This window comes from Corynebacterium sp. LaCa54, assembly GCF_046717495.1.
Taxonomy (GTDB): domain Bacteria; phylum Actinomycetota; class Actinomycetes; order Mycobacteriales; family Mycobacteriaceae; genus Corynebacterium; species Corynebacterium kefirresidentii.
In genome coordinates this window covers 1,768,711-1,995,552 of record NZ_CP177115.1, presented here as the reverse complement: position 1 = coordinate 1,995,552, position 226,842 = coordinate 1,768,711, and the positions used below count along the sequence as shown (strand labels likewise).

The 226,842-nt window shown below is 58.5% G+C and carries 212 protein-coding genes, 6 tRNA genes and 6 pseudogenes (2 of these 224 cut by a window edge); 146 read left to right on the top strand and 78 right to left on the bottom strand.

Translation table 11 applies throughout. The features are described from left to right. The 4 genes from nrdF (ACLI1M_RS09695) to ACLI1M_RS09680 form a co-directional block, all read left to right on the top strand. Positions 1 to 694, top strand: the 3' portion of a protein-coding gene (gene nrdF / locus ACLI1M_RS09695) for a class 1b ribonucleoside-diphosphate reductase subunit beta (RefSeq protein ID WP_023020854.1). It extends 296 nt beyond the left edge of the window; only the last 694 of its 990 coding nucleotides appear in the window; its start codon lies off the left edge, out of view; it ends in the stop codon at positions 692 to 694. Positions 695 to 1,036: 342 nt separating this feature from the next. Then, entirely contained in the window at positions 1,037 to 2,731 is a 1,695-nt protein-coding gene (gene ctaD, locus ACLI1M_RS09690; RefSeq protein ID WP_023020855.1) for a cytochrome c oxidase subunit I, read from the top strand. A gap of 101 nt (positions 2,732 to 2,832) precedes the next feature. Beyond that, positions 2,833 to 4,023 (top strand): phosphoserine phosphatase SerB, encoded by a 1,191-nt coding sequence (serB, locus tag ACLI1M_RS09685; protein WP_248099401.1) that lies wholly within the window; start codon positions 2,833 to 2,835, stop codon positions 4,021 to 4,023. Continuing rightward, a complete protein-coding gene (locus ACLI1M_RS09680) occupies positions 4,016 to 4,747 on the top strand; it encodes an aminoacyl-tRNA hydrolase (RefSeq protein WP_411706543.1) in 732 nt (243 codons plus the stop codon). The genes serB and ACLI1M_RS09680 overlap by 8 nt, the downstream gene beginning before the upstream one ends. Here the strand turns inward: ACLI1M_RS09680 and ACLI1M_RS09675 are convergent. Continuing rightward, a complete protein-coding gene (locus ACLI1M_RS09675; protein WP_248099405.1) occupies positions 4,713 to 6,692 on the bottom strand; it encodes an ATP-dependent DNA helicase in 1,980 nt (659 codons plus the stop codon). The genes ACLI1M_RS09680 and ACLI1M_RS09675 overlap by 35 nt on opposite strands. Positions 6,693 to 6,710: 18 nt before the next feature. Further along, positions 6,711 to 8,039, bottom strand: a complete 1,329-nt coding sequence (locus ACLI1M_RS09670) for a nicotinate phosphoribosyltransferase (RefSeq protein ID WP_049361007.1) — start codon at positions 8,037 to 8,039, stop codon at positions 6,711 to 6,713. Between the two features lie 122 nt (positions 8,040 to 8,161). Between ACLI1M_RS09670 and clpS the strand changes: the two genes are divergently transcribed. From clpS to rdgB, 8 genes are all read left to right on the top strand, one after another. Further along, entirely contained in the window at positions 8,162 to 8,488 is a 327-nt protein-coding gene (gene clpS, locus ACLI1M_RS09665) for an ATP-dependent Clp protease adapter ClpS (RefSeq protein ID WP_248099407.1), read from the top strand. A 4-nt stretch (positions 8,489 to 8,492) separates the two neighbouring features. Further along, positions 8,493 to 9,029, top strand: coding sequence for a DUF2017 domain-containing protein (locus ACLI1M_RS09660; RefSeq protein ID WP_248099409.1), 537 nt, complete (start codon positions 8,493 to 8,495; stop codon positions 9,027 to 9,029). Next, positions 9,029 to 9,958, top strand: coding sequence for a P1 family peptidase (locus tag ACLI1M_RS09655; RefSeq protein ID WP_248099411.1), 930 nt, complete (start codon positions 9,029 to 9,031; stop codon positions 9,956 to 9,958). The genes ACLI1M_RS09660 and ACLI1M_RS09655 overlap by 1 nt, the downstream gene beginning before the upstream one ends. 13 nt (positions 9,959 to 9,971) lie before the next feature. Next, the gene (locus ACLI1M_RS09650; protein ID WP_248099413.1) at positions 9,972 to 10,625 is read left to right on the top strand and encodes a rhomboid family intramembrane serine protease; all 654 of its coding nucleotides are present in this window, start codon (positions 9,972 to 9,974) and stop codon (positions 10,623 to 10,625) included. Next, positions 10,625 to 11,404, top strand: coding sequence for a glutamate racemase (murI, locus tag ACLI1M_RS09645; protein ID WP_248099414.1), 780 nt, complete (start codon positions 10,625 to 10,627; stop codon positions 11,402 to 11,404). Before ACLI1M_RS09650 ends, murI begins: the two co-directional genes overlap by 1 nt. Positions 11,405 to 11,476: 72 nt before the next feature. Continuing rightward, a complete protein-coding gene (locus tag ACLI1M_RS09640) occupies positions 11,477 to 12,238 on the top strand; it encodes an MBL fold metallo-hydrolase (protein WP_248099416.1) in 762 nt (253 codons plus the stop codon). A 15-nt stretch (positions 12,239 to 12,253) separates the two neighbouring features. Further along, positions 12,254 to 12,982, top strand: coding sequence for a ribonuclease PH (rph, locus tag ACLI1M_RS09635; RefSeq protein ID WP_005323955.1), 729 nt, complete (start codon positions 12,254 to 12,256; stop codon positions 12,980 to 12,982). Then, positions 12,976 to 13,584: an RdgB/HAM1 family non-canonical purine NTP pyrophosphatase gene (rdgB, locus tag ACLI1M_RS09630; protein WP_248099418.1), complete on the top strand. Its 609-nt coding sequence runs from the start codon at positions 12,976 to 12,978 to the stop codon at positions 13,582 to 13,584. The genes rph and rdgB overlap by 7 nt, the downstream gene beginning before the upstream one ends. On the opposite strand, the gene ACLI1M_RS09625 is transcribed toward rdgB, so the two are convergent. Then, the gene (locus tag ACLI1M_RS09625) at positions 13,581 to 13,925 is read right to left on the bottom strand and encodes a DUF3817 domain-containing protein (RefSeq protein ID WP_023020867.1); all 345 of its coding nucleotides are present in this window, start codon (positions 13,923 to 13,925) and stop codon (positions 13,581 to 13,583) included. The genes rdgB and ACLI1M_RS09625 overlap by 4 nt on opposite strands. Before the next feature lie 2 nt (positions 13,926 to 13,927). After that, entirely contained in the window at positions 13,928 to 14,350 is a 423-nt protein-coding gene (locus tag ACLI1M_RS09620; RefSeq protein WP_248099420.1) for a hypothetical protein, read from the bottom strand. Positions 14,351 to 14,440: 90 nt separating this feature from the next. Here ACLI1M_RS09620 and ACLI1M_RS09615 point away from each other — a divergent pair. Further along, positions 14,441 to 14,525, top strand: a tRNA-Leu gene (locus ACLI1M_RS09615). 74 nt (positions 14,526 to 14,599) lie between these two features. Further along, positions 14,600 to 15,190, top strand: coding sequence for a hypothetical protein (locus ACLI1M_RS09610; RefSeq protein ID WP_239659062.1), 591 nt, complete (start codon positions 14,600 to 14,602; stop codon positions 15,188 to 15,190). On the opposite strand, the gene ACLI1M_RS09605 is transcribed toward ACLI1M_RS09610, so the two are convergent. Continuing rightward, positions 15,191 to 17,101 (bottom strand): solute carrier family 23 protein, encoded by a 1,911-nt coding sequence (locus ACLI1M_RS09605; RefSeq protein ID WP_248099422.1) that lies wholly within the window; start codon positions 17,099 to 17,101, stop codon positions 15,191 to 15,193. A 314-nt stretch (positions 17,102 to 17,415) separates the two neighbouring features. On the opposite strand from ACLI1M_RS09605, the gene pflB reads away from it, so the two are divergent. The 5 genes and pseudogenes from pflB to ACLI1M_RS09580 all read left to right on the top strand — a co-directional run bounded on the left by pflB (position 17,416) and on the right by ACLI1M_RS09580 (position 23,125). Then, positions 17,416 to 19,503 carry a formate C-acetyltransferase gene (gene pflB, locus ACLI1M_RS09600; RefSeq protein WP_282439208.1) on the top strand — a complete coding sequence of 696 codons (2,088 nt, stop codon included), beginning with the start codon at positions 17,416 to 17,418 and terminating at the stop codon, positions 19,501 to 19,503. Between the two features lie 40 nt (positions 19,504 to 19,543). Further along, positions 19,544 to 19,795, top strand: a complete 252-nt coding sequence (gene grcA2 / locus ACLI1M_RS09595) for an autonomous glycyl radical cofactor GrcA2 (RefSeq protein ID WP_005323969.1) — start codon at positions 19,544 to 19,546, stop codon at positions 19,793 to 19,795. A 2-nt stretch (positions 19,796 to 19,797) separates the two neighbouring features. Next, positions 19,798 to 20,667 (top strand): pyruvate formate-lyase-activating protein, encoded by an 870-nt coding sequence (gene pflA, locus ACLI1M_RS09590; RefSeq protein ID WP_049360991.1) that lies wholly within the window; start codon positions 19,798 to 19,800, stop codon positions 20,665 to 20,667. An 11-nt stretch (positions 20,668 to 20,678) separates the two neighbouring features. After that, positions 20,679 to 21,917, top strand: a pseudogene (locus ACLI1M_RS09585) (alpha/beta fold hydrolase). Positions 21,918 to 21,976: 59 nt separating this feature from the next. After that, positions 21,977 to 23,125, top strand: coding sequence for an SPFH domain-containing protein (locus ACLI1M_RS09580; RefSeq protein ID WP_248099424.1), 1,149 nt, complete (start codon positions 21,977 to 21,979; stop codon positions 23,123 to 23,125). Between the two features lie 131 nt (positions 23,126 to 23,256). Here ACLI1M_RS09580 and ACLI1M_RS09575 read toward each other — a convergent pair whose 3' ends face one another. Then, positions 23,257 to 24,687 (bottom strand): peptide MFS transporter, encoded by a 1,431-nt coding sequence (locus ACLI1M_RS09575; protein ID WP_248099426.1) that lies wholly within the window; start codon positions 24,685 to 24,687, stop codon positions 23,257 to 23,259. A 43-nt stretch (positions 24,688 to 24,730) separates the two neighbouring features. Here ACLI1M_RS09575 and ACLI1M_RS09570 point away from each other — a divergent pair, with 43 nt between their 5' ends. Both ACLI1M_RS09570 and bioD read left to right on the top strand, forming a co-directional pair. Further along, positions 24,731 to 26,002 (top strand): adenosylmethionine--8-amino-7-oxononanoate transaminase, encoded by a 1,272-nt coding sequence (locus ACLI1M_RS09570; protein WP_411706542.1) that lies wholly within the window; start codon positions 24,731 to 24,733, stop codon positions 26,000 to 26,002. Then, a complete protein-coding gene (bioD, locus tag ACLI1M_RS09565; protein WP_200288701.1) occupies positions 25,999 to 26,658 on the top strand; it encodes a dethiobiotin synthase in 660 nt (219 codons plus the stop codon). Before ACLI1M_RS09570 ends, bioD begins: the two co-directional genes overlap by 4 nt. Positions 26,659 to 26,679: 21 nt before the next feature. On the opposite strand, the gene ACLI1M_RS09560 is transcribed toward bioD, so the two are convergent. Together ACLI1M_RS09560 and bcp are read right to left on the bottom strand one after the other, a co-directional pair. After that, positions 26,680 to 27,666 carry an HNH endonuclease signature motif containing protein gene (locus tag ACLI1M_RS09560; protein WP_023020878.1) on the bottom strand — a complete coding sequence of 329 codons (987 nt, stop codon included), beginning with the start codon at positions 27,664 to 27,666 and terminating at the stop codon, positions 26,680 to 26,682. A gap of 258 nt (positions 27,667 to 27,924) precedes the next feature. After that, positions 27,925 to 28,392 carry a thioredoxin-dependent thiol peroxidase gene (gene bcp, locus ACLI1M_RS09555; protein WP_005327287.1) on the bottom strand — a complete coding sequence of 156 codons (468 nt, stop codon included), beginning with the start codon at positions 28,390 to 28,392 and terminating at the stop codon, positions 27,925 to 27,927. 96 nt (positions 28,393 to 28,488) lie between these two features. Between bcp and ACLI1M_RS09550 the strand changes: the two genes are divergently transcribed. The 5 genes from ACLI1M_RS09550 (at position 28,489) to ACLI1M_RS09530 (ending at position 33,156) form a co-directional block, all read left to right on the top strand. Then, positions 28,489 to 28,767, top strand: coding sequence for a DUF3618 domain-containing protein (locus tag ACLI1M_RS09550; RefSeq protein WP_005323988.1), 279 nt, complete (start codon positions 28,489 to 28,491; stop codon positions 28,765 to 28,767). 50 nt (positions 28,768 to 28,817) lie between these two features. Further along, on the top strand, positions 28,818 to 30,095 hold the full coding sequence (locus ACLI1M_RS09545) for a glutaminase (protein WP_301714267.1): 1,278 nt from the start codon (positions 28,818 to 28,820) through the stop codon (positions 30,093 to 30,095). A 90-nt stretch (positions 30,096 to 30,185) separates the two neighbouring features. Then, a complete protein-coding gene (locus ACLI1M_RS09540; protein WP_411706541.1) occupies positions 30,186 to 31,349 on the top strand; it encodes an ABC transporter substrate-binding protein in 1,164 nt (387 codons plus the stop codon). Beyond that, entirely contained in the window at positions 31,349 to 32,404 is a 1,056-nt protein-coding gene (locus ACLI1M_RS09535; RefSeq protein ID WP_411706540.1) for a FecCD family ABC transporter permease, read from the top strand. Before ACLI1M_RS09540 ends, ACLI1M_RS09535 begins: the two co-directional genes overlap by 1 nt. Then, a complete protein-coding gene (locus ACLI1M_RS09530; RefSeq protein WP_411706539.1) occupies positions 32,395 to 33,156 on the top strand; it encodes an ABC transporter ATP-binding protein in 762 nt (253 codons plus the stop codon). Before ACLI1M_RS09535 ends, ACLI1M_RS09530 begins: the two co-directional genes overlap by 10 nt. A 178-nt stretch (positions 33,157 to 33,334) precedes the next feature. Here ACLI1M_RS09530 and ACLI1M_RS09525 read toward each other — a convergent pair. Next, a tRNA-Lys gene (locus ACLI1M_RS09525) sits at positions 33,335 to 33,407 on the bottom strand. A 170-nt stretch (positions 33,408 to 33,577) separates the two neighbouring features. On the opposite strand from ACLI1M_RS09525, the gene ACLI1M_RS09520 reads away from it, so the two are divergent. Both ACLI1M_RS09520 and ACLI1M_RS09515 read left to right on the top strand, forming a co-directional pair. Then, positions 33,578 to 34,849, top strand: coding sequence for an Ig-like domain-containing protein (locus ACLI1M_RS09520; protein WP_396335057.1), 1,272 nt, complete (start codon positions 33,578 to 33,580; stop codon positions 34,847 to 34,849). Positions 34,850 to 34,878: 29 nt separating this feature from the next. Next, entirely contained in the window at positions 34,879 to 35,835 is a 957-nt protein-coding gene (locus tag ACLI1M_RS09515) for an MsnO8 family LLM class oxidoreductase (RefSeq protein WP_200288705.1), read from the top strand. A 28-nt stretch (positions 35,836 to 35,863) separates the two neighbouring features. On the opposite strand, the gene ACLI1M_RS09510 is transcribed toward ACLI1M_RS09515, so the two are convergent. Continuing rightward, positions 35,864 to 35,939, bottom strand: a tRNA-His gene (locus ACLI1M_RS09510). A 49-nt stretch (positions 35,940 to 35,988) separates the two neighbouring features. After that, the gene (gene orn, locus ACLI1M_RS09505; RefSeq protein WP_248099428.1) at positions 35,989 to 36,636 is read right to left on the bottom strand and encodes an oligoribonuclease; all 648 of its coding nucleotides are present in this window, start codon (positions 36,634 to 36,636) and stop codon (positions 35,989 to 35,991) included. Between the two features lie 211 nt (positions 36,637 to 36,847). Between orn and ACLI1M_RS09500 the strand changes: the two genes are divergently transcribed. Next, a complete protein-coding gene (locus ACLI1M_RS09500; RefSeq protein ID WP_248099430.1) occupies positions 36,848 to 38,389 on the top strand; it encodes an alanine/glycine:cation symporter family protein in 1,542 nt (513 codons plus the stop codon). Here the strand turns inward: ACLI1M_RS09500 and cmrA are convergent. The 3 genes from cmrA to ACLI1M_RS09485 all read right to left on the bottom strand — a co-directional run bounded on the left by cmrA (position 38,386) and on the right by ACLI1M_RS09485 (position 40,323). Next, entirely contained in the window at positions 38,386 to 39,186 is an 801-nt protein-coding gene (gene cmrA / locus ACLI1M_RS09495) for a mycolate reductase (protein WP_248099431.1), read from the bottom strand. The genes ACLI1M_RS09500 and cmrA overlap by 4 nt on opposite strands. A 94-nt stretch (positions 39,187 to 39,280) precedes the next feature. Further along, positions 39,281 to 39,354 (bottom strand) — tRNA-Arg (locus ACLI1M_RS09490). Positions 39,355 to 39,393: 39 nt separating this feature from the next. After that, complete coding sequence (locus tag ACLI1M_RS09485) at positions 39,394 to 40,323, bottom strand: LysR family transcriptional regulator (protein ID WP_248099433.1); 930 nt, start codon at positions 40,321 to 40,323, stop codon at positions 39,394 to 39,396. 54 nt (positions 40,324 to 40,377) lie between these two features. On the opposite strand from ACLI1M_RS09485, the gene ACLI1M_RS09480 reads away from it, so the two are divergent. The 6 genes from ACLI1M_RS09480 (at position 40,378) to ald (ending at position 47,544) form a co-directional block, all read left to right on the top strand. Further along, entirely contained in the window at positions 40,378 to 42,429 is a 2,052-nt protein-coding gene (locus ACLI1M_RS09480; protein WP_248099435.1) for a cytochrome c oxidase assembly protein, read from the top strand. A gap of 182 nt (positions 42,430 to 42,611) precedes the next feature. Beyond that, the gene (locus ACLI1M_RS09475) at positions 42,612 to 43,253 is read left to right on the top strand and encodes a single-stranded DNA-binding protein (RefSeq protein WP_248099437.1); all 642 of its coding nucleotides are present in this window, start codon (positions 42,612 to 42,614) and stop codon (positions 43,251 to 43,253) included. A gap of 119 nt (positions 43,254 to 43,372) precedes the next feature. Beyond that, positions 43,373 to 45,043 (top strand): energy-dependent translational throttle protein EttA, encoded by a 1,671-nt coding sequence (ettA, locus tag ACLI1M_RS09470; RefSeq protein ID WP_023020893.1) that lies wholly within the window; start codon positions 43,373 to 43,375, stop codon positions 45,041 to 45,043. A gap of 25 nt (positions 45,044 to 45,068) precedes the next feature. After that, positions 45,069 to 45,485 (top strand): acyl-CoA thioesterase, encoded by a 417-nt coding sequence (locus tag ACLI1M_RS09465; protein ID WP_034660154.1) that lies wholly within the window; start codon positions 45,069 to 45,071, stop codon positions 45,483 to 45,485. A 42-nt stretch (positions 45,486 to 45,527) separates the two neighbouring features. Next, positions 45,528 to 46,166 (top strand): hypothetical protein, encoded by a 639-nt coding sequence (locus ACLI1M_RS09460; protein WP_248099647.1) that lies wholly within the window; start codon positions 45,528 to 45,530, stop codon positions 46,164 to 46,166. A gap of 286 nt (positions 46,167 to 46,452) precedes the next feature. After that, entirely contained in the window at positions 46,453 to 47,544 is a 1,092-nt protein-coding gene (gene ald / locus ACLI1M_RS09455; protein ID WP_200288711.1) for an alanine dehydrogenase, read from the top strand. Between the two features lie 102 nt (positions 47,545 to 47,646). Here the strand turns inward: ald and ACLI1M_RS09450 are convergent, their stop codons facing one another. Beyond that, entirely contained in the window at positions 47,647 to 48,030 is a 384-nt protein-coding gene (locus ACLI1M_RS09450; RefSeq protein ID WP_248099439.1) for a globin, read from the bottom strand. Then, positions 48,031 to 49,041, bottom strand: coding sequence for a mechanosensitive ion channel family protein (locus ACLI1M_RS09445; protein ID WP_200288713.1), 1,011 nt, complete (start codon positions 49,039 to 49,041; stop codon positions 48,031 to 48,033). It lies immediately after the preceding gene. 144 nt (positions 49,042 to 49,185) lie between these two features. On the opposite strand from ACLI1M_RS09445, the gene ACLI1M_RS09440 reads away from it, so the two are divergent. Further along, complete coding sequence (locus ACLI1M_RS09440; RefSeq protein ID WP_200288714.1) at positions 49,186 to 50,343, top strand: cystathionine gamma-synthase; 1,158 nt, start codon at positions 49,186 to 49,188, stop codon at positions 50,341 to 50,343. Positions 50,344 to 50,394: 51 nt separating this feature from the next. On the opposite strand, the gene ACLI1M_RS09435 is transcribed toward ACLI1M_RS09440, so the two are convergent. Continuing rightward, positions 50,395 to 52,263 carry an FAD/NAD(P)-binding protein gene (locus tag ACLI1M_RS09435; RefSeq protein ID WP_411706538.1) on the bottom strand — a complete coding sequence of 623 codons (1,869 nt, stop codon included), beginning with the start codon at positions 52,261 to 52,263 and terminating at the stop codon, positions 50,395 to 50,397. A gap of 202 nt (positions 52,264 to 52,465) precedes the next feature. On the opposite strand from ACLI1M_RS09435, the gene ACLI1M_RS09430 reads away from it, so the two are divergent. The 7 genes from ACLI1M_RS09430 to ACLI1M_RS09400 all read left to right on the top strand — a co-directional run bounded on the left by ACLI1M_RS09430 (position 52,466) and on the right by ACLI1M_RS09400 (position 60,438). Continuing rightward, positions 52,466 to 54,121: a TIGR04028 family ABC transporter substrate-binding protein gene (locus tag ACLI1M_RS09430; protein WP_248099445.1), complete on the top strand. Its 1,656-nt coding sequence runs from the start codon at positions 52,466 to 52,468 to the stop codon at positions 54,119 to 54,121. A gap of 3 nt (positions 54,122 to 54,124) precedes the next feature. Beyond that, positions 54,125 to 55,132 (top strand): ABC transporter permease, encoded by a 1,008-nt coding sequence (locus ACLI1M_RS09425; RefSeq protein ID WP_248099447.1) that lies wholly within the window; start codon positions 54,125 to 54,127, stop codon positions 55,130 to 55,132. Further along, positions 55,129 to 55,941 (top strand): ABC transporter permease, encoded by an 813-nt coding sequence (locus tag ACLI1M_RS09420; RefSeq protein ID WP_200288718.1) that lies wholly within the window; start codon positions 55,129 to 55,131, stop codon positions 55,939 to 55,941. The genes ACLI1M_RS09425 and ACLI1M_RS09420 overlap by 4 nt, the downstream gene beginning before the upstream one ends. Beyond that, a complete protein-coding gene (locus ACLI1M_RS09415; protein ID WP_023020904.1) occupies positions 55,941 to 57,563 on the top strand; it encodes a dipeptide ABC transporter ATP-binding protein in 1,623 nt (540 codons plus the stop codon). Before ACLI1M_RS09420 ends, ACLI1M_RS09415 begins: the two co-directional genes overlap by 1 nt. A 30-nt stretch (positions 57,564 to 57,593) precedes the next feature. Further along, on the top strand, positions 57,594 to 58,811 hold the full coding sequence (locus tag ACLI1M_RS09410; RefSeq protein ID WP_200288719.1) for an alkylhydroperoxidase domain protein: 1,218 nt from the start codon (positions 57,594 to 57,596) through the stop codon (positions 58,809 to 58,811). Positions 58,812 to 58,866: 55 nt separating this feature from the next. Further along, complete coding sequence (locus ACLI1M_RS09405; protein ID WP_200288720.1) at positions 58,867 to 59,583, top strand: SDR family oxidoreductase; 717 nt, start codon at positions 58,867 to 58,869, stop codon at positions 59,581 to 59,583. Positions 59,584 to 59,658: 75 nt separating this feature from the next. Next, positions 59,659 to 60,438: a GntR family transcriptional regulator gene (locus ACLI1M_RS09400; protein ID WP_200288721.1), complete on the top strand. Its 780-nt coding sequence runs from the start codon at positions 59,659 to 59,661 to the stop codon at positions 60,436 to 60,438. Here ACLI1M_RS09400 and pepN read toward each other — a convergent pair. Beyond that, on the bottom strand, positions 60,435 to 62,951 hold the full coding sequence (pepN, locus tag ACLI1M_RS09395; protein WP_411706537.1) for an aminopeptidase N: 2,517 nt from the start codon (positions 62,949 to 62,951) through the stop codon (positions 60,435 to 60,437). The genes ACLI1M_RS09400 and pepN overlap by 4 nt on opposite strands. A 98-nt stretch (positions 62,952 to 63,049) precedes the next feature. Here pepN and ACLI1M_RS09390 point away from each other — a divergent pair, with 98 nt between their 5' ends. Then, positions 63,050 to 63,673, top strand: a complete 624-nt coding sequence (locus tag ACLI1M_RS09390; RefSeq protein WP_239204967.1) for a DsbA family protein — start codon at positions 63,050 to 63,052, stop codon at positions 63,671 to 63,673. 250 nt (positions 63,674 to 63,923) lie between these two features. On the opposite strand, the gene ACLI1M_RS09385 is transcribed toward ACLI1M_RS09390, so the two are convergent. Together ACLI1M_RS09385 and ACLI1M_RS09380 are read right to left on the bottom strand one after the other, a co-directional pair. After that, entirely contained in the window at positions 63,924 to 64,526 is a 603-nt protein-coding gene (locus tag ACLI1M_RS09385) for an excalibur calcium-binding domain-containing protein (protein WP_411706536.1), read from the bottom strand. Positions 64,527 to 64,717: 191 nt separating this feature from the next. Further along, complete coding sequence (locus ACLI1M_RS09380; protein ID WP_340440751.1) at positions 64,718 to 65,065, bottom strand: MFS transporter; 348 nt, start codon at positions 65,063 to 65,065, stop codon at positions 64,718 to 64,720. A gap of 176 nt (positions 65,066 to 65,241) precedes the next feature. Here ACLI1M_RS09380 and ACLI1M_RS09375 point away from each other — a divergent pair, with 176 nt between their 5' ends. Further along, positions 65,242 to 65,715, top strand: coding sequence for a ribose-5-phosphate isomerase (locus ACLI1M_RS09375; protein WP_340440750.1), 474 nt, complete (start codon positions 65,242 to 65,244; stop codon positions 65,713 to 65,715). 86 nt (positions 65,716 to 65,801) lie between these two features. On the opposite strand, the gene ACLI1M_RS09370 is transcribed toward ACLI1M_RS09375, so the two are convergent. The 4 genes from ACLI1M_RS09370 to ACLI1M_RS09355 all read right to left on the bottom strand — a co-directional run bounded on the left by ACLI1M_RS09370 (position 65,802) and on the right by ACLI1M_RS09355 (position 68,284). Continuing rightward, positions 65,802 to 66,635, bottom strand: a complete 834-nt coding sequence (locus ACLI1M_RS09370; RefSeq protein ID WP_023020912.1) for an aldo/keto reductase — start codon at positions 66,633 to 66,635, stop codon at positions 65,802 to 65,804. An 18-nt stretch (positions 66,636 to 66,653) separates the two neighbouring features. After that, on the bottom strand, positions 66,654 to 67,286 hold the full coding sequence (locus ACLI1M_RS09365) for a hypothetical protein (protein WP_259825362.1): 633 nt from the start codon (positions 67,284 to 67,286) through the stop codon (positions 66,654 to 66,656). Between the two features lie 126 nt (positions 67,287 to 67,412). Continuing rightward, entirely contained in the window at positions 67,413 to 68,105 is a 693-nt protein-coding gene (locus ACLI1M_RS09360) for a nitroreductase family protein (RefSeq protein WP_023020914.1), read from the bottom strand. A 104-nt stretch (positions 68,106 to 68,209) separates the two neighbouring features. Continuing rightward, positions 68,210 to 68,284, bottom strand: a tRNA-Gly gene (locus ACLI1M_RS09355). Positions 68,285 to 68,406: 122 nt separating this feature from the next. On the opposite strand from ACLI1M_RS09355, the gene ACLI1M_RS09350 reads away from it, so the two are divergent. The 3 genes from ACLI1M_RS09350 to tig all read left to right on the top strand — a co-directional run bounded on the left by ACLI1M_RS09350 (position 68,407) and on the right by tig (position 70,879). Further along, complete coding sequence (locus tag ACLI1M_RS09350) at positions 68,407 to 69,222, top strand: hypothetical protein (protein ID WP_023020915.1); 816 nt, start codon at positions 68,407 to 68,409, stop codon at positions 69,220 to 69,222. Between the two features lie 134 nt (positions 69,223 to 69,356). After that, positions 69,357 to 69,430: transfer RNA gene (locus ACLI1M_RS09345), tRNA-Pro, on the top strand. Between the two features lie 90 nt (positions 69,431 to 69,520). Beyond that, positions 69,521 to 70,879: a trigger factor gene (tig, locus tag ACLI1M_RS09340; RefSeq protein ID WP_023020916.1), complete on the top strand. Its 1,359-nt coding sequence runs from the start codon at positions 69,521 to 69,523 to the stop codon at positions 70,877 to 70,879. Between the two features lie 173 nt (positions 70,880 to 71,052). Here the strand turns inward: tig and ACLI1M_RS09335 are convergent, their stop codons facing one another. The 6 genes from ACLI1M_RS09335 to ACLI1M_RS09310 all read right to left on the bottom strand — a co-directional run bounded on the left by ACLI1M_RS09335 (position 71,053) and on the right by ACLI1M_RS09310 (position 76,517). Next, complete coding sequence (locus ACLI1M_RS09335; RefSeq protein ID WP_005324045.1) at positions 71,053 to 71,634, bottom strand: NADPH-dependent FMN reductase; 582 nt, start codon at positions 71,632 to 71,634, stop codon at positions 71,053 to 71,055. Positions 71,635 to 71,673: 39 nt separating this feature from the next. After that, positions 71,674 to 71,844, bottom strand: coding sequence for a hypothetical protein (locus ACLI1M_RS09330; RefSeq protein ID WP_005329175.1), 171 nt, complete (start codon positions 71,842 to 71,844; stop codon positions 71,674 to 71,676). A gap of 85 nt (positions 71,845 to 71,929) precedes the next feature. Next, entirely contained in the window at positions 71,930 to 72,955 is a 1,026-nt protein-coding gene (gene nrdF, locus ACLI1M_RS09325) for a class 1b ribonucleoside-diphosphate reductase subunit beta (protein ID WP_023020918.1), read from the bottom strand. Positions 72,956 to 73,007: 52 nt separating this feature from the next. Beyond that, positions 73,008 to 75,203 carry a class 1b ribonucleoside-diphosphate reductase subunit alpha gene (gene nrdE / locus ACLI1M_RS09320; RefSeq protein ID WP_005324048.1) on the bottom strand — a complete coding sequence of 732 codons (2,196 nt, stop codon included), beginning with the start codon at positions 75,201 to 75,203 and terminating at the stop codon, positions 73,008 to 73,010. A gap of 50 nt (positions 75,204 to 75,253) precedes the next feature. Beyond that, complete coding sequence (nrdI, locus tag ACLI1M_RS09315) at positions 75,254 to 75,721, bottom strand: class Ib ribonucleoside-diphosphate reductase assembly flavoprotein NrdI (RefSeq protein WP_150850436.1); 468 nt, start codon at positions 75,719 to 75,721, stop codon at positions 75,254 to 75,256. 115 nt (positions 75,722 to 75,836) lie between these two features. Continuing rightward, complete coding sequence (locus ACLI1M_RS09310) at positions 75,837 to 76,517, bottom strand: metal-dependent transcriptional regulator (protein WP_005324050.1); 681 nt, start codon at positions 76,515 to 76,517, stop codon at positions 75,837 to 75,839. A 138-nt stretch (positions 76,518 to 76,655) separates the two neighbouring features. Here ACLI1M_RS09310 and ACLI1M_RS09305 point away from each other — a divergent pair, with 138 nt between their 5' ends. The 6 genes from ACLI1M_RS09305 to ACLI1M_RS09280 all read left to right on the top strand — a co-directional run bounded on the left by ACLI1M_RS09305 (position 76,656) and on the right by ACLI1M_RS09280 (position 81,975). Then, the gene (locus ACLI1M_RS09305; RefSeq protein ID WP_005324051.1) at positions 76,656 to 77,255 is read left to right on the top strand and encodes an ATP-dependent Clp protease proteolytic subunit; all 600 of its coding nucleotides are present in this window, start codon (positions 76,656 to 76,658) and stop codon (positions 77,253 to 77,255) included. Between the two features lie 20 nt (positions 77,256 to 77,275). Next, positions 77,276 to 77,899: an ATP-dependent Clp protease proteolytic subunit gene (locus ACLI1M_RS09300; RefSeq protein ID WP_005324052.1), complete on the top strand. Its 624-nt coding sequence runs from the start codon at positions 77,276 to 77,278 to the stop codon at positions 77,897 to 77,899. Between the two features lie 235 nt (positions 77,900 to 78,134). Then, positions 78,135 to 79,637 (top strand): peptide MFS transporter, encoded by a 1,503-nt coding sequence (locus tag ACLI1M_RS09295; RefSeq protein ID WP_239207922.1) that lies wholly within the window; start codon positions 78,135 to 78,137, stop codon positions 79,635 to 79,637. Positions 79,638 to 79,957: 320 nt separating this feature from the next. Beyond that, a complete protein-coding gene (locus ACLI1M_RS09290) occupies positions 79,958 to 81,256 on the top strand; it encodes an inorganic phosphate transporter (RefSeq protein WP_239207921.1) in 1,299 nt (432 codons plus the stop codon). Between the two features lie 3 nt (positions 81,257 to 81,259). Continuing rightward, positions 81,260 to 81,550: a hypothetical protein gene (locus ACLI1M_RS09285; protein ID WP_023020922.1), complete on the top strand. Its 291-nt coding sequence runs from the start codon at positions 81,260 to 81,262 to the stop codon at positions 81,548 to 81,550. 170 nt (positions 81,551 to 81,720) lie between these two features. After that, positions 81,721 to 81,975 (top strand): hypothetical protein, encoded by a 255-nt coding sequence (locus ACLI1M_RS09280; protein WP_411706535.1) that lies wholly within the window; start codon positions 81,721 to 81,723, stop codon positions 81,973 to 81,975. A gap of 98 nt (positions 81,976 to 82,073) precedes the next feature. On the opposite strand, the pseudogene fabG reads toward ACLI1M_RS09280, so the two are convergent. Continuing rightward, positions 82,074 to 82,840 (bottom strand): annotated as a pseudogene (fabG, locus tag ACLI1M_RS09275) (3-oxoacyl-ACP reductase FabG). A gap of 226 nt (positions 82,841 to 83,066) precedes the next feature. On the opposite strand from fabG, the gene clpX reads away from it, so the two are divergent. Next, on the top strand, positions 83,067 to 84,362 hold the full coding sequence (clpX, locus tag ACLI1M_RS09270) for an ATP-dependent Clp protease ATP-binding subunit ClpX (RefSeq protein WP_023020925.1): 1,296 nt from the start codon (positions 83,067 to 83,069) through the stop codon (positions 84,360 to 84,362). A gap of 16 nt (positions 84,363 to 84,378) precedes the next feature. Here the strand turns inward: clpX and ACLI1M_RS09265 are convergent, their stop codons facing one another. Continuing rightward, complete coding sequence (locus ACLI1M_RS09265; protein ID WP_239204995.1) at positions 84,379 to 85,143, bottom strand: TetR/AcrR family transcriptional regulator; 765 nt, start codon at positions 85,141 to 85,143, stop codon at positions 84,379 to 84,381. Positions 85,144 to 85,512: 369 nt separating this feature from the next. Between ACLI1M_RS09265 and ACLI1M_RS09260 the strand changes: the two genes are divergently transcribed. The 7 genes from ACLI1M_RS09260 (at position 85,513) to ACLI1M_RS09230 (ending at position 93,630) form a co-directional block, all read left to right on the top strand. Continuing rightward, positions 85,513 to 86,463 carry a malate dehydrogenase gene (locus ACLI1M_RS09260; protein ID WP_239207920.1) on the top strand — a complete coding sequence of 317 codons (951 nt, stop codon included), beginning with the start codon at positions 85,513 to 85,515 and terminating at the stop codon, positions 86,461 to 86,463. A gap of 80 nt (positions 86,464 to 86,543) precedes the next feature. Beyond that, the gene (locus tag ACLI1M_RS09255; protein ID WP_316327903.1) at positions 86,544 to 89,264 is read left to right on the top strand and encodes a valine--tRNA ligase; all 2,721 of its coding nucleotides are present in this window, start codon (positions 86,544 to 86,546) and stop codon (positions 89,262 to 89,264) included. After that, positions 89,264 to 90,799: a bifunctional tetrahydrofolate synthase/dihydrofolate synthase gene (gene folC, locus ACLI1M_RS09250; RefSeq protein ID WP_239205001.1), complete on the top strand. Its 1,536-nt coding sequence runs from the start codon at positions 89,264 to 89,266 to the stop codon at positions 90,797 to 90,799. Before ACLI1M_RS09255 ends, folC begins: the two co-directional genes overlap by 1 nt. Continuing rightward, positions 90,796 to 91,308 (top strand): DUF4233 domain-containing protein, encoded by a 513-nt coding sequence (locus ACLI1M_RS09245; RefSeq protein WP_023020930.1) that lies wholly within the window; start codon positions 90,796 to 90,798, stop codon positions 91,306 to 91,308. Before folC ends, ACLI1M_RS09245 begins: the two co-directional genes overlap by 4 nt. Positions 91,309 to 91,363: 55 nt before the next feature. Next, complete coding sequence (locus ACLI1M_RS09240) at positions 91,364 to 91,675, top strand: hypothetical protein (protein WP_023020931.1); 312 nt, start codon at positions 91,364 to 91,366, stop codon at positions 91,673 to 91,675. Positions 91,676 to 91,753: 78 nt separating this feature from the next. Continuing rightward, on the top strand, positions 91,754 to 92,164 hold the full coding sequence (ndk, locus tag ACLI1M_RS09235) for a nucleoside-diphosphate kinase (RefSeq protein WP_005324068.1): 411 nt from the start codon (positions 91,754 to 91,756) through the stop codon (positions 92,162 to 92,164). A gap of 161 nt (positions 92,165 to 92,325) precedes the next feature. Continuing rightward, positions 92,326 to 93,630 carry an exonuclease domain-containing protein gene (locus ACLI1M_RS09230; protein ID WP_200288734.1) on the top strand — a complete coding sequence of 435 codons (1,305 nt, stop codon included), beginning with the start codon at positions 92,326 to 92,328 and terminating at the stop codon, positions 93,628 to 93,630. Positions 93,631 to 93,643: 13 nt separating this feature from the next. Here the strand turns inward: ACLI1M_RS09230 and ACLI1M_RS09225 are convergent, their stop codons facing one another. Continuing rightward, on the bottom strand, positions 93,644 to 93,994 hold the full coding sequence (locus tag ACLI1M_RS09225) for an ArsR/SmtB family transcription factor (protein ID WP_023020933.1): 351 nt from the start codon (positions 93,992 to 93,994) through the stop codon (positions 93,644 to 93,646). Between the two features lie 109 nt (positions 93,995 to 94,103). On the opposite strand from ACLI1M_RS09225, the gene arsB reads away from it, so the two are divergent. Further along, positions 94,104 to 95,168 (top strand): ACR3 family arsenite efflux transporter, encoded by a 1,065-nt coding sequence (arsB, locus tag ACLI1M_RS09220; protein ID WP_408918522.1) that lies wholly within the window; start codon positions 94,104 to 94,106, stop codon positions 95,166 to 95,168. On the opposite strand, the gene ACLI1M_RS09215 is transcribed toward arsB, so the two are convergent. After that, positions 95,165 to 95,932, bottom strand: a complete 768-nt coding sequence (locus ACLI1M_RS09215; protein WP_408918521.1) for a hypothetical protein — start codon at positions 95,930 to 95,932, stop codon at positions 95,165 to 95,167. The two genes, arsB and ACLI1M_RS09215, sit on opposite strands and share 4 nt — an antisense overlap. 202 nt (positions 95,933 to 96,134) lie before the next feature. Between ACLI1M_RS09215 and ACLI1M_RS09210 the strand changes: the two genes are divergently transcribed. The 22 genes from ACLI1M_RS09210 (at position 96,135) to ACLI1M_RS09105 (ending at position 119,597) form a co-directional block, all read left to right on the top strand. Next, complete coding sequence (locus ACLI1M_RS09210) at positions 96,135 to 99,971, top strand: translation initiation factor IF-2 N-terminal domain-containing protein (protein ID WP_411706534.1); 3,837 nt, start codon at positions 96,135 to 96,137, stop codon at positions 99,969 to 99,971. A gap of 226 nt (positions 99,972 to 100,197) precedes the next feature. Then, positions 100,198 to 100,503, top strand: coding sequence for a 50S ribosomal protein L21 (gene rplU, locus ACLI1M_RS09205; RefSeq protein WP_005324077.1), 306 nt, complete (start codon positions 100,198 to 100,200; stop codon positions 100,501 to 100,503). 42 nt (positions 100,504 to 100,545) lie between these two features. Next, positions 100,546 to 100,824 carry a 50S ribosomal protein L27 gene (gene rpmA, locus ACLI1M_RS09200; RefSeq protein ID WP_005324079.1) on the top strand — a complete coding sequence of 93 codons (279 nt, stop codon included), beginning with the start codon at positions 100,546 to 100,548 and terminating at the stop codon, positions 100,822 to 100,824. Positions 100,825 to 101,599: 775 nt separating this feature from the next. Then, entirely contained in the window at positions 101,600 to 101,659 is a 60-nt protein-coding gene (locus ACLI1M_RS09195; protein ID WP_234288187.1) for a hypothetical protein, read from the top strand. 1,421 nt (positions 101,660 to 103,080) lie between these two features. After that, complete coding sequence (locus tag ACLI1M_RS09190) at positions 103,081 to 103,260, top strand: hypothetical protein (protein ID WP_023020937.1); 180 nt, start codon at positions 103,081 to 103,083, stop codon at positions 103,258 to 103,260. Positions 103,261 to 103,296: 36 nt separating this feature from the next. Continuing rightward, positions 103,297 to 103,431, top strand: a complete 135-nt coding sequence (locus ACLI1M_RS09185; RefSeq protein ID WP_023020938.1) for a hypothetical protein — start codon at positions 103,297 to 103,299, stop codon at positions 103,429 to 103,431. Positions 103,432 to 105,235: 1,804 nt separating this feature from the next. After that, positions 105,236 to 106,768, top strand: coding sequence for a GTPase ObgE (obgE, locus tag ACLI1M_RS09180; protein WP_200288738.1), 1,533 nt, complete (start codon positions 105,236 to 105,238; stop codon positions 106,766 to 106,768). 60 nt (positions 106,769 to 106,828) lie between these two features. Beyond that, positions 106,829 to 108,061 carry a glutamate 5-kinase gene (gene proB / locus ACLI1M_RS09175; protein ID WP_034660157.1) on the top strand — a complete coding sequence of 411 codons (1,233 nt, stop codon included), beginning with the start codon at positions 106,829 to 106,831 and terminating at the stop codon, positions 108,059 to 108,061. 33 nt (positions 108,062 to 108,094) lie between these two features. After that, entirely contained in the window at positions 108,095 to 109,024 is a 930-nt protein-coding gene (locus tag ACLI1M_RS09170; protein ID WP_200288739.1) for a D-isomer specific 2-hydroxyacid dehydrogenase family protein, read from the top strand. Continuing rightward, a complete protein-coding gene (locus tag ACLI1M_RS09165) occupies positions 109,024 to 109,929 on the top strand; it encodes a D-isomer specific 2-hydroxyacid dehydrogenase family protein (RefSeq protein WP_411706533.1) in 906 nt (301 codons plus the stop codon). Before ACLI1M_RS09170 ends, ACLI1M_RS09165 begins: the two co-directional genes overlap by 1 nt. After that, entirely contained in the window at positions 109,929 to 110,264 is a 336-nt protein-coding gene (locus ACLI1M_RS09160) for a hypothetical protein (protein WP_411706532.1), read from the top strand. Before ACLI1M_RS09165 ends, ACLI1M_RS09160 begins: the two co-directional genes overlap by 1 nt. Positions 110,265 to 110,336: 72 nt before the next feature. Next, complete coding sequence (locus tag ACLI1M_RS09155) at positions 110,337 to 111,605, top strand: glutamate-5-semialdehyde dehydrogenase (protein WP_411706531.1); 1,269 nt, start codon at positions 110,337 to 110,339, stop codon at positions 111,603 to 111,605. 11 nt (positions 111,606 to 111,616) lie between these two features. After that, positions 111,617 to 112,573 (top strand): cutinase family protein, encoded by a 957-nt coding sequence (locus ACLI1M_RS09150; RefSeq protein WP_200288742.1) that lies wholly within the window; start codon positions 111,617 to 111,619, stop codon positions 112,571 to 112,573. After that, positions 112,570 to 113,187, top strand: a complete 618-nt coding sequence (gene nadD / locus ACLI1M_RS09145) for a nicotinate-nucleotide adenylyltransferase (protein ID WP_023020946.1) — start codon at positions 112,570 to 112,572, stop codon at positions 113,185 to 113,187. Before ACLI1M_RS09150 ends, nadD begins: the two co-directional genes overlap by 4 nt. A gap of 146 nt (positions 113,188 to 113,333) precedes the next feature. After that, on the top strand, positions 113,334 to 113,777 hold the full coding sequence (rsfS, locus tag ACLI1M_RS09140) for a ribosome silencing factor (RefSeq protein ID WP_179387589.1): 444 nt from the start codon (positions 113,334 to 113,336) through the stop codon (positions 113,775 to 113,777). Between the two features lie 6 nt (positions 113,778 to 113,783). After that, positions 113,784 to 114,482, top strand: coding sequence for a histidine phosphatase family protein (locus ACLI1M_RS09135; RefSeq protein WP_200288743.1), 699 nt, complete (start codon positions 113,784 to 113,786; stop codon positions 114,480 to 114,482). After that, positions 114,482 to 115,357 (top strand): DegV family protein, encoded by an 876-nt coding sequence (locus ACLI1M_RS09130; protein WP_248099575.1) that lies wholly within the window; start codon positions 114,482 to 114,484, stop codon positions 115,355 to 115,357. The genes ACLI1M_RS09135 and ACLI1M_RS09130 overlap by 1 nt, the downstream gene beginning before the upstream one ends. A gap of 99 nt (positions 115,358 to 115,456) precedes the next feature. Then, positions 115,457 to 116,143 carry a ComEA family DNA-binding protein gene (locus ACLI1M_RS09125; RefSeq protein ID WP_200288744.1) on the top strand — a complete coding sequence of 229 codons (687 nt, stop codon included), beginning with the start codon at positions 115,457 to 115,459 and terminating at the stop codon, positions 116,141 to 116,143. 18 nt (positions 116,144 to 116,161) lie between these two features. Further along, on the top strand, positions 116,162 to 117,574 hold the full coding sequence (locus ACLI1M_RS09120; RefSeq protein WP_248099576.1) for a ComEC/Rec2 family competence protein: 1,413 nt from the start codon (positions 116,162 to 116,164) through the stop codon (positions 117,572 to 117,574). A 1-nt stretch (position 117,575) separates the two neighbouring features. After that, positions 117,576 to 118,553, top strand: a complete 978-nt coding sequence (gene holA / locus ACLI1M_RS09115; RefSeq protein ID WP_411706530.1) for a DNA polymerase III subunit delta — start codon at positions 117,576 to 117,578, stop codon at positions 118,551 to 118,553. Between the two features lie 10 nt (positions 118,554 to 118,563). Continuing rightward, entirely contained in the window at positions 118,564 to 118,953 is a 390-nt protein-coding gene (locus ACLI1M_RS09110; RefSeq protein WP_023020953.1) for an ankyrin repeat domain-containing protein, read from the top strand. Beyond that, positions 118,950 to 119,597 carry a LysE family translocator gene (locus ACLI1M_RS09105; protein WP_248099577.1) on the top strand — a complete coding sequence of 216 codons (648 nt, stop codon included), beginning with the start codon at positions 118,950 to 118,952 and terminating at the stop codon, positions 119,595 to 119,597. The genes ACLI1M_RS09110 and ACLI1M_RS09105 overlap by 4 nt, the downstream gene beginning before the upstream one ends. On the opposite strand, the gene ACLI1M_RS09100 is transcribed toward ACLI1M_RS09105, so the two are convergent. Then, on the bottom strand, positions 119,594 to 120,946 hold the full coding sequence (locus ACLI1M_RS09100) for a type II restriction enzyme (protein ID WP_248099578.1): 1,353 nt from the start codon (positions 120,944 to 120,946) through the stop codon (positions 119,594 to 119,596). The two genes, ACLI1M_RS09105 and ACLI1M_RS09100, sit on opposite strands and share 4 nt — an antisense overlap. Continuing rightward, positions 120,939 to 121,781 carry a DNA adenine methylase gene (locus ACLI1M_RS09095; RefSeq protein WP_023020956.1) on the bottom strand — a complete coding sequence of 281 codons (843 nt, stop codon included), beginning with the start codon at positions 121,779 to 121,781 and terminating at the stop codon, positions 120,939 to 120,941. The genes ACLI1M_RS09100 and ACLI1M_RS09095 overlap by 8 nt, the downstream gene beginning before the upstream one ends. A gap of 331 nt (positions 121,782 to 122,112) precedes the next feature. Here ACLI1M_RS09095 and ACLI1M_RS09090 point away from each other — a divergent pair, with 331 nt between their 5' ends. Beyond that, on the top strand, positions 122,113 to 122,691 hold the full coding sequence (locus ACLI1M_RS09090; protein ID WP_023020957.1) for a TetR/AcrR family transcriptional regulator: 579 nt from the start codon (positions 122,113 to 122,115) through the stop codon (positions 122,689 to 122,691). 84 nt (positions 122,692 to 122,775) lie between these two features. On the opposite strand, the gene rpsT is transcribed toward ACLI1M_RS09090, so the two are convergent. Then, complete coding sequence (rpsT, locus tag ACLI1M_RS09085; RefSeq protein ID WP_023020958.1) at positions 122,776 to 123,039, bottom strand: 30S ribosomal protein S20; 264 nt, start codon at positions 123,037 to 123,039, stop codon at positions 122,776 to 122,778. 228 nt (positions 123,040 to 123,267) lie between these two features. Beyond that, positions 123,268 to 123,804 carry a type II toxin-antitoxin system PemK/MazF family toxin gene (locus tag ACLI1M_RS09080; RefSeq protein WP_248099579.1) on the bottom strand — a complete coding sequence of 179 codons (537 nt, stop codon included), beginning with the start codon at positions 123,802 to 123,804 and terminating at the stop codon, positions 123,268 to 123,270. An 18-nt stretch (positions 123,805 to 123,822) separates the two neighbouring features. Here ACLI1M_RS09080 and lepA point away from each other — a divergent pair, with 18 nt between their 5' ends. The 4 genes from lepA to efeB all read left to right on the top strand — a co-directional run bounded on the left by lepA (position 123,823) and on the right by efeB (position 130,344). Then, a complete protein-coding gene (gene lepA / locus ACLI1M_RS09075) occupies positions 123,823 to 125,673 on the top strand; it encodes a translation elongation factor 4 (protein WP_023020960.1) in 1,851 nt (616 codons plus the stop codon). Between the two features lie 259 nt (positions 125,674 to 125,932). Continuing rightward, positions 125,933 to 127,897: a phospholipase C gene (locus ACLI1M_RS09070; RefSeq protein ID WP_023020961.1), complete on the top strand. Its 1,965-nt coding sequence runs from the start codon at positions 125,933 to 125,935 to the stop codon at positions 127,895 to 127,897. A gap of 3 nt (positions 127,898 to 127,900) precedes the next feature. Continuing rightward, entirely contained in the window at positions 127,901 to 129,064 is a 1,164-nt protein-coding gene (locus ACLI1M_RS09065) for an EfeM/EfeO family lipoprotein (protein ID WP_248099582.1), read from the top strand. Then, on the top strand, positions 129,064 to 130,344 hold the full coding sequence (efeB, locus tag ACLI1M_RS09060) for an iron uptake transporter deferrochelatase/peroxidase subunit (protein WP_411706529.1): 1,281 nt from the start codon (positions 129,064 to 129,066) through the stop codon (positions 130,342 to 130,344). Before ACLI1M_RS09065 ends, efeB begins: the two co-directional genes overlap by 1 nt. 79 nt (positions 130,345 to 130,423) lie before the next feature. On the opposite strand, the pseudogene ACLI1M_RS09055 reads toward efeB, so the two are convergent. Next, positions 130,424 to 131,068 (bottom strand): annotated as a pseudogene (locus ACLI1M_RS09055) (HNH endonuclease signature motif containing protein); the annotation flags it as partial. Positions 131,069 to 131,130: 62 nt separating this feature from the next. Here ACLI1M_RS09055 and ACLI1M_RS09050 point away from each other — a divergent pair. Further along, a complete protein-coding gene (locus ACLI1M_RS09050; protein ID WP_411706528.1) occupies positions 131,131 to 132,684 on the top strand; it encodes a recombinase family protein in 1,554 nt (517 codons plus the stop codon). Between the two features lie 620 nt (positions 132,685 to 133,304). On the opposite strand, the gene ACLI1M_RS09045 is transcribed toward ACLI1M_RS09050, so the two are convergent. The 3 genes and pseudogenes from ACLI1M_RS09045 to ACLI1M_RS09035 all read right to left on the bottom strand — a co-directional run bounded on the left by ACLI1M_RS09045 (position 133,305) and on the right by ACLI1M_RS09035 (position 135,965). Then, positions 133,305 to 134,015, bottom strand: a complete 711-nt coding sequence (locus tag ACLI1M_RS09045) for an IS6 family transposase (RefSeq protein ID WP_070515977.1) — start codon at positions 134,013 to 134,015, stop codon at positions 133,305 to 133,307. Between the two features lie 106 nt (positions 134,016 to 134,121). Then, a pseudogene (locus ACLI1M_RS09040) lies at positions 134,122 to 135,312 on the bottom strand (IS1249 family transposase). Between the two features lie 155 nt (positions 135,313 to 135,467). Next, positions 135,468 to 135,965 (bottom strand): hypothetical protein, encoded by a 498-nt coding sequence (locus tag ACLI1M_RS09035; RefSeq protein WP_411706527.1) that lies wholly within the window; start codon positions 135,963 to 135,965, stop codon positions 135,468 to 135,470. 120 nt (positions 135,966 to 136,085) lie between these two features. On the opposite strand from ACLI1M_RS09035, the gene ACLI1M_RS09030 reads away from it, so the two are divergent. The 7 genes from ACLI1M_RS09030 (at position 136,086) to ACLI1M_RS09000 (ending at position 143,658) form a co-directional block, all read left to right on the top strand. Further along, a complete protein-coding gene (locus ACLI1M_RS09030) occupies positions 136,086 to 137,969 on the top strand; it encodes an HtaA domain-containing protein (RefSeq protein WP_316328754.1) in 1,884 nt (627 codons plus the stop codon). 10 nt (positions 137,970 to 137,979) lie between these two features. After that, entirely contained in the window at positions 137,980 to 139,026 is a 1,047-nt protein-coding gene (locus ACLI1M_RS09025; protein WP_238800689.1) for a hemin ABC transporter substrate-binding protein, read from the top strand. After that, positions 139,007 to 140,056, top strand: coding sequence for a FecCD family ABC transporter permease (locus ACLI1M_RS09020; protein ID WP_396335065.1), 1,050 nt, complete (start codon positions 139,007 to 139,009; stop codon positions 140,054 to 140,056). Before ACLI1M_RS09025 ends, ACLI1M_RS09020 begins: the two co-directional genes overlap by 20 nt. Then, positions 140,056 to 140,832 carry a heme ABC transporter ATP-binding protein gene (locus tag ACLI1M_RS09015; RefSeq protein ID WP_411706526.1) on the top strand — a complete coding sequence of 259 codons (777 nt, stop codon included), beginning with the start codon at positions 140,056 to 140,058 and terminating at the stop codon, positions 140,830 to 140,832. The genes ACLI1M_RS09020 and ACLI1M_RS09015 overlap by 1 nt, the downstream gene beginning before the upstream one ends. Positions 140,833 to 140,842: 10 nt before the next feature. Further along, a complete protein-coding gene (locus ACLI1M_RS09010; protein ID WP_316328751.1) occupies positions 140,843 to 141,892 on the top strand; it encodes an HtaA domain-containing protein in 1,050 nt (349 codons plus the stop codon). 177 nt (positions 141,893 to 142,069) lie between these two features. Continuing rightward, on the top strand, positions 142,070 to 142,711 hold the full coding sequence (locus ACLI1M_RS09005) for a heme oxygenase (biliverdin-producing) (RefSeq protein ID WP_408918517.1): 642 nt from the start codon (positions 142,070 to 142,072) through the stop codon (positions 142,709 to 142,711). An 86-nt stretch (positions 142,712 to 142,797) separates the two neighbouring features. After that, positions 142,798 to 143,658, top strand: coding sequence for an HtaA domain-containing protein (locus ACLI1M_RS09000; protein ID WP_316328749.1), 861 nt, complete (start codon positions 142,798 to 142,800; stop codon positions 143,656 to 143,658). A gap of 136 nt (positions 143,659 to 143,794) precedes the next feature. Here the strand turns inward: ACLI1M_RS09000 and ACLI1M_RS08995 are convergent. From ACLI1M_RS08995 to ACLI1M_RS08985, 3 genes and pseudogenes are all read right to left on the bottom strand, one after another. Further along, positions 143,795 to 144,985 (bottom strand): annotated as a pseudogene (locus ACLI1M_RS08995) (IS1249 family transposase). Between the two features lie 168 nt (positions 144,986 to 145,153). Continuing rightward, positions 145,154 to 145,453, bottom strand: coding sequence for a hypothetical protein (locus ACLI1M_RS08990; protein ID WP_411706525.1), 300 nt, complete (start codon positions 145,451 to 145,453; stop codon positions 145,154 to 145,156). A 46-nt stretch (positions 145,454 to 145,499) separates the two neighbouring features. Continuing rightward, the gene (locus ACLI1M_RS08985; protein ID WP_411706524.1) at positions 145,500 to 146,048 is read right to left on the bottom strand and encodes a hypothetical protein; all 549 of its coding nucleotides are present in this window, start codon (positions 146,046 to 146,048) and stop codon (positions 145,500 to 145,502) included. Positions 146,049 to 146,458: 410 nt separating this feature from the next. On the opposite strand from ACLI1M_RS08985, the gene ACLI1M_RS08980 reads away from it, so the two are divergent. Beyond that, the gene (locus ACLI1M_RS08980) at positions 146,459 to 147,052 is read left to right on the top strand and encodes a recombinase family protein (RefSeq protein WP_411706523.1); all 594 of its coding nucleotides are present in this window, start codon (positions 146,459 to 146,461) and stop codon (positions 147,050 to 147,052) included. A 295-nt stretch (positions 147,053 to 147,347) separates the two neighbouring features. Then, entirely contained in the window at positions 147,348 to 147,950 is a 603-nt protein-coding gene (locus tag ACLI1M_RS08975; protein ID WP_084684467.1) for a short chain dehydrogenase, read from the top strand. 218 nt (positions 147,951 to 148,168) lie between these two features. On the opposite strand, the gene ACLI1M_RS08970 is transcribed toward ACLI1M_RS08975, so the two are convergent. After that, the gene (locus tag ACLI1M_RS08970; RefSeq protein WP_411706522.1) at positions 148,169 to 148,879 is read right to left on the bottom strand and encodes an IS6 family transposase; all 711 of its coding nucleotides are present in this window, start codon (positions 148,877 to 148,879) and stop codon (positions 148,169 to 148,171) included. 319 nt (positions 148,880 to 149,198) lie between these two features. Here ACLI1M_RS08970 and ACLI1M_RS08965 point away from each other — a divergent pair, with 319 nt between their 5' ends. Next, positions 149,199 to 149,783 carry an antirestriction protein ArdA gene (locus ACLI1M_RS08965; RefSeq protein WP_316327760.1) on the top strand — a complete coding sequence of 195 codons (585 nt, stop codon included), beginning with the start codon at positions 149,199 to 149,201 and terminating at the stop codon, positions 149,781 to 149,783. A 1,398-nt stretch (positions 149,784 to 151,181) separates the two neighbouring features. Here ACLI1M_RS08965 and ACLI1M_RS08960 read toward each other — a convergent pair. The 4 genes from ACLI1M_RS08960 to ACLI1M_RS08945 form a co-directional block, all read right to left on the bottom strand. Then, positions 151,182 to 151,805: a hypothetical protein gene (locus ACLI1M_RS08960; protein ID WP_411706521.1), complete on the bottom strand. Its 624-nt coding sequence runs from the start codon at positions 151,803 to 151,805 to the stop codon at positions 151,182 to 151,184. Between the two features lie 21 nt (positions 151,806 to 151,826). After that, positions 151,827 to 152,282, bottom strand: coding sequence for a hypothetical protein (locus ACLI1M_RS08955; RefSeq protein WP_316327763.1), 456 nt, complete (start codon positions 152,280 to 152,282; stop codon positions 151,827 to 151,829). After that, positions 152,275 to 152,439 (bottom strand): hypothetical protein, encoded by a 165-nt coding sequence (locus ACLI1M_RS08950; RefSeq protein WP_269945725.1) that lies wholly within the window; start codon positions 152,437 to 152,439, stop codon positions 152,275 to 152,277. The genes ACLI1M_RS08955 and ACLI1M_RS08950 overlap by 8 nt, the downstream gene beginning before the upstream one ends. Positions 152,440 to 152,787: 348 nt before the next feature. Next, complete coding sequence (locus tag ACLI1M_RS08945; protein ID WP_408918510.1) at positions 152,788 to 153,159, bottom strand: hypothetical protein; 372 nt, start codon at positions 153,157 to 153,159, stop codon at positions 152,788 to 152,790. Between the two features lie 157 nt (positions 153,160 to 153,316). Between ACLI1M_RS08945 and ACLI1M_RS08940 the strand changes: the two genes are divergently transcribed. From ACLI1M_RS08940 to ACLI1M_RS08915, 6 genes are all read left to right on the top strand, one after another. Further along, positions 153,317 to 154,693: a M20 family metallopeptidase gene (locus ACLI1M_RS08940; RefSeq protein ID WP_023020965.1), complete on the top strand. Its 1,377-nt coding sequence runs from the start codon at positions 153,317 to 153,319 to the stop codon at positions 154,691 to 154,693. A 42-nt stretch (positions 154,694 to 154,735) separates the two neighbouring features. Next, positions 154,736 to 155,956 (top strand): sensor histidine kinase, encoded by a 1,221-nt coding sequence (locus tag ACLI1M_RS08935; RefSeq protein ID WP_411706520.1) that lies wholly within the window; start codon positions 154,736 to 154,738, stop codon positions 155,954 to 155,956. Continuing rightward, positions 155,953 to 156,564, top strand: coding sequence for a hypothetical protein (locus ACLI1M_RS08930; protein WP_200288751.1), 612 nt, complete (start codon positions 155,953 to 155,955; stop codon positions 156,562 to 156,564). Before ACLI1M_RS08935 ends, ACLI1M_RS08930 begins: the two co-directional genes overlap by 4 nt. Continuing rightward, positions 156,561 to 157,226 carry a response regulator gene (locus ACLI1M_RS08925; protein WP_200288752.1) on the top strand — a complete coding sequence of 222 codons (666 nt, stop codon included), beginning with the start codon at positions 156,561 to 156,563 and terminating at the stop codon, positions 157,224 to 157,226. Before ACLI1M_RS08930 ends, ACLI1M_RS08925 begins: the two co-directional genes overlap by 4 nt. A 66-nt stretch (positions 157,227 to 157,292) precedes the next feature. Further along, the gene (locus ACLI1M_RS08920; protein ID WP_200288753.1) at positions 157,293 to 158,504 is read left to right on the top strand and encodes a sensor histidine kinase; all 1,212 of its coding nucleotides are present in this window, start codon (positions 157,293 to 157,295) and stop codon (positions 158,502 to 158,504) included. Beyond that, positions 158,501 to 159,154, top strand: coding sequence for a response regulator (locus ACLI1M_RS08915; protein ID WP_200288754.1), 654 nt, complete (start codon positions 158,501 to 158,503; stop codon positions 159,152 to 159,154). Before ACLI1M_RS08920 ends, ACLI1M_RS08915 begins: the two co-directional genes overlap by 4 nt. 22 nt (positions 159,155 to 159,176) lie before the next feature. On the opposite strand, the gene ACLI1M_RS08910 is transcribed toward ACLI1M_RS08915, so the two are convergent. After that, positions 159,177 to 159,557 (bottom strand): hypothetical protein, encoded by a 381-nt coding sequence (locus ACLI1M_RS08910; RefSeq protein ID WP_200288755.1) that lies wholly within the window; start codon positions 159,555 to 159,557, stop codon positions 159,177 to 159,179. A 170-nt stretch (positions 159,558 to 159,727) separates the two neighbouring features. Here ACLI1M_RS08910 and ACLI1M_RS08905 point away from each other — a divergent pair, with 170 nt between their 5' ends. The 3 genes from ACLI1M_RS08905 (at position 159,728) to thpR (ending at position 161,876) form a co-directional block, all read left to right on the top strand. After that, positions 159,728 to 161,122 carry a YeeE/YedE thiosulfate transporter family protein gene (locus ACLI1M_RS08905; RefSeq protein ID WP_411706519.1) on the top strand — a complete coding sequence of 465 codons (1,395 nt, stop codon included), beginning with the start codon at positions 159,728 to 159,730 and terminating at the stop codon, positions 161,120 to 161,122. 85 nt (positions 161,123 to 161,207) lie between these two features. Further along, positions 161,208 to 161,330 (top strand): hypothetical protein, encoded by a 123-nt coding sequence (locus tag ACLI1M_RS08900; RefSeq protein WP_275042107.1) that lies wholly within the window; start codon positions 161,208 to 161,210, stop codon positions 161,328 to 161,330. Positions 161,331 to 161,333: 3 nt separating this feature from the next. Beyond that, positions 161,334 to 161,876, top strand: a complete 543-nt coding sequence (gene thpR, locus ACLI1M_RS08895; protein WP_411706518.1) for an RNA 2',3'-cyclic phosphodiesterase — start codon at positions 161,334 to 161,336, stop codon at positions 161,874 to 161,876. Here thpR and ACLI1M_RS08890 read toward each other — a convergent pair. The 6 genes from ACLI1M_RS08890 to ACLI1M_RS08865 all read right to left on the bottom strand — a co-directional run bounded on the left by ACLI1M_RS08890 (position 161,873) and on the right by ACLI1M_RS08865 (position 169,259). Next, a complete protein-coding gene (locus tag ACLI1M_RS08890) occupies positions 161,873 to 163,564 on the bottom strand; it encodes an FUSC family protein (protein WP_411706517.1) in 1,692 nt (563 codons plus the stop codon). The genes thpR and ACLI1M_RS08890 overlap by 4 nt on opposite strands. A gap of 67 nt (positions 163,565 to 163,631) precedes the next feature. Then, entirely contained in the window at positions 163,632 to 165,086 is a 1,455-nt protein-coding gene (locus ACLI1M_RS08885) for an ABC transporter ATP-binding protein (protein ID WP_316330877.1), read from the bottom strand. Further along, positions 165,083 to 165,904, bottom strand: coding sequence for an ABC transporter permease (locus ACLI1M_RS08880; RefSeq protein ID WP_259825565.1), 822 nt, complete (start codon positions 165,902 to 165,904; stop codon positions 165,083 to 165,085). Before ACLI1M_RS08880 ends, ACLI1M_RS08885 begins: the two co-directional genes overlap by 4 nt. Next, on the bottom strand, positions 165,904 to 166,872 hold the full coding sequence (locus ACLI1M_RS08875) for an ABC transporter permease (protein ID WP_301715957.1): 969 nt from the start codon (positions 166,870 to 166,872) through the stop codon (positions 165,904 to 165,906). Before ACLI1M_RS08875 ends, ACLI1M_RS08880 begins: the two co-directional genes overlap by 1 nt. Further along, positions 166,869 to 168,455: an ABC transporter substrate-binding protein gene (locus ACLI1M_RS08870; protein WP_411706516.1), complete on the bottom strand. Its 1,587-nt coding sequence runs from the start codon at positions 168,453 to 168,455 to the stop codon at positions 166,869 to 166,871. The genes ACLI1M_RS08875 and ACLI1M_RS08870 overlap by 4 nt, the downstream gene beginning before the upstream one ends. Before the next feature lie 39 nt (positions 168,456 to 168,494). Then, positions 168,495 to 169,259, bottom strand: a complete 765-nt coding sequence (locus tag ACLI1M_RS08865) for a GntR family transcriptional regulator (protein WP_086588313.1) — start codon at positions 169,257 to 169,259, stop codon at positions 168,495 to 168,497. A gap of 198 nt (positions 169,260 to 169,457) precedes the next feature. On the opposite strand from ACLI1M_RS08865, the gene ACLI1M_RS08860 reads away from it, so the two are divergent. Beyond that, positions 169,458 to 169,994 carry a hypothetical protein gene (locus ACLI1M_RS08860; RefSeq protein ID WP_200288763.1) on the top strand — a complete coding sequence of 179 codons (537 nt, stop codon included), beginning with the start codon at positions 169,458 to 169,460 and terminating at the stop codon, positions 169,992 to 169,994. Here the strand turns inward: ACLI1M_RS08860 and ACLI1M_RS08855 are convergent. The 4 genes from ACLI1M_RS08855 to ACLI1M_RS08840 form a co-directional block, all read right to left on the bottom strand. Next, positions 169,991 to 171,010: an LLM class flavin-dependent oxidoreductase gene (locus ACLI1M_RS08855; RefSeq protein ID WP_200288764.1), complete on the bottom strand. Its 1,020-nt coding sequence runs from the start codon at positions 171,008 to 171,010 to the stop codon at positions 169,991 to 169,993. The genes ACLI1M_RS08860 and ACLI1M_RS08855 overlap by 4 nt on opposite strands. Positions 171,011 to 171,196: 186 nt before the next feature. After that, on the bottom strand, positions 171,197 to 172,597 hold the full coding sequence (gene brnQ, locus ACLI1M_RS08850) for a branched-chain amino acid transport system II carrier protein (RefSeq protein ID WP_200288765.1): 1,401 nt from the start codon (positions 172,595 to 172,597) through the stop codon (positions 171,197 to 171,199). A gap of 205 nt (positions 172,598 to 172,802) precedes the next feature. Then, a complete protein-coding gene (locus ACLI1M_RS08845; RefSeq protein WP_408918506.1) occupies positions 172,803 to 173,933 on the bottom strand; it encodes a MalY/PatB family protein in 1,131 nt (376 codons plus the stop codon). 91 nt (positions 173,934 to 174,024) lie between these two features. Beyond that, positions 174,025 to 175,914 (bottom strand): ABC transporter ATP-binding protein, encoded by a 1,890-nt coding sequence (locus ACLI1M_RS08840; protein WP_239207883.1) that lies wholly within the window; start codon positions 175,912 to 175,914, stop codon positions 174,025 to 174,027. 181 nt (positions 175,915 to 176,095) lie between these two features. Here ACLI1M_RS08840 and ACLI1M_RS08835 point away from each other — a divergent pair, with 181 nt between their 5' ends. After that, a complete protein-coding gene (locus ACLI1M_RS08835; protein WP_239205090.1) occupies positions 176,096 to 176,644 on the top strand; it encodes a hypothetical protein in 549 nt (182 codons plus the stop codon). Further along, positions 176,641 to 177,177, top strand: a complete 537-nt coding sequence (idi, locus tag ACLI1M_RS08830; RefSeq protein WP_239205092.1) for an isopentenyl-diphosphate Delta-isomerase — start codon at positions 176,641 to 176,643, stop codon at positions 177,175 to 177,177. The genes ACLI1M_RS08835 and idi overlap by 4 nt, the downstream gene beginning before the upstream one ends. Here idi and ACLI1M_RS08825 read toward each other — a convergent pair whose 3' ends face one another. Next, a complete protein-coding gene (locus tag ACLI1M_RS08825; protein ID WP_239207882.1) occupies positions 177,178 to 178,476 on the bottom strand; it encodes a carboxylesterase family protein in 1,299 nt (432 codons plus the stop codon). A 38-nt stretch (positions 178,477 to 178,514) separates the two neighbouring features. On the opposite strand from ACLI1M_RS08825, the gene ACLI1M_RS08820 reads away from it, so the two are divergent. Further along, positions 178,515 to 178,730 carry a hypothetical protein gene (locus ACLI1M_RS08820; RefSeq protein ID WP_200288770.1) on the top strand — a complete coding sequence of 72 codons (216 nt, stop codon included), beginning with the start codon at positions 178,515 to 178,517 and terminating at the stop codon, positions 178,728 to 178,730. Between the two features lie 63 nt (positions 178,731 to 178,793). Next, positions 178,794 to 178,940: a hypothetical protein gene (locus tag ACLI1M_RS08815; RefSeq protein WP_411706515.1), complete on the top strand. Its 147-nt coding sequence runs from the start codon at positions 178,794 to 178,796 to the stop codon at positions 178,938 to 178,940. A gap of 50 nt (positions 178,941 to 178,990) precedes the next feature. On the opposite strand, the gene malQ is transcribed toward ACLI1M_RS08815, so the two are convergent. Then, positions 178,991 to 181,114 (bottom strand): 4-alpha-glucanotransferase, encoded by a 2,124-nt coding sequence (malQ, locus tag ACLI1M_RS08810; protein ID WP_239207881.1) that lies wholly within the window; start codon positions 181,112 to 181,114, stop codon positions 178,991 to 178,993. A 94-nt stretch (positions 181,115 to 181,208) separates the two neighbouring features. On the opposite strand from malQ, the gene ACLI1M_RS08805 reads away from it, so the two are divergent. The 3 genes from ACLI1M_RS08805 to ACLI1M_RS08795 all read left to right on the top strand — a co-directional run bounded on the left by ACLI1M_RS08805 (position 181,209) and on the right by ACLI1M_RS08795 (position 185,851). After that, on the top strand, positions 181,209 to 183,041 hold the full coding sequence (locus ACLI1M_RS08805; protein WP_239207880.1) for an AMP-dependent synthetase/ligase: 1,833 nt from the start codon (positions 181,209 to 181,211) through the stop codon (positions 183,039 to 183,041). 251 nt (positions 183,042 to 183,292) lie between these two features. Further along, positions 183,293 to 183,973, top strand: a complete 681-nt coding sequence (locus ACLI1M_RS08800) for a hypothetical protein (protein WP_086588326.1) — start codon at positions 183,293 to 183,295, stop codon at positions 183,971 to 183,973. 366 nt (positions 183,974 to 184,339) lie between these two features. After that, positions 184,340 to 185,851 carry a hypothetical protein gene (locus ACLI1M_RS08795; protein ID WP_408918505.1) on the top strand — a complete coding sequence of 504 codons (1,512 nt, stop codon included), beginning with the start codon at positions 184,340 to 184,342 and terminating at the stop codon, positions 185,849 to 185,851. 241 nt (positions 185,852 to 186,092) lie between these two features. Here the strand turns inward: ACLI1M_RS08795 and ACLI1M_RS08790 are convergent, their stop codons facing one another. From ACLI1M_RS08790 to ACLI1M_RS08780, 3 genes are all read right to left on the bottom strand, one after another. After that, on the bottom strand, positions 186,093 to 186,965 hold the full coding sequence (locus tag ACLI1M_RS08790) for a hypothetical protein (RefSeq protein WP_411706514.1): 873 nt from the start codon (positions 186,963 to 186,965) through the stop codon (positions 186,093 to 186,095). Between the two features lie 219 nt (positions 186,966 to 187,184). Then, complete coding sequence (locus tag ACLI1M_RS08785) at positions 187,185 to 188,243, bottom strand: CNNM domain-containing protein (protein WP_284798752.1); 1,059 nt, start codon at positions 188,241 to 188,243, stop codon at positions 187,185 to 187,187. Next, a complete protein-coding gene (locus tag ACLI1M_RS08780; protein ID WP_239207877.1) occupies positions 188,243 to 189,637 on the bottom strand; it encodes a hemolysin family protein in 1,395 nt (464 codons plus the stop codon). The genes ACLI1M_RS08785 and ACLI1M_RS08780 overlap by 1 nt, the downstream gene beginning before the upstream one ends. A gap of 147 nt (positions 189,638 to 189,784) precedes the next feature. Between ACLI1M_RS08780 and hemW the strand changes: the two genes are divergently transcribed. From hemW to ACLI1M_RS08740, 8 genes are all read left to right on the top strand, one after another. Beyond that, complete coding sequence (gene hemW, locus ACLI1M_RS08775; RefSeq protein ID WP_200288777.1) at positions 189,785 to 190,924, top strand: radical SAM family heme chaperone HemW; 1,140 nt, start codon at positions 189,785 to 189,787, stop codon at positions 190,922 to 190,924. A 59-nt stretch (positions 190,925 to 190,983) separates the two neighbouring features. After that, positions 190,984 to 192,033: a heat-inducible transcriptional repressor HrcA gene (gene hrcA, locus ACLI1M_RS08770; RefSeq protein WP_200288778.1), complete on the top strand. Its 1,050-nt coding sequence runs from the start codon at positions 190,984 to 190,986 to the stop codon at positions 192,031 to 192,033. Between the two features lie 69 nt (positions 192,034 to 192,102). Next, a complete protein-coding gene (gene dnaJ, locus ACLI1M_RS08765; RefSeq protein ID WP_200288779.1) occupies positions 192,103 to 193,254 on the top strand; it encodes a molecular chaperone DnaJ in 1,152 nt (383 codons plus the stop codon). Beyond that, positions 193,254 to 194,015 carry a 16S rRNA (uracil(1498)-N(3))-methyltransferase gene (locus ACLI1M_RS08760; RefSeq protein ID WP_200288780.1) on the top strand — a complete coding sequence of 254 codons (762 nt, stop codon included), beginning with the start codon at positions 193,254 to 193,256 and terminating at the stop codon, positions 194,013 to 194,015. Before dnaJ ends, ACLI1M_RS08760 begins: the two co-directional genes overlap by 1 nt. Positions 194,016 to 194,038: 23 nt before the next feature. Next, the gene (locus ACLI1M_RS08755) at positions 194,039 to 195,019 is read left to right on the top strand and encodes a PhoH family protein (protein ID WP_411706513.1); all 981 of its coding nucleotides are present in this window, start codon (positions 194,039 to 194,041) and stop codon (positions 195,017 to 195,019) included. Beyond that, positions 195,016 to 195,633, top strand: a complete 618-nt coding sequence (gene ybeY, locus ACLI1M_RS08750; RefSeq protein WP_200288782.1) for an rRNA maturation RNase YbeY — start codon at positions 195,016 to 195,018, stop codon at positions 195,631 to 195,633. Before ACLI1M_RS08755 ends, ybeY begins: the two co-directional genes overlap by 4 nt. Before the next feature lie 51 nt (positions 195,634 to 195,684). Continuing rightward, the gene (gene pdxY / locus ACLI1M_RS08745; protein WP_200288783.1) at positions 195,685 to 196,533 is read left to right on the top strand and encodes a pyridoxal kinase PdxY; all 849 of its coding nucleotides are present in this window, start codon (positions 195,685 to 195,687) and stop codon (positions 196,531 to 196,533) included. A gap of 276 nt (positions 196,534 to 196,809) precedes the next feature. Beyond that, positions 196,810 to 197,826 (top strand): formamidase, encoded by a 1,017-nt coding sequence (locus ACLI1M_RS08740; protein WP_200288784.1) that lies wholly within the window; start codon positions 196,810 to 196,812, stop codon positions 197,824 to 197,826. Positions 197,827 to 197,910: 84 nt separating this feature from the next. Here ACLI1M_RS08740 and ACLI1M_RS08735 read toward each other — a convergent pair whose 3' ends face one another. After that, positions 197,911 to 198,291 carry a hypothetical protein gene (locus ACLI1M_RS08735; RefSeq protein ID WP_200288785.1) on the bottom strand — a complete coding sequence of 127 codons (381 nt, stop codon included), beginning with the start codon at positions 198,289 to 198,291 and terminating at the stop codon, positions 197,911 to 197,913. On the opposite strand from ACLI1M_RS08735, the gene ACLI1M_RS08730 reads away from it, so the two are divergent. From ACLI1M_RS08730 to ACLI1M_RS08715, 4 genes are all read left to right on the top strand, one after another. Beyond that, complete coding sequence (locus ACLI1M_RS08730) at positions 198,290 to 198,436, top strand: hypothetical protein (RefSeq protein ID WP_234288166.1); 147 nt, start codon at positions 198,290 to 198,292, stop codon at positions 198,434 to 198,436. The genes ACLI1M_RS08735 and ACLI1M_RS08730 overlap by 2 nt on opposite strands. 182 nt (positions 198,437 to 198,618) lie before the next feature. Continuing rightward, positions 198,619 to 199,656 (top strand): GTPase Era, encoded by a 1,038-nt coding sequence (era, locus tag ACLI1M_RS08725; RefSeq protein WP_200288786.1) that lies wholly within the window; start codon positions 198,619 to 198,621, stop codon positions 199,654 to 199,656. Between the two features lie 6 nt (positions 199,657 to 199,662). Further along, on the top strand, positions 199,663 to 200,379 hold the full coding sequence (gene recO / locus ACLI1M_RS08720; RefSeq protein WP_049361567.1) for a DNA repair protein RecO: 717 nt from the start codon (positions 199,663 to 199,665) through the stop codon (positions 200,377 to 200,379). A 10-nt stretch (positions 200,380 to 200,389) separates the two neighbouring features. Next, on the top strand, positions 200,390 to 201,145 hold the full coding sequence (locus ACLI1M_RS08715; protein ID WP_200288787.1) for an isoprenyl transferase: 756 nt from the start codon (positions 200,390 to 200,392) through the stop codon (positions 201,143 to 201,145). A gap of 24 nt (positions 201,146 to 201,169) precedes the next feature. Here ACLI1M_RS08715 and ACLI1M_RS08710 read toward each other — a convergent pair whose 3' ends face one another. Together ACLI1M_RS08710 and ACLI1M_RS08705 are read right to left on the bottom strand one after the other, a co-directional pair. Beyond that, on the bottom strand, positions 201,170 to 201,364 hold the full coding sequence (locus ACLI1M_RS08710; protein WP_239205122.1) for a helix-turn-helix transcriptional regulator: 195 nt from the start codon (positions 201,362 to 201,364) through the stop codon (positions 201,170 to 201,172). A gap of 3 nt (positions 201,365 to 201,367) precedes the next feature. After that, positions 201,368 to 201,835: a hypothetical protein gene (locus ACLI1M_RS08705; protein WP_234288167.1), complete on the bottom strand. Its 468-nt coding sequence runs from the start codon at positions 201,833 to 201,835 to the stop codon at positions 201,368 to 201,370. Positions 201,836 to 201,955: 120 nt separating this feature from the next. On the opposite strand from ACLI1M_RS08705, the gene ACLI1M_RS08700 reads away from it, so the two are divergent. Beyond that, entirely contained in the window at positions 201,956 to 202,618 is a 663-nt protein-coding gene (locus ACLI1M_RS08700) for a CPBP family intramembrane glutamic endopeptidase (RefSeq protein ID WP_200288790.1), read from the top strand. A gap of 110 nt (positions 202,619 to 202,728) precedes the next feature. On the opposite strand, the gene ACLI1M_RS08695 is transcribed toward ACLI1M_RS08700, so the two are convergent. After that, the gene (locus ACLI1M_RS08695; protein ID WP_049361563.1) at positions 202,729 to 203,148 is read right to left on the bottom strand and encodes a Fur family transcriptional regulator; all 420 of its coding nucleotides are present in this window, start codon (positions 203,146 to 203,148) and stop codon (positions 202,729 to 202,731) included. A 70-nt stretch (positions 203,149 to 203,218) separates the two neighbouring features. After that, positions 203,219 to 203,509, bottom strand: coding sequence for an ArsR/SmtB family transcription factor (locus ACLI1M_RS08690; RefSeq protein WP_200288791.1), 291 nt, complete (start codon positions 203,507 to 203,509; stop codon positions 203,219 to 203,221). A 183-nt stretch (positions 203,510 to 203,692) separates the two neighbouring features. Between ACLI1M_RS08690 and ACLI1M_RS08685 the strand changes: the two genes are divergently transcribed. The 3 genes from ACLI1M_RS08685 to ACLI1M_RS08675 are packed head-to-tail and all read left to right on the top strand — an operon-like array spanning position 203,693 to position 206,030. Then, on the top strand, positions 203,693 to 205,072 hold the full coding sequence (locus tag ACLI1M_RS08685; protein WP_259825548.1) for a glycine--tRNA ligase: 1,380 nt from the start codon (positions 203,693 to 203,695) through the stop codon (positions 205,070 to 205,072). A gap of 2 nt (positions 205,073 to 205,074) precedes the next feature. Beyond that, positions 205,075 to 205,584, top strand: coding sequence for a hypothetical protein (locus ACLI1M_RS08680; RefSeq protein ID WP_239207874.1), 510 nt, complete (start codon positions 205,075 to 205,077; stop codon positions 205,582 to 205,584). Continuing rightward, complete coding sequence (locus ACLI1M_RS08675; protein WP_200288794.1) at positions 205,584 to 206,030, top strand: hypothetical protein; 447 nt, start codon at positions 205,584 to 205,586, stop codon at positions 206,028 to 206,030. Before ACLI1M_RS08680 ends, ACLI1M_RS08675 begins: the two co-directional genes overlap by 1 nt. 60 nt (positions 206,031 to 206,090) lie before the next feature. Here the strand turns inward: ACLI1M_RS08675 and ACLI1M_RS08670 are convergent. Next, positions 206,091 to 208,114: pseudogene (locus tag ACLI1M_RS08670) on the bottom strand (TPM domain-containing protein). A gap of 54 nt (positions 208,115 to 208,168) precedes the next feature. Between ACLI1M_RS08670 and ACLI1M_RS08665 the strand changes: the two are divergent. The 4 genes from ACLI1M_RS08665 to ACLI1M_RS08650 all read left to right on the top strand — a co-directional run bounded on the left by ACLI1M_RS08665 (position 208,169) and on the right by ACLI1M_RS08650 (position 212,634). Continuing rightward, a complete protein-coding gene (locus ACLI1M_RS08665; RefSeq protein ID WP_239207872.1) occupies positions 208,169 to 208,756 on the top strand; it encodes a YdcF family protein in 588 nt (195 codons plus the stop codon). A gap of 133 nt (positions 208,757 to 208,889) precedes the next feature. Continuing rightward, positions 208,890 to 209,531, top strand: coding sequence for an ABC transporter ATP-binding protein (locus ACLI1M_RS08660; protein WP_411706512.1), 642 nt, complete (start codon positions 208,890 to 208,892; stop codon positions 209,529 to 209,531). Further along, on the top strand, positions 209,528 to 211,291 hold the full coding sequence (locus tag ACLI1M_RS08655; RefSeq protein ID WP_411706511.1) for an FtsX-like permease family protein: 1,764 nt from the start codon (positions 209,528 to 209,530) through the stop codon (positions 211,289 to 211,291). Before ACLI1M_RS08660 ends, ACLI1M_RS08655 begins: the two co-directional genes overlap by 4 nt. A gap of 50 nt (positions 211,292 to 211,341) precedes the next feature. Then, on the top strand, positions 211,342 to 212,634 hold the full coding sequence (locus tag ACLI1M_RS08650; protein WP_317001093.1) for a deoxyguanosinetriphosphate triphosphohydrolase: 1,293 nt from the start codon (positions 211,342 to 211,344) through the stop codon (positions 212,632 to 212,634). 150 nt (positions 212,635 to 212,784) lie between these two features. On the opposite strand, the gene ACLI1M_RS08645 is transcribed toward ACLI1M_RS08650, so the two are convergent. Continuing rightward, a complete protein-coding gene (locus tag ACLI1M_RS08645) occupies positions 212,785 to 213,018 on the bottom strand; it encodes a barstar family protein (protein ID WP_023021008.1) in 234 nt (77 codons plus the stop codon). 2 nt (positions 213,019 to 213,020) lie between these two features. Next, positions 213,021 to 213,482, bottom strand: coding sequence for a ribonuclease domain-containing protein (locus ACLI1M_RS08640; RefSeq protein WP_411706510.1), 462 nt, complete (start codon positions 213,480 to 213,482; stop codon positions 213,021 to 213,023). 211 nt (positions 213,483 to 213,693) lie between these two features. Between ACLI1M_RS08640 and dnaG the strand changes: the two genes are divergently transcribed. Next, positions 213,694 to 215,616 carry a DNA primase gene (gene dnaG, locus ACLI1M_RS08635; protein WP_200288799.1) on the top strand — a complete coding sequence of 641 codons (1,923 nt, stop codon included), beginning with the start codon at positions 213,694 to 213,696 and terminating at the stop codon, positions 215,614 to 215,616. Between the two features lie 66 nt (positions 215,617 to 215,682). On the opposite strand, the gene ACLI1M_RS08630 is transcribed toward dnaG, so the two are convergent. Further along, on the bottom strand, positions 215,683 to 215,964 hold the full coding sequence (locus ACLI1M_RS08630) for a hypothetical protein (RefSeq protein ID WP_023021011.1): 282 nt from the start codon (positions 215,962 to 215,964) through the stop codon (positions 215,683 to 215,685). A 432-nt stretch (positions 215,965 to 216,396) separates the two neighbouring features. On the opposite strand from ACLI1M_RS08630, the gene ACLI1M_RS08625 reads away from it, so the two are divergent. The 3 genes from ACLI1M_RS08625 to ACLI1M_RS08615 all read left to right on the top strand — a co-directional run bounded on the left by ACLI1M_RS08625 (position 216,397) and on the right by ACLI1M_RS08615 (position 219,646). After that, entirely contained in the window at positions 216,397 to 217,677 is a 1,281-nt protein-coding gene (locus ACLI1M_RS08625; RefSeq protein WP_284798763.1) for an acid phosphatase, read from the top strand. An 84-nt stretch (positions 217,678 to 217,761) separates the two neighbouring features. Then, on the top strand, positions 217,762 to 218,976 hold the full coding sequence (gene wecB, locus ACLI1M_RS08620) for a non-hydrolyzing UDP-N-acetylglucosamine 2-epimerase (protein WP_284798764.1): 1,215 nt from the start codon (positions 217,762 to 217,764) through the stop codon (positions 218,974 to 218,976). A 4-nt stretch (positions 218,977 to 218,980) separates the two neighbouring features. Then, positions 218,981 to 219,646, top strand: coding sequence for a DUF1707 domain-containing protein (locus ACLI1M_RS08615; RefSeq protein WP_284835910.1), 666 nt, complete (start codon positions 218,981 to 218,983; stop codon positions 219,644 to 219,646). A 55-nt stretch (positions 219,647 to 219,701) separates the two neighbouring features. On the opposite strand, the gene ACLI1M_RS08610 is transcribed toward ACLI1M_RS08615, so the two are convergent. Both ACLI1M_RS08610 and ACLI1M_RS08605 read right to left on the bottom strand, forming a co-directional pair. Then, on the bottom strand, positions 219,702 to 220,919 hold the full coding sequence (locus ACLI1M_RS08610) for an acetyl-CoA C-acetyltransferase (protein ID WP_023021015.1): 1,218 nt from the start codon (positions 220,917 to 220,919) through the stop codon (positions 219,702 to 219,704). Positions 220,920 to 220,931: 12 nt separating this feature from the next. Continuing rightward, positions 220,932 to 221,702, bottom strand: a complete 771-nt coding sequence (locus ACLI1M_RS08605) for an IclR family transcriptional regulator C-terminal domain-containing protein (protein WP_411706509.1) — start codon at positions 221,700 to 221,702, stop codon at positions 220,932 to 220,934. A gap of 115 nt (positions 221,703 to 221,817) precedes the next feature. On the opposite strand from ACLI1M_RS08605, the gene ACLI1M_RS08600 reads away from it, so the two are divergent. Continuing rightward, positions 221,818 to 222,561, top strand: coding sequence for a CoA transferase subunit A (locus ACLI1M_RS08600; RefSeq protein ID WP_023021017.1), 744 nt, complete (start codon positions 221,818 to 221,820; stop codon positions 222,559 to 222,561). Further along, positions 222,561 to 223,202, top strand: coding sequence for a 3-oxoacid CoA-transferase subunit B (locus ACLI1M_RS08595; RefSeq protein ID WP_301732192.1), 642 nt, complete (start codon positions 222,561 to 222,563; stop codon positions 223,200 to 223,202). The genes ACLI1M_RS08600 and ACLI1M_RS08595 overlap by 1 nt, the downstream gene beginning before the upstream one ends. 160 nt (positions 223,203 to 223,362) lie before the next feature. Here the strand turns inward: ACLI1M_RS08595 and ACLI1M_RS08590 are convergent, their stop codons facing one another. Further along, complete coding sequence (locus tag ACLI1M_RS08590; RefSeq protein WP_411706508.1) at positions 223,363 to 224,715, bottom strand: MFS transporter; 1,353 nt, start codon at positions 224,713 to 224,715, stop codon at positions 223,363 to 223,365. A 398-nt stretch (positions 224,716 to 225,113) separates the two neighbouring features. Here ACLI1M_RS08590 and ACLI1M_RS08585 point away from each other — a divergent pair, with 398 nt between their 5' ends. Both ACLI1M_RS08585 and accB read left to right on the top strand, forming a co-directional pair. Next, positions 225,114 to 226,673, top strand: coding sequence for a hypothetical protein (locus ACLI1M_RS08585; protein WP_023021020.1), 1,560 nt, complete (start codon positions 225,114 to 225,116; stop codon positions 226,671 to 226,673). 2 nt (positions 226,674 to 226,675) lie between these two features. Further along, positions 226,676 to 226,842, top strand: partial view of an acetyl-CoA carboxylase biotin carboxyl carrier protein gene (gene accB, locus ACLI1M_RS08580; protein WP_023021021.1) — the start only. Its footprint extends 385 nt past the window's final position; only the first 167 of its 552 coding nucleotides appear in the window; the start codon lies at positions 226,676 to 226,678; the stop codon falls past the right edge of the window.

The window sequence follows — 226,842 nt, the reverse complement described above, 5'->3', positions numbered from 1 at the left end:
GGTCTACACCAACATTGCGTTTATGGAGTCCGTGCACGCCAAGTCCTATTCCAATATCTTTATGACCTTGGCGTCCACACCCATGATCAACGATGCCTTCCGCTGGTCCGAAGAAAACGAGAACCTGCAGAAGAAGGCCAAGATCATCTTGTCCTATTACAAGGGCGAGGATCCGCTGAAGAAGAAGGTGGCCTCCACTTTGCTGGAGTCCTTCTTGTTCTACTCCGGCTTCTATCTACCGATGTACTTCTCTTCCCGCGCGAAGCTCACCAATACCGCCGATATCATTCGCCTGATTATCCGCGATGAAGCCGTGCACGGCTACTACATTGGCTACAAGTTCCAGCAGGCCTATAAGCAGCTGGATGAGGAGCGCCAGGCGGAGCTGAAGGAATACACCTTCGACTTGGTCTACGACCTGTATGACAATGAGATCGATTACACCGAGGATCTCTACGATGACTTGGGCTGGACCGAGGACGTTAAGCGCTTCCTGCGCTATAACGCCAATAAGGCGCTGAATAATTTGGGCTTCGAGGGGCTCTTCCCAGCAGACGAGACTCGCGTTTCCCCGGCCATTTTGTCTTCGCTTTCGCCGAATGCTGACGAGAACCACGACTTCTTCTCTGGCTCTGGTTCCTCCTATGTCATTGGCAAGGCTGAGGACACCACGGATGATGACTGGGACTTCTAAGCATTCCCGCTGATCAGCGTGGTCTAGCGGCACACCTTCTGCTCTAAATCAATCGAAAGGTTGATAACGAGCGGGGGTGTGTTTTCGCGTTTTGGGGGTGCACAATTAAGCGCGTCTGTGACATATAGCACGGTAATTGGGGGCCGAAAATCCGTGCCAGAATTGGCGGCCGCGCCACGTGCAGGGCCTATGTGAAAGATGTGGTTAGTGTCGAGGCGTGGTCGTGCGGCTCATTATTGGGGGAAGCTGGAAAGAACAGGGGAAAATGGCCTAATATAATGCGAGTAAACCTAGGTGTAGGTGGGCCCTGCCCACAGACACTTTGTTAATCAGGAGGATTTTATGACCGCTGTGGCGCCACGGGTCGACGATTACGTCGCCCCTACACGTCCAGAGCCAACCGGTAATGCGAAGACCGGTTCAAAGGCTTGGGTATTTCTAACCACCACCGACCACAAGCAGCTGGGCATCATGTACTTGATCATGTCCTTCAGCTTCTTCTTCCTTGGTGGCTTTATGGCACTGTTGATCCGCGCGGAGCTGTTCACCCCGGGTCTTCAGTTCTTGTCCAATGAGCAGTTCAACCAGCTGTTTACCATGCACGGCACCGTGATGCTGCTGCTGTTTGCAACACCAGTTGTGTGGGGCTTTGGTAACTACATCCTGCCGCTGCAGATCGGCGCGCCGGACGTGGCCTTCCCCCGACTGAACGCTTTCGGCTTCTGGGTTACCCTGCTGGGCGGCACCGTGATGCTGCTGGGCTTCGTCACCCCAGGTGGCGCAGCTGACTTCGGCTGGACCATGTACATGCCACTGGCTGATGGCGTCCACACCCCGGGCATCGGCGCGGATATGTGGATCGTCGGCGTGGGCGCTACCGGTGTTGGTACCATTGCCTCCGCTATCAACATGATTACGACCATTCTGACCCTGCGCGCACCGGGCATGACCATGTTCCGCCTGCCGGTATTCAGCTGGGCCGTATTCACCGCATCCGCCATCGTGCTGATGATCTTCCCGCTGCTGACCGCTGCAGCACTGGGCGTCCTGTATGACCGCAAGCTGGGCGGCCACATCTACGATTCCGCTAACGGTGGCGGCATCCTGTGGCAGCACCTGTTCTGGTTCTTCGGCCACCCTGAGGTTTATGTCCTTGCACTGCCATTCTTCGGCGTTGTTTCTGAGGTTGTTCCGGTCTTCTCCCGCAAGCCGGTCTTCGGCTACATCGGCTTGGTCTTCGCACTGCTGGCCATCGGCGCCCTGTCCATGGCTGTGTGGGCTCACCACATGTTCGTTACCGGCGCTATCCTGCTGCCGTTCTTCTCCTTCATGACGTTCCTTATTGCGGTGCCTACCGGCGTTAAGTTCTTCAACTGGGTCGGCACCATGTGGAAGGGCCACATCACCTGGGATACCCCGATGATCTTCGCTATGGGCTTCATGGCAACCTTCCTCTTCGGCGGCATGACCGGCGTTATGCTGGCATCCCCGGCATTGGACTTCCACTTGGCTGAGTCCTACTTCTTGATTGCTCACTTCCACTACACCCTGTTCGGTACCGTTGTGTTCTCCGCCTTCGCGGGTCTGTACTTCTGGTTCCCGAAGATGACCGGCCGTATGCTGGATGAGCGTTTGGGTAAGATTCACTTCTGGCTGACCTTCATCGGCTTCCACGGCACCTTCTTGGTTCAGCACTGGGTAGGCAACATGGGTATGCCGCGTCGTTACGCTGACTACCTGGAGTCTGATGGCTTCACGGTCTTCAACCAGATTTCCACCATCTTCTCCTTCGTCCTCGGCGCCTCCGTCATCCCGCTGATTTGGAACGTATTCAAGTCCTGGCGCTACGGCGAGATTGTCACCGTGGATGACCCATGGGGCTACGGCAACTCCCTCGAGTGGGCAACCTCCTGCCCACCGCCGCGCCACAACTTCGTGTCCCTGCCGCGTATCCGCTCCGAGCGTCCGGCCTTCGAGCTGCACTACCCGCATATGGTTCAGCGCATGCGCGAGGAAGCACACGTGGGTAGCCACTAAAGCGAAGTAACTCGCACAAACTCCTGACTTAAGCCGCCTCCCAGCCCTTAATGGGTAATGGGAGGCGGCTTTGGCGTATCTTCTTTACCCCACGTGCGATAATGGGCGGCGTGAGTACTCAAGCTGATACCAATGCAGTCATCACCACCAGCGGGCCGGATAAGCCTGGGCTCTCGGCGGCCTTTTTCCGCGTTCTGGCGGCCCATAACGCCACGCTTGTCGACGTCGAACAAGCCATCTTTTCCGGCCGCATTACCCTCGCTGCCCATACCCGCATTCCTGGGGCGCGCGCCGAGCAAATTGCACAGGGGCTGCGCAATACCTTGAGCATTTACGGTCAGCAGGTATCCGTAGACCTGCGGGAGGAAAAATCCACCGCTCGAGCCCGCTCGAGCTATGTGGTGGTCCTCATGGGCACGCAGGTTACCGCCCATCACATGGAGGAAGTTGCCCGCGTACTGGCCAACTTCGATGCCAATATCGATCGCATCCGCGGGCTTTCAACCTCTCCGTTGACCGGGCTGGAGCTTTTCCTATCTCTCGATGGTTCCGCCGCACCTGTGCGCCAGGCATTAGCGGAGCTGGCGCAGCAGATCGGCATCGATATCGCCATTGAACCCGCGGGCCTGGGTCGGCGTTCCAAGCGTTTGGTGTGCTTCGACTGCGATAGCACCCTCATTCAAGGTGAGGTCATCGAGATGCTGGCCGCCCATGCGGGAAAGGAGAACGAGGTTGCCGCAGTAACAGCCCGGGCCATGCGCGGGGAGCTGGACTTTGAGGCTTCCCTGCGTGAACGAGTCGCCGTGCTGGCTGGGCTGGATGCCGCCATTATCGATGAGGTGGCCCGCGATATTCAATTGACTCCAGGCGCCCGGGAAACCATCGCCACGTTGAATCGCATTGGCTACCGCACTGCGGTGGTCTCCGGCGGATTCATTCAAGTATTAGAGGGCCTAGCTGCGGAGATGGAATTGGACTATGTGCGCGCCAATACCTTGGAGATCGCAGATGGGAAGCTCACCGGCCGGGTGACCGGCAAGGTGGTTGACCGCAAAGCGAAGGAGGAATTCCTCCGGGAGTTCGCCGCGGATTCGGGGGTAAATATGCGGCAGACGGTGGCCGTGGGCGATGGCGCCAATGATATCGATATGATTTCTGCTGCTGGGCTGGGGATTGCCTTTAATGCTAAACCGGCCCTGCAGGAAGTGGCGGATACCTCTGTAAACCACCGGCGGCTGGATGAGGTCCTGCAAATTTTGGGTATTCCGGCCGAGGAGGTTGTTGATGAATAAATTCGACAGAGCGCATCAGCGTTTGGTGGAAGCCTGTGATTCACGCTCCTGGCGTGATGATCCTGAGAACCCAGATGATCCGGCCACGATTCAAGCTATGCAGATTGCGCTCAATCTGCCGAAGCAGGAGCCGCCGACACGTACGGCGGTGCTAGAAGCGGCCGCGCGCGCTGTGGTGGCGGTGTGCCTCGACGAGCGCGCGGGCGAGGACGGCGCCTTCGCGCAGGCGCTGGGGCGGTGGTACGGCCACCGCATCCGCAAGATCGCCCGCCGCGCGCGCAATAAAGCTTGGCGCGATGTACAAAGCCTGCCCGGCGTGACCGTAGCGGACCGCGCCCGCGCTTTTGTGCCCTCGGCCGTAGCAGAGGTGGATCCTCTCATTGCCAAGCTGCAGATCGGCCACACCGACCTTGCCTATGACGAACCCGGAGCCCCGCTTAGCGATGCCCCCGTTATCTATGTCGACCGCAGCCTCGACATGTCTGCGGGCAAAGTCGCGGCACAGGTAGGCCACGGCTCGATGATGCTGGCCGCTGCGATGTCGGTGGATGAAGCGCGCGACTGGGCAGAAACTGACTTTCGGCTTTCGGTGCGCGAGGTTTCCACGACGGATTTTCGCACCGCCTGCGCACAGGACGGCGCCGTGGTCATCGTTGACGCCGGCTTTACGGAAATCGCGCCAGACTCGGCTACCGTGTGCGCCCTGCGGCGACCAATCGCTTAAGTGCACCCCGGACCGTGCTCGCGTCAGTGGTCTGCCAAAAGCGCGGCATGGAGGCCTTGAGGAAGCTGCCGTAGCGCTTATACTCCAGGCGGTTATCAAGCACGGCGACCACGCCGCGATCGGTCACGTGGCGCAGCAGACGGCCGGCTCCCTGCGCCATCAGCAAGGCGGCGTGATTGGCGGAGACCTCCATGAACCCGGAGCGGCCGGCGGCATCGGCTGCTTGGGCGCGCGCCTGCATGAGGGGATCGTCTGGGCGAGGGAATGGAATGCGGTCGATGATGACCAGCGAGCACGCCGGCCCTGGCACGTCCACGCCCTGCCATAGGGTAAGCGTTCCGAAGAGGCAAGAGTTTTCCTTCTGCGAGAATTTCTCTACTAGCGCACCGATGGAATCTTCGCCCTGCACGAAGAGGTCAAACGGGATACGGGGTTTGAGCGCGGCGGCTGCTTCTTCCGCGGCCCGGCGAGAGGAAAACAATCCGAGAGTGCGCCCGCCGGCGGCCATGATGAGCTCATAGATCTCCTCGATCGATTCTTTAGACAGCCCATCGCGGCCCGGAGCGGGCAGATGCTTGGCGGTGTATAAAATGCCGGATTTGGCTGGGTCGAAGGGCGTGCCTGCGTCCAAGGTGTCATAGGTGCCGCTCGGCATGCCCCACTGTGCGGCCATAGCATCAAAGCGGCCGCCGAGGGCGAGAGTGGCCGAGGTAAGCACAACAGTTTGTTCCCCAAAGAGGTTCTCGCGCAGCATGTGGGCGATGGACAGGGGTGCCACGGCGAGGGTTTCGGCGTCGCTGCGCGGATCGCGTTCGAGCCAGACTACGTCGTCCTGCTTGGCTGGGTCATCGGTGGCGAAGACCTCCAGCATGCGTGATACGGCTTGCGCGAGGTCGGCGAGGTGGTTACTTAAGTTCTGGCGCTCGGCGTTCTTTTCTGGGTCATCGGTGGCCTCGCCTTCGGGTGCGCGAGAAATGAGGGACTTAACGCGCAGGAACTCTTCGGCGAGCGCGCGCAGGTGGCCCTGCGAAGTTTCATCCAAGTCGGTCCACCGTCCGGGCTCCTGGATTTTCATCAGGTCATCAAATTCCTCGGCCAGATCCGAAAGATTGCCGGCATTGCCTAAGGACTTCGCGCGGTTGGCGGCCATCTTGATGGCGCGGGTAGTAATCTCCGCGGTGGACACGGAGGTGATCCGGCCGTCGAGCTCGTGGGCCTCATCGATAATGGCCACGTCGTGCTCTGGCAAAATATTTGCCTCAGAGATAGCGTCGATGGCCAGCATGGCGTGGTTGGTGACAACGATATCGACGTCGGCAGCCTCCCTGCGAGCTTCTTCCGCAAAACAGTCTGGCCCGTGCGGGCAACGCGAAGCCCCCAAACACTCGTTGGACGTTACCGACACCGCCCGCCACACCAGGTCCGGTACACCTGGATCGAGGTCATCGCGGTCACCAGTTTCGGTTTCCTGCGCCCACTCATGGATGCGGCGCACGGCCTTGCCGCGGCGGGAGATCTCGGATTCGTCGATAAGAGCTTCTGGGTCATCCGGGGTCGCCGCAATCTTATTCATGCACAAGTAGTTATTGCGGCCCTTCATGATGGCGAAGGTAGGAGTGCGCTCCATAACAGGGGCAAGGGCCTTCGTGAGCCGGGGCAGATCGCGCTCCACCAGCTGGCGCTGCAATGCCAGGGTAGCGGTGGAGACGATGACGGTGGACCCTGAGTTCATTGCATGCCGGATAGCCGGGACTAGGTAGGCCAGCGACTTACCGGTGCCGGTACCGGCCTGCACTGCTAAGTGGCGCTCCTTATCGAGCGCGGCCGCGACGGCCGTGGCCATGCGCACCTGGCCTTCGCGCTGGCTGCCACCCAACGCAGCAACGGCCTTGTCCAGCAGCGTTTCCGTGTCGAGGTTTAGGGGCTCATCTGCGTGCTCACTCACCCCACACAGTCTAGCGGCCTACTTTTTAAAGCCCACCATCCGCGTGGGCACTGCTGCTTCATCGCGGGAGAGCGCCAGGCCTTCCCACGGCAGGGTCTTGCGGGCCTGATCCAAATACTCGCGGGAGGCATGCAGATCCGGCAGCTCATCCACGATGTGTCCATCGCGCATGAGAGGAATGGTCATCTCGCGGGTATCGAGCTGGCCGGTATCTGGCGCGGGCGCGTCAAAGGGATAGACGATCTCTTCCACCGCCACGCCCGAGGAACGGTAGGTGCGTAGCGCGCGCTTGGCACCGCCGACGGACTGCTTGGAAGTAGAGCGCTTGGCCACTGGGATGCCGTCTACTTCTACGACCTTGTAGACCATGCCGGCGGTGGGCGCGCCGGACCCGGTTGCTACGGACGTACCGACGCCGTAGACGTCTACCGGATCACCGCGCAGGCCGGCGATAGCGAACTCATCAAGGTCGGAGGATACCACGATATTGGTGTTGTGGTTGCCCAAATCATCCAGCTGTTTGCGCACGCGGCGGGTAACGGCGCCCAAGTCACCGGAATCTATGCGGACCCCACCTAGCTGCGGGCCACCTACTTTCACTGCGGTTTCTACGCCCTTGGTGATGTCATAGGTATCCACCAGTAACGTGGTGTCCACGCCCAAGGTCTCGATCTGGGAACGGAAGGCGGCCTCTTCGTTCGGAGTGCCATCCGGGTTCGTATGAGCCAAGGTCCAGGAGTGGGCCGCGGTGCCGGAGACAGGGATGCCGTAGCGGTAGCCCGCCTCCAAATTGGAGGTGGCTTCGAAGCCAGCCAGGTAGGCTGCGCGGGCGGCGGTTACCGCCGCATACTCGTGGGTGCGGCGCGAACCCATCTCGATGATGGGGCGGCCGTCAGCGGCCGTGACCATACGAGAGGCGGCCGAAGCCACCGCGGAATCGGCGTTCATAATGGATAAGATGACGGTCTCAAGAATTAAGCATTCCCCAAAAGTGCCGCGCACCGTCAGGATAGGAGAGTTGGGGAAATAAAGCTCACCTTCGCGGTAGCCATCGATCTGGCCGGAGAAGCGGTAGTGACGCAGGTATTCCTTGGTTTTCTCATCCAGGAAGTCCATCTCTGCCAATTGATTGGCTGAAAAGCGGAAATCCTCCACCGCCCGCAGGACCCGCTCGGTGCCGGCAACCACGCCGTAGCGGCGCTCATTGGGCAGACGGCGGCCGAATACCTCGCAGGTGACCTGGCGGTTTGCCGAGCCGTCTCGCAGCGCGGCCTGGAGCATAGTGAGCTCGTATTTATCCGTCAGTAAAGCGGTGGAGCGATCATTAGGAATAGCTTTGTCATTCACGTGAGTGATAATACCCACTGACTAGGTGTTTTTCAGAGGTTTAGATTCTTTGGACCTAGATTGTCCGCAGCTAGATTGGGCTGGCCCACAATAAATCCCCAAAAGTGGTTAGGCTAGAAAGCATGAAGGCGCAATTTCCCGTAGTCCGCATAAGCTCTCCTATGGCTACGCCCGAATTGGATGAAGAACTCGACGTAGATGTGGCCACGAGTGAGAACCTCCCGTGGATGTGCATCGTGTGGGATGACCCAGTCAACCTCATGAGCTACGTGTCCTACGTATTCCAAACCGTTTTGGGATACGACAAGAAGCGAGCCAATGAACTCATGATGCAGGTCCATACTGAGGGCAAGGCCGCCGTCTCCAGCGGCGAGCGCGACAAGATTGAAGCAGACGTGAAAAAGCTCCAGATCGCTGGTCTGTGGGCGACGATGCAGCAGGCAGGTTAAATAGATGCAACCGTGGAAGAAAAAGAAGTCCCTTATGCGCGCGCCAAAGATTACGGCCGTCTTTGAGCCGATGGAGCGCGAGGTGTTGGGAGATCTCACCGCTACCGTCTCTGAGGCCATCATCGGGCGCGCCCAGTCTGCACCCAAGGACGAGCTGGCAGAGATGCTGGATATGCCCACCGGCCATACCGAGGCCCCGGAAGATCCCTCGCTGGCCCGTCTCTTCCCGGACTTTGAAATGCCTGGTGATGAGGAATATGAAGGCGATGCTTCTTTGCTGCGGTCGCTGCACGAGAATGATATCGCGCGCGCCAAGTTGGAAAACCTCCAGGTGATCGGCACTGCCCTCGGCCCTACCGGTGGGGTAGAGGTCAGCATTAATGAGCAGGAGGCCCACGCCTTCGTTGCCGGCCTAAACGATCTGCGCCTCTACGTTGCGGCGGGCGATGTTTCTGATGACAACCTGATGTTGGACCGCGATAGCCTGGTGGAATGGCTGGCCTTTTGTCAGGATTCGCTGCTACAGGTGTTGATTGACTAATGCTGGATGGGATCAACATCGGGCACTATAGCGGTACCGATACCGGCGTTACGGTGCTTTATTGCGGTCCGGGCGGGGCCCTCGGCAGCGTCGACGTGCGCGGTGGGGGGCCAGGCACCCGCGAGACGGATCTTTTGCAACCACATAATACGGTCGAGCGAGTCCACGCCGTGGTGTTGTCGGGCGGCTCCGCCTTTGGCTTGGCGGCCGCGGACGGAGTGATGAATGAGCTGGCAGAGCAGGGGATTGGCTTCCCGGTCTTTGGTGAAGAAAAACCCGGTCCGCGTGTACCCATCGTTCCCGGTGCCGTCATCTTTGACCTCTTGGTCGGGCCTTCCCGACCTGGGCCGGAAGAGGGCGCGGCCGCGCTCCGAGCCGCGCTGGCGGGCAATGATGAAACCATGGGCACGGTGGGAGCCGGCGTGGGTGCTACCGCCGGCAAGCTGCGGGGTGGCTTCGGCCTAGCTACGCGCCGGGTGGGACAATACGAGGTTAGCGCCGCGATGGTCGCCAACCCTGTGGGTGAGGTCATCGATCCGCAGTCCGGCCGGCTCTACGGTGCGCCAGGGAGCACCGCGGTCAATGCTGCTGCCTACCGCGCGTTGCCACATCCAGCGGAGTCCAAGCTCAATACCACCATCGGCGCCGTGCTTACCGACGCCCCCATTAATACCGCCCAAGCCCAGCGCTTGGCCATGACTGCCCACGATGGCATCGCCCGCGCGGTGCGTCCTGCGCATTCACCACTAGACGGTGACACCATCTTCGCCTTATCCACCGCGCAGCACCCAGCCGCTGATCCTGGTGCCCTTGCGATGACACCCCTGTGCGCCGCTGCCGCCGATGCCGTGGAGGAAGCGATTGTCAACGCGGTTACCGCCGCCGAGCCTGGCTTGGGCTTGAGCGTGTACCGCGATCTGCTGGACTAAGATAAGGCGCATTATGACTTCAGGTGGAACATTTAACTCCCGGCCGGCGCCCGCAGGCCAGGTCAATCGTGGCGATTCCAAAAACTACACTCGCAGCGGGCGCATCACCACCGGATTTTCTATAGCTTTTGGCTTCCTCGTGGTGGAGTGGGCGGTCCACATTATTAACGCGTTCCTTTTTGGCGGCCAGCTATCCAATTACGGCATTCGCCCGCTGGACTTCAACGGCATCTGGGGCATTTTTACCGCCCCACTGCTGCATGCAAACTTTGAGCACCTCATGTCCAATTCGGTGCCCGGCGCCATTTTCTGCTTCCTTATCGGCCTGTCCGGCCGCAAGGCTTGGTGGGAAGTTACCCTGATTACCACTCTGGTCGCAGGCCTTGGCACGTGGTTCATTGGTGGCCCCGGTACCTCCCACATCGGGGCGTCCAGTTTGGTCTATGGCTGGCTGGCATATCTGATTGTGCGCGGTATCTTCAATCGATCGCTCATCCAGACCATTTTGGGCATTGTTCTCGGCTTTGCCTATTCCGGCTTGGTGTGGGGCGTGCTGCCCGTCTACGAGGGAGTGAGCTGGCAAGGCCACCTTTTCGGCGCCATCGGCGGCATTCTAGCCGGCATGACCATTACCTCGGACGATCCGGTTAAGGCAGTGAAGCGCTAATGCCTACCGCAACCTCTCCAATTGGCATCTTTGATTCCGGCGTGGGCGGGCTCACCGTGGCACGCGCAGTGATGGAACAGCTGCCGCAGGAATCTGTCATCTATACCGGCGATACTGCCCATAGCCCCTACGGACCGCGGCCTATCTCAGAAGTCCGCGCTTTTTCTCAGGACGTGGCGGATCGGCTGGTGGAACGTGGCTGCAAGATGCTGGTCATAGCCTGCAATACGGCCACCGCTGCCTTCTTGCATGATGCACGCGAGCGCTACGATATCCCCATTGTGGAGGTCATCCGCCCCGCGGTGCGCCGTGCCATGTCCACCACGCGCAACGGAAAAATCGGCGTCATCGGCACCGAGGGCACCATCAAATCCGGCGCCTATCAGGACCTTTTTGCGCTCAACCCGAAGGTGCAGGCATTTGCTACCGCCTGCCCGGATTTTGTTCCCTTTGTCGAGCGCGGTATTACCGCCGGCCGCCAGATCCTCGGCGTCGCTGAGGGCTACTTGGCCCCGCTCCAAGCACAAGGAGTAGACACGCTGGTCTTGGGCTGTACGCATTATCCGCTGTTGACCGGCATCATCCAGCTAGCTATGGGCGATAATGTCTCGCTGGTGACATCTTCGGAGGAAACCACCAAGGACGTTATACGGATTCTCACGGAAACCGATATGTTGGCCCCCGCGGATAATCAGCCGGTCCACACCTTTGAATCGACCGGTGACCCGGAAGCCTTTGCCCGCCTTGCCACGCGCTTTCTCGGCCCGCGGATTGCATAAGTAGGTGCAAATTTCTCCCCCGTTTGCACGTTGAGTACGCATGCGGGGCGATTTCATGGAACTATTGAGCCCATGAAGCTGACCATCTTAGGCTGCTCCGGTAGCGTCCCCACCGCCCAGAACCCCGCCTCCGGCTATTTGCTGTCCTTCGATAATGCGCCGTCCATCGTCCTCGATATGGGCCCTGGCACCTTGGCGCAGCTGGAACAGCAGCAGGATCCTTGCGATGCGCACGTGGCTTTTAGTCACCTGCATGCCGATCACTGCCTGGATTTCCCCTCTCTGATGGTGTGGCGCCGCTTCCATCCCACGGCGCCCGCGGCCTCAAGAAATATGTGCTTCGGGCCGAAGGCTACGCCGACGCACCTGGGCCGCCTGTCTTCCGATGAGGTCGATGGCATCGATGACATGTCCGATACCTTCGCCTTTAGCGCATGGGAGCCGGGCGAGCGCCAGCTTGTCGACGATGTATATATCACTCCCTTCCCGGTCACCCACCCGGTAGAGGCCTATGCCTTGCGCGTGGAACATACTAAGACGGGCCAGACCATCACCTACTCCGGAGATTCTTCATATACGCCCGCGCTTGTCGACGCCGCACGGGGCGCCGACATCTTCCTCTGTGAGGCAGCCTGGGGCGCGAGCTCGGAGGGGATGGCACCGGATATGCATATGTCGGGCGCGGAAGCTGGCAGGGCGGCGCGCGAGGCGGGCGTGGGCAAGCTCGTGCTCATCCACATCCAACCGTGGGGCGATGCCCAAGCTACCTTGGAGGCCGCTCGCTCCGAATTCGACGGTGAGATTATCCTCGGCGCCGCGGGTATGGAGTTCTAAGATACGCTGGACGGCATGACTGAATTTACTCGTGCCGATGGGCGCGCGCTGGACCAAATGCGCAGCGTCCGCATTACCCGCAATTTCACCACCAACCCGGCCGGCTCGGTGCTGGTGGAGTTTGGCAATACCCGCGTCATGTGCACCGCATCCGTAGAATATGGCGTGCCTCGCTTCAAGCGCGATTCGGGCGAAGGCTGGCTGACCGCCGAGTACGCCATGTTGCCTTCCGCCACCCACGACCGTATGCCGCGCGAATCCATGAAGGGCAAGGTCAAGGGCCGCACCCATGAGATTTCCCGCCTCGTCGGCCGCTCCCTGCGCGCCGCAGTGGACTTGGAGGAGCTAGGGGAGAACACCATTCAGCTCGATTGCGATGTCCTCCAGGCTGATGGCGGCACCCGCACTGCCTCTATCACCGGCGCCTATGTTGCGCTGGCTGACGCCATCGCGCACCTCAAAGCCGAGGGCGTCGTCCCCGGCGAGCCGCTACTTGATCCCATCGCTGCAGTCTCGGTAGGCATCATTGACGGCGAAATCTGCCTTGATCTGCCTTATGAGGAGGATTCCCGCGCCGAGGTCGACCTGAATGTAGTGATGCAGGAATCCGGCGACTTCGTTGAAATCCAGGGCACCGGTGAGCACGGTCTCTTTGGCCGAGAGGAGCTCAACGAGATGCTCGACGTAGCGCAGAAGGGTTGCCGCGAGCTTATCGCCGCACAGAAGGCGGCGTTGGGGTGGTAATTCTCGTCGCATCTAATAACCCTAAGAAGCTCGGCGAGCTGGAACGGATTCTGGCTGATGCCGGCATCGAGGGCGTCGAGCTGCGCCCGCTTTCCGCCGTGGAACCTTATCCCGAACCGGTAGAAGATGGCCGCACTTTTGCCGATAATGCGCTCATCAAGGCCCGTGCCGGCGTGGCTGCTACTGGCTTTGCCACCGTCGCGGATGATTCGGGCCTAGCCATCGAGGAACTCAACGGCATGCCCGGCGTGCTTTCCGCCCGTTGGTCCGGCCAGCACGGCAATGACCAGGCCAATAATGACTTAGTCTTGGCGCAGATGGCCGACGTCCCTGATGAGCGCCGCGCCGCAGCCTTTGTCTCGGTCTGCGCGCTCGTCACGCCCGAAGGCGCAGAGCACGTGGCCGAGGGCCGCTGGGAAGGCCGCTTCTTGCGCGAGCCGCGCGGGGAAAACGGCTTCGGCTATGACCCCCTCTTCCAGCCGGAAGGCGAGTCCCGATCGGCTGCAGAGATGTCCCCAGAAGAAAAGAACGCGGTCTCGCATCGCGGCCGCGCTCTTAGTCAACTTGTCCCCGCCATCGCGGAGCTTGTTCACAACTCTTAGAGTTGGAACTCCTCCGTGATTTCCTTGCGGCGCTTGTGCTCCATCCAGAAGGACAGGAAGGGCACCACGCCGGCAAGGGCGGTGGTAAAGAGCTTGCCCACCGGCCACAGCGCGCGCGGGCCGAGGATGAGGATGGACAGCAGGTAGGTCATGTACGCGATGCCGTGCACGATCGCGATATAGGTGGCCCACTCGGGGATATCCATGCCAATGATGTACTGGCAGACCATGCGGATGACCAGGATGATCAAGAAGATACCGGTCACAGTGGCCGCGATGGAGAAAAACTTCAAGGGTCCGCGGATGCGGGCTTGGCGGGCGGGGTGAACTTTATTGGTCATAATCAGCTTTCTTCATTCTCGCCGCGCCGGCGGCGCGGGGTATTCATGGCGTTGAACGTTTCCACGTCCATCTGGGGCCGCTGGGGCAGGAAGTCCTCATCGATTTTGGTTTCTGCCTGCGGCTGTGCGGGAGCGTCGGCCGGGGCCTTTTTGTCTGTGTCATCCATATCCCGGGCTTCTTCCTCGGCCGCGAAGCGCTCGTTTTCATAGCGCAGCGTGGTGCGATAGGCATAAACCACGAACACGGCAAACAGTGGCCACTGGAAGGCATAGCCCAGATTTTGGAAGGTGCCCGAGCCGGAGCGGAAGCGGGTCCACTGCCAATAGGCCAGGAATAGGAAGAGCACGACGAAAAACGCGATGAGGAGGATGTGCCACCATCGCACCTGCACGCGCTTGTTTTTCTGTTCCTCTTGAGTGCTCACGCGTTCCACCCTACCCACCAGCGGCCGGAAAACAGAACACCCCTGGTTTCTGGATTACCCGCCCACCGTGTACACTATGTCAAGTCCCCCGCGCCCGTGGCGGAATTGGCAGACGCGCTAGATTTAGGTTCTAGTGTCTTATGACGTGTGAGTTCAAGTCTCACCGGGCGCACCATAGGCGCCGTCGACCCTCGTGGCCGGCGGCGTTTTCGCATATCACCGTCCGCATTTCACCCTAAGATGGGCATTATGAAAAAGCTGTTTTCCACCCTTATCGCTGTCATTCTCATCGCCGCCCTGGCGGTAGCTGCGGTGGTGGTGTGGCAAGTCCGGGAACCGGTGGACGTGGAGACCGAATCGAGCAATACCAAGGTCATCAAGGCCGTGGAGCGCGAGGAACAAGTGGTGCTCGTCTCCTTGGGGATTGAGGGATTATCAGAGGAGTCCGCCACCAGCACGCTGTGGAATTGGCAGGTCCCAGGCAGTGAGCGTACCCAATACATCAAGTACTCCTACCGCGCGAAGCTCGGCATTGAAGGATCCCAGGTGCACGTAGAAGAGGAATCCCCGCACCACTTCCGCGTGCAGATCCCAGAGTTCATTTTCATTGGCCACTCGGATGAGAACTTCGAAACCGCGGTGGAAGATAATGGCGCGCTGAGCTGGATTACCCCGGATATCGATAAAGCGGAAACCATCACCAAGATTCTGGATGAGGACAAAAAGAAAAAGGACATCGCGGATAATCGCGATGTCCTCCAAAGCCAGGCCAAGCAGTTCTACACCGGCATTATTTCCGGCGTGGACCCGGAGGCTGAGGTAGATTTTTCCTTCCGTTAGCTAGTCCACCTCGGTGAACTTGCGGTCCCAAGAAGAACGGACCGGGTTGGCATCGGCTAGCAAGATATCGAAGCGGTCGTTGGCAATCTCTACGATCTCACCCAGCGCGGTGCGGTACTCCTGCTCTGGGGAGTTGGCCAAGCGGCGCACGCCGGCATCAATGACGCGGTCAACGGTGTCATTGGTATCTAGATAAGCCACAAAGGGCATATCGAAGCGCTCGCGGTAGGCAGCGGAAAGCTCGGTAATGCGCTCGGTCTGCACATCATCCAAGTCGGTTAGCCCCAAGGAGCCGCGGTCGGCGGAGATGGTGGCGGCTTCGTCAGCGTCGGCAAGCAGCAGCTCATCCATGGCCGGGTAATCGTGGATGAGGGCAGCACGGCGGGAATCATCCGCGGTCAGCACGGCTACCTGAATGGCGGCGCGCAGCTCATTGACATCGCTGAAAGGCCGAGACTCCCACGCCAGTTCGAGCGGCCACGTCTCGTTATTAAACAGCGGGCGCAGCGCGGAGACGAATTCCTCGCGGGAGGCATTGTTGAGTTGCTGTAGGCTTACGCTCTTGCCGACGGCCCGAGACACCTGCGTGCCCTGCTTACCCCCGGTGTGGAAGAACAGCAGGTTAAGCACGATGGCGGTAATGGCGCCGATGGACATGCCGGAGGAGACGAAGGTTTGCGCCCACTCCGGGAAGGCGGTGGCGATATCCGGCTTGAAGGTCACCAGCATGGCCAGGCCGAGCGCGGAGGTGACGATGACGGAATTGCGGCCATCGGAAAGATCGGCCTTGGCGATGGTCTGCAGGCCCACCCACGCTACGTTGGCGAAAAGCGCCAGGGAGGCACCGCCAAGTACAGGGGAGGGGATGGCGGCCACGACCGCACCGGCCTTGGGCAAAATGCCCAGCACCATCATGAATCCGGCGGCGGCTACGGCCACCCAGCGCGATTTCACGCTGGTCAGGCGGACCAGGCCGACGTTTTGGGCAAAGCAGGTATAGGGGAAGGAGTTCATCACGCCGCCCACCAAGGTGGACAGGCCATCGGCGCGAATCGCACGCACGACATCATCGCGGCGGATGCGCTTTTTGACAATCTCGCCGGTGGCAAAGACATCGCCAGTGGTCTCCACCATGGTGATGATCATGACAATGATGAGCGAGAAAATAGCCACCACGTCGAACTTTGGCATGCCGAAGTAGAACGGGGTGGTGATACCGAGGGCGGGGGCGGAGGAGACTTCGCTAAAGGAGGCGTCGCCTAGCACGAGCGCCACGCCCGTACCCAAGACTAGGCCGATGAGCACGGCCAGGGTGCCTAGGAAGCCAGAGGAAAAACGCTGCACCAAAATGATGACCGCGAGTGTGCCAAAACCGTAGAGCAGGTCACGGGTGGCTGGAACTCCCTCGGCGTAATTGACAAAGTCATTGGCCGAAACCCCCAATAGAGAAGTGCCCATAACCAGCAGGACCGACCCGGTGACCACCGGCGGGAAGAAACGCAGCACTTTGCCAAAGACCGGCGCCGCGAAGAAAGTAAACAGGCCGGCGACGATGATGGCGCCATAAATGGTCGGCAGCGAGGCCACCCCGCCTTCGCCGTCGGTTGCGCCCAGGCCAATGGCAATAATCGGGGAGACGGCCGTAGTGGTTACGCCCTGCACGATGGGCAGGCGCACGCCAATGCGCTTGCCGACGCCCATAGACTGAATGATCGTTGCTATGCCACAGGTCAAAAGGTCCGCATTGATGAGGTGGATGGTGGTTTCCGCATCCAGGTTAAGCGAGCCGGCGATGAGCAGCGGAACGATAACCGCCCCGGCATAAAAGGCCAATACGTGCTGCACACCTAAGGCAGCTAATTTGGGGGCGGGTGGGACGGTATCTACTGGATGCTTGGGCTGGGAAGCCACGAAGTCCTCCTTTGTGCGGAAGCGAAGCTGAACGGGTTTAACAGTAGAGGTTCGTGCAGGTAGCGGCCAAAAAATCGGGGTGATGAGGAACACGTTCGGGGCTAGTTCACCCCCGATCTAAGACGTACGTGCGTTCTGCATGAAATCACTAACCAGCGAAACAACACGACCGGTTTATATTTAGCCTTTCCAACGTCTGCTGAACTTGTTATTACCGCTGATGTAGTCAACAATTGAGACCAGAGGGGCTTGGTGCTGTGGCTCGAAAAAGCGGCATTTACCCCTGATAGAAATTCGCCCGAAAGAAGGGAATTATGACTACCGCAACGCAGCCTCAACAGTTTGAAGCGTGGAAGGGATTTGAGTCCGGTCCATGGACCGAGGGCATCAACGTCCGCGACTTCATTCAGCGTAACTACACGCCGTACGACGGCGATTCCAGCTTCCTGGCGGGCCCGACCGAAAAGACCAAGCGCGTCTGGGAGACCCTGGAGAAGAACTACCTGTCCGTCGAGCGCGAAAAGCGCGTCTATGATGTTGACACCCACACCCCGACCGACATTGACGCTTTCCCGGCCGGCTACATCTCAGACGACGATGACGTCATCGTCGGTCTGCAGACCGATACCCCGCTGAAGCGCGCCATGATGCCGTTCGGTGGCTGGCGCATGGTCAAGCAGGCCATCGCCGAAGCAGGCAAGGAAGTCGACCCTGAGGTGGAGAAGATCTTCACCCGCTACCGCAAGACCCACAACGATGCGGTCTTCGATATCTACACCCCGCGCATCCGTGCTGCTCGTTCATCGCACATCATCACCGGCCTGCCGGATGCATACGGCCGTGGCCGCATTATCGGTGACTACCGCCGCGTAGCCCTTTATGGTGTGGATTACCTGATCGAGGAAAAGCAGGCTTCCCGCGATTCCGTCGCAGATGCTGGCTTCTCTGAGCACTGGGCACGCTTCCGCGAGGAGCACTCCGAGCAGATCAAGGCCCTGAAGAAGCTCAAGAAGATGGCTGAGTCCTACGGCTTCGACATCTCCAAGCCGGCTAAGACCGCTCACGAGGCAGTACAGTGGACCTACTTCGGCTACCTGGCATCCATTAAGTCCCAGGATGGCGCCGCAATGTCCATCGGCCGCCTGTCTGCCTTCTTCGATTGCTACTTCGAGCGCGACCTCGCCGCTGGCATCATCACCGAGGAAGACGCCCAGGAAATCATCGACTCCCTGGTTCTCAAGCTGCGTATCGTTCGCTTCCTGCGCACCATCGATTATGACCAGATCTTCTCCGGCGACCCGTACTGGGCAACCTGGTCTGATGCTGGCTTCGGCAACGACGGCCGCCACATGGTCACCAAGACCTCCTTCCGTCTGCTGCAGACCCTGGTAAACCTTGGCCCATCACCGGAGCCAAATATCACCATCTTCTGGGATCCGAAACTGCCAGAGGGCTACAAGGAATTCTGTGCCCACATCTCGATTGAGACCTCCTCCATCCAGTACGAGTCTGACCGCCAGATTCGTGAGCAGTGGGGCGATGACGCCGCAATTGCATGCTGTGTTTCCCCGATGGAAGTGGGCAAGCAGATGCAGTTCTTCGGCGCTCGTGTGAACGCCGCTAAGGCTCTGCTTTACGCCATCAACGGTGGCCGCGATGAGGTATCCGGCAAGCAGGTCGTAGAAGGCTACGAGCCCATCAAGGGCGATGGCCCGCTGGACTTCGATGAAGTTTGGCAGAAGTACGAAGAGATGCTGGACTGGGTTGTTGGCACCTACGTTGAGGCCCTCAACATCATCCACTACTCTCACGACAAGTACGCCTACGAGGCAGTCGAGATGGCGCTGCACGATTCCAATATCGTACGCTCCATGGGCTGCGGCATCGCCGGCCTGTCCATCGTCGCCGACTCCCTGGCTGCTATCAAGTACGCCAAGGTCACCCCGGTCCGTGACGAGACCGGCCTGATTACGGACTACGTCACCGAGGGCGAGTTCCCGTTCTACGGCAACGATGATGACCGCGCCGATGACATCGCCGCAACCATTGTCCACACCGTGATGGAAAAGATTAAGGCCATCCCGATGTACCGCAATGCCATCCCAACCCAGTCCGTGCTGACCATTACCTCGAACGTGGTCTACGGCAAGGCAACAGGCGCCTTCCCGTCGGGCCACAAGGCCGGCACGCCGTTCTCCCCAGGCGCAAACCCTGAAAACGGTGCCGACAGCCACGGCATGGTTGCTTCCATGCTGTCCGTTGGCAAGCTGGATTACAAGGACGCCTTGGACGGCATCTCGCTGACCAACACCATTACTCCTTCCGGATTGGGCCGCACCCCAGAAGAGCGCATCAATAACTTGGTGGGCGTTCTGGATGCCGGCTTCATCATGGAGAAGTAAAAACCACTCAACCCTCAACCATCTCGAAAAGGAGAAAATCATGGCAACCCCAACTTTCGAAGACCGTATGTCAGCAATGAAGGCAAACCGCGATGCGCACCAGATGAACTCTGGTCTGTACCACGCCAACATCAACGTGCTGGACAAGTCCACCCTCGAGGACGCCGTTGAGCACCCAGAGAAGTACCCGAACCTCACCGTTCGCGTCTCTGGCTACGCTGTCAACTTTGTCAAGCTGACCAAGGAGCAGCAGCTCGACGTTATCTCCCGCACCTTCCACCAGGGTTCTTAATCATGGCTGATGGCGTTACTGGTGTTGTCACCCTCTCTCCGGAAGAAGGAGAGCGTGTCCGCGGCGTAGCTGCGGGCCTGGGAGATAATGCACAACTCGATGACATTACCCGCCCGGAGCTCATGGAGGCGCGCCGTACCGGCGATATCGCCCTCGTGCACTCTTGGGAGCTCGTGACCGCCGTCGATGGCCCGGGAACCCGCATGACGATGTTCATGTCCGGATGCCCACTGCGCTGCCAGTACTGCCATAATCCAGACACCTGGGAGATGAAGACCGGCACACTGGAGCGGGTCGAGGATGTGGTCAAGCGCATCAAGCGTTATAAGCCCATCTTCCAAGCTTCCGGTGGCGGTCTGACCATCTCCGGTGGCGAACCCCTCTTCCAGATTTCCTTCACGCGCCGCGTGCTTAAGGAAGTCCACGATGCGGGTATTCACACCACCATCGATACGGCTGGGTACTTGGGCGCGCGCTTGCGCGACGAGGACCTAGACAACATCGACCTCGTGCTTCTCGACGTCAAGTCGGGCGACGAGGAGACTTACCGCAAGGTCACCCAACGCCAGCTCCAGCCAACACTGGATTTCGGCGACAGGTTGAACAAGATAGGTAAGCCGGTATGGATCCGCTTCGTAGTGGTGCCTGACCTCACGGACTCGCCAGAGAACGTGGAAAATGTGGCCAATATCGTGGCTCGATGGAAATCTAACGTCGAACGCGTCGAGGTCTTGCCCTTCCACAATATGGGCAAGGACAAGTGGGAAGGTCTGGATATGACCTACCAGTTGGCAGACACGAAGCCGCCAAAGCCGGAGGACGTGGAGAAAATCCGCGACGTCTTCCGCTCGAAGGGCTTGGAAGTCTACTAGCCTGGGAGGGCATGACCGACTACCGCCGCTTTGGCCACATAATTAAAGAACACCACCTAGAAGTCCCGTGGGATTATTCCAATCCCCACGGGACTTTTGGGCTTTATGCCCGCGAAATTATCCCGCCCGGTGGAGAGGATCTGCCCGCGTTGCTTTACCTCCAGGGCGGGCCTGGGTTCCCAGCACCCCGGCCGCTGGCGCCCACGGGGCTTATTGGCAAGGCACTGGAGCGGTACCGCGTGATCCTCATGGACCAGCGCGGCACCGGCCGATCGCACCGCATCGATGCATTGAGCCCGGCCGCGGAGCGCACCGCAGCGCACTTGGCGTTGCTGCGCCAAGATAATATCGTCCGCGACGCCGAGCGCCTGCGCGAGCACCTCGGCCTGGAGAAGCGGTCGCTTTTCGGCCAATCCTTCGGCGGCTTTTGCATTACCGCCTACCTATCCCAGGCCCCCGAACACGTGGAGCATGCATTTTTCACCGGCGGCATCCCCACGCTGAAGGGGGCAGACGATCTCTACCGCGCCACTTTTAGAAAGCTCAAGGCCCGCCAGCAGCGTTTCTACCGCGAATTCCCGTGGGCCCAGGACAGCATCGAGGAGATCATCTCCCACTTGGACAATTCGGATGAGCGCCTTCCCACCGGAGAGCGCCTGTCCTCGCTGCGGTTTCGCACCATCGGTATTGAGCTCGGCCGCGGCACCGGTTTTGATTCGCTGGCTTATCTGCTGGAAGAGCCTTTCCGCACCGTGGCAGGGGAGAAGCGGCTGCGCGGCGATTTCTTGGTGGACGTCGGCCAGCGCGTGAGCTTTGCAGACGGCCCGCTCTATGCCGCTATCCATGAGTCAATCTAAGGCGGCGCCGGCGGGCAGGCCGTTACTCATTGGGCGGCGCATCGTGTGCGCGAGGAATTCCCGGAGTTTGCGGAGTCCGGCACCTGGTTGACTGGCGAGCATATCTTTCCCTGGCAGTTCGACGAGGACCCTGCTCTGCACGCGTTTGCCGACGCCGCTCACGGCCTCGCCCGCCACGAATTCTCCCCGCCCTATGCGCTCGGTGAGGTGCCGACCACGGCCGCGGCCATATATGTCGATGATATTTTCGTTCCGCTCGAAGAATCCTTGGCTACCGCCGCCCACCTGGGGGACCTGCGGCCGTGGATTAGCAACGAGTTCCAGCACAACGGCATTCGCGAAGACGGTGCGACCATCCTGGGCAGGCTTTTTGCGCTTATCGACGATCACTAGCGTTTCGCTATTTCCTATGCGAAAATATTGGTGATTGTCACGACATTTAGGGAGATATTTTGATCGCCACCATAGTTATAGTCCTCATCCTGTTGCTTATCTTGGGAACCCTCTTTGATGGCTATTTCATCGTTCGCACTCGCGAAGCTGCCATCTTGGAGCGCTTGGGTAAATTCCAAAAGGTGGCGCATGCTGGCCTGCACTTCAAGTTGCCGTGGGTGGACCGTGTGCGCGATAAAATTTCGCTGCAGGTGCGCCAGCTGGATGTGATGGTGGAGACCAAGACCAAGGACAATGTCTTCGTCCAGATCCCTGTGGCCGTGCAATACGAGGTGGTTGAAGGCCGCGAGCGTGAGGCGTACTACATGCTCTCCAACCACGAGCAGCAGATTGTGGCCTACGTGCAGGATAATGTTCGTTCCTCCGTGGCGAATATGGACTTGGATGATTCCTTCTCCTCCAAGGACACCATTGCTCGCAATGTTGCGGCTTCCCTGCGCGATAATATGGCCGAGTACGGCTGGAACTTTGTCAACACCCTGGTTACCGATATCCGCCCCGATTCCCGCGTACGCGAGTCCATGAACTCCATTAACGCGGCGCAGCGTGAGCGCGAAGCGGCCGTCGCCCAAGCAGAGGCCGAGAAGATCCGCGTGGTCAAAGAGGCCGAGGGTGCCGCCGAAGCAAAGAAGCTGCAGGGACGCGGCGTTGCGGACCAGCGCAAGGAAATCGTCGAGGGCATTGCCCAGCAATACGAAATGCTTCGCGACGCCGGCGTGGAAGAATCCCCCGAGGCGCTCATGCTGGTCTCTCAATACCTTGACGCGATGGTCGATGTCTCCCACAACGGCCAGGCCTCTGTGCTGTACATGCCCTCCAACCCGCAGGGCATGGGTGACCTCTTCAGCGGCATGCGCGACGTGCTCATGGCCAACCGCGCCCTCGACTCCGCCGAGGGGGCGCCTCAGCACCGCCGCCCGCAGCCGCACAAGCCATCCCGCGCCGAGGAAATCGAGCGCGAGTCCAAGCGTCAGGCAGAGCGTGCCAAGCGCGAAGCCATCGCTGCCTCCCAGCGTGCTGAGCAGGAGCGCTCCGAGCAAAATCGCGGTGAGCAACAGGCGCAGCAGGGCCAGCACTCCACCGCGCAGCCCCAGGCTGCCCGCGAGTACTTCCAGCAGCTGCGCGACCAACTCAAAAACGAGGACTAGCCCTGAGCATCGATAACCTCTTTGACGCCTATACCGCCCAGCGCGGTATTACCCGCCGCGCAGAAGTTGTACCCGACCACGAGTGTCAGATTTTCCCCGCCGAGACCAGGGCTGCCTCACAAGTCGATGCCTTAAACGCTGCCCGAAGCCTCGTTCACGACGCCCTTTCTGCCGACCAAGAGCATGAGTCCCAGCGCGACGGGGACAATTCCGACAACAAGTAGGTAGGTCCGCTCCGCACCCGCCGAGGAAGGGTCATACAGCGTCGACAGCGTTCCCGCTAGCGAGGTTCCAATGGCCATGGTGAGGAAATACAGCGCGGAAAAGCGCGTCGCGTACGCTCGCGGCGCGTGCGCGGCCGATGCCGCCATACCCACCGGCCCGATAAATAGCTCGCCGAGCGACATCAACAAGATGGTCACGGCCAACACCACAAATGGCGTTGAATTTTCTCCGCCCCCGACGAACGGCAACAGCACAAACATTCCGGAACCTGCCACCATGATGCCTACGGCCATCAGCACACGCCGCGAGCATGCCCACCGAGACATGCTCGCCGCCAGCGGTAGGGACAATGCCAGGATGAACAGTGGATTGAGCGATTGCGTCCATGCCGCCGGAATCTCAAACCCGCCGACCATGCGGTCTACACGTTGATCCGAGTACACGGCTAGCACCCCGTAAATCTGCGGCTGGAGAGTCCAGTAGGCCGTCGAGCAGAAAAAGAGCGGGATATACGCCAGAACCTGCTTCCGCTCCGGCACGCTGACCCGCGGGGATCGCAGCATGCTGGCGAAGAGAGCGAGGGCGGCCGCGATCGTCGCAAAGAGCAAAAGCATAGCCAGCTTGTCTGGTGGGACCGTCACCGCGACCGCGACGCTGCCCACTACAGCCACCACAGTTACCGCCGCGGCCTTGCCTGGCGTGGCAGTAGGGCTGGGAGGCCGGGTATCGAACTCCGTGACTACCCGCTGGCGCAATAACCCGTAGAAGACACACCCGCAGCACATGAGGCCTGCGGCTGCGAGGAAGCCGGCATGGTAGCCGTGCTTTTGTGCCAGCCAGCCCGTGAGCATCGGTCCGAGTAAAGCGCCAATATTTATCCCCAGGTAAAAGATTTGAAAAGCCCCATCCCGTGCGCCGGCTGTGGGAGGAAAAGCCGCGCCCAGAATGGTAATTGCCGCCGTTTTAAGCAGCCCTGAACCCAGCGCAAGCGGCAACAGTCCGGCCACGAGGCCCGCCATACCAGGCACGAAGGACAGCGAAAGGTGCCCGCACATGAGCAGACTCGCGCCGGCAAGCAACGTGCGTTCGGCACCTAGGAGCCGGTCGCTGACCCACCCGCCCACGAACGTGCACAGGTAGAGCAGACTGCCGTAGGCACCGACGAGCGCCGTGGCCTGCGCCTGGTCCATGCCGAGTCCGCCGGAGGTGGAATAGAGGTAGTAGGCGAGGATGGCCTGCATGCCGTAGAAGCTAAAGCGCTCCCACATTTCAATTCCGGCGATAGCCGGCAAAGCCACCGGTAAACGCCGAATTGAACGATGTTTAATAATTGTCATAAAAGCACTATAACGGCCGAAAGTCTGTGATAAACCTAAAATCATGGATATTTCAGCGGAGGACATTGCCGCTCTCGACGCACGCCACATTTGGCATCCCTACGCCGAGCCAGGCGAGCCCACGCTTGTGGTGGACTCGGCCGCCGGCGTTTATTTAACACTCGCGGATGGCACCACGCTTATCGACGCCATGTCTTCCTGGTGGGCTGCCGCCCACGGCCACAGTCACCCACGGCTCAAGGCGGCAGCGAACGAACAAATCGAGAGGATGAGCCACGTCATGTTCGGCGGACTCACCCACGAACCGGCTACGCGGCTTACTCGTAACCTCATGGAATTAACGCGTGGTGATTTTGAGCAGGTCTTTTATTCCGATTCCGGATCTGTATCGGTCGAAGTAGCCATCAAAATGGCACTGCAGTATGCCCGTGGCGCAGGGCACCCAGAGTGCACCAAGATGTTGACGTGGAGGTCGGGGTATCATGGCGATACCTTCGCGGCGATGAGTGTGTGCGATCCCGAAGGCGGCATGCACTCGATGTGGACCGGTACCTTAGCTCAGCAGATTTTCGCCCCGGCGCCGCCCACTCGCGGGGCTAGCCCGGCCGAGCGCGCGAACTATCTGCGCGAGCTGGAAGCGTGCATCACGGAAGAAGTTGCGGGGCTAATTATTGAACCTGTAGTCCAAGGTGCGGGTGGCATGCGCTTTCACGACCACGAGCTGGTCCGCGGGGCCCGAGAAATCTGCGACCGCCACGGTATCGTGCTGATCGCGGACGAAATCGCCACCGGGTTCGGGCGAACCGGCGAACTTTTTGCCACCCAAGCCGCTGGCGTTGTGCCAGATATCATGTGCGTTGGCAAGGCGATGACCGGCGGTTTTATGACCATGGCTGCCACGCTCGCCACCGCGAAGGTGGCCGTGGGGATGCGTCCGCGCGCGCTAATGCACGGACCAACATTTATGGCTAATCCACTCGCTTGTGCCGTTTCGGCCGAGGCAACTGCGCTCATTTTGGAGGGCAATTGGCGCGAGCAGGTAGCCGGCATCGAAAAGCAGCTGCAACGAGGGTTTGAGGGCCTGTCCGAGGAACCTGGGGTAGCCGACGTGCGCGTACTTGGCGCCATAGGTGTGGTGGAAATGGAATGCGATGTAAATATGTCCGCAGCGACGGCCGCAGCCGTAGCCCAAGGTGTGTGGTTACGTCCGTTCGGCCGGTTGATTTATATCATGCCGCCGTTTATCAGCACCGCAGATGAAATAGCGCAAATGTGCCGCGGCGTGCGCGCTGCGGTGGCAGGAGGACGACAGTGATTATTTATGTAACGGGGACGAATACTGACGTCGGTAAGACTGTGGCCACGGCCGCGCTCGCCAGCGCGTTCAAGCAACGCGGCCGCGAGGTCATCTACGCCAAACCGCTGCAGACGGGAGAGCCGGAGGGGAAGGGGGATGCGGCGACCGTCGGCAAGCTGGCGGGGGTGGAGGTAGCAGAGATGGTGCGCTTTCCGGAGCCACTGGCGCCGAATCTTTCTGCGCGCCGGGCCGGCATGCCCCAACCCGGCCTGCAGGAACTTAAAGAGTGGATTGCCGCCCTTGACGCACCCGGCCGTGTGGTGCTGGTGGAAGGCGCCGGCGGGCTCCTCGTGCGTTTAACGGACGCCTATACGCTTGCCGACGTCGCCGAAAAGCTCCTCATCGTCACCTCCCTTAACCTAGGAAGCCTAAACGCGGCCGAGCTGACCGTGCGCGAGGCACAACGCCGTGGAATTGAGGTGCTCGGGCTAGTTGGTGGCTCGCTGCCGGCCGATCCGGACTTGGCTACGCGCCTGAACCTGGAGGAGATGCCGGAGGTGACAGGCTGTACGTTGTGGGGCAGCCTGCCGGAGGGCATGGCGCGCATGGCACCGGCCGAATTCGCGCGGGTAGCCGCGGAAGTCTACGCGGACTTTGTCGAGCACGCCGAGTAGCGCTACCTCGCAGAGGCAGCGCTAGCGGACCCAACGAACCTTGCCATTGACTCGGGCAAGGCGCCCACGCAGCGGCGGGGCATTCGGATCATCTTGGTTGACCCCGTTGTGATACGGGCAGCACACCGTGAGGTTGTCCATATTGGTCAGTCCTCCGTGCTTCCAAGCCTTCAGGTGATGGATCTGGGCCTTGTCCGCAGGGTGGTTGCACGGCGGCCACGGGCAGGTAGGGTTTTCGGCCGCGGCCATCTGCCGCTGTTTCTCGGTGGCGTAGCGCGAGGTGCGATACAGGTTGACGGGGCCTTTAACGGGATGGATAAGGGTGGCTAGTCCGTGCTCGGTGAAGGTGCGCTCGACCAACTCGGCGCCGGTAATCGTGGCGCCATTAGTCAGCCGCAGGGTGACTTCTTCACCGTCGCCGTCCAAGATGCGGTCCAGCGCGTTGAGCGGGATGATGACGTTGGTTGTGGTGCGCGCCGAAGGCGCACCCGTGCCGCGAAGGAGATCGCGCAGGGAATCGAGTGGGCGCGCGGGGTCGAGCGCGGCGTCAAACTCCGCGAGGAAGGCCGAGGGGGCGGTAATCCGCATGGTCCAGGGGCCATTCGGGCGGCGAAGGAGCTGGACCCCTTCGCGGGGCGGCGTGCGGCGCGGGCGGAGGTCGCGCAGGCGTTGCTTGGCGCGGCGGGCGATTTCAGAGGCGGGGCCTCGCAGGCGGCACAGCTCTACCCGCAAGTTCCACGCATCGCGCTGTGTGCGCACGCGGGAGACATATTTTTCAATCAGCTTGAGCGTTATGAGGTCATGGTGGCGAGCGGCCGTGGTGGCGTGGCGTTGCTTCCGGCTGAAGCGGGTTGGGCCGTAATAAACTGCGGCAAGCGCGCGGAGGTTGCGAGCTTCTACATCTGGTAGACCCAGCTCGATGAGGGCGCGCTCAGACAGGCCGCGGGCCTCGGCGAGGATATCCATCGCCGAGGCTATGTGGGAGGCATAAGCCTTCAGTGCGCTCATGGCCGCAACTCTAAACAGGACCGGCAGTAGAACCGAGTCGTAGACGGCCGCAGCTGTGGATAGCTTGTTTAAGTGTCAACTGCCTGCGGTGGGCGGAAGTGGCACAAAGGCGCGAAACGAGCGCGCTTTAGATCGCTACCACCGTGCTAGAAAGGCCCCCGGATCGCGCGCAGTTGCGCAATTGCACCGTACGGCCAGGCTGTGGATAAGGAGACCGGCCCGGTCAATGCGTTCGTCACTGCGCTGGACGACGCCGCGCTAGCTTAGGCCCTTCATCACGCGGGCGACGTGGCCGGTGGCCTTGACATTGTAGTGCGTCTGGCCGATGGTGCCATCCGGCTCGACCAAGAAGGTGGAGCGGATAACGCCTTGGACCACCTTGCCGTAGTTCTTTTTCTCACCAAACGCGCCGTAGGCGGTCATGACGGACTTATCTGGGTCCGAGAGCAGCGGGAAGTTCAGCTCGTGGTCCGCGCGGAACTTCGCCAGCGCCTCCGGCTTATCTGGCGAGATACCCACGACGGCGATATTGAGATCATTGAGCTGTTCCAGGGAATCGCGGAAATCGCAGGCTTCCTTGGTGCAGCCCGGGGTATTGGCGCGGGGGTAGAAGTAGACAAGTACGCGCTGGCCTGCGTAATCGGCGAGGGAAACGGTGTTTCCGGCGTCGTCGGCAAGCGCAAAAGCAGGGGCGGTATCTCCAACGTTCAAACGGTTTTCAGTCATGGTTTCCACCTTACTTACCGCCCGGGCTGCACGCTTTTGGGGCGGCGGGGTAGAATGACCCCGTTAAGAGCGAACCTAAGTTAAGAGGAGAACTTCGTGGCACGCAATATTGAAGACATTCAGCGCGATATCGAGCGCACCCGCCGCCAGCTGGCCGGCACCCTGGACGAGCTGGCACAGCGCAGCAAGCCGCAGAACTTTGCCAACGAGGCTAAGACCGCGGCCACCGATAAGCTGCAGGACCGCAACGTGCAGATGGCCCTGGGCGGCGTCGGCGCCGCTGTGGTTGGCCTGATTGCTTTCTCGGTCTTCCGCTCTCGCCGCCGCAAGAGCGACCTGAAGGAGCTGCAGCGCCTGCTGTCCGAGCGCCACTAATTGCGAAGTCCCCGCACACCGCGGGGACTTTTTTCGTAGGCTGGGTTGGGATGAAGACACCAATCCCTTTTTATTTGCAGGAAATCCTCACCAAGGTGCGCGATAATCGCGACGGTGCCGTGGCGGATTATATTCCGGAGCTGGCCAAGGCGGAGCCTGAATACCTCGGCGCCGCGATGTGCACCACCACCGGCCACGTTTATTCTGCGGGCGATGATGAGGTGGAATTTACCCTTCAGTCCTTGTCCAAGCCTTTTGTTTATGCGCTGGCTCTCCAGGAGCTTGGTCTTTCCGCGGTGCGCGACATCGTGGGCATGGAGCCTTCGGGCGAGGCCTTCAACGAGCTTTCGCTCAATCGCGATGACCATCGGCCGGTCAACCCGATGATTAATGCGGGCGCGATTGCGGTCACGCAGCTGATTAATGGCGTGGATTCGGAGCCTGCCGCGCGCGTGGAGCGCCTGCGCACCTATTTCTCCCGGTTGGCAGGCCGCGACTTGCTTATCGACGACGCCATGCGCTCCTCCGAGCTGGAAGTCAGCGAACGCAACCTCTCGCTGGCGCACATGTTGCGCAACTACGACATCATCCAGGACGAGGCACACGATGCGGTGTCAACGTATATTGAGCAGTGCTCGATTGTGGTGACGGTGCGGGACTTGGCCGTGATGTCGGCAACGTTGGCGAATGGTGGCGTGCAGCCGGTGACGGGCGACAAGATTTTGGACGCGGATGTGTGCCGGTTGACGCTATCGGTAATGAGCTCGGCTGGCATGTACGACGGCGCCGGCCGGTGGATGGCCGAGGTGGGCATCCCGGCGAAGTCGGGCGTGTCGGGTGGCCTGCTGGGCACGCTGCCGGGCCAGTTGGGCGTGGCGACATTCTCGCCGCGACTGAACAAAGAAGGCAACTCGGTGCGCGGGGTGGATGCGTTTAAGTTGTTGTCGAAGGATATGGGCCTGCACCTGATGTCTACAGACGAGCGCTATGGCGTGAACCCAGTGCGCAAGGTGGAGCAGGATGCGGAGCTGACCGTGATCTACCTGCAGGGCCTAATCAACTTCAACGCGGCCGAGACCATCTTGTACGAGTTGATGGAGTCGGATTTTGGCGAGGGCACGGTGGTGCTCGAGCTATCGCATATTACGGGCACGAACCGCATGGGCCGGCGCATGCTGAAGGAGGGGCTACGCCGAATCCGCGAGTCTGGCTTCGATATCGCCATCGTGGATCCGGATGGAGAGCTGGAAGATCGCACCATGTCGGACGGAACCGAGGTGCCCAAGGGCGAGCCGGAAGACTACGCGATCAACGGCGAACCCGTTTAGGTTTGGGTTACCTTACTTAATCAGATTAGGATGTCCTATGTAAGGCCCTTTGCGTTAACTGCGAGGGCATCCAACGACCAAGGACTAAAAATGGCTCATACCACCTTCAAGGTAATGGCGGTTGTGGCGGCATCGGCAACCGCACTCGTCGGCTGCGGCGCAGCTGAGGAAGTAACTGGCGGCTCCAGCGGCGATGCTGAGTTCTCCTTCACCGATATCATCGGCCGTGACGTGGAACTGGATAAGGCTCCCGATCGTGTGATTTTGGGGGAGGGCCGATCGATTTTTGCTACCGGTGTACTCGACCCCGATAATCCACTGGACAAGGTCGTTGGCATCGGAACGGATCTCAAGCAGACCGTGCCGGATTACTACAAGGCGCTGGAAAAGGAACTGCCGTCCGTAAACGAGGTTCCAGAGATCGGCGGCTTTACCAAGGGCGATGTCACCGTGGAAAAACTCGTGAGCCTAGACCCGGACCTCATTGTCCTCTCGCTGGATCAATATGATGCCTCTCGCGAAGCTGGTCTGACCGACAAGATGGACCAAGCTGGCTTGAAGTATGCGGTCACCGATTTCCGCCGCGACCCGCTGGAGAGTACGCCCAAGACTATGGACATCTTCGGCGAGATCTTTGGCCAAGAGGATCGCGCTGAGGAATTTAACGCGGATTGGCAAAAGACCGTGGACTTGGTAGAGGAGCGCGCGGAGAAGGTTAAGGATAAGCCAAAGACCTTCGTCTGGCGCTCGGCCGGCGTTTCCGATTGCTGTGGTTCGTGGAACGATTCCAATATCTCCCAGCTGGTCAACGCGGCCGGTGGCGAGAATGTCGGCGATAAAGTCATTCCGGGCGAGTCTGGCACGATCACCCCGGAAAAGGTCCTGGAATCTGACCCGGATATGATCATCGCCACCGGTGGCGATTGGTCTGAGATGAAGGACGATGAAGGCCACCCTGTCGGATACGCTGCAGTGGGCTACGGCATCGATGAAAAGGAAGCCAAGGGCAGTGTGGCTAAGCTGCCGGGTAAGCAGGCTGGCTTCGATAAGCTGCGTGCGGTCAAGGAACACCACTTCCACAGCATGTGGCACCAATTCTATAATTCGCCGTTTAATTACCTAGCGTTGCTGCAGGTGGCCGAGTGGATCGACCCGGAGGCGTATGCCGATATGGACGTCGCCAAGCAGTGGATGGATGCGCAAGAAAAGTACTCGCCGATCTCTGGCGAGGGAACCTTCTTTAGCACCAACTAATGGAGGGCGCAGAGGTAGCCGCCCTCGCGCGGCAACATAAGAGGTTAACCTGGCAACGCATAGGCATCGTTGCGGGCCTGACGCTGATTGCGGCCGTGGCCTTTATTATCAGCAACTTTGTGGGCGCGATTGATATCAGCCCGGCCGAGGTCATGAAGGGCATCGTGAATCCCGCGGGGCTGGATGACCAGACGCGCACGGTGCTGTGGCAGCTGCGCCTGCCCATGGCCGTGATGGCCGTGCTCATCGGCATGGCCCTGTCTTTGGCCGGCGCGGAAATGCAGACTATCCTCAACAATCCGCTGGCCGAGCCTTTTACCCTCGGAATTTCCGCGGCCGCCGCGTTTGGCGGCGCCACCTCCATCGTGCTCAAGTGGCAGCTGATTGCACAGCCGCAGTTCAACCTGGCGCTGATGGCGTGGCTTGCTGCCGCGGTGGCTACGGCCATTATTGTTATCGCGGCCGTCATCCGTGGCGCGAAGGCAGAAACCATGGTGCTGCTTGGCATCGGCTTGGTGTTCTTCTTCCAAGCCATGCTGGCGCTTATCCAGTACCAGTCCTCGGCCGAGGCGCTGCAGCAGATCGTCTTTTGGTCCATGGGCTCTCTTACCCGCGCCAATTGGGCGGCTAATGGCGTGCTGGCGGCCGTGCTGATTATCGCCCTGCCCATCCTATGGGCGCTGGGCTGGCGCCTTACTGCCTTGCGGCTTGGCGACGCCCGCGCCACCGCCATGGGCATCAATACCTCCCGTCTGCGCGTAGTAGTGCTCATCGTGGTTTCGCTCGTTGCGGCGACCACCGTGGCCTTCGCAGGCATCATCGGCTTCATTGGCTTGGTGGGCCCGCACATCGCCCGCATGCTGGTAGGCGAGGACCAGCGTTACTTCCTGCCGGCCTCCATGGCGGCGGGTGCAGCCGTGATGTGTGCAGCGCATGCGGTGAGCCTGATGATTAAACCAGGCTTGGCTATTCTTATTGGCATCGTTACTTCGCTGCTGGGCGTGCCATTCTTCATTGCTATCGTCATGACCCGAAGGAGGGCACTGTGGACGTAGAACTGACTATTTCCGGCCTGAGTGCGGCCTATGGCAAGCATCGCGTGCTGGAGTCCGTGGATGTGGAAAAGCTCCACGGCGGGCAGCTAGTTGGCCTTTTGGGGCCGAATGCCTCTGGCAAGACAACGCTTATTAAGTCCCTAGCCGGCGTGCACCGCGGCTGTGACGGCGAGGTGGATTTCCGCGTCGATGGCACGGCCCCGCGCGGCAAGCGACGCCGCCAGCTTATCGGCTACGTGCCGCAGGACCTTACGAGCACGGCCGCGCTGCGGGCCTTTGAAGCCGTGCTGATTTCCGCGCGCCGGGAGGCCTGCGAAGACCCGATTACACGCACGGGTGAGGTACTGCACTCCTTGGGGCTGGATGCGATTGCTTCGCGCTACCTCAATGAGCTCTCTGGTGGCCAGCGTCAGCTTGTGGCGGTGGCACAGATGCTGGTGGGAAATCCAGGCCTCATGCTTCTCGACGAACCCACGTCCGCCCTCGACCTCCATCACCAGATCTTTGTCTTGGATGAGGTCCGTGCCAAAGCACAGCGCGATGGCAGCCTGGGCCTTGTGGCCATCCATGACATCAACCTGGCCGCGCGCATGTGTGACCAGCTGGTGGTGCTTAAAAAGGGTCATATTCGTGCTCAAGGTAGCCCTGCGGACGTTCTCACGGGGGAGCTCGTGAAGGGCGTGTATGGGGTAGAGGCGGACGTCGTCCAGCATGGCGGCGCTCCACTCATTGCCCCGTTGCGGGTGAGATAGCACAAGGCCGGGTAATCGCCCGGCCTATTTTTATTAGTTTTAGTGGTGAGCCATCAGGCATCTGGTTTCTTGGCGCCGTGAGCACATAAGTCATGTGCGGCGCGGTGACAAGGACTGGCTCATAAAAAGAAAAATCTCGAGGTGCCGTTCTAAGAACAACGCCTCGAGATTCGTATTGTGCGCCATCAGGGAATCGAACCCCGAACCCACTGATTAAGAGTCAGTTGCTCTGCCAATTGAGCTAATGGCGCATTGTTGACTTCCTGCCGTGTGGCTCTCTGTGCAACGAGTAGATACTCTAGCAGCCATTCTTTAAAAGTGTAAAATCGCCTGGTCAAAGCGGTTTTTAAAGGGTGTATAACAAATTGGTTAATGCCTGAAGTGGCTTCTGGTAATTGGCGGAGGGAGACGCTAATCTATGTTGGTCTTTGAAAGCAGCAATTACGTGTCTAAGGGCAACTCAGTGAAAAATTCCCTCCCTATCGCGCGCCGTCTCGTAGCGGCCGTGGGCGTTGCGTGCATTTCCCTAGCCGCCGCCTCCTGCTCCTCTGATTCCTCAGCCGAGAATCAGGCTGCCGACCAAGAATCCACCGCCGCCGCACATGCGGATGGAGACAAGGACGGCGGCAAAGAGTCCGACAAAAAGAAAGACGGCCTTGTAGCCTCCGTAAAGGACGGGGCGACGGATGTAGATCCGTCCAAGCCTGTCACCGTGGAGACCACGGGCAAGCTCAAGAGCGTCACCATGACCAATGAAATGGGCGTGGAAGTTAAAGAAAAGCTCTCTAAAGACGCCAAGACGTGGTCTACTGCGGAGGACTTGGGCTATAACCACACTTATTCCATCGTGGCCTCCGATGTAGATGGCAACAAGAAGAGCCTCAGTTTTTCCACCCCGCAAGCAGCGGGTGTTGCCGAAGTCTCGCTTTCCCCTATCCCGGATTCTGAAGTCGGCGTCGGTCAGGTTATTGGGGTGAATTTCGGTGTGCCAATTACGGACCGGAAGGCGGCTGAAAAGACCATTACTGTGAGCACTAACCCCAAGGTGGAAGGCGCTTTCCACTGGGTCAATAACCAGGAGGTGCGCTGGCGTCCGAAGGATTACTGGGAGCCGGGCACTAAGGTTGAAGTAAAGGTGGACCAGTATGGCAAGGACCTAGGTGGGGGAATCTATGGCGGTGAAAACGCCAAGACGAATTTCACCATCGGTGACCGCACGGTGGCCATTATTGATAACGCCACCAAGACGATGAAGGTCTTTAAGAATAAGAAGTTCTTGCGTGCCATCCCGGTCTCGCTGGGCCGCGATTATCAGTACGATACGCCCAATGGCCGCTACGTTATCGGCGATGAGCACCCGCAGCTAGTCATGGACTCGGAGACCTTTGGCCTAGCCCATGACGCGGGCGGCTACCGCACGACCGTGGACTGGGCTACGCAAATGTCTTATTCCGGCATCTATGTCCACTCCGCTCCGTGGTCCGTGTGGGCGCAGGGCAATACCAATACGTCCCACGGTTGCGTCAACGTGACGCCGGAGGCTGCGCAGTGGTTCCAGGAGACGATGAAGCGTGGCGACGTGGTGCGGGTATTCAACACCTACGGCGAGACGCTTAATGCGTTGGACGGTCTCGGTGACTGGAATATGTCCTGGGACGAGTGGTCTAAAGGTAACACGGACGCTAATCAGTAGCGGCTAGGGGCCGCGCAAGGCACAAGCGCATGGCTACAGTGGTGGCCATGCGCTTTTCTGTTTTGGACCGCGGGGCAGCCGGCCCACTGGATCAGGTGGCCGAACACGCCCGGCACGTAGAGAAGTTAGGGTTTCAGCGCTTTCTAGTGGCCGAACATCACGGTGTGCCGGGAATACCAGCGGGGCAGCCGGGGATGCTCGCGGCGCACGTTGCGGCACAGACGCAGCGCATTCGGGTGGGCACGGCCGGCATTATGTTGCTCAATCACCCGCCGTTTCTGGTGGCCGAGCAGATTAATCTCCTCGAGGCGCTGTATCCCGGGCGCATTGATATAGGGATTGGCTCCTCCGTCGGGTTTACCGCGCCGGTGCGAAAGGCGCTGCGCCAGGGGGAGCCGGCCGAGGTGAAGCAGCGCTTCGAGACGGAGCTAGCCACGCTCTTGCGCTACCTGCGCGGCGAAGAGGCGGTGACGGTCAGGCCTGAGTATAGGGGCACCCCGCTCTATGTTTTGGCGGGCTTTCGCTCGGCAATGGTGGCGGCAAAGTTGGGACTTGGTGTCATTCTGGGCGGTCCTGTAGCCACGCAGGAGGCCGCTGCGCGAGTGTATCGCGAACATGCGCTTGCCGACGCCCCGCCTATTATCTCTTCGCTCAATATCGCCGTTGCCGAGACGTCCGCGGCCGCCCGTGATCTCTTGTTGCCGGAAGCCTATGCGAAGGTGCGAGCGCAATCGACCGGCGAGTTCGCGACCTTGCGGCCGGCGGGCGAGCTGGACATGGATGCCCTCACGGGGCAGCAGCGACGGCGCATTGAGGAGGCGTTGGCCCATGACGTTTGGGGAACGGTGGAGGAAGTGAGGGAGGAACTAAGGGGCGTCGGCAAGCGGCTAGGCGTTAGTGAGTTTGTGGTCACCGGAGATATGCCAGATGTTGCTGGCCGGGCTCGTTCGGAGGAGCTGCTGGCGAGCATGCAGGTAGAAAACTGAAAAAGCCCGAGCGCGAGGCTCGGGCACTTGGGGTGGCTGACGGGACTCGAACCCGCGACACCCAGGATCACAACCTGGTGCTCTACCAGCTGAACTACAGCCACCATCGCTGCGTGAAAGCAACGAGATATAGGTTAACTCACGCCGCCTAAATTACAAAAACGCCTGGTAATCTGCGGTAGTTTCGGCCTTAATCTGCTCCGCCTCGGGGGAGGTGGGGCCCTCATCGGTGCGGAAGACGCTGCGGCGGTAGAAGTCTAGCTCGCGGATGGATTCGATGATGTCCTGCAGTGCGCGGTGGGCCATGCCTTTATCGGGCTGGTTGAAATAGGCGCGCGGGTGCCAGCGGCGGGCAAGCTCCTTGATGGTGGACACGTCGATCATGCGGTAGGGCAGGGCACTATCAAGCCGTGGCATATAGGTGCGGATGAACGTGCGATCGGTCGCAATGGAATTGCCGGCCAGGGGAGCGGGGTGCTCCGGATCGCAGTACTCGTTGATGAGCGCAAGTACGGCATCTTCGGCCTCGCCGATGGAGGTGGTGGACTCGCGGATTTCTTTATCCAACCCGGAATTGGCATGCATCTCGGTGACGAAGGAATCCATCTGTGCCAGCTCCTCCTCGGTGGCGTGGACGACCAGATCGATGCCCTCTCCCAGGATGTTGAGATTGCCATCGGTGATGACGGCGGCGACCTCGACGATGACATGGCGCTCGGGGTCCAGGCCGGTCATTTCCAAATCGATCCAAACGAGGCGGTCGTGCTTTGCGGCAATGTCGGAATGTGGCATGCAGCCCATTCTACTCCCGCCTCCTTTTACCCCTAGATGGGGTACGGGCGGGGTTGTTCTGGAGGGGTGATTGCCACTGGGGAGGGCGGCCTTCCCGCGAGTGTGTTTCCATCCTGCATAAAAATAATTGGTGATTTGCCTCATATACTAGTGTGAGTTAGGGCATACTCTGGGTTATCGCTCTTCATTCGGGAGGTGCGACAGACTTAGGAGAGACCAGATGGCAAACTTCCTCGATGCCCTCAATACCGTAATTTGGTCCCCCGTCTTGGTGTTTTTATGCCTCGGCGCGGGTATTTATTTCACCGTGGTGACACGCGTTTTGCAGGTGCGCTGCATTCCGGACATGCTCAAGCAGATCGTCAACGGAGAAAAATCCGCAGACGGCGTTTCTTCCTTCCAGTCCTTGATGGTTTCGTTATCTGGCCGCGTGGGTGTGGGTAATATCGCCGGCGTGGCCACGGCCATTGCCTTCGGTGGACCTGGTGCCGTGTTCTGGATGTGGGCCGTAGCGCTACTCGGCTCGTCCACCTCGTTTATCGAATGTACGTTGGCCCAGATCTACAAGGAAAAGGACCAAGACACCGGCGAATACCGCGGAGGGCCTGCGTACTACATCGAGAAGGCCTACAAGCACACTAAAGCCGCACCCTTCATGGTGGTCTACGGAATCGTCTTTGCCGTCGCCATGATCCTGGCAACCAGCTACTTCCTTCCCGCAATTCAGGCAAACGCGGTAGCTGCCGCGGCCGATACCGCGTGGGGCGTGAACTCTACCTGGGCGGCCGTTGTCCTGGCGGGCATTTTGGCCATCATCATTATCGGTGGCGTGAAGCGTATTGCGAACTTCGCCACCATCGTCGTGCCCTTTATGGCGGTTATCTACATTGTGATTTCTGTGGTGGTCATGTGCATGAACTTCTCGCAGATTCCAGAGGTCTTCGGGCTTATCTTCAAATCTGCTTTCAATATGGAAGCCGGCTTCTCCGGCATGCTCGGCGCGGCCATCATGTGGGGCGTAAAGCGCGGCATCTACTCCAATGAGGCCGGTCAAGGCACCGGTCCGCAGTCCGCTGCAGCCGCTGAGGTTTCCCACCCAGCTAAGCAGGGCTTCGTGCAGTCCTTTGCGGTCTACGTCGATACGCTCTTTGTCTGTTCGGCTACCGCGTTCATGATCATTTCTACGGATATGTACACCGTCTTCCGCGGTAGCTCCGAGGATGGTGAAATGGTCTACCACGGTTCGCTGCCAGAAGGTGTTGAGGTTGGGCCTGGCTACGTGCAGTCCGGTCTCGATAGCGTCTTTGCAGGATGGGGACCCACCTTCATCGCGGTCTCCATTGCCTTTTTCGCCTTTACGACGGTCCTAGCGTACTACTACATGTCCGAGGTTAACCTGACCTATTTCAACCGGTGGGTACGCTCCCGCGCTGCTCGCCGTGGCCTGATTTGGGTGCTGCGCGCGCTGATTATTGTCTCCGTCATCGTCGGTGCTACCACCAGCCCGGGGGCGGCGTGGGCGCTCGGTGATATCGGCGTTGGCACGACGGCATGGCTTAATATCATTGCCATCCTCTTCCTCCAGGTTCCTGCCATCAAGGCACTCAAAGACTATGAGAAGCAGAAGAAGGCTGGCAAAGATCCGCAGTTCGACCCGGAGGCCTTGGGAATCAAGAATGCAGACTTCTGGGTAGAGCGCAAGCGAGCACGCGGCGAGGACAGCGTGCTCAAAAACAAGGATCTAGAAGACGCCGGGGCTTAGCCCATCTTGGCGTAGAAGCTGCCCACCAGCGGTGCAATTACCGGGGTGGGCAGCACTTGGCTGAGGGTATTCATAGCCTTCGACAAGGGCCCTGGCACCACGCGGCGCTGGTTGCGGCGCATCGCTGCAATTGTTTCTTGGGAGCAAGACTCATAGGTGGTCCACAAAAAATCTGGAACTACCTTGTCCACGATTGATTGGTCTTCTTCGGCGATGGTGGCCTCGCGCACGGGGCCGGGGGCAAGCAGGGTGCAAGAGACCCCGGTGCCCTTCAGCTCGTAGTGCAGGGCCTCTGTAAACGCATTAACGCCGGCCTTGGTGAAGACATAAGTGGCGTTATTGGGGATGGGGATATTGCCCGCGGCAGAGCCGACATTGCAAATGGCGCCGCTGCGGCGCGGCAGCATCCGCTCCAAGGCAGCCCGCGTAAGACGGTGGACGGCAGTGCCGTTCAGCTCAAACTGGGTTGTCTCATAGGACCAGTCCTGGTCCATGAAGGGGCCGAAGCTGGCGATGCCGGCGGAATTAACCAGGATCGACACCTCGTGGGTGGCGATGGTGTCGGTTACGCGGGCGACGTCGTCAGCCACGGCGAGATCCGCCGGTAGGGCGATGGCGTCAATATTGTGGCGCTGCTTGAGCTCCGTAGCGATGGACTCCAGTAACTCGCGGCGGCGGGCCACGAGGATGACGTTATAACCCAGGGCAGCGAAATCCTGTGCCATGGCTTTGCCGATGCCTTGGCTGGCTCCCGTGACGAGGGCATAGGAGGTGCGGGAGGGGGCGGGAAGTGACATGGTTAATCCTTTCCGGGGTGGGGCATGGTGAGACCTAGCGTAAACAAAAAGCCTTGAAGCGGCGAGAAACTCGGCGCCTCAAGGCTTCACACGGTGCCCCCAGCAGGATTCGAACCCGCGACACATGGGGTAGAAACCCACTGCTCTAATCCACTGAGCTATGGGGGCTTATGACCCACTTATAGTAGCCCACGACGGCGGGGAAACCTAAGCCAGGGTGCGCTGCGGGGCGCGCAGGATGTCCACCAAGTCTTGGGCGGCAGCGGTCAGCTCGCGATCCGTGCGGTAGGCCACGATGGCGTAGTAGTGCGGCAGCTCATCGGAAATTGGGCGGTTGATAATGCCCTGTGGCTGCACAGCAGGCGCGCAATTGGGCACGATACTTACGCCTAGGCCACTGGAGACCATGGGAATGGCGCTATTGAGGCTGGCTACCTCCTGGGTCCTTTCTGGCTTGAGGCCAGGGCGGCTATTCCACAGGTCGCTATAGAACTCTGCTAGCTCAGGAAGCTCGCGGCTGCGCGGCGGAATGAGCCAGGTTTCGCCGCGCAGGTCCGCGAGCGAGACGGGAGAGTCTAGCCCTGCAAGGCGTTGGGGTAGGGCGACGGAGTAATCAAACGTGGCCACCTGGTGGATGGTGAGCTCGTGGGCGTAGCGGCGGAGGAAGGCTTTTGGGTCGGATGTCGGCAAAAGCGCTAGGTCTACCTGGCCATCCAGCAGGCGTTTGATGGCGGTGGCCGGCGCGGCGTCGTCCAGCGAGATAGTGGCAGTGGGGTAAATCCGCTTCAGTTCGGCCAGGGCGGAAGGGGTAAATTCCCAGTTCAAAATGGGGGCGGAGGCGAGGGAAACGGTGCTGGCCTTGTCGCCGGTGATTTCGCTGATATGGCGCTGGGTTTCGTTCAGTAAAGCGTCAACCTTGACGGCCGTTTCATAGACATAATCGCCGGCCTCCGTGGTGGAGACGCCGGAGCGCCCGCGCGAAAGGAGCTGGGCATTAAGTTCCTTTTCTAGCTTTCGTATGGAAAGGCTCAGGGACGGCTGGGTCATGTCGAGGGACTCGGCAGCGTGCGTGAAAGAGCCATTGTCTACAACGGCGCGAAAATAAAGAAGTTGACGGGTGTCCATAAGCTCCATCATGGCACATGTAAAGACAAAATGTGTGTTAGGTGGGGAACTAGGTTGCGCTATACAATGCGCACTATGGCAAATGAGCAGGTTAACAGTGTAAATAAGGCGGGGAAGAAACCTCGTTCTTCCTGGGGAATTTATGTCGCAGCGATGCTTATTGCTGGCTTGATCGCTGGTTTCATTTCCCTGTTCCTCCTCGCCGATTCCCTAGCGGCCCTGGGAATTCCAGACCCCGGCCGCATTACCACCTTTGGCCTGCCGCTCTTTCGCGGCTTGGCTTGGATACTCATGGCTTTGTCCATCGGCTCGTTCCTCGCCTCGTCGTTCCTCATTGCTCCGCGTGGAGACCACGCTGCGCTTATCGACGCCCCCTTGTCCGTCGACGGCCACATCGCCGCGCGCACAGGTACCTGGGCTTCCTTTGGTGTGGCGGCCGTGGGGCTAGTGGAAATTCCGCTCATTATGTCCGATCTCACCGGAGCGCCATTTTTTCAGGTATTTGAACCTTCCACTATGAAGATGGCGTTGACGGAAATTTCTACCACCATTGTGTGGGGAATCTCCGTACTCATCGCCCTTGTCGTGGGCGTTCTTGGCCTGTGCGGTCGCGGCTGGTCGATGCAGCCGGTGCTGCTTTTCTTGTCCATCTTGCAGGTTGTGCCCATCGGCATGGAAGGCCATTCCGCGGCTGGTGGTGACCACGACTATGGCACCAATTCGCTCCTGTGGCACTTGGTCTTTGTCATGCTGTGGGTAGGCGGGCTCATGGCGCTAATCGCCCATGGTCGGCGCCTTGGCCCCAATCTCGCCTTTGCGGTAAAGCGTTACTCCGGCATTGCCTTCATGGCCATTGTGGTGCTGGCAGTATCGGGCTTGATCAACACCCTCATCCGCATGAATATCTCCGATTTGGTGGATTCTGCCTACGGCATCATCTTGATCACTAAGTTCGTACTCACGATTTTGCTGGGAATCTTCGGCCTTGCTCACCGCGAGCTCACCATCCCGCAGCTGGGCAAGGATTCGCGCCTTTTTATCCGTATCGCCATTGTGGAAGTAGCGGTTATGGCCGGCACCATTGGCGTGGCCATTACGCTGGGGCGCACCGTGCCCCCAGCGCCGCGCGATCCGAACCTCAACTCGATGCAGATTTTGATGGGCTATGAGCTCTTTGAAAAGCCCACGGTGCTCAACGTGTGGACTATGTTCCGCTTTGACATCATGTTCGGCACCATTGGCCTGCTCTTGGCCGCGGCGTATGGCTACTGCGTCTACCGCGTGCATAAGCGTGGCCTGACGTGGAACAAGGGACGTACTGCATGGTTTATGAGCGGCGCGTTGGGTATGACCCTCGTGATGTCTACCGGCCTGGGACTTTATATGCCAGCGATGTACTCGATGCACATGTTGGTACATATGATTTTGTCGATGGCGGTACCGCTTCTGCTCGTCCTTGGTGCGCCACTGACCCTGCTTATGGAGGCCTTTGAGCCTGGGCCGAAGGGTCAGCCGAGCCTGCATGACTATGCGCTGGCGGCCACCCAATCTAAGGTCGTCGCGTTTATTACCAATCCGTTTGTCAATCTCGTGCAGTACCTATTTTTCCTGTACGTGTTGTATTTGTTCCCGAGCCTGTATCAATTTGCCATCTCGGAACACGCAGGCCACCTTATTATGAACTTTGCGTTCATCGTTTCTGGCTGCTTCTACTTTTGGGAAATCATCGGGCCGGACCCGCTTCCCAATCGTCGATCTACCCCATTCCGCTTGGCCGTGCTATTCCTTTCCATGCCGTTCCACCTTTTTGCTGGTGTATATCTCATGCAGCTGCAAAGCGTGCTGGGTGCCGACTTCTATCAGTATTTGGACCTGCCGTGGGATCAGGATCTGCTCCAAGATCAGCGCGTGGGCGGCGGCATTGCGTGGGGCTTTGGCCAATTCCCGCTGGTCATCGTCTTTGGCAAGCTCTTCCTAGATTGGCTGGGCGATGACCGTGCTACCGCCCGCCGCCATGATATGCAGGCGGATGCGGACGATGATGCCGAATTGGAACGCTATAACGCGATGCTGCAGGATATGGGACACGGCGATGAATCGAGCTTCCGCGGGCGCTAGCCTGTGGATAACCGTTTAAAAATCTCCCCAAACTCTGTCCTTCGTTGACGGATACAACAAGTTATTCACAGGGTTGGGGTCGCCGGCATGGTGTGGCTTGTGCGCCGGTATCAGGATGTGGAAACGAGCGAGGAAAACCACACTCGCCAACTCAACTATCCAGCAAAGGATTTTCTAGCACCATGTCCCAATACCCAATTACCTTGACCGGTCGCCTTACTCGCGACCCAATCTTGACCAAAACCTCCACTGGGGCCTATAAAGCCAAGCTGCGCGTCGCCTCCTCGCGCCGGATCCCGGACCGCCATGCCGACGCCGGTGTGGACAATACGGAAGGACACAACACCAAGGCGCCGCAGTGGCGTGACGTGGATCATCTTTATATCGACGTCGAGATGTGGAATCAATTCGCCATCAATGTGCGCAAATCCCTGGCAAAAGGCATGCCTCTAGTCATCGTGGGGTCTCTCGTTACCGAACAATGGCGCGATGACCAGGGGGCCGATCATTTCCGCACGTATATTAAGGCGCAGTACGTGGGCCTGGACTTGAACCGTCACGTTATCGGTACAAAGCGCCTCGTCCCGCAGTACAACCAGGAAAATATTGTGGTCCCGGAGCTAGGGGACCACGCCATCGAACCGGACGTGGACCACAGCCTGCCGTCGCAGCAGGCGGGGCAGGGAGACACCGCTGCCGATACCGCAGCGGACCGCTACCTTGCCGAACGAGCCGCAGCTGCACGCGGTGGGGAAGAAGATGCCTTCGACGCCGAAGTGGAAGAGGAGGCTGCCGAGGCAGAATCCGCCCCAGTGAACGCTTAAGCGTTTCCTCCCCGGCTTGATCGCCTCGGGCGTACCTGACCCGAGGCACTCGAGCGGTGGTTCTGATGTAGTGTTTGTGTAGATAAATACGTCTCCCAAATTTTTGCAAAGGGGTAAAAGTGGGCGAATTCATCTACACGATGAAAAACGTGCGCAAGGCAATTGGCGATAAGGTCATCCTTGACGATGTAACAATGGCGTTCTACCCAGGTGCCAAGATTGGTGTGGTCGGCCCCAATGGTGCCGGTAAGTCCTCCATTTTGAAGATTATGGCCGGCTTGGACCAGCCTTCCAATGGCGAGGCCTTCCTAGATCCGGGCGCCACCGTGGGTATCCTGCAGCAGGAGCCGCCGCTCAACGACGAGAAGACCGTGCGCGGCAACGTCGAAGAGGGCTTGGGCGAAATCTTTGAAAAGAAGCAGCGCTTCGAGCAGATCGCCGAAGAAATGGCCACCAACTACAGCGATGAGCTCATGGAAGAAATGGGCAAGCTGCAAGAAGAGCTCGATGCTGCTGATGCATGGGAGGTCGACTCCAAGATTGAGCAGGCAATGGAAGCTTTGCGCTGCCCGCCTTCCGATGCCCCGGTGACCAACCTTTCTGGTGGTGAGCGCCGTCGCGTAGCGCTGGCTAAGCTCCTGCTTACCGAGCCGGACTTGTTGTTGCTCGATGAGCCTACGAACCACTTGGACGCCGAGTCTGTGCAGTGGCTGGAAAAGCACTTGGCTGATTATCCGGGCGCTGTCTTGGCCGTGACCCACGACCGCTACTTCCTCGACCACGTCGCGGGTTGGATTTGTGAGGTTGACCGAGGCAAGCTCTACCCGTATGAGGGCAACTACTCCACCTACCTGGATAAGAAGCAGGAGCGCTTGGAGGTTGCTGGCAAGAAGGACGCGAAGCTGCGCAAGCGCTTGAAGGACGAGCTGGAGTGGGTACGCTCCGGTGCGAAGGCTCGCCAGGCCAAGAACAAGGCCCGTCTGGAGCGCTACGAGGAGATGGCTGCAGAAGCCGAGAAGTACAAGAAGCTCGACTTCGAAGAGATCCAGATTCCTACCCCGCCGCGCTTGGGTAATAAGGTCGTGGAGGTCAAGGACCTGCAGAAGGGCTTTGATGGCCGCACCTTGATTAAGGACCTCTCTTTCACCTTGCCGCGCAACGGCATCGTGGGCGTTATCGGCCCGAACGGCGTGGGTAAGACCACCCTGTTTAAGACCATCGTTGGCCTGGAGCAGCCGGACGCCGGTTCCGTCGAGGTGGGCGATACCGTCAAGCTGTCCTACGTGGACCAAAACCGTGAGAATATCGACCCCGAGGCAACCGTCTGGGAGGTCGTCTCCGGTGGCCTAGACTACATCCACGTGGGCCAAAACGAGATGCCTTCGCGTGCCTACCTATCGGCCTTCGGCTTCAAGGGCCCGGATCAGCAAAAGCCGTCCAAGGTGCTCTCCGGTGGTGAGCGCAACCGTTTGAACTTGGCGCTGACCCTGAAAGAGGGCGGTAACCTGATCCTCCTTGACGAGCCGACCAACGACTTGGATGTGGAAACCCTCGGCTCGCTGGAAAACGCGCTCGAGAAGTTCCCGGGCTGTGCCGTGGTCATTTCCCACGACCGCTGGTTCTTGGACCGCACCTGTACCCACATCTTGGCCTGGGAAGGCAATGTGGAAGAAGGTCAGTGGTTCTGGTTTGAGGGTAACTTCGGCGATTATGAGAAGAATAAGGTCGACCGCCTTGGTGAAGAGGCAGCCCGTCCCTCTCGCGTGACCCACCGCAAGCTGACCCGCTAAGTAGCTGAAGCATTTACTGAGGAGAATGATGGCAACCCCAAGTGTGCACACGTATCGTATTCAAACCCGCTGGTCGGATTTTGATATGTACGGCCACATGATGAATGCAAACTACATCGAGCTCGCCCAGGAAGCGCGCTTGGCCTTTGCGAAGGAACATATCTATTCCAAAGGCCTTGACTTCATTGCGTTCGTGCGCCACCTCGATGTGGACTTCCTTCGCCCGATGGAGTTTAAGGACACCACTACGGTGGAGGTAGAAACTACCATTTCGCAGATTGGTACCACCTCGTTTACCACTACCCAGCAGGTCAAGGATGACCAGGGTGAAGTCGCGGCAACCGTGGAGTGCGTGCAGGTAGTCATTGATCGTCAGCAGCAGACTCCTCGTCCGCTGACGGAACAGGAAAAGGATATTCTGCAAAATACCGCGGCCAATTAACCGCGGAACGGAGCGAAGATGAGAAAGGCAGGGCCCGAAGGCATGGTCACCGAGACTCTAGAAATTGGAAGCGGTGGACCTGGCCTTCGGGCCCTTGTCACGCGCGCGGTTGGCTTGGATTCGGGTGCTTCGGTGCGGCTACGCCAGCTGACTGACGACGTCGTCGATGTCTTTGTCACCACACCTTTCGAGGTGGTTGCCTCCCGCCGCGTGCAGGGCGTCGTTTCCCGCGACGGGGCAGTGGTTTCTGCGGCTACCCTGGCCGAGCTGCTCAAGGAGCACGAATCGAGCGGAACGCTAGATTTGGGACCTGCCCGCGATGCGTCGTGGCCGGGAGCGCTTCCGCCGGCCACTGGCTACAGCGTGGTCGATACCTTGCCGGTTACCGTGGTGCGCGAGCTCTCCGATAAGGGTCAACAACTGACCCGGCAATTTTCTGGCCCCATGGGCCCGCCATCCAGCTTGCTGAATCAGACCGTTGTCACGGTCGAGGGGGAAGGTGCCACGGTGGAAATCCCTATGCGCATGATTTTTGCCTGCACCAATTTGGGTTTGATCCCTGGTTTTTCCGCACCGATGGATGTGCCGAGGCACCTGCGGGTGGCTCAGCTAGGCAGGTGGGTGCGCCTCGACGCCCCCTTTGGCAGCATCTACCGTTCCACCCGCTTGTCGCTGTTCTAACTTCGCTCGCGAAAAACCGGCCTGCCACGTAGCGGTTCTGTTCAACAGAATCGGCGCGCACGCGCCCTGCTTTGGAGATTTTGTCCGAAAAGCGGTCCGTCTTAGGGGGAGGGGGACTCTGGCCAAGTGGGGTCATTACTCTTTTGAACTGCACATTTACAAGATGGCTTGCTGCGTTGCTACCCCCCGCTTTGTGAATTCATGAACATAGTGCCGCACGCAAACGTGTCCTGCGTTACCCTTACGTGGTCGATGTAATTTACTCCACCCGCAAGGAGATTGTGTAATGCGTATTGTCGTGCCTAAAGAAATCATGAATAACGAGAATCGCGTGGCTCTTACCCCGGGCGGCGCGCAGACCCTCGTTCACGACGGCCATGAGGTCCTCATTGAGACCGGTGCTGGTGAAGGCGCATCCTTCCCGGATTCCGAGTACGAGGCCGCCGGTGCCAGCATCGTTGGCACCGCGGAGGATACTTGGGCACAGGCGGAACTGCTGCTGAAGGTCAAGGAGCCGCTCGAGTCTGAGTACCAGTACCTGCGTCCGGACCTTACCGTCTTTACCTACCTGCACCTTGCCGCGGACCGCCCTTTGACTGAGGCGCTTGTTGACGCCAATACCACGGCCATTGCATATGAGACGGTTACTGACCGCCACGGTACCTTGCCACTTCTTACCCCGATGTCCCAGGTGGCAGGCCGCCTTGCCGCAATCGAGGGCACCCACCACCTGCTGTCCACGCAGGGCGGCCGCGGTCTGCTGGTTTCTGGTGTTCCAGGTACCCAGCCAGCACGCGTCGTCGTGATCGGCGGTGGCCAGGTTGGTGCGTCCGCCGTTGCCATGGCCCACGGTCTGCGTGCCGAGGTCACCGTACTGGACCTTGATCCGCACGTTTTGCAGCGCTTCGATGACCAGTACGCCGGCAGCGTGCGCACCTTGATTTCGGATCCGGCCACCATCGATAAGGAACTGCAGGAAGCTGACCTCGTCATTGGCGCGGTACTCATCCCAGGCGCCGCTGCACCAAAGCTGGTGCGTGAGGAGACCGTAAAGAAGATGAAGAAGGGTGCCGTCCTCGTGGACGTCGCCATCGACCAGGGTGGTTGCTTCGAGAACTCCAAGAAGACCTCCCACGATGACCCAACCTTCCAGGTCCATGACACCTTGTTCTACTGCGTGGCGAATATGCCGGGTGCGGTGGCCAATACCTCCACCCGTGCCTTGTCCTCCGCAACTCTGCCCTACATTCGCGCGGTGGCCAATGACAGCCTGGATGCCGCCATCAAGCGCTTCCCGGGCCTAGAGGGTGGCGTAATGACTCGTGGTGGCCGTTTGGTCTCCGAGCCTGTACGTAAGGCCTTTGACTGGGAAGACTAAGCATCAGGTCCCCATAGTGTGGGCTAGATAAACCACAAGCCCGGTTCCTCGCTAAATAGCGGGAGCCGGGCTTTGTCTCTTGGGTGGGGCAAGACGGTGCGATTATGGTGCCTTGTTGATCATCATGGCGGCCACGCGCTGCATATGATCCCAGATCATTTCGCGGTAGGCCGGTGGGATGGTTTCCTCGTCGATTTCCGCGAGGGAGTTACCCATTAGCTCTAGCCACCGGTCATGCGCGGTTATATCGATGGGGTAGGGGGCGTGGCGCATGCGAAGGCGCGGATGGCCGCGGTTTTCAGAGAAGAGCTGCGGGCCACCCCAATACTGCGCCAAGAACCAAGTGAGGCGCTGCTCGGCACCTTCCCAGTCATTATCGGGGTACATCGGACCGATGACATTGTCCTCTTTGACCTGGGAATAAAAGCCGTGGACGAGGCGCTGAAAGGTCTCCATGCCGCCAATAGCCTCATAAACAGAATCCATTTACTCTTCTTCTTCCTTGCGGGGATCGGGAATGCCGATGCCGTGCGGGTAGGGGGTAGTAATGCCTTTAGTGTGCATGACATTGAGCACGCGGGATTGCAAGAAACGCTGGACGTCCCACTGCTTGCCCGGCAGGGTCTTTGTAGACACGCGGAAGGAAACATAATCCGGTTCGAAACCGGACATGCCATCCACACGAGGCGTGCTGAGGATGAGCTTGCGTACCTTATCGTCCTGCGCGGCTTCCTTCACTGCGTCCTCGATGACCTCGCCGGCGAGCTCTGGGTCATTAGAAAGGCCCACAGGAATCTGGATGCGGGCAACGGAGTACTCATCGGAGTGGTTAGCTACCTGGAGGATTTCGCCATTGCGCACGTACCACAGAGCACCGTCGATATCGCGGACCGTGGTGATGCGTAAGGAGATGGACTCGACATCGCCAAAGACGCCGTTGCCAAGGTCAACCACGTCGCCAATGCCGTATTGATCCTCAATGAGCATGAAGATGCCGGAAAGGAAATCCTTCACCAGTGCCTGGGCGCCAAAACCAAGGGCGACGCCAATAACACCGGCGGAGGCGATAAGCGGTGCCACGTTAACGTCTAGCTCATCCAAGATGGCAATAACGGCCCATACCCACACGAAGATAGCGGCGGCGGAACGGGCCACTCCGGCTAGCGTCTTAATGCGGGAGGCGCGCCGGGTTTCGCGGGTATGGCGCATGGCCTCTTCTTGCTGGGTCGGTTCGGGGCGGTTGGCTCGACCCTTGAATTTTCCGCGGAAACGCTGCTTATCCAGCCCGGAAGATTTGATGCTGTTTTCGGCCACCTTGTTGATAATGCGGTGGAGGAGCCAGTGGGCAATGACGGCCAGGATAAGGATAACGGCGATGCGAATCGGGCGCTCGATAAGCCAGCTTTGCACCTTCTCGTCATTCCAAAAACTAGAGACGGACTCGACGGCCGAGTCCTTGGTGGAAGCGGCTGAGGCTAAGAATTGCGTATTCATCATTCTTTCTTAGTCGTGGACAATGGGAACCGCGCCCATTGTAAAGGCCGAGCCTGAAAACGCGATGAGTGGTGGGTGGCTAGGTGGGTGAAAATAAATACCTATCTTTCCTTAGCAAGTGAACAGCTTGGTCTAGACTGTGTTGCTATGACAGAACGCAGCACGCAGAACCTCGCTCAAGGCTTTACGTCCCGTTCCATCCATGGCGGCTACCACCCAGACCCGCACATGGGCTCTATCAATGTGCCGATCTATGCGTCAACCACGTTTGCGCAAGATGGCTTAGCGCAGCTGCGCGGCGGGTTCGAATACGGACGCGTGGCAAACCCCACCGTGCGCTCGCTCGAACGCACTCTAGCGGCGCTAGAGGGCGCTGAGTATGCCCGCGTGTTCTCTTCCGGCATGGCCGCCGCCGATACGCTGATTCGGATCTTGGTGCGCCCAGGGGATCACGTCATTTTGGGTAATGATGCCTATGGTGGTTCCTACCGGCTACTGAATGATTTCACTGAGTGGGGCGTGGAGATGTCCATCGTTAATACCAGCGATACCGCCGCAGTAGCCGCGGCGGTCCAGGACAATACCAGGCTCATCTGGTTGGAAACGCCCACCAATCCGGCGTTGAATATCACCGATATCGCCGCGGTGGCCAAGATTAAGGGCAACGCGCAGGTCCTAGTGGACAATACTTTTGCTACGCCTTACCTGCAGAACCCATTGGAGCTCGGCGCGGACCATGTGTTGCACTCGACCACCAAGTACCTGGGTGGGCATTCCGATGTACTGGGCGGTGCGGTGGTTACTAATGATGCCCACGTGGACGAGCGCCTGCTCTACTTCCAAGGCAATGTGGGTGCGGTGAGCTCGCCTTTCGACGCCTACCTTACGGCTCGCGGAATCAAGACTCTTTCGGTGCGGATGGATCGCCACTGCGCCAATGCGCAAAAGGTGGCAGAGTTCCTGCAGGGCCGCCCCGAGGTAAAGCAGGTGCTGTACCCAGGGCTGAAAGATCACCCAGGGCATAAGTTGGCAGCACAGCAGATGCGCGGATTTGGCGGCATGATGTCCGTGCGCTTTCATAGCGCGGAGCATGCCAAGCAGATCTGCCTCAATACGCGGCTTATCTGTCTAGCGGAATCGCTGGGTGGGGTGGAATCGCTCATCGAGCACCCGAAGAATATGACGCACGTATCCGCGGAAGGATCCGAGCTGGTGCCGCCAGATGATATGGTGCGCATCTCAATCGGAATCGAAGATATCGATGACCTGCTCGCGGACTTGAAGCAGGCCCTCGACGCGCTATAGGCCGCGGGACCGGGGCCAGGACCGGGACCGAGCCCTTAGCGCGGTGGTGGCTTAGGAGCGCACCACGGCGAGGAGGGAACCGGCGGTTTTATCGGTTTCCTGCAACATGAGTGGGTCGGTTCCCGGCATCGGAGAAATAGTGGTATCCGGCCACTGGGAATAGGTGGGGATGCCCACAATGTGCAGGCGCGCATCCAGCTCGCCGTTCGGGTGAACGGTGCGGCGGGTCGTCCCATCGGTTTCCGGCGAACCGGTGGGTTGTCCGTGATCGGGGAAGGGGCGAACGCGGCCGGAATCTACCAGGCAGCGGGTCATGGAATCGCCGGCGGTGCGGATATCGGGGCGGTGCATAAAGGCGTCGACAAGCGTGGGTGCAGAAGCCGAGCGTGGGCCGGAGGTTAGGGTGAAGTGATCTGCCTTGATGGCCAGGGTGGGGTGATCGCCTAGGAAGTGGGCCAAGTCGGCGTCAACAAGCGCGAGCAGCTGGCGCACGCGGAAGAGCGGCGGGCCGGAACCTATCATCTGGCCAAAGGACATTACTTGGGCATAGCGGCCGGTGCGGGACTCGCGGGTATAGCGGCCCTCCGAGCCAAGGATGGAGGCGGGCTTGCGCGATTGCGATAGCGACCATAGCGCGGCCTTGATGGGGGAGTCGTGGCCGGCGGAGGCCTCCCGGATATCGCTTTCCATGGACTGGGCAATATGCTCGGTGAGCTCATCTATGTCCCCGGTAAACCCGGCAATTTGGTACATGAGATCGTTCATGTCCCACGGCTCGGTAACCATGGGCGCAATAGCCGCGCCTAGCTCATCCGGGGCGGTGGCATCGATGACCTCGAGAATGTCAGCGCGCGGGCGCAGCAAGGAATCCGGGCGCACGCGCTCCAAAGTGGTGATATAGGCCTCGTAGCTATCGCGGGCGATAGCGGGCCAAACCTGGGAGTCAAAGTCGATGTCATGGGTGCCGCTGAGCTCCGCAATGACATTCTTCAGACGGCGGCGTGGCATGGTGGGCGGCAGCTCACCGTATTCGGACTTGGGGTGGTAGGGGTAGCCGCGGCCGGAGGAAATGATGAAGTTGGGCTCGTCGCCGCAGGGCTCATAGCGCAGGCCGGAACGTGTGGAAGAATCCTCCACGAAGGTGCCGCCGCGCTCGATGGTGGTCAGCGCCATGATGTCATAAAAGCCCATGCCCAGCCCGCGTACCAGCACGTCCTCACCGCCGGGGATAGCGGCATAGTCCTGCTCTACCGGGTTATTAGGAGCGATCCAGTTCAGGCCGGAAGCCGCCAGCTGCTTTTCCTGCTCGTTGTACTCCGGAACCATCCAGCCATAGGCCAGTACCGTGGCATCGGCGCGCACCTCGGAGCCATCAGATAGGTGGAGGACGTCTTGGTGAGCATCCTCTTTGATGGTCTCCAACCGGCTGAAGTGATTCACGGTGGAAATGCTCTTGGGCAGACGTGCAATGACCACGTCATAGACCCAGCGTAGGTACTCGCCATACAGCGCGCGCGAGGGGTTGGATTCGGGGCGGGTAGCGGCAAGTTCTTCGCGGTAGTCCTGGGCAATATGTGCGGCCGGAGGATACTTCTCAAAAAGCTCGCGCTTGGCGGCGGAGACATTGTCGCCATCGCCGCGCAGGAGCTGAATCCACTCGTATTGGATGGGCCCCTCGAGCACGGGGGCGTCCACGGTGGAGCCGGGCTCGGTGAAAAGGGTGACAGCGCCGGCGCGAGTATTCATGCATAAGGTCTTGGTTTGATCCGTTTCCCAAATGCGGCCGGCACCATGCTGGGCATCATCGATGAGGTGGACGGTTATGGGGTCGCTGGAATCGTCCATGCGGGCGGAGAGGCGTTCCAAGATGGAAATGCCGCGTGGGCCCATGCCGACGATTGCGATTGCTGGAGTAGACATACTACCTATCGTGCCACATCCAGACCCTTCCACGAGCATCGGACCCAGCGGTGGTATTTAAATAGACTAAACAGTCTATACAAAAGTTTCTTTCCCCTTGTTATGGCAGGTAATAGGGTAGACCGTCCAGTCTTGTATTTGTGGGTATGGATATGCTCTAATGGGCGAGTACTACTTAAGAATTAAAGGAACTCGAGCTTTTATGAAGCAACTTTCTCGGCTCCTGAGACCAGTGGCCGCAGTCTTTGCCAGCGGTGCGCTAGCTCTCTCGCTAACCTCCTGCGCCTCTACTTCCCATGCCGCGGAAGATGGCATGGTCACCTACGTCGAGCCCAATATGTTCAATAACCTCTATCCCCCCTCCGGCGGCTATTACCCCAACGGTGGCGTGCTCAATAACATCACGGACCGCCTGCTGTGGCAGGACCCGGATACCCTCGAGCTGCACCCGTGGATTGCGGAGGAGATGCCTAAGGCGAACAAGGACAATACCGAGTTCACCTTTAGGATTCGCAAGGGCGTGACCTACTCTGATGGCTCCCGCCTGGATGCCGCGAACGTGAAGAAGAACTATGACCTCTACGCTTTAGGCGATGAGGACCGCATGCTCACCCCTTCGGAGCAGTTGCCCAACTATGAAAAATCCGAGGTTATTGATGATTACACGGTGAAGTTCTACTTCAGTGAGCCCTCCCCAGGCTTTCCTCAGTCCACCTCCGTGATGAACCAGGGCCTGCTTTCTAATGCCACGCTGGATTTAGATGACACCGGCTTCGCGCCGGGCAATGCCACCGCTATTTCTGGTTCGGGCCCCTTCGTCATCGAGGAAGAAGAGCTGGGAACCAAGCTGGTGCTCAAAAAGCGGGAGGACTATGACTGGGCACCGCCGGCCCGCAAGGACCACCAAGGGCCGGCCGATATTGAGGGCATCAATATTGTTCTCGCAGCCGAGGATTCCGTGCGCGTGGGATCGCTCGTGGCGGGGCAGTCCGATATTGCTCGCCAGATCGAAGCCCCCGATGAGAAGCACCTCAAGGATCAAAACCTGGAGATTTTCGCCGCGCCCACCCGTGGCGTAAACAATAGCTTCCACTTCCACTTCCGCCACCCACTCTTGGCGGATAAACGCGTGCGTCAGGCCATTATTCACGCCATCGACCGCGATAATATTCTGAGCACCCTCTTTTCTGACTCCTATCCCAAAGGCACATCGATCCTGGCCAAGACGGCTATTGGCTATAAGGATCAAGCAGCGAATTATGCCTTCGATCCAGAGGAATCTAAGCGCTTGCTCGATGCAGCCGGTTGGCGCGAAGGAGAAGATGGCATCCGCGAGAAAGACGGCAAGCGCCTGTCCGTGACCTTCAATGAGGCAGTCCCGCAGCCGCGCTCTAAGGAGATGTTCACCAAGGCCCAAGAGATGCTCAAGAACGTCGGCATCGAGGCCAACCTCAACCCGGGCGACCGCTCCGCGCAGCAGAAGGCCATGAAGGACCAAGACACCGTGCAGGTACGCCACACCATGACCGGCCGTGCCAATGTGGATACCTTGGCCACGTGGCTAGATGGCACGGGCCGCAATTCTTTCCTCAACTATGACGAAAAGACCGATAGCTTCGGCGATAAGAAGCTGCAGAAATTGGTGGACGAGTACTTCGACCTCAGCAGCGAAAAGGACCGCCTGGCAATGACCGGCCGCATGCAGGACTACCTCTCTGAACAGGCCTATATCCTGCCCATGTTCGAAGAGCCGCAGGTATATGGTTTCCAGCCTTATATCGAGGGCTTTAGCACCGAGGCTATCGGCCGTCCATCGTTTTATGCGGTAGACATCAACACCGCAGAAGGGGAGGACTAATCCATGAGCCTGAAATCTATCGCCCTACGCATCGGCCAAGCCATGCTGGTTATCTGGGCAACCTTCACCCTTTCTTTCATTCTTCTGGCGGCGCTGCCCGGTGACGCCGTCGCGACCCGCTATGACAACCCGACCCTAGGGCTCAACGCCGAGCAGTTGGCCGCTATTCGCGAGGTTTATGGTGCCGATGAACCGCTCTTAAGCCGCTACGTCAGTGCGCTCGGTGGATTCCTCACCGGTGATTTCGGCTTTTCCGTCGCCACCGGCACTGCGGTATCGGAGATGTTGGCGGACGCCCTTCCTTCCACGTTGGCGCTGGCCGTCCTCGCCTTTCTCGTAGGCGTAGTCTTGGCCTTCGCGGTGGCCATCGCCTCCACCTTTGGTCCATTTTCCTGGCTGCGTAGCTTCTTCCGCAGCCTGCCTTCTGTGATGGTTTCCCTGCCCACCTTCTGGATCGGCATCATTTTGATCCAGATATTTTCCTTTGGCTTGGGATGGGTGCCAGTTATCGGCGCGAGCGACGCCCAAAGCCTTATCCTGCCGGTGATTACCTTGGCCATCTTCGTGGCCGCACCGCTGGCACAGGTGCTCCTGCGCTCCATCGATGAGGTAATGGATATGTCCTTCGTGCAGGTAGTGCGTGCCAAGGGTGCTAGCGGTGCCTGGTTGCTGTGGCACAATGTTTTGCGCAATGCGTTGCTGCCGGCGCTGACCATGGCCGGCCTTACCTTTGGTGAGCTCGTTGGCGGCTCCGTGGTGACGGAAGCGGTCTTTGCCCGCCACGGCATTGGCGCGCTGACCGTGGATGCGGTGGCCAACCGCGATACCTCCGTATTGCTCGCCATCGTGGTGCTGGCCGCGGCCGTCTTTGTTCTTATCAATCTCATCGTGGACCTGCTCTACCCAGTGCTTGACGTGCGCCTGCGCGAGGGCAACCACGATAGCGCGCACAGCAACACCACCGCCACCGCTGATAATCCCGCAAAGAACGAGAAGAAGGTCCAAGCATGAAGCTTAAATCCACACGCCTGAAGCTCACCCCGGGCACCATCATCTCGCTTATTGTGCTGGGCCTGGCGGTGCTCTGTGCACTGTTCCCCCAACTATTTACCTCCCAGGATCCTAACCAGGGCGGTGACACCACAGCGCTGCTGCAGCCCAGTTTCCAACACTGGTTCGGCACCGATGCCGTGGGCCGTGATCTCTATACCCGCGTGGTCTATGGCGCGCGCCAATCCCTACTCGGCGCGCTATTGGCGGTACTTTTCGGCCTGATCGTTGGCACCGTCTTGGGCATTATCGCCGGAGTGCGCCGCGGCTGGGTAGATGCCGTCATCATGCGCATCGTGGATGTGCTGTTGTCTATTCCTGGCCTCTTGCTTTCCCTGTCCGTCATCATCGTGCTCGGACACGGCATCTTTAATGCTGCCATCGCCGTGGGCATTACCTCCGTGGCAACCTTTGCGCGCCTCGCGCGCTCCCAGGTGCTCAGTGTGGCAGGCTCCGATTTCGTCGAGGCCGCCTACGGCTCCGGCGGCTCTGCCTTCCAGGTGCTCGTGCGCCATATTCTTCCCAATTCACTCACCGCAGTCTTCGCCGTAGCCGCCTTGCAATTCGGCCTGGCCATTTTGCAGCTAGCCACCCTTGGCTTCCTTGGTTACGGCGCTCCGCCCCCAACACCGGAATGGGGCCTGCTCATTTCTGAATCACGCGACTATATTGCCACCGCCGGCTGGCTGACCATCGCCCCCGGCATCGTTATCGTCGCCGTGGTTCTTGCGGCCAACTACCTCAGCCAGACACTGCGAAAGGCGGCCTAATGTCCCTGCTTAGCATTAGTGATTTATCCATTACGTACCGCACCGCCCACGGCGAGATGGAAGCGGTCAGCGGCATTGAGCTAGAAGTGAACCCCGGGGAAATGACCGCCATCGTGGGCGAGTCCGGCTCCGGCAAGTCCACCTCCGCCATGGCCGCCATTGGCCTGCTGCCAGACAATGCCTCGATTGTCTCCGGCACCATTACTTTCGACGGCCACGATGTCACCCATTTCTCCCAAAAGCAGTGGCGCACCCTGCGTGGCCGCCGCATCGGGTTGATTCCGCAGGATCCCAATAACTCGCTCAATCCGCTCAAGACCATCGGAGCCTCGGTGGAAGAGGGCATGGCCATCCACCGGCAGGACGATAAGGAGTCCCGGAAGAAGCGTGCTCTGGAGTTGCTGGAGCGCGTGGGCATTGATGATCCACAGCGCCGTTATCATCAGTACCCGCATGAGCTTTCCGGCGGCATGAAGCAACGCGTGCTCATCGCTGCCGCTGTGGCACTGGAGCCAGAGCTCATCATCGCCGATGAGCCTACTTCCGCGCTGGATGTCACCGTGCAGAAAATCATCCTGGATCTCCTTGATGAAATGCGCGAAGAGCTCACCATGGGCATCCTTTTTATTACCCATGATCTGGCCGTGGCGGGTGACCGCGCCAATAATATTGTGGTGATGGAAAAGGGCGCCGTCCGCGAGTCGGGCGTAGCCGCCCGTGTCCTCACCGATCCCCAGCATGCCTACTCCAAGCGCCTGCTTGCCGACGCCCCCTCGCTCACCGCCCCTACTTCCTCCCAGACCGCATCTCCGGTGCGGAATAGTACGCCCGCCCAGCAGGAGACGTTGCTCGAAGTCGAGGGGCTCACCCAGCGCTTCGGGGATTTCACCGCGGTAGATGACATCAACTTTTCCGTAGCCCGTGGCACTACCCATGCCTTGGTGGGGGAGTCCGGTTCCGGAAAGACAACTACCGGCCGTGCCATATCTCTGTTGAGCACGCCTACCTCGGGAAGTATTCGCTTGGCGGGGGAAGATATCAGCACCGCCCGCGGTAAGCGCCGCCGGGAGCTGCGCCGCTCTATCCAGATGGTCTACCAAAATCCCTTTGGCTCGCTCGATCCACGATTGAGTATCGGCGATACCATCGCTGAGCCGGTGCGCAACTTTACCGGGGCCTCGAAACGCGATGCCCGCGCGAAAGCACAAAAGTTTCTTGATTTGGTGGCCTTGGACTCTTCCATGGCAGCCCGCCGTCCCCGTGAGCTCTCCGGCGGCCAGCGCCAGCGCGTGGCTATCGCCCGTGCCATGATCATTGAACCCGATCTTGTGGTGCTCGATGAGGCCGTTTCTGCGCTCGACGTCACCGTACAGGCACAGATCCTGCGCCTGCTCGATGAGCTGCAGCGCGAGTTGGAGCTTACCTATATCTTCATCTCTCACGACCTCGCGGTAGTCAACCAGATTTCCGATACCGTCTCCGTGCTCTCCCACGGCACACAAGTGGAATCCGGGCCCACGGCGCAGGTTTTTGCACACCCAGAAACCGAATACACCCGTCAGCTAATTGACGCCATCCCAGGCTCCCGCTACCGCGCTGGAGACCTAAACTTGGGGCTATAAACCGAGCCCTAGAAAGGTTGGACTGAGAATATGACCGACATTATTAACGAGCTCTCCCACGCCTCCGCCGAGGTGCAGCAACTGCGCCGCGCCCGCCAAGAGGCGCAGGACAATGCGCAGCTGAGCTTTAACGCTTTGCTTGAGCCTGCAGAGCCAGGTGAATTCACCTATGCAGAGCGCTATGCCGTCGCAGCTTTTAGCGCTGCGGTCTACCAGGCGGGGGAGGCAGCAGATTTCTACTTCGACCTGCTGGGGGATGAGGCCGATGTGGACCTTGTTGCCGCCGTGCGCGCCGCAAGCCAGCGTGGTGTGTCTACCGGCCCCTACTACCAGGGTGACTTCCTTATTTTTGGCGAAACTGCTGCGGAGGCAGCGCTCGGAAAGCGCCTAGCCGCTGCCTTTGACTGGGCGCACCTTTTGGCCTTCCACCCCAAGGACGCCTCCCCGCAGGCCATCGGTCACCTCGACGCCGCCGGGTGGTCGGCTACCGATATTGTCAGCCTGTCTCAGCTTGTGGCATTTTTGGCTTTCCAGCTGCGCGTGGTCCACGGTCTGCGGGTGCTCTCTGGCGAGGAGGGCGCCGCACGCCCCGCGGCCGAGCGTGCAGCCGGGGTAGCTGACCCAAGCTGGCAGGTTACCGCGAATACCCTGCAACCCGATACCGTGCTGCCGGACCACTTTGTCAACCACTCCCTGGGCTGGAAGCCTTGGGTAGAGGCACTGGCGAAAGAGGATTTCACCGCAGCGCATACCGACGCCCTCATCAAACCAGAGCGCATTGATTCCGAGTACTTCCGGTTGCTCGCCCGCGATCCCGCGGCTTTGAAGGCGCGTACGCTAACTGACTTGGACATCTTCTATAACACCGAAGGCGGCCTCTCCCGTGCAGACCGCGAGCTCGCTGCCACTGTGGCCTCGCGGTACAACGGTTGCGAGTACTGCGCTTCCGTGCACCAGGCACGGTGCGTCCAGGAAGGCGGCGACCGTGACAGCGTAGACCGCCTTTTGGACACAGGCATCGACGCCGACCTGGGTTCTAAAGAGTGGGACCTTATCCGTCGCGCAGCTGTGGCGTTGACCGAAACTCCCTTCGCCTTCGATGCGCAGCTATGCACCGACCTTCGCAACGCCGGTTTCGATGATCAGTCCATTCTGGACCTCATCTACGCATCGTCCTTCTTTAACTGGGCCAATCGCTTGATGCTTACCTTGGGGCAGCCGGATGTGCCCAAGCGCTTTCGACAATAGGTGGTGATTGGGTCGGTGCGGCAACCTCAGCGGAGGATCCCTATGATGGAGCGGCATGACTGATACTAAGAATCTCACCGCACCAGCACACTCAGAGGCCGCAGCCCCGCGCAAGGTGGCCGTCGTCACCGGCGCCACCGGTGGCATGGGCCGCGAAATCATCGCCGACTTGGCTGGTGACTACCACGTGTACGCACTGGGACGGAGCGCGGCGGACCTGCCTAAATCGGAATCCATCACGCCGATCGCCATCGACCTAGTAGCCGGCCTCGATGAAGGCATGGCGCTGCCGGAGCTGGATCGCGTAGATGTGCTCGTGCACGCCGCCGCACGGGCTACCAAGTACTCCGTGGAGGAAGCCACTCCAGAAAATTGGCGCGCGCACATGGACCTCAACGTGCACGCCCCCGCAGAGGTGACCCGTGTTTTGCTGCCGCAGCTGCGTAAAGTCGAAGGCACAGTGGTCTTTATTAACTCTGGTGCTGGCCGCCACAGCTATGGCGATAACGTCGTCTACGCGGCCACGAAGCACGCGTTGTATGCGCTGGCCGACGGGTTGCGTATCTCCGAGCCGGGAATCCGCGTTTCCACCGTAGCGCCCGGGCCTACCGATACTCCGATGCTGCAGGGCCTGCAGGACTATGATCCCTCCCAGGTCATTGCACCGGTTGAGGTGGCGCGTGCCATTCGTACCGTAGTAGAGGCTGGGCCCACCACGCAGTTGACGGAAATCCAAGTCAGGCCGCGAATCGAATTATCTCTGCGCAAGTAGTAAATCAAGTGTTATTAAGGTCATCATGCAGTGATGGGGGGGTTGGTTTCGGCCCGCCCGTTACACTCGAGGGCTGTGACTTCCCAAAGCCGAAAACGGCCCGCCTATCTCCTTATCTCAGATGCCCTACGTGACAAGATCGAGCGCAATGAATTAGAGCCTGGTCAGCGTTTTCCTACCGAACGCGAATTGGTCCGAGAATTTCATGTTGCGCGCATGACCGTGCGCCATGCATTAGACATTTTGGAAGATGAAGGCCTTATTGATCGCCGCCGTGGGCGCAGCGGCGGCACCTACGTGCGCACGGTTCCCCCTACACTGAGCCTGACCAAAAAGGACAGCATCGCCACTCAACTGCGCGAGCGTGGGCACGAAATCACCGTGCGGGTGGTCTCCGTGAATAAAACCCATGTGCCCAAACATGTGGCAGCGGCCCTGGGCGTGAACGATGCCACCTATGCGTGGGATATTAAACGCCTTTTTATCGTCGATGGTAAGCCCGTCATCGTCTCGCGCTACACCATCCCAGTGGACATGGCTCCCGAGCTCAATCAGCACGACCTGCGCGAGCCCATCCTAGACATACTGGCAGGCTATGGCCTCCAGCCGGTCTTCAAACGCGAGAGTATGAGCGCCGCTACCGCTCGCACAGAAGAACAGAAACTCTTGGGCGTGAGCCGATCGCACCCGCTTTTGCGGTTCGTACGGCTGCTGAAGAATGAGACCGGCGTGGTCTTTGCCTATATCGAAGAGTCGCTGCGCTCTGATATCGCCAATGTAGAAGTGGTCTTGGGCGAGGATCCTGCGCCACAACCCGTACAAACCCGGGACGGCGGCGCAGGAAAGCCGGCCTAGCCAGCGTCCACCTGGCGGTTGCGTAGCGCGCGGGCCACGCGGTCGCGCTGCTCGGTGACTGTACGACGCAGACCACCGGGCAGGTCCTTCTGCAAGAAGGCATCGGCTCTGTCCAAGCCCTTGCGGGTGATGTCCCAGGAAGGGAAGAGGCCGGTAACTGTGGTCAGAGCCACCTCTGAGGATTGGGAAGCCCACACCTTTTCCGCGATATCGAAGAACTCCGCGGTGGGAAGGAACGTATCGCCATGCGGATAGAGCAATCCTTCAAGTTTGGAGGTCAGCTCGCGGTTGGTGAGGTTACCCGCCACGATTTCTTCCCATACCGCGCGCTTGTTTTCCGCAGTTGCCACCGCGGCGCGAGCGCGCAGCGAAGAGTAGTAGCCGGTGGCGGAATTATCCCGCTTCAGTTGCGCATCCGCGGCAGCGGGGACGTCCTCTATCGCGCCATCGGCGGCAAGTGCCGCGAGCGCGGACCAACGCTGCCCTGCATCCGCGGATGATTCGAGCACGCCGCGCAGGTAGTCACGCGCGCTATCGTGCAGGCGAATTTTCGCCAGCGCCTGGGTGCAGATGATGGAGCGCTGGGCATCGGAACTGCGGGCGCCGTCGAGGAGGGCGTCGGCAAGCAGGGTGCTCTGCGCGGCCCACCGTGGATCGGCATAGTTCTTCAGCGCGTTCGAGGCCTGCAAAACAATGCGCTCGAGGACGGCAAGCTCGGTCTCGGCCTGCATACCGCGGGCAACTAGCTGGATGAAATCGCGGGCCCGCATAGTGCCGGCGCGGGTCATCTCCCAGGCGGTGGACCAGCACAGGGTGCGGGCCATAGGATCAGCAAACTTATCGATATTATCCAGCAGGAATTGCAGGGAACCCGCGTCCAATTCGATGAGGCAGTAGGTCAGGTCATCGTCATTGGGCAGCAGGAAGTCAATGTCTGCTAGCTGGCGGCCGATGAGCTCTGGAATCTCAGTGGAGGAGCCATCGACATCCATCTCGATGCGATCGGTGCGCACCACCTGACCGTCCTGCAGGTTATACAGGCCCACCGCCACGCGGTGGGTGCGCAGCGTATCGCCGCGCTGGGAGAGGTAGGCATGGGTAATCGTGCCGGACTCATCTGCATTGAGCGCTATGCTCAGAGTGTTGATGCCGGAAGTCTTAAGCCACTGCTGCGCCCAGAAGGAAAGATCGCGGCCGGAGGCCTGTTCCAGGTGGCCAAGCAGATCATCAAAGGTGGCATTGCCCCAGGCATGGGCGGCGAAGTGACGGCGGACCCCGGCCAGGAAGTTTTCGCGGCCAACATAAGCTTGGAGCTGCTTCAGCACCGAAGCGCCCTTGGCGTAGGTGATGCCATCGAAGTTTTGCTCGACGGTTTCGATATCGCTTGCATCGGTAGAAATCGGGTGGGTGGTAGGCAGCTGATCCTGCTGGTAGGCCCAGGACTTTTCTACGTTGGCAAAGGTTACCCACGCGGTATCGTATTCGGTCTCTTCCGCTTGGGAAATGGCCGCCGACCAAGTGGCGAAGGACTCATTGAGCCACAAATCGTCCCACCACTGCATGGTGACCAGATCACCAAACCACATATGGGCCAATTCGTGCAGAATGGTATCGGCACGGCGTTCGTATTTATAGTGCGTGGCCTGGGAGGTAAAGACGTACTCATCGCGGATGGTGACGCACCCAGCATTTTCCATCGCACCCGCGTTGAACTCCGGCACGAAAATCTGGTCATACTTGCCAAAGGGGTAGGGGAAGCCGAAATTGCGGTGGTAGAAATCAAAGCCCTGCTTGGTCTCCGTAAATAAGCGCTCAGCATCTAAAGCGTGGGCGAGCGAAGCACGGCAGTAGATGCCCAGCGGTACCTCGAGCTTTTGGGCCGGCTTGCCCTCTGGGTGTGCGGTCAGCTCGCCGCGCCAGGTATCGGTGACCTCGTGGTAGGGACCGGCGCACAGGGCTACCAGGTAGGTCGATAGTGGGTAGTCGATAGCCGTGCTGGCCACGTCTCCTTCCCAGCTCACTGGCCCATCGCTAATGACGGTCCAATCCTCCGGCGCCTTGAAATGCAGCGCGTAGGTGGCCTTCATATCCGGCTGGTCAAAGCAAGCAAAGACCCGCTTGGCATCGGCGGTTTCAAATTGGGTATAGAGGTAGACCTTGTCATCGGCGGGATCGACAAAACGGTGCAGGCCCTCGCCGGTGCGCGAATACGGGATCTTCGCGGTGACTTCTAGCGTGTAGTCGGCCACTTGGAGGCCGGAAAGCGGAATGCCGTAGGTGGGGTTATAAGAATTCGTGGGCAGCGGATTGCCGTTGAGGCGCACCTCTTGGATTTCCTCGGCGCGCAGATCGATGAAGGTGGAGCCAATCTCGCGCGAGGTGAAGCTCACCTTCGTAGTGGAAAGGAAATGGGTATCTGAATACTTGAGGTCTAAAGTGACATCATAATGGCCCACCTCAATCATTCGGGAGCGCTCAACCGCTTCCGTGCGAGTCAGGTTTACGGAGGTCATAGAATATATTCTCCTTCTGTGCCGAAAATAGTTCTGCATCCACAGTAGTCGCGCGCCTAGGCTGGTGGGGCAAACTTTTATCAATCAAAGGAGCAATCATGGCTGACGCAGTAAAGTTCTGGTTCGACGTATCTTGTCCCTTCGCTTGGGCCACCTCGCGGTGGATCAAGGAAGTAGAAAAGGTACGCGATATTGAGGTCGAGTTCGAGCCGATGTCCCTGTCCGTGCTGAACGATGGCCGTGATCTAGACCCCACTTACATGGACATGATGAAGGCTAACTGGGGCCCGGCCCGCGTCTTTGCCAAGGTTAAGGCCGAGCGTCCAGAAAAGGTCGACGAGCTGTACACCGCTATGGGCACCCTGGTTCACACCAAGGGCAATGGCGGACGAACTGGCTTTGGTGCTTATGATGACATCATCGCTCAGGCGCTTGCAGAAGTGGAGCTTCCGGCCGAGTTCGCCGAGGTAGCCAATACCGAAGACTATGACGAGAAGCTGCGCGAATACCACCACAATGGCATCTCTTCCGTGGGTGATGAGGTGGGCACCCCGGTTATCAAGCTGGGGGAGACCGCGTTCTTCGGCCCGGTCATTACCCGCGTCCCTACCGGGGAAGAAGCAGGCGAGCTTTTCGACGCCTCCTTGCGCCTTGCCCAGTTCCCTTACTTCTTCGAACTTAAGCGCTCCCGCACCGAGATGCCGCAGGTGGAGGAGAACTAAGCCAAAACAAGAATCATGACTCACCAAACGCTCCAGTAGAAGTCGCTGGTGAGTCAAATCCTTTCGCCATAGGCATATAAGGGCTAAATAGCCCACTCTTGCTGCTGGATTCGCGGGACCGAAATTGTTTTGCATGACGAACTCAGCAGCGTTAAGCCGAGAAGCATCAGGGGATGCTGGAAGGTAAGGGGGCGTCTCCTTTGCCTGCCCCTACTAAGTCTTTAATTCTCCGCGTAAATCAGGGAATGCATTATCCCGGATAGGATTCGCAGCCCACACCGTCGCCGTTGGCGTCCCGTGCTGGCGAGTAGTCAGGGTCGCCAGGGTAGACTTTGTGCCCAATTTCGGCGCAGGTTCGACCAGATCCACCACCGGCTGGTGCTGGGTCGTTTTGTTGCTCGGCCGGCGGTGCTACGAATTGCTGTGCAACTTGTGGAGCCATTTCATCTGAGCACTGTTGAGTCCAGCCGGAGGTGCCGTCCGAGAAAAACGTTGTGCCGCGTTCATGAATCGAAGGGTCTCCACAAGAGGAAACGGTCTTCTCTGCAGGAGCTTGCTTAGCTCGTTCTTCCTCATCTGAGTCGCCCAATGCAGCGTTCGGATTATCGTGTACGTGGAGATCGTCATCGTCGTGCTCATCCTCTTCGTCAGGTTCTTCAACCTCTGGTGGAGGCGTAACCTCGCTAGATGAGGAGGTAGTGACGCTACTAGTCGAGCTAGTCGTAGAGGACGTGGCGGTGCTCGACGGACTGCTGCTGGTCGTGCTGGAAGTGGTCTCGGAGCTTTCGCCTGAATCGCTACATGCTGATATCAAAAGCGTGGTTGTAACGAGAATAGGGAGTAGCTTTTTCATGCTTTAGTCCTTTGGGAGAGAGTTTCAGACTTTACTTAGGCTACTTGATCCCTCGCCATTGCAGTCCTCTTTTGGATATGAATCGTCTGATTTCTAAGTTTAAAGCGACGGTAAGCGGTCCCGGAGCTGACCTTTGTCGGCAGCCTAAAGGCAAAGAAAGAGCTTCCACCCAAAGAATCTGCTTCTTGTAGCTACTGGGAGCGCGTTTCGTGCTGGCGCAGCTGAATTGCGGCGCCGACACACAGCGCGATGGTCAGTGGGGTCAAAATAAATGCCGGCAGACCCGCGATATTGATAGCGGGAAGCTCCATGCCGGCCTGAAAGTCCTCCCACGCAACAAGTACCCAGGAAGCCCATGAGACGCCGGCGAGGAGCGCGATAATGCCGGCCGCAATAGCGCCCCCATTTGCCCGCGGATTCCCGCGCACCTTCTGCGCAATCCACCATATGCCCAAGCCCACGTGCGCCAACGTTGCTAGGGTGCTGGCGATAAGCGGCAGGAGGAAGCCTCCGCCGCCGGATACCATAACGCCCAGCATAATTAGGAAGGCTAGAAGGCTTCCGCCGTATAGCGCGAGGATCCGGGTGGTTATAGGCATAGCTTTCCTCTCTTATCGCGAAAATGCTTGTCCGCGAGCCTATCAGGAATTTGTAATGCGAAACAGGGCGGGCGCTAAGACTCCTCAAGGCGCGCCGGGCCGGTAGGATAAGGGCCATGCGCGTATATCTAGGAGCAGACCACGCAGGTTTCGAAACCAAGAACCTGATTGCTGAACACCTCACTAAACAGGGCCACGAAGTCATTGATTGCGGCGCCCACACCTACGACGCCGAGGACGATTACCCGGCATTTTGCATCGAAGCGGCACAACGCACCGTCAATGATCCGGGTTCCTTGGGCATTGTGCTTGGCGGCTCCGGCAATGGCGAGCAGATTGCCGCCAATAAGGTCAAGGGAGCCCGCTGTGCACTGGCTTGGTCCGCCGAGACCGCCCGCCTTGCCCGCGAGCATAACAACGCCCAGCTCATCGGCATCGGCGGCCGCATGCACACCGAGCAGCAGGCACTGGAAATCGTAGACGCCTTCCTGGATCAAGAATGGTCCCGTGAGGAGCGCCACCAGCGCCGCATCGACATCTTGGCGCAGTACGAGCGCACCGGCATCGCCCCAGAGCTGCCCGAGGCCTAAGCCTTGAGAAACGAAACGCCGCGGAACAAAGGTGGTTCCGCGGCGTTTCTTTGTGTTTCGGCCAGGCATAGCCAAGGCGCTAAGCCTTAGGCATCATTCATGTCATTCGGGTGCGGCCCGCCGCGTCCCTCTTCGCCTTCGTCCAAGGCGGTGATGGCAGCCATCTCCTCCTCGGTTAGTTCAAAGCCGAAGACATCAAAGTTTTCCGCAATGCGTGAGGGCGTCGCAGACTTGGGGAAGAGGATGACGCCATTTTGTAGGTGCCAACGAATGATGACTTGCGCTGGGCTGACATCGTGCGCTGCAGCGGCGTCGGTGACCTCAGGGGCATCCAGGATATCGCTCTTTCCCTGCCCCAGCGGGCCCCATGCCTCGATAGCCACGGTGTGGGCGCGGAAGGCGTCCAGCTCCCGCCAGCGCTGCAGATAAGGATGAAGCTCGACTTGGTTGACCGCAGGCTTTATATCGGTCTTGAGCTCCAGCTGTTCCAGGTGCTCCAGCTCGAAATTGGAGACGCCGATGGACTTTGTCTTGCCCTGCTTCTGCAGATCAATGAGTTGCTGCCAAGCCTCAACATAGGTGCCCTTTGCCGGTGTAGGCCAGTGGATGAGGTAAAGATCCACATACTCCAAGCCGAGCTTTTCCAAGGACTCATCGAGCGCTGCAGCAGCATCGGTCTGGCGGTCATTCCACAGCTTGGTGGTGATAAAAAGCTCCTCGCGGGGAATGCCAGACTTGGCAATAGCCCGTCCTACGCCTTCCTCATTGCCGTAGATAGCGGCGGTATCAATATGGCGATAACCCACGCGCAGGGCTTCAGCTACCAGATCTTCGGTCTGCTCCGGATCCATCTGGAACACGCCAAAGCCCAGCTGCGGGATGGTATTGCCGTCATTAAGGGTGATTTTAGGTACGCTCATGCGCCCCAGACTACCTATCTATTGCAGCGGGCCGAGAGTGATGAATTTATTCCACGTCTCCCACTCATCCTGCAGGCGGGCACGCTCATGGGGCGGGGTAGCGGTGTCGTCGATAAGCGAGGCATCAATCATGCGCACTCCATTGTCAAAGAACAACGCTGCGTGCCCCGAGGCGCCGTGCCGCAGCACCGGCACCAAGTTCAATCCATCAAAGGATAGTTGCGCATTAGGGCGCACGTCGAGGCCGGCAATGGCAGCGAGCGTAGGCGCTAAGTCAATAGGGGAGACCAACTCATTATTCTCCCCGCTTTCGGCTACACCCGGCCACAACACCGACATAGGTGAATTTCCACCTAGTAGCGAGCAGACGGCGATGACGCCATTGACGTCGTTGAGTTCTTCTAGGCTGGGCTGCTCTAGCAAGCGAAAGACATCGCTACCGGCCGGCTGCGTATCCTCGCGCACCTCATAACCGACGCCCGCAAAAACCTCGCTAATGCGCGTGGTGGCTTGGCGTTGCGGATACTGCCCAGTCAGCGTGCCGCGGCGGGAATCAGCGTACGTCTCCGACGGCACCCACGTGTTATTGAAGCGTACGCCCCGCAGTGCAGTCTCAGGCGCATGGTCAAAGGTCGCAAGAGTGATATCCATAGCCATAATTCTAGGCTTGCCGAGGCGATTCAACGATTTCGTCCCCACAGATCGCCTGTCTCGTCGACGGTTGCGGTGGTTTAGATGGACGAAATCGTTGAAAGTAGCTTCCTGATGGGGCGGGGGCTAATCGAGGTCGAGGCCATCGATGCCGTGAACTGTCACGGTTTCCGAAAGTGGCGCGCGGCCTGGATTCGTTTTAAAGACCGGGCTCGATTCATCAGCTTTACCAAAGGTAATAGCGGTGACCAGCTTGTAGTCCTCGTCTACGCCGAGGAATTCACGCGCGGTTGGCGCAATCAAGGAAATCATCCCCTGTGGGATGCCGTGGTAGCCGTGTGCTTCCAAAGAAAGCAGGAAGTTTTCGGTATAGGTTCCTTGGTCAAAGGCGGCGCGAATGCGGTCACCCATCGGCGGGATAAAGAGAAGTACCGCATGGGGTGCGCCAAAGAAGCGCAAGTTTTCGCGGATGAATTCCACGCGACCTGCTTTGTCCTCGCGCTCAATGCCCAGGAGGCCGTACATTTTGGCGGCTAGCTCTTGGGAGCGCTTGGGATGGATACCCTCACCATAATCGGTGGTGAAGTCTGGGCTGAGCCCGTTGGTGTCGAATTCCTTAATAAGCGCGGCGCTTAGTTCCTTGAGCTTTTCTCCGCCCACCAAATGCACGTCCCACGGTTGGGTATTGGAGTTGGACGGTGCGGATTGAGCATCCAGCAAAACCTGCTTGATGTCTTCTACCGGCATGGGTTCTGGCAGGAACGCGCGGGGCGAATGGCGGCTGCGAATAAACTCGGAATACTTATTGGTTGAAGTCATGCGCGCCACCTTACACTTCGTCGCATGTTTTCGCCGTATACCGTGAACATCCGATGATGATGGGTGGAAAACGAAAAATCGCCCACCTAGAGGTGGGCGAAAACTGGAGGGAATGACGGGAATCGAACCCGCGTCTTCAGCTTGGAAGGCTGAGGTATTAGCCACTATACGACATTCCCACAACGCGCTATATCAACGCTGGGCCATACTTTAGCGCAACCGCGGCCAAAAAAGAAAATAGGGAACTAGGCTGGCGCCTGAGCCGTTGTTATAAGAGGAACGGATCTATCTATAGAAAGCGATGATCATAGTGGGAATTTTGCTCGTTGCGCTGGCAATTGGTGGAGGCGTCTGGTTTCTTTCCTCCCGTAGCTCTCACAAACGTCGGGAAGAACGCGAGGCACAGCAATTGGCCGATGCACAGGCTGATGCACGTCGGTGGATTGAACGCCTGGGTGGCCAAGTAATGCAGATTTCTGGCACGGATTCTGCCTCCCAGCAAGCGATGGCTGATGCTTCTGAACGGTTCACTGCAGCTAACGCGGCGATTTCGCGTGCTACTACCGCCAAGCAGGCGAATTTGGCGCGTGAGTCGGCCCTGGAAGGCATGCATTATGTGAATGCCGCGCGCGAAATTATGGGCATGAACCCAGGCCCAGAACTCCCGCCGCTGGAGGGGCAGCGTGCGGCTGGCAAGGTGACGGAAGAGCGTACGGTCGAAGCGAATGGCCAAGAGATTACGGCCTCACCATATGCTTCTGCGAATACTCCCAACTACTACCCGGGTGGAATCGTGGCAGGGCGTCCGGTTCCGGCAGGTTGGTACTCCCGTCCATGGTGGGCCGATGCGCTGCACACCGGCGTGTGGATGGTGGGCTACTCCATGATGTTTAATGCCCTCTTCTCCGGCATGTCGGGCATTGGCTACTCTGCGGCTGCTGCAGAAAGCGGCGATTGGGGCGGTCCCGATGGCATGGGTGACGCTGGCGACGTGGGTGGTGACGCCGGTGATGCTGGCGACGTTGGTGGCGGCGATGATGGCGGCGGCTTCTTCGATGGTCTAACTGACGGCGACGGTGACGGCTTCTTTGATGGAATGTTTGATTTCGATTTCTAGCTGAAGCACTGTCAAAATCGGCCGCTGGGCTGCGTGGATGCCTTTAAGTGGGGGTCCGTTTAGGAGATTTAAAACGGACACGGTACACTGTCTCAGGTATGCAACGCAGCCAAGGCAACTTGGTGGCCTACATACGGGGCGTGGCGCAGTTTGGTAGCGCACCTGCTTTGGGAGCAGGGGGTCGCAGGTTCAAATCCTGTCGCCCCGACGTATGGGGGTCTGGAAATGCCCTAATAAGGATTTCCGGACCCCCTTTAAGTTTATGTACGTAAAACAATGAAGCCAGGGAGATTCACTCGTGAAGACCACCGTAGACAAGCTGAGCGATACCCGCGTTAAGCTCACCGTCAACGTTCCGTTTGCGGAGCTGGACCAGGAAATCGATCAAGCTTACGCGGCAATCGCGCAGCAGGTTTCTATTCCAGGTTTCCGTAAGGGCAAGGCACCGCGCCAGCTTATTGACGCTCGCTTCGGCCGCGGCCCCATCCTGGAGCAGGTCGTCAATGACATGCTGCCTTCCCGTTACGAGCAGGCAGTCAAGGAAAACGATCTGAAGGTTATCGGCCAGCCGGACGTTGATATTTCCAAGATTGAGGATAAAGACTTCGTGGAGTTCACCGCCGAGGTTGATATCCGCCCTGAGTTCGAGGTCCCAGACTTCTCCAAGATCTCCGTTACCGTCCCGGCCCTGAAGGCTGACGAAGAGGACGTCGACAAGGCTCTGGAGGAGTTGGCAGAGCGCTTCGGTGAGCTCAAGGACACCAAGCGCAAGATGAAGACCGGCGACTACGCAATCATCGACATCACCGCTGAGATTGACGGCGAGAAGATTGAGGACGCTTCCACCGAGGGCCTGTCCTACCGCATCGGTGACGATGACCTCATCAAGGGCTTGGACACCGCCCTGCGTGGTATGAAGACCGGTGAGGATAACGAGTTCACTTCCACCATCCAGTCTGGCGAGCACAAGGACGAAGAGGCCACCATCAAGGTTCACGTCCAGCAGTCCAAGGAGCGCAAGCTGCCGGCTATGGACGATGAGTTCGCTCAGATGGCTTCCGAGTTCGACACCATGGATGAACTGCGCGAATCCACCAAGACCCAGGTGGAGGAGACCAAGAAGGCTGAGCAGGCTGCCCAGATTCGCGATGAGGTCCTGAAGTCCGCGCTCTCCGAGGTCGAATTCGAACTGCCGCAGTCCGTAGTGGACGAGCAGGCTCACTCCCAACTGCACCAGATTCTGGGCCAGCTGGCTCACGATGAGAAGGCACTGGCTCAGTTGCTTGAGGCACAGGGCACTTCTCGCGAGGAGTTTGATAAGCAGACTCGTGAGCAGGCAGAAGAGTCCGTCCGCACTCAGCTGTTCCTCGACGCCGTAGCAGAAAAGGAAGAGCCGGAAGTTTCCCAACAGGAGCTTACCGACCACATCCTGTTCACCGCTCAGTCCTACGGCATGGACCCGAACCAGTTCATCCAGCAGCTGCAGTCCAACGGCCAGATCGCAAACCTCTTCTCTGACGTGCGCCGTGGCAAGGCACTGGCTGCCGCTATCTGCCGCACCACCGTCAAGGATGAAGAGGGCAATAAGGTTGACGTTGACCAGTACTTCGGTGAAATCGAAGAAGAGGACGCTGCAGAAGCTTCCGAGGAGAAGTAATCTCCCGCTTGTAACGCGCTGCTGCCACATGTGTGGTGGCGAGCGCGCATGAAACCCCGGATTCAGGTAACTCAAGGATGAGCCTGAATCCGGGGTTTGTGTCATTGTGAACGCCCTCTAGGAGTCTTTGAGTACTTCGAAGAGGGCGTGATGTGTGTTGGCTGGGGATACCGCTAGCCGTTCTTGGCTCTAAAGGCCTCGTCGGTCAACTGCAGGAAGCGCATAACGTAATCCTTGACAAAGTCTGCGGTACGTTGATTGAGATGTCCGGACTCTTCGAAAAGGGTGGGGGATTGGCCCAGAAATACTTCGGGTTGACCAGGGAGCGGCATGTCGAAGTAGGACAGAGCGAGGCGAAGGTTCTTCTGTGAACTGTAGCCGCCCATGCGGCCTACAGAGTGGCTAATGATACCTGCGGGAAGGTTCTTCCACGCCACATCTGAGTTGGGTTTAGAGCCGATGTCCACTGCGTTTTTGAGGCAGGCAGGGATAGTGCGGTTGTTCTCTGGCGTAATGAAGAGGATCCCGCTCGAGTTCTTGATGGTCTCGCGAAAGGTGGTGTACTCAGCCGGAGTGGGCTTGTCCGTGACGGCGGGGTCATCGTAGTCGAAGTCATAGAGCGGCAAGTCACGGATTTCCACGATGTTTGCCTCGTAGCCTTCAGGGATCATCGTGAGCACCTCGTGTGCAATCTTGCGTGCAAATGACTCTCGGCGCAGGCTGCCGACGATAACGCTGATACGTGGGGTGGTCATGGTAAACCTTCTTTCTTAGTTGGGTGTAGGGAGACGTGGTCAAGGGAGAAAAGGCTTGCAGCCAAAGGCCGGTGGTGGGCCGGCAGCGTGGGCGGCGGTGAGGAAGCCATCTACTTTGTCTCCTTCTTCATGGCGGAAGTACAGTTCGATGAGTCCTAGAAGCCCCCCGAGGACGGCCTCTCGTGCGGCGGATGTATTCAACAGCCGCATGGCTGCGGGTTGGTTTCCTTCGCGGATGGCTTCAAACAGCGCGATGGTCTCAAGCCAGCTTCCTTGGTCCGGTCGCGGAAAAGGTTTAGAAATCCCAGTCATCATCACTCGTTTCTTCAGCAGTACCAATGACATAGGAGGAACCAGATCCGGAGAAGAAGTCATGGTTCTCATCTGCTCCGGGGGCTAGGGCCGCGAGGATTTCTGGGTTCACTTCCGTTTCTTCGGGCGGGAAATAATCCGGGTAGCCCAAATTCATGAGTGCCTTATTGGCGTTATAGCGAACGAACACGGCTACATCATCCATGAGTCCCAAAGGCTCATATAGCTCGCCGGAATAGTCCAGCTCTAGTGCATAAAGCTCTTCGAGCAAAGAAATGGTGAAATCATGCATCTCCTTCTGCCGTAGCGGGGTCGTGGATTCCAGACCGCGCTGATATTTGTAACCCGAGTAGTAGCCGTGCACTGCCTTGTCACGCAGAATGAGGCGGATCATGTCTGCCGTATTTGTCAGGGTGGCGTGGACAGAAAAGTGCAAGGGAAGATAGAAACCCGCGTAGAGAAGCAGCGAGGAAAGCAACGTCGATGACACCTTGCGTTTGAGTGGATCCGGCCCAAAATAGTGCGCGAGAACTTTCTTGGCGCGTGCCTGGAGAAGGTCGTTATTCACCGCCCAGCGGTATGCTTCATCAATTTCCTTTGTACTGCTCAGGGTAGAAAACACTGAAGAGTATGAACGGGCATGGACTGACTGCATGAAGGCGATGTTGGTATACACGGCCTCCTCGTGTTCGGTGCGGGCATCTTGAATCTGACAGATTTCACCCACGGTGGCCTGGACAGTATCCAGGGTGGTGAGTCCCGTGAACACCCGCATGGTGAGGTTGCGTTCCTCGGGTGTCATCTTCTGCCACGCCGGGAGATCATTAGAAAGCGGGACCTTCTCTGGCAACCAAAAGTTGGCGGTTAGACGGTTCCACACTTCAAGATCCTTGTCATCGCTCACCCGGTTCCAATTGATGGCGCGGATGCGGGCTGAAGGATCATGCCGGTAGCTCGGCGGAGTAACTGAAATGCTGGTTAGTTCAGCACTATTCGATGTTGACGACATAGCTTCTTTCTTTCTGAGTGAATGGTTGTAGACAAGGGGGAGGACCGTGCTCCTACAAAGCACAGGAGACGCAGCCTTCGACCTCGGTTCCTTGGAGCGCGGATTGGCGTAAACGGATGTAGTAGAGGGTCTTGATTCCGGCTTTCCAGGCATAGATTTGTGCCTTGTTGATGTCCCGCGTGGTGGTATCAGCGGTAAAGAACAAGGTCAGGGAAAGCCCTTGGTCCACGTGTTGGGTGGCCATGGCGTAGGTGTCGATGATTTTTTCGTATCCCACTGCGTAGGAGTCATCGAAATACTCCAGGTTGTCGTTGGTCATTTCCGGCGCGGGGTAGTACACGCGCCCCAAGCGGCCTTCCTTGCGTATTTCAATTTTGGAGGCAATTGGGTGGATGGACGCGGTGGAGTCATTGATGTAGGAAATTGATCCAGTGGGTGGAACTGCCTGCAAGTAGGCGTTGTAGATGCCGTCTTGCATCACTTGATTCTTGAGCCGTAGCCAATCCTCGCGTTGAGGGATCTGCACGCCTGCTTCGTGGAAGAGCTGTTTTACGTGTTCAGTGGCTGGCGCCCAGTCTTGGTCGATGTATTTGTCAAAGTAGGCGCCAGTGGCATAGGTGGATTCTTCGAAGCCTGTGAATCGTTGACCTTTTTCAACCGCGAGTGCGTGGGATGCGCGGAGCGCATGATAGGTCACCGTGAGGAAATAGATATTTGTAAAGTCCAGTGCCTCGGCGCAGCCATAAGGAATACGCTGTGAAGCAAGGAAGCCGTGGAGATTCATTTGGCCCAGACCAATGGCATGCATGGAAGCATTTCCGTGAGCGATGGAGGGAACAGCTTCGATATTCGTCAGGTCTGAAACCTTCGTGAGGGCACGCACTGCGGTTTCGACGGTCTCCCCGAAGTCCGGCGATTCAAAAGCCTTCGCAATGTTGAGCGAACCTAGATTGCAGGAAATATCCTGGCCAACGGTGGTGTAGTCACCCGAAGCTCCGTAGGTCGATGGCGTGTTGACCTGGAGGATTTCGCTACACAGGTTGGACATATTGATATGTCCTTTGAGGGGATTAGCGCGGTTGACCGTATCCTCAAAGAGGATGTAGGGGTATCCGGATTCAAACTGAAGCTCAGCCAGCGTGGTGAAAAACTCGCGGGCCTTAATGGTCGTGTGAGAGATTCGCGGATTGGCAACCAGCTCGTCGTAGTACTCGGTGATGGACATGTCAGACATGGCTACGCCGTACTCGCGAGCGATGTCATACGGGCTAAAAAGATGCATGTCCTTGTTCTCTTTGGCCAGACGGAAGGTTATATCTGGAATAACAACCCCCAGCGAAAGAGTCTTGATGCGGACTTTCTCATCGGCATTTTCCCGCTTGGTATCCAGGAAGCGAAGAATATCTGGATGGTGCGCATGCAGGTAGACGGCTCCAGCGCCCTGCCGGGAGCCCAATTGGTTGGCATAGCTGAAGCTATCTTCGAGAATCTTCATGACTGGGACTACGCCGGAAGCCTGGTTCTCAATCTTTTTGATCGGGGCTCCGGATTCGCGCAGATTGCTCAGCAACAGGGCCACTCCACCACCGCGCTTTGATAGTTGCAGTGCAGAGTTCACGCAGCGGCCAATGCTCTCCAAATTGTCTTCGATTCGCAGGAGGAAGCAGGAGACCATTTCGCCGCGCTGGGCTTTGCCTGCGTTGAGAAAAGTAGGGGTGGCGGGCTGGAAGCGTCCGGTCATGATGTCATCCACCAGCTTTTCTGCGAGCTCTTCGTCGCCCTGTGCAAGGTATAAAGCTGTGGTGGCGACGCGTTCTTCGTAGCCTTCTAGGAATCGGGAGCCATCAAAGGTTTTCAGTGCATATGAAGTGAAGAACTTAAATGCGCCGAGGAAGGTGCGGAACTGATGCTTAACTCGATGTGCTCTGTCGTACATGGCGCACAGAAAGGCGTCATCATAAAGCTCAAGGAAATCCCGCTCGTAGTACTCGTTATCAACCAACCATTCCAAGCGTTGCTTGGTGGAATCGAACTGATGCATGCGGGGAGCGACATGGTGCGTGACATAGTCTTGTGCTGCCTGAATGTCCTTGTCAAACTGGATTTTTCCAGAAGCGTCGAACAAGTTCAGCTGCGCGTTGAGTGCGTGGTAGCTCTTGCGCTTGCCGACACCGCCGGCATTGTCTGCTGAAGCGGTGCGGGGCGTAGCGCCAATAGTCTGTGTGGGGGTGGCATCAAGAGGCCACATTGTGTTTTCCAATCTGTGTGATGCGGATGTGTTCTTCATCTTGTGGGGGATTAATGGGGTGTCATCGTTAGCTGCTTTTGCTGCTTCCAAAACTTCTGAAGGCCCTGCTTTACGGCGGCGATGTCCTTCTGGGTGCCGAGAAGCTCGAAGTGATACAGCTCCGGTACGTGGCACTTGGCGGAAATGATGCGTCCGGCGACGCAGTAAGCACTTCCGAAGTTGGTATTCCCTGAGGTAATAACGCCCCGGATAAAGGAGCGGTTGATTGGGTCATTGAGGAAGTCGATGACCTGTTTGGGGACTGCGCGTTTGAGCGAGCCGCCGCCGTAGGTGGGAACGATGAGTACGTACGGGTGTGAAACCTGGATCATCCCGGTTTTCTTGGGGCGCAGTGGAATGCGCACCGCGGGTCTATCTAAGCGTTCGACGAATCTTTTCGTGTTCTCTGAAACGCTGGAAAAGTACACCAAATCTGGTGAGTCTGACATGGCAATCCTGCTCATCCTGGCCTTAGCCATAAGTGGGGTAGGTGATATTCGAAAAGACTAACTACGCAATGCCGTAGTTGCAACTACGGTATAACGTAGTTTTGAAAAGGGCAGGTGAGAGCAGGATTAATGCAAAGGGGAATGTCTAAAGGTTGTGGTGTGCTACAAACACTGCGTCGGTAGCTGGGCGTCCAAGTACTACCCACTGAGTGCCGCCGGCCACCTGTATTTCGAGAGAATCTGAAAAGGGCGCTCCCTCGCGCGTGCTAAGAACAGCCCCAGTGACAATGCCGCGCTCTTCAAGGAACTTCAGCAGTTGTGGGTCGGAATCAGAAATGCGTTCCACGGTCACCTGCGATTGTGCACCGCTGTCGGTGAGGCGATGCGCACTGGGGATGGTGATCTGTCCATCAACCGTAGGGATAGGATCGCCGTGCGGATCCCTAGTGGGGTAATCAAGGAACTTATCCACACGTTCTATGAGCATGTCAGACACCGCGTGTTCGAGATTTTCGGCTTCATTATGGACTTCGTCCCAGGTGTAGCCCAATGCTTGAACCAAAAAAGACTCAAGCAATCGGTGACGGCGCACCATGACCAATGCGTACTGCCTGCCAAGTTCGGTTAACTCCACAGAGCCATAGGGCGTGTGTGACACGAGCCCTTGCTTCGCCATTTTGCGCACTGCATCGGAAACCGAGGAGAGCTTGAGTCCCAGCTGTTTCGCTATAAGCGTGGCGGTAACGGGCTCGGATGACCATTCCTTTAGCCCCCAGATAGCTTTCAAATAGTTCTGGGTACTGGTGGACAGCTCGGAAACAGACATGAGTAAATGTTAACCCAGCTTCCGTGTGCGCCTTTGGCGCTGTGGCCCAACGCTCATAGCGAACAGAGGCCAAGTTTGAGAGGAATGCCGGTAAGGTGGGGCCAGTTAAAGCATTCTTCACTTGAAGGAGAACCACTAATGTCTGAGAAGATTTCAATGAACTCGTCGTCTACGGGTATGAATCTGAGCGATAGCGTGTACGAGCGCCTGTTGCGCGAGCGCATTATCTTCCTGGGAACCCAGGTCGATGATGAGATTGCGAACAAGCTGTGCGCCCAGATCCTCCTGCTGTCCGCCGAGGACCCCACTCGCGACATTTCGCTCTACATCAACTCCCCGGGTGGCTCTGTCACTGCGGGCATGGCTATTTATGACACCATGAAGTACTCGCCGTGCGATATTGCCACGTACGGCATGGGCCTGGCTGCCTCCATGGGTCAGTTCCTGCTTTCCGGCGGCACCAAGGGCAAGCGCTACGCTCTGCCGCACGCGCGCATTATGATGCACCAGCCTTCCGCTGGTGTCGGTGGTACCGCTGCGGACATCGCCATCCAGGCTGAGCAATTTGCTCAGACCAAGCGGGAGATGGCGGAGCTCATTGCCGAGCACACCGGCCAGACCTTTGAGCAGATCACCAAGGACTCCGACCGTGACCGTTGGATGACCGCCCAACAGGCCAAGGACTACGGCATTGTTGACCACGTCATTGAGTCCGTTAACGGCCCGCTGAGCAACTAGGGAATAAGGAGAAAATCACTATGAATCAGTCCCAGATGCCAAGTTCCCGCTACGTTCTGCCGTCCTTCATTGAGCAGTCCGCACAGGGCACTAAGGAAACCAACCCGTACTCCAAGCTGTTTGAGGAGCGCATCATCTTCCTGGGCACCCAGGTCGATGACACCTCCGCTAACGACATCATGGCGCAGCTGCTGGTCCTGGAGTCCCAGGACCCAGACCGCGATATTACGATGTACATCAACTCCCCGGGCGGCTCCTTTACCGCGCTGATGGCCATCTATGACACCATGCGCTACGTCCGCCCGGACGTGCAGACCGTGTGCTTGGGCCAGGCCGCTTCGGCGGCAGCTGTGCTGCTTGCCGCCGGTGCGCCGGGCAAGCGTGCAGCTTTGCCGAACTCCCGCGTGCTCATTCACCAGCCGGCAACTCAGGGTACTCAGGGTCAGGTTTCTGATCTAGAGATCCAGGCCGCCGAGATTGAGCGCATGCGCAAGCTGATGGAAACCACCCTGTCTGAGCACACCGGTCGTACCGCTGAGCAGATCCGCATTGATACGGATCGCGATAAGATTCTGACCGCTCAGGAAGCCGTTGAATACGGCATCATCGATACGGTCTTTGATTACCGCAAGCTCAACGCTTAATTTGGAATAACTCATTCTAGGTAGCCCCTGCCGCTCAACCGAGTTCCGGTTGTGAGGCAGGGGCTTTCAGCATTGTGGGGCAGGGAAGGGGCAATGCCCGGTAATTCTTGCTGCACCCGAATGGGGTAAGTCTCTCTCGCAATATCTGCAGGTCGTTAGGTTTATTTCTATCGTGCGACACTAAACTTATAATGGTCGATTTGTGATTTAGACCTCTAAGTGGTCATATATTTTTATGGAGAAACACACATCCGACGCGGCGGCTCAGGCCGCTGCGCCCACGCCGCAGAGCGGCGAACGCACATTCTTTGGGCACCCTTGGGGATTGGCCAACCTCTTCGGCGTGGAAATGTGGGAGCGCTTTAGCTTCTATGGCATGCAAGCCCTTGTCTTGCTGTACATGTATTACGCCACTACCGATGGTGGCCTTGGCCTGGACCGAGCGGACGCGACGTCTATCGTGGGTGCCTACGGCGGCTTGGTCTACATGGCCTGCTTGTTGGCTTCTCTTGTTGCTGACCGTGTCTTAGGCGCAGAACGCACACTGTTTTACTCGGCTAGCATGGTGATGCTTGGCCACATTGCTTTGGCGTTTATTCCCGCAATAACTGGTTTGGCCATTGGCCTCGTTCTTATCGCCATCGGCTCCGGCGGTGTTAAGACCACCGCGCAGGTTGTGCTTGGTGCCATGTACAGTCGCGATGATCCGCGCCGCGATGGTGGCTTCTCCATCTTCTATATGGGCGTTAATATCGGCGCTCTCGTTGGTCCACTGCTCACCACTGCCCTGTGGGGCTGGCAGGGTTTCCACTGGGGCTTTGGTATCGCAGCAATCGGCATGGCGCTCGGCCTGATTCAATATTCGCTCATGCGCAAGACCACTATCAAAGACGCGGGGCATGAGGTTCCAAACCCAGCGAGCTTCAAGCAATTGCTTATGGGTGTGTTGGCAGTAGCGGCCATCATTGTGGTTATGGTTGTGGCACTGGCAACCGGCGCTATTCAGGTTGATTGGCTTTCCAATATTGTTACCGCGGTGGCACTTCTGGCTGCAGTTTATCTGTGGGTTCAGATGTATACCTCGAAGTTGGTAACCCGCGAAGAAAAGAACCGCCTGCTGGGCTTTATTCCGATGTTCATTTCCGGTGTTTTGTTCTTTGGTATCTTCCAGCAGCAGTTCACCGTTATGACGATTTACTCGGATGTGCGCTTGGACCGCCACGTATTTGGTTGGGAAATTCCTCCATCACTCGTCCAGTCCATTAATCCAGTCTTCATTGTTATTTTCTCCGCGGTCTTTGCAACGATGTGGACAAAGCTAGGGGATAGGCAGTGGTCCACCCCAGTAAAGTTTGGCGCTGCCAATATCGTCATCGGCATCTCCTTGTTTTTCTTCCTTCCTTTCTCGGGGGCGGAAGCGAACTCCACCCCGATGTATGTCATCATTTTCATTCTCTTCCTTTTCACCATGGCGGAACTCCTCCTTTCGCCGGTGGGCAATTCTCTAGCTACCAAGGTGGCGCCAGAGGCATTCCCATCCCGCATGATGGCGGTATGGATGATGGCCGTGGCAATGGGCACGTCCCTGGCTGGCTCTTTGGCTAGCTTCTACAACCCAGATGATGCAGGCGCGGAGAATACCTTCTTTATCTCCCTTGGCGTTGTATCTATCGTGTTGGGCGGTATATTGCTTGTCCTTAGCCGCTGGGTAGTAAGGAAGTTTTCTAGCTTCCGCTAAAGGGTGTTAAAAGAGCCCGAAATGGGAGGTGTGTCGATTCAAATGCGACATACCTCCCTTAGTGGTTTTTATCACTCAAGCTAAGCGGTGGGGGTAAAAGAATATAAGTATTCTAAGCAGGGCATTTCTAAGCCGGTGGAAACCCCAAAAGGCACGGTTCTATGCTGCGGTAGGTTAACTAAAGGTTAACCAAAGAAAACGTTAAAGAAAAGCAATTGTCTATGGTTCGGGGCTGGAGTATTCTGCATTTCGTCCGCGACGCGTGAAGGCGCCGTAGATACGTACCGTGTTCATCTTTTTCTTTCCAAGGGGCCAACGCTGTGACAGCGACTCTGATCATCCTCGGCATTGTGGTGGTTACCGCCCTTGCCTTTGACTTTACGAACGGATTTCATGACACTGCCAACGCGATGGCTACGTCCATTGCCACCGGTGCTTTGAAGCCATTTACTGCGGTGGCAATCTCCGCAGTCCTTAACCTGGTTGGTGCCTTCCTTTCGGTCAATGTTGCTGCGACCGTAGCGAAAGGCATTGTTAACCTCGATTCATATGATTTGTCCGGCGCCGCAGCAGACACTGACGGCCAGGCGCTGCTGATGGTGGTCTTTACTGGCCTTATCGGCGGCATTATTTGGAACCTTTTTACTTGGTTGCTGGGCATGCCATCGAGTTCTTCCCACGCGCTGTTTGGCGGCCTTATTGGTGCCGCCTTCGCCGCCATGGGTACGGCTGGCGTTGAGTGGTCTTCTATCGCTGGCAAGATCGTTATCCCGGCCGTTGCCTCGCCGATTATTGCGGCCCTAGTTTCCGCGTGTGCCACCTTCCTTATCTACTGGGTTACCAACACCATTCCGAATAAGGCTAAGAACGAGCACTTCCGCCATGGCCAGATTGTCACCGCTTGCTTGGTGTCGCTGGCACACGGTGCTGGCGATGCGCAGAAGACCATGGGCGTTATCTTCCTGGCGCTGGTTGCTTCCGGGCATGCGGTTGCTGACTCCCGCATCCCTACCTGGGTTATCGTCTGCTGTGCCGTAGCAATCGCAGCCGGCACCATGTCCGGTGGCTGGCGCGTTATCCGCACCCTGGGTAAGGGACTGGTGGAGATTGAGTCCCCGCAGGGTATGGCCGCTGAAGCTACCTCCGCGGCAATCATTTTGACCTCCGCTACCGGTGGTATGGCGCTGTCCACCACTCACGTGTCCACCGGTTCCATCTTGGGTACCGGCCTGGGACGTCGCGGTGCCGAGGTTCGCTGGGGTGTTGCGATGCGTATGGTTTCCGCGTGGCTTATCACCCTGCCCTGCGCTGCGTTTGTTGGCTTTGCTACGTGGTGGTTGGCACACGGTGTCTCCTCCTTTACTAACGTGGCAACTGGCGCCATCGTTGACTTTGTCTTGCTGCTGGCCATGGCCGGACTTATCGTCATCCGCTCCCGCATGAACCCAGTGGATGCCTCCAACGTGAACAACGATTGGGATCCAAACTCCGAGTCCGTGGATTCCTCCATGGGAGCTGAGTCCAACCGTCAGGAGCCGGTTGCTGCCGGCGCCGCCCCAGTTGCTGCAACCCAGGCGGAGGACACCTCCGCGCCGTCTACTGCTCAAGAGGAGCGCTAAACCATGACTGCTGCAGAAATCTTCCAGTCTCTTCTCCATGTTGCCGGCCTGGCATTGGTATTTGGCGCTGGCATTCCGCTCCTTTTCTCCCTGGGTATGCGTTGTATGACCGGTGACCCCATTCGTGATGACAACGGTGTTGTCGTAGGGGATACTCCGGCAAGCACTCAGATGAAGGTGCTTGGTTGGACCGTTTACGCAGTGCTAGCCGTAGTTATCCTCGTGGCCATCATGTGGATTGCTCGCGATACGCTGGACCATTACTTCGGCTTCGCGCCGTTCGGTGACCTCTAAGTTATTCCTCCCTTCCTGAGGGGGAAGTCAACCTTCCAAGTGATGCGTGGCACATTCTCCGAAAGTTAACAAAAGGTTAACTTTAAGCGACCTATGGGTTGCCTAACGGGGCTGTGTCACGTATATTCTTCTGTATCAGACAGAGAGAAAGCCACATGGAGGTGTGAGAAATGAACAAGATGCGTTCTTTGATGGACGGCATTGCTGATGCGTTCAAGGGCTCCACCACTGGTACCGGCCTGGACACCATTTCGGAAGCTCCGGTCCGTGCTTTGGTGGCAGAAACCCTGCTTGACGCTGATAAGACTCCTGCTACGACTAAAGACGTAGCAGAAGCGCTAGAAGTCGTCACCGGTCATGCACCGGATGAAGTTGAGATGCTCGACGCAGAACTCTTCCTGCTCGACTTCGACTGGCTGCAGTAAGCAGCTACTGAATGAAATCCCCACGAGGCCCCTTGCCGCATACTGTGCAGCAAGGGGCCTCGTGCTTTGCCGGACTCGGTGGACTTCGGTAAGCGCGGCTAATCGCGCGGCGGCAAGATGGCCTCCGGGGTTTCGGGCAGGAGTTGGCCGCCATCAATAATTAGGGTCTGGCCGGTAATAAAGCCTGCCTCTTCTGAGGCAAGGAAAGCCGCCGCATTGCCGATATCGCGTGGAGTGCCGAGACGATGCAATGGCACCGATCGCGTCATCTGATCGAGATACTCTTGGCCTTGGGCCTTGAGACCGTCAGTGAGGATATTGCCGGGAAGAACACTGTTGATGGTGATGCCATCGCGAGCGACTTCGAGCGCAGCTGAGCGCATAAATCCTTGTTGGGCGGATTTGAGGCGCCGTAGTGGGCCCAGCCAGGAAAGCCCGTGTGCGAGCCGGTGATGGACGTGGTAATTACGATGCGTCCATAGCGGCGTTCCTGGAGGTAGGGGAGTGCTTCCTGGACCACCTTAAAGGTGCCGTGGGTATTGATGGCAAACATGGCCTCCCACTGCTCATCGGTCATTTCTGCTAATGGGCAATTGGGAAAGACGCCGGCATTGGAACAGACGATGTCGAACCCGCCATGCGTGGCAACAACATGGCGGTACATTTCCTGTACAGAAGTACGGTCGGTGACATCCACATGAATCGCACTGGCACCTAGCTCTTTTGCGGTAGCGGTGGCGTGCTCTAGATTGACATCGGCAATGATGACAGAGGCGCCGGCCTCGCTAAGTGAAGCGGCAATGCCGCGGCCAATGCCGGAAGCACCGCCGGTGACAACGGCTACGTGGTCTGTGAGATCGAACATAATTCTCCTGTTCCTAACGGGGCGGAATGAAGGTCGTTTCACCTTTTAGCTTAGGTCGCAGGAGCAAGGAAAGTCGGGGAAATTCGCCACGCGGAAGGGAATGAATGAAGGGCCTGTCGGGTTGATTTACTAAGGTAGAAATAGATGAAGATTAAGCCGCTCGGAAGGGTAGAATCATCCTTCCATTTGTGGATAGCGGTACGAAAAGCGAGTGTGAAAGAACTTAATGGCACGTATGCAAGAAAGCGCTGACCTGCTCAAGTGCTCCTTTTGTGGCAAGAGTCAGAAACAGGTGAAAAAACTCATCGCCGGCGGCGGTGTCTACATCTGTGACGAGTGCATCGAGCTATGCAATGAAATCATCGAAGAGGAACTGGGCCAAGAACAGGCGCAGGAATCCTCCGACGCGGAGGTGCGCCTGCCTCGGCCCTCGCAGATTTCTGCCTTCCTGGATAAATACGTCATTGGCCAAGACAAAGCCAAGCGCGTGCTATCTGTGGCGGTCTACAACCACTACAAGCGCATCAAGGCGGAAGAGTCTGCCGCGTTGGAAGCACGGCGCAAAAAGGCCGAGGGCGATGAGGTGGAGATCTCTAAGTCCAATATCTTGATGTTGGGACCTACTGGTTCCGGAAAGACCTACTTGGCACAGACCTTGGCCCGGCTTCTCGACGTCCCCTTTGCCATCGCCGATGCCACTAGCCTCACCGAGGCCGGCTACGTGGGTGAAGACGTGGAAAATATCCTGTTAAAGCTGCTGCAAGCCGCAGACTTTGATGTGGAGCGTGCCCAGCGCGGCATCATTTACGTCGACGAAGTGGACAAGATTTCCCGCAAGTCCGAGAATCCGTCCATCACCCGCGATGTCTCCGGTGAGGGTGTTCAGCAGGCCTTGCTGAAGATCCTGGAAGGTACCGTGGCGGCCATTCCACCGCAGGGTGGGCGCAAGCACCCGAATCAGGAGTTCATCCAGCTAGACACCTCGAATATCTTGTTCATCGTTGCCGGCGCATTCGCTGGGCTCGACCAGGTTATTGCGGATCGAGTGGGCAAAAAGGGCGTGGGCTTTGGCGCCAACTTGGATACCAAGGATGAGCGCGAAAAGGTCGACCTCTTTTCCCAGGTACGCCCTGAGGACCTTGTGAAGTTTGGCCTGATTCCAGAATTCATCGGGCGCCTGCCCGTCGTGGCCACGGTGGATAACTTGGACCGTGAATCCTTGGTCAAAGTGCTTACCGAGCCAAAGAACTCCTTGGTCAAGCAGTACAGTCGCCTATTTGAGATGGATGACTGCGAATTGGAATTCGAGCCGGCGGCGTTGGATGCCATCGCAGAGCTTGCCTTGGAGCGTAAGACAGGTGCACGTGGCCTGCGCGCCATCATGGAAGAGCTGCTGGTGCCAGTTATGTATGATCTGCCGGACCGCGAGGATATCGCCGCGGTACATATCACCCCAGAGTGCGTGACAGAGGGCGCGGAGCCGCAGTTTAGCTATAAGGACGAGGCGAAGGAATCTGCCTAAGCGCCTGCCGGCGCGACTACTCCTCGCTGTAAATATCCTGTGGTGAGGCCTCGTCTCCCTCTTTCGTATCGAACGAGGATGAGGTGAGGTAGGACTCGTGGCCCGAGTCCGGAATATTGGCGGTCAAAAACGCCAGCACAGCATCGACGGTAAGCCTATGCATACCATCGATATTTTCTTGGGTATTGAAGTTCACGCCCAGCATGTTTTCCACCATCACCTGGTTGGTTACGCGGTAGACGGTCAACGAGGAAATCAGGGTGAAAATGTCATTGGCGGAAATACCTGGGCGGAAAGCACCGGCGTCTTGGCCCAAGAGCAGCAGGCGGTCGAGGTGGAGGGCGACTCCGGCGACGTCGGCAATAGCTTGCTGAGCTGGATCCACAATCTGCTGATTGCTCTCCCATACCAGCATGCGAATAGCATCCGGGTTGGCCACGCGTTCGCGGAAGAGCCAATCCACCAACTTGCGCACGCCCTCGACCGGAACCGCGGTATCGATTTCCAGAGCGTCCTGCGGCGGATTAAGGCGCTGCGCGGCCGTGCTGAGTGCACGTAGGTACAAGCCCTTTTTATCGCCAAAGTGGTAGTGGATCATGCGCTTGGACATGCCCGATTCTTGGGCGATGGTCTCCAGCTTGGTTTCTGCGAAACCACTGCGGGAAAAGTGCTTGATCGCTACGTCCACCACGGAGTCAATGCTGACGGATTCCGCGTGGGCAGCGTGAGGAGAATCCGCCTGGCCTGCATCCTGCAGTGCATCAGTATTCTCAGTGCTCATGGCGTAAGTCCTTAATCCTTGCGGCGCAGCGGTGGCGCGGTCAACTGATATCTAATAGTGCGGGAGTAGATAGGCCCCATGCAATCTGTGTGCGTGGCGTGGGGGAGAGCCCCGCTTTTCCTTTTCCCATCATGCCCGATTAGACACCCGTTGCGGGAGCTTCTTACCCATTGGGGGCGTTAATTTGGAGGTAAATGGGGGTAATTTAGCGCAACCTCAGCGAATATCCCCTCCAAAAGAGGGGGCCAGATTCACAGCGCGAGAGGCGGCGGTGGGGCTAAGCTCGGGGATGGGTACATTCCGTGGCGGTGCGAGCAGCCTGGCTCGCGTGTGCCGCCCTTGACGCAGCCATTGAGGAGGCTTTTAACCATGACTCAGCCCGTCAAAATCACTGTCACCGGTGCCGCTGGCAATATCGCTTATTCGCTGCTGTGGCGCATCGCTGCCGGCGATGTTTATGGCAAGGACACCCCGGTAGATCTGGCGCTGCTGGAAATCCCCGCCGCGGTGGGCAAGGCTCAGGGCGTGGCCATGGAGCTCAATGACTCCGCCCTGCCGTTGGTCAACTCGATTACGGTAACTGATGACCTAAAGGAGGCCTTTGAAAACACCTCTGCTGCCTTCCTCGTAGGCGCGCGCCCGCGCAGCAAGGGTATGGAGCGTGCGGATCTGCTGGAAGCCAATGGTGCCATCTTCACCAAGCAAGGCAAGGCCATCAATGACTATGCCGCGCGCGATGTCCGCGTGCTTGTGGTGGGCAACCCAGCAAATACCAATGCTCTCATCGCTGCGAAAAATGCCCCGGATGTGGACGATTCTCAGTTCAATGCTCTGATGCGCTTGGACCACAACCGCACCTTGAGCCAGCTAGCGCTGAAAAGCAGCAAGTCCACCAATGATTTCACCAAGGTGGCAGTCTGGGGCAATCACTCTGCAAGCCAGTTCCCGGACATCACCTTTTCCAATGCCGAGGTGGACCAGGATTGGTACCGCGAAGAGATGATCCCCAAGGTAGCGAAGCGCGGTGCCGAGATTATTGAGGTGCGTGGCAGCTCCTCGGCCGCATCGGCGGCGTCGGCAGCTGTGGACCACATGCATGACTGGATTCATGGCACTGAGGATTGGCGCACCGCGGCGGTGCCCTCGGACGGTTCCTACGGCGTCGACAAGGGCCTTATCTGTGGATTCCCCACCATCTGCCGTGATGGAAAATGGGAGATCGTGCAGGGGCTGGAGCTTAGCGAGTTCCAAAAAGAGCGCATTGCAGCGTCTGTGGCCGAGCTGCGTGAGGAGCGCGAAGCCGTAGCAGACCTGCTCTAAAACCCACTAGGTGCGCACCACATACTCGGTGTGCACCCTGCCTAGATGAGCCGGTTGACGTGCAAGGTAGAATCGGCCAGGTGACTGAGCAAAATAATGAGCAATTAGTTGGTACCAACCGCGCTGATGCGCTGCCTAAGTCTTGGGAGCCGCAGGCCGTAGAAAAGGACCTCTATGAGGGCTGGGTAGAAAAGGGCTACTTCACCCCGGATGCCCATTCGGAGGCCGAGCCTTATTCCATCGTGCTGCCGCCGCCGAATGTGACCGGTCAGCTGCATATGGGCCACGCTTTGGACCACACGCTGATTGATTCCATTATCCGCCGCAAGCGTATGCAAGGCTACGCCACGCTGTGGTTGCCAGGAGCCGACCACGCTGGCATTGCTACCCAGACCAAGGTCGAAGCCAAACTCAAGGAAACCGAGGGCAAAAAGCGCTGGGACTACGAGCGCGAAGAGTTCATTGACAAGGTCTGGGAGTGGAAAGAACAGTACGGTGGCACCATCCAGAACCAGATGCGTGCCATTGGTGACTCCGTAGATTGGTCTCGCGAGCGTTTCACCTTGGACGATGGCCTCTCGCGCGCCGTGCAGACCATTTTTAAGAACCTTTATGATGAGGGCATGATTTACCAGGCTAACCGTCTGGTCAACTGGTCGCCGGTGCTGGAGACCGCCGTCTCTGATATCGAGGTTGTCTACAAGGACGTCGAGGGCGAGCTGGTTTCCATTCGCTATGGCTCGCTTAATGATGATGAACCGCACCTCATCGTGGCCACCACCCGTGTAGAGACCATGCTGGGTGACGTTGCCATTGCCGTTCACCCAGACGATGAGCGCTATGCTGATCTTGTGGGCAAGGAGCTGCCGCACCCATTCCGCGATGACCTCAAGCTCAAGATCATCGCTGACGATTACGTCGATATGGAGTTTGGTACCGGCGCGGTGAAAATCACCCCGGCACACGATCCGAATGACTACGCGATGGGCACCCGCCACAACTTGGACATGCCTACCGTCATGGATACCACTGGCCACATTGCCAATACTGGCACCCGCTTCGACGGCCTGACCCGCGAAGAAGCCCGTGTGGAAATCCGCGAGGCGCTGCGTGAGCAGGGCCGTATTGTCAAGGAAATCCGTCCTTATGTTCACTCCGTGGGACACTCCGAGCGCTCTGGGGAACCCATCGAGCCGCGCCTGTCCCTGCAGTGGTTCGTAGACGTATCAAAGATGGCCAAGGACTCTGGTGCTGCTGTGCGCGAGGGAGATACCACCTTACATCCGCAGTCGCTGGAGCCGCGCTACTTTGAGTGGGTCGATGATATGCACGATTGGTGCATCTCTCGGCAGCTGTGGTGGGGTCACCGCATTCCTATTTGGTACGGGCCGGAAGGCGAAGATGGCCAGCGAGACATCGTCTGCGTCGGCCCCGATGAAGAGCCCCCAGCAGGCTACGAGCAGGATCCTGATGTGCTGGATACGTGGTTCTCCTCCGCGCTGTGGCCATTTTCCACCCTCGGCTGGCCGGACAAGACCCCGGATCTGGAGAAGTTCTATCCTACCAACGTGCTGGTCACCGCCTATGACATTTTGTTCTTCTGGGTAGCCCGCATGATGATGTTCGGTACTTTCGCTGGCGCTCATACCCCAGAGCTTTTGGGGGAGGGCACCGATGGTCGACCGCAGGTTCCATTTAAGGATCTTTACCTGCACGGCTTGGTTCGCGATGAGCAGGGCCGCAAGATGTCTAAGTCTTTGGGCAACGGCATTGACCCGATGGATTGGGTGCGTGACTACGGCGCAGACGCCCTGCGCTTTACCCTTGCTCGCGGTGCCAACCCGGGTGTGGACCTGCCTTTGGGCTCTGATGCTGCAGCGGCCGCCCGTAACTTCGCCACCAAGCTTTTCAACGCCACCAAGTTTGCCCTCATGAATGGCGCCGGCGTAGCAACGTTGCCCAACCGCGACGAGCTTAGCGACGCCGACCGGTGGATCCTCGACCGCGCCGAAGAGGTCCGCGCCAAGGTGGATGCATACCTGGATGATTACCAGTTCGCTAAAGCAAACGAGCTGCTCTACCACTTCACTTGGGACGAGCTGTGTGACTGGTACCTGGAGATTGCAAAGACCCAGATCCCGCGGGATGGTGTCAGTGAACAGGGCCGCAATACCCAGATTGTCCTGGGACGCGTCCTAGACGTTGTCCTGCGCCTGCTGCACCCAACCATGCCTTTCGTGACCGAGGTGCTTTGGAAGGCTTTGACCGGCGGCGAGTCTATCGTCGTGGCACCGTGGCCCACCGTTGCCGATACCAATGGTGGCGCTACCAAGGATGAGGTGGCCGCCCGTCGCATTGCAGACGCGGATAAGCTCATTACCGAGCTGCGCCGCTTCCGCTCTGACCAGGGGGTCAAGCCTTCTCAGAAGGTCCCGGGCCGCCTCGACTTTGCCGCTGCTGACTTGTCGAACCAGGAAGAGCTGGTGCGCAACCTGGCTAATACCACCGCTCCGGCCGAAGACTTCGATCCTTCCGCCTCCATTGAGGTACGCCTTTCCCAGGCCACCGTGGAGGTCACCCTAGATACCCACGGCGCTGTAGACGTGGAGGCTGAGCGCAAGCGCTTAGAGAAGGACTTGGCCAAAGCCAATAAGGAATTGGAGCAAACCGGCAAGAAGCTTGGCAATGAGAACTTCCTGTCCAAGGCGCCGGAAGAAGTGGTTAATAAAATTAAGCAGCGCCAGCAGATCGCTCGCGAAGAGGTTGAACGCATTACCAGCCGTTTGGAAGGCCTGAAGTAGTGGCGGAAAAGGACAAGGGCACAGAGGATTTTGAGATCGTCGATGCCCTCAAAGAAGGAACCGACGGCGGTCCGGTGGAAATCACCGAGTCCGGCCTGACGCTCAATCTGGGCATGGGCGGCGAGGATGAGTACAACGAGGCCGCCCCACAGGAGGTTTCCGCCGCGGAGCTACGCGCCCTCGCGGAGGTTGAAGAAGAACTCAATGAGCGGTGGCCCGAAACCAAGATTGAGCCTTCCCTCGATCGCATCGAGCTGCTTATGGATCTGCTCGGTCACCCGGAGCGTTCTTTTGATGTCATCCACATCGCTGGCACCAATGGTAAGTCCTCTACCGCACGCATGGTTGATTCGCTCCTGCGTGCCTTCCACCGCCGAGTGGGCTTGGTAACTAGCCCACACCTGCAGCGCGTTACTGAGCGCATCGGCATCGATGGCCAGCCCATTCACCCGCGCGATTATGTGCGTATTTGGCACGAGATCAAGCCGTTTGTGGAAATGGTCGATGCCCAATCGGACGTGCCTATGTCTAAGTTCGAGGTCCTTGTCGGCCTGTCCTATGCTGCGTTTGCCGACGCCCCCGTAGATGTCGCTGTCGTCGAAGTCGGACTCGGCGGACGTTGGGACGCCACCAATGTGGTCACTGCAGACGTCTCCGTCATCACCCCAGTGGGCATGGACCATACGGATTATTTGGGCGATACGATCACCGAAATCGCAGGTGAAAAAGCTGGCATTATTAAGCCGCGCGAGGATGCCGATGATCCGTTGACCCCGAATGAAAATATTGTGGTTATCGCGGAACAGGACCCAGAAGCCATGCGCGTCATCTTGCAGCAGGCCGTCGATGTCGAGGCGGGCGTGGCCCGCTCCGGTTCCGAATTTGCGGCCCTCGAATCCCGCATTGCCGTTGGCGGCCAGCAGGTGAATATCCAAGGCCTCGGCGGCCTGTATGAGGACATTTTCCTTCCCCTCCATGGCGAGCACCAAGCCAAGAACGCTGCCGTGGCCCTTGCAGCGGTGGAGGCCTTCTTTGGGGCTTCGGCCGGCCACCCATTGGACGTTGCTACCGTGCGCAATGGCTTCGCCCAGGCGATTTCGCCCGGCCGCCTCGAGCGCGTACGTACCTCCCCCACGACGTTTATTGATGCCGCGCATAACCCCCACGGTGCCAAGGCTTTAGGCGCAGCGTTGGACCGCGATTTCGACTTCGCCCGCCTCATCGGTGTGTTGTCCATCTTTGCGGATAAGGACGCAACTGGCATTCTCACCGCGTTGGAGCCGTATCTGACCGAGGTAGTCATTACCCAAAACTCCTCGCCGCGGGCTCTCGACGCTTATGAATTGGCCGAGACTGCTCGCGATATTTACGGCGAGGAACGCGTCCACGTTGCCGAGGATCTTCCCGGCGCTTATGCCCAAGCCGTTGAACTTGCTGAAGACGCGGAGGTGCAATCCGGCTCTGGCATTATCATCACCGGCTCGGTCGTCACTGCCGGTGACGCCCGCGCGATGTTTGGAAAGGAACCTGCATGAGCCGCGACAATCACCACCCAGGCGGAGAGCGCCAACCCCGCCCGCCCCGCAGCAGCCGTGCCCGCGGCCGCGAGGAACATATCCCTGAAAGCGAGATCGGACCCCTAGGCATGGGCCAAGCCCCAGTCAAGGACCCACTTAAAAGCTTCAACGGGATGGTCATTGCCAGCTCCCTGACCATGGAGGCGCTCGCCCTATCCTTCGCACTGCCGATGCTGTACAAGCTGTATGACGGCACCCTGTGGACGCCTTTTAACTATTGCTTTGTCCTTGCCGCCATTGTCTTTCACCTAGTGATGATCGCGTTCATGAATAAGAAGTGGGCGCTAACCGTCATCGTGTGGGTGCAGCTGCTGTGCGTCATCTTGGGCTTTATGGTCCACTGGGCCGTAGCCGCCATCTTCATCATCTTCGGCTTGGAGTGGCTCCTGGCCGTTTACCTGCGCAGTAACCTCATCGCCCGCATGAAGCGTGGCTACCTCACCACGCAGCACCTCAACGAGAAATAGCACGGTAGCCTTGACGGCCTTCGGCGAGTGGCCAAGACGCGATAGACTGGCGGCCATGCGCACTCTCTATCTCGTCCTTGCCGCACTCGCTTGTGTTGCCGCAGTGGTAGCCCGTGCCGCTACGGGAACGCCGTGGCTACCGCTAGTCGCCCTCATTATTGGCGGCGTTTTTCTGGTTTTGGCCCTGCGGAGCAACTTCGAACCGGCCAAAGAAGCCACCTTCGAGGATTTGGATAAGGAACAGCGAGCGGAGCTGCAACGCCTGTTGGCTAATGGACAGTTTGGCGCCGCAGTAGGCCAGGTACGCCTGTGGTTCAGGGGGACTTCGCAGGGGCGCGCCGAAGAGATAGTTAAACAACTCGCATAGCCCTGGACCCCACACTTTTACCCCAAAGGAATACCCCAGCGCGCGACGCAGTCGGGTGGTTTCGGTACAGTGTGGGGCATGACTGAACGTACACTGATTCTCATCAAGCCGGACGGCGTAAAGAACGGCCACGTAGGCGAAATCATCTCCCGAATCGAGCGCAAGGGCCTGAAGCTGGCCGAACTCGATCTGCGCGTTGCTGACCGCGAGACCGCGGAGAAGCACTACGAGGAGCACAAGGATAAGCCATTCTTCGGTGACCTCGTCGAGTTCATCACCTCCGCACCGCTTATCGCTGGTGTTGTCGAGGGCGAGCGTGCCATCGAGGCATGGCGTCAGCTGGCCGGTGGCACCGACCCAGTTTCCAAGGCCACCCCGGGCACCATCCGCGGCGACTTCGCTCTGACCGTTGGCGAGAACATCGTGCACGGCTCTGACTCCCCAGAGTCCGCAGAGCGCGAAATCGCTATCTGGTTCCCGAACCTTTAAAGCCTTTATAGCGTTTCGTACGCACTTAAGCCCGAGCCACCGGCTCGGGCTTTATTCATAGCGTCACCTGGTCCCTCGTTATATGGGCAGCGAGCAGGAGCACAACACGCCTACACTGGTGCGGCTAAGAACTATTTTCAACAAGACGTAGGGAGGCGCATATGCGCGGCTACGCGGTCGTAGACATTGAGACCACCGGATTTTCCTATAAGCACGGGCACCGCATCGTTGAAATTGGCGTCGTGGAGCTATCGCCGGAAGGAGCAGTGCAGGATTCCTGGGAAACGCTCATTAACCCGCAACGCCATATCGCGGCCACGGAAATTCATGGCATTTCCGCCTCTGATGTTCTAGGCGCGCCCACCTTTGCGCAAGTAGCGGACAAGCTGGCTAATTCTCTCGAAGACCGCATATTCGTTGCTCACAATGCGGGATTCGATCGGACCTTTATTCAGTCCGAGCTGCTGGCTTGTCGCGCCTGTTCTGAAGAGGCGTTGCCGGCGATCGATACGGCCGTATTGGCACGCAGGTATCTTGGTCTTCCCAAGGTGAAGCTGGGGGATTGCTGCGCCCATCTGGGAATTCATAATGAGTTGGCACACTCCGCATTGGCGGATGCGATGGCCACGGCGCAACTATTCCAGCATTTCCTGGCCAATACCCCGGCAGCCCAAGAGAACTATATGAGTGAGCGATTGGCTGAGCAACAGCTGTATCGCAGCCTGGCACCCCACCCGGGTTGGGTGGAGCCGGCACTTCTCAGCCGCGCAGCTGCGGAATCCGCCAAGCAAGCGGCACAGTACGGCGGCTGGTTCGCCGGGCTCGTCGCACAACGTGAGACGCCATCGAATACGGCTGCGGAAGACTATTTCAAGCTTCTCGATGCCGCCTTGCTCGACCGCCGCCTCTCCGCCACCGAGCAAACCCAATTGCTGGCCTTTGCTCAAGCACATGGGCTCGATGAAGATGGTCTGCGCGAGCTGCATGAAGCCTATATCACGCTGCTGATTGAAGAAGCCTGGGCTGATGGTGTTGTCACGGCTGAGGAACGCGACATCCTGGCTTCTGTCGGCCGCGCCTTGGGGATCCCGGCTTCTGATATCGAGGCTGCCGTAGACCCCGACACCGCTCCACAGGCAGAAGGTCGGCATGGTGCCCCTAGTGAAGAGGCGCCGCAAGGTTCTGAAAAGGCCGGCAGTATTGGCGGACTCGCCAGCATGGGCGGCATTGTGGTGAGCGCTGGCGAGCGAGTAACCATTACCGGAGCTAAGGCCTACTCGACTGCGGAATGGGAAGAGTATTTTGCCGCGCACGGCGTGGAGATTGGCGGCCTAGCCAAAAAGACCAAGGTGCTCATCGCCGGTGACCCGGACTCGCAATCGGGCAAAGCCAAGAAAGCGAAGCAGTATGGCATTCCCATCGTTGCGGAAGACGTCGCCCGTGAGGTCATTCACTTCGCAGACTAGGACTGGAGCTCTCCTAATCGAAGGAGAGTAATTGGCGCAGCGTGCTGAAGGCTTCCTTTTGCACTCGATGGGTAACGGTACGGCCCGATTGCTGCTTGATTAAAAGGCCGGATTCCCTCAACTTGCCGAGGTGATGAGATACCGTCGGTTGGCTAAGCCCGGAGAGCTCGGTCAACTGCGTAACACTCATCGGGCCGCAGCCCTCATCACACAATATGGACAGCAGGCGAAGCCGGGCTGGGTCAGCAAGTACTTTAAATTGCTGGGAAAAGCGCAAGGAATCGCTCTGGCTGAGCGGGCCACTGCTCAGGGAGCAGCACTGCCCGTCGGGGGTGTTATCAGCATTGCTAGGGGAGGAGTCCATGCACACAGTATAAGGAGGCTGCTTCCTACTCCGTTATATTGACGAGTATCAATATGGGTGATTAAAGTACTGCCTTGAAATGTGAATTCCTCGTCGCGCAAGGAGAGCTATGGCCATTCCGCAAAGCCCAAAATTGTCATTTCTCGATAGATTCCTGCCCGTCTGGATCATCATGGCCATGGCTGTGGGGCTATTGATCGGCCACTTCCTGCCAGGTATTGGAGAAGCACTATCTGCCCTAGAGGTAGGCGGTATTTCTCTTCCGATTGCACTGGGTCTGCTAGTCATGATGTATCCGCCTCTGGCTAAGGTCCGCTACGAAAAGACCCGAGACATTGCTGCCGACGGCCGATTGATGGTGGTATCGATTGTGTTGAACTGGCTGGTGGGACCTGCATTGATGTTCACCCTGGCGTGGATATTTCTTGCCGACCAGCCCGAGCTGCGAACCGGCCTGATTATCGTTGGGTTAGCCCGCTGTATCGCAATGGTCCTGGTGTGGTCCGATCTCTCCTGCGCCGACCGCGAGGCCACCGCTGTTCTCGTGGCTATTAATTCCGTTTTCCAAGTAGCTATGTTTGGCGTTATGGGCTGGTTTTACCTGCAGGTTCTTCCTGGTTGGCTAGGCCTGGATACCACCTCTGCTGATTTTTCTTTCTGGTCCATCGTCACGGCGGTTCTCGTATTTTTGGGAGTGCCACTGCTGCTTGGTGTCCTCTCACGGGTCTGGGGTGAGAAAGCCAAAGGCCGCGAATGGTTTGAAAACCGCTTCCTTCCGGCAGTATCTCCCTTGGCGATGATCGGCTTGCTATATACCATTGTGTTGCTATTCTCCCTCCAAGGAGAACAGTTGGTAGCGCAGCCCACGGCGGTGATCAAGGTTGCGATTCCGTTGGTCATTTACTTTGTTGGAATGTTTTTCCTAGCTTTGGGTGTGGCAAAGGTCGTGGGAATGAACTACGCGCAATCCGCTTCCGTAGCGTTTACCGCAGCAGGCAATAATTTCGAATTAGCCATCGCGGTTTCCATTGGCACTTTTGGCGCTGCTTCCGCGCAGGCTCTAGCCGGCACCATCGGACCTCTCATTGAGATTCCGGTGCTCGTCGGGCTCGTGTACGTGATGCTCTGGATAGGGCCGAAGCTATTTCCAGGAGATACAAGCTTGCCGCGTTAACGCTTGCCCAATTGGTAGAGGCAACGAACCCCGGTCGGCGTGACGGTGTTTTTCCAGTCCCTTGGTGCAGAGCGCAAGGCGATGCGGTCAAGTTTTACTAGGCCCGCCTGTGCCAATTCATCAAGATGCTCACACACTAGGTCGAGATCGACCTGCATGAATTTGGACAGAGCCCTAGCGGAGACTGTATTTCCTTGCACCGCGCCGGCGGCTATGAGGGCGGTGAGGGTGTCCACGTGGGCGTCGGCAAGCTCTAGGCGAGCCTCGGTTACTCCTTCAAGCGGATCCTTTTCCAGGATCTTGTTAATGCGCCGCCGGCCAATCCGAAAGGATTGAGAAAACATTGCCCACAGCCCCAAAGGCAAGCCGCACGCCCACCACGCCCCTGACAGGACACCGGCAATGGGCGGGGCAAGTTCTACCTCCGGCACCAGCCCGGCTGCACTCAGTGGCGCCATGGCCAGCGGCGCGGCGATGGGGATAAGCGGGGCGATATAGGCAATGGTGGGATAGTCGCCCTCGCGATACTCCTCCCGCGCGGCGTTGATGCCGCGTGGGTAGTTGCGGATGAGGTGCACTAACCCCAGCACCGCAAAGATGGCAAAAATACCGGCTCCTACCAGCATATAATCCACACCGGTGTTGGCGAATCCAATGGCAAAGCCGGCCGGTACGCCGAAGTAAAGCGCCGAGCGTACAGGGATTTCATTGCGCTGCCGATACTGCGCCAGCTCGCGGGCGGGGATTCGTGCTAGTTCTGCCACCCTGTCAACATAACACCGCCTGCCAGCCTGGCTGCGTTTCTGTGACACAATGGTAATGAGCGCGTACGAGACGCGTAATAACTTAATACCCACAAACTTTTACAGCGCGCTAAATGCCTCGCGCGGCGGCGGTACAGTCCATGGCTGTGCCTGCGCCCGAGATAGCGCCTGAAACAGACGATGTACAGGAGTAAGCCCGAACATGGTGGCACAGAACTCTCAAGAAACAACTGAAAACCTCAAGGCGGCGGCGTCTTTGGCCCAGAACTTGGATCGCGGCCAGTTAAAAGACAAGGTCCGCGTTTATGCCCTTGCCAAACAGCTGGGGCTTGCCTCGCGCGATCTGGTGGCGCAGCTGAAAGAGATGGGGCTAAAAAAGAGCGCGCAAAGCTCCCTCACCCGTGAGGAAGCAGGCCAGGTGCTCGATGCTGTGGCTAAAGCCGCGGCGCTTGGCGATGCCCCCTCTGGCAATACCAGCGAAGCCTCCACCGCCGCACCGGACGCGGAGTCCGAAGACAAGGCTGCTGTACAGCCGGAAGATAATTCAGGCGAGGAGCCCGAGAAGAAGCCGACGAAGAAGCGCGCTAAGCGCGCACGCAAGGCCACTCGCAAATCCGCAGCCCCAGTGTCCGAAGAGTCGGCCGAGACCGACGCAGCGGGGGAGCAGCCCACAGAAAACGAAGAACGCTTGCGCCACCGCGTGCGCAAGAACGTGGATAATGAGATCTCCCAAATCGAAGACAAGGTAGAAGAGTCACTCGCCAAGGCCGCAGCCGATACCGACTCAGCTGCCGAAGACGCCGCAGCGGCGGAATCCGCGGATGAGGTGGAAGAAGCGCCGGCGAGTGCACTCGATAACGGCACAGTTGATGCGGCGAAGCTGCACGAAGCGCTTGCGGAGGCCGGCGAGGATTTCGAGGATGACTACTACGCCCCGCACATTGTCCCGCGCGCTGAATCTGAGGAAGAATCCGGGCACTATGACTTTGCGCCGATCTTTATGGCCCCACAGCAAGATGATGCAGCGGCCTTCGCACTAGTTGCAGACGCTGCGGAGGAAGATTTCTTCGGCGATGACTCCGAAAGCGACGATGTTGCCGAGGAAGTGAGTGAGCAGCCGGGCTCCGGCCGTGGTTCTGGTAAATCCGAGGCTCGTCGTCGAGGTCGCCGCGGCGCCTCCCGCGGACGCGGCGCTAGCTCGAACCGTGAGGATCAGGCTACCGAGCCCGAATACATTGACGAGCCGAAGGCCATCCGTGGCTCCACGCGCATCGAGGCCCAAAAGCGCCGCCGCGCGGAACTGCGCGCAAAGGGCCGCACCCGCCAGCACATTGTTTCCCAGGCAGAGTTTCTTGCCCGCCGCGAAGCCGTGGAGCGCACCATGGTGGTGCGCGATAAGGAGCGCGAGGATGGTGCCGGAATCATCACGCAGGTGGGCGTGCTAGAAGATGACCTGCTGGTCGAGCACTTCGTTACCACCGAGTCCCAGGCTTCGCTGATTGGCAATATTTACCTAGGACGCGTCCAAAACGTCCTGCCGTCGATGGAGGCGGCCTTCGTAGATATCGGACAGGGCCGAAATGGCGTGCTCTACGCCGGTGAAATCGATTGGCGCAAGACCAAGCTGCATGGGCGCGCCCGCAAGGTAGAAAACGCCCTGAAGTCCGGCGATCAGGTATTGGTTCAGGTGGCCAAGGATCCAATTGGTCATAAGGGCGCGCGTCTGACCACCCAGATTTCCCTTGCCGGCCGCTACCTGGTCTATGTGCCAGGCGGCCGCAGCGCGGGCATTTCCCGCAAGTTGCCCGCCCCGGAGCGCAAGCGCTTGAAGGATATCCTGGGCCGCGTGGTGCCGGGCGATGGGGGAGCGATTATCCGCACCGCTGCCGAAAATGTCTCGGAAGAGGCGATCGCTACCGACGTCAATCGCCTGCACAGCCGGTGGGAGGACATCATCGCCCACGCCAAGAAGGAAAAGTCTTCCAAGGGCGCTAAGCCGGTGACCATGTACGAAGAGCCGAACATGCTCATCAAAGTGGTGCGCGATCTCTTCAACGAGGACTTCACCGAGCTCGTCGTCGATGGCAAGCGTTCGTTCAATACCGTCCGCGCCTACGTCGATTCCATGGCGCCTGACCTTGCGGATCGCGTGGTGCGCTTCCGCGCTAAGGACCACGGCGGGCAGGATGCCTTTGAGGTCCACCGCATTGACGAGCAGCTGCATAAGGCCCTCTCGCGCAAGGTATGGCTGCCATCCGGCGGCACGCTGGTGATTGACCGCACCGAAGCCATGACCGTCATCGACGTAAATACCGGCAAGTTCACCGGTTCTGGCGGCAACCTAGAAGAAACGGTAACCCGCAATAACCTCGAAGCGGCCGAAGAAATCGTGCGCCAGATGCGCCTGCGTGATTTGGGCGGCATGATTGTGGTGGACTTTATTGATATGGTCTTGCCAGAAAACCAGGACTTGGTCCTGCGCCGCTTGAAGGAGGCCTTGGGCCGCGACCGCACCCGCCACCAGGTTTCTGAGGTTACCTCTCTGGGCTTGGTGCAAATGACCCGTAAGCGCCTTGGCACCGGGCTGGTGGAGACCTTCTCTACCGAGTGCGAGTGCTGCCATGGCCGCGGGATCATCATTCACCAGTACCCAGTGGACGAGGCTGAGGACGATTCGCGCGCGAAGCACTCTGGGCGCAAGTCCAAGTCGCACAAAAAGCAGACTCATGATCCGCAGCAGCACCCGGCTGCGGTGGCGATGCATAAGCACGAGCTTGATGACGCCCCTGAAAGCGATTCCAAGCCCAAGCGCTTTAAGAAAACGCAGGCGCCGGTCTACGGCACCGAGAGCGAAGACGCCGCACGGGAATCCGCAAAGACGTCGCTGGAGGATCTCGTAGCTAACGTCGTTGTGGATGAGCGCGGTGCGGACGAGCCGCACGCTGATCAGAACACGCACAGCGGAGACCGAGACAGCGCTAAGGAGCGCGGACGCGGCCGTGGCCGCCGTCGGGCTCGCAAGCACACCCAGACTGAAGTATCCGATATCGAGGCCATCGCATACGCTGCGGCGGATAATGCTGCGGAAAGCGACGAGGTACAGGAATTTAATTCCTACGTCCCCGATGCGGATACGGACGCGGACTCGGGTGCCATCGCTAAGGCCCACCCAGATGCTGGGGCGGGCTCCAAACGTGGCAAGAAGCCGCGCCGGGCGACGCGCCGCGCTAAGGCCACACGCGCTGGCGCAGGCAGCGAGCAGAAAGCCCCGGAGTCTGCAGCAGGCAAGACCTATGAGGAAGCCGTAGCTGAGTTTGAAGCTTCCCCGCGCCGCAAGCGCCGCACACGCGGCAATTCGCGTTCTGATAGGCGTCCACAGCCGCAGGAATTCGCAGTTGCCGGTGAACAGGAGTCTGCCGTACCCAAGGCCGATCACGCGGTACCCGCATCCGATGGCGGTAACGCAAGCGAGGCCGCAGCACAACAGGGGCAGAAGGACTCGCGCGGGGAGCGAAAGGGCCGCCGGCGTGGTCGCCGTCGCACGGTGCGCACTCAACAAGCCCAAAGCCGTGTTTCCTCGCGCCTGCCACACGAGGTAAAGGAGAAGACGCAGGAGCACGAGCAGGCGGGCGGCTCGGCCGAGCAGCGACATGAAAAGGCCGTAGGCACTACGCGCGCTGGGCGCCCCGGCGGCAAGGGGCGGGGGCGTCGCCGTGCCGTGCGTCAGGCTGCCCCTAAGAAAGCCGTAGCAGAGAACCCGAAGGCAACGAAGGCCGAGTCGGGCCGTTCGACGCGACAGGAAGGCTCGCCGGAGCGCACCGGTTCTGGGAACCGGGCGGGCTCGAGCGATTCCAAGGTCTTGCGCCGTGGCAAGAAGAGGGCGGTGCGCAAAAAGGGGACGTCGGCAAGAGCGAGGGCCCCAAAGGCACAGGATAACGGTGCCCAGAAGCAGTCTGCGGCGAGCGGAGTCCACCCAGAAAAAGCCTCAGCTAAATCTGGGCGCGGGCGGCGCCGCGTAGCACGGCGAAGCAAGTCTTAGGGCTACGCCACGCGGGCACGAAAAGCGTGGTTTGTATTTTGTGCCCGCTACAGGGTAGTCTTTGACAGTCGCTGTTTAGTACTCACAGCGCTGGATCAGTCCGACACTCACTCAGTGAGTTGTACGGGCATGTTCGCGCGAGAACTAAACGCAATATGTAAGTGTCCATTCGGAACGCGGCCTCCCCGGTTGCTTCCGAGCGAGTTTAGATAAGGGGTAACCCTCTATGTACGCGATCGTCAAGACCGGCGGCAAGCAGTACAAGGTTGCTGAAGGTGACCTCGTCAAGGTCGAGAAGATCGAGGGTGAGCCAGGCTCTGCCGTAGCTCTCACCCCGGTTCTGCTCGTCGATGGCGCCGATGTTAAGTCCAAGGCTTCCGACTTGGAGAAGGTTTCTGTTTCCGCAGAAATCGTTGAGCAGGGTAAGGGCCCGAAGGTCGATATCCTGAAGTACAAGAACAAGACTGGTTACAAGAAGCGTCAGGGCCACCGTCAGCCTGTGACCACCTTGAAGATCACCGGTATCAAGTAAGCCTTAACCGGCTGTAATTATCCCTGAAGGAGGGAAAACCACATGGCACACAAGAAGGGTGCTTCCAGCTCCAGCAACGGTCGCGATTCCGAGTCTAAGCGTCTCGGCGTCAAGCGCTTCGGTGGTCAGCAGGTTAATGCCGGCGAGATCATCGTGCGTCAGCGCGGTACCAAGTTCCACCCAGGTGAGAACGTAGGCCGCGGCGGCGACGATACCCTGTTCGCGCTTGCAGCTGGCTCCGTTGAGTTCGGTATCAAGCGTGGCCGTCGTATGGTCAACATCGTCCCGGCTGAAGAGGTTGCTGCAGAAGCGACTGCTTAACTTCAGTCCGATTAGGCTAATCCTCGAGTCCGTCCCACAGCAGTGTGAAGGGCTTGGGGATTTTCTGTTGTAAAAGGGCTCTCGGATTCTGCTTCTCGGGGAACACCTGTTGTCGGTGGGGTTATTGTGTGGAGTCGAATTGGGTCCAGTTTCTCCTATTATGTCGCCGTTTGCAGCGTTGATCAGGTTGGTGGTTCATTCTGAGTGGCTGCTGGTGTGGATGGTTTAGCAAAGTCTGTTGCTTATCGGCCTGCTGGTGAGTTGGACTTGCCGCGCAATCATCGCAGGCGTACTAGCTGTGTGACAGTCAGGCGATAGCCTGATTGCGGCTTGAAGGTGTGGAACCGATGCATTTTGTGCGCCCGCTTTCCATAAGCTCTAGTCCGGTTTATCGGACTGGTAATGAGCTTGGGTTGTGGAAGCGCAATGCGCATGCTCGCGAAGATGTGTAACTACGCGCCGGTGTGGTTATATGCAACTGTGTGAATGTGTAGGTCTCAAAGATGTAGCTTTAGCTTGTGGAATTCATCCGCGTGATGTTGCTGATATGGACCAGGCGTTATTAAAATTTCCACTGGGCATGTGCTTTTGTCCCGGCTGGCCCGGATTTGGCGCTGTATAACAAGCTTATGTAGGTAATCCCGTATGTCGTTGGCCGCCAAGCAGCCCCAGGCCTGGCTATTCCACAAGAGCGAATTGATAGGCATATTTCTTCGCGTTATCTATCGGTAGAAAGCGTGAGCTCATCTTTGATCTTGACCGGCAGGGTAAAAGCGTGTGTGAGACAGCTCGGCGTTTTCAGCACTCTGCTAGCACTATCAGCAAGAAGCTTTAGCGTAACCGGGACGAGTTTGGGGTGTATCTTCCCACATATGCGCACCGTAAATCGGCGTCGAGTACGTTTACGCCGGAAGCGCAGGATTGATGCCAATCCACGTTTGCGTGAGACGGTCTGGGCGATGGTGAAAGATAGGTACTCGCCGCAGCAGATGTGCGGGTGGTTGCGTAGTTGCTATCCCGGTGATGAGGCTACGTACGTGTGTCCTGAAAGGAGCTATCAACCTTTGTTTTTCCCAGGCTAAATACGAGTCGAAAAAGAAGTCGCTGCTGCACTACGTCGAGATCACGCGCAACGTCGACCTCGTGGCACGCGAAGCGCGCCCGCAAGCGGTATGTCGATCCTACGGTCATGATTTCCGACTGGGCGGTACCAGGTCTTTGTGTAGCTGATCTCATCCTAGGTGTTGATAACCAGTCTGCAAATGGGCGCTCAAGTAGAGCGAACCATACGCTATGTAGTGCCTCCGAAGTAAACAAAGGGTTTACTAAAACAATTGCTATCTTGAGTTCAGAAGATTATTGCACCACCTTGTTGTAGGACAGCGTTGTTGTAGCTGGGGTAGCTCGTTCCCTTTGACGTCTGAGTCAGATGGTAGCGGTCTGAAGGAGGTTAGCAAGAGAGACTTGCGGTATATGTGGCCGCTAGATCTCGTAACATACTCTTATATTTCTGTGTAGGCTGTTGGCATATAAGTAGGATCTTAACGGGGAGCGATGCTCATGACGTGCAGTGCATGGTAGGTATGGAGCAGCTGCCGTGTAGGTGGCGCCAATGCAGACTTGGTGAAGGATGTGGTCTACACCTGACGGGTTGTAGGCCAGCAGATGGAATCAAATAAAAATATCCCTACGTATAGTGTGTCGCAAGGGAAACCCTTGTTGTCTTAAGGGATCTCCACTGATTTCTGTAGAGAGCGGTCGCTCAGTTGGGGATTTGCGGCACGTCAGAAAGGATAAAAAGCTGATTTGCCAACGTGTAAAAGGCCCGCAGGAACATAATCGGAAGAGAAGCTATTAAGAAGAGCCAACTGTTCAGTGGAATAAAGCGTACAGATTAACCCCCTATAAGGGGGGGATTGGGGGTGCTTGGGCGCTAGGTAAAAATAAAGACTTTTAAATTAGAACGCGGATAGTTAACCTACGCGTTTATCTCTTTTAACCTATCCTTCAATTTAATTGAAAGGCGGGCTACATAATCGCTGTTGAATTCCCAAAAGATGAGTATAGGCTTAACTGAGGCTGGGTTAGCATTATGATTTCCTAGTTGAAAGGGGGTGCAATTAGTTTGTGGAGCAGAATTTCTGTTGCGGAATTGTCACCTTATGGCAGAATACCTTTAGTGGGACGTGAGAGCGGTCCTGCAATCGAACCCTATCTGGGCTGAAAGTTCTCCAGAGGATACCGAGGAGTATGAGTATGAACTTTGACCTGTCGACCATCCAGGATTACCTATCCACCATCCAGCTTCACTTGGACAACTTCGTCAACACCCAAGAAGGTTGGTACAAGATTCTGTCCGGCGTGACCGAGATCTTCTCTGGCAAGAATCTTGAAAATGCTGTTGATGTGATCAACCCGCTGTCCGAGTCCGAATAAAATAATTCAAGTATCCTAATTCCTGAAGGAGTCAAAATGTCCGAGCTATCCAGCGTTGTGTCCGAGCTATCCAGCGTTTCCAATACAGTCGTAGAGGTTGTTAAGGCTATTGTTGAGCCGTTTGTAAATATTGCTGACGGCGCTTCCCAGCTCATTGGTATGTTCGTTTAAGAACCTGCCAAAGTAGACCGCAGGTGTCAAAAGGATACTTGGTCTACTGCGTATTTACCCCATTTGCCTGACTAGCAATGTTGCTTAGGGCAAGTGGGGTAAATTTTTCGGTACTGAAGTGGCCCGAGTTTTGTTCCTGGCTTTTGCCTTGGGGTTTTATTATTTCCTGTGGTGGGTTCTGGTTTGGATAATTCGGTTTCCGTCTCGGCTGGGTCTGGGTGTCTTAAATTTTTCGTGGAGCTTGGTTTTGTTCCATCACGACACCATTTGGGTTTTGGAGGTTCCGCATCGGCAGCATTATCACATACTGTGAGTATGGATGAGTTCATGGTTGTAGGAACCATTAAAATTTTTCGGCTAGAGCATTGTCGTAAGAGTTCCCGACAGTTCCGGTGGAAGGAGTGATTCCTTGCCGGGGAAGCTGTTTGTTGTAGACAACGTAGTCTTACAGCAAGCCGGGGTAGGAATGGTGCACCGAACCTGTTTTTCTTTGGCGGATAAGATCACTGGGTTGAAAGCATGCAGCGGCAATGCTTCGGTGCGCATGGATTTTGATTACGACGATCCGGCAATGTGTTGAGTAAACGTATAAGTGACAATCGCGGTGTACACAAAGCCTTTCTTTGTGCGCGCGGTTGTTATGTCGGTCATCCACAGTTTGTAGGGGCATTGGGGTTTAAACTCATGGTTGGCTAGGTTTGGCGCAAATTTGGCGCGTTGGGCTTGCGCGTTGTTATAGGTGAGCGTCCTTTGCCTTGCCAGAATTGTCGGCCAAGCGCATCAGCCGGGAGGTTTGTTCACGCTCGAGTATGCCCCGCTGGTCTAAAGCTCGGCGGAAACACCGATTTCCTTAGCCACATAAGATACCGGGCGCTCTTACTCGAATACTAGGTTCGTGGCTTTGCGCCGATATTCCGGCGTGTACTTCTTGCGCTGTTAGCTCACAATGATCATTTTCTCCTACGGGCACAAAATCCGTACGAATAGGGTCCACTAAACGAGTGGTAATCTCATAGGGATATCAATGTGGCTGGGCTGTAGTTACTGTCCGCTGTCTTTGTACGGCTCGTTGCGGTAATTGTCGGTTTCGGCGGCAGTTTTAGTCTCTGGTCATTGCGGTTTGTAACGTGCGTCGAACTAGGTTATTGGCAGCCGTGGTGGTCGTTTCTAGGCTGTCAATGTGTTTCGCAATTTTAGGGTGGGCAAGAAGCTTCTTATCAATTGCATGAGTCGTGGTCTTATAAGCTTAGATCTGGTCGTGTCGCAGTAGTCATTCTGGTCTAACTCTTCATGCAGGTTGGGAATCTGCCTACAAACCATCAGACACTCTCTATTGTCCACATGTCTCTTTGCTCAAAAGAATTTGCAGCCTTTTGCAAAATATCTTGTTGTTCGTGCAACTCTATGATTTTCTACCTGGCGGATTCGCTCGAAATTGGCCCTCACCCATAGGCAATATCGCGCAAAGCTCTAGTGCCGGAACGTTTGCTGGTGCCGTGTTAGTGGGCCTGAAAATAAAGGCGGGAACGTTTTCAACAAACCTCGCTGAAGCTGAAGGAAGCGGGCGACTTCAATGTACTCTGAGCGGACCATAGCACCACGTTTGAGTTGTTCGGAGTATTTAGGCATGGTGGTACAGTTCATTTCTTCTCCACCAAGCGGGGTACTAGGTGTCTACCTAGCAAAATCCAAGCCCTCCTAATAAGAATATTCAATATTCACATTATGTTAAACGGTTGGAGTCCAGCCCAGGATACGCATTACACTGAGTAGGACAACTATTCAATGCACGGAGGATTTGACCATGGCACGTTTTATTGACCGCGTTGTCCTGCACCTGCAAGCAGGTGACGGTGGACACGGCTGTGTGTCTGTCCACCGCGAGAAGTTTAAGCCATTGGGTGGCCCGGATGGTGGCAATGGTGGTCACGGCGGTGACATCATCCTCGAGGTCTCTGAACAAATCCATACGCTTATGGATTTCCATTACCGCCCGCATATTAAGGCGCAACGCGGCGGCAATGGAGCCGGCGATATGCGTAATGGTGCTCGCGGCGAGGACCTGATTTTGGAGGTCCCGGCGGGCACGGTGGTCCGCACTGAAAAGGGCGAAACCTTGGCGGACCTTACCGTTCCGGGAACGCGGTTTGTGGCCGCAGAAGGCGGCTTCGGCGGACTAGGCAATGCGGCATTGGCCTCAAAGAACCGCAAGGCACCGGGTTTTGCTCTCCAGGGTGAGCCGGGCCAGGCCCATGATCTTATCCTCGAGCTGAAGTCCATGGCGGATGTAGGGCTGGTGGGCTTTCCATCGGCTGGTAAGTCCTCGCTTATCTCGGTTTTGTCGGCCGCGAAGCCCAAGATCGGTGATTACCCCTTTACTACGCTGCAGCCGAACCTGGGCGTGGTGGATATGGGAGATAGCTCCTTTACTATCGCGGACGTGCCGGGGCTTATCCCAGGCGCGGCCGATGGCAAAGGCCTAGGCCTGGATTTCTTGCGCCACATTGAACGCACGGCGGTGCTTGCCCATGTGGTCGATACTGCCACCATTGAGCCCGGCCGTGATCCCGTTTCCGATATTGAGGCGATGGAAAGTGAGCTGGCAAAATACCAAGGGGCTTTGCAGGAAGATACTGGTTTAGGGGATCTGCGTGAGCGCCCCCGCGTCATCATCTTGAATAAAGCAGATGTGCCTGAGGCCGAAGAGCTGGCGGAATTTGTCAAGGGTGATCTGGAAGAGAAGTTTGGCTGGCCTGTCTTTATTATTTCGGCCGTCGCTCGCAAGGGCCTGGATCCGCTGAAGTTCCGGCTCATGGATATGGTGACCGAGCATCGCAAGGCCCAGCCATTGCCAAAGAAGGATAAGAACCACACCGTTATCCATCCCAAGGCCCAGGGCCATAAGAAGCATACCGGTGTATTTGCTGATTTCACCGTGAAGGCCGACCCTGAGGTCGAGGGTGGCTTCATTGTTGAGGGCAAGAAGATTGATCGCTGGATTACCCAAACTGATTTTGAAAATGATGAGGCAGTGGGCTTCTTGGCGGACCGCTTGGCCAAGGCCGGCGTGGAGGAAGAGCTGCGCGAGCAGGGCGCTGTGGAAGGCTGTCCGGTGACGATCGGCGGCATTACCTTCGAGTGGGAGCCGATGACTGGCGGTGATCCGACGATGGCCAGCCGCGGCGAGGACGCCCGTTTGAAGGGCACTAGCCGCGTTTCCGCCGCCGAGCGCAAGCGTGCCTCTCAGGCACGCCGTGGTCTTATCGATGAATACGATTACGGCACCGACGAAGAGGTCACTCGCGAGGGTGCTAATCGGGATAGGTGGCAAGGCTAGCTCGGTAGGCCCCCTCTTCTTGGGGTGTATAAGAGGGGGCGCTTTGTAGACTCGGTTGGCATGTCTTCTGATCAACAGAAAGAGCCCATCCTTCCACTTCCGGTAGAGCCTTTTGACGGGCCTACCGCCGATACTCCCTTTCCAGAACCGCTCGATGAGAACCCGGTAGCGTCCGGTTTTGAATCTGAACTTCGCCACGAGATCGCGCACGCCAAGCGCGTCGTGGTCAAGATTGGTTCCTCTTCTCTCACGGATGAGAATTTCCGTGTTTCACAGGAAAAGATTGATCACATCGTCGATGCCGTTCATGCGCGCATGGGCCGCTCCGATGTCATTATCGTTTCTTCTGGTGCGGTCGCCGCCGGCATGGGGCCGCTCGGGCTGCACCAGCGTCCCACCGATCTGGCTACCAAGCAGGCCTCCGCTTCTGTAGGCCAGGTGCACTTGGCCTATGTGTGGGGCCAGTCCTTTGCTCGCTATCAGCGCACCATCGGCCAGGTTTTGTTGACTGCGTCAGATACTGGTCACCGCGATCGCGCCCGCAACGCGCAGCGCACCATTGATCGCCTGCGCCAGCTGCGTACCATTCCTATCGTCAACGAGAACGACGCCGTGGCTACCTCGGAGATGCACTTTGGCGATAACGATCGCCTCTCCGCGCTGGTGGCCAACCTGGTGGGTGCTGATGCGCTCTTCCTCTTCTCCGATGTGGATGGCCTGTATGACAAGAACCCGGCCGAGCCGGACGCTAAGTTCATCGATGAAGTGCGCACCGGCAAGGACTTGAAGGGCGTTGTAGCTGGCGATGGCGGCAAGGTGGGCACCGGTGGTATGGCCACCAAGGTCTCTGCAGCCCGCCTGGCAACCCGCGGCGGCATTCCGGTGCTGTTGACCTCCACGGATAATATTGGCCCCGCGCTTGCCGACGCCTCTGTGGGCACCGTCTTCCACACCCGCGAGGAACGCCAGCTTTCCGCCTGGAAGTTCTGGGCACTTTACTGCGCAGATACCGGCGGAGCCGTCCGCCTCGATGAAGGCGCTAAACAAGCCGTGACCGAGGGCGGTAATTCACTGCTGGCCGTGGGCATTACCGATGTGCAAGGCGAGTTCACCAAGGGCGAAATCATCGATATCCTCGGTCCGAATGGCGAGGTCATCGGACGTGGCGAAGTCCGTTTCGACTCCGAGGAACTGCACGGTATTAAGGGAAAGAAGATGGAAGAACTTCCTGAGGAGCAGCGCCGCTCAGTTGTTCACGCCGATTACCTCTCCAACTTCGCCTCCCGTATTTAAACCCAAGTCCCTGATTCCCCGTATGGTTGGGGCATGAAATATTTCATGGGTCCGGACACCTGGCAACCGATGGTAGAAGATATCGAGGCTGCCGGGCACGAACGCGTAAATAGCCTCGAAGATGCCGAGGTCTACATCAACAATGCGCCCAACCCGCGCCGCATCCCCGAGATGCCGGAGAACATCGGTTGGGTGCAGCATTGTTTTACCGGCGTAAACCAGCTCATTGATGCCGGCGTCATCACCCCAGACGGCGTACCGTGGTGCAATTCCGCCGGCGCTTTTGCCCAGCCGGTGGCCGAATCTGCACTTGGCCTGGCACTTTCACAGGCGCACCACCACAAAGCCTTCGCCCAGGCCGCTTCGTGGTCGGTAGCGCAGGAGCTGGATAAAACCCAGGCGTGGCTTTATAACCAGCAAGGACCGAAGAAGGTAGCGATCTTTGGCGCTGGGGGCATCGGCAAGCAGCTTATTATGCTTCTTAAACCGTTTGGAGTGCACATTACCGCGGTCAATCGCTCCGGCCGCTCGGTGGAAGGCGCCGATGAGGTCGTGCCCATGGATAAGGCCGACCACGTGTGGGGCTCGGCCGATTTCATTTTCTGTATCCTGCCTGCGACCAAGGACACCGAGGGGTTAATCGATGCCGCCGCCTTCCGCGCGATGAAACCCTCCGCCATCTTTATCAACGTCGGCCGTGGCAGCACCGTAGTAACCGACGATCTAGTGGCGGCCCTGCGCGATGGTGAGATCGCCGGCGCCGGGCTGGAAGTTATGGATCCCGAGCCACTGCCTGATGGCCATCCGCTCTATGAACTGCCCAATTGCACCATGACGCCGCACATGGCTGCTTCCGCGCACGTGGCGCAGTACCACCTGGGCGCTATCTTCAACGCCAATGCCGCGGCGTGGGAGAGGGGAGAGGCTATGCCCACCCGCGTCGATGTGGAGGCCGGCTACTAATGAAGTACGCGATGTTACCCACCCCGTGGGAAGAAACCCTGCAGGCACTCGATGCAGCCGGCCACGAGCGTGCCCCACTGGATGACGCCGAGGTTCTCATCTTCAACGGCGGTCCGGACGACTTCCCACAGCCCCTGCCACCGAGCGTGGTCCTGGTGCAGGTCCCCTTCGCTGGGGTGGACCACCTGCTCGACGTCATGCGTGATACCACCGCCCGCTGGTCTAATGCCGCCGGCTTGTATGACGCCACCGTGGCCGAATCCACCATTGCGCTCCTGCTCGCCCATTTGCATGCGCATAAACGCGTGGGAACCAGCTGGGATAACCGCGATGAGGTTGAGGACCACACCAGCTTCCTATTTGAAGATAAGACGGTAGCGGTGGTGGGCGCCGGGGGCATCGGCAAGCGGCTGATTCGCATGCTGGAAGCCTTCGGACCGCGCATTATCGCGATCAATCGCTCCGGCAACCCAGTGGCGGGTGCCGATGAAACCTTCGCCACCGCCGATATCGAGCGCGTCTGGCCAGCTGCCGACTATTTCGTGGCGCTTGCGCCGCTAACGGACGAGACCCACCGGCTTTTTAATGCCGCTGCCTTCCGTGCCATGCCCGATCACGCCGTGATTATTAACGTCGGCCGCGGACCACTGGTGGACACCGATGCTCTAGTCGAAGCCTTGCGGGCAGGGCACATCGCCGGCGCTGGCTTGGATGTCACCGACCCCGAGCCGCTGCCCGATGGGCACCCACTGTGGGACATGCCTAACGTGGTCATCACCCCGCACCTGGCCAACCCTCCCTATTCGGTGCGCCGGCGCATCGGCTCGCATACAGTACAGGTCATGGAGCGCTACTCCGCAGGTGAGGCAATCCCCACGGAAGTCGATATTCAGGCGGGTTATTAATGGACAACGCCGCCTCAAAAGACGAAACGCATCAGGGGAGCTCTTTTAATCCCACCGAAGCCGAGGTCGCGGATATGAAGGAGCGCCGGAAGAAGGTACAGGTGGTCGATTATGCTGCCTGGGCGGCCACCATTCTTTCCGTTGTGCTCGGCTATTTCTTCTTCCATTGGTCCTATTTCTGGGTTATCCCGATTATCTGTTTTGTATGCTCGGCTGGAGCCCGCCACGTTTATAACTTGAGCTATTACGAAGAGGAATACCTCATGTTCGAGCGGAAGGACGAGAAGCGCCGCCGCCGGGCATCCGACAAGCGGAGCCACGAGCTCGGCCAATAAGCAGACCACCGTGCGGGGGCTTGCCGCCCAACTGGCTGAAATGAACGTGGCCTTTCGTTAAGCTGGTATGGCATGAGCAACACTGAACGTGAAGAAGTTCTGTCCAAAGCCCGTGCTGCCAAGGATGTCGCGCCTACAGTGGCGCAGCTGTCCACGCCGCGCAAGAATGAGATCTTGCAGCACGCAGCCGAAAATCTTATTGCCCACACCGAAGATATTCTTGCCGCCAATAAGCAGGATATCGACGCCGGCCGCGAGCGCGGCATGTCCGAGTCCCTTATTGACCGCCTGTCTCTCGACGCCGCGCGCGTGGAGGGCATTGCCGGTGGCCTGCGCCAGGTAGCCGGCCTGCAGGACCCAGTAGGGGAGATCCTGCAGGGTCGCACCATGGATAACGGAATCCAGATGAAGCAGGTGCGCGTGCCGCTCGGTGTCATGGGTATGGTCTATGAGGCCCGCCCCAACGTCACCGTGGACGCCTTCGGTTTGGCCATCAAGTCCGGCAATGTGCCGCTATTGCGTGGCTCCAAGTCCGCCCGCAACTCCAATGCCAAGCTGGTAGAAATTTTGCAAGATACCCTCGCCGAGTTTGATCTACCCCGCGAGGCCGTGCAGCTTTTGCCGTGCGAGACGCACGATTCCGTCCAGGACCTCATCACCGCCCGTGGTCTGGTGGACCTGGTTATTCCGCGTGGTGGTGCAAAGCTTATTGAGGCCGTCGTTACTGGCGCCACCGTCCCCGCCATTGAGACCGGCACCGGCAATTGCCACTTCTACGTGGATGCCTCTGCAGACATTGATAAGGCCATCGACATGGTCATCAACGGCAAAACCCGCCGCACCTCCGTGTGCAACTCCACGGAGTGCGTGCTTATCGACGCCGCTTTGGATGACTCCGTCAAGCTCCGCATCATTACGGCGCTGCAGGATGCTGGTGTGACCATCCACGGCGACGTCGCCGAGCTCGAGGCCTTCGGCGTCAAGGACGCCGTGCAGGCCACCGATGAAGACTGGCGCGAGGAGTCACTATCTATGGATATCTGCGCCAAGGTGGTCGACGGCGTAGATGGCGCTGTCGCGCACATCACCGAGTTCACCACTGGCCACACCGAGGCCATCGCCGCGCAAGACGCCGATGTCCTAGTGAAGTTCGGCAACGAGGTGGATGCCGCCGCGGTGATGCTCAATGCCTCTACCGCCTTCACCGATGGCGAGGTCTACGGCATGGGCGCCGAAATCGGCATTTCCACCCAGAAGCTGCACGCCCGTGGCCCAATGGCGCTGCCGGAGCTCACCTCTTCTAAGTGGATCCTGCAGGGTACAGGTCAGACCCGTCCATAATTCTCCCCGCCATGATTCGATCTGCTTTCTTCCGTGCCGCCGTCGCCCTAAGCGCCTCGGCGGCGCTTGCCGTTTCTATAGCCCCCGCCGCCGCCACCGCGAATGCTGCCCCCGTCGTGCCCCAGGCAGCAGCACAATCCGCCCCATCGCCGCAGCCTGCTGGGTGTCCCGAGTTCGTTGTTTTGGCTGCTCGTGGCTCCGACCAGAATGAGGAATACGGCGAGTATTTCGGACCGCAGCAGTATTCGCCGCATGCCGCGCCGTCGAATGGCTATGAAGGGGCAAACCTCTCCGCGCTTTTTCATCTAGTGGAAAAACGCCATCCCGGCACGATGGATAAAGTCCATGTCCTCGCCCTTGACCCCCAGGCATACCCGGCGTCAATGAACCTGCCGCCGCTGGCGCAGGAAGGTGAGCAGTTGAATCCGCTCCAGCTTATTCGCCGCCTCGGTGGGGTAGTGATGGAGCATCCGTTGCACGAGCTGGCGTATTCGGTCACCGTTGGTTTTGTACATAGTTTGCGCACCGGCATGGCCAACGCTCCGCGCGTGGTGGAAAAGTATGAGCGCGAAACAGGCTGCCAGCCGCGCTATATTACGGCTGGCTACTCCCAAGGCGCCATTGTCGCTACCAGCGCGGAGCGCTACCTTGCACAACGAGGCAAGCTCGCGGGGGCAGTTTACCTGGGCAATCCCCTCAGCCGTCCCCACGGTATGGCGGGCTGGCTACCGCAGCGTTTGCTCTTACAACCTGCGGCATTGCCGGACTCGCGCCGGCTTAACTATTGCCTGGACGGAGACTTCGTTTGCGACCTGAACCTCGCCTCCGCCCACGACGCGTTGGCTACCAAGGCGGCTCGCCATGCTTCTTATTTTGTAGAGCCCTCGCTTGGCGACGCCGCTTTTGCCGACTCCCTCGCCACCTTGCTTACTCCCTCCTCGGCCGGGGACTATAATCACCACCCATGACTAGCCCACAGCGCATTGGCATCATGGGTGGCACCTTTGACCCCATCCACAATGGTCACTTGGTAGCCGCCAGTGAGGCCGCGCATCGCTTTGCCCTCGATAGCGTCATCTTTGTGCCCACAGGTCAGCCTTGGCAGAAGTCTCACCGCGAGGTCACTGCGGCCGAGCACCGCTACTTGATGACGATGGTGGCAACCGCATCCAATCCGCGTTTTACCGTCTCGCGGGTAGATATTGACCGCGAGGGGCCTACCTATACCATCGATACGCTGCGGGATCTGCGTAAGCTTTTCCCAGAAGCGGAGTTCTATTTCATTACCGGCGCCGATTCTCTGGCCTCCATTATGAGCTGGCATAACTGGGAAGAGATGCTGGAGATGGCGCACTTCGTGGGGGTTACCCGCCCCGGATACGAATTAAGCGCTGATATGCTGCCTGCCGATGCGCAAGAGGATATTGACCTCATCGATATCCCCGCCATGGCCATTTCCTCCACCGCGTGCCGCGAGCGCTCTGCCCAAGGCCAGCCCGTGTGGTACCTCGTACCGGATGGAGTGGTGCAGTACATCACCAAAAACAATCTCTACGGTCCCAACCCGGACAAGCCCCTGTAGAAACTTTCACGGCCTTTCCCAGATTTTGGGCACGGGCCTGCTAAACGTGCAAGAATAGATTCTCACTAGAGATAGTTCATTTCGAATGCACTCAGACGCGAAAAGGGAATTTATACACATTGTCTACTTCTGATCTCGCCCGCAGCATGGCAGAAACCGCGGCACACGCGGCGCAAGAAAAGTTAGCCACCAATATCGCGGCTATTGATGTCTCCGATGTCCTCGCAATTACTGAGGTCTTCGTGCTGGCTTCTGCAGATAACGAGCGCCAGGTGGGCTCCATTGTGGATGAAGTCGAAGATGAGATGACCAAGCAGGGTTTTGAACCGCAGCGCCGTGAAGGCAACCGCGAAAATCGCTGGGTGCTGCTGGATTATGGCAATATCGTCGTCCACGTCCAGCGCAATGACCAGCGCGAGTTCTACGGCTTGGACCGCCTTTACCATGATTGCCCGGCACTGGAGATCGAGGGCATCGAAGCCCCAGAGCGGCCGGGTGAATGGACCAATGGCGTCAACCCACGTGAGGTTGATTCCATCGATGAGCTCCCACTGGCCGATAAGGTCCCAGGTGAGGACGAGGAGCTTTAAACCCATATGAGTCGCCGCCTGATCCTGATCCGCCACGGACAAACTACCTATAACGCCACCGGCCGCATGCAAGGCCACTTGGATACCGAGCTGTCTGAGCTGGGCTATGAGCAGGCCCGCGCTGCCGCGCGCCTGCTCCAGGATCAGGGCGTGTCCAAAATCGTTGCCTCCGATCTCATTCGTGCGAAGGAAACCGCCCGCGTCGTCGCCGAAGCCCTCGGCGTGGACTTCAGCACGGATGCCCGCCTGCGCGAAACTCACTTGGGCCAGTGGCAGGGCAGAACCTCTGCTGAGGTAGATGCGGAGTTTCCAGGCGCGCGCGCCATTTGGCGCCACGATCCCACCTGGGCCCCGCCGGAGGGGGAGTCTCGCGTGGACGTGGCTGAGCGTGCCCGCCCCGTCATCGATGAGCTCATGGAAGACTTTGCCGGCTGGGACGCCGGCCCCGTCCTCATCGTGGCCCATGGCGGGGCCATCTCGGCGCTTACCTGCCACCTGCTTGGCCTTGACCACGCGCAGTACGGGATCCTTTCGGGGCTGAAGAATACCCACTGGTCGCAGCTGACTGCTCGCCCGGACTTTAACCCGGCAGCGCCGCTGTCCTCGCTAGACTTCACCCCAGATAATGTGGGTAATGCCCAGTGGTACTTCGACGGTTGGAATATGGGCGGCGAGGTCACCGGGGATGGCGGGGCGGATATCTAGTGGCGGTTCGCGTCATTACGGATTCCGCTGCGGGCCTGCCCCGGGAGCTGGCGGAGCAGCTATCCATCACCGTCATTGACCTCCACCTCATGGAACGCCACGGCAAGGATGGCTTGGAGCAATCTACTTCGGGATTAAGCGCGCTGGAGCTGGCAGCCGCCTATGGCCGCGAAATGGAGCGCTCTCAGGATGATGGCGTGGTGGCCATACACCTATCCAAAGAGCTTTCTTCCACCTACTCCGCCGCAGTTACTGCTTCGGGCGTTTTCCCGCACACGGTGCGGGTGATTGATTCCGGGTCGGCCGGCATGGCGATGGGTGCGGCCGCCATGTCCGCAGCCAAGCTCGCCTCCCGCGGAGCCGGCTTGGAGGAGTGCTACGCTGCGGCCATGGACACCCTCAAGCGCGCGGCTACCTGGGTGTACTTGCATTCCACGGAGGATCTGCGCCGCTCCGGCCGCCTTTCGCCGGCCACAGCCGTGTTATCTACGGCGCTTTTGGCCACCAAGCCGATCATGTCGATTAACCGCGGCAAGCTGGAGCTGGTGGGAAAAACCCGCACCCAGACCAAGGCTTTTACCAAGCTAGTAGACCTCATTGCCTCCCGCGCCAACGGGGAGCCGGCCTTCGTGGCCATCCAGCACAACCACGCCGAAGGCGCGGCCGCCAAGCTGGAGGCGCTGCTTGAAGCGGCCCTGCCGCAGGGCTCGTCCTTTATCTGCACCCCGCTTAACGACGTCCTCTCCGTCCACGTCGGCCCCTCCGCCATCGGCGTATCTGCGGTGTTTAGCTCGGAGCCCCCCGCCGATCCAGCGCATCCTCACACGCGTGGTCGACCACGCGCCTTCCCACCGCGCCGTTCTGTGGATAACTAGGCCCAGTGCGCCGGGTTCGTTGACGTCCCCAACGAGTTATCCACAGCCCGCCTTCGCTGTACCTACTGCCTTAGCGCCCACGCCTTTATTCTCAGCGCCATGGCGGCACCCAAGATTAGCGAACGACTCCGCGAATTTACCCAACCCACCGGTGAGGAAGAGCTCCTCGCCGTCGATTATCCTCGCCCGCGTCTGCGCATTAGCCCGTGGCAAGCCTGCGCCGTGGCGGTCATTCTCGTCGTCGGCGTGGTGGCGTGGCTTGGCATCAACGCCCGCTCCGATGAATCCTCGGGCATGCCCGAGCCTGCGGCAATAAGCGGTGATTCTGGCACTGCACCCAGTGCAGAGCCCAGTGAAATCATCGTCTCTGTCATTGGCGAGGTGGCCGAGCCCGGCTTGCAGACCCTCGAGCCCGGCGCGCGCGTCGCCGATGCCCTCGACGCCGCTCAACCCCTTCCCGGTGCAGACACAATCGCGCTCAACCATGCCCAGCGGCTTTCCGACGGCCAGCAGCTCCACATCCTTCCCTCCGGCGCCGCCCCACCTCCCGCACCCGGCGAACCAGCCCCATCCGGCGGAAACGGCATCAGTACCGGCGGCGTGAGCCTGAATAACGCCACCGCGGAGGAACTTACAGAACTCAAGGGCGTTGGTGAGGTCACCGCGCAAGCTATCGTGGCGTACCGCGAGGAACATGGCGGCTTCCAAGATATTGAGGAATTACTCGAGGTCACCGGCATCGGACCGGCGAAGCTAGCGCAGCTTAAAGACCAGGTCCAGCTCTAAGCTGAGTACGAGCACGCGATGCGAGAACTGCGGCTCGTCCCCGGCGCGGCCACCGCTTGGCTGGCTGTCATTGCTGTGCTGCTAGGCGGCCGTGGCTGGGCAATCTTTATCATTGCGGCGGTCGTCGGGTGCTGCCTGATCGCCCGCCAATGGGGCCAAGCGCTATTTTCCGGAATGGTCGCGACAGCCGCGGCGCTGGTTGCCGCGGTGCGCCAGGCCCGTGCCGCTGCGTTCGACCTCGGCACCGAGGTTACCGGCCGCCTGACCACCGCGCCGACGCAGACTAGCACGGGCGGCTGGCTGCTCAAGCTCAAGGTGCCAGGGTATCCGACTCAACTGCCGGTCTTTAGCTCGGAACCGGTCCCGGCCGCTGCGGGCGCCGAACTCACGGCCAGGGTGGAGGTGAGGGAGTCGGATAGGGCGGGCGTCGGAAAGCTCAGCGCCACTGCCACAGACGTGCAGGTAACCGGTGAGCCCGAAGGCCTAGCCGGCTGGGCGGCCCACGTGTCCGACACATTTCGCGCGCTGGTTGTAGATACCCTCGGTCCTTCCAGCCAGGGCCTGATTCCTGGCATGGTGCTCGGCGATACTAGCCTGCAAAGCTCTTCAGAGCGCGACCTGTATATCATCACCGGCCTTTCGCACTTAAGCGCAGTTTCCGGTGCAAATGTCGCCATCGTGTGCTCCGCCGCAGCCATGGTCTGCGCCGCCTTCGCGCTGGGGCCACGCGCCCGCGTGGCCGCCTCCCTGTGCGCCCTGGCCACCTATGTTGTGCTCGTGGGCTTTGAACCCTCCGTCCAGCGCGCGGCCGTCGCTGGGGTAGTGGGCCTGCTCGCCGTGCTCAATTCCACGCGCATGGAGCCGATTCATGCCTTAAGCCTCGGCATTATCGCCTTGCTCTTCGTGGATTCCGACCTCGCCGTGCACTTTGGCTTCGCCCTTTCCTGCGCGGCGACGCTCGGCATCGTGGCGCTTAGCCCGCTCATTTATAAACACTTGGCCACAACCGGCTGGCCCGCCATTTTTCTGCGCGCGGTCGCTGTGGCCATTGCCGCCGATATCGTTACCCTGCCGCTAGTCGCACTCATGTCCGGCGAAGTCTCCGTGGTCTCCGTGTTGGCCAATATCCTGGTTGAGCCCGCCACCGTGCCGATTACCATCGTGGGGCTTATCGCCGCCGTCTTAGCCCAGCTCGGTCCACTCGATGTGCTAGGTGCGGGCTTGCTGCGCCTTATAGAACCCTTTTCGTGGTGGATTAATACCATCGCCCACGGCGTGGCCCACCTTCCGGTGGTCACCATCCCCGCTAGCCCGCTTTTTACGCTGCTGGCCTACGCCTGGATCATTGCCGGCCTCCTCTATCACCGCCCCTGGCTGACTCTGGCGCTGACGCTAGCGGGCATCGCCTGGCTCGGTGTGGCGGCAGGTTAGAATGGCGAGCATGCCTCCAGTACACCTCATCCTCGGCGACGATGAATTCCTCACCGAACGCGCCCGCCTGCAGATTCAGCGTGCCGCGGCCGAGGAGAGCGGCCCAACCGGTACTCGCCCCGAGCTGACCAAGCTTAAAGCTTCCGAAGTCTCCGAGGGCGAAATCCTCGAGGCCACTAGCCCCTCTCTTTTTGGAGATAGCCGCGTCATCGTCATCAGTGACTGCGAGCGAGCCGGCAAGGAAGTAGTCGATATCATCCTGCGTGCCTGCGCGAACCCCGCGCCGGGCATGACCATGGTCATCATCTACTCCGTGACGGCCAAGACCCTAAAGAAAAAGAAGAAGCAACCTGAACTGGTGGCCAAGCTGCGCAAGATTGCCGAGGTTCACGAAGTCTTCTCGCTCTATCCCAATGAGCTGGGGCAGTGGGCCACCCGCGAATTCTCCTCCCACGGTGTGCGCCCGACCCCGGACGTCATCCATGCCGTGCTCGAAGGCGTGGGCTCTGACCTACGCGAGCTGGCCTCTGCCATCTCCCAGTTGGTGTCCGATACCGGCGGCAACGTCACCCGCGAGGCCGTGCAGAACTACTACGTCGGCGTGGCCGAGGTTGCCAATTGGGATATTGCCGATGCCGCCGTTGCCGGCCGCGTCGAAGCCGCCGTGTCCACCTGCCGCCGCGCCCTGCAGCTTGGCGCCAGCCCCGTGGCGATTGCCGCAGCGCTAGCCAATAAGGTCGGAGCCGTAGCCCGCCTGTATTCCGCCCGCGGGGACCAGTATTCTTTAGCTAGCCAAACCGGCCTAGCGCCCTACGTGGTCAAGATGACCCAGCCGGTGGCTCGCCGCTGGTCCGCCGATAATGTCACCAAGGCCGTCATCCTCGTCTCGGAACTCGATGCCGCCGTCAAAGGCCAAGGCGGTGAGCCCGAATTCGCCATAGAGGCGGCCCTCAAACGAGTCGCGGAACTGGCGCGATAAGCTAGAAGCTATGTCTGAGACGCAAGTGCAGGAATTCGCCGGTCGGCTCTTTGACATGGCACGCGAGGGCAGCTTGGACCTCCTGGCCTATATCGACCACGGCGTAAATATTGACCTCGTGAACCAGGACGGCCAGTCCTTCCTCATGCTCGCGGCCTATCACGGCCACGCCGAGCTGGTTACCGCACTTGCTCGCGTCGGCGCGGACGTTAATCTGCTCAATGACCGCGGTCAATCACCCCTGGCCGGTGCCATTTTCAAAAAGGAAGATGCGGTCATCGACGCCCTCTTGGCCGCCCACGCCGACCCTGCCGCCGGCCATCCCTCCGCGCTGGAGTCTGCCCGCATATTTGGCCGCGAGGACCTCATCCCGCGCCTAGAAAGCGAGGCAGGGGAGTGACCTGGACGTCCTTTTTCACCCTCTTGTTGATGAATCTGGTGGGCGTTGCTTCGCCCGGACCCGACATTATTTTGGTGACCCGCTACGCCACCCGCTCGCGGCGCCACGCCATAGCCGCAGCCGCCGGCATCCAAATCGGCGTGCTCTTTTGGTGCACCGCCACCGTTTTCGGCGCCGCAGCGCTGCTGACGGCTTTCCCAGAAATCCTCGGCGCGGTACAGGCCATCGGCGGCTGCTTCCTGGTATTTATGGGTTCGCGCGCCTTGCGCAGCGGCATCGCTCAGCGCGCCAACCCGCCGGTGGATCTGGAAGACGCCGCCGCGCAACTCGGGCGCCTACGCTCTGCCTTCAAGGTCGGATTAGCCACGAATATGTCCAACCCGAAAATCGTGCTTTTCCTCGCCGCGATGATCGCCCCGCTGCTTCCCGCCAGCCCTCCCATCTGGTTGGCCATCGGGTTGACGCTGTCCTTATCGCTTTCGGCCTTCCTCTTTTTCCTCGTCGTTGCCACAGTAATTTCTACCAACGCCGTGCGCCGCAAGCTCATCGCCGCTGGTCCGTGGATCGATATCGGCTCGGGCCTGTTTTTCATTATCGCCGGCATCGTCCTTATTGTCTCCGGCGCGCAGAACCTCCTGCACTAAAACAGCCGCGGCATTCCCTCCGCCACCGTGTCGAGCACCCACTGGGTCCAGCGGGCGACGGTGGAGGCGCGCCGCCGGGACGTCGCTAAGCTCAGGCCCAGGTCATCCATCGCCGCAATAATTTCCGCGGTGCTGGCGACCGCGCCGCGAGCCAAGCTGAGTTCGAGCACCTCGCGAAATACCCGCCGCGCCGCCAACGTCCGTATAAGCGCCGCATTTCGGGCATCGCGCTGCGGCTGCTCGATAATTCTCCTCCCGCGCTCGGTGGGCTCCCAGGCCTCATCCACCGGCACCGCCAACCCCAGGTAGCGCGCGGCGTTGGCATAATAGTCCGCCTGCCGCGGATCGAAATCATAGCGCTGAGTAATCTCTGCCTTACTCAGCGGCTGCAGCGCCATGAGCTCCAAGAGGTTGACCACCCGCTCAAAGTTATTGGCCTGCGGAAAGGGCACCTCCGGCTCGGCCTCAGGCTCCACCGCCCGAACGATATTCAGCGCCGCCTGCGCATCCAGGTGCGAGGCCGACAGTGCGTAGCGGGCGCTATCGACCAGCGCAATGCTGCGAAAATCGGCCGGATCCCTAAATTCATAGCGGTATAAATGGAAAATGCCATTGGAATACACCAGGTAGACCGGCACCACTTCCTTTGCCAGGCGCTGTTGGAAGCGCCGGTAGGGAAAATAGAGCTGCCGGATATTGAAATCATCCGAAAGGTGATTTTTCGCCTCCACCAGCACTAGATGCTCGAGCGATTCAAAACCGCCGTCGATTTCCATCTGTGCGCGGTCCACCGCCACCTCCACGCCCAGGTCCGGTAGCCGCACCTGCATCTCGCGCGTGGACATGCGGCCTGCCACCGTAGCTTGCAAAGGCCCGCAGGCCAGAAAATCTTCTAGCATCCCGCTTGCCGACGCCCCATTTAACGCCACCGCCTCCGAGCTCACCCCCTCCAACGAGAGGGTATCTAGACCCGCTGGCAGCTGCAGCGTACGTACCTCCCCGCGCTGTGCCTGCGGAAACTTCTCGTAGAGGTTGAACCGACCCACCAAGTATTCGCTGCGGCTTACCGGCACGATGCCGAGCTGCAGGCGCTGAAAGATCCAAGGCCGCGAGGTGGAAAAATCATGCTTGGCCATCAACCGTGGCTGCCGAGCAGAGATCCTCTCTACTTCCCGCGCGCTGATGAAAAAATACCCGCGCCGTTCCAATTCTTCGCCGTAGCCAGCCGCCAAGATGCGCAGCCAACCCCAGTCATTAACGCCTAGCTTCACCGACTCCGGAACGCCAAAACGTGCCCGCAGCTCCTCCTGCAGCTCCCGCCCCGCGTGCGCCTTCGGCCCGCTAGTCACCGCTGACCTCATAATTGCGCACCAGTACCTCATCGACCTTGCCGCGCTTCGAAGCGACGGAATTGATCGCCCGCGTTGCCCCCACGATGCCTACCTCATAATCCGCATAGAGCTCTCGGATGAACTCGGTGGCCGAATTCGACAGCAGAAACTTTGCCCCGCGTTCGTCCAACTCATCGCAGACCTCTTTGAGCCGTTCTTGCTCCGCGCGGTCAAAGCCGCCCTTTTGATAGCCGGTAAACGAGCTCGTCACATTGACTGGGTCATAGGGCGGGTCGAAATAGACAAAATCGCCTTCGCCTGCTTCTGCCACCGCTGCGGCGAAATCGCCTTGGGAAAAGATCACCTCATTTTCCGCAAAATAGCGGTGCACCGCACGCAGCGTGTCTTCATCGCAAATGGTGGGATTCTTATAGCGCCCGAACGGCGCATTAAATTGACCTGCCGTATTCACGCGATACAGACCGTTATAGCAGGTGCGGTTGAGATACAGCGTTCGTGCAGCACGCTCGATGGGGGAGAGGGCGGCAAACCGCTTCGCATCCCTGTCCACTGCGCGCAGCGCATAGAAGAACTCCGCCTCATTGGGATAGCTCACGAGTTCTGCAATGAGCTCGTCGACGCCGCCGCGTACCACCTCATATAGGTTGATGAGCTCAGCATTGAGATCATTGACCCGTGCGCTTGCTGGTTGGAGCGAGAAAAGCACCGCGCCGCCACCGATGAAGGGCTCATAAAACCGCCGCGGGACATCCGCCGGTAGGGCGGCGTGGATATGTGGCAAGAGCTGGCGCTTTCCGCCCGCCCATTTCACCAGTGGCTTAACGTTTTTCATCGTTGACTCATCTTAGCGGCCCTACCCGACACGAGCACCATTGGGCTTTCGAACGTGCGGGCGGATAACTGGAGCGGAGGGCTGGCCGTACAGGTACTTTGGTTGTCTAACATCACAGCTTTGTTAAATAGTTCTATGACGGGCCTAAACGTACGGCCATGCCGGTAGTAAATTCTTCCCGTGCGCACGGCTGTTTCCATAGTCGAATATTAGGTAATAAAATCACCCCAAACGCCTTAGTTTGTAGGGAAATACCATTTTCACCTAAAGATTTAAGGGTTTAGAAAACGAAAGTAAGGCCCTTAGAGCGTCGGGACAGAAAGGGGCATTTATGCCGCGTATATCACAAATCCGAGTCGCTGCGCTCAACCTCGTCATCGAAGCCGGATACGGCGGGTTTACTATGGAGGAACTCGCCCAAAAGGTAGGCGTTTCCCGCCGTACCCTTTTTAATTACATAAAAGACAAAGAATCGGCAGTTTTAGGTCCCGAATTTTCGGAGGAACTAGAGCACCAATTTCAGAATTTCGCCGCCGGACTGCCCACCGGAAGCCTGCGCGAAGATTCTGAAATCGTGGCCAAAGCCGTATTTGACCGCGCCGTGGGTGATGAGTTCTTCCCCGAAATTTCCCAGCTGACGGCCAAGGCACTAGCTAAGGATACGAAGCTGCGTGCCCTGTATTACCAGCGCAATAGCCGCACTATTGAGCGCCTCCGCCAAGCCGTGCAGGCCCGTGAGGGTTGGAAATCCTCCGATCCGCGCCTCACGCCGACCGTCAACATCATCCACACCCAGTTTCTGACCGCCTTCGAGATTTTTGTGGAAACCCGTGGAGGAACGTCGCTTAGTGAAGCCTTCCGCAACGCCGGCGCCATCTTCGAAGATTATTTCAACGACGAACTGGCCTAAGCCTCACTGCTCGGGTCTACGCTAAGAAAATCCCCCGGTGCGCTCCGTAGAGTGCGACCGGGGGGATTGTCAGTGCAATGGCTCTTAGTCCATCTTATTGAACGCGGAAGCCATGCCGGACTTCTTGTTGGCTGCAGTGTTGCGGTGGAAGACACCCTTGGACACGGACTTGTCCAGGGCGCGAGATGCCACGCGCAGCTGCTTCTCAGCTGCAGCCTTGTCGCCAGTGGCAACGGCCTCGCGGAACTTGCGGATCTCGGTACGGACGGCGGAGCGAACGCCCTTGTTGCGGCGGCGTGCCTTCTCGTTGGTGATAACGCGCTTCTGCTTGGACTTGATATTTGCCATGAAAAGATACCTCTTAGTAATCGAAAGTGATTGACATAGAAACCGACCTGCTCGGACTATTCCCGCGGCCAGCAATCGCTGGCACGCTCGGCGCTGGTATTCGAAGAGCGAACCCAAGGTCCTGCCCGCCCCGACCAACGCGCCCGGCAAGTAAGTAACCAACATACAATAGCAGTACCGAACCCGACCTGCCAAAACTCTCAGCATGGTCGCCGTCTGTGCGACTGGTTAGGCCCAGTGGTAGCGCGCGCGTAACCTATTCGCGATTCTTTCGAACCGGCGTTCGGGAAAAAGTGTGCCTTGTCGGCGCACCTGCTCTTCGGAAACCTCCAGCAAGCGGTCGAGGCGCACCCAGCAATCGCACCCGGATTCGTCCCACTCGCCGGCGCCGATTTCCAGCCAGGCGTCGTCAAGCGCATGCTTCGGGTTGGGGGAGATAAGCAAACCCATCACCGTGTTGCGCGTGCGGCCGACAACCAGGATGGCGCGCTCACGCGGCGGGGCCTGCTTGCCTTCGGCCGGGGCCCATACCCAGACCACCTCGCCGGAATCAGCCTGGCCATCCATATCGGGGGAGAAAAATATGGAGCGGGGGTGAGAGGCGGTGGCCTCGACTCGGATATCAGCGGCCTTACGCGGCTCGTGGAACTCGTCCGACCTATCCAGCCCCAACCGGGAATTAATGCGGGTCAGGCCGGTGTCTATAGGCTCGCGCTCGCTGATTCCCAGCGCTTGGCGCAGTCGGGTGAGCATGGCGCTTTTCATGTCGACTATTGTAGACGTATGTCTGAAAACTTTGCGGCCACGACGTTTACGGATCCCGCCCGAATCCGAAACTTCTGCATTATTGCTCACATCGACCACGGCAAGTCGACGCTGGCGGACCGCATCCTGCAGCTATCCAAGGTGGTTGCGGAGCGCGATATGCGTGACCAGTTCCTCGATAATATGGACATCGAACGCGAACGCGGTATCACCATTAAGGCGCAGAACGTACGCCTGCCCTGGGTACCCCAGTCCGGTCCGGACGAAGGGGAGCAGATCGTCCTCCAGATGATCGATACCCCCGGCCACGTGGACTTTACCTACGAGGTCTCCCGCGCCCTCGAGGCGTGTGAGGGTGCCATCTTGCTTGTCGACGCCGCCCAGGGCATCGAAGCCCAAACCCTTGCCAACCTGTACCTGGCGATGGAAAACGACCTGGAAATCATCCCGGTCCTCAATAAAATCGACCTGCCGGCCGCCGACCCGGAAAAGTACGCGCTGGAAATCGCCAATATCATCGGCTGCGAGCCAGAAGAGGTCCTGCGCGTATCCGGCAAGACCGGCGAGGGTGTGGTCGAGCTGCTGGACAAGGTCTGCGAGTTGGTGCCGCCGCCGTCCTCCGAGTTCGACGCGGATGCGCCGGCCCGCGCCATGATTTTTGACTCCGTCTATGACACCTACCGCGGCGTTGTCACCTATATCCGCATGGTCGATGGCAAGCTCACCCCGCGCCAGAAGGTCACCATGATGTCGACCAACGCTAACCACGAGCTGCTCGAAATCGGCATCGTGTCCCCCACGATGCAAAAGTGTGAAGGCTTGGGCCCCGGCGAGGTGGGCTACCTCATTACCGGCGTAAAGGACGTGCGCGAGACCAAGGTGGGCGATACCGTCACTTGGTCCAACGGCGGCGCCGAAACTCCGCTTAAGGGCTATAAGGACCCGGACCCAATGGTCTATTCCGGCCTTTTCCCCATCTCCCAGGCCGATTTCCCAGACTTGCGCGATGCTTTGGAAAAGCTGCAGCTTAACGACGCCTCCTTGACCTTCGAGCCCGAAACCTCCGTCGCCCTCGGCTTTGGTTTCCGCTGCGGGTTCTTGGGCCTATTGCATATGGAAATTACCCGCGACCGCTTGGAGCGCGAGTTCGGTCTCGACCTAATTTCCACCGCGCCGTCGGTGACCTACCGCGTGGTGGCCGAAGACGGCGAAGAAAAGTGGGTTCACAACCCGTCGGACTGGCCGGAAGGAAAGCTTAACGAGGTCTACGAGCCGGTGGTGAAGATGACCGTCATCGTGCCCGAGCAATTCGTCGGCCCCACCATGGAGCTCTGCCAGTCCAAGCGCGGCCAGATGGGCGGCATGGATTACCTTTCCGAGGACCGCGTGGAACTGCGCTACACCATGCCGCTTGGTGAAATCATCTTCGACTTCTTCGATATGCTCAAGTCCCGCACCAAGGGCTACGCCTCGTTGAACTATGAAGAGGCCGGCGAGCAGCTCGCGGACTTGGTCAAGGTCGATATCCTGCTCAACGGCGACCCGGTCGACGCCTTCTCCGCCATCGTCCACCGCGATTCCGCCCAGTGGTACGGCAATAAGATGACCAAGAAGCTTAAAGAGCTCATCCCGCGCCAGCAGTTCGAGGTGCCGGTGCAAGCGGCCATTGGTTCGAAGATCATTGCCCGCGAGAACATCCGGGCCATGCGCAAGGACGTGCTGGCCAAGTGCTACGGCGGCGATATCTCCCGTAAGCGCAAGCTGCTGGAGAAGCAGAAGGCCGGTAAGAAGCGCATGAAGACGCTGGGCTCCGTCTCGGTGCCGCAAGAGGCTTTCGTGGCTGCGCTGTCTACCGACGCCGACGATTAACCCCGTACCCCCTATTGGCAAAGTGGAGCCGAATAGATTCTTAACATTTCGTTAACGGCTCCCGGGGTGCGGCCGGCAAAAGTTCAAAGTGAGCTGCTTCTATAGGGCGTCCCCACGGCCGGGGACGCCCTTTTAATCTAGTTGCAGTCGGTGTTTTGGCGGCGTTAAATTTCGATTCGAAAGCGACCGATGACTCGCCTGGTGAGCCACAGCCACTTTCGACCTGCCCCGCAAATTCTTGACCAAGGTTGGATTTTTAATGAAGCTTCGCTCTCGCGCTGTGGCCCTTTGCGCCGCCGCAGCCGCCACTACGTCCCTTGTCCCCGGCGTTGCCCAGGCAGCCACCACGACCCCAATTGAACACGTCGTTGTCATTTACTCGGAGAATATTTCCTTCGACCACTACTTTGGCACCTACCCAAACGCCCTGAATAAGGACGGCGAAAAGCTGCAGGGCAGCGACAAGGACGCCCCAAAATTTACCGCCAAGAAAGACACCCCCAAGGCGAAAAACCTCGAAAATGATGGCGTAATGGGGAACAAGAACCCCAACTCCGTCAAGCCTTTCCGCATCGGGCCAGACCATGCAGTAACTACGGACCAGAATCACCACTACGGCGATGAGCAGGCCGCATACAACGGCGGCAAGATGGACAAGTTCCCGGAGACTGTATCCACCGACATCGATAAGTCTTCCAACGGCTATTATGCCGTTCCAGGCATGACTATGGGCTATTACGACGGCAATACCGTCACCGGAATGTGGAACTACGCGCAAAACTTTGCGATGAACGACAATAGTTACTCCACTATCTTCGGCCCATCCACCCCAGGCGCGCTGAATCTGATTTCCGGAACCGTGGCCGGCGGGACCATGCATGACCCAGCCACGGGCGAGCAGAAGAAGATCGAACCTGGCAAGAACCACGCCCTCGCTGGGGTATCCGAAGATGGCAAGACCGCCACTGTTGTCGGCGACCCAGATCCGCTTTACGACGACTGCTCGAATAACTCTTCCGCCGGCACCAACCAGGTCACCGCGATGCACTCCAAGAACATCGGTGACCAGCTCAATGACAAGGACGTCACTTGGGGCTGGTTCCAAGGCGGCTTCCGGCCAACCGAGGAAGCTACAGACGACGCTCGCGCACGCTGCGGCGCCTCCCACACCACGCTGACCGGCCAGAACAAGACGGACTATAACCCGCACCACCAGCCGTTCCAGTACTACGCTTCCACCGCGAATCCGCACCACTTGGCGCCGTCGAGCGATGACATGATCGGCAAGACTGACCGCGCCAATCACCAGTACGATCTGCAGGACTTCGATACCGCTCTGGAGCAGGGCAACCTGCCGGCCGTGTCCTTCCTGAAGGCTGCCAACTACCAAGACGGACACGCCGGTTACTCCAACCCGCTAGACGAGCAGGCCTTCATCACCCATTACATCAATGAGCTGCAAAATTCCCCAGAGTGGGATTCCACCGCGGTCGTTATCGCCTACGATGACTCCGATGGCTGGTACGACCACAAGGCCCCAGAAATCCGCAATGGTTCCAATGACCCGCACCAGGACAAAGAAATCTGCACCGCCGCCGCAGCAAAAGTAGGCGTTGCCGGCGGAAAGGACGGCCAGTGCGGGCCGGGTACCCGCCAGCCTTTGCTGGTTATCTCCCCATACGCGAAGACTAACCACATCGACTCCACTTACACCGAGCAGACTTCCGTCACCAAGTTCATTCAGGACAATTGGGGACTCGGCCGTCTAGGGGGCATTGCCTTTGACGAGCGCGCCGGCGAGCTCAACAACATGTTTGACTTCAACGCCGCCCACAAGGCCCCGAAGCTTTTCTTGAACGAGACCGACGGTACCGTGGCCAAGGACTACGCCTCCATTGAAAAGGTGGATAATTCCTCCCGCGCCGGCACCAACCTCAAGGACGTCGTCGAGGGCATGGACGACCCCAAGGTCACCGAACAGGGCGTTCCCGACATCACCAAGCTGCACCAAGATGCGAAGCCACAGCCCGGTGCGAATAAGCCCGATAATTCGAGTTCCAGTTCTTCCGCTGGTTCTTCTAAGGGCGGTATCATTGCGGCTATCCTTACGGCTCTGGGCGTCGGCGCAGGGGTTGTTGCTTGGTACATGAATGGCCACCCCGGCCTAGATCTGAAGAAGCTGCAAGATTTTAAGCTCCCGCCATTGCCCAACCTCCCGTTTTAATCAATGAAAACCTTCCATTTTGCCACCGCCGCGGTGCTTGCCATCGCGGCCATAGCTCCTACTGCCGTCGCCCAAAGCTCCTTGAGCTCTCTCGGTTCTAGCTCGTCTAGCTCGCGAGACTCGCGGCCGGCGGCGTCGACAAGCAAAAGCACGAAGCCGAAAGAACCACAGCTGAATGTGCGCGACGTGTATTCATGTCCTACGCCGGAGAAGGTACAGGGGCAGGCATCGTGGAAGGTCTATAACACCTCGGGGCTTGCGCTCACCGTCTACGTGGCAGATGATGCGGGCAACGCCTACCAGGTCCTCGAGCGTGTAGGCACCCCAGCCAAGCGCGCCTGGGCCCCGAAACTGCAGGACGGCACATACCACCTCACCTGCGTTTTCCACAATGATTCGGCCGTGAAATCTGATGATTTTGCGGTCACCGGTTCCACCATCACCGATGCTCCCAAGATGGTCCCCATTACTGACCGCGAGGTCGCGGCCGTGGCCATTCAGCAAGCGGACAGGCAGAAAAAGCGTGTGCCCGAGCTACAGAAGAAAGCCCACGCTCTTGCTAAAGCCACCTCGAAAGATCGCCGCGCTGCCCAAGCGGCCTACCTTGACTACCTCGAGACCTACCGATCCTTCGACGATTCCAGCGAGATGTGGCCGGGGCCCGGCTTGGAGGGATACATGGACGTCGAAAAGCTGCTGTGGTCCAGGCGCCCCGTCAAGGATGCGGCGAAGCCTGCCCGCGCGCTTGCCGACGCCGTCGATAAAACCGCCCGCGCCCTCGATACCTCCCATTTCGCCATTCCCGCCCCCGACTACGGGCTGCGCACCCATGAAGTAATGGAGGAATTCGAGCGCTTCGATATGCGCGCCGAACGCGATTTCGGCGCCCATGCCCTGCCCACCGCGCTGCGGGGCGACGTTATTTCAACCCGGCTGACGCTGGATGCCGTCCGCTCCCTTGTCGAGGGCCGTGGGCTCGATACCTCGCCCATCTATGAGCAGCTGGATGAGCTTGACAAGCTCGCCACGAAGTTCGATGAAAAATATGACACCGCTTTTGATAAGTGGTCCCAGAAGGACCGGATGCGTGTGCAGTCCGCCGTCGCGCGTGCCAATGAACTGCTTGCCCCTGTCGCCACGATGACCGTAGTTAGAAGGATGGATTAGTGCCCTGCCCGTTTGATTTTTCCCGCCGCTCGTTCCTCTCTGGGCTCGCGGCCACCGCCGCGCTTTCTGGCCCGGCAGCAGCTGCCAATGCGCAGTCCAGCCTCGCGGGCTCTTCCTTTGGTTCCTCTAAGCGAAGCGAAGGCGCTGCTGACCATGCTTCTCCATCGCCGCGCAACGAGGCGGACGCTCCGCTCGAACTTCCTTTCCACGGCGAGCACCAGCAGGGGATCGTGACCCCAGCCCAAAAGTATTCCGAGGTCGTCGCCCTCGATGTACAGTTCACCGAGAAATCGCGCTTAGAGAAGTTGCTTCGCACCGTGACTGAGCGCGCCCGCATTCTTACCTCCGGCGGCGCTACTGCGGCCGATGGCATTGGCTATCCCGCCGGCGATTCCGGGGAGCTAGGACCGCAGCTTCCCACCGATAGTTTGTCCATTACCCTCGCCGTGGGCAATTCGCTTTTCGACGACCGCTTCGGTCTTAAACCCCACAAACCCGTCCACTTAAGTTCCATGCAGGCTTTCGCCGATGACACGTTGGAGGAGGAGCTATGCCACGGCGACCTCGCCCTGCAGATTTGCGCCGACCAGCACGACACCGTCATTCACGCGCTGCGCGATATCTTGCGGCACACCCGTGGAGATGTGGCCGTGCGTTGGCGCCAAAACGGTTATATGAATGAACCGCGGCCGTCTGGCACCCAGCGCAACCACCTTGGGTTTAAAGACGGCATCGTCAATCCAGCCGAAAAGGATCAGGACAAGCTGGTTTGGGCCGGTACGGACGAGCCGGACTGGGCCGCCGGCGGCAGCTATATGGTGGTTCGCCTCATCGCTATGTATACGGAATTCTGGGATCGCATCTCCATTGCTGAGCAGGAGCAAATCTTCGGCCGCGACCGTGCAACCGGTGGCCCGCTTTCCGGTGGCGACGAATATGCCGAGCCCAACTACCTCGACGATGCCACCGGCGATGTCATTCCCACCGACGCGCATATTCGCCTGGCGAATCCGCGTACGCCAGAAACCGCGGACCAGCTCATGCTGCGCCGCGCCTATAACTACGACAATGGCGTGCGCGATAACGGCACCCTCGATGTCGGTCTCGTCTTTATCTGCTTCCAGCAGGACTTGGAGCGTCAGTTCATTACGGTGCAAAAGCGCCTCGAAGGTGAACCCCTAGCGGACTATATCCGACCCTATGGTGGTGGCTATTTTTATGCTTTGCCCGGCGTCGCTGATGACTCCGACTTTTTCGGCCGCTCCCTCCTCCAAGCCTAGAAATGCTTCACCGACTCGCACTGTGCGGGAAAGCCGTGTGATCTGGGAAGCGTCCGCCCAAAAAATGAGGGCAGGGTCTTCAGCTTGAATTGGCCCACGGCGGGACCCAGACTATTCGGCCCCGCCGCCGCGCTAACCGGCCGCGCACCGGCGGGGCGTTCGGGTCATCGTCATTGACGCCGTTGTGGTACGGGCACGCCACACTGAGATTCGCCATATTGGTCTCGCCGCCGTGTTTCCACGCCCGCAGATGATGAATCTGGCACTTATCTGCCGGATAATTGCACTCGGCCCACGGGCACGTGGGGTTTTCCGCGCTCGCCATCAGCCGCTGCTTGTCCGAGGCATGCCGCGAGGTGCGATACAGGTTCACCGGTCCCTCATAGGGATGGACGAGCGTGACAAGTCCGCAGTCGGCAAGGCGCTTTTCCACCAGTTTGGCACCGCTGATTTCGGCCCCATTGGTCAACCGCAGCGTAATTTCCTCGCCTCCACCGTCGAGGATTTCATCTAATTCATCGAGCTGGATGATGATATTCGTCATCGCGGCAGGGCGAGCCGTGGCCCCGCCGCGGAAGAAAATATTCTCCACGGAATCCAAGGGTTTCTCTTCGCTGATGCTGGCGTGCAGGTCAGCGATGAAATCGGAATCACCGGTAATCGAAAGCGTCGACGGCCCGCCCTTGCGCCGCGTCATCCGCACCCCCTTCTCCGGTAAGATGGGGTACAAAGACACATCAGAAAAGGCACATTTTGTGCGCAACATCACAAGATTGGATGGTTAAAATGACGCGAAAAGCAGTGATGTACCTAAGGATTAGCCTCGATGCAGAAAACAACGGCCTCGGTATTGAGCGTCAGCGGGAGGACTGCATGGCGCTTATTGAACGGGAAGGGTGGGAGTTAGTAGATGAATATGTCGACAACTCGGTGAGCGCAAGTAAGGAACACGTAACGCGCCGTGAGTACAACCGCATGGAGGAAGACTACGAAGCGGGTCGCTTTAACACTATTGTTTGCTATAACCTCGACAGGCTTACCCGACAACCTATGCAGATGGAGCAATGGTTAGGGCGGGCTAAATATGCGAATCTGCACCTAGCAACGTGCAACGGCGAACTTGACTTGAGCAATGATGACGGCCGATTTTTGTCGCGTCTTATGGGTGCGTTTACCAGTAAACAAGTTGAGCGCAAGTCTGAGCGGCAAAAGCGCGCAATACTTCAGAAGGCGCAAAAAGGAGGCCGCCCCAGCGGGGCCGCGCCCTATGGCTATGACAATGACTACAAAGTTATAGAGGATAGGGCTAAGACGGTGCGCGGTATCTACAGGGCTATACAGGCAGGGGTGTCTATGGCTGATATCGTGCGCGCACTCAATGGCGAAGCGGGTAGAGATGAAGAGGTGCCGTGGCTTGCCCCGTGTACACCGCCCGGGATACTGATATGGCAACAGCGCAATGAAAAGCGCGCAGAGCGTGATATGGAGCTGCTACCGAAGCCGAAGCAGACCAAGTGGACACATCATATGGTTCTAAGAGTTGGATCTAATCCAACCTATGCCGGGTACCGGGTACATATGCCCGAAGACGCGAAGAAGAGGCCAGAGCATAGGGGTGCCGGGTCTGATACGGCACCGGGTAAAAGGATGCATATTGCCCGTGATGCCGACGGCGAGCGTGTCACCGGGTTCTGGGAACCTATTGTGGATAAGAGTTTGTGGTGGTCTGTCTCTGATATCTTGTGCGACCCCAAGCGTGATAAGAGGAGGCATAACCGAAGCGGGCGGGCCGGACTAGGTTCGGGTCTTTATATCTGCGGCGAATGCGGCCACCATATGACCACATTAGGTCTGAGGTACCGGTGCAGGCAATGTGGTATCTCCCGCACCCGCGAGCCTATAGACCGATTGGTCTGTACGGTTGTAGATGAGATTCTATCTCGCGAAGACGTGGTGGAGGCGCTGGTAGCAAGGAAGGAGCCGACGGAAGAATCGAAGGCTATAGAGCAGCAGATAAAGGACCTAGGGGCCAGGATTAAGGGTGCTGAGTCTGACTTCGATGAAGATTTAATCACCGCACGGGACCTAAAGCGCAAGCGTGATAAGGCTCAGGCTGCTATCGACGGTCTGCGCCGGCAACAGGTTAAGATGCTGCCAGAGGCAACGCAATCGGTGTTAACAGGGATGCAAGACCCAGCGGCGGGATTTAGGGACAGTTCGCTGGTGACAAAGCGGGCAATCATAGACGCGCTCATGGAGGTTCGACTCTACAAAGCGGTAGTAGGGCGCAAGCGGTTCGACCCGAAGACGGTGGGAATCGAGTGGAAGGTAGACGCCTAGAAAGCGGGGAAGGGTAAGCGGTTCGCCCACAAGGGTGAGGCATCGGGCAAAGCACCTTAAACCACCTTGTCTAATCCGTGTCTAGATTAGTGCCAATATGTTTCTAGGCACAGTTAAGGGGTGAAGATGTGATTATAAGTGGTTGGCTATCATAATTATGGGTGGATACGTTCAATAATCGCGTGAAATCACGACTTAACATGTGAACTCACACGATTTCACACAATGTTTGTGAAGGTGTTTCCCAGGTAGGCGGGTAGGAAAAGGCCATTTCACACGTTTACACGATTTTCAACAAAACTTTTTATATAGCCGTATGTAGCTATGCGGTACCACCTATATAGAGGTAGCTGCTTTATGCTCTTATATCTCAATACTGGAAAACATGTGAAATGTGTGGAATAGGGGATAATAGCAGGTCAGAGGATAAATTACGAATGTGAAGTGGTGTGTGAAATCATCTAAACTCGTGTGAAGTTCACACAATTTGGTGAACAGGGGTATGGTCTGCCTTTTTCGCGTCTTCGGGGCATGTCGTTTCTGGTGCTGTTGCAAAGTTGGGCGGAGAGCCGAGACGACCCAGTTTCTCATTTCCTGATGGCCGCTGCGTGCCGGCGTTCTCAGGCCGTCTCGAAGACCCGGTTGACGATCACCGCGTCCGGATTGGGGTGCCCATAAGCAAACATCGTGCCCTGACCTTTCCGTAATGAATGCATCGCTTCCATCCCTTTCAACGTCCGGTAGGCGGAAATTCGGTTTTTGAACGCCCCCTTCGGTCCCAGGATTCTTTTAAGTCGGCCATGATCTCCCTCGAGAACGTTGTTCAGGTATTTCACCTGCCGGTGCTCCACCATCTGAGGGCAGATTCCCTCCGCCTTCAGCTCGGATATTGCCTTGGCCAGAGCTGGTGCCTTGTCGGTGTTGATGACCCGCGGGGACCCGGCTGTCGTATTCGATCGCAGCGTCTTGGCCAGGAAACGCTTGGCCGCAGCCACATTCCGTTTTGGTGAGAGGTAGAAGTCTAAGGTCTGCCCACCGGCGGTAATAGCCCGGTAGAGATAGCACCACGTGCCGCCGACCCGGATATAGGTCTCATCCACCCGCCAGGACCGGGCCTGCCAGTCGGGTACCTGCCGGTACCAGCGAGTGTGCTTATCCAGCTCAGGGGCGTATTTCTGCACCCAGCGGTAGATCGTGGTGTGATCGACTGGCACACCCCGCTCGGTCATCATTTCTTCGAGGTCGCGGTAGCTCACGCCGTAGCGGCAGTACCACCGCACCGCCCACAGGATGATGTCACGGGGGAAATGCCGACCGGAGAAGATGCCCATGGCTCTGATTATTTCACGCCGGTCTTTCTACTGCCCCAACTTTGCAACAGCACCAGTAGCAGAATGTGTGTCCGTTCGGCGTGTTGCGGGGCGGGTACACGGTTAGTTACTTCATGGGGTCTTTTCTGATTCCTATCGAGTGTTCGTACTCGGTTGGGATAGCGTTGTCGTAGAAGGCTGGTCGGCCTGTTTCTTGGTCGGCTTTGTTGTGGTCTTCTTCGGCAAGATCGTTGACTTTGGCGAGTTGATCTTGGCCATAATTGCACTGCCTGGCGATATTTAGCGGATCGTCAGGCAGTTGCTTTTTGGTGTGGAGGTACCACTCGAGCATTTTTCGTTGGCGTTCCCCAGACCTGCCTCGGTGCGCATCGGCGATGCGTTTGAGCTAGGCGTTTATGCCGCCTTCAAGACTGTTTGTCGTTGAAGCCCAGCGGTTAGGATCAAGCGCATTCGGTGGTGGCTTAAGGTAAGTAAACAGCCAATTGTTGCGCGAGAGGTGCAGCAGTGAGTTGTAGGCTTTGCGTACCCGCATGTGAGTCCATTCCCACTGGTTATTGGGCGTTCGGCGTTCTTTTGGCACGGGTGTTTTCTCGTTGAGGAATGTTTTGAATACCTGACCGAAGTCGTGCAGACGTAGCGTCCACTCCCGTGCCTGTTCGAGCGTGGTGACACGGGTTAGTTTCAGCGCCAGTGCGTAGATGGTTTTGCCGGCGTCGGTGCGCGGCCGTGAGGTGGTGTAGCGGCGAATGACGCGTTGTGCATGGACGAGACAACGCTGAATCATCTCGTTTGGCCAGCAGGCTTTAATCGCGGTGAGTGCGCCTTGTCCGCCGTCGAGGACGACGCAGAGTGGCTCGGCGATTTTGCGAAGTAGCTGCGTGTATGCGTGGGCTGTTTCGTGTTTGGTCCAGTGCCACGCAATGACGTGGTCGCGGCTGGCTGCCACAAGTAGGCAGCCAGCCGCGGTGTAGGTGCCGTCGATGAAGATCTGATCGTAGACGCGCTGCGGGGCACCGTCGTTGGGGACGTCGATGAGCCAAAACGGTTCGAATCGGCGATCAAGTGTCCAACGACTCACCCTTTGTTGCCCGGCGAGTTCAGACAACGTCGCTGTGGAGGTGACATAAGAGACGAAGGCTTTAAAGTTGCGGGCCTGCGTGAGATCGGTGCGAGTTCGTGTCGTGGAGCTGCCGCAGTTCGGGTCTTTGCACCGCCACCTGGTTGTGCCTTTGGATGTGGTTCCGTTTTTCTTCATTTGCCCAGCACATACCGGGCATCGTGGTCTGTTTTTACTCACCCGGAAAGCACACCAACCCCCGGCTAGCACATGCGGGTGCCATTCCGATGGATTGAACACGAAACGGGCGGATATAAGCATAAAGACCTTATATCCGCCCGATTTACCCATCCTGAGCAGCAAGATCACTGTAACTCAGACACACTTTTTGCTACTTAACCCGCCAGGGAGCTTTGGGGCGCTGGGGTAGCTAACGCGTCTTGCTTTGCGCGTGCAGACCGCGCGCGGCGGCGCTGCAGGGTGGGGAGGAACCACGTTGCGATGGCCGCGATGACAGCAATAATGCCCGCGCTCCACGCGAGGTATTTCACGGGGGTAAACCACCACGCCAGGGCCGCGACTACTGCGATGAGGATCCATACGGCGGGCACGAGGAAGCTGGGTTGTTCGGCCCACGGTTCCCGTGGGAATCGGCTACGGGCCTCTGCGCGGATGCGGCGTGGCGTTTTACGGGCAAGTACCAAGGAACAGGCGACCACGAAGGCCAAGCCGATACCGGCGATGAGCAGGTTGCCGCTTACGCCGCCGAACATAAATACGCCGACGGAAAGAGCTAAGGACAAGCGTTCACCGAACGTGAGTGGGAAGTTCTGTGTGGGATCCACATCTGGATAGATGCTGGTGAAGATGTCTTTGCGGGGGTCGTTTTGCATTCTTTGCTTCTTGTAGGGGTGGTTTATTGACAATCAGAAGGAGTTAGGTAAGGATACACTTACCTAACTAATGCAAGCGTAGCCTATTTCATTTCTAGACACGAAAACAAGGTTCTCAATATGATTGGAAAACTGTGGAAGCCGGCGTTCGGCAGCATCGTCGCCGCATTTCTCGTCGCGGCATTCGCCCCACTTTTGTCATCTGCTCCAGTGGCCCACGCAGATGAATCCTGCACATGGAAGTGGGGCATCAAGCAATCATTCCGTAGCTACGTCAAGGGCAATATCGCCCACGGTGGATGGGGTGCCAATGGCATTGGCTTTACAGGCGACGAACAGGGCGATGGTGCGTTCGTCTTTGCCCCAGGAAAGCCCGATGCGTCTGGTGGAAACGTCACGATTCCGTTCAATGGAACGCTGAGCTTTACCGGCCACGATGGGGTCTTGGACATGACGATGTCGGACTTCAAGGTCAAGGCCTCTGGAAAGCAAGCACAGATTTCCGTGGACTACGTCTCCTATGAGATGAACCGCCAAGACCTCAGCCGCGGTAAAAAGATCCAAGGCAATGATGAGGTAATCGCCACCATTAATCTGGCCAACCCCGTCGAAGATGGTGCCGGGAAGGTTGATTTGTCTGGATCTACCGCTCTGACTTCCGGCGGGGCCAAGCTATTTACCGGCTTCTACCAGCCGGGCGAAGCCTTAGATCCGTCCTCCGGCAGCATTGCGCTCGACGGCTCGTGCGTTGGATCCGGTTCTGGCTCCGGTTCCGGTGGGGAGCGCCCATTGACCTCCATTACGGGTTCCTTCACGGGCTTTAACAAGGAAGCTATGGACATCCTGTCTGAAACCAATGACACGATGAACGGGATTACTACGTTTATGGGCAATACCCAGGCGTTCCTGGATGAGTTGGAGTCTTTCAATAACCGGGGTGGATCGAACTCGAATTCGGGTGGCTCTACTTCGGGTACGTCGAACTCCACTGGAGGAAACTCGGCTTCTACTAACTCTGCATCGAAAAATTCATCACCGAGCAACTCTGGTTCGCGTGGAGGCGGCGGTGCCTCAGGTGCTGGCAAAACAGCGGCTTCTGGTCCTGCGCACTCTGGATCTGCGAGCTCTGGCGCCCCGATCTCAGGTAATTCGGGCGAGGGAGGATCTGGCGGGGACGGTGCCGTCTGTGAGGCTACTGGTGTTACTCAAGCCACCGCTCAGTGGGGTTTAAAGAAATCCTTCCAGTCCTATATCACCGGATCCATTGCCCAGGGCCGATGGGATCTCTCTGGTGTTGGCTATGACAATGGGCGTTTCCAATTCACGGGCAACTCCGGTGCCGTAAAAGATGGCGCGGGCTCCGTGCAATATGGCGGAAGCATGCAGTTCACCGGGCACCACGGCAAGCTGGACCTCAACATCGCCAACCTGGAAATCACCTTTAACGGCAATTCTGGCGAGCTTATCGCTGACGTGCGCTCTTCCAATATGGAAGGGAAGAAGAAAGACTTTGGACGCACTGTTATTGGCACCTTGAACTTTAAATCCCTCGACATCGGCACGGACACCGTGTCCGGTGAAGCTGCGGTATCGCTTTCTGAAGCCGGTTCCCAGGCACTCGCTGAGTTCTATGAACCAGGCACCCAGCTGGACCCGTTGAGCTTCCACGCCACCTTGGGTGGAAGCGCTGATTGCGGCGCCGTATCAGGTGGTGGAGGCTCTAGCTCCGGTTCTGGATCCGGCGGATCCGGTGGATCTAGCGCAGGCGGAAACGGAAAGGGAACCCCTAGTTCCAAGGGCGGCGCTCATGCCGGGGCCGGGGATCCAGTGCTAGCCGGTGACTCGGGGCAGGGATACGAGGACGGATCGAACAAATTCCAGGTCAAGTCCGCGACGTCTCCCGGCGGGAGCCTAGATAATCCGACCGCCTATCTACTGCTCTTCATCGTCGGATTGATCATCGCCGGTGGCTCTACCAGCCGGCTTGTCATGAACAACTCTTAGAAAGATTGCCGTGAAACTCGTTCTTCGTTTCCTCGTACCATTCCTGTGCATCTTCAGTCTTACCGCGTGCGGTGTGCAGGGAAGCTATACCGATCAGCTACCGGATCCCGCTGATCTCTCGGATCCCAGGTCTTTTGAAGGTGTCAGTGACGTCAAAGGTTTTGACGAAATCGAACCGGTTACTGATAAGGCAGAGCCGGCGCTTCCGGTGGAGCTTACCGATGCCGATGGTAACGACGTTACCGTCACCGATGCCTCCCGCATCCTGGCTTTGGATATCTATGGCACCTACACCAATACCCTTAGCGGCTTGGGGCTTGCGGATAATATCGTCGGTCGCACAGTTTCTTCTACCGAGCCCAACCTGGCGGATCTCCCGGTGGTGACCGAAGGTGGCCACAACATCAACGTGGAGGCGGTGCTGGAGCTGCAGCCGACGCTCGTCATTGCAGACCATTCCATTGGCCCGCGCGATGCCATCGATCAAATCCGCGCGGCGGGTGTCACCACCGTGGTGATGGAACCTGAGCGCACGATCGATTCGGTGGGTGAGGACATCACCACGCTTGGCGATGCCCTCGGCCTGCCCGATGAAGCACGCGAGCTGGCGGATCGTTCCACCAAGGAAATCGACGAGGCAAAGGAAGCCATCAAGAAGTTGGTTCCCGATGATCCAATGCGCATGGCGTTCCTTTACGCACGCGGAAACGGTGGCGTCTTCTTCATCATGGGTGATGGTACCGGTGCGCAAGATCTGATTGAAGGCATTGGCGGTGTGGATCTGGCTGCAGAAAACAACCTTTCCTATGCGGAACCCGCTAATGCTGAGGCGCTGGCGCGCATCAATCCAGAGGTGATCATCATGATGACCAATGGCCTGGAATCCACCGGCGGAATTGACGGCTTGCTGGAGCGGCCCGGCGTTGCTCAAACCACCGCCGGCCAAAAGAAGCGCATCGTGACCATTCCGGACGGCCAGTCGTTGGCATTTGGTCCCATGACTGGGCAAACGCTGGTGAAGCTAGCAAAGGCTGTGTATGACCCGGACAATGAGTAAAGACCCGGACACCTTCGCGCGCCGACGCACGCAGCGCACTCGGGTATTCGTACTGCTGGGGATCCTCATCGTTGTCGCGGCGATCATCTCCGTCGTGCTGGGGCAATACTATGTACCGCTGTCTGATCTCTTTCCCATTTTGGCAGCTGGCCACGGGGAGGATTCCTTGACCGCAAGCGTGGTGTGGGACATCCGCCTACCGCGTTTGGTCTTGGGGCTCGTGGTGGGCGCGGCCTTGGGCGTTGCCGGCACGCTGATGCAGGCGGTATTTGCCAACCCCTTGGCAGAACCCTCCATTATTGGCGTTACCTCCGGCGCGGGCGTTGGTTCGGCCGTGATCATCGTCTTTAATATCGAGTTCTTCGGTACCTTTACCGTTCCCGCTGCGGCCTTCCTGACCGCGCTGCTGGTTACCTTCATTATCTATCAGCTTGCGCGCCACAACGGACGGGTGGCCGTGGTGCACCTGATTCTCACCGGCGTCGCCATCAATGCGGTATGCAACGCCATTATCTCTTTCATGGTGTACCTAGCGCCGACCGCCAACCGTGAAGCGATCATCTTCTGGCAGATGGGCTCCCTCAACGGCTCACAGTGGAAACACCTGTGGGCGGTACTGCCCATCGTGATGGTTGGTCTCGCAGTGGCCTTGCGCCTGGGTAAGCAGTTAGACGTCCTCGCGCTCGGCGAGCGCGCCGCCGCGCATACCGGTGTGAACGTGCCGCGGCTGCGCATCGTGGCGATCGTGGCATCGGCAGTGTTGACTGCAGCGGCCGTTTCCTTCGCCGGCCTCATTGGCTTTGTGGGACTTATCGTTCCCCACCTGCTGCGCAGCATCGTCGGACCAGAAAACCGCATCCTGCTGCCGGCTTCCGCCCTTGGCGGTGCTGTGCTCATTGGTTTCGCTGACGTGGCAGCGCGCACGATGATTCCTTTTGCGGATCTTCCCATCGGCATTTTCACCGCGCTGGTGGGCGGTCCCACGTTCTTCATCCTGCTACGGCGCATGATGCGCAAAGGAGTGCACTGATGATAAACGTCAAAGACTTAACTGTTCGCGTGGGGGAGCACACCCTGGTGGACCAAGTGTCCTTTACCGCCCAAGCGGGCGAAGTTACCGGGCTTATCGGCCCGAACGGCGCCGGTAAATCCACCGTACTTGCCGCCGTCGCCGGAGACCTCGACTATTCTGGCGAGATCACCGTGGGTGGGCTATCGCCCAAGGCGCCAGCGCGAGAGCTCGCGCGCACGCGTGCGGTGATGCTCCAGGACGTCTCGGTGTCCTTCGAATTCCTCGTCCGCGATGTCGTTGCGATGGGGCGCCGCCCGTGGGAAGGAACTGCCTACACAGACCTTGACGATGACTTTATTGACGCCGCCCTCGATACCGCCGGCGTCGCGCACTTAGCAGGCCGAGACATCAGCACGCTGTCTGGCGGTGAGCGCGCCCGCGCGGCCTTCGCACGTGTGCTTGCCCAAAATACCCCGGTTATCTTGCTCGATGAGCCAACGGCCGCGCTGGATATCCGGCACCAAGAACAACTGTTGGGCTCAGTAAAAGCCCTTGCCCGCGAGGCAGGCGTCGCCGTCCTCGTGGTGCTGCATGACCTCAATGCGGCAGCAGCATATTGTGATCATCTCGTATGCCTGGCGTGCGGGGGATTAGCAGCCCAAGGGCGCGTAGATGAGGTCTTTACCAGTCCTACCTTGTCTCAAGTGTATGGCTGGCCGATATCCGTCGAGGGGCTGCGGGTACACCCGCAGCGTGCAACGCCCACCATCAACCCACTCTTCTCACACAAATAGGAGGATTTCCATGTTTAAGAAAGTAGTGGTCACCGCTCTCGCGGCGACCGCACTCACCGTGCCACACGCTTCTGCGGAAGAAACCTGCACCATCGAATCCGGTTCTTTGAACTGGGGAATTAAGTACTCGTGGCGTTCCTACCTCAAAACCGGTTTCGCTGCTGGTGATTGGTCCACTAGTGGCCCAGTGACGCAAACCGGTGATCCTAAGGGGAAGGATTTCTCTTTCGGCTTCGAGGTCGATCCTGAAACCTCTACGATAACGGTGGATGAGGAGGGCAATGTGGTGTCGTCCAATATCGAAAGCAAAGACTCCTCGATTACGTTCACCGGTCACCACGGCGCTCTACATTCCACGGTTGTGGCACCTTTCATCAAGACCTCCGGTAATAAAGCCCATCTCGGTTCCGGCTACGAGGTCTATCACGTAGAGGGTAAGAATATGCTTCAATACACCGAGGACGACCACATCGACGCCAATAAGCGCACCGGGGATGGGATCTTTGGCCACGGCACGGCGCAATGGACCAAGGAGGGCGATACACTCACCCTTTCCGCCAGCGATGTGCGGTACAAGGAGCAGCAGGGAACAAGAGATGGAAAAGTCGAGGGCGTAGACCAACTTTTCATGGGCATGTATAGCTCGGAGAACAAGCCTGAGCTTGATGACGCCCACCTAACCCTCAAGGTTTCCTCTGGTTGTGGCCAGAAGAAGGAAGAAATGCCGCAGGATCAGGAAAAGCCGCAGAATGAGCCTGCTCCGGAGCCGCCGGTAGCTTCGCCGGAAAAGGAAGAGAAGCCACAGAGTCAGCCACCAGCGACCTCGCAGACCCCGGCACCGCCGAAGAAGCCGGAGACCCCAAAGAGTCCTGAATCTTCGGAGTCTAAGAAGCCGGGAACTGATAAGCCAGAGAAGGACACTCCCTCCGGTTCTAGCTTTGCCAAGGTGTGGAACTACATCTTGGGCGTAGCAACCATTGGCAGCATGTTTGCCATTCTTGGGCAGGCCTTTATAAAGTCAGGCGCCCTTGAGAGCGTTCGTGCTCTTCTCCACCGGTAATAGGGGTTAGCTAAGTGCGCCGTGCCGGCAGCCGCATCCTAATACCGTGAGCACTGCTGGCGGGGGTGGGGAGTTAGTTCTTTTGGTTGATTTCTCCCCACAAGCCTTGTAAATAAGGATTGCCTAACCTTACTTTTATATCTAGAGATTAGGTAAGCATTACTTTGGAGGAAGTCAGTGACTGTGACACTCAAGAAACCATTATCCGTCGCATTGCGCGAGGAGACCGCCCACGCTCACGAGAACGCGGAGGGTTCTGCGTTTATGCAGCGGCTCATGTCGGGCCAGCTGAGCGCTGAGGCCGCAGCCGATTTGAGCGGCCAGCTGTGGTTTGTTTATGAGGCTCTGGAGCATGCAGTCCGCAGTGTGGCGCATACTCCAATCGCCGGTGCGGTGGCTGATCCCCGCCTTGAGCGGCGCTTCGCTCTGGAGGCGGATTTGGCGACGCTCGTCGGTAGCGACTGGCGCGAAAAGATCCGAATCCTGCCGGCCACGGCATCTTACGTTGCCCGCCTAGAAGAGGTATCCGGCAGTGCGGCAGAAGTGGTAGCCCACCACTATGTTCGGTATCTCGGTGATATCTCCGGCGGCCAGGTGATTGCCGCGCGCCTCGGCACGCTTTATGACATCGAACCGGATGCACTGAACTTTTATGACTTCAGTGCCATCGGCAAGATTCCGCCGTACCGCAAGGGCTATCGCGAACGCCTAGACAGTCTCATGCTGACTGCGGAGCAGCGCGAGGCATTGCTCTCGGAGGCGCAGCGCGCATTCGCTTTCAACTCGGGAATCTTCGCCGAGCTTGATAAGCGCCACTGATTTACTTTTTCTAATTTTCCAATTAAGGTAAGGCTAGCCTAATATTTTAGGCGAAGCTTCACCACTGCTCTCAAGAGGAGAAATTCATGAAAACAACATCCGTCATCGCCGTTGGAGCGGTTGCACTCGGCGCCGTCACCGCACCGGTAGCCTCTGCCGATGAGGCTCCGGCCGATGTCCCCGCCGTGGAATCCGGCCAATTGAACTGGCCCATCAAGGAATCCTTCATTCACCACGTGGACACCAACCCGCTTGCCAAAGGCATAATCAATACCACCGACGGCGCGGAGAAGGTAGGAAAGGACTTCACCTTCCCAGTCGATGCGGCCTACACCACACTGGATGCTGAGGGAAACGGCACTATTGGCACTCAGGGATCCGTGCAGATTCAAGGCTATCCAGGCTTCGGCCCTAATGGTTCCTACGGCGTCGATCTCACATTCTCGGATATCAAGGTAGAAGTAGCAGGCCAAAACGCCACCATCACCGCAGATTATAAACTTACGGGCGCCTCGGGCCCGCTTAAGAACAAGCCGGTTGAATTGTCTGGCGATGACGCCGCAATCTCTACCTTCACGCTTACTGAGCCCTTGGTGCCGGAAACCGGCAAGTCCTACGCCACAACTGATGCCCCCACCTCGCTGACCCAGACGGGCTCCGACATTTTCTTGGGCAAGTACCCGGTGGGGCAGCCGCTTGACGATGCCAACTCTGATCTCACCGTGGCATTCGACGGTGCCTCCGAAAACGCTGAACCATCTGACCATGGGGCCCCAGAAAAGAAGCCTTCGGGCGACAACGCTGCAGCCGATGGCTCTTCTTTCCACAGTTCTTCGTTCGGCAAACTAGGCGAGACCATCGCTGCTGTTGTCGAGCGGGTAAAGAAAATTAGCGCCTTCTTCTCTGACCTCGTTCTTCCCGGCCTGAGTTTGTCGAAGTACGTTTAAACAGCGAGCGTTCTCTCGCAGCAGAATTATCTACGCCGCTCCGCCGTGGCCACCCGATCGAGTCCTTGACTGCATCGGGGGTTAAGTAGCAGAATGTGTGTCCGTTCGGCGTGTTGCGGGGCGGGTACACGGTTAGTTACTTCATGGGGTCTTTTCTGATTCCTATCGAGTGTTCGTACTCGGTTGGGATAGCGTTGTCGTAGAAGGCTGGTCGGCCTGTTTCTTGGTCGGCTTTGTTGTGGTCTTCTTCGGCAAGATCGTTGACTTTGGCGAGTTGATCTTGGCCATAATTGCACTGCCTGGCGATATTTAGCGGATCGTCAGGCAGTTGCTTTTTGGTGTGGAGGTACCACTCGAGCATTTTTCGTTGGCGTTCCCCAGACCTGCCTCGGTGCGCATCGGCGATGCGTTTGAGCTAGGCGTTTATGCCGCCTTCAAGACTGTTTGTCGTTGAAGCCCAGCGGTTAGGATCAAGCGCATTCGGTGGTGGCTTAAGGTAAGTAAACAGCCAATTGTTGCGCGAGAGGTGCAGCAGTGAGTTGTAGGCTTTGCGTACCCGCATGTGAGTCCATTCCCACTGGTTATTGGGCGTTCGGCGTTCTTTTGGCACGGGTGTTTTCTCGTTGAGGAATGTTTTGAATACCTGACCGAAGTCGTGCAGACGTAGCGTCCACTCCCGTGCCTGTTCGAGCGTGGTGACACGGGTTAGTTTCAGCGCCAGTGCGTAGATGGTTTTGCCGGCGTCGGTGCGCGGCCGTGAGGTGGTGTAGCGGCGAATGACGCGTTGTGCATGGACGAGACAACGCTGAATCATCTCGTTTGGCCAGCAGGCTTTAATCGCGGTGAGTGCGCCTTGTCCGCCGTCGAGGACGACGCAGAGTGGCTCGGCGATTTTGCGAAGTAGCTGCGTGTATGCGTGGGCTGTTTCGTGTTTGGTCCAGTGCCACGCAATGACGTGGTCGCGGCTGGCTGCCACAAGTAGGCAGCCAGCCGCGGTGTAGGTGCCGTCGATGAAGATCTGATCGTAGACGCGCTGCGGGGCACCGTCGTTGGGGACGTCGATGAGCCAAAACGGTTCGAATCGGCGATCAAGTGTCCAACGACTCACCCTTTGTTGCCCGGCGAGTTCAGACAACGTCGCTGTGGAGGTGACATAAGAGACGAAGGCTTTAAAGTTGCGGGCCTGCGTGAGATCGGTGCGAGTTCGTGTCGTGGAGCTGCCGCAGTTCGGGTCTTTGCACCGCCACCTGGTTGTGCCTTTGGATGTGGTTCCGTTTTTCTTCATTTGCCCAGCACATACCGGGCATCGTGGTCTGTTTTTACTCACCCGGAAAGCACACCAACCCCCGGCTAGCACATGCGGGTGCCATTCCGATGGATTGAACACGAAACGGGCGGATATAAGCATAAAGACCTTATATCCGCCCGATTTACCCATCCTGAGCAGCAAGATCACTGTAACTCAGACACACTTTTTGCTACTTAACCCTTCCTTTTATTGAGCGTCTTCCAGCTTCTCTTTGAGGCTGGTGGCCAGACCTAGAAGTTCGTCCGGGTTATCTGCAGGGCGCTGTTGGGACAGATTTCTCTGTGCCGCGCGTACGAACTTAGCGAGTATGCCGGCGTCGCGGGCCAGCGGGGAAGTGGCGGGCAGTTCTGCTTGTATTGCTTGTAGGTGTTTGGCTGCGCTGTTGGCGGCGTCTAGTGCGTACTCGTAGTCTCCATCTTCGCCGTGGGCTTTGATGAATAGGGCGCACAGGTGCGTGTCCTGGGCTTCATGAACAATGTCGGCCACCTTTTCGCTCCCTAACTTTCAATCAGGACAAGGCTAAACAGCGTTATCACTGTGGAGAATCTGAATCCAAAGCTTCCACCGCTTTAGAAAGTGACTCGTTTGTAATTGCCGCTACTTTTGCTAGATACTCGCTAAATGTACGAATGACCCCCTCGGCATCATTTCGCTCGGTCGCGAAATCGACAACAAAAAGGAAGTCACCGTACCATTCATCAGATACTGCTTCTTTAATCTTGTCGAAGCTTTCCCTGACTGAAGGATCACATACAAATGGATCCGCTTTTGCCAACTCCGACTTCACTCGAAAACGGTATTTCTGCACAAGCGTCTTAGAAATTTCCGAAAAGTCCTCTTCAGAAGATACGAGCTTGTCTACTTCATGCGGCTTACTTATAAGCTGCATTTCTTCTAGCGTTTCTCCTAGGACAGATCTAACGGCCTCCATTTGCCGAATGCGCTTCTTCTCTAACTTACTATCGGCGAGAGATTTTTCCTTTTGCTTGTCAACTTTCCGGCTTCTAACGTAATTGAAAAGTATTGTCGCAAAAGACCCGACGACCGCCCCAGATCCACTCCACGCTAAAAAATCAATCATTCCATCTCCGTAGGTAATATTAGTTATATAGAGTACACCCTATTGTTACGTCGGTATGTGGCAGAATGTTTACTGTAAAATAGGGCCGTTCCTAGCATTGTTTTACGCGTGCCTAGTAGGGTCTAGGCCTTATGTTTACAGAAAGTGGTGAGTGTGGTGTTATCGGCTGACGGTTTTCGTATTGAAAGTCATATTGACTCTGTGCCCGCGTTGGCGCGGGTGAAAGATCTGCATGGTGGGTTGTCGTCGGGGCAGCAGGCGTTGGGCAGGATTGTGCAATCCTTGCTTGCTGACGCTGATGGTCTCGACGGGGCACAGTTGTCCGACTTGGTACGGGTGATTGAGTCGTATCGTGATGCGGTCATAGAACAAGAGAATGCCGCCTTTGAACCTTCGCGGGGCGAAGACTAATGGCCAAAAGCTCCGGTTCGCGTGGGCAGCGGGTGGGCTATATCCGGGTTTCGACGGTGGAGCAGAATAATCAGCGCCAGAAAGAACTACTCAATGCTTCCGGCAGGATTGACCGGTTTTTTGAAGATAAGATTTCCGGCCGCACTAAGACTGCCCGCCCTGGGCTTGTCGAGTGTATGGCGTATGTGCGCGACGGCGACGAACTCGTCGTCTCGTCGATTGACCGTCTCGCCCGTTCGCTTACAGATCTGCGCGGCATTGTTGATGAACTTACCGACAAGGGTGTGACCGTTACTTTTCTGCATGAGAATCTCGCGTTTGCGAAAGACACCACAGATCCACGTGCAGATTTAATGCTCGGCATTCTCGGTAGCTTCGCGGAGTTTGAGCGGGCCATTATCCGCGAGCGCCAAGCAGAGGGGATTGCGCTGGCCAAAAAGGCCGGCAAGTACAAAGGCCGCAAACCTGCTCTTAGCCCGCAGCAGGTAGCGGAGATTAAACAGCGCGCATTAGCAGGGGAGTCGAAAGCAGCCTTGGCGCGGGAATTCGGGGTGACCCGTCCTACGGTGTATCGGGCGTTAAAAAACGCCTAAAGCGGCACAGTCGTAACGGTAAATCAGCGCGCCCGTCAGTCCTGCCATATGTCTTGCCATATGGCGGGACATATGTTGAGGCATATGTTTAACCATATGCTTTAGCATATGTCCGTTTTTATGTAGTACTAACTGAACTTTTGTGAGTTGTCTACGAAAAAGGAGCTTGCGATCGTTATTCGGATTTGTACTAGGTAGGGCAACGGAAACTCCCCACAGGGATTTTAATTCCCCCTCTAGTTTGATTTCTAGTAGTCTCGGGCTACACAAGACACTTCGCGAGAAAGGAGACAGTATGGGAAGAAAAGTTGCCGTTATCGGTGCTACCGGAACTATCGGAAGCGCTGTTGCCGATCGTTTCGAGAAGCACTATGAGGTTCTTCGCGTTTCTCGACACTCGACTCCACAAGTAGACATGTCTGATGTGGACTCGATTCGTGCCTTTTACAAAGAGGCTGGTCCGCTTGACGCGATTGTAGTCTGCGCAGGGTTTGCACCCTTTAGTCACCTTACAGATCTTTCTCGTGAGGACTTCTCGGCTGCAGCAACTGGAAAACTGTTAGGACAAGTTAGCTTGGTTACCGAAGGGCTTTCATATCTTAACGACGGTGGATCGTTTACCCTTACGACTGGAATTTTGTCTCAGCATCCTATTGCTGGCAGTGCTGCAGCGTCTATGGCTAATGGTGGTGTTGAATCGTTTGTCACCGCAGCTAGCACTGAACTTCCACGCGGACAGAGGATTAATGCGGTAAGCCCAACGGTGCTCAAAGAAGCTACCGGTTTTCATTCTGCTTTTCCTGGGTTCAAACAAGTTCCTGCGACAGAGGTAGCCGACGCATATATACGCTCTGTAGAAGGAGTCGAAACAGGGAAGGTGTTCCAAATCTGGAACTAGAAAACCTCACCCCATAATGTTCTAGGCGTTGAAAAACGCCTAGAACGACGCAATCGTGAGGGTAACTATACGCACCCATCAGTCCCGCCATATGGCGGGACATATGTTTAAGCATATGTCCAGTAATGCGTAGTCCTAACGGTGCTGTTGCAAACTTCAGGCGGAGAGCCGTGACGACCCAGTCTTCATCCTCTGATGCTCGCTGCGGGTCGGCGTTCTCAGGCAGCCTCGAACACCCGGCTGACGATCACCGCATCCGGGTTCGGTTGCCCGTAGGCAAACATCGCGCCCTGACCTTTCCGCAATGAGTGCATCGCTTCCATCCCTTTCAACGTCCGATATGCAGATGTCCGGTTCTTAACCGCGCCTTTCGGCCCGAGGATCCGCTTCAGCCGACCATGGTCGCCTTCCAGGATGTGGTTGAGGTATTTCACCTGCCGGTGTTCCACGGTCTGCGGGCAGATTCCCTCTGACTTCAACTCGGCGATTGCCCTGGCTAGGGAGGGTGCTTTATCGGTGTTGATCACCCGCGGGAACCCGGTTATCGTGTTCGACCTCAGGGTCTTGGCCAGGAAACGCTTCGCTGCGGCGACGTTACGCTTTGGGGACAGGTAAAAATCCAGGGTATGCCCGCCCGCGGTGATGGCCCGATAGAGGTAGCACCACTTTCCCCCGACCCGGATATAGGTCTCGTCCACCCGCCAGGACCGGGCCTGCCAATCCGGGACTTGTCGGTACCACCGGGTCTGCTTGTCCAGCTCAGGAGCATATTTCTGGACCCAGCGGTAGATGGTGCTGTGATCGACCGGTACGCCGCGTTCGGTCATCATTTCTTCCAGATCGCGGTAGCTGAGCCCGTAGCGGCAGTACCACCGGACCGCCCACAGGATGATTTCACGGGGGAAATGACGACCGGAGAAGATGCCCATGGCTGTGATTATTTCACGCAGGTCTTCCTGTCGCCCGAACTTTGCAACAGCACCCCCGGACAGTGGACACGTCGGGGGTCAGGCCCGTTGTTTGAACTCGGGCGTCTAACCCAGAGGTCGTAGGTTCGAATCCTGCCCCCGTTACCAACTTCCGTCCCCTACCAGGGAATGAACTGTTCCCCATTTGTTGGATGGAGAAATCAAGTGTCATCTAGTAGAGAGCGGTGAGTGCAGGGGTATTTTTTATGTCCTCACACCGGGTAGCGACCCGGTGCGGAGTTAGTGGTGGCAAGTCAGTCACTAACAAGGAGGACCGAGCATGTTCACCCAACGAGAAGCACCCGATACAGTTCTAGAGCGCGAGCCTGGCGCGCTTGTCATGTGCGAGCACTGCTACACCGTCGACGGTATCGACAAAGGGCGATTTATTAAAGTATCTGAATGGGAAGGTGTTCCGACCGCTAAAGACGTGCATGAGTGGAATGGATATCCCATGACAGATAGGTGTAGGGGCGCGATAATATTCCGTTCCTATGGTGTGCCAGAAGGCTATTCAATTGAGCCGGTAAACGTTGAAGCATGGACTGCTGCATATGAGCAGATCGGCTACACACTATGGCCCGCCTTTTGTCGCTGGGCTGAAGATGGTGTTGTTGTTGAAGATATGGACAATGTACCTGATGTTGCCACTTTTGAAGAACAGTTCTGCGGATGGTGGCCGAGCTTTTATGAGTACGCGCTAAATCTCGCCGAAGACACTGGGTTGATGGAGGATACTGACCCCGACTCTCCGTTACGGACCTACTTTGACTGGGACTCCTGGGTGAGTGACCTAGCTTACGATTACACCGTCACCGCTACCGACGCCCGCGAGGGTGGAGTATTTATCTATCGCAATTTCTAACACTCAAGACCCCCGTTGCTGCTTATGCAGTAGCGGGGTTTATTTTTTTACCATACAGCGACTAGATACTGACCAAGCGAGGTCAGTCCCTCAAAGCCACCTACGGGTGGTTTATTTTTTTGACACACCGCGAGGTGACAAGAGTGCCACCGGGGTGGGACACCTACGTGATGATAGCCCCTTTAAACGGGGCAATTTTAAAATTGGTTGCAGCGAAAATCGCTCCAACCCGGCCAATTTTCATCGTGTGCCACGATAGTGCGCCAATTTGAAAAATTGGATACTTTAAAAATCCCCTGACCATGGTTTTTAAACCTGCGGTTTAATTTTAAAATACCCGAAGACGTGTTTAAATGGGTACTTTTAAAATGTACTTTATCACCCATTTATCCACGTCATCGTACATTTTTACCGCGCCAAGGACCGTCGTAGCCGGTCTAAGGGCGCAAGGAGTAAAAAGGGCATAAGAGAGAGTGGCTCATTTGGGGCAAAACCCCTGCATTCGGTCGGCATAGCCGACGCCTCTCTTATACCCACATTTAAAAAAGACCCCGCCCGAGGGGCGAGGCCTCCGATAGCCTAGTCGGCTTAAAATCTATGCAGCAACATCCAGTTGCTGCTCTTCAAGGACTGCATCAACATAAGGAGTATAAGTTAAAATACTATTCAAGTGTTTTAGCATTCTAATGACGAAATCAATATTGCGTTTATTATCATTGCTACGACATGTCGGGCAGAAATAAACCGCCTTAGCCGTATCCCTAAGCCGCATTTCATGCCCTTCCGGGCACGTACCAGGGTTGACAGTATGCAACGATGTGCCGGACTCAAACACCCGGCCCTCATTGATTGCAGCGTGGCGGCGCTCATTCTGATATCGACGGCTCTGCTACGTGGTAGCACAGCGAAAATTGCTCAGGCGACAGCGGAACGGATGACCGCTGATATGGTCCACCTTATGACTTGGGTAACAACCCATGGGGGTCTCTGCTACTAATCGGTGGACATGGTAGCTACGGCCTTCAAGATTAATGCATGGATATAGGGGCGTTGTGCCTTTGTAGTCATAGCGCAAGATACACCTACTCCTGACGCGACGGTTGCGGACTAGAGTACTGATACGATTTTGACCATAAAGCTCTGGATATCCTTCCAGTCTTCGAACGTGAATGCCTGCAGCCTGAAGACAAGCTCGGTATAAGTATCCTGCCATACTGCCTTCGTATTCTTCTTGCGCTTAAATGTCTTCGGTGTTGTGGTAACTACTCTGCAGAGGGTGTTGTGGTAACTACTCTGCAGAGTAGGCTAATCCCAGTGTTTTGGTGGTCGACTTCTAAATGAATATTTATGATTTAGAAAAGGGCGACGGTGGTGGATTCGCCCCTCGGTGGTTAGTGGCTACTTCTTGAGCTCTAGCTTGTGGCCGTAGAACTTGTGCAGTCGGTTACCCAGCTCGGCGATAATATTGTCCAGTTCAAGGGTGACCGCTCTTACGTCGGCACCACCATTCTGACCGTACGCGTTTAGTGTTATCGGATTAGATGTCCGTACCGCCTCGCTAAGCTGGTGTCCCACCTCGCGAACAACCGACGAGTAGGTCTTGCCGGCTGAGTGGTCTGTGCAATACCATGTTTTGATAGTGACGGTAGCTGCGTGGTCGTAGGTGGATAACTCACCGGTTTCAGCATCTAGTTTGTTGCCCCAGTTCAAGTCTCGGGTGATGATGATAGATACCCTGTTATCTTCTACGGGGGCTATGACCACGTTTATGTTCGTCGTAGAGGGATGGAGGTACTCGATGCCGGTGGCTACGACAATTCCCAAATTTTCTACGCGGTGGGCAACATAACGGGCAGTCATTTTGCACCCCACAATGTGCGGGAAAATGTCCGGCGTGGTTTTGGCGAGGTCTTTTATGAGCTCGTTGTATTCTGGGTTACTAGATTCGGTCTCTACCTTGACACCATCAACTTCACAGTAGGTAACTTTCGCCTCTTTGGTCTTTTGGTTAAGGGTGAACATGATGTATGAATATCCTTTCGATTAGTAGTTCTCACTTCGGGTAGTAGTCGCATCTCCTATGGCGAGTGCTTTATCTATCAGCTCGTCTAGGTCCTGCAACTCTAGATTTTGTGTTACGCGCCACATAATGAAGTCCATTCCGTCGCGCTCTTGCTCGTGCTTGTCACGATGGTCAAGTATCTTTTCCGCGTAGACAGCATGAATACGCGTCAGTATCTCCTGAGACATATCCTCGGCTGATTTATCGCAAAAGCCCTCTTCGTCTACTAGTTGAAGGGCGGCGGCGTTAACAAGAATCGACGTTGGGCGAAGAAGAGGAGGAGACCGGGTGTGGTCAACCGCTGCGGTCTTTGAAGACTTGGTCTTTGTCGAAGACTTAGACTTCTTCACGTCTTCAAGTTCCGCTAGGGTGTCGAGGACCTTGTCCGTATCAACACCATTGGTGACATAGATAGAAGACAGAATCTCGTTATCCATTACGGACCTCCTTGGCATTGAGGGCCTCGGTGACACTGTCAAGTTGCTTAGCGCTAAAGCGCGGGGCGCGGCGTACAACTTCGTCTACATAAGCGCGTACATCATCATTAGCCTTCGCTAATGTTCTGCGCTCCCTCTCTTTCAATTGAGTGGTCATAAAAAATCCTTTAAGAATTACGTCCGGTACTGGACTCAAAAACAAAATGCATATTATAAATACAGGTCCGAGTTTATGCACTCGATTACGGGTACTTTATTTCTTTGCTGCACTTTCAATATAACCAGACTATGAGGGAGTGTGCAAGGGCTTATAGAGGCTGCGTGCGCTATGTTTTTATATGACATTTAGGTACCCTGTTACATTCTGGGTAATGACCTGAAACCATAAGATTTAGCCTAAAACCGTCGTAAATAGCATTTGTGCCGGTGACGCGATGTTTATGCAGGATAGGAATGCTATGCATTATTTAACAGTGTTGGACCCTGTTATAATCCGTGATGTTCCCTAATGCACTTTCTTGGGCTGCCGCGGCGGATACATCTCCTTCAACCGCGTGCGGGCAAGATGCTCCACATCCCGGTCTGTCGCGCACAATTCAGCGCGCAGCGCCCACGCGTCCCGCTTGGATTTCGTGCGGGAGACGTATTTTTCAATGAGTTTCAACGTGGCCAGGCAATGCGTGGTGGCCCGGCACGAGCGCTGCCGGCGGGTGAAGGAGGTGGGGCCAAAGTAGACGTCGGCAAGCGCGAGTAGGCTACGAGCTTCCTGCCGGGGCAGGCCCAGCCGACGCAGATCCGCCTCGCGCACGCCGGAGACCTCGCCGAGAAGCTCCATCGGCGAGGCAAGTTGGCGGGCGTAGTCCTGCAAGCGGGTCATGCCCGTGAGCATAAGACACCCCGCAAGGCCGCAGCAGCGCCCCCGCGTGAGCCTGTGGATAACTCGCCTCTCCCGTCACACCGCCCCCGAACCCACCCGGCAGCCTGTGGATAACCTGCGGTACCCTCGAATGCGAAAGCGAGAAAAGGAGCTCCCCATGTCTGACCCGACCAAGCGAATCCGTCCTACCAACCCCGGACGCCTGGCTGCCCCACGCCAGGCCCAGCAGCTGCCGCCCCTGCCGGTGACACGGGCGCGCATTGGCGAGCGGATGGCCACCGAGGTTTTCCAGGAAATGGGCGAGGGGATGCTCGAGGAGTTGCAGAACTTCCGCCGCGATCTGCACCGCAACCCAGAGATTGGCCTGGATCTGCCGCGCACGCAAAAGAAGGTCTTGGAAGCGCTCGAAGGCCTGCCGCTGGAGATTCACGTGGGTCAGGATCTGAGCTCAGTGGTCGCCGTGCTGCGCGGCGGCCAGCGCGGCGAGCGGCCGGTGTCGGTGCTTTTGCGCGCGGACATGGACGCCCTCGAGGTACGCGAGCAGACCGGCAGCCCGTTTGCCTCGACGAATGGGTATATGCACGCCTGCGGGCACGACCTGCATACCGCCGGACTGGTGGGCGCGGCGCGGATTCTGTGTGAGCATCGGGAGGAGCTGCACGGCGATGTCACGTTTATGTTCCAGCCCGGCGAGGAGGGGCCGGGCGGCGCGTTGCCGATGATTGAAGAGGGCGTGCTCGACGCCGCTGGCCGACGCCCCATTGCCGCCTACGGCCTCCACGTTGGCCCGCAGGACCGCGGTACCTTCCACTATGTGCCAGGCCCGATGATGGCTAGCTCTTCCAACCTGACCATTACGGTGCTGGGCAAGGGCGGGCATGGCTCCCGCCCGCACGATGCTATTGACCCGGTAGCGGCGCTGGCGGAGATTCAAATGTCTTTGCAGACCGCACTGACCCGCCGCTTCGATGCGCTCGAGCCCATCGTTATTACCGTGACTAACCTGTGGGCGGGTGATGGCGCGTATAACGCCATCCCGGAGCGCGCAGCTTTGGGCGCTACGGTGCGCGTGCTGCGGGATGAGAAGATCGACGCCGTGCGGCAGATGATTACGGAGGTCTCCAGCTCCGTCGCTGCTTCGCACCGGTGCACCGCACAGGTGGATTTCGAGGTCTTGTACCCCACCACCAAGACGAATCCGCGGGAAAATCAGTTCGCTGCTACCTTGTGGAGCCAGATGTTTGGCACCGAAAACGTCCAGCCTTTCGATGCCCCGATGATGGCCTCCGAAGACTTCGGCTACGTCCTCGCGCAAGTGCCGGGCACGTTTATGTGGATGGGCACGGCCAATCCAGACAAGCCCGAAAATGAGCGCGAGTGGAACCACTCTCCGATGATGCGTTTCGATGACTCGGTGCTGGGAATGCAGTCCGCGGCACTGGCGGCCGTCGCATTTGAGCGCTTGGCCACCGAAAACGAGCACCCGTCCGCGCAGACGAAGGCCATGCGCGATGCGGCCGGGGTGCAAAAATAATTCATCCCTAGGGATTATGGCCGCTGGCTTAAGCTTTAGGCCATGATCAGAACGAAGTGGAGCACGGCCGGTATCGTTGCCGCTTGTGCGGTGGCGAATTGGCTTATCGGCGTAGTACTGATGAGCATGGATATCGAGGAGTATTCACCGTCGTTTGAGGAGTACGGGCCCTATATCTGTACCGGTTTTGCGGTGGGCGTGGTGACGATTATCGCCCTGCCCTTTGCGTTAGAGCACCAGCCGCGCGAGCTTTCCGACGTCGACTATAGCGGCTCCACCCGTAGCTTCATCGCTGGCTGTATCGTGCTGCTGGGGTCGAGCTCCTATTTTGGTGCGGCTAGTGGAGTCGTGGCTTTCATTTCCATGGTCTCGCGCCGTTCGACCTCGCGCTCGGTGGCCGCAGTGGCGTGCTTCGTGGCGGCGTTTGCGATTGATGCGTTCTTCAACCCCTATATGGCCTGGGACGATATCGGATGGGTTGGCGCCATCTTCGTTGTGGTCGTGATAGTCGCGGGGTTATTGGTAGGCCAAAAGCGTGGCAATCTGCGCGAAAAGCGGTGGCGGGTGGAGCAGCAAGCCCGGATGAATCGCGAAGAGATGCGCGCCAAGGTGGAGCATGCAAGGCGAGAGGAGCGCGAGAGCATCGCAAGGGATATGCACGATTCGCTCTCGCATCGGCTAAGCCTCGTGGCCATTCATGCGGGTGCGCTGAGCTATCCGCGTGAAGGCGTGCCGGCCGAGTTCACGGACGCAGCGCGCATCATCCGCACGGAGGCCCAGAACGCGGTCGAGGATTTGCGCACCGTTTTAAGTGCTTTGCGTGAAGATCTTTCCCAGGATCCGCGCACCACCTTAGAAGAGCTAGTCGCGGCCGCGCAGGAGGCCGGCACGCAGGTGACCGTGACCTACGCGGACGGTGCCAGCCCGGATGTTTTTACTGGGCTATCCACGATGGCGCAGCACGCCGTGCACCGCGCAGTACAGGAGGGCCTGACCAATGCACGCAAGCACGCCGCTGGCCAGCCGGTGAGCATCACGGTGCGCGAGGTGGCCGGTGAGGTGGGCGTCGAGATGCGCAACCCGCTCCCAGTGGCTAAGGCCGAGGAGCGCGCAGGTAGCGGCGTCGGCGGCTACGGGCTGGTGGGACTGCGCGAGCGTGTGGAGCTATCCGGCGGGCGCATGAATGTCCACGTCGGCGAAGAAGGCGAGGAATTTGGATGGAGTATCCGTTTACCGCTAGCGCGCCAGGAGGCCACGCAATGAGCGAAATGAGTTGGCAGTTGCGCCATCCCGATTACGGGCTCATGCGCATTGACCTAGAAGAAACCACGACCCGCGAGGGATGGACAGGAAAGTACTTAGACTCTAAGCGCAGTCTTTTTACCTCTATGGTCGACGGAACTTCGCGCAAGCTCAGCTATACCGATACCGATGCTTCGGCCTATAGCGTGGAATTCCTGCGCGGAAATAGCGATGATAATGCGCCCGAAGACGCAGATCGCATCGAGCTGGTGGAGCGCCGTGGCTATATCGTGCCACAGTTTCGCGGGCAAGGAGCGAGAGTGATGTTTGCGGCGGTGGGGGAGCCGGGCGTCGATAAGCGGCTGCATCGGGTGAACCTGTGGGCGTTGCTCTTGCAGACGGCGCTGACATTCATTGCGGCCACACTAGTCATCGAATTTTTCCCGAAATTCTTCGAAAAGATAAACGAGATTCTCGTGCCCTCGTTCCTCAACGGCGTAGTGGCAGGCCACGCCACTATAGTGCCGGTAGCGCTGGCGAGTCTTGTGGTGCTTACAGTGGCGTATACGCCCGTCGCGTCGAAGTTCTGGCGCGCGCGGTGGAATCAACCAGTGGGAAAGGAAGCATGATGGCAGATACCCTGCGCGTGGTGCTGGTTGATGACGAGGCTCTAGTCCGCAGCGGCCTGCGCCTGCTGCTATCCAACGCGCCCGATATCGAGGTCGTGGCCGAGGCGAGCAATGGCCGAGACGCGGTGGCTACCGTGCTCGACGCGCAGCCCGATGTGGTGTTAATGGATATTCGCATGCCGGTCATGGATGGCATCGCGGCCGTGGAGAAGATTCTATCGGTCCACGCCATGCCGATAATCATGCTTACGGCCTTTGATACCGATTCCTTCATCCTGCGGGCCCTGCGCGCCGGGGCGGCCGGGTTCTTGTTGAAGTCGACGCCGCCGGAATCGCTCATGGCGGCCGTGCGTGCGGCCGCGGCGGGGCAGCCGTTGTTGAGCCCGCAGGTCGTCGACAAGCTGGTGGGCATGCAAAGCCCCGCGCTTTCCGACGCCCATTCACACCACACCCGCACCGCTCGCACCCGGCTTTCCACTTTGAGCTCGCGCGAGCGGGAAATAGCCGGGCTGGTGGCCCAGGGCTTGAATAATCAAGAAATCGCCGAGCAACTGGTGGTGTCCATGGCGACGGTGAAGTCGCATATGCAGCATATTTTGAAAAAGATCGGCGGCACCAGCCGCGTGCACATCGCCATTATGGTCTTAGAGGCGCGTGGCTAAGGCCGGAGAATCCTCCCTGCGGGGGATACCGCGCCGCCGGCGGGCCGGCTTAGACTGGTGCACGTTATGAAATTGTTCCGAAAATCCGACGAAATGCTCCAGCGTCCGCTGTGGCAGAAAATTCTCATCGCAGTAATCGCTGTCGTCGGCGACGTGTTGGCCGCCTCGGATAGTGTTTCGGTAAATGATGTCTCAGAGAATCGGGTGCTTGTTATACTTGCGGTGTTGGTCGGAACTTGGGCGCTTTTACCTTTGGCTTTGCGCCATGCCGTTGGGGAGCGTGACCCGCGCAGCACGCAGCCTGGCCCGCGCAGTGCATTGGTAGCCGCAACCATTATTTCGGCGACGGTGACGATTGCTGAGTTCCGGCCTTCGGTATTTATAGCGGCGTTTTCTGCGGCCTCGCGCCGCAGCCGGTTGTGGATGGCGCTGGTATGCACGGCCATGGTGCTCTCGGAGTTGGTCGATTTTGATATATCTCGAAGCGAAGGGCTTAGTGCGCCCGGGAAGTTGGGATTTTTCTCTGGCATCATCCTCCCAGCAGTAGTGGTTTTAGTCGTCGGGTTGGTTCGCTCGAACCAAAAAGAGCGCACGATTGCGCTGCAGGCGCAGGCGGAGCTCACGCATGAGGAAATGACCACCCGGGAGAATTTTGCGCGGCAGGAAGAACGCGACCGGATCGCGCGGGATATGCACGATACACTCTCGCATCGACTGAGCATGATTGCGGTCTACGCCGGCGGGTTGGCCTACCGCAAGGACCTAGATCCGGAAGAGACACGGAAGTCCGCGCGCACGATTCGCGATGAAGCCGAGGCCGCCGTGGGGGATCTGCGTGAGGCGCTGCACTCGCTGCGCAGCGAGGGGCGCATCGATCCGCGCGAGGGCGTGGAATCGCTGGTGGAGCGTTCCCGCCAGGCGGGCATGGACGTGGAAGTGCGCTACCAGGCGGGCGCGGGGCCGCAATCGCTGGAGGAGCTGAGCACCATGGCCGGCCACGCGCTCAACCGCGTGGTCCAGGAGGGCCTGACCAACGCACGCAAGCACGCACCGGGGCAGCCGGTTACCATCACCATCGCCACGCTTGCCGACGCCCTGTCTATCACCATGTCTAACCCCACCGCCCAGACTGGGGAAAAGGCAGGCGTGCACAGTGGTGGGTACGGGATCGTCGGCATGCGCGAGCGCGCTAGTGTTGTGGGCGGATCATTGCAGGTACAAGACTGGGAAGAAAGCTTCTCGTGGACGCTGCGCCTGCCAAGGAAGGAAGAAAAGTGAGTGAAATTCGGGTGGTGCTCGTCGACGATGAGCCGCTGCTGCGCCACGGCCTGCGCATGATCTTGGAAGGCGCGCCGGGCATTAGCGTCATTGGCGAGGCCGGCAACGGCAAGGAAGGCATCGAACTTATCCTGGCCGAGGAACCTGATGTGGTGCTGATGGATATCCGCATGCCGGTCATGGACGGCATCGAGGCGACGGCGCAGTTGCATTCGCTCGCCGGCGCGCGTGATATCCCGGTGGTGATGCTCACTGCTTTTGATACCGACGAGTTCATCCTGCACGCCCTGCGCGCTGGGGCGGTGGGATTCTTGTTGAAGACGACGGCGCCGGAGGCGCTGGTGGCGTCGGTAAGAGCAGCGGCCCAAGGCCAGCAACAGTTAAGCCCGAAGGTGCTAAAAAACCTGGTGGGGTTGGCAGACACGCCGCCGCAGCCGGAACAGGAGATGATTCAGCCCAGTGGGCTAGATGAGCTTAGCGAGCGCGAAAATGAAATCGCCCAGCTGGTGGCCCAGGGGCTGAGCAATGCCGAGATTGCCGAGCAGCTTTTCATCTCGCTGACCACGGTCAAGACGCACATGAAGCACATCCTGGCCAAGATCGATGGCACCAACCGGGTGCATATTGCCATTGCAGTGCTTGGCGGCTAGCTCCTGCTCGGTGCGGGACAGGCTAGGGCCGACGGAAAATGGCGGAGACTAGCCCGATAAGCGCAATGGCGCCGACGATGATGGAGGCGGCCGGCCAGTATTGCGGGTAGTACTTGAGCGTGTAGCCAAAGACTTGGCCGTCATCGAAGTGCTGCCACAGTGTTACAGGCATCCACCACAGCTTGGTCAGGGTGAGCAGCGCGCCCACGAGGCCGGCGGCAACGCGGCTGCCCCCACGCAAGAAGAAGCTGGCCGCAACCAGCAGTACGCCCGCGATGGTCAGGGCGAAGAGGAGGGGAGTTTCGGTGCCCAGCGGAGAGCCGCGCAGCAGGAACTCGTGGTCAATTTCGTGTTGTTCGATGAGGGTATATCCATCGAGTACGACGTCATCTGGGATTCCCATTATTTCTCCTTATTAGTGTCCGGGGGCGGCTGGGGCGCCTGAGGTGGCATAGGGAAGGCCGACGGAAACGCGGAAATCTGCCACCCTAGAACCGGGTTGTACATCTATTATAGACAAATCTGTCTTAGAAGGCGTAGTCTGAGGCCTTTGACTCGATACAAGGAGACAGTGTGATTATTACCGGACTTCTCACCGGCATCGTCTTCGGTGCTGTGCTGCAGCGCGGGCGCTTCTGCGTGACCGGCATGCTGCGCGATATTTTCCTCACTAAGACCTGGCGCGGTTTTACCGCTCTGCTCATTTTGATCTCGGTCCATGCTTTTGGCCTTACCCTGTTGACCGGCGCTGACGTGCTCTCTCCGGAGATTGCTGATTTCAAACCAGTAGCCGTCATCGTTGGCGGCTTCATCTTTGGCCTTGGCATCATCTTGTCTGGCGGCTGCGCTTCAGGCACGTGGTACCGCTCTGCCGAGGGCCTAGTTGGCTCGTGGATTGCGCTGCTGTTTTATGGGCTATCGGCCGCGGCGATGAAGTCCGGTCCGCTGGCTGGGGCGAATGATTGGTTCAAGCAGTGGAGCCTGCCGGTAACCACCATCCACGACGCGCTGCATATCTCGCCGTGGATTCTCGTGGCTGTGCTGTGGGGCGTGACCTTTATGCTGTGTCGCCACTACCGCGCCAAGGATGCCGGGCGCCCGAAGGTGGACTTGGGCCAGCCGTGGTACGCCAAGCCGTTGAATATGAATATCGCGGCGGTTGCTGTTGGCATCATCGGCACGGTGGGTTTCGTACTCTCTGCCGACGCCGGCCGCAATGGTGGGCTCGGCATTACCACGCCGACTGCGGATATCGTGCGCTGGGCCGCCACCGGTGATTCCGTGCGCATGAATTGGGGCACCCTGTTGGTCATCGGCCTTCTGGTGGGTGCTTTCATTGCCGCGAAGTCCGCCGGCGAGTTCCGCGTGCGCGTTCCGGATGCACAGACTGCAACCCGCGCTATTTGGGGTGGCATCATGATGGGTGTGGGTGCTTCGCTGGCTGGCGGTTGCACCGTGGGCAATGGCATGGTGGAGACCTCCTTGTTTAGCTTCCAAGGCTGGGTATCGCTGTTCTTTATGGCGCTAGGCGTCGGTGCGGGCGCACGCCTGTGGCTCAAGCCGAAGAAGGTGCAGGGGCACCAGCCACGGCAGCCGGAGACCTACTCCACCGAGGAGTCCGTGGATAACTCGGCGGTCTCCGCCGAGGAGAAGGTGCTGCCGAGCTTTGCCACTGCCACCGGGGCAGTGGCACTCAGGACCAAACCGCAGGCCAAGGAAAAGGCCCGTGCTCTAGGCGGTGGGCGCTACGCGCTGGATACCCTCGGCGCAGTCTGCCCGTTCCCCTTGATTGAGGCCAAGCAGGTCATGGCGGAGCTAGAGCCTGGTGAGGCACTGGTCATTGACTTTGACTGCACCCAGGCCACCGACTCGATTCCGCAGTGGGCGGCCGATGAAGGCCATGAGATTCGTGATTTCCATCGCGCGGGCGATGCCGGCTGGCAGGTCACGGTAGTCAAGGGCGGCTAATTACATCATTGTCAGCTACTATGTGGAGACAGAAGAATCGCGCGTGATTCTTCTGCCTCCTTTGTGGTTTGAAAGAAGTTATCTCATGCCCGAGTTTGATGATAATTCCACCGCCGTTGCGGATATTTTGCATGCCTTCGCCGTCTTTGAACGCGAGGAAGAGCACGTGCTGGACGCGGAACTGCGCCTTAGCGTGTATGCCAGCTAGACCATGATTCGCGTCTTTTCCGCGCTGCTGCCTTCTGCCGCCGCGCGCGAGCATATGGTACATACGCTTAGGCCCATCCATGCGGCAACTACCAACGAGTTGCGCTGGACGGATCCGGATAATTGGCATGTGACCATGGCCTTTTATGGCGACCAGCCCAATGATGCGGCGGCCGTGCGCGAGCACCTCGCCCACGCGGTGGCTGGGCGCTCGGCGTTGGATGTGCATGTGAGCGGAGCGGGAAGTTTTGAGCAGCGCACCCTGTGGTTGGGCGTCGGTGGCCAGGCGCGGGGTGTGCGGGAGTTGATGGCGGATTGCCAGCTTGCCGACGTCCCCTTTAATCACCACCGTCCCCACCTGACCGTCGCGCGCGCTGGCCGGCGTACCCGCGAGCCGTGGGCGCTGGCGGATTTTACGCGCGCCCTATCGGTTTACCGAGGGCCGGACTTTAGTGCGGACCGGGTATGCCTTATGCAATCGCACCTGGGCGAGGGCCGCGGCGGCGGGCCGCGCTACGAAGTAATTGAGGAATACCCCCTATTCTAGGCGGCGCGGGCGGCACGGATTTCTCGCACTAAACTATCGAGCTCTTCGCGGGTGGCGGTGCGGTCCGGGTAAGTGGTGCAAAAGTCCAAAAGGAAGTAGCCGGCGTGCTGCAGCGCGATGTGGCGGGCCCAGAATTGGCGCACGGCTTCTGGGTTATCGGCGGCGAGGGATTGGATGGCGCGGCGCTCGGAAAGCAGCTCGTACTGTAGGTCACGGCGTGCGGACAACACGGAATCCGGGGTATTGACAAAGAGCAGTCCGAGCAGGGTAGCCATGGATTCCATCGCGCGGACCTGCAGGCGGGCCTGATTGCGTACCGGGGCGCTGCGCTGCCATAGCCATAGCACCGCGGTGGCGATGAGGATGGACAAGAGGATCTCGCCGCAGCGAGCTTGAATGGTGGGCAACAGGGGGCGGGTAGCTGAGTTGCCCATGAGAAGCGCGAGCGGGGTGGAGAAGATAACGCAGATGGCGTAGTTTTTCGCCACGAAGATTTCGGCGCAGAATTGGCAGGCAGCCAGAGCCAGCAGCAGCGTCCAGCCATTAATACCGAAGTAGTGAAGGATGGAAAATAGCAGCACGCCCACTACAGAGCCGAGCATGCGGTGGATGCCGCGGACGGTGCCCGGCACATGGTCGGGTCCCCATTGCAGCATGAGGAAGGCAGAGACCACGCCCCAGTCCGGCCGGTCGAAGCCGAGGCTAAGGCCCACGAGCACGGTAATGATCGCCGAAAGAACCACCTTTTGGGTAGTGACCATGGCATGCGAATCCCGCACCGCGGCGCGGTAAAGCCGGTACCGGCCGGTGGGCCGGGTATGGGGGATAGCGGTGCGATTCGGGTCGACGTCGGTGACATGATCGGTAAGCTGGTCCGAATCGGAGCCGAGGTCAAGGGCGCGGTTATGTGCCACGATGGTGTGCTGGGCAGCAAGGGTGCGCTCTACTAGGTGGGCTCCTTGGGAGTCGATGATGCGGCCACCGCGGATAATGTGGGCGTCGGAAAGCGCCTGCCAAGCAGCAAAAAGTGCGGTTTGTGCTTGGTGGTGGCGGGCGAGTGAATCATCCTGTCCGGCCTGGAAGGCAGACGCGGCCTTTTCCAGGCTGGCTACGGCGCGGCGCTCAGGGCCGTGCGGGTCAAAAAGGGCCGGGGCCATGCCGAGGATCAAGCTGGCCACCATGCCCGTCAGCGCCCAAAAGAGCAGCTGGCCCACGGTGACATCGGTGCGGGCGAGCATGACCGAGCCGCCGCCGACCATGACGAGGAAGAAGGTGCCCGGTGGCGGCAGGCGCAGCGCATTTTGGGCAAAGCCACAACCGGCGGCCAATGCCGTGGAGTAGAGGCCTGCGAGTAGGAGCCACCAATGGCCGTGGCCGGGCGCAAAGATAAGATGGCCTACCAACACGCCGACGGCGGCGACGGTAATGAGCGCGGTGCCGGCGGTGAGCATGACGCGCGGGCGGGTGCGATAGGGCTGTCCCTCGCCAAAGATGACGGTAAACGCGCCGGTGGAAATGAGCAGGATAGCGTAGTCGTGGCCGGTAAGCAGCGCAATGGCGCCGGGCAGGAGAATCGCCAATCCCGCGCGCAGTGCACCAGGCCAGCGCACCGAGGCGCTATTAAATGCGGTGAGTAGCTGGGTGGTGCTAGGGCGCTGCGGGATGGGATAGTCAAGCTGGGCGGCCACGGAGCAGCAGGATCCTTTCTAAGTGGAGTTATCTGACCCGACTACCTTACGCCCACCAGCACCCGCTTCACATTTCGGCGGCCGCGATAAGCCGACGCGTGTAGTCCGTGCTGGGGGAGGACCATACGGCCTCGGTAGGGCCGTGCTCGATGAGCCGGCCGCGGTCGAGGACGGCGACACTATCGCATAGGTGGCGTACCACCGCAAGGTCGTGGGTGACAAAGAGTAAGGTGAGCTCTCGCTTGTCGATGATCTCTGCCAGTAGCTCCAAAACCTGCGCGCGCACGGACATATCAAGGGCCGAGACTGCTTCATCGGCCAGCAGGATATCTGGCTCGCCGCACAGCGCGCGGGCAATGGAAATGCGCTGGCGCTGGCCACCAGAAAACTCGTGCGGGAAGCGGTCGAGGCTATCGGCCGGAAGCCCGACCTCTGCAAGCACGGCCGCGGCGCGGGAGCGCTTTTCGGCTTTGTTTGGGTTGCCCGGCATGGCCTCTGCGATGGATTTCCAGATCTTTAGCCGCGGGTTGAGAGAGCCCTGCGGATCTTGGAAGACCATCTGCACTCGGCCACGGACAGTGACCTCGCCGCTTGTGGGCTGGTCGAGTCCGGCAATGAGCTTGAGCAGGCTGGTCTTGCCCGATCCGGAGCCACCCACAATGCCGAGGCGCTCGCCGTGGTGCACGCGCAGATCGATGCCGTCGAGTGCGGCGTGAGTGCCGTGCACCTTGCTAGCCCCTTCGAGCGTGACCAGGGAATCTTCCGCTGCGGCCGGGGCAAGGCTCATCTCTGGTGGCTGTGAGGAGGCGATAAGCTCGCGGGTGTAGGGATGCTCGGGCTGGGCAAGAATCCGCTCGGTAGGGCCAGACTCCACCACTGCGCCGTGGTGCATTACCACAACGCGGGGACACATGCGGCGGATGACTCCCAAGTCATGGGTGATGAAGATCAGCGCGATGCCGCGAGCCTTGGTCACGCGCTCGATGACGCGCAATACGCCATCTTGCGTGGTGGCATCCAGCGCGGTGGTCGGTTCATCGCAGATGAGCAGATCGGGGTGGCCGGCCATGGCCATGGCAATGAGCACGCGCTGGCGCTGGCCTCCGGAGAGCTGGTGTGGGAATCGGGTGGCGATATCGGCGGCCAGGTCCACCTCTTCGAGAGCGGTTGCGGCATCGCGCACCCCGGCGTGGGCCAGCTGTTTGCCCACGCGCATAAGCGGGTCCAGCGCGCTCATCGGTTCTTGGAAGACCATGGCCATGGTCTTCCCGCGCAATGGGCGGATGCGGGCATCGCGTGTGCCGACTACCTCGTGGCCATCTACTGTGACGGAGCCGCTCGCGCGCACCCCATCGGGCAAAAGCCCCATGATGGACAGCGCAGTGAGCGATTTGCCGGAGCCGGATTCACCAATAATGCCGAGCCTTTCGCCGGCCGCGAGCTCGAAGTTCAAGGGCCCCAAAAGGGCAGTGGTGGACCCAGCAGCGGTGACCGCCAGGTTATCTACTTTGAGCAGGCTCATCGCGCGGATCCTTTCAGGCGGGGATCGAGGAGGTCACGGAGGGCGTCGCCAAGCAGGTTGAAGCCCAGCACCGTCGCCGCAATGGCCAGGCCAGGCCAGAAGGCCTGCAGGGGAGCGGTGCCCAGAAGCGACTGGGAATCTTGCAGCATCCGGCCCCACGAGGCGGCCGGTGGGGCGGTGCCTAAGCCAAGATAGGACAGGCCGGCCTCGGCCAGGATGGCAAGCGCGAAATATACCGAGGCCTGCACGATGAGCAGACCGGCAAGATTGGGCAGAATATGGCGCCACGCTACCTTCCAGCCCGGCACCGCGGAAATGCGCGCGGAGGAAATATAGTCCTGCGTGATGACCTGCAGCGTGCCCGAGCGCGCAACCCTGGCAAAGGAGGGAATGCCGGCGATGCCGATGGCAATCATGGCCGTAAGTGTTGAAGGCCCCCAGACCGCGCCAGCAATAATCGCCAAAAGCAGCGCAGGGAAGGCAAGCAGCAAATCTGCACCGCGCATCACTAACGCATCGGCCCATGTGCCGCGGCGCATGCCAGCAAGGATGCCGAGCGGCACGCCGACCACGGCGGCGATTCCCACGGCCACTAGGCCGACGAAGACCGTAATCTGGGCACCCGCCATGATCCGGGAAGCGGTATCGCGACCGAAGCGGTCCGTACCAAGGAGATGCTCGGCGCTGGGGCCGGCAAGGCTCACATCCGGGTGCGCCAGAGTCGGGTCATACGGCGTCCACACCAGCGAAATCACTGCCACCAGCACCGTGGCGGCGACGAGGATGGCCCCCAGCCAGCCAGAAAAACGCAGCTTCATTATTTATCACCTGCCGTGATGCGCGGATCGATGAATCGGTAGGCCACATCCGTGAGGGCATTGACCACCAAGGCAAAGGCGACGAGCAGCATGACCAAGGTCTGCACCGTGGTCAAATCGCGCACCGCCACCGCATCCAGCAGCATCGAACCTATGCCGGGGATGACAAAGACGGACTCAATTACTACGGCGCCTACGACCATCGTGGTTAGCTGTACGCCGGCCACGGTAAGCACGGGCAGCGCCGCATTGCGCAGGCCGTGGCGCTTCAGCGCCTGCCACGGGGACTGACCCAGCGCACGGGCGGTACGAATATAGTCCTGATGCAGCACATCGAGCACAGCCGAGCGCACATAGCGCGTCAGCATTGCACCTTGCACCACGGCCAGCGCAATGACCGGCAAGATGAGGTGGCGAATAAACTCGCCTGCGCCCTGGTTTGGCGGCACCCAACCATTGGCCGGCAGCCAGCCTAGGTGAACGGCAAAGATGGCCACCAGGATGATGCCGAGCAGGAAGCTGGGCACCGCAATGCCTAGCTGCGTACCGGCAGAAACCACATCCGCGCTGCGGGTACGGTTGCGCAGTGCCAACCACATTCCCACCGGAATGGCCCCGGCCAATGCGAGCAGCATCGCCAAACCAATCAGGATGAGCGTGACTTGGGCGCGGTCCAGCACCAGCGGCGTAATATCTTGTTGCGAGGACAATGACTGCCCAAAACTGCCGGTAAACAGGCCTTTTATCCACTCCCAATATTGCGTGAGCAGCGGGCGATCCAGGCCCAGCTCAGAGCTGAGTTCGCCGACGGCCTCTTCGGTCGCATTCACTCCCAGTGCCACCCGCGCCGGGTTGCCTGGCACCGCGCGCATGAGCGCGAAGATGATGATGGAGGCGGCAAAGAGCGTTAATGCAAAGCGCAGCAGCGGGCGCACGATGGCGCGCCCAGTAAGGCGAAGGGAAGTCATCGTGCCTCCTTTTCGGCGTCGTCTGCGGCGTTATCCGCAGAAGCCGCGCTAGCAGTAGCGTCTGCGGAGCTGAGATCGCGCAAGATCAGCGCGTCCGTGACCTGATCAGGATGCAGTCCGCGCACGCCTGTGCGGGTGAGCACGATATTGGGCATATTCATCAAAGTCAGCGCGCCGGCATCAGCCATGATCTGATCCACGGCTTGTGCCATGAGCTTGGGGTAGTCCTGCTCGGGTGCGGAGTCTGCCTGGGTCAAAAGCTCGCGGGTGCGCGGCGAATCGTAGTTGAGGTAATAGTCCGGATCGCCGAATAGGGTTGGCACATCGCGCGGTTCTACGTGGGAGATGAGCGACATTTGATAGTCTTTGGCACCCATGACCTGGCCCAACCATACGGCGGGGAACTCGGCGGATTCCAGCTTCACCTTAAAACCAACTTCGGTGAGTTGCGAGTACAGCAGCTCGGCGACGGTCTGGGCATAGGGCAGCGTCGGTGTGGTCAGTGTGATTTCGGCCCCTTCTGCGCCGGCCTCTTCGAGTAACTGGCGGGCCTTATCCGGGTTGTAGTCGTAATAGTGCTTTCCTTGGAACCACGGATCCGTGGGTGGGATTGGTGCACCACCGGTGTCTTTGGCTAGGCCATTCCACAAAATGTCATTGGCCGCCTTGCGGTCGACGGCATAGGCGACTGCCTGGCGCACGCGCGGATCATCAAAGGGAGCCCGGGCATTATTCATGGATAGCAACACCTCACCATTGGTGGTGCCGACCTCGGTAGCGATGCCGTCCTTGACGTCATCGAGAAGCTCCGGGTTTTGCACGCCCCAGACCACGTCCACGCCGCCGGCCTGCAGGGCATTGACCGAGGAGATGGTGTCTGGGAAATAGCGAACGGTGACATCGTGCGCGGCGGGCTCTCCCCAATAATTTTTGCGGACCTTGAGCTCCACAAATTCCGAAGGCGCAAAGCGGGACACCTCAAAGGGGCCGGTACCCACCGGTTGGGCGGCGAGGTTATCCATGCCATGAGGCGTCATCATCGCGCCGGTGGCCGTGCCCATGGACCAGAGCCAGCCATTCGATGGCTGTTTCAGGCGCACCTTTAGTGTGTGATCATCGGTGGCCGTGGCCTTGGCTACCGGATCCATGGCTGCTGAGATGCCATTGGTCCATTTCTCGCGAACGTAATTAATGGAAAAGGCCGCGGTCTCGGCGGTAAAAGCATCGCCATTGGAAAAGGTGACACCTTTGCGCAGGTGGAAGGTATAGCTGCGGGCATCGTCGCTGATCTCCCACGAGGTGGCGAGCCCTGGGGTGATAGAACCATCCTCATCGATGCGCACGAGAGTTTCGTAGACATTGTCCATGAGCACGGCGGGGATGGCAGCACCACCGGTAGTGGTGAAATCTAGGGAAGTGGCCGCCGAGGTGGAGGCTACGGTAAGGGAAGCAGAAGCGGAGTCGCTATCTGCTTGGGAGGTATCAACCACCGCGGTATGGCCTGCCGAGCACGCTGATACGGTTCCGACAGCGGCCGCCATGGCGAGGCTACCCAGCGCCCTGCCGGCGCGAAATCTTCTCATAGGAAGCAGGGTAGCCGGTGGGGATAGCTGCCGTGAAACTTATGCAAAATTTCCTGGAGTGGGGATAACTTCTAGGGGTGAAACGCCCCCGCGTACGTTGTTCATAGCCAGCTTCATGCGGTCCGCGCGATAGAGGTATACCGCCAATTCCACCGGTTCGCCGGAGTGGTTGGATATTTCCATCTGGAGCCGCCACAGTGGGGTGCCAGTGGCTACTTCAAGTGCCTCGGCATCCTCGGCCGTGGCTTCCTCCAACGTGAGTTCGCGGCGCACATTATCAAAGTCCACGCCGCATTCGTGCAGGTGCGCATGAATAGAGCCGGCATCCGCGTCGAAGTCCAAGATGTGCTTTCCCACCACCATGGGGAAATACATGCGCTCAATGGCAATGGGGTGGTCCTCGGTATAGCGCACGCGGTGGACAAAGACCACATTTTGTTCTGGGTCCACACGCAGAAAACGAGTGATTTCCCGCGGCGCACGGCGGCGAGCCAGCCACAGGGTGTGCTGTTGGGGATCCGCGTCATATTCGCTGAGCCAGCTGGAGATGGAATAGATGGATTCAAAAAGCTCTGCCTGGGTAGAGGCTAAAACGGTGGAGCGTCGCCCGCGGCCGGAGGAAACCAGCCCTTCCGCGCGCAAAGCCGCAACCGCTTGGCGCACGGGTCCGCGGGAAGAAGAAAACTTCTCGCATAAATCTGCTTCGCTAGGTAGAAAATGGCCTGGTTGCAGCACGCCAGAGCGGATCTGTTCTCGCAGGTAGTCCGCGATCTTTTTATGTTGCTGTTTATCGCGTGGGCTCATTCAACCTTTGTCCTTAGTCTCTCCGGGGCTTTTCGCAGCGGAGCGAAACACGTCAATGTTATTCCATTTTGCTAGGGTGCGCTAACGCAACAGCGTCACTAAGAAACTACGCGCTATTTGAGTGAAAAGGCACTAAATAAAATCACGCGCCGCTCTATCAGCGCTAGGTGGGTGGGAAGCACGCTAGGCTAAGTCTTCGTGAACGAGAGCACCGAAACTATTGAAGTACGCGAAGCCGGCGGTACCGCGCGCCTAGGCAAGGCAGTGACGGTGGCTGTCATTATCGCCGTCGCGCTGCTGCTAATCGGTGGAGTGCTTATTTACTCGGCGCTGCAGGAGCCGGCCGACACACGCTTGCATACCGTTTACCTCATTGCCGCGCTCATGCCCTTAGGCGGGGCGCTGTGCGCGATGCTGGCGGTGGTAGCCTCCGCGCGGCGCCGAGCTCGTGCGCTGCTGCGCATTGGCGAGGATATTTCCTTGCCACTCCAGCGGACTAGGTATCCGGCCGCTGAGCTAGACCGCATGCAGTTCTATTCGCTCGAGCCGGGCCAAAATTTCCTGGCCCTGATTCCGCGTGGGGTACGCGTTTCTACCTTGGACGAAGCGCAGCAGTATTCGGTGCGATTGCCGGAGCAGGCGAACCTGGGACCGCGGGAGCTTGAGGGAAAACTCCGGGAACGGTTCCCCGAGGTCCCCATTGACCACCTAGGCCACGTAAGGGCTGAAGGCTAGCTCGGGGTGCCGGCTACGCGTGCCGGATCGAGCTGCCAGCCCTGTGCGAGCAGTTGCATATTCTTGATTACTTCCTCGTGTGAGCTGGACTGCAAGGAAACCATCAGCTCATCGGCCTTAGCGTGCTTCTGGAAGGTCTCGAGGTAGTTTGCCACCTCATCGGCGGTGCCCACGGCGGAGTACTTCAGCATGTCTAGGATCTGCTGGCCCTGGTAAGAGCCGATAATCTGCTCCACCTGCTCATCGGTGAGGTGCTTGCCGCGGCCGGCGAAGGCCTTGACGCGGTTGAAACACACGCGCTCGTATTCCTCCTGCGCCTGTTGGGTGGTCTCGGCGGCGGTGACGTTGACTCCGGCGATGAGGTAGGGCTTGCTGAAGCGCTCGGAAGGCTGGAAGTTCTCGCGGTAGTAGGTGGTAGCCTGCTCGAGGTGCTGCGGGGCAAAGTGAGAAGCAAAGGCATAAGGCAGGCCGAGCTTGGCGGCTAGCGAGGCGCCGAACATGGACGAGCCCAAAATATAGATCGGCACGTTGGTATTGGCACCTGGAACGGCGCTGACCCCCGGGATATAAGACTTGCCCTCGAGATAGGAGTTGAGCTCTTTGACGTCTTCGGGGAAGCGTTCGGCAGAGTGGGCGTCGCGGCGCAGGGCGCGGCCCAGGGTATTCATATCCGTGCCGGGTGCGCGGCCTACGCCTAAGTCGATGCGCTTGGGATACATCTCCTCCAAAGTGCCGAATTGCTCGGCGATGACATAAGGGGAGTGGTTAGGCAGCATCACTCCGCCGGAACCCAAGCGAATGCGCTCGGTCTTCGCACCAATGTGGGCGATGAGCACGGCCGGAGAAGAAGACATGATGGACTTCATATTGTGGTGCTCGGTGTACCACATGCGAGAATAGCCCAGCTTTTCTGCTTCCTGTGCCAACTGCACGGAGCGGGCGATGGATTGTGCTGGGGTCTCGCCCTCATAAATGGTGCAGAAGTCCAAGACGGAAAGATGCGCGCGTTCGGTCACGGGGAGAGCCTTCCTTTTGCTTTCGGTAAATCCTGTCTAAGTTCTCTTCTTCCAACGGTACGCGCCGCCTGACTATTCCGGGCGGGGCTATACCGCATCGCCGCAGGGGCCTGTTGACATAAAAATCCCCTCCGCCTCGGCACCGTGGTGAGGTGTGGAGTGGGAGGGGGAGGTAGGAAGGAGAGACTAAGCCTCAGCGAGGGCGTCGGCCTCCGCCGGCTCTGTTGCCGGTGGGTTGGCGGCCTCGTGCTTCTCGCCTGCCTTGGTGGCGATATCGACAACGAGGCCGATGACTGCCGCGATGGCGGTAGGGACGATCCAGCCGAGGTCTACGGACTGGCCAGGAGCCAAGCTCAAGAGGGGATCGAGTGCGTCGGTTCCCCAGCCCTGATCTGCGATAACGGACAAGGCCGACCACAGCACCGATACCCACAGTGCCAAACGGTAGGTCCAATAAAAGACCACGGACTTTTTCACCACTGGTTGGATCAGGGTGAGGAAGATAAGGGAAATAGCTGGTGGATACAGGAAAGTAATGAAGGGCACTGCAATGGACAGCACCGTCTCCAGCCCCTGGAAGGCGAAGAGAATGGACAGTGCGGTAAAGAGGCAGGCCCAGACGTGGTACTTCACCTTAGGCACAAGCATTTCGAAGAAGGCGGAGGTGGAGGTGATAAGGCCCACCGCGGTGGTCATGCAGGCCAGGATGACGATGGCGGAGAAGACGACCTGGCCGATGGTGCCCATGGTGAGATTTGCGGCGTCGGCAAGCAGGGGCGCTCCTGACTCATAGGACTGGCCATTGGGAATGGTTTGGCCTACCCACGCCAAGCCCAGATAGATAGCGGCCAGCAAAGCGCCAGCAACCAGAGCGGCAGTAATGGTGCCGTTAACCAGGGACTTCTTGGTCTTAAAACCCTTGGAACGCAAAGCGCCGACAATGACGATGGAAAAGGCCAGACCCGCAATGGCATCCATCGTGTTATAGCCCTCAAAAAGGCCGGTGACCATGGGGGAAGAAGTATAGTCCGCAGTAGGTGCTTGGGGATCGCGGGGATTGTTGAAAGCTGCCAAGGCGATGAGGACAACCAACAACGCCACCAAAGCCGGGGTGAGGAACTTACCCAAGGTATCGATAATGGAATTTGGCTTCCAAGACAGTGCTAGGGCGATAAGGAAAAAGACCACATTGAAGATGCCATTGGCCATGGTTCCCTCCCAGCCCAGCAGCGGGGTGATGGCGGTTTCCATGGAAACGGCGCCGGTGCGCGGCAGGGCGTAGAAGGCGCCGATGGCAAGGTAGGCCATTACAGAAAAGACGAGGCCGAAAAGCGCGCCACCGTTGGAGCTCAGGTCGCGCACGGAGCGGCCCGAAATGGAGACGGCAACAATGGCTAGGACCGGAAGGAGCACGCCGGCGGCGAGGAAGCCGAGGACGGCGGGCCAAAAATTGGTGCCGGCCGAAACTCCCACCATGGGTGGGAAGATGAGGTTGCCGGCGCCGAAGAACATCGAAAACAGCATCAACGACGCAATTACGATGGTGGCGACGGGCTTTGCAGTGCTTGACGCGACTGGGGTAGCCATGGTGGCTCCTTAATTTTCCATGTACAGCTAGAATGTGAGGAAGCTTTCCTTATTCCGCCGAGGGGTGATGGCGGGGTGGGGTGCGTCTCCGCGGTCCGAGGTGGCGGGTCACGCCTGTTCGTGTAATGAGACATTACCGCCCACATGGTGAGAAATCAAAGTGTGGGGGTGACGCAGAATACATGGTTGACCCAGCCGGGCCGACCTAATCGAGTGCGGCGAAGGCACGCTCCATGCGGTCGAGTGCCTCCTCCAAAATCTCGCGCGAGGTAGAGAAATTCAACCGCGCATGGCCCGGACCGCCGGTGCCAAAGGTATCGCCCTCATTGAGCGCGACCTTCGCATTCTCCCGCAACCACTTGGCCGGCTGCGGATTGCCGCCGATAGCGGTATCAGCAAAATCCAACCACAGCAGGTAGGTGGCCTCCGGCTTGCTGGTCTTTAAACCACGGATGCGCTGCGGCAGCTCCTCCACCAACCAATCGCGGGTCTGCCGCAGGTACGCTATTTCTTCATCGAGGAAGTCGCCGCACTCGCGGTAGGCAGTCTCCGCAGCAAGCACGCCCAAGGTGCCCGTGCCATCCTTGGCCACCCCAGTAAGGTCATTCCACGTGTGTACATCGGACGTATTGGAGAAAATAATCTGCGCGCACTTTAGCCCGGCAGTATTAAAAGCCTTGGAGGTAGCGGTTACCGTGATGGTGCGCTCGGCAGCCGCCGCGCTCAGCGACGCCACCGGGATATGCCGCCCCTCATAGACCAGTGGGGCATGGATTTCATCGGCCAGGATGCGCGCATCATATTTTTCCGCCAGTTCTACCAAGCCGGTGAGGTAGTCCTCGTCCAAGACACGGCCGAGCGGGTTATAAGGGTTGGCTAGCAAAATAGAGCCAGCGCCCTGCTGGAAGGCGCGCTCAATATCATCGAGCTCCAAGCTGGTCTCGATCTTTTCGCGGCCAGCGGTGCGCGGCAGCTCCAGCAGCGGAGGGTAGGAAGGCACTGGCGCGATGACCGGGGAACCTTCGCGGGTAAAGTACTGCACTCCTAGCAAAAGACCCCGCACTACATCCCCAATCCAGAAAATATGCTCCGGGATAGGGCGCCAGCCATAGCGTGTGTCATAGAAATTAGCCACAGCCTCGCGCAGTCCTGAGGCCTTGGGTGCTGGGGTATAGCCGAAGGTTTCCCTATCCACCATCTCTTCCAACGCCTTCTTGATAGCGGGCGCGGTGGGGAAGTCGGACTCCGCAATCCACAGTGGCAACACATCTTCTTCGAAGACGGTCCACTTGCGGGTTCCGCGGGCTTGCAATTCTTCTAGGCTAGGAAACTCCATGGCTACAACCTTAACGCGAAGCCCGCGGCCACCCCAGCGCATTTATGCGCTTTTATTCAACTGGCTTATCTTCCCGCGACGGTGCAGGCTCCTAGACATCTGCCTCCTCTTCCTCCTCGGATTCGGAGGCGTGGCCGGAGACAAAGCCATATTTTTTCAACCTGCGGCGGTCTGCGGCCGAGGTGGATTGAGTGAGTTTGAGCAGTTCGGCATAAATGCCACCGGATTGAGCCAGCTCGGCCGGCGAGCCCATCTCATCGATGCGGCCGCGGTCCAAGGTGATGATGGTATCGACGTCCGCAATGGTGGACAACCGGTGGGCAATAATAAGCGTGGTCCGGTCCTTCATCAGCTCATCCAAACCGGCCTGCACGGCGCGCTCGGACTTGGTATCAAGCGCCGAGGTGGCCTCGTCCAATACCAAAATGGGGGCGTCTTTAAGCATGGCGCGGGCAACGGAGACGCGCTGCTTTTGTCCACCGGAAAGCTTAAGGCCGCGCTCACCAATAACGGTGTCATAGCCATCCGGGAAGGCCCGGATAAACTCATGGGCATTGGCGCGCTTGGCGACGTCCACGATTTCTTCCTCCGTGGCACCCGGCTTGCCGTAGGCGATATTTTCGCGAATGGTGCCGGAGAAAAGATAAGACTCCTGGAAGACTACGCCCACCGAGGCGCGCAGGCGCGAGGCAGTGAGATCGTCTACCCGGTGGCCTAGCACATCGAGGTGCCCCGCTGAGGGGTGGTAAAGGCCCAAAAGCAGGTTCACCAAGGTCGATTTGCCGCCGCCGGACTCGCCCACGAGTGCTACCTTATGGCCCTCAGCGGCCGCGAAGGAAATATCCTCCACCACGGGCTTGCCCTCCTCATAGGCGAAGGAAACGTGCTGAAAGGAAAACACCGGCGCGCCGGGTGTGGGCTCGAGCGGGCGAACCGGCGTGAGATCCAGCTGCGGGGTATGCGAACCGGTGGTGGCGGCCACCAGTTCGCGCGGGGCGGTGGGCTCGAGCTCTTCTTCCATTACCTTGAAGTAGTCCTTCGAACCGGCTATTGCGCGCTGGGCGGTATCGACAATCCAGCTCATCATAAAGACCGGCTGCTTCGCACTGGAGACCATCTGCAGCAACATGACCATATCGCCCAAGGAAAAATGCCCCTCCAGCGTGCGCCAGAAGATAACGCCGTAGATACCTAGGAAGATAAACGCCATGGCCAGACCGCGGAAGGTATCCATCATGTGCCACCAGCGCGATTGCGGCTTAGTGGTATCCACCACGGTGCGGTAGCGCGTAGCAAAGTGGAAAAGCTCGCGGGTCTCGCTCACAAAGGACTTGGCCACCTTGACCTGGCCTATGACCTCCGCAAAGCGGCCATTAGCCTGGTCAATATTCTCATTTTTAATGGCCTCAAATTTCTGCCAGCGCTTCGAGGTCAGCGCGGTAAGCCACATATATACCGGGAAGAGGAGAGCCAGCAGGATGGCCAGCGGCCAGTAGAACCACGCGGTAATGGCTAATACCGCGAGGGTTTGAATGATCATCGTGAAGAAGTTATTGGCAAAGGACTGCACGAACTGCGTGATATTGGCAATCGAGCGATCCAGCCGGGCGATGATCGTGCCGGTGACCTGGTTATCGTAATAGCCCTGCGGGAGCGCGAGCAGCTTGGCAAAGTAGCGGGTAGACAAAATCTCGCGCAGGCGCGAGACCATGACATCGCCGATGTAGCCACCAATATTGCGGAAGAGGGCATTGGCGGCGTCGGCAAGAAAAAGCGCCACAGCCAATAACAACACGGTGCGCAGCGCATCGCCGGCCGGGGCGTCCGTCTGCAGCGCCTCTACGATCGTATCGGTAGCGTGGCGCGTCAAAAAGGGCGATATCAGTGCTAGGACTGCGGTGACCGTGGCAGCTAGTAGCACGCCCAAGTAATAGGGCCACAGGGCAGAAGCACTGCGAGTAATGCGCAAGATGGAATTCATAAAACCACACTCAATTCAAAAAGGCGGGTAGTGCGCGATTTTAAGGGAGGAGAGATTTAAGCGACTGCCTAGTATGCCACATGCGGGGTTCACGGGAGTAAATGCCTAAGTTCCGGAAAGATTAGGCTAAGGTACTTGTGCAGAAATACAACAATCTTCGCGTGCAAAGGATCCATCCACGGTGAAAAAATCTCACATACTCGGCGCAGGCGTGGTCAGCGCTCTCGCCGTGACCCTGACCGGATGTAGTGTTCTCCAGCCGGAAGAAACAGGGCTCGGGGACAATATCACCGTCTCCAGCTCCGAAGAAGCCCCGTACGAGGCCAAGGACACCGATGACAAAGAGGTCACTTCTAACCTTGCCGAGCCGGTAAAGGATAAGGGCTTGGGCGTGAGCTGGGAACTGCAGGGAGTGTATTCCGATAACAATTCCGGCGGCTCCGTAGTGACCATCCTGCTGAAGAATGAAAACGACGTTCCCTTGCCGGTCGACGCCTTTGAAGATCCCACCCTCGAACGCGCCGACGGCAATGGTGGCTGGGCCAAGATTAATTCCTTGCCCTATGACGAGCAGTCTGCCCCGGATGTGGAGCCACCAGGACTCGACCACCCGTTGGGAGCGGGTGCCTCGGTGAATCTGCAATACCGCTACGACGTCACTCCTGGCAACCTGTGGAATGCGCGCCTCCACGTAGGCAACGTGACCTGGGTAGGAGACCTTAATCTATGACGGAACTTGTAGTCTTGGCCTCTGCCGCGGGCGAACCCATCGGCACCGCTCCCAAGGCCGAAGTTCATACCTCCGATACCCCGCTGCACTTTGCCTTCTCCGCCTGGCTAACCTGCGGCGGCAAAGTGCTAGTCACGCGCCGCGCGCTGAGCAAACTCACCTGGCCTGGCGTGTGGACCAATGCTTTTTGCGGCCACCCCGCTCCCGGCGAGGAGAATACGGCTGCAGTACTGCGCCGCGCCTCCTTTGAGCTAGGCATCGCGCCTTCAGATCTATCCGCCCCGCGGCTTATCCTGCCGGATTTTTCTTATCGCGCGGTGGATTCTTCAGGCACGGTAGAAAACGAAATCTGCCCGGTATTTACCGTCGAGCTTGCCCCCGATGCGCAGTGGGAGCCCAATCCCGAGGAAGTAGATTCCTACCAGTGGGTCGAGCCGGCCCGGCTTTTTGCTGCCGCCGATGCCATGCCTGGCGTCTTTAGCCCGTGGATGATTGATGAGCTAGCGGACGAAAAGCTGCGTGCTGCGCTGTAATTACAGCTCCTCGTCGTTATAAAAGGCCGCGGCCACATAGTCCAAGGTGGCATAGGCTAGGCGACGCTCGCCCGTATCGAGGTCAAATTCCAGCACCTGGTGGTCATCGCCATATCTGGGGAATCCGGGCTCACCCGTGGTGGCAAAATGGCGTAGCCACTCGTTGAGCTCTTCGGCGGGGGCGTTGTTTTCCCCTTCGCTACCATTGCCGCCAAAAAGTGGGCCGAGCTCGGCGCAGTGCACTGCGGGGGCATTAGTGCGGGTAAATTCCATCATCCACGTAGGTCCTGGAGCATACTCGGCTACCTGGGCGGTCCAACGTCGCACTGCGGCATCACCGATAAGCCGGCCCATCGGCCGCTGCGGATCCACATAATGCGCCAGTTGCCGCCACTGCTTGAAGCGCCCCTGCGAAATCCCAAACTTGGGCGAAAGATAGCTGGTAATAAAGCCCGCCAGGGCCATCTTGTCAATGCGCTGGGCTGTGGGCATGTCATAGAACTCATCGCGGGTAGATGTCACCACGATAGGGATATCCGCCAGTTCTTCGGCCCGCAGTGGCGCGGGGCCCAACGCGACATCGAAGCGATATTTCTTGCGGAATTTGGCATACCCTTTGGCCAGCGATTCTGGGTCCATTTTTTCTAAAGCCTGGCGCGTGACCGGCACACCTAGAGCCTTGCGCAGGTCGGTGACGCGGTGCTCGAAGCGGTCGCGTGGGAATGCCGGCGAGAGCGCCAGCACGCGGCGGAAACCGCCCCGGAAGTGATCGCGGCGTGCGAGCCACAAGCTTATCGCCGCCCCAGCGGATTGGCCTACCAAGGTGATATTGGTTTTATCGCCACCAAAGGCCTCGATATTGTGCTGCAGCCACTCCAAAGCTAGGAGGCAGTCATCGATGGCGCGGTAGCGGTCCGCCTCATCGCCGTCAAAGCGCACGAAACCAGCCAACCCCACCCGATAACCGACGTTGACTTGGATTACACCGTGACGGGCATTCTTTGTCCCCGAAAGCCGCGGATCCTCGTGCGATCCGTGCTCGTAGCGCCCGCCGTGAACATAGACCACCACAGGGCAGTCGTTGGCATCGGCAGGAGTGGTAATGGACAAAGCAATATCTTCTGGGTGCGGCTCGCGGGCATCCTGATCGACGCTGCGATCATATGGCTCGGCAGGAGAGTAGGGGCTGGGGATGTTGCAATAGCGCACCGAATGGAAATAGTGCAGGCCATCTCGGCGCACGCCGGTGATCCGGCCGGAAGCGGTGGCGACGGTAACAGGAATCTGGGCGCTCGACATGTCAGCCAGACTACCGCGAGCAAGTAGGATAAGTAGCCATGGAGTGGTTGACGAGCTTGGGCAGCACGCTATCGCAATTGTTGGTGCAGGCGCCCGTGTGGATTCAAATGGTCATCGTGGTGGCCATCGCCGTGCCGCTCATGGTGGTCGTAGCGTGGTGCCTGATGTGGGTGGTCGACTACATAGCCAACCGAGGCAAACGCATGATTTCCCAGCAACGCAGCCACAGCACTAAAATAGACCACCATGGCTGAGGAAAATAACGAGCGCGCACGGCAAGAGCGCGCCGAGCTGCGCGCTAACCCCCGCGAGGGCCTTTGGGACAGTCTTCTACCTCGGCGGCCACGCCTGGTGCACAGCCCGTTAAACGCAAGCGCGCTCTGCCCAAATCCCGTGTCACGCTCACGTTGTGGACGATGATCGCGCTGGTGATAGTCGTCGCACTGATCGGCCTGTGGACCTAAACCTGCTCCACCCCGCACCAGCGCCTAGGCCCGGCGTTAGGCCTTCCGCTTTATGCTTTCCGGCTGGTGGCCTCTAAGCGCTGGAAGAATTCCAGACTAGGAAGATCCTCAATGAGCAGGGGAGCGCCGTTGGTATCACATAGCGGCACGCACCAATTGGGATAAAGATCGTGCGTGGTACCCGGCTGATTTTGTGCGCGCACATCACCCACCATGTCCACCAAGCTGGTGCACGCAAGAGCCGAAGGTGTACCTACGATATAGCGATGCAGCGCTTCGCTTATATCCTCCTCCGCGCCGCGAGAAGCGCGCTCTGCCGGATCTACGAGGTAATCGCGCTGTGGCAAGAGGCCACGGTCCGCCACGGTTGCGAGTACGCGGGCCTGCCACTCGATGTCATCGCGCTGCTCTTCTTCCACCGAGCGGGTAAGCACGCCTAGGTGCGCGCGTAGCGAAATATGATCGCCGCGCAGGTAGGCCAAGGTGGGCGGCAGATCATGCGTATTGACTGAGGACAGCGCCAGCTGGCGGTATTTCTCCTGCGGCAGCGGGGAGTAGTCATCATCGTCGCGTTCAAACCACACGATGGACGTACCCAGCACCGCCTTCTGAGCGAGCACATCTTGTACCCACGGCTCTACGGTGCCGAGGTCTTCACCAATGACCACGGCACCAGCGCGTTGCGCCTCCAGAGCCAAGATGCCCACCATGGCCTCAAAATCATAAGAGACATACGTGCCCGTCAGCGGGCTGGCCATGCGCGGGATCCAGTACAGGCGGAAAAGCCCTAAGATGTGGTCCACACGCACACCGCCGGCATGGCGCAGCACGGTGGAGAGCATCTCCCTCCACGGGGCGTAGCCGGCGGTGGCCAAGCGCTGCGGGTGCCACGGCGGCTGCGACCAATCCTGGCCTTGCTGGTTATAGTCATCCGGCGGGGCACCCACCGAGCACTGCGGTGCCAAGTATTCGGTGAGATTTACCGCATCGGCGCCACCTGGGTGCACGCCCACCGCCAGGTCAGTGACCAGGCCCAGGCGCATGCCGGCATCGAGCGCACGCTGCTGCGCGGCGGCTAGCTGCTCATCGCAGAGGAACTGCAACCAGGAATAAAAACGCGTGAGCTTGTCCATATCCAAGCCCTCGGCATGGCGCTGGCCCGATTGCGCCGCGGCATCGCGCTGCGCGCACCAGGCAGCGAAATCGCGCAGCCCGCGGCCCTCTTCGCGGGCATAGCTTACGAAAGCCTCTTCGCGCTCCGGAGTGGGCTGGTAATTAAAAAGCTCGCGCAGCACCTGCAGCTTGGCTTCAAAAATGGTGTCGCGCTCAATTTCATCTGCGCTGCGGTTGCGCTGGCGAAACTCTTCGGCCAGTTCGCGCACATCATCTTGTAAGTCCTCCGGCAACAGCTTGAGCTCCGGGATGGATTCGATGTGCAGGTAGAGCGGGTTGATAAAACGCCGCGTGGTGGGAAGATAGGGAGAATCCTCAATCGGCGGTAGCGGCTCGGCTGCATGCAGCGGGTTGACCAGCAAAAAATCCGCATGCGGGGCGAGTGTTTCAGCCAGCTGCCCCAAATCCTGGAAATCACCTATTCCCCAAGAAGACTCCGAGCGCACCGAATAAAGCTGCGCCATCACGCCGCTAATCGGGTGCTCGACAAACTCATCGGCCGTGGTGAGGTGCGCCGGGGTGATAATCAGCGAGCAGGCATGCTTGCCGATGCCCTCTGACTCCAGCACCAGCTCGTGGTAGCCCAGCGGCAGATCGCCAGGGATATGGAAGCTGGCCTCGCCCCATAGCGTGCCATCGACGTCTGCGTCTGGGGCGTCGTTGCGATCTTGGTAGACCTCGCGGGTGCCGCCTTCTTCCAATTCGATGTGTACGTTGGCGGTGTCGCCGGCATGTACATGCACAACGAACCCGCGCTCCTGACCCTGGGGTGCGACGACGCAGTGGGGAAGGGGCTGGGAGGAGCGGGTGAGGTAGTCGTCGTAAAGCAGCTGCGTCAGGGCTGCATCGTCTGGGTTATCTTCGATGGCCACGCCCAAGGCGCGCAGGGTATAGGTAATAGTGTCTTCAGCAACGTGGACGGGGAAACCAGACTGGGAGGCATAGCTGGTGGCCACGCCGTGGCGCTGAGCGAGTTCTTCAAGCAAGTCGCGGGTAGTCACAGGCCACATTGTGCCACGGGGACAACGCGCCTGCTGGGAAACAGATTGGTACAGTAGGCGGAGATTAATAAATAGCTGTTCGAAAGGACACCGCGTGACCCTGCAAGAAGTGCATACCCCGGCGCAATTTACTATCGAGCCGGGCGAAACCTGCCTGACCGCCCTGATGGACACCGCGAAGAAGCGTCCGCACGGCGTCATGTTTACCCGCCCAGCAAATTACGAGTGGGTCAATGTAACGGGCAAAGAATTCATCGATGAGGTCTTTGAAGTAGCCCAAGGGCTTATCGCCCTTGGCGTGCAGCAGGGGGACCGCGTCGCTCTCATCTCTGCTACCCGCTATGAGTGGTCCCTTTTGGATTTTGCCATCTGGGCCGCGGGAGCCGCCTCCGTGCCGGTCTACCCATCTTCCTCCGCCTCCCAGGTGCGTTGGATTATTGAGGACTCCGGCGCAGTGCTGGCCATTACAGAAACCCGCGAGCACTCCGAACTGGTAGAAAACCTGGTTTTGCAAGAAGATGGCGAGCCCAACCTCAAGGGCTCTCCTTCGCAGCTGCGCCGCGTATTGGAAATCAACTCCTCTGCCATTGACACCCTCAAGTTCGAGGGCCGCGGCGTGGCCGCGGAGGAGGTCTACGCCCGCATCAAGGCCACTTCCACCGATGACCTGGCCTCCCTGGTTTATACCTCGGGTACCACCGGCCGCCCCAAGGGCTGCATCCTCACCCACCGCAATTGGCTGGCCCAGACCCGCGGCCTGTGCACCAATCCCATTGGTATCTTTGCCGTCCCGGGCAGCCATACCTTGACCTTCCTGCCACTGGCGCACGTCTTTGCCCGCGCGGTATCCATTGCGGTGGCCATGCGCGGTGCCTCCCAGAACCACTGGTCGGACTTTTCCACCATTTCCATCGAGTTCGCCCGCTCCCGCCCGAACGTCATTTTGGGTGTGCCGCGCGTCTTTGAAAAGGTGCGCAATTCTGCCGCTGCTAAGGCCGCCGATTCTGCCATCAAGACCCTGCTCTTTGAGCAGTCCGAAAAGGTCGCCATCGAATACTCCAAGGCTTTGGACAAGCCGGAGGGGCCAGATCGCCTGCTGAAGGCCAAGCACAAGGTCTTTGACAAGCTGGTCTATTCCACCATCCGTAAGGGCGTGGGCGGCAACGTGAACTACTGCATTACCGGCGGCTCCGCCATGGGCCACGACCTGCTGCACTGGTACCGCGGCATCGGTATCCCGGTCTATGAGGGCTACGGCCTCACCGAGGTTGCCGCCGCGGCCGCGGTGGACTTTGTGGACCAGTCCATCGGCACCGTCGGCCCGCCCATGGGCGGCGTAACCTTCCGCATTAACGATGAAGGCGAAATCTGCATCAAGGGCGATATCGTCTTCCACGGTTACTGGAATAACCCGGAGGCAACGGCCGAAGCCCTCGAGGATGGTTGGTACAACACCGGTGACTTGGGTGAGATTGATGAGGACGGCAAGCTCGTTATCACCGGCCGCAAGAAGGATCTGATTGTTACGGCCGGCGGCAAGAATGTTTCGCCCGGCCCGATGGAGGATATCCTGCGCGGCCACCCGCTTATCTCCCAGGCCATGGTGGTAGGCGATGGTAAGCCCTTCGTGGGAGTGCTGCTGACGCTGGATCCGGATATTTTGAAGCGTTGGAAGCTGGACCACAATATTCCGGAAAATCGCTCTATGCGAGAGCTGGCCACCGATCCCACCCTGCGCGCGGAGCTGCAGGATGCCATCAACCAGGTCAATGCCACCGTCTCCCACGCGGAGGGCATCAAGAAGTTCTACATCCTTGAGTCTGACCTTACTGAGGAAGAAAATGAGCTGACCCCCACCATGAAGGTCAAGCGCAACGTGGTAGCGCAGCGTTATGCTGCGGCCATTGAGCATTTGTACAAGCGCTAGTCTGCGCGATGGGTACACCCGAGGACATGTCCTCGGGTGTTTCTTTTTGCCCTGCTTGGCGACGCCCCTTGTGCAGCTCAACCCGCCGCCCTCTGCTCTGGGCGGTCGAACCTGCCATAAACCTGTGAATGGCTTCGGAGTGTCGCGCGCCCGTGGCGGCGGATCTCGCATAGAGTCGTGAAGCGTTACAGCAAACCTCAACCTCTACTAGAGGTTAGAAATGGGACCGTGGAAGGAGTGGCTCGAAGCCAATGCACAAAATCGCCGCCGAGCTGCGCCACCGCGAGCTTACGCAAGAGATTTATAATATCGGCGACGAAGTCGCAGAATATCTCGAGCACCTCATTGAAGCCATCGAGGATTGGGACGAAGAGCTGTGCATGGATTGCCTGGCCGAGCTAGGCGATATCGTCGAAGATGCTCGCGTTGACTCCGGCCGCTGCGTGGGCGAGCTGATGGGCCTGCGCCAAGCTTTGGTTTCCGGCGTGCGCTCCGGCACGATTTCCGCCGCTTCTTCCGGTGTGAACGACGTGGAAGAGCCGGAACAACTCACCCCGCGCCTGCTGGATGAACGATTCCCCATCTCCAAGCCCATCGTGGTGCACGAGCTGGCCCAGTCCCTGCGTTACCGTACCCAGGCCGTGGCGGATTACCTGCGCGAGGTAGTCGAGTACGTGCTTGCGCAAACCGACGCCGTGGCCCGCAACCTCGACATGGTCTCCCTGCCGCACCTGTACAAGCGCACCGGCGAGTCTGCTCTCATTGCAGTCCAAGCGTGGAAGCACACGGTGCTTGATACCCACCCCGCCTATGTGCGCACGATGCGAGGGCATAACCCGCCGCAGTTCTTGGAGGAGCGTGCCCGCGTAGCGGCGGTGGTGGAAAAGGTTCGCGCTAAGCGTGAAGCGGCTCGCCGGGCTACTACTGCATAAATTATTGAGGCTTCCTTGTTTTAGACAAGGGGATGTTCACGGCCACCGAGATTCCCTCTCTCGGTGGCCGTTGAAGTTTCCAGTGGATTTATGCGTGGATTTCCGGAGGGATCTGCCCCAATTCGGGTAGAAATTTAGGAGAATTTTAGGTTAACAGCCGTTTCAGATGGTCCACGTTATGCCTGTTCAGCTGATTAGATCCTGTAGCCAGCGATGTTGTTGCCAGGTCACCCTTAAAATTTAAGTAGAAAATACTCTTAGAGCGCTGTAGGGTATTTTCCGTCCACGCGAACGCCGTGCCCTAGCATCATCTACACGCGGCGCGCGCAATTAAATTCTTCAACCATATCTACAGGGAGTCAAACCATGGGCGCACGCCGAACTTCTCGCCTCATTGCCAGCGCAGTGGCCGTAGCCACCTTCTCTTCCATTACCGTTGTTCCTACCGCCGTCGCTGCCGAGGACACTACCTTCGTCGAAGAAAAGACCACCGACGATACCGTAAGCCTCAATGGCATCGAATTCGATGAAGAAGGCAACCTGCTCGAGGAAAACAACGCCGGTGATAAGGCGATGAAAGAACTCGACGCGGAAGACGATGCCGCCGATTCCATCACCCCATATGCTGTAGATGGTGCTGAGGAAGCCACCGAGACTCCGGCCCCCGAGAAGCCTGCAAAGCCGACCTCTCTTGATGAGCTCGCACAGACCGAGGCCTCCAATGACGACGTGAACGTCAAGGTGGTTAAAGACGAAAAGAAGGACCAGCTGGTCTGTGAGGTGACTGATGCCCCTGAAAAGGAAGGCAACCTGCTCGACCTCAAGCTTGCCCTAGCTAAGGCGTTCTACGATGGCGGCGAGAAGATTATCAAGACCGTCTGGGAAATCATTCCGGTAGTCGGTGACCTGGTTCCGGCCGATTTCATCGATAAGATTTCCGGTAAGACCTGGGATGGCATTGCCAAGCTGGTCAAGGAAGGCGAGAAGGACAAGACCGTTACCTGGGACCTTTCCCGTGCCCAGGGCATGGCCATCGGACGTATCGATAATGCCGATGCCGATGTTGATATGAATAACCCGGATGCCGCAAAGAAGACCGTATCCGGCCTGCTCAAGTTCGCAGACGGTACCTTTGGCAAGGGAACCAAGGTTATCTTGAAGCTCTTTAATGCAGCCGTTACCATCGCTGGCTTGGTTCCAGGTGCGAACGTCGCTGGCGACCTGAAGCTGAGCAAGGATCAGCAGAAGAGCATCGAAGACTCCCTGAACAATATCTCTACGGCGGCCTCCGACCTGGCAGCCGTCAACGCTCCGGCCGGCCAGCTGTGCTCCGATATGCTCAACGGCAAGAAGACCAAGGATCAGCCTGCTGAGGTCGATCCTTCCGAGGAACCTTCCTCCGAGGAAACCACTCCTGAGGAGTCCACCGAGCCTTCTACCAGCGAGGCTGTCGTTGTTCCCGGCAAGGATGGCCAGGATGGCGTAGATGGCCAGGACGGCCGCGACGGCCGCGACGGTCGCGACGGTCGCGACGGTCGCGATGGTAAGGACGGCGAGAACGGCCGCGACGGTCGCGATGGCCAGGACGGCGAGAACGGCCGCGACGGTCGCGATGGCAAGGACGGCCGCGACGGTGAAGATGGCCAGGACGGCAAGGACGGCCGCGACGGTCGCGACGGCCGTGACGGACGCGATGGTCGCGACGGTATCAACGGCAAGGATGGCAAGGACGCGGACCTATCTTCCGTGGCCGGCTTCTCCTTCCTTGCAGCCCTGGTAGGTGGCGGCACGGTACTGGGCATTCTGTCTGCCGTTGACTACCTCTACACCCATGGCATGCTGCCGAAGAACAGCGTCCCATGGCGCATCAACCAGTAAGACCATTCTCTTAGGTCTTTAGCTGGAATCGGTAAAGCCTCCACGAGCATGTTCTCGGGGAGGCTCTTTCGATTTGTAGTCACTGTTGCGTCGCATCCCGAGAAATATTCTCACACCCTCCCTTCGCGCTCACCGGCGCGGCAGATTTCGTCGCGAAAGTGCTGCCGGTGAGCGCGAATGGCAGGGGAGGGAAAGATAGGGGAGAGGAAGTCAGATGTGGCGGCAGGTAGAAACCGCGGACTTAAGCGGAACGGGCGGCCTTCTGCCCAGCGGAGACGGTGGCGGTAAGGTCGGACAGAAAACGGTCGGGGTGGTCGACGAGCTGTCTCGGGGAATAACAAAGGACGGTGAATCCCGCCTTTCGTAGGAGCTGGTGACGCTCGCGTAGGTGGGGCAGCGCCTTCGCAGAGACGATGTCAACGAGATAGGCGTTGTTGATACACAGAGCGGTCGTGATGTCGGGAAGAGCTTTGAACTGTGCTTTGAAGAAAATAGGCCACGGGAAATCAGCCTCAATGATAAGGGCGCGGGCAAAGGACTCATATGGAGAACGGGAAAGCTCAGAGGCATGGTGGATCACAGCGCGGACGATGCGGCTATTGCGTACTCTTCCCATGCGGGCGAATTCTTGAGTGAGTTCTTCCCGGCTTACTCCGGCGCGTAGTGCCGAGTCGGCGGCGATGAGGCCATCGCGAAAGCCGTGGTAGCGGGCGATATCGATAACCGTGCGGGCTTTGGAAACACAGCGGGTGCCGTCCACGAGGACAGGTTCAGGCAGGGAAGCCTTGCGGTAGATGCGCTCGGGGCGGCGGCGGTCTTTGTGGGGGAGCGTATTGGTGGGAAGTGCCATCTCAATCTGTTCCTCGGCCGTGGCGATGACCCACAGGCCATGTACTCGGGCGGCGGATTTGGAGATGAGTACTGCGGTATAGGCGCTGCGAGCGGCGGCGATGGCGCGCAGGCGCAGTTGGGACGGGAAATCGAGGCAATGATAGTGATCGCGCCGGACAGCGATGCGCGGTGCGAGCTTAAGGTAGGTGCCGTTTTTCAGGTCGGCCCAAAAGGTGGGGTGGTTAGCGCGGATGGAATCGATATTGGTCAGTGGTGTTGTCATGCCTTTAAGCAAAGGACACGCTTCTGGCCGGCGCGAGGAAGTAACGGCCGGGCTTGTGGATAACGAGGAGGCTGAGATGGTCAAGTGCTCAAAGTGGCTGCTGGGGTAAGCAGGGGCGAACTTGTCCACAAGGTGGAGAGGCTGCACTTGCGCGAGGGCGGGAAATAGGAAAGCCCGCGCCGGCAAAAAGGGGCGGGCGCGGGCGGGGACGAGCGGGACTTAGACGGCCGGGGGAGGGGTGACCTTGTCTAGCTGCTCGGTAATCTGCGGCCACAGCTGGCCCATGATGTCATCCCAGGTAAGGATCCACACGGCATTGTCCTTATCGGCCTTACCCACCATGACGAGCTGCTCGTTGCGGGCCCGCATATGGTCCAAGGTCTTTTGCACGGTAGTAGAAGAAGACACGGACAGGGCAGGGCGGGAGAACTCGAGGACCGGGGTCTCCGGAGCTGCCAGCAAGGTATCGCGCACGTGGACTACGCGGGGAACGCGGGAGTCCTTAGGAAAGACCAGTACGCGCATGATGTTCTTGCGCACGACGAGGTCCTGGAGATCGTCCACGGTGGCGTCGGAAGGCAGGGGCACTACCTCGGAGCCATGGGCGCGGGCCATGGCGCCAACGGTGGAGTTTTCCAACTCGATGACATCGGAAATCTGGTTGGCGGAGTCATCATCCAATGCGCCGGTTTCGCGGGAATGCTCGACCAAGGTACGCAGGGTCTCGGCGTCGTAGCCGGCTGCACCGGCACGATCGACGGGCTCTTCGCCAGCTATGGCCACGAGCTTATTGGCCATGACATTGATCCATTTCAGCAGCGGGCGGAAGATCCACACGAAGCCGCGCGCGGGTACCGCGATGACCTGCAGTGCGGTTTCTGGGTGGGCGATCGCCCAAGATTTCGGCGCCATCTCACCCAGCACTAAGTGAAGGAAGGTGACGATGAAGAGGGCGAGGATAAAGCTAGCGACATCGGCAATGCCCAGTGGTAGGCCTGCAGCTTCGAGCGGGGCCATGAGCAGGTGGTGGACCCACGGTTTGGTCACGGCACCCAGCACGAAGGTAGCGGCGGTAATGCCCAGCTGCGCGCCGGCAAGCATGATGGTCAGTTCATTGAGCGAGCGCAGGCCGGCCCGGGCAGTACGGGAATTTTCCGCATACTCTTCCAAACGGTGACGGCGAGCGCCCATCAAGGAGAACTCGATAATCACAAAGAAGCCGGAAGCGGCGATGATAAGTAGGGTAACGAGGAGGTTAAACCACCAAGATTCGGTCATTATGCATCCTCCTTCTCGTCGTCATCATCGGACTGGTCGGGGTAATCCTCCACCAGCTCGATGGCAAGGACGGAGGGCACGTGGCGGTCCACCTCTTGCACGCGCAGGCGGATAGAGCGCACGGGCGCCTCATCGTGGTCCACCCAATCATCGGGCTCGGCCTCGAGCTGAATGGCGTGTTCCTCACCGACCTCTGGCAACGCGCCGGAGTGGGCGATGACGAGGCCAGCGACGGTTTCGAAGTCGCCCTCAGGCAGGTCGTGGCCGATGGCCCGCTCGATTTCATCAATGGGCGTATCGCCATCTACCACCCAGTGGGAATCGTCCTGCTCCGTGATTTCCTCGGTTTCTTCGATATCGTGCTCATCGGTGACATCACCCAAGATTTCCTCGGCCAAGTCCTCCATGGTCACGATGCCCACAAAGCCACCGTATTCATCGATAACACAGGCCATCTTCTGGTCGCTATCGCGCAGCTCCTCTACCACATCCGGCAGCGGCATCAGCTCAGGAACCACGACGGGTTCCTGCATGATGCTGGTGGCCTTGGTGGCGGCGGGAAGGTCGCTTCCCAGGACGTCGATAAGATGCACCACGCCCACCGGGTTATGTTCGTCATCGATGACGGGGTAGCGGGTGTGATCGGACGACATCATCTCGCGAACCTCACCAAGGGTGGTGTCCGGGTCAATGACGTCCACGCGGGAGCGCGGGATCATGGCATGCTCTACGTCGTGCTCAGGGAAATCCAGCAGGCGGTCGAGCACCATATAAGTATTCTCATCCAGATCGCCGGCCTCATGGGAGGAATCCACGATGGATTCCAAGTCATCGGCGGTGGCGGAGGAGTCCACGTCTTCTACCGGTTCAATGCCAAAAACCTTGAGGATGGCATTGGAAGAGTACTCAAAGAAGTGGATGAGCCAGCCGAATAGCCGCAGGTAAAGCTGCGTGGAGGAGGCCAGCCAGCGCGCCGTCTTCATAGGGGCGGCGATGGTGTAGTTCTTGGGGAAAAGCTCCGCGAAGAGCATGGTTGCAATCGTGGAGATGAAAAGCGCCAGGATGGTGCCCACGGTAATAGACACTGCGCTCGGCACACCAACGCCGCCGAGCAGGACGCCCAGTCCTTGGCCCACGAGCGGCTCGGCCACATAGCCGATGAGCAGGCCGGTAATAGTAATGCCGAGCTGCGCGCCGGAGAGCATGAAGGAGGTCTGCTGGGTAATAGCCAGCGCGCGCTGCGCCGTCTTATCCCCCTCAGCAGCCTGGGACCGCAGCTGTGTGCGGTCCACGGACATAAAAGAAAATTCCTGGGCCACGAAGTATGCATTCGCGACGATGATGAGGCCGATGACTACAAATCCGGCCAGGATCATCAAAATAGCCGATAACATGATTTACTCCCCACCGCCTAGAAGGAGGTAGGGACATCGACTGGGAGGTTCCACTGAGGGTGCCTTTCTACTTGGGAAGATGCAAACATACTACATGCTTAACCCCCCTTTCGGCCATTTTGTTCCCGCCCTATTAGGGTTTTATCCATGACTGAACCCTTCGGGCTGTATATCCACGTTCCTTTCTGTGCCACTCGTTGCGGGTATTGCGATTTCAACACCTATACCCCAGGAGAGCTCGGCAGCCCGCGCGATCTCACCGGGCCTTATCTGGATGCCTTGGACCGCGAGCTGGAGTTGGCGGCCGCGCGCGTAGGCCGCCCGGCCGAGACCGTCTTCATTGGCGGCGGCACGCCTTCTTTGCTGGGCGGGCAGGGGCTGACCCGGATCCTCAACACCGTCCGCTCCACCTTCGGCTTGGCGCCCGGAGCGGAGGTCACCACCGAATCCAACCCGGAGTCCACCTCACCGGAGTATTTCGCCCAGCTTGCCGACGCCGGCTATACCCGCATCAGCCTCGGCATGCAGTCCGCTTCCCCCGGCGTTCTCCAAGTCCTAGAACGCGCCCATACCCCTGGACGCGCCTTCGCCGCCGCTCGCGAGGCTCGCGCCGCCGGCTTCGAGCACGTCAACCTGGACATGATTTATGGCACGCCCACCGAAACGGATGACAATGTGCGCGAAACACTAGACCGCGTGCTGGAGACCGGCGTGGACCACGTCAGCGCTTACTCGCTCATCGTCGAAGACGGCACCCGCATGGCTCGTAAGGTCAACAAAGGCATCTTGCCCGCCCCTGATGAGGACGTGCTGGCCCGGCGCTACGAGATGATTTCTTCCACCCTCGAAGCGGAAGGATTTGAGTGGTACGAGGTCTCCAATTGGTCCAAGCCTGGTGGCGAGTGCGAGCACAACCGCATCTACTGGGTAGATGGCAATTGGTGGGGCGCAGGCCCCGGCGCCCACTCGCACTTAGGCAACGAGCGTTTCTTTAACGTCAAGCACCCCTCGCGCTATATCGACGCCCTTGGCCGCGGTGAGCTGCCCATTAAGGAAACCGAAGCGCTCACTGAGGCCGACCGCCACATGGAAAAGGTTATGCTTGGCCTGCGCCTGCGCGAAGGTATCCCGGAGGCTTGGATCGATACCCATGCCACTCCCGCCCTCGAGCGCTTCATAGGCCGCGGCCTGCTCGAGCGCGCCGGCGAACGCGTACGCATCACTAAGCCCGGCCGCTTGCTGGCCGATGGCATCATCACCGATCTCCTCGTCGCTGAAGAAACCTAATCTTCGTCCCGTCTACACTCGAAAGCACGTGAAAGAGCCAAGCGAATAGGAGCGACATAGTGTCTACCTCAACCGATGCCCGCCGCAAGGAAGTCCTGCGCGCCATCGTGGCGGACTATATTGCCTCCCAAGAACCGGTCGGTTCTAAAACGCTGCTGGAGCGCTACCAGTTAGGTGTTTCTTCGGCCACGATCCGCAATGATATGGCCGTGCTGGAATCCCAGGGCCTTATCGCCCAACAGCACGCCAGCTCCGGCCGCGTGCCCACCCAGCAGGGCTACCGCCATTTTGTCGACTCCCTCCATGAGGTCAAGCCGCTTTCGACCCCGGAGCGCCGCGCGATGCTCAGTTTTTTGGAAGGCGGCGTGGACTTGGAAGACGTGCTGCGTCGCTCGGTGCAGCTATTGGCGCAGGTGACAAAGCAGGCGGCCGTCGTCCAGCTGCCCAACCTTAAGGTCTCGCGCGTAAAGCACTGCGAGGTTGTGGCGCTGTCCCCAGTGCGCCTGCTGCTGGTGCTTATTACCGATAACGGCCGCGTGGACCAGCGCAACGTGGAGCTCGATGAAATCATTGACCAGGATCAGACCTTCCGCCTGCGTGACATCGTCAATAGTGCGCTGGTAGGCAAGACGCTTAGCGACGCCTCCGTGGAACTTGCCCACCTCGTCGACGAGGCTCCCTTGGATATCCGCCACCATGTGCTCAAGGTGGCCACCACGCTCATCGAGACCCTAGTGGAGCAGCCCTCCGACCGGCTGATTATGGCCGGTGCCTCCAACCTGACGCGCGTGGCCCGCGAGTTCCCAGAAGGTTTACCCAAGATTATTGAGGCGTTGGAAGAACAGGTCGTCGTCCTCAAGCTGCTTGCCCGTGTGCCGGATCTAGGCAACGTCTCCGTGGTCATCGGCGAGGAAAACGAAGAAGACCAGTTGCGCCAAGCCTCCGTTGTGGCCACGGGCTATGGTCTCGGCACCGGCGATGAGGTGGCCACGCTCGGCGGCCTTGGCGTGGTGGGGCCTACCTTTATGGATTACTCGGGAACAATCTCTAAGGTCTCTGCCGTTGCACGGTATGTGAGCGAAATTTTGGCCGGCGAGCAGTGCGAGTAAACTAGCTGGCCGCGCATTATTTTTTCAAGTTAACCCCAACAAGACGAATTAGAAGGAATATCTCTTACAGTGGCTCGTGACTATTACGGCATCCTCGGTGTTGATAAAAACGCAACTGACCAGGAGATTAAGAAGGCCTACCGCAAAATGGCCCGCAAGTATCACCCGGATCTAAACCCGGATGATGAAACCGCGGCTGAGAAGTTCCGCGATGCCGCGCTGGCTCAGGAGGTCCTACTGGATCCGCAAAAGCGCCAGATCGTGGACATGGGCGGCGACCCCATGGAACAAGGCGGCGGTGGCGCCGGTGCGGGTGGATTTGGCGGCTTCGGTGGCGGCGGCCTGGGCGATATCTTCGCCGAGTTCTTTGGCGGCGGTGCTGGCGGCTCCCGCGGCCCGAAGTCCCGCGTCCAACCGGGCAATGATGCCCTGCTGCGCACTCGCATTACCTTGGAAGAGGCCTATACCGGCTTGAAGAAGAAGGTCACCGTGGATACCGCCGTGCTGTGTGATACCTGCGGCGGCACCGGCTCTGAGTCCAAGTCCAAGCCGGTTACCTGCGATAATTGCAATGGCATGGGCGAAATCCAGGAGATGCAGCGCAGCTTCTTGGGCAACGTGATGACCACCCGCCCGTGCCCGAAGTGCCAGGGCTTTGGCGAGGTCATCACCGATCCATGCAACCACTGCGCCGGCGACGGCCGCGTGAAGAAGCGTCGCGATATTACCGTTAATATCCCGGCCGGCATCAACGACGGCATGCGCATCCGCATGGCGTCCCAGGGCGAGGTCGGCCACGGCGGCGGCCCAGCCGGTGACCTCTATGTTGAGGTCCACACGGAGGAGCACCCCGTCTTCCAGCGCAACGCCGATGATTTGAACCTCACCGTGCGCGTGCCGATGATTGACGCCGCCTTGGGCACCAACTTCACCATCGACCAGCTCAATGGCGAAGAGCTCACGATCGATATCGAACCGGGCACCCAGCCGGGTGAGTCCATCAAGGTCGACGGTGCCGGCATGCCGCGCCTGCGCACCGATGGCTTTGGCAACCTCTTTGCCCACGTGGACGTCGTCGTGCCAAAGGACCTGGACCGCAAGACCCGCGAGTCCCTGGAGAAGATTCGCAACTCCCGCGACGAGGGCGCGCGCGTGCGCACCACCGGCGACGGTCAAGAGGAATCCTTCTTCAGCCGCATCCGCGATAAGTTCCGCCGCTAATGTCGCTCCCCGTCTTCATCCACCCGGACCTTTCCGCCGCGCGCACCGGCGAGGCCTTCAGCCTCTCTGGCCCGGAGGCCCGCCACGCCGTGACGGTCAAGCGCATGGGGGAGGGCGAGCGCCTCGAGCTTATCGACGGCACCGGTATCCGCCTCACCCTCACCATCACCGCCGCCACGGGCAAGGACTCCCTAGAGGGCATGGTTGAGTCCATCGTCACCACGCCTGAGCCCACCCCGCGGGTGACCGTGGTGCAGGCCATCCCGAAGTCCGAGCGTGCCGAGCTCGCCGTGGATCTGGCCACCCAAGCCGGCGCCGATGAGATTATCGCCTGGCAGGCAGACCGCTGCGTGGCCAAATGGGACGGCAAGAAGGCACCAAAAGCGGTGGCCAAGTGGCAGGCGGCCGCAGATTCTGCGGCCAAGCAATCCCGCCGCGCCCGCATCCCCCAGGTGCGCGGCCCGCTGACCACCCCGCAGCTCGTCCAAGAACTCAGCCGCGACCGTGCCGCCGGTGATGCGGCGGCTGCACCCACCGTGCTTGTCCTGCATGAAGAAGCCACCGCCTCCATCAAGGATGTCACGCTCGCAGACGATGTCGTTCTGCTCGTCGGCCCCGAGGGCGGCATCGGTGACGCCGAGCTCGATCGCCTCAAGGAGGCCGGCGCCACGCCTATCAAGCTCGGCCCGGAGGTGCTGCGCACAGCCAGCGCGGCAATGGTGGCGCTGGCGGCAATCGGCATGCGCACCCAGCGGTGGTAGCCGGCGCTGGTAGCCTAAAGCACGTGCCTATCATCACGAAGAAATGTGAGCTAGATTCCGCCTACGTCAGCATCGTGCTGGGTAGCGCGGACGATAACTTGCGCGTGCTCAATAACCGCCTGGATGCGGACCTTTTTGCCCGCGGCAATGTCGTTACTATCACCGGTCCCGATTATGAGGTGGCCCGCGCCGCGAAGATCCTTGACGAGCTCGAAGCCATCGCCCGCCGTGGCCACGCCGTATCCACCGATACGGTCAAGCACACGATGGACATGGTGGCGGTAGAGGCGCCGCAGTCGGTTTCGGCGGCGCTGGCGGCGGACATCGTCAAGCGCCGTGGCAAGGCCGTCCGCCCAAAGACGGTGGGCCAGTCCGAATACGTGCAGGCCATCGACGATAATACGGTGGTCTTTGGTATCGGCCCGGCCGGTTCCGGCAAGACCTACCTCGCGGTAGCCAAGGCGGTGCAGGCTCTGCAAACCAAGCAGGTCTCGCGCATTATTCTCACCCGCCCGGCTGTAGAGGCAGGGGAGAAGCTGGGCTTTTTGCCGGGCACGCTCAATGACAAGATTGATCCGTACCTGCGCCCGCTATACGACGCCCTGCGGGACATGCTCGATCCAGAGATGATCCCTAAGCTCATGGAGGCCGGCATCATCGAGGTCGCTCCGTTGGCCTATATGCGCGGCCGCACATTGAACGATGCGTTTGTCATCCTTGATGAGGCCCAAAACACCACGCCCGCGCAGATGAAGATGTTCCTCACCCGCCTGGGCTTTGGCTCCAAGATCGTGGTCACCGGCGACGTCTCCCAGGTGGATCTCCCGCATGCCCAGGTCTCCGGCCTGCGCATCGTGCGCCGCATCCTGCGCAACGTGGAGGATATTCACTTTGCGGACTTGGGAGCGAAAGACGTGGTGCGCCACCAGCTGGTCGGGCGCATCGTCAATGCCTATGAGACCTTTGATAATAAGAAAGCCGCAGAATACGAGGGAATGGAATGAGTATCGAGTTTCTCAATGAATCCGGCTTCGAGGGCGTCAACGAGGAGATGCTGATTGACGTCGCTTCTTATGCCTTCGGCGCCATGGACATCAACCCCGATGCCGAGTGCACAATTACCTGCGTGGATTTGAAGACCATCGAGGATCTCCACGTGCGCTGGATGGACCTGGAAGGCCCTACCGATGTCATGAGCTTCCCCATGGATGAGCTCACCCCCGGTGCGATTGCTGGTGGCGGCCGCCCGGATGCCGCCGATCCAGGCCCGGCCATGTTGGGCGATATTGTGTTGTGCCCCGAATTCGCATTGCGCCAGGCCGATGCCGCTGGGCACTCCCTAGGTCACGAGCTTGCCCTGCTTACGGTCCACGGCTGCCTGCACCTGCTGGGCTATGACCACTCCACTCCGGCCGAGGAAAAGGAAATGTTCGGCCGCCAAAACGAGCTGCTTGCGGATTGGTACGACGATGTGGCCGATCGTGGCGTGGCTTATCAGCCCAAGCCTTCCGGGCCGAAGGCTTTTCCCGATGCCGCCGAACGCGCCAACCTGGACAAGCAGGTTCCCGGTGGGGGAATACCTGCGGTGGGAGAACCACAAGATCGCCCGGAAGAATAATTTTTCGCTTTCTTTTGTGAGCGCGTGCGCCGCATAGCACAATGGAAACCTATGACTATCCTTTCCATCCAGTCCCACGTCACCTACGGCCACGTTGGCAACTCTGCGGCCGTCTTTCCTCTGCAGCGCGCCGGCCATGAAGTATGGCCGGTCCACACGGTGAATTTCTCCAACCACACTGGCTACGGTGACTGGGGCGGGCCGATGATTCCGGCCAGCGATGTCACCTCCATTATCGATGGCATTGAAAAGCGCGGTGCCTTCCCACAGATTGACGCCATTCTGTCTGGCTACCAGGGCGGCGCCGACATTGCCGACGCCATCGTGGAAACCGTCCGCCGCATTAAGGCCGCTAACCCCAAGGCGCTTTACGCCTGCGATCCTGTAATGGGCAATGCTAAGTCCGGTTGCTTTGTCTCCGATGAGATCCCGCCGCTGCTGCGTGACCGCGTTGTGCCCGTTGCCGATATCATCACCCCCAACCAATTTGAGCTGGGCTACCTCACCGATTCCGAGGTCGGTACCCTCGATCAGACCCTCGCCGCGGTGAAGAAGGCGCAGGAAATCGGTCCAAAGACCGTTCTGGTTACCTCCGTCAAGCGTCCCGAAACTCCAGAGGGCCAGATTGAGATGCTCGCCGTTGACGGCGACCGCGCCTTCCTAGTGTCCACGCCACTATTGCCGTTTAAGCGTAACGGCTCCGGCGATGTCACCGCCGCCTTGTTTACCGGCCACTACACCGAGACCAGCGACGTTAAGGAGTCCTTGCGCCGCACCGCCTCCTCTGTCTACGACCTGCTGGAAAACACCTATGAGGCCGAGACTGCTGAGCTTCAGCTCATCCAGTCTCAGGATGTATTCGCACACCCGCGCATGCAGTTCCACGCGGAGGAGCTTTAGGCCTGGGCAATCTCTACGGAAAGCCCATTGTTGCGGACCCTATCCAGTGAGAGGTTAGGTTGCCTAGCGCAGCACTGCGGCGTAATGCCACGCTAGGTCTAGCTTGATTTGGCCGAGCTGAGGATGCAGCCTCAGCTCGGCTTTCTTTATCTGCTCCTTGTATTACTTTCCGAGTCTCTCATATGAGACACCCACGCCTGCTTAAAAGTGGTATGGCGCACCATGCCCTATTAATATGGCGGCAGTCACGTTCTCATCAAGTAGAAGGAGCTCACCATGTCTAGTACCGGAAGCATCAGCGCCTCTCCCGACGGCCTTTTGATGGCACTCATTCAGTACCCCGTCCCCGTGGTTAACACCCCAGAGGACGTCCAAGCCAGCGTGGATGAAATCTGCCGCATGGTTGCCTCCACCAAGGCGGGCTACCCAGATCTCGATCTCATTGTCTTCCCGGAATATTCTTCCTCCGGTCTCAACACCAAGATTTGGTCCTATGATGAATTCCTCATTGGTCTCGATGATCCCAAGGTAGATCAGTTCAAGCAGGCTTGTAAGGAAAATGACGTTTGGGGCGTCTTCTCCATCATGGAGCCCAACCATGAGGAAGGAAAGCCGCCATTTAATACCGCCATCATCATCAACTCCGATGGCGAAATTGCGCTGCACTACCGCAAGCTCCAGCCATGGACTCCTATCGAACCGTGGTACCCAGGCGATTTGGGTATGCCGGTATGTGACGGTCCCAAGGGTTCCAAGCTCGCCGTGAATATCTGCCACGATGGCATGTTCCCCGAGCTGGCACGCGAGGCCGCTTATAAGGGCGCCAATGTCTATATCCGCATTTCTGGCTACTCCACGCAGACCCAGGATCAGTGGATCATGACCAATAAGACCAATGCCTTCCAGAACCTCATGTTCACTGCTTCGGTGAACCTGGCTGGCTATGACAACACCTTCTACTACTTCGGTGAGGGCAACGTCTGCAACTACGATGGCCACATGATTTCTGAGGGTCACCGCAACCCCGGTGAAATCGTCACCGCCGAAATCTTCCCAGAATTGGCCGATAAGGCTCGCATCAACTGGGGCCTTGAAAACAACATCTTCAACCTGGGTAACCGCGGCTACGTTGGCTACCCCGGCGGCAAGACCGAAAACTATCTCACCTGGGTCGAGGACTTGGCCAAGGGCGAATACAAGCTCCCGTGGGCTGACGACGTCCGCATCAAGGACGGCTGGAAGTACTACCCGGACGGCCCGCAGCTTGGACCGCTGCCGGACGAGTTTAAGTAAGCTTCACTAATTTAGCGGCAAGCCCTGCACCCGTTTCGACGGGCGCAGGGCCTTGGTGTTGTCCAGCGTGCGGTCTTTTTGCTGCTAATACTCGTCGCCTTCTACCGCACCTGTATCGGCATCGGCTGGCGTATCTAACACTGCGTCAGACTCTGGTGTGTATCCGGCATCTACGTCGCCATAGTCATTAAGCGAATCTGAAGGCGGAAGGCCTCCATTGCACAGCTCGGCCCATTCTTCGGGGTACTTATATTGTCCGCCTGGACCACCGCAGACTTCTTCAGCCCGAACAGCTCTTTGTAGCTCTGGAGTGTTGCAGAGCTCAGTTGGGTGCCAAGAGCCATCGGAAAAATGGCCAAACGCGCCTAGCCCGTCATCGCAATACAGCAACTCTGGCTCCGCAGCTGCAGCCTCGGCCTGGGTCTCTGGCTCTGCAGCAACGCTATTTGCAGGTTCTTCAGGCATGCTCTCTTCGCCGCTGCTGGTAGCAGCAGAAGAGGCCGTACTCGAAGAGCTGGTGGCGGACGAAGAAGAGGTCGTCGCAGAGGTAGTGCTCGTCTCTGCTGATGGCTCGGAATCGGGGAGGAGCAGGCGGAGAGGAAGAGGGTAAGAGCAGCGCTCAAAATGAGCGCAGGAGAGGTGCGGGGCATGGAGGAGCCTTTCCGGGGAGGCAGCACGGTTTGTGCTGGGGAGAAGAGGTTTCTCCATAGATTAGCCCTATTCTGTACCGCTGGTAGAAATTGGCTGTGAACTAATCGGAGATTTTGGCTCTGTGGGCTATTATTGCGGGTAATGAGTTCTGATTTTGATGCACAGTTTGATGCGGCATTCGAGGGTCTTCCAGAAGACCCCGATGATGCCGTGCCGGAAGGCGCCGAGAATGCGGCCGCCCCGCTTGACTATTCGCAGTACACCGACACCCCGGAAGGATTCCGTTCCGGCTTCGTGTCCTTTGTCGGCCGCCCGAATACCGGTAAATCGACGCTGACCAATGCCCTGGTAGGTCAGAAGATTGCGATTACGGCTGACCAGCCGGAGACCACCCGCCACACCATCCGTGGCTTGGTACACCGCGAAGATGCCCAAGTAATCGTCGTGGATACGCCGGGCCTACACCGCCCGCGCACCCTGTTGGGTGAGCGCCTCAATGAGGTAGTCAAGGATACCTACGCCGATGTGGATGTCATTGGCCTGACCATCCCGGCCGATGAGAAGATTGGCCCGGGTGACCGCTGGATCCTGGACAACGTGCGCTCCATTGCGCCGAAGACGCCGATCATCGGCATCGTCACCAAACTGGATAAAGCCAGCAAAGACCAGGTAGGCGCACAGCTTTTGGCCCTGCACGAGCTACTTTCCCAAGATGACCCGAATGCGGTAGTCATCCCGGTGTCCTCCAAGGAAGGTGTACAGCTTGATGAGCTCGTGCAGGTCATCGTGGATCACCTGCCAGAAGGCCCGAAGTTCTACCCAGATGATCACATCACCGATGAAGGCCAGGAAAAGCGCATCGAGGAACTCATTCGTGAGGCTGCATTATCCGGCTTGAAGGCGGAGCTGCCGCACTCGGTGGCGGTGCAGGTGGATGAGATGTTGCCATCGCGCACCCGTGAGGGTGTGCTGGATATCCACGCCATTTTGTATTTGGAGCGGCCTGGCCAAAAGCGCATTATCGAAGGCAAGGATGGCCTGCGCTTCCGCCGCATTGTGGGCAATGCCCGCAAGGAGATCATCGAGTTGCTGGGCCAGAACGTATACCTAGACTTGCGCATTAAAGTGCTGAAAAATTGGCAGTCTGACCCGAAGTCGCTGGGTAGGCTCGGGTTTTAAACCACTATGCGCGAGAACTATCGTGACCGCGCAGTGGTCATCCGCACCTACGATTTTGGTGAGGCCGATCGCGTCATTGTCCTACTCACCCGCGATCACGGCCTCGTGCGCGCGGTGGCCAAGGGCGTGCGCCGTGCCAAGTCGCGCTTTGGCTCGCGCCTGCAGCTCTTCGTTAACCTTGATGTTCAGCTGTACGTGGGCAAGAACCTAGCCACCATTTCCCAAGCGGATACGGTGGATTACTTTGGCGCGCGCCTCATCGAGGACTATGAGCGTTACACGGCGGCCTGCGCGGTGCTGGAGTCAGCCGAGCGCCTGGCTTTTGCCGACGCAGCCCATGACCCCTACCTCTACGAATCCGTCACCGCGACCTTGGAGCGGCTGCAAACTGCGGACCCAACCATGACTCTGGATGCCTTCTTGCTGCAGGCGATGGCGCATGCCGGTTGGGCGCCGAGCCTTTTCAACTGTGCCCAGTGCAACCGGCCCGGCCCGCACCACGCCTTTCACCCGGCAGTCGGCGGGGCGGCGTGCCACGAATGCCGGCCGCCGGGTGCAGCCGAGGTGGATCCGGAAACGCTGCATCACCTGTGGCTTTTAGCGCATAACTACCCGACGAATCCCACGAATGCGCAAAAGCAGGAGGGGCATCGCCTAGCGCGGGCGCACCTGCAGTGGCACATGGAGCGCAATGTTTCCGCATTGCAGGTAATGGAGCAGTAGAATATAGCCCGTGATTACGCCAGACCCGAACCGCACTTTGACCCCGCCGAATATCCCGGATGAGTTCATGCCGCGCCATATTGCGCTGGTTATGGACGGCAATGGCCGCTGGGCCCAAGAGAAGGGCATGAAGCGCACCGAGGGGCATAGGCGCGGCGAAGCCGTGCTTCTTGACGTCGTCGATGCCTGCCTGGCCGCCGGCGTTCCTTATCTTTCGGCATATGCCTTCTCTACGGAGAATTGGCGCCGCAGCCCCGAGGAGGTCCGCTTCCTTATGGGCTTTAACCGCGATGTGCTGCGCCGCCAGCGTGAGTGGCTCAATGAGCGCGGTGTGCGCGTGGTGTGGGCTGGGCGCCGCCCGCGCCTATGGCGCTCGGTTATTAAGGAGCTCGAGGCTGCCCAGGAACTGACCAAGGATAACACCAAGATGACCTTGGCCATGTGCGTGAACTACGGCGGTAGGGCAGAGCTGGTGGATGGTTTCCGGGACATCGCCAAGCAAGTTGCAGCCGGCGAGCTCAACCCGCGCGATATTAAGGAAGAAACCATAGCGCAGCATCTCTATGATCCGGGCATGCCGGATGTGGATCTCTTCCTGCGCCCGTCCGGGGAGAAGCGCACATCTAACTTCCTACTGTGGCAGTCGGCTTATGCGGAGATGATTTACCAGGATAAGCTCTTCCCAGATTTCACCCCGGAGGATCTCTTCGCCGCCATCGAGGAATACGCGCGGCGCGACCGCCGCTTCGGTGGCGTTAAGAAGTAACGCGCAGCACCAAAGTGGTGTGCTTTATACCTCGGGGATAAAGATGTCCTCGATTCGGCAGGAAAAGTGGCGCGCGATCTGAAATGCGAGGGGGAGCGAAGGATCGTAGCGCCCCTTTTCAATACTGATGACCGTTTGGCGCGATACGCCTAGCTCCGTGGCTAAGCCCTGCTGGGAGAGACCTTGGCTCTCGCGAATCTCTTTAAGCCGGTTGTCCATGGCTTAGCTTGCCGCCCGCTTGTGGGCAAAGTAGCTAATGCCAAAGGTGCCGGTCACAAAGACTCCCAAGATGATAGTGAGCAGGGTGCCCGAAACGTGGAAATCCCAAAAAGAGGAGGCGATGCCAAGTCCGCCGATGCCAAAGAGCATGGCGTGCAGGGTGTTTTCGGAGGCTTGCGAATACCAATGGGATTCGATGGAATTTTCCGGATCGGGTGTTGCCCCACGGATGGTGTCTCGATCCACCATGAATCCCCAGCTAGCCGCCGTAGCTACAGGAAATAGGCACAGTGCGTACACAGCAAACGCTAGTAGCGGTGAATCATCGTGTACGAAAGCGGCCACGATGGCACCGGCGGCTGCAGCAAGGCCCGCGCCTGCTGCAACGGATAGTGTGATGAGCTTGGTTTGGGTGCCGCCAAACTTGGGGCGGCCAAAGCGGGTGGTCTGCAAGGAAGCCTCTTCTAACAAGTGATTGTAAAGCGTGCTTGACGCCCACTATATGTCAAGCATCCTTTACTGTAAAGGGTGCTTTACTGTCCCGGGTAAATTCATTCTTAAGGATGATTGACGGCCTTTTAGGGTAAAAGCATGGCAGAAGACGACATCAGGCTAAAAGACGCACTAATCGGAATAGTGGCAATCATCTCAATGGATGTCCTATTGGTAGTGACAGTTTTTGCCATGCTGAAGACCGGTTTGACCACGGGTGGGCTCGGTGTAGTTCTGCCTGCTGCACTTGTTATTTCAGTGGTAGTGCCGACTGTTGCGTTGGTGTATTACCTCAAGCGTCGGGGAATTAGTCTCGGCTTTGTTCCCTTAGGTCGACGTGGTTGGCACTTATTGTGGCAAGTTCCTCTCGCCATTTTTGTAGCGGGAGTCGCTGCCGCGATTGTGGGGCCGCTGTTGGGGCTATCGCCCTCGGAAAGTACATCTGCAGCAGATGGACGCGGTGTCATGGTGGTCGTTTCTTTGGCCTCCTATCTTTTGCTGGCACCGCTGGTGGAAGAAATTGTGTTTCGCCGCCTGCTGATGGGGTATCTAGATCGCAGCGTCCCAGCGTTTGCCAGCGTGATCCTCAGCTCTTTGCTATTTGGTCTCGTCCATATTGCGCCGCCGGTCATGGTGTATGCGACGTTTCTAGGAATGGGGTGCGCGCTTGTAACCCGCTTCCACAATTCGCTGCGCGCAGGCTTTATTGTGCACTTGGTCAATAATGTGGTCGTGCAGTTGATTGCGGTCTCGGCGCTATAGTCTTGGCGTGGAAGGCCCTGCCACAGTCGGGCCGCGCAAGAAAACCCCAGGCTCCGGAGTGGAGACTGGGGCTAGGGGAGGAGCGGCTTCACTAGGCGGAGTGGGGATGCTTAGGCGGAAGCGGCGCAGTTGCTGCAGATGCCAAAGACCTCGGCATCGTGGCCGGTGAGCTCGAAGCCGTACTCCTTGGCCACGGAGGTCGCCCACTTTTCAATGGGGCCGCCGTCGATTTCCTCGGTGCGGCCACACTTGGTGCATACCAAGTGGTGGTGATGGGCGTCGGTCTCGCAATGGCGGTAGAGGGTTTCGCCATTGGGCATGTGGAGCGCGTCCACTGCATCGATATCGGTTAGGGACTGCAGGGTGCGGTACACGGTTGTCAGACCCACCTTTTCCTCCCGCTCCTGAAGTTCGTGATAGATCTCCTTGGCGGAGGCGAATTTCTCCATATCCCGCAGCACCTCGACGACTGCGGTGCGCTGCTTGGTATTGCGCGCTCCTAGTTTGGGAATACTGTCGTGTAAAGCCATGACCTTTATATTATCAATTCTTTTTCAACAACTGCATAGTCAGGCGGCTTTATATGCAAGGAGGGGAGGGCTAGGAGGCGATCCTGGCGGCGTCGGCAAGCAAGTCCAATACCTGCGGCGCAATGAGTGAGTAGGTCACCTCGCGCCCGCTGCGCTCGGAGTCAACAATGCCCGCTTGCTTGAGAACGCGCAGGTGCTGGCTAATGAGCGGCTGAGACTTGCCGGTGGCTTTGACGATCTCGTGTACAAAGTGATCGCGTTCGGCCAGGCGGGAGATGATGGCGATGCGTAGGGGCGAATCGAGGGCAGCGATCACGCCGGCGGCCGCAGAACTATTAATCGCCGTATCAGTGGTCGTCATAGGGAATGTCACTTTCAATTAAATACCTATTACCTGTCGGGCACCCTTATATTACCCGATGTGTTCAATAACTCGTATGTATTTCAAATTAAATTCATGCCCTAATCCACCGCCGGCAAGCGCTTAGGGTTAGACTGAACGAGATTGTCAAGACTGTCCCCTACCAGAGGAGTCCGAAAACTTATGGCATCCGTCATCGATACCGTTGTAAACCTGTGTAAGCGCCGCGGCTTGGTCTACCAGGCAGGTGAAATTTACGGCGGTTCCCGCTCCGCGTGGGACTACGGCCCTCTTGGTGTAGAGCTCAAGGAAAACATCAAGCGTCAGTGGTGGCGCCACATGGTCCAGTCCCGCGCAGACGTCGTGGGTGTCGATACCTCCGTCATCCAGCCACGCCAGGTCTGGGTATCTTCCGGTCACGTTGAAGTATTCTCCGACCCGCTGGTGGAATCCCGCCACACCGGTAAGCGCTACCGTGCCGACGACCTCATTGAGGCCTACGAGGAAAAGCACGGCCACGAGCCAGAAAACGGCCTGGCAGATATCAATGACCCGGAAACCGGCCAGCCGGGTGACTGGACCGAACCGAAGGCTTTCTCCGGCCTGCTCAAGACCTTCCTTGGCCCAGTCGATGATGAGCAGGGCCTGCACTACCTGCGTCCGGAGACCGCACAGGGCATCTTCGTTAACTTCAAGAACGTGATGACCTCCTCGCGCATGAAGCCGCCGTTTGGCATTGCGAATATTGGCAAGTCCTTCCGCAATGAAATTACCCCAGGTAACTTCATCTTCCGCACCCGCGAGTTCGAGCAGATGGAGATGGAGTTCTTCGTTAAGCCAGGCGAGGACGAAGAGTGGCACCAGTACTGGATCGATGACCGCTATAACTGGTACGTGGACCTGGGCATCAAGGAAGAAAACCTGCGCCTTTACGAGCACCCGAAGGAAAAGCTCTCCCACTACTCCAAGCGCACCGTGGACGTGGAGTACGCCTTTGGCTTCAAGGGCTCCAAGTGGGGCGAGCTGGAAGGCGTGGCTAACCGCACCGACTATGACCTGTCCGTACACGCCAAGGGCTCGGGCGAGGACCTGTCCTACTATGACCAGGCCAATGACGAGCGCTGGATCCCGTACGTCATCGAGCCGGCCGCCGGATTGGGCCGTTCCATGATGGCCTTCCTGGTTGATGCCTACGACGAGGAAGAAGCTCCCAACGCCAAGGGTGGTACCGATAAGCGCGTGGTCCTGCGCCTGGACCGCCGCCTGGCCCCCATCAAGGTAGCCGTGCTTCCGCTTTCCAAGAAGGAAGAGCTCTCTGAGCCTGCCCGCAAGTTGGCCGATAAGCTGCGCGCTTATTGGAACGTGGACTTTGACGTCTCCGGTGCCATCGGCCGCCGCTACCGTCGCCAGGATGAGATTGGCACCCCGTTCTGCGTCACCTTCGACTTCGACACCCTCGAAGACGATGCCGTGACCGTGCGCGAGCGCGACACCATGGAGCAGGAGCGCGTGAAGCTCGATGACCTCGAGGCTTACCTCGCCTCCCGCCTGATTGGGTGCTAGGGATGCATTACACCAGCTGGGATCGCTCTGACCGCGCAAAACCCGTGCTCTTGGCCGAAGACGGCCCGGAGCAGCTGGGCGTATTCTCGGAGCATTCCGCGGAGGTCGACGGCCACTTCTGGCGCACCGAGGTCAGTGACCTTGGCGCCTCTGCCACGCTTGCCGACGGCTCCATCTACCGCCTCGCCGGCCGCCTCGGCCGCGATAAGCGCCTAGAGGCATCGCTCAACGGCCGCACTTTTCACTTCATCAATGAAAACAGCGGCGACTGGATCATCGATGATGTCGATGATGACAAGGTAGGCCAGTTCTCCTCCCGCAACTCTGGGGTGCGCAAGTCCATCCTCGAATTCGAGCACGAAGCCGAAGGACTCACCACCGCCGAAATTGCCGGTTTGAGCTGGTTTACCCGCGTCATCCTTGATGCCAATACCCAAGGCAAGGCTTGGGCGTGGATCATCACCTTGGTCCTCGCTTCCATCGTTGCCATCCTCGCGCTTTTCATCTTCTAATGACTGTGCAGTGGACTTGGGGCGAGGGTGCGCTCAGCAGTGCCGCGGGGGAGCAACTGGCTTCCGTGTGCGACGGTGTGCTCGCCACCGCGGCCGGCGAGCGCCTAACCTTGGAATCTTCGCTGGATTACTCCTCCCCGCGCTTCTTCTTGCGCGCGCAGACCGCGGCGGGCGCGGGCGAGGATTTCTCGGTCTCCCAGGCCGGGATTACCATCACCCGCCTGCGTGCGGCCTGCGGGGAGCGCGAGTACCTGCTAGAACGCCGCAACCCTTTCCGCCGCGAGCGCCGCATCGTAGCTCGCCGCTCGGGCGCCGAGGTTGCCAGCACCGCCCCGGCGGGAAACGGACTGCAGGTGAGCGTGGGTGAGCTGCCGGAGCTCGACGCCATATTCTTGAGCTACGCCTGTGCGCTTCTCGACGCCACCCCGCGCACCCTGCGCACCTAGTCCGGCGCAATCAACGAAGGCGCCGCCCACGGAGAGTGAGACGGGGCGGCCTTTGCTCGGCTAGAAGGAGCCGCCGCGGAAGCCGCCTCCGTCGCCGCCCCCGAAGTCTCCGCCGCCAAAGCTGCCTCCACCAAAGCCGCCGCCTCCGAAACCGCCACCAAAGCCGCGGCCGCCGCCGAGCATTTGGCCCAGGACCATACCGGTGACGATATTGCCGGCCGCGTTGCCCATCTGCTGGCGCTGCTGGCGGCGACGGTGTTCGTCGATGTCATCCTTGGCGCGCTGCAGCGCCGCCTGAGCTGCGGCTACCGCTTCGCGGGAGGACTGCAGCGCGGCGCGGATATCGCTGCGCTCGGTGTGGAGGGCTTGGGCGTGGAGACGTTTGGCGTCGGCAAGCGCGGTGCGTGCGCCCGAGCCGATGATGCGCCCGCGGGAGGAAATGAGGTCCTCCGCAGCCTGGATATTAGATTCCGCCACGGAAATCTGCTGGCGGAAGAGATCAAGTTGGCGCGCGTGGGTGGAGGTCTTTTCCCGCACGCGGTCAAGCGCCTCATCCAGCTGCGTGTCAATAGAAGTAAGTGCGGTGTGCTGGCCTAGCGGATCCTGCTGGCCGTGGGCTTTGGCCTCAGTGACTGCGGTGCCGGCGCGGCCGAGCAGTTCCTCGAGTGCGTTCCAATCCGCCGTGGTTCCCTGCGCCTTGCCTTGGCGCTCGAGCTCGCGAGCCTCGTCGATTTCGCCCTCGACCTCGGCAATGAGGGACTCGAGGTTGCCGCGAGCGGTGGCGATATTCTCCTCGGCGTTTTCCACGCCAGAAATTAGGCGATCCGTCATCGCGCAGGCATGTTCACTATCGCGGATGAGCCCCACCAGCGGGCCCTGCTGACCGGCCGGCTGGGTCTGGACCCCGCGGGCCTTTTCTAGCAGTTTTTCTGCTTCATCAAGCGAAGCGGCGGCAAGCTCCGGGTTATCGGCAATGGAGGACAAAACGTGCTCGTCATAGTTGCCCTTCAACCGAGCCAACGTGGATTCGGCCTCCGGTAGGCGGGCGCGCAGGCCCACAGTGCGCTGGGTGAGCTCGTCCAGTTTCTCATCGGAGTGGATAAGTAGGTCGCGCATCTGGGCAAATTCCGCGGCCTGCGCATCCAGGGCATCATCGGCCTGACCACAGGAAGAGACGATGTCCACGAGCATCTGGCGCCGTTCGGCCGGGGACTCCGGAACGGCATCATCGAGTCGCTGGCGTAGGTGGAAAGCCTTTTGCAGGGTAGAAGTAGAGTGATTCATTGCCTTGGTAAACGGGCGCACGCGCTCCGGACCAAACTCCGAAAGCGCGATATTGAGCTCCTCCTTGCCGCGGCGAATGGACTCATCGGTCGAGACCAACTCTTCCTGCGCCAGCTGGTCCAAGGTCTCTAGCGGCAGGCGGTTGAGTTGATCGGTATCGCCCGGGGCGATTTCGCGGGCCGACTCGAGTGTTTGCGCCTTATTCTTCTTAGTATTGCGGCGCGAGTAGTACATGATGCCGCCACCGGCGGCGACGATGGCAGCCGCGCCACCGCCCAGCCACGCTAGGCCGGAAGAATCGGAAGAGTTGGAGCTGCTGGTGTTGCCCAGGGCGGCGTCGGCAAGCGCGAGGGCGGAAGCACCGTACTCATCGCTGGTCAGCTTGTCATAGGCGGCGTCATACATCTGGTCGAGCCGGCCCTTGGGCCAATCTTTGCCCGTCTGCACGCCCATTTTGCGGTCATCGACGGACAGGACATACACCGCAGAGTTTTCCCCTTGTCCTTGACCACTTGGTCGGCAAAGCTTTCCGGATCCGCATCTAGCTTATTGGTGATGTAGACAAAGAGGACCCGGTGCTCATCCTTTTGTAGCTGGCCAATCTTTTCTCTCAGCTCGGCCTTTTCTTGGGTGCTTAAAACGCCCGCGTCATCGGTAACCTTCTCCGTGAGGGTGGCCGTACCGGTGCCTTGCGCCACGGTGGTGGTCTCTGCGGCGAAGGCAGACCCCGCACCGATGGAGGTGCAGCCCAAAATGAAAGCGGCGATGGCCGCGCGGCCCAAACGTGCACTCAAATTCATGCCCACCACTTTACCGGCTCCACTTAGCTCTTCGGCGGGTAGTGTAATGGGGCAGTGAAGTACGTAATTGTTTTAGGCACTGCCCAATATGACGGCCGGCCCTCCCGCATCCTTGCCGGACGCCTGCGCCATGCCGGCGAGCTAGCCACGGCCGAGGGGCTGGAAGTCATTACCGTGGGTGGCAAGCTCCCCGGCGATAGGTTTACTGAGGCCGGCGTCGGCCGCACCTTTCTGCGCGAGCACTTCCCGCACCTGACCGTCCACGCGGTGGAGCAGGGGCTAGATACCCGCAGCTCCCTGAAAGCGGCCAAGGAAGCCTTCGCGCTTTCCGACGCCACCATCATCACCGATCCCCTCCACCGCCTGCGCACCGCACTCATCGCCCGCCAGGAAGGACTAAAAGCCACCGTATCCGGCACGCCGTATTACCCTGCCGCACGCTTTTCCACACCCTGGTGGCGCTATCTTGCCCACGAAACCGGTGGCGTGGCCTACGCGCTGGTAGCCGGAGTGCTGCCGCCGCGCGGTGCCGCCGCACTGCGCAATGGGTTCTACCGCGTGGAGCAGCTCCTGCGCCCGAATCAAAAGCTGCGGCATCAAACGATTGAGCAGGAAGATAGGGATTCTTTTCCCCGGCGATAAGAAGCATCGCATGATATTTTTTAAGCTGCCGATGCATTTCTAGGGGAGAAGGGTTTCTTTTCCACTACATCAGGAAATAACACCGAGCCATGTTGGTCAGCGCTGAAATGCTACGAAGCCTCAGGAGGAAAGCGTGTTAAAACTGGAGAACCTGTCTGTAAAGCTAAGCAGGAAAAGTAGCCCGCTATTCTCTATCGACTCTGTGCATGAGCCAGGTACCCTCACTTGGATTCGAGGCGCCTCTGGGTCCGGCAAATCCACGCTGCTTCGCGTTATCTCTGGACTCCAGAAGCCAACATCAGGAACCGTCAGTATTTTCGGACATGATTTATGGAGCTCTTCTGCTCGAAATAGAGATAGGCTTCGAGCTAAATCGATGGGAATAGTGTTTCAAGATTCCGGCGTAGTGCCCTGTTTGACAATCGACGAAAACCTTTCCTTCGCACAAGGGCTAAGCGGAGCCACTGCGGACTCGGACGCTAATAGCTCTTTGCTAGCTCAACTCAATATGAGTGAATACGGAGCCTCTCTACCGCACGAGCTTTCAGGGGGACAACGCCAACGTGCGGCCATAGCAACGGCAATGTCTAAAAAGCCCCAACTCGTTTTCGCAGACGAACCGACGAGTGCATTGGATGAGGACAACGCATATTCAGTGTTGCGATATCTGCATAATTACATTGTAAGAAACCACGCAATCGCCTTGGTAGTTTCCCACGATGACCGTTTAGCGCAGTTTTGTGATCAGGTTTTGGAAATCGGGGTAAACCAATGAATTTTCGCGCTGTGGAAGCGAAGATCCGTAAAAGCACATTTGTGGAGAGTATCCCGCTACTAGCTACCTCGTTTGTGCTCATCTTCTTTGTCTGCCTGTTAGTCTGCACTGTAGCGGCGGACAAAGTAGCCGAATCTATGGCAATGGGGCTGATGTATTCGGCTCTCGTATCGATCATTCCCTTTACTCTGGCACTCAAATACAGCTTAAGGCATGTGGTGGAGGGGAGGCGCCACCACTATGAGGCCCTTCGTTTATTTGGGTTAGCATTAAAACGAATTCGGCGAGCGTTATTTCTTGAGCTACTTATAGTTTATTTTTTCTTTTCAATAGTTAGCGCAGTTCTGGTTCCAGTGCTAATGAAGCCAATCTTCCTGGTTCTATATTCGGGTTTTGGCATTGATCTTCCACAAGGACTTCCTTCACCGCTGCTCGTCGCTGTGATCTCATGGTGCGCGATCGCTTTCCTGAGTTTCGTTCCTTTCCAACAGGAGACGAGAGTTTTGGAAGATTTGAGCCAAGGCCCAGCTCGCATAGAACCAAATCCAAGGAATCCGCGGGCTGCAGAACTCCTTCGATATCCTCTAGGGATAGCGGCCAGTGTTGTATTGCTGGTGGGATTTGTGGCGATGCCCCAGGCGGATCCGTCTAGTAGGTGGCCGATGATTTTCGTCTACTGCGTGCCCTTCTTGGTGAGTGCTGCCTCTGTATTTGTCTACGCGGTTGTCTTATATTCCGCCGAATACCTCTCCCTCAAGTTTGGGGGATGGATTCCTCCGATTTTGGGAGTCCGATATGCGCGATCTTTTATCGCCACCACCATATTGCGGGTCTCTTGTATTTTTATCTTGTTTCCCATCATTCCTTTTATTGCGAATGATTCGGCACTCTACTCAGCAAGGGAAGAATTAGCTGACAATGTGAAGAACGTGTATGTAGGGTCGCCGCAGGATGAACAAACTATCAGCACATCCACTGCCCAAAACATTTGTCAGGATCACGCCGCAGATTGCCTAGGAGTTCTTAGCTGGGTGCCTGCTGACCAAGACTCGGAAGAGCTCCAACCTTCCACCATGGAAGAAGGCGCTGTCTTTGCGCTGGTAGAAGATCGGGACGGAACAGTAAGTTCCTTGGTTAATGACCGAGAGGTAGTTGAGACGGAACCCCGATCGCCGTTTGACCAAACGTGGATGCGGCCATGGGATAAAGCCTTTAATTCTGAAGCAGATCCTTCTTGGGGAACGGGCGAAAGGCAAGACGAAGGTTATGCTGTAGCCATTTTTTCGAAGCAAGTGGAATTGAGCGACAGCCAAGCGATGGAGGTTGTAGGCGCTCAGCAATGGGCAGAAAACCTACCTTCAACGTTGCTTTACGGTCCAAACGGTACCGGTACAAGCGAATTTATTCCGTTGTTTGCCTACGTGATTGTTGGGGGAGCAGTTCTCATCTTCGGACTGGCCTTAGCACAACAAGGTCGGCTTATCCGCTTCACTAAAACCATTTGGGAACAAGGCGTCTCAGTTGCAGAAGCGCACAGAAACAGGAAATTGGCCAATTGTTTGCCTTCGGCTTTTGCGTTGGCTTTGTCGCTAGGAGCAGCTGCTCTACTGAGCACGTATATGGACTCTTATATAGCGCATAAACTTGTATTGCACTTTCCGGATGTCCCATTTGGACTCATACTTTTCTTGGTGGTGGTTGTGGGCCTGGCAGCGGTGGGCAGCAACTTTGTGAAAGGCCCGCGGCCTGCTAAAAACTAGGCGGCCACGTTGCTCACCCAAAAGGCCAGTTCACGGAATATGCTTGGGTCGTGTCCTATTCTTATTCCGCCGCCGACTTCGCCCGCCTGGCCGATGAAAAGCCGAAGGGCTCAGCCTTCCATACCGTGGAAGAACATCGCGGCGTCTTTGCCCGTGACCGCGCCCGCGTGCTGCACTCGGCAGCCTTGCGGCGTCTGGCCGATAAAACTCAGGTCGTCGGGCCGCGCGATGGCGATACTCCACGCACCCGTCTGACCCACTCGCTGGAGGTGGGCCAAATTGCGCGGAGCATCGGTGCTGGACTTGGACTCGATCCTGATCTGTGCGACATGGCAGGGCTGACCCATGACATCGGCCACCCGCCCTACGGGCACAATGGCGAAAACGCACTCAATGAGGTCGCCCTCAACGGCTTTGAAGGAAACGCGCAGACCCTGCGCATCCTCACCCGCCTAGAGCCCAAGATCATCGTGGACGATGCCAGCGGCGTGCCGCGCAGCTTCGGCCTCAACCTCACCCGCGCCGCCCTCGACGGTGCCTGCAAATACCCCTGGACCAAAACCAATCCCGATGGCAGCACCAACCGCAAATACGGCGCCTATGACGAGGACGCGGATCTGCTCGAGTGGCTGCGCGAGGGCCATAGCGATAATCGCAAATGCATCGAAGCCCAAGTAATGGACTGGTCCGATGACATCGCCTACTCCGTGCATGACGTGGAAGACGGCATTATTTCCCGGCGCATCTCCCTCAAAGTCCTTTGGGACCTAGTTGAGCTAGCCCAGCTGGCAGAAAAGGGCGCTAAAGCCTTTGGCGGCACCGCCGATGAGCTCTTGGAGGCGGCCGATAGCCTGCGCAACTTAAGCGTCATCAACGCCATCGGCGATTTTGATTACTCCTTGCGCGACTATGCCAACTTGAAGAAGATGACCTCTGAGCTCGTAGGCCGCTATGTCGGTGCGACCGTCGGCGCCACCAGCGAAGCCAATGCCGAGCTCATCTCCTCCAATACCCTTGGCCGCATGCACGGTGACCTCATTGTGCCCAAGCAAGCCGAGGCCGAGGTCAAGCTGCTTAAAACCATCGCGGTCCTCTACGTCATGGACGAGCCCGCCCACCTTGCCCGCCAGGACCGTCAACGCGAGCGCATCTACCGCGTCTACGATTACCTCGTCGCCGGCGCCCCTGGCTCCCTCGATGCCACCTTCCGGCTGTGGTGGGAGCAAGCCGAAACTGACGCCGCCCGCGACCGCGCCATCATTGACCAAATTGCGTCTATGACCGAGTCTCGCCTCGAGCGCTTGGCCCGCCGAAGTGCGGAGCTGTCTGGGTTCCTCAGCTAAACCTGGCTTGCCCACCACCGCGCTAGAGTTAGGTCGAGAGTCATCAGGCCGATCTGAGCGCGAAAAGGCCGAATTGAGAGCTCAAAACCCTCAATTCGGCCTCATATCTATGGACCTAACGCCTCAGCTCCAACCCCAGGGCCCGAGTCGCTAGCGCACCAACGCGACACCTTGGTCCTCGAGCACGCTAGCTACCGCCGCTAGGTCCTCGCCTTCGATATCCATATTGGAGGCAACGATGACGCTGGTGCGCTGCTCGCGTAGGAAATCCGCTAGGTCATCGAGGTTGCGCGGGCCGCAGTCTTCGCAGCCGCGGGTGCGGCCGAGTGCGTTAAAGAAGTCCGCGCGGGTGCGGATGTGTTCAGTAATGAGGATGCGTCGCATGATTACTCCTCTGCGTCCGGAATAGAACAGAAGCTTTCATAGTGGTCATCGGTGTAGTACCACACGTCTGGGTCGGTCTCGCTGCCGCCACCGGTGATAATGCGGCGGGCGCCGCGGTTGTGGCTGCCTGGGGTTTCTACCGTGTATTCGCGGTAGTAATTCTTGTCCTGCTGAGGCAGCCGGCCCTCGTAATTGCCAAAGCGGACGTTGTCATTATCCGGGTAGTCGTAGGGGCCACCGGCCAAGATATCGTCCGCGGTGTCTTTGGCCTCGGCGGGTAGGGAAGACATCGTGCAGGTATCGGCGTCGCCAGTCGCGGCCGCTTGGGTCGACTCAGAAGTGGAGGAAGCAGCGGAATCACCATCGCCGCCGAGATCGAAGCCGAAGTAGCCTGCCACGACGGCGAGCGCAAGGCCGCCGAGGGCAACGGGGAGCGATTTCTTGGACGCTTTGGACTTGGGCATACCTTTATTGTTGCAGGTGCGGCGCTAAAAGTGGAAATTGGCCCGAGACAATGGCGAGGTCAAAAATTGCCCCGTCACGGGGGTAGGTAACAGTATGTGGAAAGTACCCCAACAGAGGGTAATTTGCGTCCAAACTGTGAACCCTGTTCAACGTCACCATCCTGCCCTAGCTATTTGAACATTCCCACCGCGCGCGGGGTAGTCTGTACGCATGGCAAAAGGCAGAATTCCGGACAGCGATATCCAAGCTATCCGTGAACGCGCGCCTTTAGAAGAAATCGTCGGCGAGTACGTGCAGCTCAAGCCCGCCGGGCACGATTCGCTTAAGGGCCTTAGCCCCTTCAAGGATGAAAAGACTCCGTCCTTTCACGTGCGCCCGCAGCGCGGCTACTACCACTGCTTTTCCACCGGCAAGGGTGGCGATGTATTCAGCTTCCTGATGGAAATGGAGCAGGTCTCCTTCCCAGAAGCGGTTGAAGCGGTAGCGCAGAAGATCGGCTATCACATCAACTACCAGGGCGGTTCTACGGGCGCGCGCAATGAGAAGCCGGGCACGCGGCAGCGCCTCATCGCTGCCAATAAAGCCGCCCACGAGTTTTACCGCCAGCAGTTGGAGACCCCACAAGCGGCTACAGCCCGCGATTTCCTGCTGGATCGCGGTTTTTCCCGCGAGGTCATCTATGACTTCGAGTGCGGCTATGCCCCAGAGGGATGGGATACGGCTACCAAACACCTGCTGCGCCTAGGCTTTTCCTTTGAAGAGCTGGAAGCAGCTGGCATTTCCAAGATGGGCAAGCGTGGTCCCATCGACCGCTTCCATCGTCGTTTGCTGTGGCCGATTAAGGACCTTTCCGGCAACGTCATTGGCTTTGGCGCCCGCAAGCTTTTCGACGACGACAAGCTCGGCAAGTACATGAACACCTCTGAGACCATGCTCTACCGCAAGTCCAAGGTGCTCTTTGGCCTCGATTTGGCCAAGCGCAATATCGCCGAAAACCACCAAGCCGTGGTGGTAGAAGGCTACACGGATGTCATGGCCATGTATGCCGCAGGCGTCAAGACCGCTGTTGCTTCCTGTGGTACCGCCTTTGGCGGCGAGCATCTGCAGGTGCTGCGCCGACTCATGCTGGATGATTCCTACTTCAATGGCGAGCTCATCTATACCTTTGACGGCGATGAGGCAGGGCAGAAGGCCGCCATGCGCGCCTTTGACGGCGAGCAAAAGTTCACCGGTCAATCCTTTGTCTCCGTAGCGCCCGACGGCATGGATCCGTGCGATCTGCGTCTGCACAAAGGCGATGCCGCCGTGCGCGAGCTCATCGCGGACCGCATCCCCATGTTCGAGTTCGTTATCCAGTCCGTCATCGCGGAATACAGCATTGACAGCGCCGAGGGGCGCCTGCAGGCCCTGCGCCGCGCGGTACCCGTGGTCGCACAGATCCGTGATCAACCTTTGCAGCGTGAATATGCCCGGCGTCTAGCAGGTTGGGTGGGCTGGCCGGATCCGGAAGAGGTTCTCCGGCAGGTGCGCGCGGAGGCACGCAAGCCCAAGAAAGCCGAAAAGCCCACCATTCGTCGCTTCGACAATGCGAAGCAGCAGCCGGCACAGCAGGACGTGCCGATGATCCATCCGCCGAGCCCGAAGGAGACCCACCTGTGGCCTCAGCGCGAGGCCCTCAAGCTGGCCTTGCAGATGCCGCAGGTGGCAGGTTCCTATTTCGATGGCATTACTGCCGACGCCTATACCAACGACGCCTACCGCCTCGTGCGCCAAGCCATTTCTACCGTGGGTGGCGCAGCTCAGGGCGCCACCATGCCGGCCGTGGAGTGGATCGCCGCGGTGGCCGGCGAAATGCAGGACCTTACCGGCCGCAACTTCGTCTCGGAGCTTGCCGTAGAGGCCATTTTGCCAACCGACGTCGGTCCCGAAAAATACGCCGACTCCGTGCTCTCCCGATTGCAAGAGACGGTGGTGGGCGATCAAATCGCCCAGTTGAAGGCTCGTCTTGGCCGCATGCGTCCCTCCGATGATGAGGCTAGCTATAACTCGCTTTTTGCTGACCTCGTCGCTTTAGAACAAGCCCGCCGCGAGCTCAATGACCGCGCCTTCCGCGGCACGCCTCCCCAAGGTTAAAAATATCCCCTCGCCCTGTCACCGATTTAGGTGCGCAGCGAGGGGAGGGAAGAGGCTGAAACTAATTTAGTCCTCATCAGGTTCATAAATGCGGTCCGCGTTGTCTACCTGGGAGCCGCGCAGCCGGCCTTTGCCCTTGCGCTTGGAGGAGAGATCGCGAACCTCGCGCATGCGCGGTTCCGGATCCAAGCGGTTGGCTACTGCCTTGCGTGCAGAAGTGACGGCAGATTTGGTCACGGGGGAGTTGATAGCCTTCTCGTAGGCGCCCTTGATCTGGTGGTAGCGCTTGCGGCCTGCTTTGGTGCCAAAAACGTATCCTGCTGCGGCGCCGAAGACGAATTGGATCATTATTTAGCGTGTCCCCTTATTCCAGTACGAGTAAAAGTTCTCCACCAGCCTACCGCGAAGGCCCGTCGCTCGCTGCTAGCCACCGTTAAGGGGTAAAGCTCGATTTGCTGTAGAACAGCTCTTTTCATAAACAGGAATTCGCGCTAGTTTAAAGAGGTGGACATAAACGCGCGTAGGGACTCGGCCGCGGCCTCAGCAGTAGCGCTGGCCGCGCTATTTACCGCGAGTATTTCGGCAGAATCGAGTAACCAGAACACCGGTGTTGCTACTACGCAGAAAGCTTCAGCTTGGTCCGAGGATTGCTAGATAGTACCGGGAAGGTGTAGTCACCGTCCCAGCTTTGTGCATGCGGGTTTAGCGTCACGTTCACCTTTTTGTAACTTTAGCTAGATATTATGCGTGGGAATTCGTTACTAGTGAAAGGTTTCCACGTTGAACTATCGGAATAAACTCCGCCCGGCAGTTCGCGCACTCGCCTTGTGCGCGGCCACCGGACTGACCATAACGCTGGCACCGGCTGCCAGCGCCGCCCTCCCCGTGGCCGTGCCACAGCTCCGCGAGCCTGTTACCCAGCAGACCACCGGCGCTCCTCCGGTCCAGCACCCCGGTGCCCCGGTTCCAGAGCCGTTTAGCACGGACTATATCGCGGGCTTTGAATCCGATGTTTCCTCTTATCAATTTGGCAACTACTGGCAGGTAGTCCAGCTTTTTGATCACATCAAGGCTCAGCCAGAAATCCGCCAAGAAAATATGGACAAGGCCGTGGCCATCAATAACGCCGCAGCCGGTGACCCCGCTTTGATCCGCCGCGCGCAGGCCGATGCCAAGGCCAGCTCGACGAGCGTGCTCAACGCCGTTTCTGACTCGATGGGCAAGAACCTAGGCGATGCCTTCCGCGCTGCCTTGGCCGAGCACCGCCTGCCCAAGACCGAATACCTCCTAGGAAATGGCTATGCGGCCCGCGCAGGCGGACTGGCCAATTCCACGATGTCGGAGAAGTACTACTTCAACTATCAACGCCCGTACCAGCGCGCGCCGCAGGCGATTAAGCGCTATGACGATGGCTCCAAGGATCTCTATCCCACCTCTCCAGCCTTCCCTTCGGGCCATACCAATCAGGCAACGTGGATTACCACGCTGATGTCCTTCATGCTGCCTGAGGTAGGCCCACAGCTCATGCTGCGCGGCGCGGAGGCCGGCAACCACCGCGTAGTACTGGGCGTGCATTACCCGCTGGATGTCATCGGTGGGCGCATGACAGGCCAGGCCGCCGCGGCTGACCGCTTGAATGACAAGCGCATGCGCAATGCCCTGTGGCAAGCCTCGATGGAAGTGCGCAAGGAAATTAAGTGGCGCACCGGCAAGACGGTAGAAGAACTGGTGGCCCAGGATAGGGAAGAGGGCACCGACTATCGGTCCACGGCGGATGCGGTAGAACAATACTCCACATTCATGGACTATGACTTCGCCCCGCGCTACCGAACCGACGCCCCGATGGTCGTCCCGCAGGCCGCTCCAGTGCTGCTAGCAGCGTCCCACCCAGAGCTGACCTGGTATCAGCGCGCCGAGGTGCTGCGCCAGACCGCGCGTCCAGCCGGCAACCCATTGGATTGGCAAGCAGAGGGAGGCTCGTGGCAGCGTCTCGATCTAGCCCGCGCCATGGCGGCCAGGGTGACCATCGCCCCAGACGGCGGCGTGAGCGTCAGCGGCTAGCAGGTTCTGCAACCTGTGGGGGTACAGATCTCCAGACCATGGTTCAATTTAGAAATATCTCCGTCACTCTAAAGGAAAAGATTAGTGACTAAGCCCAAGATAATGACCGTTTACGGCACCCGGCCGGAGGCCATTAAGGTCGCCCCCGTCGTTAAGGCGCTGGATAAAGATGAGCGCTTTGAATCCATCCCGGTCTCTACCGGTCAGCATAAAGAGATGCTGGAGCAGGTCAACACCATGTTTGGCATCCAGCCGAAGCACGGCCTGGGGCTCATGAAACAGGGACAGGGACTCAATGAGCTTGTCTCCCGCGCAATTGCGGGTCTGGATTCCATCATTGAAGAAGAAAAGCCGGACGTCATTATCTCCCAGGGCGATACCTCTACGGCTATGGCTGCAGCACTTGCCGGTTTCCATCGCGGGGTCAAGATCGTTCACCTCGAAGCCGGTTTGCGTACCGGCGATATCCACTCGCCGTTCCCAGAAGAAGCTAACCGTAAGCTCATTGGCCAGGTAGCCGAGCTGCATCTGGCTCCAACCGCAGGCTCGATGGAGAACCTGCGCCGCGAGAATGTGCGTTCCAAGGACATTGTGGTCACCGGTAATACCGTCATTGACGCTCTGCTGGAAGCAGCATCGTGGGACACGAAGTTCGCAGACCCTGCCCTGCAGGAAGCCGCAGAGTCCGATAAGCGGCTTGTCGTAGTTACCACCCACCGCCGCGAGAACCTTGAGGCGATGAAGGAAATCGGTGGTGCAGTTAAGGACTTGGCAGAAGCCTATCCGGAGATTAACTTCGCATTGCCGCTGCACCTCAACCCCAAGGTGCGCCAGGCGGTCCTGCCGGAGGTCGAGCACCTGCCAAATATCATCATCACGGATCCGCTGCCTTATGACCAGTTCACGCAGCTACAAAACCGTGCCACCATCATCTTGACTGACTCCGGCGGAGTCCAGGAGGAGGCACCAGCATTGGGCAAGCCAGTGCTAGTCATGCGCCAAAACACCGAGCGCCCCGAAGCCGTGGTCGCCGGCACGGTTAAGCTGGTGGGCACTAATCGCGAGCTCATTGTGGCAGAGGCAAAGCTTTTGCTTTCCGACGCCGCCGCATTTGACGCCATGGCCAACGCCGTCAATCCTTATGGTGACGGCAAGGGCGCGCAGCGCGCTATTGCGGCTATCGCAGAGTTGACCGGGGTAGGCGAGCGCGTAGAGGATTTTCTGCCGGAGGCAGGTTCCTCTAAGGGGCCCAAGGCGAGGAATAACTCGCGCGCCTGCCGGAGAAAGCGGATATATTAAAGGTATGAAACCGCTGGATATCCGCTGTAACCACCGAGAGCGCATGAAAGCTGCAGACATTTTAGGAGATGCGCTTTCGGCAGGGCAGATTGACCTCGATGATTTTGAAAAACGCTCGGCCGCCTGCGTTAATGCAACGACTCGCGCTGAGCTCATCGAGCCGCTGGCTGACCTTGTAGAGGACCCAGAAGTTCTCCTTTTTAGGCAGGAACGAAAAATCGGAAAGGCCTATGCGGGCCAGCAAGAATCCAAAGCCATCGCCAAGGTGGAGCAGGCTATCCGCCAGGTGCAGCCGAGCGTGCAGGAGACCCGCTCCCTTGCGGTGGGGATCTTCGGCGGGTCTACTGTCAGCGGCGGGGCAGTAGCTCGTTCTCTGACGGCGTTGGGCTTTTTCGGTGGCGTGGACATCGATCTCACGGGCGTCGCCCTGCACAGTCGTACTACCACCATCAACGCGGCGGGCGCCTTTGGTGGCGTCGATGTTTATATTCCCGAAGGCTTCCGCGTCCACGTCAGCGGCGTTGGACTCTTTGGCGGACATGACCTCAAGGTAGAGAACGGCGCCATCCATCCGAATGACCTCCCGGTAGACGCGCCAGAAATTATTGTGAACTGCTATAGCCTCTTCGGCGGCGTAGACGTTCACGTGGGGCGCCGCTACGGCGAGTAACCAAGCGCGATTGTAGTGCAAGCAACCACTTGCACTAATGAGCGTGGGCCAGTGCTTAGTCGGCCTCGATGATCGCTGCTAGACCTTGTCCGCCTCCAATACACATGGTAACCAGCGCGAGCTTACCGCCGGTGCGGTGAAGGTGATGCGCGGCGGTGACGACGATGCGGGCACCGGTAGCACCCACGGGATGGCCGAGCGAAATGCCAGAACCGTGCGGGTTGAAGCGCGGATCATCTGCCGAAATGTCCCATTCTTTGAGTACAGCCAGCGCTTGGGCGGCAAAGGCCTCATTGAGCTCAATGAGGTCAAGATCATCGAAGGTGATGCCGAGGCGATCCATAACCTTGCGGGAAGCCTCCACCGGGCCGATACCCATGCGTTCCGGATCCACGCCGGCTAGGGCCCATCCCTTGAGCGTGACCATTGGGGTAAGACCCAGCTCCTCGGCTTTTTCACGGGTAGTCACTAGGACGGCCGCGGCACCATCGTTTTGGCCCGAGGCATTACCGGCGGTAACCGTTGCCTCTTCGTCCTCCTTGCGCATGACCGCGCGCAGTTTAGATAGCTTGTCTGTACTGGAATCTGGGCGGACATGTTCATCCTTGTCTACGACGATAGGCTCCCCCTTGCGCTGGGGGACGGTGACGGGGATGATTTCGGCGTCGAAAAGCGATTGTTCCTGTGCAGCGGCGGCATTGCGGTGGGAACGTGCAGCGAGCTCGTCTTGGGCGACGCGCTCGATGGAGTATTCGCGGCGGAGATTTTCGGCGGTCTCAATCATGCCGCCGGCAATCGGGTGGTGCTTTCCGCCGGCGGCCTCGCGGGCTTCTTGGAGGCGATCGCGAAAGATCATATTTCCTCCCTTTGCTCCCCAGCGTACATCCGCATCAACGGTGTATTCGGTGCGGGACATAGACTCCGCGCCGCCGGCGATGATGACATCGGCAGCGCCAGTAGCAATGTGGGCACCTGCGGTAATAATGGCCTGCAGACCCGATCCGCAGCGGCGATCGAGCTGCATACCCGGCACGGTGGTGGGCAGGCCAGCGTCTAAGGCAGCCACGCGGCCCAAAGCGGGTGCGGCACCATTAGGGGAGCCTTGGCCCAAGATGACGTCATCGATTTTGGTGGGGTCGATACCGGACTCTTCCACAATGGTCTTGACCACGAGACTAGCTAATTCTTGGACGGGGACGGACTTTAGCGCTCCACCATAACGGCCGACAGGGGTGCGCTTGGGGTAGCAAAGGACTACGTCGCGGGTGTGCATGATAATTCTCCTTTAAGAAAGTTCGGTGGTGGCAAGGTCATGGGAGATTGCCTTGCAGGTTGCGATGAGCTCCGGCAGGATGCGCGTGGTGAGATCCTCAGTGGAATAGACGGATGTTTGGGTTGAGACATTGATGGCTGCAGCAGTGCGGCCCGAACCATCGCGAATAGGAACTGCAATGGAACGCAGGCCCTTCTCCAGCTCTTGGTCTACGATGACCCAACCGCGTTTCCGGATCTCCGCTAGGCGCGCCCGAAGATCTGCGGGTGCGGTGAGCGTGTGAGGGGTGACTTTCTCCAGCGACGCCGTTTCTAGGAATTCGTCCAACTGCGCTGGAGTGAGATCCGCTAACAGTACCTGTCCCATTGAGGTCGCGTGCGCGGGAAAGCGGGTGCCGATGGTGATATTGGTGGCCATGATGCGGTGTGCAGCGGCGCGGGCAATATAAACCACGGTGTCCCTATCCAACACACTGACAGAGCAGGATTCATCGAGTTTGGCGGATAACTCCCTCAAATGGGGCTGGGCAATATCGGGAAGACCCAAACTCGAAAGGTAGGAATAGCCCAGTTCCAAAACCCGGGGGGTAAGCCAAAACTCAGAGCCATCCGTGCGCGCGTACCCCTCCGTTACCAAGGTGTGCAAAAAACGGCGTGCAGTGGCACGTGCTAGCCCTGTGACCTCGGCAACCTGGGCCAGAGTCTGGCGTGGGCGCTCGCCATTAAAAGAGTGCAAAACGGCTAATCCGCGGGCGAGCGACTGCACCGTGGGGGTGTCGTTCAAGGTGTGGTCTCCGATTCTAAAAATTGATGAAGTGGCCTACGTCTCGTAATTGTATCCAAAAGTGTTCGCACTGTGAACCCTTGTGCAATATATGAACCACACGTAGGCTGAAGCCATGTTAGATAAAGTCATCGACTCAGTAGAAAATGCCGTAGCAGATATTCCAGACGGCGCTTCCATTGCGGTGGGCGGATTCGGGCTCGTGGGAATTCCGGCGCGTCTAATTGATGCTCTGCGCGAACTCGGCTCTGGAGACCTCACCATCATTTCCAATAATCTTGGTACCGACGATTTCGGGCTCGGGCTCTTGCTTAAAGATCATCGCATTTCCCGCTCTATTGGTTCCTATCTCGGAACGAATAAGGAGTATGCCCGCCAGTATCTCGAAGGAGAACTGACTGTGGAATTTACCCCGCAGGGAACGTTGGCCGAGCGTATGCGTGCCGGCGGTGCTGGCATTCCCGCCTTCTATACCAAGGCCGGCGTGGGAACCCCGCTTGCGGAAGGGGATATCCCCACCCGTTATAACCCGGATGGGTCCATAGCGCAGACTTCTAAGCCGAAGGAAACTCGTGAGTTTAACGGCGAGCTCTACGTGCTGGAGGAGGCACTGACCCCAGATTTTGCCTTCGTTCATGCCGCTCGCGCAGATCGATACGGCAACCTAGCTTTTGCCAAGACTGCGCAGAACTTTAACCCGGATGCCGCTCGTTGCGCTGATATCACCATTGTGCAGGCGGAAGAATTGGTGGAGGCGATTCCGCCGGCCGAGGTTGACGTGCCGGGTATCTACGTCGATCGCGTCGTAGAAGTGGGAAAGCAAGAAACTGGAATCGAATTTAGGACGGTGAGCAAGTAATGACCTGGTCACGTGAAGAAATGGCGGCTCGGGCCGCACAGGAATTGAAAAACGGCGACTACGTCAACCTAGGAATTGGCATGCCAACGTTGATTCCTGGATTCCTGCCGGAGGGCCTTGAAGTGGTGCTTCATTCTGAAAATGGCATCTTGGGCGTAGGCCCGTACCCGGCCGAAGATAAGGTGGACCCAGAGCTTATCAATGCTGGCAAAGAGACCATTACCGCTGCCTCCGGAGCTTCTTTCTTTTCTTCTTCGGAATCCTTCGGAATGATTCGATCGCGTGCTATCGACGTAGCGGTACTCGGCGCCATGGAAGTATCCCAATTCGGTGACCTTGCCAATTGGATGATTCCGGGCAAGATGGTCAAAGGTATGGGCGGTGCCATGGATTTGGTTCATGGCGCCAAACGCATCGTGGTGATGATGCAGCACGTGTCCAAACATGGCAAGTCCAAAATCCTTTCAGAATGCCAACTGCCGCTCACCGGCGCGCGCTGCGTGGACCTTATTATTACGGACCGCGCCGTCTTCGAGGTTGATGAGTTAGAAGGTCTGACCTTAGTTCAGATGGCTGAGGGGGAGACCGAGGACTCCATCCGCGAGGTTACTGATGCCCCATTCACGCTGGACCTGTCTTAGTCCTGAACTGTTCCCGAAAGCCCGCCTTCTAGCACCCGGAAGGCGGGCTTTCTTTTTCATTTCTAATGAGTGGGGTTCTTTGGTGCTGAATTAGCTAAAGGCTGGGCCGAAATGATTCATGCTTCGGCCCAGCCCTAGGTGGGAATGAGAGAGGTACTAGTTAGATATCGCGTAGGTCTACACCCTTGGTTTCAGGGAGAATGTACATGCTAATGATGGTGAGGATGCATAGGGCGATGACATAAAAGCCAGAGGCCCACGCCAGATCGTGTGCGACAAACCACTGGTAGATATAGGGCGCGGTTCCGCCAAAGACAGCCACAGAGAGGGAGTATGCAAGTCCGATACTATGCGTGCGCTGGGCGGTAGGGAAGACCTCGGACATGATGGAAGATAGCAGCGCGCCACCGGCGGCGACGATAATCACGCCTACAGTAGAAGCGACGAGCAGGGTCCACGGACGGGAATCGATCAACGCCATGAGTGGGATTTGCAAAACGGCCATACCTACCGCGCAGATATAGATGACGGGTTTGCGCCCAATCTTGTCCGAGAGACTGCCCCACAGCGGTAGAGCGATAAGGCCAGCAACTTGAGCAACCACCGTGACCCAGTACGCGCCTTGTGTGGTCATTCCTTCGTGGCTAATGGCATAGGTAGAAACGTAGGAGGTCCACGTGTAGTGCGCTGAAGTAACGCCGGAGACCATGCCGATAACGAGCAGGATATTGATCCAAGCCGGACGAGTAGCGGAGGCAGATTGAGGGATTGCTGCGCGCTCCTTGCGCGCTGGGGTGTCTACGCTGGGCTCGGAACTGTCAATTTCCTTGAAGTGATCAGACTCTTTCATGTGGCGGCGTAGGTATAGCGCTACACAGGCAGAGAGCGCGCAGAGGAAGAAGGGGATGCGCCAACCCCATGAGGCAAGTTGTTCATCATTGAGTACGAGGGAGATTAGGCCGCCGAGCACGTAGGCGATGACGGAGCCACCGAAAATGGAAACGTAGACCATAGAGCCCCATTTACCGCGGTGGGCGTTGGGGGCGATTTCTGGGATATAGCTATTGGCGGCAGCTGATTCACCGCCGTGGGCGAAGCCCTGCAGGATACGGATCACCAAAAGACCCACAGAGGACCAAATGCCAATCTGCTCATAAGTGGGCATGACTCCGATGATCGCGGAGGCGATGGCCATCATGATGATGGTCATCATAAGTACGGATTTTCGGCCGCGCTTATCTGCTACGCGGCCGAAGACGATTCCTCCGAGTGGACGCACCAGGAAACCAACGGCAAAAACGCCGAAGGTAGCTAAAAGTGCGGAGGTGGAGTCGCCCTTATTGAACATTGCGGTGGCAATGAATGGGGCAAAGACTGCATAGGAGCTCCACTCATACCACTCTAGGATTTGCCCGGTAAGGCTGGCTCCTAGGGATTTGATGTCGGTGGTAGAAGCTGCGTTTTTGCCGGATTCGGTATCTGGTGGCGATGCCGGTTTGGTGGTGGATGTCATGAGTTCTCCTTGTAGTGGGACCGGGACGGTTGGGAAAAATATTCCCTAGATCACACAAATGGGCGGCGAGGATCCAAAGTATTGAGATCGTCTGACGCTATTGATGTTGTTTACCGCGTGAGAAACTGCACGTGATGAACCCCTTTCGGGGGCAACCTGTGGTTAGATTTATGGTTCGCATTGTGAACTTGGGTGCGCATTGTGACCCCACTTGGGGGTAGTTGGGTAAATGTCTAGCGTTTCTGAGCTTGGATAACGGCGGGAAAGCCCTCCTTAGGTAAAAGTTTTAGGTTCACAGGGGTGGACACTGGTGTAGCGTGTGACACATGACACGGACGGAAAGGTATGAGTCCTAAGCCACCCGAGTCTTGTCGGAGCCACACCCTAAGGAGGGATTTATGACTGCTCTTAGTCCCGAGGAATTGAGCACAGAAAGCCTCGCCGAAGTCATGGCCGCGGGCGGACGCCCAGCCGATAGCGAGCGTGAAATAAAGATCATCGATACCACCCTGCGCGATGCGCACCAGAGTATCTGGGCCACCCGCATGACCACGGAACACATCCTTTCTCTGCTGGATGACATCACCAATGCCGGGTTCGAGCACGTTGACCTAGTTGCCCCCATTCAGTTCGACGTGGCCGTGCGGTATCTCAAAGAGGATCCGTGGGAACGTGTGCGCCTCGTCCACGAGCATGCCGCCCCCGGTACTAAGTTCCGCGCGCTGATTCGCTCCAAGAATCTAGCATCCTTTGACTTCCTGCCGGATGATGCCATCCTTAACTGGACTGAACGCCTTTATGCCAACGGCTTCCGTGTCATTGGTTCTTTTGATGGGCTCAATGACATCGACAACATTGACAAGGGCCTCAAGCTTGCCAAGGAACTTGGCGCTGAGACCTTTGGTGCGCTGTCCTACTGCCTTAGCCCAGTGCACACCGATGAGCTCTACAAGCAAAAGGCGGAGGAGCTGCTTGAACGCACCGACGTCGACCGCATCATGCTGAAGGACGCCGGCGGATTGCTCACTCCGGACCGCATGAGAACCCTTATCCCGGCTATCCGCAGTTCCATTGGAGAAGATATCCCGCTGGAGGTACACACCCACTCCCTGACCGGCTTGTCGCCATTGACCTATCTCTTTGGCGCGGAGTTGGGCGTGGATTCCATTCACACCTCCATCGCTCCGCTTGCCAACGGCCCCGGTCAGCCTGCGACCCAGGCCTTGGTACGAGATCTGCGGGCGCTCGGCTATACCGTCAACGTTGACGATGATCGCATCGCCTCTGCCAGCGACCGGATCCAAGAAATCGCCGATACTGAGGATAAGCCGGTGGGGGTGCCGCGTGCTTTCGACGGCCTCCACTACATGCACCAGCTGCCAGGCGGCATGCTGACGAACTTCGAATCTCAGCTGGAAACTGCGGGCCTAGGAGACCGATTTGAGGAGCTTCTCTATGAGGTGGCTCGCGTGCGAGAAGAGCTGGCATACCCCATCATGATTACGCCATTTGCCCAGTTCGTGGGTACACAGGCCGTCATGAATGTGATGACTGGTGAGCGCTACTCCGTGGTCCCAAATGAGATTAAGAAGTATGCCCTGGGTTACTACGGTGAACCTCTGGCCCCGCTGGACCCAGAGGTATTGGAAAAGATCCTGGCCAACGGTTCCTCCGAAATCACCGAGGAAATCCCAGAACTCAAGCCGGTACTGCCGGGCCTGAAAGAGGCGCATCCGGACGAGGACATCGACACCCTGCTTTTGCGCGTTATGTTCGCCGGCAGCCAAGTCGATGAAATGAAGCGCTTCGTAGCTGAGGGCCGCGCCGGCGAGGGCGAAGGCGTCAAAGGAGGCGTCTTGACCTCCCTCGTCCAGCAAATCTACAACTCTTCCGATACCACCGACTTCCACCTCAAGACCTCTGACCTGGAAATTAACCTCACTAAAGGAGAAAAGTAATCATGACTGATACCACCAACCTGCAGGATCTGAAGGCCCTCCTGAAGTGGGCCAACCTTTCCGATGATATCCAGGAGCTGCAGATCAAGTATGGCGACATCGAACTCGCCATGTCCCGCACGCCTGGCGGCCTCGACCGCCCAGCCCCGGCTCCGGCACCAGCTGCCGC

Excerpts from the sequence above, each read along its gene's own strand:
- ACLI1M_RS08780 (WP_239207877.1), bottom strand. The coding sequence starts at position 189,637 with ATGTTATCGGCTATTTTGATGATCCTGGCCGGATTTGTAGTCATCGGC.
- ACLI1M_RS09370 (WP_023020912.1), bottom strand. The coding sequence starts at position 66,635 with ATGAGCGTACCTAAAATCACCCTTAATGACGGCAATACCATCCCGCAG.
- ACLI1M_RS08965 (WP_316327760.1), top strand. The coding sequence starts at position 149,199 with ATGTTCACCCAACGAGAAGCACCCGATACAGTTCTAGAGCGCGAGCCT.
- ACLI1M_RS09225 (WP_023020933.1), bottom strand. The coding sequence starts at position 93,994 with ATGGACTCCTCCCCTAGCAATGCTGATAACACCCCCGACGGGCAGTGC.
- ACLI1M_RS09285 (WP_023020922.1), top strand. The coding sequence starts at position 81,260 with ATGACTGCTGCAGAAATCTTCCAGTCTCTTCTCCATGTTGCCGGCCTG.
- rpmA (WP_005324079.1), top strand. The coding sequence starts at position 100,546 with ATGGCACACAAGAAGGGTGCTTCCAGCTCCAGCAACGGTCGCGATTCC.
- ACLI1M_RS09245 (WP_023020930.1), top strand. The coding sequence starts at position 90,796 with ATGAGCCGCGACAATCACCACCCAGGCGGAGAGCGCCAACCCCGCCCG.
- ACLI1M_RS08695 (WP_049361563.1), bottom strand. The coding sequence starts at position 203,148 with ATGGCTTTACACGACAGTATTCCCAAACTAGGAGCGCGCAATACCAAG.
- lepA (WP_023020960.1), top strand. The coding sequence starts at position 123,823 with ATGTCTGAAAACTTTGCGGCCACGACGTTTACGGATCCCGCCCGAATC.
- arsB (WP_408918522.1), top strand. The coding sequence starts at position 94,104 with ATGGCCATTCCGCAAAGCCCAAAATTGTCATTTCTCGATAGATTCCTG.
- ACLI1M_RS08820 (WP_200288770.1), top strand. The coding sequence starts at position 178,515 with ATGGAGTGGTTGACGAGCTTGGGCAGCACGCTATCGCAATTGTTGGTG.
- dnaG (WP_200288799.1), top strand. The coding sequence starts at position 213,694 with ATGGCAAAAGGCAGAATTCCGGACAGCGATATCCAAGCTATCCGTGAA.
- ACLI1M_RS09385 (WP_411706536.1), bottom strand. The coding sequence starts at position 64,526 with ATGAAAAAGCTACTCCCTATTCTCGTTACAACCACGCTTTTGATATCA.
- pflB (WP_282439208.1), top strand. The coding sequence starts at position 17,416 with ATGACTACCGCAACGCAGCCTCAACAGTTTGAAGCGTGGAAGGGATTT.
- ACLI1M_RS09440 (WP_200288714.1), top strand. The coding sequence starts at position 49,186 with ATGACAGAACGCAGCACGCAGAACCTCGCTCAAGGCTTTACGTCCCGT.
- ACLI1M_RS08730 (WP_234288166.1), top strand. The coding sequence starts at position 198,290 with ATGCTCTCTTCGCCGCTGCTGGTAGCAGCAGAAGAGGCCGTACTCGAA.
- ACLI1M_RS09265 (WP_239204995.1), bottom strand. The coding sequence starts at position 85,143 with ATGAGCACTGAGAATACTGATGCACTGCAGGATGCAGGCCAGGCGGAT.
- ACLI1M_RS09080 (WP_248099579.1), bottom strand. The coding sequence starts at position 123,804 with ATGAAAAGCGCCATGCTCACCCGACTGCGCCAAGCGCTGGGAATCAGC.
- recO (WP_049361567.1), top strand. The coding sequence starts at position 199,663 with ATGCGCGAGAACTATCGTGACCGCGCAGTGGTCATCCGCACCTACGAT.
- ACLI1M_RS09475 (WP_248099437.1), top strand. The coding sequence starts at position 42,612 with ATGTCCCAATACCCAATTACCTTGACCGGTCGCCTTACTCGCGACCCA.
- ACLI1M_RS09050 (WP_411706528.1), top strand. The coding sequence starts at position 131,131 with ATGACGCGAAAAGCAGTGATGTACCTAAGGATTAGCCTCGATGCAGAA.
- ACLI1M_RS08865 (WP_086588313.1), bottom strand. The coding sequence starts at position 169,259 with ATGAGCCCACGCGATAAACAGCAACATAAAAAGATCGCGGACTACCTG.
- ACLI1M_RS09515 (WP_200288705.1), top strand. The coding sequence starts at position 34,879 with ATGGCTACAGTGGTGGCCATGCGCTTTTCTGTTTTGGACCGCGGGGCA.
- ACLI1M_RS08910 (WP_200288755.1), bottom strand. The coding sequence starts at position 159,557 with ATGGGAATCCCAGATGACGTCGTACTCGATGGATATACCCTCATCGAA.
- ACLI1M_RS08945 (WP_408918510.1), bottom strand. The coding sequence starts at position 153,159 with ATGACCCGCTTGCAGGACTACGCCCGCCAACTTGCCTCGCCGATGGAG.
- ACLI1M_RS09660 (WP_248099409.1), top strand. The coding sequence starts at position 8,493 with ATGCAACCGTGGAAGAAAAAGAAGTCCCTTATGCGCGCGCCAAAGATT.
- idi (WP_239205092.1), top strand. The coding sequence starts at position 176,641 with ATGACGGAACTTGTAGTCTTGGCCTCTGCCGCGGGCGAACCCATCGGC.
- ACLI1M_RS09210 (WP_411706534.1), top strand. The coding sequence starts at position 96,135 with ATGGTGGCACAGAACTCTCAAGAAACAACTGAAAACCTCAAGGCGGCG.
- ACLI1M_RS09410 (WP_200288719.1), top strand. The coding sequence starts at position 57,594 with ATGACCGACATTATTAACGAGCTCTCCCACGCCTCCGCCGAGGTGCAG.
- ACLI1M_RS08870 (WP_411706516.1), bottom strand. The coding sequence starts at position 168,455 with ATGAGAAGATTTCGCGCCGGCAGGGCGCTGGGTAGCCTCGCCATGGCG.
- ACLI1M_RS08800 (WP_086588326.1), top strand. The coding sequence starts at position 183,293 with ATGCACAAAATCGCCGCCGAGCTGCGCCACCGCGAGCTTACGCAAGAG.
- nadD (WP_023020946.1), top strand. The coding sequence starts at position 112,570 with ATGACTAGCCCACAGCGCATTGGCATCATGGGTGGCACCTTTGACCCC.
- ACLI1M_RS08940 (WP_023020965.1), top strand. The coding sequence starts at position 153,317 with ATGTCTGACCCGACCAAGCGAATCCGTCCTACCAACCCCGGACGCCTG.
- ACLI1M_RS09460 (WP_248099647.1), top strand. The coding sequence starts at position 45,528 with ATGGTCACCGAGACTCTAGAAATTGGAAGCGGTGGACCTGGCCTTCGG.
- ACLI1M_RS09540 (WP_411706541.1), top strand. The coding sequence starts at position 30,186 with ATGGCTCATACCACCTTCAAGGTAATGGCGGTTGTGGCGGCATCGGCA.
- ACLI1M_RS08955 (WP_316327763.1), bottom strand. The coding sequence starts at position 152,282 with ATGGATAACGAGATTCTGTCTTCTATCTATGTCACCAATGGTGTTGAT.
- ACLI1M_RS09500 (WP_248099430.1), top strand. The coding sequence starts at position 36,848 with ATGGCAAACTTCCTCGATGCCCTCAATACCGTAATTTGGTCCCCCGTC.
- ACLI1M_RS08790 (WP_411706514.1), bottom strand. The coding sequence starts at position 186,965 with ATGACAACACCACTGACCAATATCGATTCCATCCGCGCTAACCACCCC.
- ACLI1M_RS08615 (WP_284835910.1), top strand. The coding sequence starts at position 218,981 with ATGAAACCGCTGGATATCCGCTGTAACCACCGAGAGCGCATGAAAGCT.
- ACLI1M_RS08825 (WP_239207882.1), bottom strand. The coding sequence starts at position 178,476 with ATGTCGAGCGCCCAGATTCCTGTTACCGTCGCCACCGCTTCCGGCCGG.
- ACLI1M_RS09070 (WP_023020961.1), top strand. The coding sequence starts at position 125,933 with ATGAAGCTTCGCTCTCGCGCTGTGGCCCTTTGCGCCGCCGCAGCCGCC.
- ACLI1M_RS09420 (WP_200288718.1), top strand. The coding sequence starts at position 55,129 with ATGAAGCTTAAATCCACACGCCTGAAGCTCACCCCGGGCACCATCATC.
- ACLI1M_RS09020 (WP_396335065.1), top strand. The coding sequence starts at position 139,007 with ATGACCCGGACAATGAGTAAAGACCCGGACACCTTCGCGCGCCGACGC.
- ald (WP_200288711.1), top strand. The coding sequence starts at position 46,453 with ATGCGTATTGTCGTGCCTAAAGAAATCATGAATAACGAGAATCGCGTG.
- grcA2 (WP_005323969.1), top strand. The coding sequence starts at position 19,544 with ATGGCAACCCCAACTTTCGAAGACCGTATGTCAGCAATGAAGGCAAAC.
- ACLI1M_RS09160 (WP_411706532.1), top strand. The coding sequence starts at position 109,929 with ATGGACAACGCCGCCTCAAAAGACGAAACGCATCAGGGGAGCTCTTTT.
- ACLI1M_RS09165 (WP_411706533.1), top strand. The coding sequence starts at position 109,024 with ATGAAGTACGCGATGTTACCCACCCCGTGGGAAGAAACCCTGCAGGCA.
- thpR (WP_411706518.1), top strand. The coding sequence starts at position 161,334 with ATGATTCGCGTCTTTTCCGCGCTGCTGCCTTCTGCCGCCGCGCGCGAG.
- pepN (WP_411706537.1), bottom strand. The coding sequence starts at position 62,951 with ATGACCTCCGTAAACCTGACTCGCACGGAAGCGGTTGAGCGCTCCCGA.
- ACLI1M_RS09330 (WP_005329175.1), bottom strand. The coding sequence starts at position 71,844 with ATGCGGCTGTTGAATACATCCGCCGCACGAGAGGCCGTCCTCGGGGGG.
- ACLI1M_RS09010 (WP_316328751.1), top strand. The coding sequence starts at position 140,843 with ATGTTTAAGAAAGTAGTGGTCACCGCTCTCGCGGCGACCGCACTCACC.
- ACLI1M_RS08760 (WP_200288780.1), top strand. The coding sequence starts at position 193,254 with ATGTCGCTCCCCGTCTTCATCCACCCGGACCTTTCCGCCGCGCGCACC.
- ACLI1M_RS08950 (WP_269945725.1), bottom strand. The coding sequence starts at position 152,439 with ATGACCACTCAATTGAAAGAGAGGGAGCGCAGAACATTAGCGAAGGCT.
- ACLI1M_RS09155 (WP_411706531.1), top strand. The coding sequence starts at position 110,337 with ATGAGCAACACTGAACGTGAAGAAGTTCTGTCCAAAGCCCGTGCTGCC.
- ACLI1M_RS09065 (WP_248099582.1), top strand. The coding sequence starts at position 127,901 with ATGAAAACCTTCCATTTTGCCACCGCCGCGGTGCTTGCCATCGCGGCC.
- rsfS (WP_179387589.1), top strand. The coding sequence starts at position 113,334 with ATGGCAGAAACCGCGGCACACGCGGCGCAAGAAAAGTTAGCCACCAAT.
- ACLI1M_RS08585 (WP_023021020.1), top strand. The coding sequence starts at position 225,114 with ATGACTGCTCTTAGTCCCGAGGAATTGAGCACAGAAAGCCTCGCCGAA.
- ACLI1M_RS09125 (WP_200288744.1), top strand. The coding sequence starts at position 115,457 with ATGGCGGCACCCAAGATTAGCGAACGACTCCGCGAATTTACCCAACCC.
- ACLI1M_RS08690 (WP_200288791.1), bottom strand. The coding sequence starts at position 203,509 with ATGACGACCACTGATACGGCGATTAATAGTTCTGCGGCCGCCGGCGTG.
- ACLI1M_RS08710 (WP_239205122.1), bottom strand. The coding sequence starts at position 201,364 with ATGGACAACCGGCTTAAAGAGATTCGCGAGAGCCAAGGTCTCTCCCAG.
- obgE (WP_200288738.1), top strand. The coding sequence starts at position 105,236 with ATGGCACGTTTTATTGACCGCGTTGTCCTGCACCTGCAAGCAGGTGAC.
- ACLI1M_RS09360 (WP_023020914.1), bottom strand. The coding sequence starts at position 68,105 with ATGACTTCAACCAATAAGTATTCCGAGTTTATTCGCAGCCGCCATTCG.
- ACLI1M_RS09485 (WP_248099433.1), bottom strand. The coding sequence starts at position 40,323 with ATGATGGAGCTTATGGACACCCGTCAACTTCTTTATTTTCGCGCCGTT.
- nrdI (WP_150850436.1), bottom strand. The coding sequence starts at position 75,721 with ATGGCTAAGGCCAGGATGAGCAGGATTGCCATGTCAGACTCACCAGAT.
- ACLI1M_RS09375 (WP_340440750.1), top strand. The coding sequence starts at position 65,242 with ATGCGCGTATATCTAGGAGCAGACCACGCAGGTTTCGAAACCAAGAAC.
- ACLI1M_RS08880 (WP_259825565.1), bottom strand. The coding sequence starts at position 165,904 with ATGAAGCTGCGTTTTTCTGGCTGGCTGGGGGCCATCCTCGTCGCCGCC.
- ACLI1M_RS08735 (WP_200288785.1), bottom strand. The coding sequence starts at position 198,291 with ATGCCTGAAGAACCTGCAAATAGCGTTGCTGCAGAGCCAGAGACCCAG.
- ACLI1M_RS09185 (WP_023020938.1), top strand. The coding sequence starts at position 103,297 with ATGTCCGAGCTATCCAGCGTTGTGTCCGAGCTATCCAGCGTTTCCAAT.
- ACLI1M_RS08935 (WP_411706520.1), top strand. The coding sequence starts at position 154,736 with ATGATCAGAACGAAGTGGAGCACGGCCGGTATCGTTGCCGCTTGTGCG.
- ACLI1M_RS08740 (WP_200288784.1), top strand. The coding sequence starts at position 196,810 with ATGTCTAGTACCGGAAGCATCAGCGCCTCTCCCGACGGCCTTTTGATG.
- ACLI1M_RS08985 (WP_411706524.1), bottom strand. The coding sequence starts at position 146,048 with ATGATTGATTTTTTAGCGTGGAGTGGATCTGGGGCGGTCGTCGGGTCT.
- ACLI1M_RS08645 (WP_023021008.1), bottom strand. The coding sequence starts at position 213,018 with ATGCGACGCATCCTCATTACTGAACACATCCGCACCCGCGCGGACTTC.
- ACLI1M_RS08700 (WP_200288790.1), top strand. The coding sequence starts at position 201,956 with ATGGCAGAAGACGACATCAGGCTAAAAGACGCACTAATCGGAATAGTG.
- ACLI1M_RS09110 (WP_023020953.1), top strand. The coding sequence starts at position 118,564 with ATGTCTGAGACGCAAGTGCAGGAATTCGCCGGTCGGCTCTTTGACATG.
- ACLI1M_RS09295 (WP_239207922.1), top strand. The coding sequence starts at position 78,135 with ATGGAGAAACACACATCCGACGCGGCGGCTCAGGCCGCTGCGCCCACG.
- ACLI1M_RS08785 (WP_284798752.1), bottom strand. The coding sequence starts at position 188,243 with ATGACCGAATCTTGGTGGTTTAACCTCCTCGTTACCCTACTTATCATC.
- ACLI1M_RS09260 (WP_239207920.1), top strand. The coding sequence starts at position 85,513 with ATGACTCAGCCCGTCAAAATCACTGTCACCGGTGCCGCTGGCAATATC.
- ACLI1M_RS08840 (WP_239207883.1), bottom strand. The coding sequence starts at position 175,914 with ATGAATTCCATCTTGCGCATTACTCGCAGTGCTTCTGCCCTGTGGCCC.
- ACLI1M_RS08845 (WP_408918506.1), bottom strand. The coding sequence starts at position 173,933 with ATGGAGTTTCCTAGCCTAGAAGAATTGCAAGCCCGCGGAACCCGCAAG.
- ACLI1M_RS09655 (WP_248099411.1), top strand. The coding sequence starts at position 9,029 with ATGCTGGATGGGATCAACATCGGGCACTATAGCGGTACCGATACCGGC.
- hemW (WP_200288777.1), top strand. The coding sequence starts at position 189,785 with ATGACTGAACCCTTCGGGCTGTATATCCACGTTCCTTTCTGTGCCACT.
- bcp (WP_005327287.1), bottom strand. The coding sequence starts at position 28,392 with ATGACTGAAAACCGTTTGAACGTTGGAGATACCGCCCCTGCTTTTGCG.
- ACLI1M_RS09405 (WP_200288720.1), top strand. The coding sequence starts at position 58,867 with ATGACTGATACTAAGAATCTCACCGCACCAGCACACTCAGAGGCCGCA.
- brnQ (WP_200288765.1), bottom strand. The coding sequence starts at position 172,597 with ATGGCTACCCCAGTCGCGTCAAGCACTGCAAAGCCCGTCGCCACCATC.
- ACLI1M_RS09150 (WP_200288742.1), top strand. The coding sequence starts at position 111,617 with ATGATTCGATCTGCTTTCTTCCGTGCCGCCGTCGCCCTAAGCGCCTCG.
- pdxY (WP_200288783.1), top strand. The coding sequence starts at position 195,685 with ATGACTATCCTTTCCATCCAGTCCCACGTCACCTACGGCCACGTTGGC.
- ACLI1M_RS08975 (WP_084684467.1), top strand. The coding sequence starts at position 147,348 with ATGGGAAGAAAAGTTGCCGTTATCGGTGCTACCGGAACTATCGGAAGC.
- era (WP_200288786.1), top strand. The coding sequence starts at position 198,619 with ATGAGTTCTGATTTTGATGCACAGTTTGATGCGGCATTCGAGGGTCTT.
- ACLI1M_RS08680 (WP_239207874.1), top strand. The coding sequence starts at position 205,075 with ATGCATTACACCAGCTGGGATCGCTCTGACCGCGCAAAACCCGTGCTC.
- rpsT (WP_023020958.1), bottom strand. The coding sequence starts at position 123,039 with ATGGCAAATATCAAGTCCAAGCAGAAGCGCGTTATCACCAACGAGAAG.
- ACLI1M_RS09680 (WP_411706543.1), top strand. The coding sequence starts at position 4,016 with ATGAATAAATTCGACAGAGCGCATCAGCGTTTGGTGGAAGCCTGTGAT.
- proB (WP_034660157.1), top strand. The coding sequence starts at position 106,829 with ATGTCTTCTGATCAACAGAAAGAGCCCATCCTTCCACTTCCGGTAGAG.
- clpS (WP_248099407.1), top strand. The coding sequence starts at position 8,162 with ATGAAGGCGCAATTTCCCGTAGTCCGCATAAGCTCTCCTATGGCTACG.
- ACLI1M_RS09435 (WP_411706538.1), bottom strand. The coding sequence starts at position 52,263 with ATGTCTACTCCAGCAATCGCAATCGTCGGCATGGGCCCACGCGGCATT.
- ACLI1M_RS09300 (WP_005324052.1), top strand. The coding sequence starts at position 77,276 with ATGAATCAGTCCCAGATGCCAAGTTCCCGCTACGTTCTGCCGTCCTTC.
- nrdE (WP_005324048.1), bottom strand. The coding sequence starts at position 75,203 with ATGTGGCCTCTTGATGCCACCCCCACACAGACTATTGGCGCTACGCCC.
- ACLI1M_RS09535 (WP_411706540.1), top strand. The coding sequence starts at position 31,349 with ATGGAGGGCGCAGAGGTAGCCGCCCTCGCGCGGCAACATAAGAGGTTA.
- ACLI1M_RS09415 (WP_023020904.1), top strand. The coding sequence starts at position 55,941 with ATGTCCCTGCTTAGCATTAGTGATTTATCCATTACGTACCGCACCGCC.
- ndk (WP_005324068.1), top strand. The coding sequence starts at position 91,754 with ATGACTGAACGTACACTGATTCTCATCAAGCCGGACGGCGTAAAGAAC.
- ACLI1M_RS09465 (WP_034660154.1), top strand. The coding sequence starts at position 45,069 with ATGATGGCAACCCCAAGTGTGCACACGTATCGTATTCAAACCCGCTGG.
- ACLI1M_RS08610 (WP_023021015.1), bottom strand. The coding sequence starts at position 220,919 with ATGCACACCCGCGACGTAGTCCTTTGCTACCCCAAGCGCACCCCTGTC.
- ACLI1M_RS08920 (WP_200288753.1), top strand. The coding sequence starts at position 157,293 with ATGAAATTGTTCCGAAAATCCGACGAAATGCTCCAGCGTCCGCTGTGG.
- orn (WP_248099428.1), bottom strand. The coding sequence starts at position 36,636 with ATGGGCTGCATGCCACATTCCGACATTGCCGCAAAGCACGACCGCCTC.
- ACLI1M_RS08590 (WP_411706508.1), bottom strand. The coding sequence starts at position 224,715 with ATGACATCCACCACCAAACCGGCATCGCCACCAGATACCGAATCCGGC.
- murI (WP_248099414.1), top strand. The coding sequence starts at position 10,625 with ATGCCTACCGCAACCTCTCCAATTGGCATCTTTGATTCCGGCGTGGGC.
- ACLI1M_RS09015 (WP_411706526.1), top strand. The coding sequence starts at position 140,056 with ATGATAAACGTCAAAGACTTAACTGTTCGCGTGGGGGAGCACACCCTG.
- ACLI1M_RS09650 (WP_248099413.1), top strand. The coding sequence starts at position 9,972 with ATGACTTCAGGTGGAACATTTAACTCCCGGCCGGCGCCCGCAGGCCAG.
- ACLI1M_RS09480 (WP_248099435.1), top strand. The coding sequence starts at position 40,378 with ATGCGCACTATGGCAAATGAGCAGGTTAACAGTGTAAATAAGGCGGGG.
- ACLI1M_RS09000 (WP_316328749.1), top strand. The coding sequence starts at position 142,798 with ATGAAAACAACATCCGTCATCGCCGTTGGAGCGGTTGCACTCGGCGCC.
- ACLI1M_RS09545 (WP_301714267.1), top strand. The coding sequence starts at position 28,818 with ATGAAGACACCAATCCCTTTTTATTTGCAGGAAATCCTCACCAAGGTG.
- ACLI1M_RS09230 (WP_200288734.1), top strand. The coding sequence starts at position 92,326 with ATGCGCGGCTACGCGGTCGTAGACATTGAGACCACCGGATTTTCCTAT.
- ACLI1M_RS09170 (WP_200288739.1), top strand. The coding sequence starts at position 108,095 with ATGAAATATTTCATGGGTCCGGACACCTGGCAACCGATGGTAGAAGAT.
- ACLI1M_RS09120 (WP_248099576.1), top strand. The coding sequence starts at position 116,162 with ATGCGAGAACTGCGGCTCGTCCCCGGCGCGGCCACCGCTTGGCTGGCT.
- ACLI1M_RS09095 (WP_023020956.1), bottom strand. The coding sequence starts at position 121,781 with ATGAAAAACGTTAAGCCACTGGTGAAATGGGCGGGCGGAAAGCGCCAG.
- rph (WP_005323955.1), top strand. The coding sequence starts at position 12,254 with ATGACTGAATTTACTCGTGCCGATGGGCGCGCGCTGGACCAAATGCGC.
- ACLI1M_RS08640 (WP_411706510.1), bottom strand. The coding sequence starts at position 213,482 with ATGCCCAAGTCCAAAGCGTCCAAGAAATCGCTCCCCGTTGCCCTCGGC.
- serB (WP_248099401.1), top strand. The coding sequence starts at position 2,833 with ATGGGCGGCGTGAGTACTCAAGCTGATACCAATGCAGTCATCACCACC.
- ACLI1M_RS08675 (WP_200288794.1), top strand. The coding sequence starts at position 205,584 with ATGACTGTGCAGTGGACTTGGGGCGAGGGTGCGCTCAGCAGTGCCGCG.
- rplU (WP_005324077.1), top strand. The coding sequence starts at position 100,198 with ATGTACGCGATCGTCAAGACCGGCGGCAAGCAGTACAAGGTTGCTGAA.
- clpX (WP_023020925.1), top strand. The coding sequence starts at position 83,067 with ATGGCACGTATGCAAGAAAGCGCTGACCTGCTCAAGTGCTCCTTTTGT.
- ACLI1M_RS09640 (WP_248099416.1), top strand. The coding sequence starts at position 11,477 with ATGAAGCTGACCATCTTAGGCTGCTCCGGTAGCGTCCCCACCGCCCAG.
- ACLI1M_RS09625 (WP_023020867.1), bottom strand. The coding sequence starts at position 13,925 with ATGACCAATAAAGTTCACCCCGCCCGCCAAGCCCGCATCCGCGGACCC.
- ACLI1M_RS09090 (WP_023020957.1), top strand. The coding sequence starts at position 122,113 with ATGCCGCGTATATCACAAATCCGAGTCGCTGCGCTCAACCTCGTCATC.
- ACLI1M_RS09190 (WP_023020937.1), top strand. The coding sequence starts at position 103,081 with ATGAACTTTGACCTGTCGACCATCCAGGATTACCTATCCACCATCCAG.
- cmrA (WP_248099431.1), bottom strand. The coding sequence starts at position 39,186 with ATGTCACTTCCCGCCCCCTCCCGCACCTCCTATGCCCTCGTCACGGGA.
- holA (WP_411706530.1), top strand. The coding sequence starts at position 117,576 with ATGGCGAGCATGCCTCCAGTACACCTCATCCTCGGCGACGATGAATTC.
- ybeY (WP_200288782.1), top strand. The coding sequence starts at position 195,016 with ATGAGTATCGAGTTTCTCAATGAATCCGGCTTCGAGGGCGTCAACGAG.
- ACLI1M_RS08925 (WP_200288752.1), top strand. The coding sequence starts at position 156,561 with ATGATGGCAGATACCCTGCGCGTGGTGCTGGTTGATGACGAGGCTCTA.
- ACLI1M_RS09610 (WP_239659062.1), top strand. The coding sequence starts at position 14,600 with ATGAAAAAGCTGTTTTCCACCCTTATCGCTGTCATTCTCATCGCCGCC.
- ACLI1M_RS09450 (WP_248099439.1), bottom strand. The coding sequence starts at position 48,030 with ATGGATTCTGTTTATGAGGCTATTGGCGGCATGGAGACCTTTCAGCGC.
- ACLI1M_RS09240 (WP_023020931.1), top strand. The coding sequence starts at position 91,364 with ATGCGCACTCTCTATCTCGTCCTTGCCGCACTCGCTTGTGTTGCCGCA.
- ACLI1M_RS09135 (WP_200288743.1), top strand. The coding sequence starts at position 113,784 with ATGAGTCGCCGCCTGATCCTGATCCGCCACGGACAAACTACCTATAAC.
- ACLI1M_RS09030 (WP_316328754.1), top strand. The coding sequence starts at position 136,086 with ATGATTGGAAAACTGTGGAAGCCGGCGTTCGGCAGCATCGTCGCCGCA.
- pflA (WP_049360991.1), top strand. The coding sequence starts at position 19,798 with ATGGCTGATGGCGTTACTGGTGTTGTCACCCTCTCTCCGGAAGAAGGA.
- ACLI1M_RS08685 (WP_259825548.1), top strand. The coding sequence starts at position 203,693 with ATGGCATCCGTCATCGATACCGTTGTAAACCTGTGTAAGCGCCGCGGC.
- ACLI1M_RS09310 (WP_005324050.1), bottom strand. The coding sequence starts at position 76,517 with ATGTCTGTTTCCGAGCTGTCCACCAGTACCCAGAACTATTTGAAAGCT.
- ACLI1M_RS08655 (WP_411706511.1), top strand. The coding sequence starts at position 209,528 with ATGAATTTTCGCGCTGTGGAAGCGAAGATCCGTAAAAGCACATTTGTG.
- ACLI1M_RS09390 (WP_239204967.1), top strand. The coding sequence starts at position 63,050 with ATGGCTGACGCAGTAAAGTTCTGGTTCGACGTATCTTGTCCCTTCGCT.
- ACLI1M_RS09305 (WP_005324051.1), top strand. The coding sequence starts at position 76,656 with ATGTCTGAGAAGATTTCAATGAACTCGTCGTCTACGGGTATGAATCTG.
- ACLI1M_RS08960 (WP_411706521.1), bottom strand. The coding sequence starts at position 151,805 with ATGTTCACCCTTAACCAAAAGACCAAAGAGGCGAAAGTTACCTACTGT.
- ACLI1M_RS08595 (WP_301732192.1), top strand. The coding sequence starts at position 222,561 with ATGACCTGGTCACGTGAAGAAATGGCGGCTCGGGCCGCACAGGAATTG.
- ACLI1M_RS09575 (WP_248099426.1), bottom strand. The coding sequence starts at position 24,687 with ATGACAATTATTAAACATCGTTCAATTCGGCGTTTACCGGTGGCTTTG.
- ACLI1M_RS08630 (WP_023021011.1), bottom strand. The coding sequence starts at position 215,964 with ATGATCCAATTCGTCTTCGGCGCCGCAGCAGGATACGTTTTTGGCACC.
- ACLI1M_RS09045 (WP_070515977.1), bottom strand. The coding sequence starts at position 134,015 with ATGGGCATCTTCTCCGGTCGGCATTTCCCCCGTGACATCATCCTGTGG.
- ACLI1M_RS09380 (WP_340440751.1), bottom strand. The coding sequence starts at position 65,065 with ATGCTGGGCGTTATGGTATCCGGCGGCGGAGGCTTCCTCCTGCCGCTT.
- ACLI1M_RS09280 (WP_411706535.1), top strand. The coding sequence starts at position 81,721 with ATGAACAAGATGCGTTCTTTGATGGACGGCATTGCTGATGCGTTCAAG.
- ACLI1M_RS09365 (WP_259825362.1), bottom strand. The coding sequence starts at position 67,286 with ATGGATATCACTCTTGCGACCTTTGACCATGCGCCTGAGACTGCACTG.
- ACLI1M_RS09445 (WP_200288713.1), bottom strand. The coding sequence starts at position 49,041 with ATGATGAATACGCAATTCTTAGCCTCAGCCGCTTCCACCAAGGACTCG.
- ACLI1M_RS09430 (WP_248099445.1), top strand. The coding sequence starts at position 52,466 with ATGAAGCAACTTTCTCGGCTCCTGAGACCAGTGGCCGCAGTCTTTGCC.
- ACLI1M_RS09335 (WP_005324045.1), bottom strand. The coding sequence starts at position 71,634 with ATGACCACCCCACGTATCAGCGTTATCGTCGGCAGCCTGCGCCGAGAG.
- ACLI1M_RS08885 (WP_316330877.1), bottom strand. The coding sequence starts at position 165,086 with ATGAGCCTGCTCAAAGTAGATAACCTGGCGGTCACCGCTGCTGGGTCC.
- ACLI1M_RS09350 (WP_023020915.1), top strand. The coding sequence starts at position 68,407 with ATGATCATAGTGGGAATTTTGCTCGTTGCGCTGGCAATTGGTGGAGGC.
- ACLI1M_RS08795 (WP_408918505.1), top strand. The coding sequence starts at position 184,340 with ATGGGCGCACGCCGAACTTCTCGCCTCATTGCCAGCGCAGTGGCCGTA.
- ACLI1M_RS08980 (WP_411706523.1), top strand. The coding sequence starts at position 146,459 with ATGGCCAAAAGCTCCGGTTCGCGTGGGCAGCGGGTGGGCTATATCCGG.
- ACLI1M_RS08875 (WP_301715957.1), bottom strand. The coding sequence starts at position 166,872 with ATGACTTCCCTTCGCCTTACTGGGCGCGCCATCGTGCGCCCGCTGCTG.
- ACLI1M_RS08900 (WP_275042107.1), top strand. The coding sequence starts at position 161,208 with ATGCCCGAGTTTGATGATAATTCCACCGCCGTTGCGGATATTTTGCAT.
- ACLI1M_RS09425 (WP_248099447.1), top strand. The coding sequence starts at position 54,125 with ATGAGCCTGAAATCTATCGCCCTACGCATCGGCCAAGCCATGCTGGTT.
- nrdF (WP_023020918.1), bottom strand. The coding sequence starts at position 72,955 with ATGTCGTCAACATCGAATAGTGCTGAACTAACCAGCATTTCAGTTACT.
- ACLI1M_RS08600 (WP_023021017.1), top strand. The coding sequence starts at position 221,818 with ATGTTAGATAAAGTCATCGACTCAGTAGAAAATGCCGTAGCAGATATT.
- ACLI1M_RS09570 (WP_411706542.1), top strand. The coding sequence starts at position 24,731 with ATGGATATTTCAGCGGAGGACATTGCCGCTCTCGACGCACGCCACATT.
- ACLI1M_RS08970 (WP_411706522.1), bottom strand. The coding sequence starts at position 148,879 with ATGGGCATCTTCTCCGGTCGTCATTTCCCCCGTGAAATCATCCTGTGG.
- ctaD (WP_023020855.1), top strand. The coding sequence starts at position 1,037 with ATGACCGCTGTGGCGCCACGGGTCGACGATTACGTCGCCCCTACACGT.
- ACLI1M_RS09560 (WP_023020878.1), bottom strand. The coding sequence starts at position 27,666 with ATGAGCGCACTGAAGGCTTATGCCTCCCACATAGCCTCGGCGATGGAT.
- ACLI1M_RS09035 (WP_411706527.1), bottom strand. The coding sequence starts at position 135,965 with ATGCAAAACGACCCCCGCAAAGACATCTTCACCAGCATCTATCCAGAT.
- ACLI1M_RS08930 (WP_200288751.1), top strand. The coding sequence starts at position 155,953 with ATGAGCGAAATGAGTTGGCAGTTGCGCCATCCCGATTACGGGCTCATG.